The sequence below is a fragment of the Lentimicrobiaceae bacterium genome, from assembly GCA_023227965.1.
GTDB lineage: Bacteria > Bacteroidota > Bacteroidia > Bacteroidales > JALOCA01 > JALOCA01.
This window is the reverse complement of the sequence record JALOCA010000001.1, coordinates 1-201304: the sequence shown is the minus strand read 5'-3', so window position 1 is coordinate 201304 and position 201304 is coordinate 1. Positions and strand designations below refer to the sequence as shown.

Annotated in this window: 159 protein-coding genes, 3 tRNA genes and 1 riboswitch; of the genes, 90 read left to right on the top strand and 72 right to left on the bottom strand. The window is 37.5% G+C overall.

Going from position 1 to position 201304, the window contains the following annotated elements; translation table 11 throughout:
- The 9 genes from M0R21_00810 to M0R21_00770 all read left to right on the top strand — a co-directional run.
- Positions 1 to 337: hypothetical protein (locus M0R21_00810; GenBank protein ID MCK9616356.1), on the top strand; the 337-nt coding region annotated here is incomplete at its 5' end.
- Positions 338 to 350: 13 nt separating this feature from the next.
- Positions 351 to 2999 (top strand): hypothetical protein, encoded by a 2649-nt coding sequence (locus tag M0R21_00805; GenBank protein ID MCK9616355.1) that lies wholly within the window; start codon positions 351 to 353, stop codon positions 2997 to 2999.
- 45 nt (positions 3000 to 3044) lie between these two features.
- Complete coding sequence (locus M0R21_00800) at positions 3045 to 3845, top strand: DUF4384 domain-containing protein (GenBank protein MCK9616354.1); 801 nt, start codon at positions 3045 to 3047, stop codon at positions 3843 to 3845.
- A 45-nt stretch (positions 3846 to 3890) separates the two neighbouring features.
- Positions 3891 to 4655 (top strand): hypothetical protein, encoded by a 765-nt coding sequence (locus M0R21_00795; protein MCK9616353.1) that lies wholly within the window; start codon positions 3891 to 3893, stop codon positions 4653 to 4655.
- Positions 4656 to 4772: 117 nt separating this feature from the next.
- Complete coding sequence (locus tag M0R21_00790; GenBank protein MCK9616352.1) at positions 4773 to 6074, top strand: hypothetical protein; 1302 nt, start codon at positions 4773 to 4775, stop codon at positions 6072 to 6074.
- Positions 6075 to 6080: 6 nt separating this feature from the next.
- The gene (locus M0R21_00785; GenBank protein ID MCK9616351.1) at positions 6081 to 6905 is read left to right on the top strand and encodes a hypothetical protein; all 825 of its coding nucleotides are present in this window, start codon (positions 6081 to 6083) and stop codon (positions 6903 to 6905) included.
- Positions 6906 to 6916: 11 nt separating this feature from the next.
- Positions 6917 to 8680: a caspase family protein gene (locus tag M0R21_00780; GenBank protein MCK9616350.1), complete on the top strand. Its 1764-nt coding sequence runs from the start codon at positions 6917 to 6919 to the stop codon at positions 8678 to 8680.
- A 4-nt stretch (positions 8681 to 8684) separates the two neighbouring features.
- Positions 8685 to 9956 carry a hypothetical protein gene (locus M0R21_00775; protein MCK9616349.1) on the top strand — a complete coding sequence of 424 codons (1272 nt, stop codon included), beginning with the start codon at positions 8685 to 8687 and terminating at the stop codon, positions 9954 to 9956.
- Between the two features lie 6 nt (positions 9957 to 9962).
- Positions 9963 to 11279, top strand: a complete 1317-nt coding sequence (locus M0R21_00770) for an LPP20 family lipoprotein (protein ID MCK9616348.1) — start codon at positions 9963 to 9965, stop codon at positions 11277 to 11279.
- Between the two features lie 17 nt (positions 11280 to 11296).
- On the opposite strand, the gene M0R21_00765 is transcribed toward M0R21_00770, so the two are convergent.
- Positions 11297 to 12856: a 4Fe-4S dicluster domain-containing protein gene (locus M0R21_00765; protein ID MCK9616347.1), complete on the bottom strand. Its 1560-nt coding sequence runs from the start codon at positions 12854 to 12856 to the stop codon at positions 11297 to 11299.
- Between the two features lie 5 nt (positions 12857 to 12861).
- The gene (locus M0R21_00760; protein ID MCK9616346.1) at positions 12862 to 13782 is read right to left on the bottom strand and encodes a DUF362 domain-containing protein; all 921 of its coding nucleotides are present in this window, start codon (positions 13780 to 13782) and stop codon (positions 12862 to 12864) included.
- A gap of 74 nt (positions 13783 to 13856) precedes the next feature.
- On the opposite strand from M0R21_00760, the gene M0R21_00755 reads away from it, so the two are divergent.
- A complete protein-coding gene (locus M0R21_00755) occupies positions 13857 to 15086 on the top strand; it encodes an L-serine ammonia-lyase (GenBank protein MCK9616345.1) in 1230 nt (409 codons plus the stop codon).
- A gap of 17 nt (positions 15087 to 15103) precedes the next feature.
- Here M0R21_00755 and M0R21_00750 read toward each other — a convergent pair whose 3' ends face one another.
- Complete coding sequence (locus M0R21_00750; protein MCK9616344.1) at positions 15104 to 15976, bottom strand: RluA family pseudouridine synthase; 873 nt, start codon at positions 15974 to 15976, stop codon at positions 15104 to 15106.
- Positions 15977 to 16756: 780 nt separating this feature from the next.
- Between M0R21_00750 and M0R21_00745 the strand changes: the two genes are divergently transcribed.
- The 5 genes from M0R21_00745 (at position 16757) to rlmD (ending at position 23931) form a co-directional block, all read left to right on the top strand.
- Positions 16757 to 18715: a hypothetical protein gene (locus M0R21_00745; protein MCK9616343.1), complete on the top strand. Its 1959-nt coding sequence runs from the start codon at positions 16757 to 16759 to the stop codon at positions 18713 to 18715.
- A 186-nt stretch (positions 18716 to 18901) separates the two neighbouring features.
- Entirely contained in the window at positions 18902 to 20308 is a 1407-nt protein-coding gene (locus M0R21_00740; GenBank protein ID MCK9616342.1) for a hypothetical protein, read from the top strand.
- Positions 20309 to 20632: 324 nt separating this feature from the next.
- Positions 20633 to 21463 carry a class I SAM-dependent methyltransferase gene (locus tag M0R21_00735; GenBank protein ID MCK9616341.1) on the top strand — a complete coding sequence of 277 codons (831 nt, stop codon included), beginning with the start codon at positions 20633 to 20635 and terminating at the stop codon, positions 21461 to 21463.
- Between the two features lie 244 nt (positions 21464 to 21707).
- On the top strand, positions 21708 to 22424 hold the full coding sequence (locus tag M0R21_00730) for a pirin family protein (GenBank protein ID MCK9616340.1): 717 nt from the start codon (positions 21708 to 21710) through the stop codon (positions 22422 to 22424).
- Positions 22425 to 22533: 109 nt separating this feature from the next.
- The gene (rlmD, locus tag M0R21_00725) at positions 22534 to 23931 is read left to right on the top strand and encodes a 23S rRNA (uracil(1939)-C(5))-methyltransferase RlmD (GenBank protein MCK9616339.1); all 1398 of its coding nucleotides are present in this window, start codon (positions 22534 to 22536) and stop codon (positions 23929 to 23931) included.
- Here the strand turns inward: rlmD and M0R21_00720 are convergent.
- From M0R21_00720 to M0R21_00695, 6 genes are all read right to left on the bottom strand, one after another.
- On the bottom strand, positions 23926 to 24462 hold the full coding sequence (locus M0R21_00720; protein MCK9616338.1) for a shikimate kinase: 537 nt from the start codon (positions 24460 to 24462) through the stop codon (positions 23926 to 23928). The two genes, rlmD and M0R21_00720, sit on opposite strands and share 6 nt — an antisense overlap.
- A 156-nt stretch (positions 24463 to 24618) precedes the next feature.
- Positions 24619 to 25335 carry a 4-hydroxy-tetrahydrodipicolinate reductase gene (dapB, locus tag M0R21_00715; GenBank protein ID MCK9616337.1) on the bottom strand — a complete coding sequence of 239 codons (717 nt, stop codon included), beginning with the start codon at positions 25333 to 25335 and terminating at the stop codon, positions 24619 to 24621.
- A 173-nt stretch (positions 25336 to 25508) separates the two neighbouring features.
- The gene (locus M0R21_00710) at positions 25509 to 26051 is read right to left on the bottom strand and encodes a DUF5683 domain-containing protein (GenBank protein ID MCK9616336.1); all 543 of its coding nucleotides are present in this window, start codon (positions 26049 to 26051) and stop codon (positions 25509 to 25511) included.
- Between the two features lie 87 nt (positions 26052 to 26138).
- Entirely contained in the window at positions 26139 to 27026 is an 888-nt protein-coding gene (locus M0R21_00705; GenBank protein MCK9616335.1) for a ParB/RepB/Spo0J family partition protein, read from the bottom strand.
- Positions 27016 to 27831, bottom strand: a complete 816-nt coding sequence (locus tag M0R21_00700; protein MCK9616334.1) for an AAA family ATPase — start codon at positions 27829 to 27831, stop codon at positions 27016 to 27018. The genes M0R21_00705 and M0R21_00700 overlap by 11 nt, the downstream gene beginning before the upstream one ends.
- A 198-nt stretch (positions 27832 to 28029) precedes the next feature.
- Positions 28030 to 28365: a PUR family DNA/RNA-binding protein gene (locus M0R21_00695; GenBank protein ID MCK9616333.1), complete on the bottom strand. Its 336-nt coding sequence runs from the start codon at positions 28363 to 28365 to the stop codon at positions 28030 to 28032.
- Positions 28366 to 28619: 254 nt separating this feature from the next.
- On the opposite strand from M0R21_00695, the gene nusB reads away from it, so the two are divergent.
- The 7 genes from nusB to M0R21_00660 all read left to right on the top strand — a co-directional run bounded on the left by nusB (position 28620) and on the right by M0R21_00660 (position 33108).
- The gene (nusB, locus tag M0R21_00690; protein MCK9616332.1) at positions 28620 to 29549 is read left to right on the top strand and encodes a transcription antitermination factor NusB; all 930 of its coding nucleotides are present in this window, start codon (positions 28620 to 28622) and stop codon (positions 29547 to 29549) included.
- Entirely contained in the window at positions 29546 to 30007 is a 462-nt protein-coding gene (locus M0R21_00685) for a GNAT family N-acetyltransferase (GenBank protein MCK9616331.1), read from the top strand. Before nusB ends, M0R21_00685 begins: the two co-directional genes overlap by 4 nt.
- Positions 30008 to 30055: 48 nt before the next feature.
- Positions 30056 to 30520 (top strand): DUF1573 domain-containing protein, encoded by a 465-nt coding sequence (locus M0R21_00680; GenBank protein ID MCK9616330.1) that lies wholly within the window; start codon positions 30056 to 30058, stop codon positions 30518 to 30520.
- A 27-nt stretch (positions 30521 to 30547) separates the two neighbouring features.
- Complete coding sequence (gene yajC, locus M0R21_00675) at positions 30548 to 30880, top strand: preprotein translocase subunit YajC (GenBank protein MCK9616329.1); 333 nt, start codon at positions 30548 to 30550, stop codon at positions 30878 to 30880.
- A gap of 31 nt (positions 30881 to 30911) precedes the next feature.
- Complete coding sequence (locus tag M0R21_00670; protein MCK9616328.1) at positions 30912 to 31883, top strand: hypothetical protein; 972 nt, start codon at positions 30912 to 30914, stop codon at positions 31881 to 31883.
- Complete coding sequence (coaE, locus tag M0R21_00665; GenBank protein MCK9616327.1) at positions 31883 to 32491, top strand: dephospho-CoA kinase; 609 nt, start codon at positions 31883 to 31885, stop codon at positions 32489 to 32491. The genes M0R21_00670 and coaE overlap by 1 nt, the downstream gene beginning before the upstream one ends.
- Positions 32492 to 32601: 110 nt before the next feature.
- Entirely contained in the window at positions 32602 to 33108 is a 507-nt protein-coding gene (locus M0R21_00660; protein ID MCK9616326.1) for an FKBP-type peptidyl-prolyl cis-trans isomerase, read from the top strand.
- Here M0R21_00660 and M0R21_00655 read toward each other — a convergent pair.
- The 3 genes from M0R21_00655 to M0R21_00645 are packed head-to-tail and all read right to left on the bottom strand — an operon-like array spanning position 33105 to position 38348.
- Positions 33105 to 33824: an SAM-dependent methyltransferase gene (locus M0R21_00655; GenBank protein ID MCK9616325.1), complete on the bottom strand. Its 720-nt coding sequence runs from the start codon at positions 33822 to 33824 to the stop codon at positions 33105 to 33107. The genes M0R21_00660 and M0R21_00655 overlap by 4 nt on opposite strands.
- Positions 33825 to 33834: 10 nt before the next feature.
- A complete protein-coding gene (locus M0R21_00650) occupies positions 33835 to 35067 on the bottom strand; it encodes a PKD domain-containing protein (protein MCK9616324.1) in 1233 nt (410 codons plus the stop codon).
- Positions 35068 to 35099: 32 nt separating this feature from the next.
- A complete protein-coding gene (locus tag M0R21_00645; protein ID MCK9616323.1) occupies positions 35100 to 38348 on the bottom strand; it encodes a T9SS type A sorting domain-containing protein in 3249 nt (1082 codons plus the stop codon).
- 204 nt (positions 38349 to 38552) lie between these two features.
- Between M0R21_00645 and porQ the strand changes: the two genes are divergently transcribed.
- From porQ to M0R21_00625, 4 genes are read left to right on the top strand one after another with little or no spacing between them, the layout of a single operon-like run.
- Positions 38553 to 39614 carry a type IX secretion system protein PorQ gene (gene porQ, locus M0R21_00640; protein MCK9616322.1) on the top strand — a complete coding sequence of 354 codons (1062 nt, stop codon included), beginning with the start codon at positions 38553 to 38555 and terminating at the stop codon, positions 39612 to 39614.
- 59 nt (positions 39615 to 39673) lie between these two features.
- Complete coding sequence (locus M0R21_00635) at positions 39674 to 40564, top strand: 4-hydroxy-3-methylbut-2-enyl diphosphate reductase (GenBank protein ID MCK9616321.1); 891 nt, start codon at positions 39674 to 39676, stop codon at positions 40562 to 40564.
- A 22-nt stretch (positions 40565 to 40586) separates the two neighbouring features.
- Complete coding sequence (gene recF, locus M0R21_00630) at positions 40587 to 41693, top strand: DNA replication and repair protein RecF (GenBank protein MCK9616320.1); 1107 nt, start codon at positions 40587 to 40589, stop codon at positions 41691 to 41693.
- Between the two features lie 26 nt (positions 41694 to 41719).
- Positions 41720 to 42007, top strand: coding sequence for a DUF721 domain-containing protein (locus M0R21_00625; GenBank protein ID MCK9616319.1), 288 nt, complete (start codon positions 41720 to 41722; stop codon positions 42005 to 42007).
- Here M0R21_00625 and M0R21_00620 read toward each other — a convergent pair.
- Both M0R21_00620 and M0R21_00615 read right to left on the bottom strand, forming a co-directional pair.
- Positions 41994 to 43235 (bottom strand): ABC transporter permease, encoded by a 1242-nt coding sequence (locus tag M0R21_00620; GenBank protein ID MCK9616318.1) that lies wholly within the window; start codon positions 43233 to 43235, stop codon positions 41994 to 41996. The two genes, M0R21_00625 and M0R21_00620, sit on opposite strands and share 14 nt — an antisense overlap.
- A gap of 11 nt (positions 43236 to 43246) precedes the next feature.
- Positions 43247 to 44020, bottom strand: a complete 774-nt coding sequence (locus M0R21_00615) for a TIGR00266 family protein (GenBank protein MCK9616317.1) — start codon at positions 44018 to 44020, stop codon at positions 43247 to 43249.
- A gap of 156 nt (positions 44021 to 44176) precedes the next feature.
- Here M0R21_00615 and M0R21_00610 point away from each other — a divergent pair.
- The 3 genes from M0R21_00610 to M0R21_00600 all read left to right on the top strand — a co-directional run bounded on the left by M0R21_00610 (position 44177) and on the right by M0R21_00600 (position 48504).
- Positions 44177 to 44250 (top strand) — tRNA-His (locus tag M0R21_00610).
- Between the two features lie 464 nt (positions 44251 to 44714).
- A complete protein-coding gene (locus M0R21_00605) occupies positions 44715 to 45074 on the top strand; it encodes a hypothetical protein (GenBank protein MCK9616316.1) in 360 nt (119 codons plus the stop codon).
- Positions 45075 to 45081: 7 nt separating this feature from the next.
- On the top strand, positions 45082 to 48504 hold the full coding sequence (locus tag M0R21_00600) for a chitobiase/beta-hexosaminidase C-terminal domain-containing protein (protein MCK9616315.1): 3423 nt from the start codon (positions 45082 to 45084) through the stop codon (positions 48502 to 48504).
- A 31-nt stretch (positions 48505 to 48535) separates the two neighbouring features.
- On the opposite strand, the gene M0R21_00595 is transcribed toward M0R21_00600, so the two are convergent.
- Both M0R21_00595 and M0R21_00590 read right to left on the bottom strand, forming a co-directional pair.
- A complete protein-coding gene (locus tag M0R21_00595; GenBank protein ID MCK9616314.1) occupies positions 48536 to 49264 on the bottom strand; it encodes an SPOR domain-containing protein in 729 nt (242 codons plus the stop codon).
- Positions 49265 to 49419: 155 nt separating this feature from the next.
- Positions 49420 to 50733 carry a polysaccharide biosynthesis C-terminal domain-containing protein gene (locus M0R21_00590; GenBank protein ID MCK9616313.1) on the bottom strand — a complete coding sequence of 438 codons (1314 nt, stop codon included), beginning with the start codon at positions 50731 to 50733 and terminating at the stop codon, positions 49420 to 49422.
- A 121-nt stretch (positions 50734 to 50854) separates the two neighbouring features.
- Between M0R21_00590 and M0R21_00585 the strand changes: the two genes are divergently transcribed.
- Positions 50855 to 51559, top strand: coding sequence for a class I SAM-dependent methyltransferase (locus M0R21_00585; GenBank protein ID MCK9616312.1), 705 nt, complete (start codon positions 50855 to 50857; stop codon positions 51557 to 51559).
- A 24-nt stretch (positions 51560 to 51583) separates the two neighbouring features.
- Here M0R21_00585 and M0R21_00580 read toward each other — a convergent pair whose 3' ends face one another.
- The 5 genes from M0R21_00580 to M0R21_00560 all read right to left on the bottom strand — a co-directional run bounded on the left by M0R21_00580 (position 51584) and on the right by M0R21_00560 (position 55961).
- A complete protein-coding gene (locus tag M0R21_00580; protein ID MCK9616311.1) occupies positions 51584 to 53254 on the bottom strand; it encodes a hypothetical protein in 1671 nt (556 codons plus the stop codon).
- Between the two features lie 10 nt (positions 53255 to 53264).
- On the bottom strand, positions 53265 to 54428 hold the full coding sequence (locus M0R21_00575) for a glycosyltransferase (protein ID MCK9616310.1): 1164 nt from the start codon (positions 54426 to 54428) through the stop codon (positions 53265 to 53267).
- Positions 54429 to 54581: 153 nt separating this feature from the next.
- The gene (locus M0R21_00570; protein MCK9616309.1) at positions 54582 to 55103 is read right to left on the bottom strand and encodes an ATP-binding protein; all 522 of its coding nucleotides are present in this window, start codon (positions 55101 to 55103) and stop codon (positions 54582 to 54584) included.
- Positions 55096 to 55719, bottom strand: coding sequence for a nicotinamide riboside transporter PnuC (gene pnuC, locus M0R21_00565; GenBank protein ID MCK9616308.1), 624 nt, complete (start codon positions 55717 to 55719; stop codon positions 55096 to 55098). The genes M0R21_00570 and pnuC overlap by 8 nt, the downstream gene beginning before the upstream one ends.
- Positions 55719 to 55961 (bottom strand): thiamine-binding protein, encoded by a 243-nt coding sequence (locus M0R21_00560; protein ID MCK9616307.1) that lies wholly within the window; start codon positions 55959 to 55961, stop codon positions 55719 to 55721. The genes pnuC and M0R21_00560 overlap by 1 nt, the downstream gene beginning before the upstream one ends.
- Positions 55962 to 56033: 72 nt before the next feature.
- On the opposite strand from M0R21_00560, the gene M0R21_00555 reads away from it, so the two are divergent.
- Positions 56034 to 56588, top strand: a complete 555-nt coding sequence (locus M0R21_00555; GenBank protein MCK9616306.1) for a hypothetical protein — start codon at positions 56034 to 56036, stop codon at positions 56586 to 56588.
- A gap of 53 nt (positions 56589 to 56641) precedes the next feature.
- Here M0R21_00555 and rsmG read toward each other — a convergent pair whose 3' ends face one another.
- Positions 56642 to 57262 (bottom strand): 16S rRNA (guanine(527)-N(7))-methyltransferase RsmG, encoded by a 621-nt coding sequence (gene rsmG, locus M0R21_00550; protein MCK9616305.1) that lies wholly within the window; start codon positions 57260 to 57262, stop codon positions 56642 to 56644.
- A gap of 313 nt (positions 57263 to 57575) precedes the next feature.
- Between rsmG and M0R21_00545 the strand changes: the two genes are divergently transcribed.
- Positions 57576 to 58445 (top strand): glucosaminidase domain-containing protein, encoded by an 870-nt coding sequence (locus M0R21_00545; protein ID MCK9616304.1) that lies wholly within the window; start codon positions 57576 to 57578, stop codon positions 58443 to 58445.
- A gap of 3 nt (positions 58446 to 58448) precedes the next feature.
- Here M0R21_00545 and M0R21_00540 read toward each other — a convergent pair whose 3' ends face one another.
- From M0R21_00540 to M0R21_00525, 4 genes are all read right to left on the bottom strand, one after another.
- Positions 58449 to 60068, bottom strand: a complete 1620-nt coding sequence (locus M0R21_00540; protein MCK9616303.1) for a DUF5723 family protein — start codon at positions 60066 to 60068, stop codon at positions 58449 to 58451.
- Between the two features lie 16 nt (positions 60069 to 60084).
- A complete protein-coding gene (locus tag M0R21_00535) occupies positions 60085 to 61734 on the bottom strand; it encodes a hypothetical protein (protein ID MCK9616302.1) in 1650 nt (549 codons plus the stop codon).
- A 66-nt stretch (positions 61735 to 61800) separates the two neighbouring features.
- Positions 61801 to 64521 carry a DUF3352 domain-containing protein gene (locus M0R21_00530; protein MCK9616301.1) on the bottom strand — a complete coding sequence of 907 codons (2721 nt, stop codon included), beginning with the start codon at positions 64519 to 64521 and terminating at the stop codon, positions 61801 to 61803.
- Between the two features lie 208 nt (positions 64522 to 64729).
- Positions 64730 to 66466 carry a M23 family metallopeptidase gene (locus M0R21_00525; GenBank protein ID MCK9616300.1) on the bottom strand — a complete coding sequence of 579 codons (1737 nt, stop codon included), beginning with the start codon at positions 66464 to 66466 and terminating at the stop codon, positions 64730 to 64732.
- Between the two features lie 59 nt (positions 66467 to 66525).
- On the opposite strand from M0R21_00525, the gene M0R21_00520 reads away from it, so the two are divergent.
- On the top strand, positions 66526 to 68658 hold the full coding sequence (locus M0R21_00520) for a tetratricopeptide repeat protein (protein MCK9616299.1): 2133 nt from the start codon (positions 66526 to 66528) through the stop codon (positions 68656 to 68658).
- 13 nt (positions 68659 to 68671) lie between these two features.
- Here M0R21_00520 and M0R21_00515 read toward each other — a convergent pair.
- Together M0R21_00515 and M0R21_00510 are read right to left on the bottom strand one after the other, a co-directional pair.
- Positions 68672 to 68758, bottom strand: a tRNA-Ser gene (locus M0R21_00515).
- Positions 68759 to 68822: 64 nt separating this feature from the next.
- A tRNA-Ser gene (locus tag M0R21_00510) sits at positions 68823 to 68911 on the bottom strand.
- A 170-nt stretch (positions 68912 to 69081) separates the two neighbouring features.
- On the opposite strand from M0R21_00510, the gene M0R21_00505 reads away from it, so the two are divergent.
- From M0R21_00505 to M0R21_00495, 3 genes are read left to right on the top strand one after another with little or no spacing between them, the layout of a single operon-like run.
- Complete coding sequence (locus M0R21_00505; protein ID MCK9616298.1) at positions 69082 to 70593, top strand: GWxTD domain-containing protein; 1512 nt, start codon at positions 69082 to 69084, stop codon at positions 70591 to 70593.
- Between the two features lie 6 nt (positions 70594 to 70599).
- Positions 70600 to 71556 (top strand): lysophospholipid acyltransferase family protein, encoded by a 957-nt coding sequence (locus M0R21_00500; protein ID MCK9616297.1) that lies wholly within the window; start codon positions 70600 to 70602, stop codon positions 71554 to 71556.
- A gap of 51 nt (positions 71557 to 71607) precedes the next feature.
- Positions 71608 to 72630 (top strand): glycosyltransferase family 2 protein, encoded by a 1023-nt coding sequence (locus M0R21_00495; protein ID MCK9616296.1) that lies wholly within the window; start codon positions 71608 to 71610, stop codon positions 72628 to 72630.
- A gap of 29 nt (positions 72631 to 72659) precedes the next feature.
- On the opposite strand, the gene aroQ is transcribed toward M0R21_00495, so the two are convergent.
- Positions 72660 to 73076 (bottom strand): type II 3-dehydroquinate dehydratase, encoded by a 417-nt coding sequence (aroQ, locus tag M0R21_00490; GenBank protein ID MCK9616295.1) that lies wholly within the window; start codon positions 73074 to 73076, stop codon positions 72660 to 72662.
- Positions 73077 to 73135: 59 nt separating this feature from the next.
- Between aroQ and M0R21_00485 the strand changes: the two genes are divergently transcribed.
- The 3 genes from M0R21_00485 to M0R21_00475 all read left to right on the top strand — a co-directional run bounded on the left by M0R21_00485 (position 73136) and on the right by M0R21_00475 (position 77284).
- Positions 73136 to 73813: a DUF434 domain-containing protein gene (locus M0R21_00485; GenBank protein ID MCK9616294.1), complete on the top strand. Its 678-nt coding sequence runs from the start codon at positions 73136 to 73138 to the stop codon at positions 73811 to 73813.
- 10 nt (positions 73814 to 73823) lie between these two features.
- Positions 73824 to 73920: riboswitch (TPP riboswitch) on the top strand.
- Between the two features lie 57 nt (positions 73921 to 73977).
- Positions 73978 to 76347, top strand: coding sequence for a TonB-dependent receptor (locus tag M0R21_00480; protein MCK9616293.1), 2370 nt, complete (start codon positions 73978 to 73980; stop codon positions 76345 to 76347).
- A 127-nt stretch (positions 76348 to 76474) separates the two neighbouring features.
- Positions 76475 to 77284, top strand: coding sequence for a hypothetical protein (locus M0R21_00475; GenBank protein MCK9616292.1), 810 nt, complete (start codon positions 76475 to 76477; stop codon positions 77282 to 77284).
- A gap of 77 nt (positions 77285 to 77361) precedes the next feature.
- Here the strand turns inward: M0R21_00475 and M0R21_00470 are convergent, their stop codons facing one another.
- From M0R21_00470 to M0R21_00460, 3 genes are all read right to left on the bottom strand, one after another.
- Positions 77362 to 78927: a fibrobacter succinogenes major paralogous domain-containing protein gene (locus M0R21_00470; protein MCK9616291.1), complete on the bottom strand. Its 1566-nt coding sequence runs from the start codon at positions 78925 to 78927 to the stop codon at positions 77362 to 77364.
- 196 nt (positions 78928 to 79123) lie between these two features.
- Complete coding sequence (locus M0R21_00465; GenBank protein MCK9616290.1) at positions 79124 to 79363, bottom strand: hypothetical protein; 240 nt, start codon at positions 79361 to 79363, stop codon at positions 79124 to 79126.
- Positions 79364 to 79617: 254 nt separating this feature from the next.
- Positions 79618 to 81198, bottom strand: a complete 1581-nt coding sequence (locus tag M0R21_00460) for a fibrobacter succinogenes major paralogous domain-containing protein (GenBank protein ID MCK9616289.1) — start codon at positions 81196 to 81198, stop codon at positions 79618 to 79620.
- 338 nt (positions 81199 to 81536) lie between these two features.
- Here M0R21_00460 and M0R21_00455 point away from each other — a divergent pair, with 338 nt between their 5' ends.
- A complete protein-coding gene (locus M0R21_00455; GenBank protein MCK9616288.1) occupies positions 81537 to 81686 on the top strand; it encodes a hypothetical protein in 150 nt (49 codons plus the stop codon).
- Between the two features lie 70 nt (positions 81687 to 81756).
- Here the strand turns inward: M0R21_00455 and M0R21_00450 are convergent, their stop codons facing one another.
- Positions 81757 to 82389 carry a SagB/ThcOx family dehydrogenase gene (locus tag M0R21_00450; GenBank protein MCK9616287.1) on the bottom strand — a complete coding sequence of 211 codons (633 nt, stop codon included), beginning with the start codon at positions 82387 to 82389 and terminating at the stop codon, positions 81757 to 81759.
- Between the two features lie 243 nt (positions 82390 to 82632).
- Here M0R21_00450 and smpB point away from each other — a divergent pair, with 243 nt between their 5' ends.
- Entirely contained in the window at positions 82633 to 83076 is a 444-nt protein-coding gene (smpB, locus tag M0R21_00445) for an SsrA-binding protein SmpB (GenBank protein ID MCK9616286.1), read from the top strand.
- On the opposite strand, the gene M0R21_00440 is transcribed toward smpB, so the two are convergent.
- Positions 83073 to 83786: a 2-phosphosulfolactate phosphatase gene (locus tag M0R21_00440; protein MCK9616285.1), complete on the bottom strand. Its 714-nt coding sequence runs from the start codon at positions 83784 to 83786 to the stop codon at positions 83073 to 83075. The two genes, smpB and M0R21_00440, sit on opposite strands and share 4 nt — an antisense overlap.
- 57 nt (positions 83787 to 83843) lie before the next feature.
- Entirely contained in the window at positions 83844 to 84929 is a 1086-nt protein-coding gene (gene gcvT / locus M0R21_00435) for a glycine cleavage system aminomethyltransferase GcvT (protein ID MCK9616284.1), read from the bottom strand.
- Positions 84930 to 85291: 362 nt separating this feature from the next.
- Here gcvT and rho point away from each other — a divergent pair, with 362 nt between their 5' ends.
- Entirely contained in the window at positions 85292 to 87226 is a 1935-nt protein-coding gene (gene rho, locus M0R21_00430; GenBank protein ID MCK9616283.1) for a transcription termination factor Rho, read from the top strand.
- An 82-nt stretch (positions 87227 to 87308) separates the two neighbouring features.
- On the opposite strand, the gene M0R21_00425 is transcribed toward rho, so the two are convergent.
- The 3 genes from M0R21_00425 to glmM all read right to left on the bottom strand — a co-directional run bounded on the left by M0R21_00425 (position 87309) and on the right by glmM (position 89891).
- Positions 87309 to 87764 (bottom strand): OsmC family protein, encoded by a 456-nt coding sequence (locus M0R21_00425; GenBank protein ID MCK9616282.1) that lies wholly within the window; start codon positions 87762 to 87764, stop codon positions 87309 to 87311.
- A 410-nt stretch (positions 87765 to 88174) separates the two neighbouring features.
- Positions 88175 to 88453 carry a hypothetical protein gene (locus M0R21_00420; GenBank protein ID MCK9616281.1) on the bottom strand — a complete coding sequence of 93 codons (279 nt, stop codon included), beginning with the start codon at positions 88451 to 88453 and terminating at the stop codon, positions 88175 to 88177.
- A 46-nt stretch (positions 88454 to 88499) separates the two neighbouring features.
- The gene (glmM, locus tag M0R21_00415) at positions 88500 to 89891 is read right to left on the bottom strand and encodes a phosphoglucosamine mutase (GenBank protein MCK9616280.1); all 1392 of its coding nucleotides are present in this window, start codon (positions 89889 to 89891) and stop codon (positions 88500 to 88502) included.
- A gap of 144 nt (positions 89892 to 90035) precedes the next feature.
- On the opposite strand from glmM, the gene M0R21_00410 reads away from it, so the two are divergent.
- The 10 genes from M0R21_00410 (at position 90036) to M0R21_00365 (ending at position 99824) form a co-directional block, all read left to right on the top strand.
- Positions 90036 to 91454, top strand: a complete 1419-nt coding sequence (locus M0R21_00410) for a tetratricopeptide repeat protein (protein ID MCK9616279.1) — start codon at positions 90036 to 90038, stop codon at positions 91452 to 91454.
- A gap of 31 nt (positions 91455 to 91485) precedes the next feature.
- Complete coding sequence (gene aroE, locus M0R21_00405) at positions 91486 to 92241, top strand: shikimate dehydrogenase (protein ID MCK9616278.1); 756 nt, start codon at positions 91486 to 91488, stop codon at positions 92239 to 92241.
- Between the two features lie 46 nt (positions 92242 to 92287).
- Positions 92288 to 92494, top strand: a complete 207-nt coding sequence (locus M0R21_00400; GenBank protein ID MCK9616277.1) for a hypothetical protein — start codon at positions 92288 to 92290, stop codon at positions 92492 to 92494.
- Positions 92495 to 92623: 129 nt separating this feature from the next.
- Positions 92624 to 93529: a substrate-binding domain-containing protein gene (locus M0R21_00395; protein ID MCK9616276.1), complete on the top strand. Its 906-nt coding sequence runs from the start codon at positions 92624 to 92626 to the stop codon at positions 93527 to 93529.
- A gap of 195 nt (positions 93530 to 93724) precedes the next feature.
- Positions 93725 to 95287, top strand: coding sequence for a tetratricopeptide repeat protein (locus tag M0R21_00390; GenBank protein ID MCK9616275.1), 1563 nt, complete (start codon positions 93725 to 93727; stop codon positions 95285 to 95287).
- A 161-nt stretch (positions 95288 to 95448) separates the two neighbouring features.
- Positions 95449 to 96270: a MotA/TolQ/ExbB proton channel family protein gene (locus tag M0R21_00385; protein MCK9616274.1), complete on the top strand. Its 822-nt coding sequence runs from the start codon at positions 95449 to 95451 to the stop codon at positions 96268 to 96270.
- 64 nt (positions 96271 to 96334) lie between these two features.
- Positions 96335 to 96967, top strand: coding sequence for a biopolymer transporter ExbD (locus tag M0R21_00380; protein MCK9616273.1), 633 nt, complete (start codon positions 96335 to 96337; stop codon positions 96965 to 96967).
- A 33-nt stretch (positions 96968 to 97000) separates the two neighbouring features.
- Positions 97001 to 97642 carry a biopolymer transporter ExbD gene (locus M0R21_00375; protein MCK9616272.1) on the top strand — a complete coding sequence of 214 codons (642 nt, stop codon included), beginning with the start codon at positions 97001 to 97003 and terminating at the stop codon, positions 97640 to 97642.
- Between the two features lie 25 nt (positions 97643 to 97667).
- A complete protein-coding gene (locus M0R21_00370; GenBank protein ID MCK9616271.1) occupies positions 97668 to 98447 on the top strand; it encodes an energy transducer TonB in 780 nt (259 codons plus the stop codon).
- Between the two features lie 72 nt (positions 98448 to 98519).
- Positions 98520 to 99824, top strand: coding sequence for a sodium:proton antiporter (locus M0R21_00365; GenBank protein ID MCK9616270.1), 1305 nt, complete (start codon positions 98520 to 98522; stop codon positions 99822 to 99824).
- Here M0R21_00365 and M0R21_00360 read toward each other — a convergent pair.
- Positions 99817 to 100557, bottom strand: coding sequence for a hypothetical protein (locus M0R21_00360; GenBank protein MCK9616269.1), 741 nt, complete (start codon positions 100555 to 100557; stop codon positions 99817 to 99819). The two genes, M0R21_00365 and M0R21_00360, sit on opposite strands and share 8 nt — an antisense overlap.
- 260 nt (positions 100558 to 100817) lie before the next feature.
- Between M0R21_00360 and M0R21_00355 the strand changes: the two genes are divergently transcribed.
- Positions 100818 to 101414, top strand: a complete 597-nt coding sequence (locus M0R21_00355) for a TetR/AcrR family transcriptional regulator (GenBank protein MCK9616268.1) — start codon at positions 100818 to 100820, stop codon at positions 101412 to 101414.
- On the opposite strand, the gene M0R21_00350 is transcribed toward M0R21_00355, so the two are convergent.
- The gene (locus M0R21_00350) at positions 101409 to 101849 is read right to left on the bottom strand and encodes an aspartyl protease family protein (protein MCK9616267.1); all 441 of its coding nucleotides are present in this window, start codon (positions 101847 to 101849) and stop codon (positions 101409 to 101411) included. The two genes, M0R21_00355 and M0R21_00350, sit on opposite strands and share 6 nt — an antisense overlap.
- A gap of 91 nt (positions 101850 to 101940) precedes the next feature.
- Positions 101941 to 102663 (bottom strand): TIGR00730 family Rossman fold protein, encoded by a 723-nt coding sequence (locus tag M0R21_00345; GenBank protein MCK9616266.1) that lies wholly within the window; start codon positions 102661 to 102663, stop codon positions 101941 to 101943.
- Between the two features lie 691 nt (positions 102664 to 103354).
- Here M0R21_00345 and M0R21_00340 point away from each other — a divergent pair.
- Positions 103355 to 104209 carry a GNAT family N-acetyltransferase gene (locus M0R21_00340; GenBank protein ID MCK9616265.1) on the top strand — a complete coding sequence of 285 codons (855 nt, stop codon included), beginning with the start codon at positions 103355 to 103357 and terminating at the stop codon, positions 104207 to 104209.
- A 20-nt stretch (positions 104210 to 104229) separates the two neighbouring features.
- Here M0R21_00340 and uvrA read toward each other — a convergent pair whose 3' ends face one another.
- The 3 genes from uvrA to lpdA all read right to left on the bottom strand — a co-directional run bounded on the left by uvrA (position 104230) and on the right by lpdA (position 109090).
- A complete protein-coding gene (gene uvrA / locus M0R21_00335) occupies positions 104230 to 107043 on the bottom strand; it encodes an excinuclease ABC subunit UvrA (GenBank protein ID MCK9616264.1) in 2814 nt (937 codons plus the stop codon).
- Between the two features lie 63 nt (positions 107044 to 107106).
- Entirely contained in the window at positions 107107 to 107655 is a 549-nt protein-coding gene (gene rfbC / locus M0R21_00330) for a dTDP-4-dehydrorhamnose 3,5-epimerase (GenBank protein MCK9616263.1), read from the bottom strand.
- Between the two features lie 43 nt (positions 107656 to 107698).
- Entirely contained in the window at positions 107699 to 109090 is a 1392-nt protein-coding gene (lpdA, locus tag M0R21_00325) for a dihydrolipoyl dehydrogenase (GenBank protein ID MCK9616262.1), read from the bottom strand.
- Positions 109091 to 109276: 186 nt separating this feature from the next.
- On the opposite strand from lpdA, the gene M0R21_00320 reads away from it, so the two are divergent.
- The 3 genes from M0R21_00320 to thrH are packed head-to-tail and all read left to right on the top strand — an operon-like array spanning position 109277 to position 112739.
- Positions 109277 to 110743, top strand: coding sequence for an aminotransferase class I/II-fold pyridoxal phosphate-dependent enzyme (locus M0R21_00320; protein MCK9616261.1), 1467 nt, complete (start codon positions 109277 to 109279; stop codon positions 110741 to 110743).
- Positions 110743 to 112125: a threonine synthase gene (gene thrC, locus M0R21_00315; GenBank protein ID MCK9616260.1), complete on the top strand. Its 1383-nt coding sequence runs from the start codon at positions 110743 to 110745 to the stop codon at positions 112123 to 112125. The genes M0R21_00320 and thrC overlap by 1 nt, the downstream gene beginning before the upstream one ends.
- Positions 112122 to 112739: a bifunctional phosphoserine phosphatase/homoserine phosphotransferase ThrH gene (thrH, locus tag M0R21_00310; GenBank protein MCK9616259.1), complete on the top strand. Its 618-nt coding sequence runs from the start codon at positions 112122 to 112124 to the stop codon at positions 112737 to 112739. Before thrC ends, thrH begins: the two co-directional genes overlap by 4 nt.
- On the opposite strand, the gene M0R21_00305 is transcribed toward thrH, so the two are convergent.
- Positions 112734 to 113210, bottom strand: a complete 477-nt coding sequence (locus M0R21_00305) for an Lrp/AsnC ligand binding domain-containing protein (GenBank protein ID MCK9616258.1) — start codon at positions 113208 to 113210, stop codon at positions 112734 to 112736. The two genes, thrH and M0R21_00305, sit on opposite strands and share 6 nt — an antisense overlap.
- 160 nt (positions 113211 to 113370) lie before the next feature.
- Between M0R21_00305 and M0R21_00300 the strand changes: the two genes are divergently transcribed.
- Positions 113371 to 114570, top strand: a complete 1200-nt coding sequence (locus M0R21_00300; protein MCK9616257.1) for an aminotransferase class I/II-fold pyridoxal phosphate-dependent enzyme — start codon at positions 113371 to 113373, stop codon at positions 114568 to 114570.
- Between the two features lie 104 nt (positions 114571 to 114674).
- Here the strand turns inward: M0R21_00300 and M0R21_00295 are convergent, their stop codons facing one another.
- From M0R21_00295 to M0R21_00285, 3 genes are all read right to left on the bottom strand, one after another.
- Complete coding sequence (locus M0R21_00295; protein ID MCK9616256.1) at positions 114675 to 115841, bottom strand: hypothetical protein; 1167 nt, start codon at positions 115839 to 115841, stop codon at positions 114675 to 114677.
- Between the two features lie 195 nt (positions 115842 to 116036).
- Complete coding sequence (gene gcvP, locus M0R21_00290) at positions 116037 to 118910, bottom strand: aminomethyl-transferring glycine dehydrogenase (protein ID MCK9616255.1); 2874 nt, start codon at positions 118908 to 118910, stop codon at positions 116037 to 116039.
- 498 nt (positions 118911 to 119408) lie between these two features.
- Positions 119409 to 120782 (bottom strand): redoxin domain-containing protein, encoded by a 1374-nt coding sequence (locus M0R21_00285; GenBank protein ID MCK9616254.1) that lies wholly within the window; start codon positions 120780 to 120782, stop codon positions 119409 to 119411.
- A gap of 301 nt (positions 120783 to 121083) precedes the next feature.
- Between M0R21_00285 and M0R21_00280 the strand changes: the two genes are divergently transcribed.
- The 13 genes from M0R21_00280 to M0R21_00220 all read left to right on the top strand — a co-directional run bounded on the left by M0R21_00280 (position 121084) and on the right by M0R21_00220 (position 145309).
- Positions 121084 to 124797, top strand: coding sequence for a PKD domain-containing protein (locus M0R21_00280; protein ID MCK9616253.1), 3714 nt, complete (start codon positions 121084 to 121086; stop codon positions 124795 to 124797).
- A 26-nt stretch (positions 124798 to 124823) separates the two neighbouring features.
- Positions 124824 to 128114, top strand: coding sequence for a T9SS type A sorting domain-containing protein (locus M0R21_00275; protein ID MCK9616252.1), 3291 nt, complete (start codon positions 124824 to 124826; stop codon positions 128112 to 128114).
- 103 nt (positions 128115 to 128217) lie between these two features.
- Positions 128218 to 130170 carry a gliding motility-associated C-terminal domain-containing protein gene (locus M0R21_00270; protein MCK9616251.1) on the top strand — a complete coding sequence of 651 codons (1953 nt, stop codon included), beginning with the start codon at positions 128218 to 128220 and terminating at the stop codon, positions 130168 to 130170.
- A gap of 1 nt (position 130171) precedes the next feature.
- Positions 130172 to 130852, top strand: coding sequence for a methyltransferase domain-containing protein (locus M0R21_00265; GenBank protein ID MCK9616250.1), 681 nt, complete (start codon positions 130172 to 130174; stop codon positions 130850 to 130852).
- Between the two features lie 50 nt (positions 130853 to 130902).
- Positions 130903 to 133041 (top strand): RNA-binding transcriptional accessory protein, encoded by a 2139-nt coding sequence (locus tag M0R21_00260; protein ID MCK9616249.1) that lies wholly within the window; start codon positions 130903 to 130905, stop codon positions 133039 to 133041.
- A gap of 154 nt (positions 133042 to 133195) precedes the next feature.
- Complete coding sequence (locus M0R21_00255) at positions 133196 to 133651, top strand: MarR family winged helix-turn-helix transcriptional regulator (GenBank protein MCK9616248.1); 456 nt, start codon at positions 133196 to 133198, stop codon at positions 133649 to 133651.
- Between the two features lie 47 nt (positions 133652 to 133698).
- On the top strand, positions 133699 to 134760 hold the full coding sequence (locus tag M0R21_00250) for an efflux RND transporter periplasmic adaptor subunit (protein MCK9616247.1): 1062 nt from the start codon (positions 133699 to 133701) through the stop codon (positions 134758 to 134760).
- Positions 134757 to 137849, top strand: a complete 3093-nt coding sequence (locus M0R21_00245; GenBank protein MCK9616246.1) for an efflux RND transporter permease subunit — start codon at positions 134757 to 134759, stop codon at positions 137847 to 137849. Before M0R21_00250 ends, M0R21_00245 begins: the two co-directional genes overlap by 4 nt.
- Positions 137846 to 139147 (top strand): TolC family protein, encoded by a 1302-nt coding sequence (locus M0R21_00240; protein MCK9616245.1) that lies wholly within the window; start codon positions 137846 to 137848, stop codon positions 139145 to 139147. The genes M0R21_00245 and M0R21_00240 overlap by 4 nt, the downstream gene beginning before the upstream one ends.
- A 91-nt stretch (positions 139148 to 139238) precedes the next feature.
- Positions 139239 to 141278: a dipeptidyl peptidase 3 gene (locus tag M0R21_00235; protein ID MCK9616244.1), complete on the top strand. Its 2040-nt coding sequence runs from the start codon at positions 139239 to 139241 to the stop codon at positions 141276 to 141278.
- 86 nt (positions 141279 to 141364) lie between these two features.
- Complete coding sequence (locus M0R21_00230) at positions 141365 to 142567, top strand: OprO/OprP family phosphate-selective porin (protein MCK9616243.1); 1203 nt, start codon at positions 141365 to 141367, stop codon at positions 142565 to 142567.
- Between the two features lie 20 nt (positions 142568 to 142587).
- Complete coding sequence (locus tag M0R21_00225; protein MCK9616242.1) at positions 142588 to 143763, top strand: MFS transporter; 1176 nt, start codon at positions 142588 to 142590, stop codon at positions 143761 to 143763.
- Between the two features lie 85 nt (positions 143764 to 143848).
- The gene (locus tag M0R21_00220) at positions 143849 to 145309 is read left to right on the top strand and encodes a M28 family peptidase (GenBank protein MCK9616241.1); all 1461 of its coding nucleotides are present in this window, start codon (positions 143849 to 143851) and stop codon (positions 145307 to 145309) included.
- 307 nt (positions 145310 to 145616) lie between these two features.
- Here M0R21_00220 and M0R21_00215 read toward each other — a convergent pair whose 3' ends face one another.
- Positions 145617 to 146339, bottom strand: a complete 723-nt coding sequence (locus M0R21_00215; protein MCK9616240.1) for a hypothetical protein — start codon at positions 146337 to 146339, stop codon at positions 145617 to 145619.
- A 204-nt stretch (positions 146340 to 146543) separates the two neighbouring features.
- Here M0R21_00215 and M0R21_00210 point away from each other — a divergent pair, with 204 nt between their 5' ends.
- Positions 146544 to 146684: a hypothetical protein gene (locus M0R21_00210; protein ID MCK9616239.1), complete on the top strand. Its 141-nt coding sequence runs from the start codon at positions 146544 to 146546 to the stop codon at positions 146682 to 146684.
- Positions 146685 to 146932: 248 nt separating this feature from the next.
- Here M0R21_00210 and M0R21_00205 read toward each other — a convergent pair whose 3' ends face one another.
- Both M0R21_00205 and M0R21_00200 read right to left on the bottom strand, forming a co-directional pair.
- The gene (locus M0R21_00205) at positions 146933 to 147853 is read right to left on the bottom strand and encodes a YfiM family protein (GenBank protein MCK9616238.1); all 921 of its coding nucleotides are present in this window, start codon (positions 147851 to 147853) and stop codon (positions 146933 to 146935) included.
- An 11-nt stretch (positions 147854 to 147864) separates the two neighbouring features.
- A complete protein-coding gene (locus M0R21_00200; protein MCK9616237.1) occupies positions 147865 to 152748 on the bottom strand; it encodes a hypothetical protein in 4884 nt (1627 codons plus the stop codon).
- Between the two features lie 202 nt (positions 152749 to 152950).
- Between M0R21_00200 and M0R21_00195 the strand changes: the two genes are divergently transcribed.
- On the top strand, positions 152951 to 153370 hold the full coding sequence (locus M0R21_00195; protein MCK9616236.1) for an Rrf2 family transcriptional regulator: 420 nt from the start codon (positions 152951 to 152953) through the stop codon (positions 153368 to 153370).
- Here M0R21_00195 and M0R21_00190 read toward each other — a convergent pair.
- Complete coding sequence (locus M0R21_00190; protein MCK9616235.1) at positions 153367 to 155154, bottom strand: M1 family metallopeptidase; 1788 nt, start codon at positions 155152 to 155154, stop codon at positions 153367 to 153369. The genes M0R21_00195 and M0R21_00190 overlap by 4 nt on opposite strands.
- A 52-nt stretch (positions 155155 to 155206) precedes the next feature.
- On the opposite strand from M0R21_00190, the gene M0R21_00185 reads away from it, so the two are divergent.
- A complete protein-coding gene (locus M0R21_00185) occupies positions 155207 to 156427 on the top strand; it encodes a hypothetical protein (protein ID MCK9616234.1) in 1221 nt (406 codons plus the stop codon).
- Between the two features lie 6 nt (positions 156428 to 156433).
- Here the strand turns inward: M0R21_00185 and M0R21_00180 are convergent, their stop codons facing one another.
- The 3 genes from M0R21_00180 to M0R21_00170 all read right to left on the bottom strand — a co-directional run bounded on the left by M0R21_00180 (position 156434) and on the right by M0R21_00170 (position 158933).
- On the bottom strand, positions 156434 to 156847 hold the full coding sequence (locus M0R21_00180; GenBank protein MCK9616233.1) for a response regulator: 414 nt from the start codon (positions 156845 to 156847) through the stop codon (positions 156434 to 156436).
- A gap of 10 nt (positions 156848 to 156857) precedes the next feature.
- Positions 156858 to 157139 (bottom strand): hypothetical protein, encoded by a 282-nt coding sequence (locus tag M0R21_00175; GenBank protein MCK9616232.1) that lies wholly within the window; start codon positions 157137 to 157139, stop codon positions 156858 to 156860.
- Between the two features lie 132 nt (positions 157140 to 157271).
- On the bottom strand, positions 157272 to 158933 hold the full coding sequence (locus M0R21_00170) for a response regulator (protein ID MCK9616231.1): 1662 nt from the start codon (positions 158931 to 158933) through the stop codon (positions 157272 to 157274).
- A 354-nt stretch (positions 158934 to 159287) separates the two neighbouring features.
- Here M0R21_00170 and M0R21_00165 point away from each other — a divergent pair, with 354 nt between their 5' ends.
- The 3 genes from M0R21_00165 to M0R21_00155 are packed head-to-tail and all read left to right on the top strand — an operon-like array spanning position 159288 to position 166707.
- Positions 159288 to 161393, top strand: a complete 2106-nt coding sequence (locus M0R21_00165) for a S9 family peptidase (GenBank protein ID MCK9616230.1) — start codon at positions 159288 to 159290, stop codon at positions 161391 to 161393.
- A gap of 4 nt (positions 161394 to 161397) precedes the next feature.
- The gene (prmA, locus tag M0R21_00160; GenBank protein MCK9616229.1) at positions 161398 to 162216 is read left to right on the top strand and encodes a 50S ribosomal protein L11 methyltransferase; all 819 of its coding nucleotides are present in this window, start codon (positions 161398 to 161400) and stop codon (positions 162214 to 162216) included.
- Between the two features lie 3 nt (positions 162217 to 162219).
- Positions 162220 to 166707, top strand: a complete 4488-nt coding sequence (locus M0R21_00155) for a hypothetical protein (GenBank protein ID MCK9616228.1) — start codon at positions 162220 to 162222, stop codon at positions 166705 to 166707.
- Positions 166708 to 167144: 437 nt separating this feature from the next.
- On the opposite strand, the gene M0R21_00150 is transcribed toward M0R21_00155, so the two are convergent.
- The 6 genes from M0R21_00150 to ruvX all read right to left on the bottom strand — a co-directional run bounded on the left by M0R21_00150 (position 167145) and on the right by ruvX (position 174931).
- Entirely contained in the window at positions 167145 to 169355 is a 2211-nt protein-coding gene (locus M0R21_00150) for a T9SS type A sorting domain-containing protein (protein ID MCK9616227.1), read from the bottom strand.
- 391 nt (positions 169356 to 169746) lie between these two features.
- On the bottom strand, positions 169747 to 171576 hold the full coding sequence (locus M0R21_00145) for a helix-turn-helix transcriptional regulator (GenBank protein ID MCK9616226.1): 1830 nt from the start codon (positions 171574 to 171576) through the stop codon (positions 169747 to 169749).
- Positions 171577 to 172009: 433 nt separating this feature from the next.
- Complete coding sequence (locus M0R21_00140; protein ID MCK9616225.1) at positions 172010 to 172174, bottom strand: hypothetical protein; 165 nt, start codon at positions 172172 to 172174, stop codon at positions 172010 to 172012.
- A 1206-nt stretch (positions 172175 to 173380) separates the two neighbouring features.
- On the bottom strand, positions 173381 to 173905 hold the full coding sequence (locus M0R21_00135; protein MCK9616224.1) for a hypothetical protein: 525 nt from the start codon (positions 173903 to 173905) through the stop codon (positions 173381 to 173383).
- 10 nt (positions 173906 to 173915) lie between these two features.
- Positions 173916 to 174488, bottom strand: a complete 573-nt coding sequence (gene def, locus M0R21_00130; protein ID MCK9616223.1) for a peptide deformylase — start codon at positions 174486 to 174488, stop codon at positions 173916 to 173918.
- Between the two features lie 17 nt (positions 174489 to 174505).
- Positions 174506 to 174931: a Holliday junction resolvase RuvX gene (gene ruvX / locus M0R21_00125; protein MCK9616222.1), complete on the bottom strand. Its 426-nt coding sequence runs from the start codon at positions 174929 to 174931 to the stop codon at positions 174506 to 174508.
- A gap of 97 nt (positions 174932 to 175028) precedes the next feature.
- Here ruvX and M0R21_00120 point away from each other — a divergent pair, with 97 nt between their 5' ends.
- The 7 genes from M0R21_00120 to M0R21_00090 all read left to right on the top strand — a co-directional run bounded on the left by M0R21_00120 (position 175029) and on the right by M0R21_00090 (position 180619).
- Complete coding sequence (locus tag M0R21_00120) at positions 175029 to 175844, top strand: 2,3,4,5-tetrahydropyridine-2,6-dicarboxylate N-succinyltransferase (GenBank protein ID MCK9616221.1); 816 nt, start codon at positions 175029 to 175031, stop codon at positions 175842 to 175844.
- Between the two features lie 11 nt (positions 175845 to 175855).
- Positions 175856 to 176866 (top strand): glycosyltransferase family 9 protein, encoded by a 1011-nt coding sequence (locus tag M0R21_00115; protein MCK9616220.1) that lies wholly within the window; start codon positions 175856 to 175858, stop codon positions 176864 to 176866.
- Entirely contained in the window at positions 176848 to 177426 is a 579-nt protein-coding gene (locus M0R21_00110) for an L-threonylcarbamoyladenylate synthase (protein MCK9616219.1), read from the top strand. The genes M0R21_00115 and M0R21_00110 overlap by 19 nt, the downstream gene beginning before the upstream one ends.
- Positions 177427 to 177441: 15 nt before the next feature.
- A complete protein-coding gene (locus M0R21_00105) occupies positions 177442 to 178833 on the top strand; it encodes a phosphotransferase (GenBank protein MCK9616218.1) in 1392 nt (463 codons plus the stop codon).
- Positions 178834 to 178878: 45 nt separating this feature from the next.
- Complete coding sequence (locus tag M0R21_00100) at positions 178879 to 179241, top strand: hypothetical protein (GenBank protein MCK9616217.1); 363 nt, start codon at positions 178879 to 178881, stop codon at positions 179239 to 179241.
- Positions 179242 to 179264: 23 nt separating this feature from the next.
- The gene (locus tag M0R21_00095; GenBank protein MCK9616216.1) at positions 179265 to 180002 is read left to right on the top strand and encodes a sugar phosphate nucleotidyltransferase; all 738 of its coding nucleotides are present in this window, start codon (positions 179265 to 179267) and stop codon (positions 180000 to 180002) included.
- A gap of 119 nt (positions 180003 to 180121) precedes the next feature.
- Positions 180122 to 180619: a ferritin family protein gene (locus M0R21_00090; protein ID MCK9616215.1), complete on the top strand. Its 498-nt coding sequence runs from the start codon at positions 180122 to 180124 to the stop codon at positions 180617 to 180619.
- Between the two features lie 83 nt (positions 180620 to 180702).
- Here the strand turns inward: M0R21_00090 and M0R21_00085 are convergent, their stop codons facing one another.
- Positions 180703 to 182712, bottom strand: a complete 2010-nt coding sequence (locus tag M0R21_00085) for a transglycosylase domain-containing protein (protein MCK9616214.1) — start codon at positions 182710 to 182712, stop codon at positions 180703 to 180705.
- Between the two features lie 91 nt (positions 182713 to 182803).
- On the opposite strand from M0R21_00085, the gene M0R21_00080 reads away from it, so the two are divergent.
- Positions 182804 to 183919, top strand: a complete 1116-nt coding sequence (locus M0R21_00080; protein MCK9616213.1) for a glycosyltransferase — start codon at positions 182804 to 182806, stop codon at positions 183917 to 183919.
- Positions 183919 to 185046, top strand: coding sequence for a glycosyltransferase family 1 protein (locus M0R21_00075; protein ID MCK9616212.1), 1128 nt, complete (start codon positions 183919 to 183921; stop codon positions 185044 to 185046). Before M0R21_00080 ends, M0R21_00075 begins: the two co-directional genes overlap by 1 nt.
- An 11-nt stretch (positions 185047 to 185057) precedes the next feature.
- Here the strand turns inward: M0R21_00075 and M0R21_00070 are convergent, their stop codons facing one another.
- The 7 genes from M0R21_00070 to M0R21_00040 form a co-directional block, all read right to left on the bottom strand.
- Entirely contained in the window at positions 185058 to 185729 is a 672-nt protein-coding gene (locus M0R21_00070) for an ATP-binding cassette domain-containing protein (GenBank protein MCK9616211.1), read from the bottom strand.
- 5 nt (positions 185730 to 185734) lie between these two features.
- A complete protein-coding gene (locus tag M0R21_00065; protein ID MCK9616210.1) occupies positions 185735 to 186517 on the bottom strand; it encodes a T9SS type A sorting domain-containing protein in 783 nt (260 codons plus the stop codon).
- A 7-nt stretch (positions 186518 to 186524) separates the two neighbouring features.
- Positions 186525 to 186728, bottom strand: coding sequence for a hypothetical protein (locus M0R21_00060; protein ID MCK9616209.1), 204 nt, complete (start codon positions 186726 to 186728; stop codon positions 186525 to 186527).
- A 112-nt stretch (positions 186729 to 186840) separates the two neighbouring features.
- A complete protein-coding gene (gene tpiA / locus M0R21_00055; protein MCK9616208.1) occupies positions 186841 to 187599 on the bottom strand; it encodes a triose-phosphate isomerase in 759 nt (252 codons plus the stop codon).
- Between the two features lie 54 nt (positions 187600 to 187653).
- Positions 187654 to 188736, bottom strand: coding sequence for an ABC transporter permease (locus M0R21_00050; GenBank protein ID MCK9616207.1), 1083 nt, complete (start codon positions 188734 to 188736; stop codon positions 187654 to 187656).
- A gap of 14 nt (positions 188737 to 188750) precedes the next feature.
- On the bottom strand, positions 188751 to 189860 hold the full coding sequence (locus tag M0R21_00045; protein ID MCK9616206.1) for a DoxX family protein: 1110 nt from the start codon (positions 189858 to 189860) through the stop codon (positions 188751 to 188753).
- A gap of 57 nt (positions 189861 to 189917) precedes the next feature.
- A complete protein-coding gene (locus tag M0R21_00040; protein ID MCK9616205.1) occupies positions 189918 to 190460 on the bottom strand; it encodes a DUF1599 domain-containing protein in 543 nt (180 codons plus the stop codon).
- Between the two features lie 122 nt (positions 190461 to 190582).
- On the opposite strand from M0R21_00040, the gene M0R21_00035 reads away from it, so the two are divergent.
- The 4 genes from M0R21_00035 to M0R21_00020 all read left to right on the top strand — a co-directional run bounded on the left by M0R21_00035 (position 190583) and on the right by M0R21_00020 (position 196906).
- A complete protein-coding gene (locus tag M0R21_00035) occupies positions 190583 to 192232 on the top strand; it encodes a hypothetical protein (GenBank protein MCK9616204.1) in 1650 nt (549 codons plus the stop codon).
- Positions 192233 to 192423: 191 nt separating this feature from the next.
- Positions 192424 to 193239 carry a dihydropteroate synthase gene (folP, locus tag M0R21_00030; protein MCK9616203.1) on the top strand — a complete coding sequence of 272 codons (816 nt, stop codon included), beginning with the start codon at positions 192424 to 192426 and terminating at the stop codon, positions 193237 to 193239.
- 29 nt (positions 193240 to 193268) lie between these two features.
- Complete coding sequence (gene cdaA / locus M0R21_00025; GenBank protein ID MCK9616202.1) at positions 193269 to 194066, top strand: diadenylate cyclase CdaA; 798 nt, start codon at positions 193269 to 193271, stop codon at positions 194064 to 194066.
- A gap of 395 nt (positions 194067 to 194461) precedes the next feature.
- Positions 194462 to 196906 carry a DUF349 domain-containing protein gene (locus M0R21_00020; protein ID MCK9616201.1) on the top strand — a complete coding sequence of 815 codons (2445 nt, stop codon included), beginning with the start codon at positions 194462 to 194464 and terminating at the stop codon, positions 196904 to 196906.
- A 247-nt stretch (positions 196907 to 197153) separates the two neighbouring features.
- On the opposite strand, the gene M0R21_00015 is transcribed toward M0R21_00020, so the two are convergent.
- The 3 genes from M0R21_00015 to M0R21_00005 all read right to left on the bottom strand — a co-directional run bounded on the left by M0R21_00015 (position 197154) and on the right by M0R21_00005 (position 201048).
- Positions 197154 to 198284, bottom strand: coding sequence for a beta-lactamase family protein (locus M0R21_00015; protein ID MCK9616200.1), 1131 nt, complete (start codon positions 198282 to 198284; stop codon positions 197154 to 197156).
- A gap of 6 nt (positions 198285 to 198290) precedes the next feature.
- Positions 198291 to 199412, bottom strand: a complete 1122-nt coding sequence (locus M0R21_00010; GenBank protein MCK9616199.1) for a beta-lactamase family protein — start codon at positions 199410 to 199412, stop codon at positions 198291 to 198293.
- 217 nt (positions 199413 to 199629) lie between these two features.
- Positions 199630 to 201048 (bottom strand): HEPN domain-containing protein, encoded by a 1419-nt coding sequence (locus M0R21_00005; GenBank protein MCK9616198.1) that lies wholly within the window; start codon positions 201046 to 201048, stop codon positions 199630 to 199632.
- Between the last annotated feature and the right edge of the window lie 256 nt (positions 201049 to 201304).

Genomic DNA, 201304 nt, shown 5'->3' with positions numbered 1-201304 from the left:
TGTATCGGAATTTAACAAACAACCCTCGACGCATGGGAATTACCGTTTTTTTTATCAAACAACCCAAGGACAGTGTTCAGACACAACAGGGTGGTATTCTTCAGGATGGAGCACCCTCGACGGGATTTGGCCTCCGCTGATGAACAGTTTATTGTGGCAATTGACTTCAAATCTGAAAGAAAACTACCAACAAATTAAAAAGGTGAAAGATGTTTATATGCAAAAAAATACAGAACTCAACCGTGAAAGTGGCGGAAACGCATTCCAGCTCAGACTACAGAACATAGCTTTCGTTCAAAATAAAATTTATACCCTAATCCGGGTTAACCTACCCTAATCCCCCCTTTGCCATGAAAATCCATTATATCCTCATTTTTTCCCTGCTATTTTTTGCAGAGAATTTGGCTTTTTCACAAACATGGGAAGAATATGCAAAACAAGAAGAAGCCAATTACAACAAGTTTGTAAAAGAACAAAACGACTGTTTGGATAAACTCCGAAAAGAATATGATACATATGTTAAGCAACAAGATAAACAATTTTCGGATTACCTGAAACAGGAATGGAAAAATTATGCAGTATTTGCAGGGGAAAAAGCACCTGCAAAACCCAAACCTGTAAAAGTACCCGAATATATCCCTCCCCAAAAACCCAGAGAAAATTGGAATAAAATACCCGTTAAGCCTTCCCCTGTTAAAATAGAAAACAAACCGGATTTGCCACAGCTATCGTTGTTACCCCTGCGAAAACCATCCACAGAAATTAAAGAGTCAAATGCTTCCAGTTTTGATTTTTACGGACTACCTGTTTACCTCGAATTTGATGCATTTTTGCAAAATATCCCGGCAAACGGAAACGGAAAACAATCCATCGCCACTTTTTGGGATAAAGCAAGTGCTACAGGATATTCTGCAACGATTGACGATATGCTTTCTATCAAAAGTAAGCTCAACCTGAACGACTATGGTTATATGATGCTGGTTAGAAAGTTTTCACAATACCTTTATCCGTCAAACAGTAATACTGCAGAATTACTCACGTGGTTCATATTGGTACGTTCGGGTTACGGAGCACGTATTGCCTACCAGGATAACTCTATTTTACTCCTTATACCCTCACCCGACCAGATTTATGAAGTAAGTTACCTCGCATTAGAGGGAGTGAAATACTATGTGCTTTCGCCCTATGACGGTAAAAACATGTTTACTTATGCAAAAGATTACAGCGTGTCGTGCAAACCGTTCGATTTTAACATTACCACCCCTTTAACTTTTAGTGGGAAAAAAATGGCAAAAAAAGTTAGTTTCACATATGATGAAAAATCGTACGAAGTGCAAATGGAATATGACCCCGATCTTGTAAATTTCTACAAGGACTACCCTTTGCTCGAACTGGATATTTATTTTAATGCTGCTGTATCGCAACAAGCAAAAGAATCGCTTGCACAATCCATCAAACCTCTGATTGCAGGAATGAATGAAGCCGATGCCGTGAATTTTCTTCTGAATTTTGTACAAACGGCATTTGCTTACAAAACCGACCCTCAGCAATTCGGAAAAGAAAAATTTTTCTTTGCAGAAGAAGTATTTTTTTATCCCTTTTGCGATTGCGAAGACCGTTCGGTACTATTCTCCTACTTGGTTCGTGAACTCATTGGTTTAAAAGTAGTAGGGCTCGAGTACCCTGAACATATGGCTACTGCCATACATTTTAACAGCGACCAATCCGGCGACTATCTGATGTATAAAAATGAAAAATATATTGTTGCCGATCCCACCTATATCAATGCACCCTTCGGGCTCACTATGCCTCAGTACAAAGATGTTTCTCCTCAAATTCTCGAAATCAATTTTGGAAAAGTTGACTTACAAGAGCAGGAAACATTCTGGAAAACAGCAGAAACCAAAAGTTGTTTCAGGGGAAGCAACCAACAAAATTTTAAAGAACTACCCCAGGGTGGAGCCATTTACACCGGATATTATACCGAAACAACGCAATTAGGCACATTCCCCTTCGGGAAAAAGGGCAGTGGTAACAGTTGTTTCATTGCCAAAACTAATGATAAAGGAGAAATAGTTTGGGCATATCCGTTTGTTTCTGAAGCTAACAGCGTAGGGCTGGCAGTAGAAAATGGGAAAAACAACCAGATTCTTCTTGCCGGAACATTTACCGGAAAACTGACTTTTGCCGGAAAAACTATTCAGGCAAATGACCAAAAAGGCGACGTGTTTATTGCAGAATTTAACGCAGATGGTGCTCCACAATGGATTCAGAAAACAGGGCTCGACAGCCTGCCAGCAGACATATCCCTTGTTTTTTCCGTAACCATAGCAGCTGATGGAAGCTCCAAAGTACTGAAATATAGCCCTGCAACCGGAGAATTGATAGCCGGTGGGCTATATCATTTGCCTGGCGGAGAATGTGTATTTACCGGAGTAACCACTGCTGCCTTAGCAACTTCAGGCGCATCCAAAACCATTACTTTTGCCAGTGAAGCCGAACTCAGCGTGCCCGAAATGCTGAAATCCGAAAGCGATAATTTTATTGCACGACAAACCGAAAAGTCAATTGCCGGTTTATTTGCCGCTGTGCGACTGGTGAAGTTCATGGGAGTAGAATTATCGGGAAAATTTGCCCAACAAGCACTTGACAGATATAACCCCGGGTTTAAAAGAAACTGCCCTGCCATTTATAAAAATCTGGGAAAAATTTCTTTCCTAAAAAATTCAAAAGGCATCATTACCATAATTACTGACAATGGACAGGATATTATGTTTGATAAAGTTAAAATCACCAATAAATCAGCTATTGCCATTGCAGAACTTGCCGGAGGTGACTATAAAATAGACATAATTTCTGGTATTAAAGTCGGGAAAATGGTTGTTTGGTATAATCTGAATTTTATCAAAATGATTCGAAAAAATGGCAACTTGCTCTTTGACTATGATACCGACCATACTCAAACAACTGTAAATGTTAAAAAAGATATTTTAAACTGATAATTTGCTATATTTACCATCGGATTTCCCGGAGACACCCTACCCATGAGAAAAAAATTACTGATAAGCGGATTCCTGTTCTGGATTATTTCAGTAACCTCTTTTGCACAAATCATTGAGGTGAATAATTTTCCATTTCAGTTGCTAACTACTGACATCAGCCCTAATGATGCAATAAGGAAGACTATCAAAGAAGCCCTATCAGCTTGTATTCAGCAAAAAATGGGCGTTTCTGTGATTGACCTTACTAATTTTCAACGGACAGAAACCAATTCAACCTACAAGGAATACTTCAACAATTTTATGATGCAATTTTCACTGGGTTATGTATCAGGATACGAAATTATAGACACAATCCAAAATCTGCAAAGCGGTGGCGTGATTGAAACAACCATCAAAATGAACATCCGGTTGCGACAGCCTCAATCTGAAGACCCTTTTGGATTGTATGCTAAAACCAATGCCTCTTTTTTCCATAACCAAGACCAGCTTTTTATGGAATATTCCGTAAAAAAGCCCGGCTACATCTATATTTTCGACATGACATGGAAAGACGAAGTAGGCTTGCTCGTAGAATCACAGGAAAAAATTGAGCAAAACCGCAAGTACATTTTTCCACCCGAAACCTGGCCATTTAAATTGGTGATGGAAAAAGAAGCTAAAAACGATTTTGAATTTGGCTGCATGATTATCCTCATTTCCCGGACACCATTAAATTTTGGAATAAAACCACTTGGATCACATCCTGGTGCTAACAGTTTTATCAGTATTAGGGAATTTTTTGAAATTATTAACGTGATGCATGGCGAATATAGCATTAAATATATTCCTTATTGTATTGAATAAGTGTTATATATAAAATAATGTATTGTAAACCTAAAAATAATTTATATGAAAAAATTTGTACTTATTCTTATTTTCTTGTTTCCATTGTTTGCAGTAGCACAATACGAAAAAATGCTTGATGCACTCGAAGACAGCGAAGAAGAAATAGTAAACGGGAAACTGGTACTCCGGTTTTTTGATGCCGAAAAAGGTACGGCTGTTGAGAATGCTACCATAGCGATAGAAGGTGCAGGAAATTATACAACCGATTTACAAGGCAGAGCGCTTATTGATACCATTCCTGATGGAAAATATGGATTTCGTTTTGAAAAAAAGGGTTATATTCCTGCAATTTACACCTTCGAAATCATTGCAGGAACTATTTTTTACAACCGGTTCTCCGTTTGCCCCGAAATCGAATTTGGAGTTCTTCGGGTAGTAGTTGAATGGGCAAAACGGCCCGATGATCTCGACCTGCATCTCATCAAACAAGGTGGTTACCATATTTCATTTCAGAATGCCCATACTTCTGACGACGGTTCAGCGCAGCTTGACCGCGACGATCGCAATGGTTTTGGTCCGGAAACCATTACCATTAAAAGTATTGATAATTCGGCAACCTATACCTGCTATGTGAAGGACTTTACCCATAGCAACCGTCCGGGAAGCGAACGACTTTCGAAATCGAAAGTCGTTTGCAGGATATATGGTAATAACCAGTTATTAAATACATTAACTATCTCTCCTGAACAAGAAGGTACAACCTGGAATATTTTCGAAATCCGGAACGGTAAAATTGTTGTTATCAATACATTAGGAAATCAATATTAGTAATACACTATAAATTATATTGTTATGAACCGAGAATGTTTATATAAAAACACAAACCTGCATGAAAATAATAACATGCGATCTCCATCCGGCATATTAATAACAAATTATTTTCGGATGAAACGAAATAATATACTCACATTTACAGCCCTGCTGGTACTTACGGCTTTTTTGTTCCTGGGGTCGCTTTCCTGCAAAAAGTTAGATATAAAACGTTTAGCCGCCATTCAAACAGAAAATGCTTACGATATTAATTCCAATTCAGCAAAGCTCAAATGCTCCGTTATTGATCTTGGTGACAAAAGTTTTTATCAATTGGGCTTTTTCTATTCAACAAGCCCGGATGTAGATGAGTCAGATGTGAAAATAGAAATTTATGATTACCCTGATACAGGTGTTTACTACACATATTTATCAGGATTACAAGAAAACACAAATTATTACCTTAAAGCATTCATGTATAACGGAACAGATTATGTTTTAGGCGAAGAAAAAAACTTTAGCACTACCCCTCTTACAGGTTTGCCTACCGTAACCACTTACTCTCCTGTTTACAATATTACTTCCACAACTGCTGAATGTAGAGGAGAAGTAACTAACGACGGAGGTTATACTGTATATGCACGTGGCGTCTGCTGGAGTATTTATTCTAACCCTACTATTTCCGATGCACATACAAACGATCAGAGTGGAATGGGAACATTTTATAGTTATATGACCGATTTACAACCAAATACAACATATTATGTAAAAGCATATGCTTCTAATACTTATGGAACTGCATATGGCAGTCAAATTTATTTCACTACATTAAGTGGTGGTGCCCAAACACACACCTTCCGGTGGGACGACGGCACCAACCATGATGGCATTGGATTAACCGAAGGAGGTTCCTTTCATGCTGCTATTCGTCTCGACCCATCACATCTTGCTGATTATAATGGTTGGAGAATAAATAAAATAACTTTTTACCCAAAAAGTAGCTCCACACAATACGCTATCGAAGGGTTTGTCGGAAGCGACCCCAATCCCGAAAGCCCGGTATTTTTTCAAAGTATTCTTTCGCCTGTAATAAATGCTTATAATGAAATCCTGTTAGCTACAAACGTTTACATTGATGCCTCCCAGGAATTACATGTCGGAATTAAATGCATGAACCAGCCGGTTGGCGAATATCCTGCAGGCGTTGATGACGGACCGGCAATAGCAGGCTACGGTGATTGCATTCACAACGGAAGTTGGAACAACCTTTCCACTTACAGCTTGAATTACAACTGGAACATAACAATGGAAGTTTCCAGTGCTAAAGGAGAAACAAAGATACTCACTGCTGATTCACAACCTGTTGCAAAAACACAAATAACCTATTCAAAAAGTAAGGGCAAAGCAGTTTCTTCATCAAAAACAATCAAAAAGTAAGAGTATATGAAAACGAAAATATATATAATAATCGCCTGTATCATCGGTTGCATGAGCCAAACAATGGTATTGCATTCGCAAACATCAGAAGTAAGAAACATTGATTTTAACCTTTTAAATGATAAAATTGTAATTACTTACGACATTGTAAATTTCAAGCCCGGTGAACTTTTTAATGTAACTGTAACCATAGAAACAGCAAGCGGACTCAAAACCATCCCCTCAACGGTTACCGGCGACATTGGCTTGGGAATAGCCGGAGGCACTGGCAAAAAAGTGGAATGGGATTACAAAGCCGATAATTTTCAAAGTACAGAAGAACTGTATGTTAACGTTCTTGCCATTTCCAATTTTATTAACAAAGCACAGGAAGAACCCATTACTAAATATAAAGAAATTAAAGGAAAGCGAAGAGTGTCTATCGGAGGTGCCATCGTGAGGTCAATATTTTTGCCTGGTGCGGGAATAACTGCTGCTAAGGGAGGAGGAGCCTATTGGCTTACCGGTATTCTTGCTTATGGATGCGCCGGGGGAGCTTATTATTTCAACATGCAAGCATCTGATAATTACGATAAATACAAAAAAGAATTAATTGACTGGAACAAACGCGATAAGTATTTTAAGGACTCCAAAACACAAAAAGACCTATCCAATAATCTGGGCATAGCCGCAGCAGTAATTTGGGGCGGCGACATGCTTTGGACAATTTTAGCCGCAGCCACATCACGCGATAATCGTCTTACACAACTCGATAACCGCAAGTGGAACGTTTCCTATACTTACGATCCCCGTTCACAAACTCCTATGATTGGTTTGAGATTAAAATTTTAAAAATCAACAATATGAAAAAGTTTTCTTTGCTCATTGTACTATGTTTGAGCGTAACACTTGCTTCTACTCAGACAAAAGTTATCAAGGGAAAAAGCCAGGGCAAAAAAATTGAATTCAACAAAACTTCTACCTTGGTAGGTTCAAAAGCCTTACCCGATTTGGTAATTACTGGTGAAAAATTCACCGACCAAAACGGTAATAATATGATTGATGCCGACGAAAACTGCACAATCAAATTCAAAGTTCAGAACATCGGGAAGGGGGATGCCCGCAATGTGGTGGTAAGAGCCATGCTGAAGGACAAAGAAGTAACCGGATTGAACTTTAAATCCACCTACGAACTGGGAACCATTGCTCCTGAGTCTTCCCGCGAAATTACTATTCCTATCAAGGCTGTCATGGAAATTGAAAACAAGGTTGCTGAATTCAGGATCGAAGTAATAGAAGAAAGAGGGCTGGATGCATTCCCGCTTGAAATGAAAATAGAAACTCAGCAGTTTCAATATCCTGAAATCGTTGTAACTGATGCCATTTTCAGCACAGAAGACGGGGGAACCATCAAACTGAATTACCCCATCACACTAAAACTCATTGTGCAAAATATTGGTCAGGGTTTAGGCAAAAATGTTACTGCAAAATTCATTTTTCCCAATCCCAACTGTTTGGTAATGGACACCAATTTTTTCAACATCGGAAATCTGAAAAGCGGAGAATCCAAAGAACTTAATTTTGAATTTACTGCTAGCCGTCGCTATACATTTAACGAAATCCCGGTTAATATTGATTTAAACGAAAGCTATAATAAATATTCAAAAGATACAGTTTTTTCGGTTAACCTGACCCAAAACCTGCAGGCAAGAAAAAATGTGGTCGTAGAAGGTGTTAAAACCGAAGGACAGCAAATACAAATAGCCTCCTTATCGGCAGAAGTTGATAAAAATATCCCGCCAAATCCAGAAAAACATCCCAACAGGTTTGCTATTATTATTGGTAACGAAGAATATACCAAATATCAGCGCGGACTTGGCAACGAGATTAATGTTGCTTATGCCCGAAACGATGCTACCATTTTTAAAGATTATGTATTTAATACCCTTGGCGTAGAAGAACAAAATATCAGCTTCCTTACCGATGCCACTTCGAGTGAAATTGAACAAAAAATCGATCTTATCAGCAAATTAGCTACAAAAACAGGACCCGAAGCAGAAATTATCTTCTACTATGCCGGACATGGACTCCCCGACGAAAACTCCAAAGACCCTTACCTGATCCCCGTAGATGTAAACGGAACCAATTTGAACTTTGCCATTAAATTAACCGATATGTACCAGAAATTGGTCGCCACCGGAGCATCGCGGGTTACAGTATTTTTGGATGCCTGTTTTTCAGGAGGAAGCCGCGAAGCAGGACTTATTGCTGCCCGCGGAGTAAAAGTGAAGCCCAAAGATGAAACCCTTTCTGGCAACCTGGTAGTATTTTCGGCAAGTTCAGGCGAACAATCGGCACTTCCCTATAAAGATAAACAACATGGAATTTTTACGTATTATCTGCTGAAAAAGCTCCAGGAAAGCAAAGGCAACATTTCCTATGCCGATTTATCGAAATATATTCAGAAAAATGTATCTCTCGAATCATTACGTATCAACCAAAAAGAACAAGACCCGCAGGTAAATGTAAGTGCCGACATCATCAATACATGGTCGTCATGGATGATGTATGCACCCCCCGCACCCGCACCCGTACTACCACCCACTGAAAATATTGAAACAAAATAAAAAAATGATGACAAAATATTTACTTACAGCCCTTACTTGTATTATAGCCCTTTCAAACAGCATTTACGCCCAAAAACTTGAATGCTTTCAGTTACAATTGCCCGAAAAACCATTGGTTGATGTTACCCGAATTGCCATACTCGATTTTGAAGGAGACTATGGAAAAGGAAAAGTTCTTTCAGACTATATGATTGCCAACCTGCTCGAAGAAAACAGGGGAATTTATTCCAAAGGAGGTTTTTTTACCGCAACAAAAGAAGGGAAAACCTATCTCCAAGGCGTTAAAACAAATATTTACCAGATTATTGAACGTACCCAGCTCGAAAAAGTGCTGAAAGAACAAAAGTTGAACATGTCGGGCTTGCTCGACGAGTCGCAGGCTGTTTCGGTTGGTAAACTCCTTGGCGTGGAAGTAATCATTATGGGAAATACATCCTATTCATCAAAAGATGAAAATAATACAGTAGAGTACAAAGACTCGAAAACGAAAGCAACAAAATATTCCTACTGTACCGAACGAACTGTTACTGCAGAAGCAAGAATGAAAATAGTTTCAGTTTCAACCGGTGTGGTCCTCGGTACTTATGATACTAAAGCAAAAACATCCGACGACAAATGTGACGAGGCAAGAAATGGACTGGAGAAAGCTGATATTTTAGCAGATAACTGCCTTAAAACTATTGCTAACTCGCTTGTAAACTATTTTTCACCATATTTTGTGTACAGAAAATATAACTTTGAGAAAATTAAAACCGACTCTTTTAAAGAAAAATCAAAACAGGCTATTGAATGTATTGACAACAATGAAATTGATAAAGCCTTTTCAATTTACAAAGCCATTTACGATGCCGATAATTACAATGCAAAAGCAGCCTATAACCTGGGATTGCTTTACGAAATTGTCGGGAATTACTCCCAGGCTGCCGACTATTTCAGCATAGCTACCGAAATTGAATCTGGCGAAAACGACTATAAAGATGCCCTGAAAAGAGCAAACCAGGGTATAGAACTGCTTGTTATGTTAAAAAAGCTGAACATTGAAATTACCCCGCACAATTTTGTTACAGATGCCACGGCTTCCAGCGACAAAATCAAAACTTCAGGAAGTAAGGACGACAGGATTGAAGTATATGAATCACCTGATGCAAAATCGCCTGTAGTTGCCCGCATTCCCGGAAACACTGAATTTACAGTTTTAGAAAAGCAGAGTGAATGGTTTCTGATAAAACTTCTCGGCGGAAAACAAGGGTATCTTCCTAAAAAAAATACTAAGTAAATCCGGATGAAGAAAATTTTACTTTCAGGACTGCTGGCAATTTTTTATTGCATGGTTGCCTGTTCACAGGACACCCCCGAATGGATAAACCAGCGTCCTTCTGAAAACGATAGTTACATAGGAATCAATTATGCCAGAAAATCTGAAAAGGATTTTATAAATATCGCAAAACAAAGGGCGCTCGAAGACATTGCCTCCACTATTTTTGTTAATCTAAGCGGCGAACAATCGTTGTACAGCAACGAAAGCAATAATTCGTTCAGCCAGGAATATGAAAGCCGGATAAAAACCAGTACTGCCGCCGAAATTGAAGGCTACGAAATAGTGGATACTTATCAGGATGCAACAGAATACTGGGTATTCATCCGCTTGAACAAGGCTGTCTTTCAAAAAAGGACTGAAGAAAAAATAGCGGCAAAACTAAACAATGCCACATCTTTCCTTTCAGGTGCAGATGCAAGCCTTAAAGCCGCAAACTTTGCCGATGTTATTGTAAATCTTCAGATGGCTGAAATTGCCCTCCATGATGCCGAAAAATACAATTTTATGCTTCAAACCAATGCCAGTTATTCCTCATTGAAAAAGCAGTTTTTTACTTTCTGCAACTCTTTTTCCGAAAAAATTGTAATCATGGTTTTAGATTCAGTTGCAGGTTATTCCAATTTCAATGGAGGAAATTATTCACTAAAAGCAAAAGCAGTTTATCGCATCAGCCCGTCGAATGCCCAACCGGTTAAGGGAGTTTCCTTCCGGATACACTCTGCCGACTGTACATTGCATGATTCCCTGCTTTTTTCGGGCGAAGATGGCACAATTCATTATACCATTACTCCTTCCAATATCTCTAAAACCAGGTTTGCCTTTTCTTTCATTCCTTTTGTAAAAAATCAGTCTGGTTATTTTTCTCTGCCGGTGAAAAGTCAGGTTTCGGTCAGATTTGAGCCTTTCAAAATCATACTTACGACAGATGAGAAAACATTTGGAACTAACAAGTCAACCGTACTACTTCCAGCATTAAAAAACAGGCTTTGCAACGGAAGGTTCACATGCGTTGCACAGGAAAAAGATGCTCAATGGATTATTTCAGTTTCGGCAAATACCCGTCAGGGAGGAAGTTTTGATAACATGTGCATAGCCTATTGCGACATCACACTTACAATCGCCGACAGGTTTAGCCGTAATGTGGTATTCTCGGAATCCTTGTCAAACATAAAAGGAGTAAAACTCAACTGGGAGGATGCTTCAGCCGAAGCCTACAAAAATGCAATGAAAACCATTGATGACAAACTAATTCCAAAAATAACCGGATTTGCAGGATTGTAAGTCCGGTTATTTTCTGTTTAAAAAGGAAAATCTTCCTTATAATCAACTTTCGTATCGTTAACCTTACTATCGGGTGGCTTAGCTTTTCTATGTACAGGAACTCCCTCAACATAAATCGCCTTGTTGTGGATTGTAGGGCAGGCATATTCGCAAGCACCGCATCCAAGACAAATTTCCCAGTTAACTTTCGGAATTTTCAGTCCGTTTTTATATGGAACCATGGTAACAGCCTTTGTCGGACAATGTTCGTTGCAGGCACCGCAGGCTGTGTTGTTGTTGTAAACCACACAATTTTTTTCAACAAATACGGCAACGCCCAACTGTGTAAGTTTTTTCTCAGCAAGCGTAAGTGGCAGAATTGCTCCGTTTGGACAAACCTGAGAACAACGATTACATTCAAAGTTGCAAAAACTTGCATTGTAATCCATCACAGGTTGCATAAAACCATTCAATCCATAGGAATCGTACGAAGGTTTTAAAACCTGGGTCGGACACTGGCTGATGCAAAGATGGCAAGCTGTACAATTAAAATTAAAATATTCCAACCCTAAAGAGCCCGGAGGACAAACAGGACATTTTTTTTCATTAAATAAAGAGCCTGCGCCACTTTTCCTGAGTACCTGTCCGGCGCCCGCCATAGCAGGAATTGTAAGCGCAACCGCTGATGCGGTTTTCAAAAATGTACGGCGACTGTCATCTGTGGCAGTTGGTTCTTTTTTAGCCATCGGCATTAGTGAATATTTTACACCGTTTTTGGGACAAGTCTTCAAACAATCCATGCACCCTATGCAGCGCTGAAATTCAATTACCTTCTTTTTACTGTTGATGCAACCGGCTTTGCATTTCATCATGCAAGCTCCGCAAGAGTTACAACTCTGCTGGTCAATCCTGATTTTAAAAACAGAAATTTGGGAAACCAAGCGAAGTATCCCTCCTACCGGACAAAGCGAATTACAAAACCACCTTCCGTAAATAAAAACCGTAACAAAAAGCATCAAAAGAAAAGCAGTCGAAAACAAAATGGCTCCCGGGGAAGCAATTTCACTTTCGTAAGGGCTAAAAAAATAGATATTCTTCTGTTGAAAAAAGTTTGCCAGGTGATTATTACAAAATATAACTACTGGGCGAACAAGATTTGCGATAATTCGCCCAAAATTGCTGTAAGGTTCAAGAATTGTAAGCAGGGAAATACTTCCGGCACCAAAAATCAAAATCGTAAGCCCAAAAATAGAATAATGCAAAGCGGCAGGAGCTTTGCGGTAACGAAACCGTTTGCGGCGGAAAAGCCGTCCAAGCCAGCCTATGCCATCCTGCAAAGTACCTAAGGGGCAAAGAAAAGAGCAATATACCCTTCCGAAAAGCAGGGTAAGCAATAATACAAAAATAAATCCCGTAGCTGCAAAGGCGGCGACATTGATGAAATTCAGCAACGAGGGCATAAACTGAAGAAACAAGACCCACTTAGAGAAGATTGCCCCAAAATGAGAATACAAATCGAGAAATGCACCGGTTATAAAAAAGAAGAAAGCCAAGGAAATAATTATCCTCAATATTCTTAAAAGATTGAATTTTTTCATTATCACTACAGGATAATCCTGTTTATTTTCATGTTTTTAAGGTCGGTCCTACCGAGTTTCATTTCTTTGGCAATCTGTATGTACGAAATATCTTCGGGTTCTTTTCCGAAAATTTTTACAGAAGCAGCATCGGCAGCAAGGATGTCCTTCGAAATTACCATTTGTTTCATCAGCGAAATATCTTTTTCCGATACTCCACGTGGACCGTTTTTCATCATCACCCGGTAAGCATCCACTATGTTAAGGTCGGGTTTGCGGAAAGTGGCAAAATCGGCTATGCACTGGTGGAGGTCGGTACGATGCCAGTACTGTCTGTCCCATACAATGCCCATGAGGTTTTTCATCGAAATGGTAACATCGGCAGCCATGTGGTTTTTTAAAATGGGAACATTGATAAACACATCCGAATCGAGTATTAATTCGTGGACTTTGGCTTTTTTGAGTTTCTTCCCGTTTTTTACATCTACCTGTTGGTAGTTTGCCTCTGAATTGCCCGGGGCAATCTTTCCGCCGGCATCTTTTACGGCTTTTTCAATGCCGCTGTTCTTATAACATTTAGCCCAATTGTCGCAGGTATTATCAAAAACAAAGACTTCTTTGGCTCCTGCATCGAGGCAGTGTTTAACGATGGAATAAATCAATTTAGGATTTGTATCTCCGCCTCGTTCGGGGCTTACATCCCACCCTATGTTAGGTTTTACCACTACTTTCTGACCTTTTTTCACAAAAGCCGTCATCCCCCCTAATGAACGGATGGCTTTTTCAAACATCACATCCGGTTCGCCACCCTTTACGGCTACAAGGTCGTACAAAGGAGGCAGCATATTTGATGCCGCAAGCATCTCACCATAGCTTCCCAGAGTGAAACCTGCCCCGGCAATAGCCCCAATTCCGAGGCTGCTTTTCAGAAAATCACGACGTTTCATAATGAATAAATTGCGAGTAAAAATAAAACTTCTTTCAATACCTTTGCAACTTATCTAAAAAATTTACACTAACAATGGAATCTATCAGCGAAATATACCGCATTGGCTACGGTCCTTCGAGCAGCCACACCATGGGACCCAAAAAAGCCGCCGAGACATTTTTATCACAACAACCTGATGCCGACCATTACAAGGTTACCCTTTTCGGAAGCCTTGCCGCTACCGGAAAAGGGCACCTTACCGATAAAGCCCTCATAAACACTTTTTCACCATTTCCTATCGAAATTGACTGGGAACCATCTGTTTTTCTTCCTTTTCATCCCAATGCCATGACTTTTGAGGCTTTCGATTCAGAAAACCGGCAGTTGGCAGAATGGACTGCCTACAGCATAGGAGGCGGAGCCATTGTTGATGAAAAATCTTCACTGCAACCCCGGAAAGAAATTATTTATGAACACCAAAAAATGAATGAAATCCTTGAATGGTGCTTTAAAAACGGAGCTTCATTTTGGGAGTACGCTGAAGCACATGAGAAAGAAGAATTCTGGGATTATCTTTACCAGGTGTGGAAAGTGATGAAATCGGCAGTAGTGCGGGGAATAGAACACGAAGGCGTTTTACCTGGAATTATTCACCTACCACGTAAAGCTTCAGCATATTATATTAAGGCAAAGAGTTACCGGGGCTCGATGAAACGCCGGGGGCTTGCTTTTTCTTACGCTCTTGCCGTGGCTGAGGAAAATGCTTCAGGAGGGAAAATAGTTACGGCTCCTACATGCGGCTCGAGCGGTGTACTGCCTGCAGTTTTGTATGTTTTGCAGGAAACTCATGATTTTTCGGAGCAGAAAATAATCCGTGCGCTGGCAACTGCCGGTTTAATTGGAAATCTTGTAAAGAAAAATGCTTCCATTTCGGGTGCTCAGGTAGGTTGCCAGGGCGAGATAGGAACAGCCTGTGCCATGGCATCAGGGGCTGCCGCACAACTTTTCGGCGGGACACCCTACCAGATAGAATATGCTGCCGAAATGGGGCTTGAACACCACCTCGGACTTACCTGCGACCCCGTTGCCGGGCTGGTTCAAATCCCTTGCATCGAACGGAATGCTTTTGCCGCCTCACGGGCACTGGATGCCTGCAGCTTTGCCATGCTTTCCGACGGGAAACACCGAATAAGCTTCGACCGTATCGTAAACGTGATGAACCAAACGGGGCACGACCTGCCAAGCATCTACAAAGAAACTTCTGAAGGTGGACTGGCACTTTCCAAGGCTTCTTTCTACAAAAAAAATGAAACGAATCCCTAAACCGGAGTTACAAAACCCTATTTGTATTTTTCGTCAGCCGGTTTAAGCGAAATAAACTTTTTGGGCATAGGAGATGTGATGATTACCTGCTTTTTGGTATAAGGATGGAAAAAACCGAACGAAAAAGCATGCAGGCGTATCCTGCGGACGAATTCTTTATCGGCTCCATATTTATAATCACCCACAATTGGACATTTAAGGTCGGAAAGATGTACCCGTATCTGGTTTTTTCTTCCGGTTTCTAATTTCACTTCTAACAGGGTGTGTAAAGGATATTTTTTAATCACCCTGTAATGGGTGATGGCTAATTTGGCATCTGCACTTTCCTTTACCGAGAATATTTTTTCCTTGTATTCTTTAAGCCAGCTACGGATGATACCTTCGTCTAAGGCAGGGTGTCCTTCTACGAGGGCATAGTACAACTTTTCGGTATCCTGCCAGTTATCTTTCAGGCGCTGCATGGCTTCCTCTGTTTTTGCAATTACAAGTATGCCCGAAACTTCCTTATCGAGGCGGTGGACAATGTGCGCGCGCTGTTTACCTCGGGAAGATTCTTTTATGTAAGCGGTAACTGCCTTCAATGCGGTGTCGGTTTTGGCACTCACTTCACCGGCTGAAAGTAAGCCAGCGGGTTTATCAACAGCTATGTACCATTCATCTTCAAACAAAACCGGAAACAGCGGCTTTTGAGTAGCCTTAAATTTTTGGGGCGGTTTTACTATCTCGAGTTCATCACCAGCATTAAGTACAGAATCTATCCTGTTTGCCGGAACGCCATTTACTTTAATGGCACCGTAGCCCAGCAGGCTGCGTATTTTGGTTTTCGACTGTATCCCTTTCTCCTTTTGGAGATACTCAAGCAAGATAGTGGAGTATTTTACTTTTTCCATTGTAAATTATTGCTTTGCAAAGATAGGGTTTAGGTTTCAGATTTTAGTAGCAAGGGAAGTATTTGAGCTAAAAAAATGGGTGATTGGTAAAAGTCTTCGTTTAAGGAGGTTTACTTTGCTTGAAAAACAAATCCTGTCCAGCATGTCTCACCTGATAAACAGATTTAGTATTAACCCAAATTCTGTCAAGTCTTTTTAAGACGATACAGTCTGAGCTTTACAGATGCTTATTTGATAAATGAGGATGCTTGTTTGAAAGTTATGGATGGCTTTTTGCTTTTAGCTTTTAGCTTTTAGCTGTTTGTTTAGTCCTGAATAGAAATTATTTTTTTCTGAATCCGGTATATGATATCTCTGTGGGAGATCAAAACCTGGAGAGGGATATTTTCATTTGTTATTAATTTTATAATTTATTGGTCAAATAGCCTGCCCCGATTTCTCGGGGGAATATCCATAAAATATTATTCTCGGTTGGTATAGGCATAGCCCTTATGGACATTTCATCATTTTAAATGCATTGCATGACATTTCAGTTAAAATTCATTGTTTATTAAAAAAAATCTATGCATAATTGAACAATTCCCTATAACAGAAAAAAGTTTGCAAAAAATAAAAAGCCCATTTGATGATTTGTAAAAAATTAGTATTTTTACTTTTTAAAAAATAAATAATGAATGACACTAATCATACATATACGTCCAAAACGAGAAGCAATAGTATGATTTTGTCATAGATATAAACGAGTTAGCAGTCACCCTAAAAAAAACAGACACCGCACAAATGAAAAAATCTGACTTAAATAAAGTAGTTTTTTACTCAAAAGAAGATATGGCAGGTGGACACCAACTCCAAAAAGGAGAACATATTTTAAGGTCTGACAAAAAATCAAATTACACAGATATTAACGATATTTTTGAACTATACAACATAAAAAAATACATTGACAACGAATTGTATTTGATAAGTTGGACTAACGATGACATTACCAATTTCAAACAAAAAGCAACAGAATTTGGAAAAGTCATAGGGCAATTTATGGCTACAATTAACGACAGTAACGTTGTAAATTTATATGAAAAAACTTTGCAAAATTACGTTCATTCGTTTTGGGAATTGGTCAATAATCAAAGTGTATTCAAGCGAATTTCTAAGCCTATTTTTAGTGACATTCTTTCAAATGAGCCACACATAATACACGAGATTTTAACTCACAAAAACATAGTTGACCATTACGATAAAGAAATTAGACTTTTCTTATTGACATATTCTCAATCTGCTGAAATATTACTTTCGGTTTATGAGGTCAAAGATGATTTTCAAAAAAATCAAAAATTTATTCCTAAAAGTTTATCCGTCGATGATAAGGAAACGATTCTTTCAAACTATTTAGATTCCAATGATGTGAACTATAATTACATTGGTCTCATTCAAAACGTAAGAAACAGGAATGATTTTAAGGTGTATGATAAAACACGCTTAAAAGCGAAACGTTTGCACAAAAGCGAAACTGAGAAATTCTTCGCTGAAAACAATGGAATGAAATATGGTGTTTCAGTTAGTTTTCCTGAAAAAACAAGCAAAGTTAAAGACGGTGTTATTGATGAGAATTTCATAATAAACTATACATACAGCTTAGATTTCATTAAGCAAAACTGTGACCCATATTCGCTATTTCAAAATTTTAAATTTTTATTCGAATACATTGACCTTCAACATAGAATTAATCTTGTAAGCAAGAAAAATAAAATGGGCGTATTTGAAAGAATTATGGGCGTCCATTCCCAAAATGAATACAGAGGAGGAACAGAATTTAATCTAATGGAGATGACCTCGCATCTTCAAATAGTAGCCTACAATAAAGTACTTAGCGACTTAGGTATCTTGTTGGAAAATGTTTTGCATCAAGTTTTCACTTCATCATTCCAAGAAAAGTTCGAGTTTGCAAACAATGCAAGTTTCTCAATACCTACAGCTATATCATACTTCGAAAAAGTAAGATTACTAGCTCCTGAGTTTGAGTCAGTATTAAAACAATTCAAACTTTTTGTTGAAGACGGAAGTATAGATTTTGAACTTTTACAAATTTCATCTAATCCAACCGCCATAAAAGACATTCCTAGCTTAATCAAAAGTAAGTATTTATACTTCAACGAAGAAAATAAAGAAATGGTGGGTTGTATAAATCTGTTCTTCTCTGACCAAACCTTACTTGCTTTTGTTGAACCCTTTAAAGAAAAGCATTATCATACTTTTTTCGATTTACTTGCAAACGAGGAAGTAAAATATAGCAGTTATGAGGCACATCAAAAACCTCAATTAAATTATTTAATTGACAAAGGGTTTATAAATATTGACAGCAACGATTTTATTCAAATCACAAATCCAGCAAGAGTAATAATACTTAAAGATTTATATCTCAATGAAGTTGCTTCTTTCTATCGTTATTCGTTTGAATTGCGACAAGAAGCCCAACAGATGGAGGTTGAGAAAATTATATTCTTTGATAGCACTTTGTTTTCCAAACCAGAACAAGACTATTTTAATTATTTCCTGAACAAAAGTGAATTTACAAATGGCTTAGATTTAAGGAATAGTTATTTACACGGAACTCAAGCAAAACCGGATGAAATACAAAAGCACGAGTATGCCTATTTTACATACTTAAAACTGCTAATCTTGACATTTTTGAAAATAGAAGATGATTTAATAATTTATAAAGCGGTTAAAAATAGAAAATGAAAGGGCGAACTGCTAACATCGTGTATAAAACATTGGGATTAAGGTGGTTAAATCAAGCGTTCTGCCCCGCATCGGCGTTTGTGTCGGTGGATAGAAACGAAGCCCGCAATCCCCAACGTTTCATACACGCAACCGTTAGCCACAACCAAAACGAAGATCAGCGAACATAAAATCAAATAAACAAACATGAGAACAATATTGAGAATATTAATAGCAACAACATTTTTGATAATAGCCTGTGATAAGGAAAAGGTGGGAATCCCCAAATTACCTAATTATGGAAATATACAGGGAAATAATCAATCTGGTTATTTCCTTGAGACCTTAGCTAATCCAATTTCTATTGAGATTTCTAATCCCAATATTCATAGAGTTGAATACCATGTAACAAAAGGAGGCGGAGCAGTTCTTCAAGAAAAACATATCAAGGGTGAATTATATTATTCGGCCTGTAATGATTCAAATACGTATATTTCAACTGTCTTCGAGGTAAATGGATTTAATCAAAAGGTTACTTTATGCAATAAATGGCTTTTAGGGTGTGAAATTGAAAATGAATTAATGGTCTTTTTAATTGATACAAACTATATAAAACCAGTTGATACTATAGTTTTTACTGCAAGTGCAATAAAAAGAGAGAATTGGAATAGAGCATGCGGATTTGATATTTTTAAATCACCATTTCCTGATCCAACCGACTTTAGTTTTGATGGAGGTAAACTTGATATAAACCCAAATGGAGATATTTGGCTACTTAATTCTTATCCTGTATATAAATCAACTGATAATGGTCAAACATTTGAAAAGATATACAATGAAGTACTAAAAGAAAATCAGTATTCTATAGATGATGCCGCAATTAGTCCAAATGGTCGAATATTTTTTGGTACTAGGAATAATGGAATTATTGTTTCAAAAGATAATGGTAAGAATTGGAATTATTCAAATATTGGATTATCATCAAAGTACTACATTAGACGATTTGAATTTTTCAATAATACAGAATGCTTGTGTAATTCAGCCGCAAATGGTATTTTCTATTCAAACAATATGGGAGATAGTTGGAAAAAGCTTAATGTCAGTTACAACCATTATGAGATAAACGAATATTTAAGTGTTGTAAAGATTGAAAACACCATATTAATGATTGATGAATGGAGTCATCTAATAAAATCCTCAAACAATGGAGAGACATGGGAATTAGTTGGTTATTATATTTCAGATTATAACAATTTATGTGAGCTTGTAACTTATGAAGGTGCTGTTTACGCAGAAACTGAAAAGGGAGGGACTTACTCAATTTTTAAATCGGTAGATAAAGGAAATTCTTGGATTAAAATTACTGATATTCAATGTTATAATGAAATCAATGTAAAAAACGTATTAAATCCAGAAAGACTTTTTTATTATGTTGACAAGCCCTGCAATTCACTTTATGATGCAAAAAAAATATACTACATTGACGTAAATGGACAAAAAGGTACTTTGATTGATAATTTACCAGATAAAGGTTTTAATGATTTCATTGTACTTCCTAGTGGGAGAATGATTTTATCTCCATCTGAAAAGGGAGGGTTATTCTATAAAGATTGAAAATTGGCAGTGGCTAACACAGTGTATACATCATGCGGGTTTCAGAGGTTTTCGAGGGTTCTAGCTCGTATTTAGGTTTTCCCTCGGTGGACAATAGTAAAGCATTGAAATCCCGCACGCTACATGGCGCCTGGCGTTACCTGCAAGGTTAAAAGAACAGATTCACTATGAAAATTAAGCAAGTAAAATTAAAAAAAGCTGGACTTATCCCGCTGAGCGGAGAAAAAATCAGCAGATATGAACCGAGCATGTTAGTTAAACACAAACACGGATGGAAATCTCATATGCGAGTTCCATCCGACCTTAATCCAAAATTATTTACGGATGAAACAGTATTTAAAAAACGATTTTGATTTCTCAAAACTAATTGATGTATTTGATGAATTACCAATTTGGTCTGCTCCATTTGGACTTAAATTGCTTGATTATATCAATTATAAAACAAACATTTCAGCAGTTGACTTAGGATTTGGGACAGGTTTCCCATTGACTGAAATTGCTTTGCGACTTGGTGATAGTTCTGTAGTTTATGGAATTGACCCATGGAAAGATGCAATTGAAAGAGTTAATAAAAAGGTTAATTATTACGGTTTAACAAATGTTAGGATTATTGAGGGTGTTGCTGAATTTATCCCATTGGATAACGATTCAATTGATTTAATTACAAGTAATAATGGGATTAATAATGTTAATGATATAGATAAGGTCTTATCAGAATGTTCAAGGATTATAAAACAAGGTGGACAATTTGTTCAGACCATGAATACAGATAAGACTATGTTCGAGTTTTATGGACAATTAGAACAAGTACTATCGGATTTGCACATGGATAAAGAGATTGATTTAATGCGTCAACATATTTTGTATAAACGACCACCGATTGATAAAATGATTTCAATGATTCAAAAACATGGATTTGGAATTAAGGATTTGGAACACGACCAATTTAATTATAGATTTGCTAACGGGACAGCACTGTTAAACCACTATTTCATTCGTTTAGCCTTTATGGATTCATGGATTAAATTATTGCCTTCGGATAAAGTTGAACAAATATTTGATACAATTGAATTAAGATTAAATGAGCAATCAAAGATATTAGATGGGATAAAACTTAGTATTCCCTATGTATTGATAAATGCGATAAAAGAATAATAATTACGTGGGCTAATAAATAGGCACGAAGTCCCGGCTGAGCGGCAAATGCTTTACCGCCCGGAACAAAGCGGAATTTACAATTCCGCAGAATAAAAAGTAAAAATGAAGTAAATGAAAACAGAAAATTACAAATTTTCTAAAGTTCCGAGCAGAATTGCAACCTAGCTCAAAGAACCAAGCTGCAACTGAAGCAAACAAAATCCCTGCTTAACTTGTTTCATTGCCATAAAGTTTTTTAATCATGGCAAAAACAATCATCCATTCAGCCAAAAGCCGCGGGCATGCAACCCATGGATGGCTCGATACTTTTCATACTTTTAGTTTTGCAAATTATTACAATCCCGAACGCATTCATTTCGGTGCATTACGAGTACTGAACGACGATACTATCGAAGGAGGGATGGGTTTTGATACCCATCCTCACGACAACATGGAAATTATTACCATCCCGCTTGAAGGAGATCTTGAACACAAAGATAGCCTGGGGAATACAGGAGTAATAAAACATGGTGACGTACAGGTAATGAGCGCAGGAACAGGCATCCTTCATAGTGAGTACAATAAGAACAAAGATAAAAGAGTACAACTGCTGCAGATTTGGATTTTCCCAAACCGCAAAAGCGTTACCCCCCGTTACGATCAAATTACCTTGCATCTTTCCGACAGGCAAAACAAATTGCAGCAAATCCTTTCTCCCAATCCTGGCGATGCCGGTGTATGGATTTACCAGGATGCTTGGTTTCATATTGGAAAATTCGGCAAAGAGTTTGGCAGCGATTATACCCTCAAATCAAAAGGAAATGGGGTTTACATCTTTGTAATAAGCGGTGAAATTACCATAGATAATCAGGTGCTCAACACACGCGACGGAATGGGTATCTGGGAAACAAACACATTCTTCATCAAAGCCTCCAGCAATGCTGAATTTTTGCTGATGGAGGTGCCTATGCAATGGTAATTACTCCTGTAAAATTATTCAATATATTGCTCTTTTTATGCTTCTCGGCATTCTGCAGACTAAATTGCTACCTTTGCCGACTACATAAAAAAATCCAGCAATTTATCCCATGCGAAAAAAAACATTTCCGATAATAGAAAAAGTACTTTTTACCGATGCCGGAGCCGAAGGGATGTCGGTTGCGCGAATTAACACGATGGTTTTATTCGTACCCAACGTGGTTCCCGGCGATGTAGCTGACGTGCAAATTACCCGTAAAAGGAAATCGTATATGGAAGGTAAAGCCATTGCTTTTCATTCTTATTCAACTGCACGCACAGAGCCTGGCTGCATACACTTCGGGCTTTGCGGAGGTTGTAAATGGCAAAACATGGACTATGCCCACCAGTTATTGTACAAACAAAAGCAAGTGGAGGACAATTTCCGCCGTATCGGGAAGTTTGATTTCCCCGTTGTCTTGCCCATTTTAGGCTCTGAAAAGAAATATTTTTACCGGAACAAACTGGAATATACGTTTTCAAACCACAAATGGTTTACCACCCCTCCTACTGGCGAAAAAGAAAGCAGCCTGGGTTTGGGTTTTCATATGCCCCAACTCTTCGACCGTGTGCTCGACATTACCGAATGCCACCTGCAACCGCATCCTTCCAATGCCATACGATTAGAGGTAAGGGCATATGCGGTACAAAACAATCTGGATTTTTTTGATGCGCGAAATCACACGGGTTTTTTAAGGAATATCATTATCCGGAATAATGTTGCAGGACAGTTCATGGTTATCTTGGTAGTTAATGAAGATTTACCCAATAAATACCAGCCTCTGCTTGCACACATAGCTTCCGTTTTCCCTGAAATAGTTTCGCTTATGTATGTTGTAAACGAAAAGAAAAACGATACTATTTCCGATTTGCCTGTCAGGTTGTACAGCGGAGAACCTTTTCTGATGGAAAAAATGGAAGACTTACAGTTTAAAATAGGTCCCATTTCCTTTTACCAAACCAATCCCGGCCAGGCAGAAACTTTGTACAAAGTTGCCCGGGAGTTTGCTGATTTACACGGTAACGAAACAGTTTACGACCTTTACACCGGAACTGGAACCATTGCAATTTTCGTTGCCAGTAAGGCAGCAAAGGTGATAGGAATAGAATATGTTCCTTCGGCAGTGGAGGATGCCAAAATAAATGCAGGAATTAACGGAATTTCTAACGCACATTTTTTTGCCGACGACCTGGCAGCACTTTTTACTGATAATTTCGTTGCAGAACAAGGGTATCCTGATGTCGTAATCACAGACCCGCCCCGTTCGGGCATGCATCCCAAAGTGATAGCACAATTATTGCAAATTGAACCAAAACGCATAATATATGTAAGTTGCAATCCTGCTACCCAGGCACGCGACATCGCATTACTTGCCGAAAAATACAGTGTGGAAAAGGTACAACCTGTGGATATGTTCCCGCATACCCAGCATGTGGAGAATGTTAGTCTTCTTGTCAGAAAATCATAACGACATGTAAGATGTATAATGGTTTTCGATAATAGCCGGAACCATATCTGCGTCAAAGCTCATTCCATCCAATTCATAATGTGCCTGTTTGTAATAATACTCGCGTTCGGCAAGTTGGTTTTTTACAAATAACGCCACTTCTTCGTCGGTTTTGCCCATAAGCAAAGGGCGTTTGGTTTTCGAGGCTGCTAAGCGGTTTATCAATACACCCTCCTGCATTTTAATGTAAAATGTAATGCCGGTACGGTTCATCCATTCCATGTTATTGTTAAAACAAGGAGTTCCGCCTCCGGTGGAAATAACATAATTTTCATTTTCAGAAAGCGAACGCAATACGTTACTTTCTATTTTCCGGAAAGCATCTTCACCATATTTAAGAAAGAAGTCGAAAACACTGAGCCTATATCGGCTTTCAATTTCCTGGTCAAGGTCAAAAAAATCAATATTTAATCTGTTAGAAATCCTATTTCCCTGGGTAGTTTTCCCACTTCCCATGTAGCCTACCAGGAATATTTTTTTTAGATTATTCACAATTATTTAAAAATAAATCATATAAAATAAGAAGAAATCCAGTAGCATTTTTCAGTATCAAAGTCTCTGCTCATTAAAAGTTTCTTCAGAAGTTTGTTTTTTAACTGCACAAATGTAAGAATAAAAAACGGCAGAAAGATTATCAGATTCATCATTTCAAAGGTTTAAGAAATCTTTCATTGTAAAAACACCTTTTTTATCTTTAACCCATTCTGCAGCCGACAAAGCTCCGGTTACAAAACCACTTCGGTTGTACGCCGAATGGGTAATGGTTATGTTATCCGATGACGATTCATAATGCACTGCATGGGTACCCGGAACAGTTCCTGTTCTTTCAGAGAGGATAGAGAGGGTATCAGCATCATTAGTAGCCTGGTTTACCCATTTTGTTTTTCCGGGATTACATTTCATAATATCGTGGGCAAGCGTAATGGCGGTACCACTGGGCGCATCCAGTTTGTGAATATGGTGTACTTCTTCTATGCCGATACCATATTCCGGATGTTCCCGCATTAAAGTTGCCAGTAATTTATTAATCTCAAAAAATATATTTACCCCAATGCTGAAATTTGAAGCATAGAACAATGTTCCGTTTTTTTCGTTACAGTATCCGGTTATGTATTCCAAATGGCTTAGCCATCCCGTTGTGCCACAAACAACCGGAACCTGATTATCAAAACATCTTTTCAGATTATCAACAACAGCATCCGGGGTTGAAAACTCAAGGGCAACATCGGCAGTGATAAAAGCACTTTGCTTTACGCTCCACTGTTCCGAATTATCAATGCGAGCGCAAATTTCATGACCTCGCTCTATGGCAGTTTTTTCAATCTCCCTACCCATTTTTCCGTAACCAATAAGTGCTATTTTCATCCGTAAATAATTTTAAATTAAGGTCGGATGGAGCTCGCATGTGAGATTTTCATCCGTGTTTGTGTTTAACGAACATGCTTGGTTCATTTGTTATTAATTATTAATATGGTTTAAAATATTTTCATTTGGTTTCGAATCCGTATCACTTATGAGACCAATACAAAATAAACATTTTAAAATCTGAAAGTTAAACGAACACCCGGTTGGGGCTGAAAAGATAAAGGTTTGCATTGTATTGCAGGTTCAATATGCATAGACAAATCATCACTGATGTCGTAGTCGAAAAAATGGGCATCCACTGTAGCATCAACTACATTCAATAGATACCAAACTCCGGAAAGAATATACGTAAGTTCCAATCTTCGTCTGTAATAATCTTTTGCTGTTAACAATTGGTCCTGATTATATTTACCAACATACGGGTTAGAAATGGGGCTGGTATCCCCGCTGGCTACATAGCGATATGCTTCCTTGAATTTACTGTATTCATCATTATTTGTTAAAAGATAATAACCTAAAACACCGAATCCTGCATATATTACAGGTATTTTCCAGTACTTATGGTTATATGCCTGCCCCAGTCCTGGTAATACCATAGAAAACACCGTGGCTTTATGAGGCGAATGTGTAGGCTTTATATTTACAGCTTTTTCTTTTACAATTGAATCAGAAGTTATTGGCTTTTGAGCAAAAGTAGAGCAGCTAAATACAAACAACAATAATAGTATTATTACAAAACAACTTTTTTTAATAGCCAAAATAAATTTGATAAATTAATTTTTATAAAAAGATACTTAAAATAGTTAGCTGTTCATTAAACTGATAATCCTGTCAAGCTCCTTTGCCGAAGAGAATGGGATTACAATCTTTCCTTTTCCTTTATCAGTTACAGTAAGGTTAACTTTAACCTGGAAACGGAATTTCAGCACTTCTTTCACTTTGCTTAATTCATCCGGTAAGACAATATTTTTATCCTTTTTAGCTTGTGATTCAATATCATTTAATTTACGAACCCATTCTTCCACTTTTCTTACCGGAAGGTCCTTTTCAAGAATATTTTTCAGAATGGTGAGTTGTTTTTCCACGTCATCCACATTGATGAGGGCTCTTGCATGCCCCATGCTGATTTTATTGTCACGTAAGGCAATTTGAATTTCCGGAGGCAATTTCAACAAACGCAGGAAGTTAGTTATTGTGCTACGATTTTTCCCTACCTGGTTGCCCAATTCTTCCTGTGTAATTTCACATTCTTCTATCAATCGTTTGTAACTAATGGCTATTTCCATAGGATTCAGGTTTTCGCGCTGTATATTTTCAACAAGTGCCATTTCGAGCATTTGTTTATCGTTTGCCACCCTTATATAAGCAGGGATATTTTGCAAACCGGCAATATGCGATGCCCGCAACCTTCGTTCACCCGAAATCAATTGATAAGTATCAAAACCCATCTTTCTTACAGTGATGGGCTGAATAATACCTTGCTCCCGAATAGATTGTGCCAATTCTTCAAGAGCTTCAACTTCAAAATCTGTTCGAGGTTGGAAAGGATTGGCTTCAATAGCGGAAACAGGAATATTTGCAATGGCACCTGCTACATAATTCCCGGAAATATCGGTGGATGTTATGTCGGTTTCAGGACTTTCCAGTATTGCACTTAACCCCCTGCCGAGGGCTTTTTTTTTAGGGTTCATTGGCAATATCTATTTGTTTGTCAGATGAATTAATTTTTGTAAGAGAATTTTTTTGCAAAATCTCGCGGGCAAGATTTAGATAGTTGACAGCACCTACGCTACTTGCATCGTGCATAATAATGGTTTCACCAAAACTGGGAGCTTCACCTAATCTTGTATTTCTGTTGATTAACGTTTCAAAAACCATTTGTTGAAAATGGGTTTTAACTTCTTCCACTACCTGGTTCGACAAACGCAACCGAGTATCATACATGGTTAGTAAAATTCCTTCAATATCTAACTCGGGATTTAAACGGGATTGTACAATTTTTATAGTGTTGAGCAACTTGCCAAGCCCTTCCAAAGCAAAATATTCACATTGAACGGGTACTATAACAGAGTCAGCTGCGACTAAAGCATTTACAGTAACCAAACCCAATGATGGCGAGCAATCTATTACAATAAAATCATAATCATTTTTTATGTGTTGAATAACATTTTTCATCATTTTCTCCCTATGTGGCATGTTAATCATCTCAATTTCAGCACCAACAAGGTCAATATGGGCAGGTAATAAATCCAGGTTAGGAGTGGAAGTGGAAATGATTACATTTTTGGGGTCAATATCATCGAGCAGGCATTCATAAATGCTTGTTTTGATAATTTTGGGGTCAAAACCTACACCAGACGTTGTATTTGCCTGAGGGTCTGCATCAATTAATAATGTGCGATATTCCAGTACGGCAAAACTCGCACTTAAATTGATTGCAGTAGTGGTTTTTCCAACCCCTCCTTTTTGATTGGCAATAGTTATGACTTTCCCCATAAAAAAACTACTCTATATAAATGAATTTATGCTATTTAAAAAATAAAATAATGATGTAACCCCCATCTGTCATTTTCTTTTCAAATGATTGCACAAAAATACACGTTTTAAAAAAACTTTGCGTAAAGGATGGTAAATGTTAATAAGTTTTGTGCAAGGTGATAAAAATGCCACGCAGCGAACTTAATCTTTTTTCGTTCATTTATATATAACATCTTCTAAATCAGAATTCTTTGTTTCAATATGCACAAATTCTTCATGAGGGGTAAGTAACAGATTTTGGGTAGCATTTTCCTTAACTGCTTTCAGTCCGCTTATAAACTTTTCAAGTTGATCCAAATAAAGCAGAATTTTGTTCTTATGATAGTAAAACTTACCGCTTTCGCTGTTATATAGCTTTTTGCTTTCTGTAATTATTAAATAGTAGTCATTATTTCTAGTCAATTTTATATCAAAAAAATACGTCCGTTTTCCAGCCTTTACTAATTTGGAAAAAATAACTTCTTGTTTGAAAATTTTTTCTGGTTCTTCCATGGTTTACAATGAATTACTAAATAAATAGTCGGGCATAAAAGCTACAAATAAACAAACTAAAAAAATTTATTTTTAGTATTTTTTGTTTAAAAAAAACAATTCAAAACTGAACCGCAATATACTTCTTTTTTAAATCCAAAAATATTCCTAATATTATTTTAAATTTGCAGTCGTTTTACTTTTTTGCGAAAACAATTTTTACCGCTCATTTACATATACTTATGCTAAACAGACGATATCTTCGAATTAAAATAATGCAAGCCTTGTATTCTTTTTTACAATCTGAAAATGAAGAGGCAGACAATGCCGAACGTCAGTTAAAAAAAAGCATTGAAAAACTCTACGAATTATTCATCTTCCAACTCAGTATTTGCACAGAATTGGTAGACTTTGCAGCCAACCGATTTGAAGACGCTAAATTAAAATTTTTCCCAACTGCCGACGAGCTTAGCCCTAATACTAAATTTATTGATAATCAATTTATAAAACTTTTATCGCAGAACATTGATTTTAGAAGAAAAATTGAATATTACTCCATAAACTGGTCAAATGATATTGAATTCATTCGTAAATTATTTCAACAAATTAAAGAAAGTAAAGTCTATCAGGAGTATATTGCATCAGACAACATTAATTTACAAGAAGATATACATTTTTTTAAAACTATTTATAAAAAACATATTTTTACTTCCGAAATTTTGCAAAGTATTTGCGAAGAACACAGCATTTATTGGGTTGACGATTTTGATACTGCTGCGGTTTTTGTAATAAAATTTATTGATTCAGTAGGTACTGCTTTTGATTCTTCAACTCTGTTACCAACATTATTTAAAAGTGACGGAACAGACGAAAAAAATGAAGATGAATTATTTGTAAAGAATTTATTTCGAAAAACCTTCGTTAACAGCAACCGGTTTGATTCTTTGATAGCCGAAGCACTCAAAAACTGGGAGCTCGAACGTATTGCCTTAATGGATATCATCCTCATTAAAATGGCATTATGTGAATTCATTGATTTTCCATCTATTCCGGTAAAAGTAACAATGAACGAATACATCGAAATTGCTAAAATGTACAGTACTCCGCGAAGCAGTATTTTTGTTAACGGAATATTAGATAAATTGGTGGTAGATTTGAAAAATCAGAAGAAAATTGTTAAAATAGGGAGAGGTTTGATGGAATGAAAATCTCAGAAAGTAATGTAATTTTCAGAGACTTCAACCAAAGTGATTTTGAACAAATTGAATCGCTTTGGTTTGAAATCGGGCTTGGAAGCAAACAAAGAGCAGATGACGCAAACGTTATCATGCATACTCTTGCCCGGGGAGGAAAATTTATTGTTATGGAAAGTTCCGCTTCAGAAATAATGGGCACATCATGGATAACCTCCGACGGAAGAAGAAGCTACCTTCATCATTTTGGCATTAAGAAAAAATACCAGCACAAGGGCTGGGGAAAATTATTGTTACAAAAAACTCTTCACTACATCAATGAAATGGGTTTACAGGTAAAAATAGAAGTACATGCAGAAAACATATATGCAATTCGACTGTATGAAAAAATGGGATTCAAACCATTAGGTAATTATAATATATACATAATCAGAAATTTAAATAATACTAACTCTATGGGTACAATGTAAATTCCTTGCAGAAATTTTGTAGTTTTGCAATCCAAACTTCCACATTAAATGAAAAAACAATTCATACTTTGTATTTTAGTAATCTTTGCCGGACTTTATAATTCCTGTAAGAATAAATCAGCAGAAACAGAAGAGCAAATTTCTACCGGAATAATCAATAATCCCAATTCTGCATCAGCAGACAATACTTCCAGTTCCGTTCCGGTTATAGCTTTCGAAAAGGAAGAACACGATTTCGGCAATGTAATTCAGGGAGAAAAAGTTTCCTTTTCTTTTAAATTCAAAAACACTGGGAATGCCGATCTTGTAATATCAAGTGTAAGCACTTCATGCGGTTGCACTGTTCCACAGTACCCCAAACAATCAATTAAGCCAAATGAAGAAAATTATATTACCGTTCTTTTCGACAGCCAGGGGAAAAAAGGATTTCAAAATAAAAGTATTACAATAGTTGCCAATACCCAACCCAGTACCAAGGTATTACACATTGAAGCACAAATAACTGAACCATAATCAAATAACTACTATAATTAATACACAATGAATATGTTACAAACAACCTTACTCATGGCACCACAGCAACAAGGATCTGGTGCAAGCCCTTATTCTTCTTTAATTTTTCTCGGTTTGATAATTGTAGTTTTTTACCTTTTCTTTATACGCCCCCAGGTAAAACGTTCAAAAGACCAGAAAAAATTTCGTGAAAATTTAAAAATTGGTGATAAAATTATTACCATTGGAGGTATTCATGGTAAAATTGTTGAAGTGCAGGAAAAAACCTTCTCGATTGAAGTTGAAAACCATGTACGGTTAAGAATTGAAAAATCAGCCGTTGCGATGGACACCTCAGCTCAACTCTCCGAAAACAAATAATTCAGCAGATTAAAAAGTACTTGTTAAAACGATGAGGGCCTCAGATACCGCAAACAAAATAAAACTTCGGTTTAAAGTTACGGTTTTCATCGTTTGTTTAATTATTTCCATTTGTACCTGGCTTGTTATTAAACTTTCAAAAGACTACAATGTAATTCTTGACTATCCGGTAACTTTTTCCCATTTTCCCAAGGAATTGGTAATGATAAACCAAATAGATTCAAACCTTCACCTTAATGTTTCTATCAAAGGTTTTGAATATATTTTCAAGAAATATTTTATAAAGAATAAAAATCTTAACATCCAACTTCCTGATTTGAGTCCCAGTAAAAAAAAAGAGGACTATCACGCTCTTTTGCTAACTTCCGAATTGCTTTCGCAGATACAAACGCAAACCAATTTAAGCAATAGGCTTATTTCCATTCAACCTGATACGCTTTTTTTCAGAATGGAAAAAAGACATTATAAAAAGGTACCCGTACACCTCAATCTGAACCTTGAGTTTAAAAAACAGTATCAGCTTTATGACAACATTGCATGTGAGCCTGATAGCATTATAATATCCGGCACTTTAGAAGAAATTTCTAAAATACAAAAAGTAGAAACACAAAAAAAAGGGCTCAGTAATGTGGAAAAAAGCGAGACCTTCTCTGTCAAAATAAAAAGGCCTAAAACACGGGTGCCTGTAAAATTATCGAAAAATACTGTTAATGTGTTTGTTCCTGTTGAAAGGTTTACGGAATCTTCCTTGTTATTACCAATTGATTTGAACATGTTTCCCGAATATCATTTGCGGACTTTCCCTGATAAAGCAAAAATAATTTTCAGGGTAGCCATGAAAGACTATAAAAAAATAGACCCGGCTATGTTTGCAATAACAGTTGACCCCGTGGGTATTACAACAGGAGCTAGTAAATTGGATATTGTTGTCCACAAGTATCCTTATTTTATTTCTAATATTGTTATTGACCCAAAATCTGTAGAGTACATTTTGTTAAAATAATGATAAAGATAGGACTTACCGGCAGTATAGGAAGTGGAAAGTCAACTGTAGCTCAGATTTTCAAAGTATTGAATATTCCTGTTTACCATGCTGACCAGGAATCCAAGAAATTTCTGGATGACGAAACGATAAAACAACAATTACGTAAATGCCTGGGAAATAATATTTTTAAAAATACAGGATTGATTGACAGGGTTTTATTGGCAGAAGTTGTTTTTAATTCTTTTGAAAAGCTTGCTTTCCTTAACAGTTTGCTCCATCCCATGGTAAAAAAAGATTTTCAGCTATGGGCAATACATCAACAGGCACCTTTAGCTGTTTTAGAGGCTGCTATACTTTTTGAAAGCGGATTTAATAACTTATTTGATAGAATTATTACAGTAAGTGCCCCTGTAAATATTCGAAAACAAAGGGTTATAGAAAGGGATTTTCTTTCGGAGAAAGATTTTTTTCTTAGGGAACAGCACCAATGGGGTGATGAAAAAAAATGTAGCCTTTCTGATTTTATAATAATAAACGACGATCAGCATTTGATTGTACCTCAGGTTTTATCTATTTATAACCAGATTATTCAGGATTATCCTCCCCATGAACCAGTGAAACCATGAATTTTTAAACAAATGTACCTGATGAACGTTTTATATAACAATACATTTCTTTTCAAAAAAACAAATCAAAAAAATCTGATCAAATCATTATAATAATAAACTCTAATTTAATGGAAATCTCAAAAAACAAAGTTGTAACGTTGAGTTATGTATTAAAATTAAATGATAGCCAAGGCGAAATTGTAGAAACAGTAACCAAAGACCAGCCTTTTGTACATATGTTTGGTACAGGAAATCTTCTCGAATCTTTTGAGCAGAAACTTAATGGGAAAAAAACTGGTGAACTTTTTGAATTTGCACTTACCTGCAACGAAGCATATGGGAATGTGAATGTAAATGCCGTAGTGAATCTCCCTATTAGCACTTTTATTGTTGACGGCAAAGTGGACTACAATTTACTGCAGATAGGGAATGAAATTCCAATGCAAAACCAAGATGGACAACCGTTATATGGCTTAGTTGTTTCCATTGATAACCAAACTGTTTGTATGGATTTTAATCACCCGTTAGCAGGAAAAAACTTACATTTCGATGGAGAGGTTATTAACGTAAGAGAAGCAACTCCGGAAGAATTATCGCATGGACATGCACACGGTGTAGGAGGACATGCGCATTAATTTAACAATTGCAAAAGAAAAACGGCTGCTCTTTTATTAATACCTGGTAAATCTTTTTTCCATTCATCTATTGTTTTTGTTGAAATATACTGTTTCGGAAGAGTTAAATCGCAGGCAATACACAGCAAAGTATTTTTTTGGCAGGTTTGCAATAAAGATGTAAGTAACTGCATATTACGATAAGGAGCTTCGATAAATATCTGCGTTTGATTTTCTTTTTTTGATTTTTGTTCTAATTCCTTAATCTTCAAAATCTTTTCTTGATTTTTGATGGGAAGGTACCCACAAAACGAAAAATTTTGTCCATTAAGTCCCGAAGCCATCAATGCAAGCAAGATAGATGACGGACCTACTAATGGTATTACTTCTATTTGCTTTTCATGGGCTAATTTTACTATTTTATTGCCAGGGTCGGCAACGCAGGGAACTCCTGCTTCCGACATCAACCCAATATCATTACCTTTTTCAACATCATTGAGATAACTGAAAATTGTATCATCCGGGGTATGTTCATTTAATTCCATGAAAACAACTTCATCAAAATTCTTCAAGTATCCTATTTTCCGAAGAAACCGCCGTGCTGTCTTCACTTCTTCAACAACAAAACCAGTAAGATGGGAAATGCGTGGCAACAATCCTGCCGGCAAAACATCTTCAGGGTTTGTATTGCCCAAGAAAGTTGGAATAAGAAATAATTTCCCGGATTTTTTTTTCAAGTTTATCAATTTAGTCCATTAAACATCTAACCGATTTCCCCAATACCTTTTCATCGTATGTATAAAAAACTGCATTAAAAGTATTAAGCATGTGAATTTGAAATGCATAGCCTGTTTCTTTGGAAGTAGAGCTCCAAAAATACACATAGGTACCTTTGTTGGCAAAACTTCCATCGGTCAAACGTTCACCACCCAACAAAGCATTAAAACCTGCCGAACCTCCGTCTTTTAGAAAAATTGCGGCATAAAGGTTACCTCCCAGGTATTCAACAAGTGCGCTCCATTCCGATTCCGTGGGAACATGCCAACCTACAGGGCAAATTCCCTGAGAGCCTTCTTCTTCTGTATAATTCATCATTTCATTCCACTGGTACAAACCTCCATACAAATTGCAGTTTACCTGGCTGTTTCCATAACAATATTTTTCAATTATTTCGTTATCAGCTTGGTTACTAGCACTGGTACTTGAAATAATCATTTCGCCAATGTCAATGTTTTCTGCCATCCAGCATTGCTGACCAATCACGACCGTAGTATACGATTTCCCATCACGTTCATCGAACAAAGTTGTGGGACATTGCTGAACAGAGCCTTGTGTCCGGAAGTGCCAGATAGCACTTTCTGAATTGTTACTATGATTATCGGAAGCAATTATTTTCCAATAATATGTTTTACCCGCTTCCAGAGTACCCGTATCATAGCTTGTTTCGCTTAAATCACTTGAAACAAGGGGAGGATCTGCAGAATCGCCGAAAAATATTTTATAAACAACCGGATCACCATCCGGATCGCTGCAATTCCAGGATAAAACAAGCTGGGTTAGTTGTCCTGTTGCATTGTTAGCAGGAATGGGATTAGAAGGTTTCGATGGCGGATTATTAACATAATCAGCCACAACAAAAGTTCTTGTGGTTACAGAAACATAACCCTGGCTATTTCTTACCTTCAAAATTACCGTTTTATTTCCTGGCAATACATAATGATAATGTACAATTGGTGTTGCTTTACAAACCGTATCCCAGACCCCATCACCGTTAAAGTCCCAGTAATATTCCTTGATAACTACTTCTGTACCTTCTCCTTTGTAACTTGGGGAAGCGTCAAAAGTAAAAATGGCATTAATATTTCCGTTTTCGGGGGTTACAGAAAATGCAGCAGTCGGTAAATCAATATTTTTTTTACAGGAAAAAAATAGAATTATCATGGATACAGATAACAGTAAAGCCCAATTTCTTTTGAACATAAAGCTATTTTTTAATAATTCATGATAATTAATTAATTTATCCTAATTATTTTTCTTAAAAATATAGTATTGTTAAGAATAAATTTTATATAAAACATACCGGAGGCTTTACCAAAATGAGTTTTATTAATTAAAAGATGATGTTCTCCGGCAGATTGTTCTTCGTTTGTAAGCAATTTAATAAAGTTTCCAGTTATATCAAAAAGCTCAATTTTTACATTTGATTGAGCAGGTAGTGTATAAAAAATCCATTGTTCATCATCAGAAGGGTTGGGAAAAACTTCTGTGCGATATTTGGCATCGTATTCATCAATACCGGTAGTTTTAACATACACAATAATACTGCTTGTGTCAGAATTGCAGCCCATCGGATCAATAGTAACAACATTTACTTCGCCGGTGCCTACTTCTCCCCAATGTACGTAAATATTATTAGTTCCCTGCCCTGCCGTGATGCTGCCATTGGTAACCCACCACAAATAAACAACATTAACGGTTTGGTTTACCGTATAGTTATAATATTCAAATTGTTTAACGGATTGTGGTCCAACAATAGAATAAGACTCCGGGCTTCCAAGTACTACTACTTTTTGAGAAGCCGAAGGGGTAGTGCTTCCATCATTAACAATTACCGTATAAATTGTTGTAGTATCTGGATATACCACTGGATTAGCAATTTGCGATGAAAAGCCAGCAGGAATCGACGACCAATAATAAGTATAACTTCCCGAACCGTATTGTGCATTAGCCTGAAGTTGAACCATCTTACCCCTACATACAGTATCCGGATCAGCAGTAACATTTATTTGAACCGGGCCCATTGTTACATTAACATCTATTTCATCACTGCTTATACAACCTGTTTCCTGATTTGTAACGTAAAGAATAAAGGTGATCGTATCTTCAAGAACAACTGTTTCTACATCCAGACTGTGTGGATTTGAAACCATGAAAGCAGGCTCCCATTGAATATAGTAAGTTCCTGCCGATGGGGTTACTGTTGCATGTAAGTTTGTACTATTCCCTATATATACTTCCTGGTCTTCTCCAGCATTAATAACAGGAGCATTATGTATAGTTATGTCGAGAGAATCTGTAACAAAACCACAACTCTGAAAGCCGTTAGCAGTTAGAATTAGCCGTACACTGCCATTAGCAATATCCTCGCTACCGGGTATATACACAGAATTTAAGGAAGATGTATTTGTAAAAGTACCATCCCCCCGCGTTGTCCAAAGCAAAGACTCATAGTGTAGGGCTGTTGCATTAAAATACGCAGAATCACCACTGCATATTTGCTGATCATTTCCTATATTTATTTCCGGTACTTGGTTGATAGTAATTGTCATTGCATCCACACCAGATGTTGTACAGGGCAATAATGACCATGCATATAACGATAGCGTAACTACTCCATCCAAGATGTCATCATTGCCGGGAGTATAAATTGCATTTAAACTATCAGAATGGTCAAACACGCCATCTCCGCTTGTTGCCCAGTTGCAAAAATTTGAAAACATTTTCGAACCATTCAACTGGTAAGTGTCTCCGGCACAAATTTCAGCATCTTCCCCGGCATTAGCTACTGCAATACTACTTATTTCGAGATAAAGACTATCAGATACATAACTTAAGCAGGGAGAAACAGAAAATGCCTTAACAATTAAAGTAACACCTCCATCGTTTATATCCTGACTTCCAATGGTGTAAGTAGCATCTAAACTATTTCCGTTAACAAATGTGCCATTGCCTGTTGTTTCCCATAAAATTGAACTAAAATTTGTGCCCTGCGCATTTAACGGGTAAGATGTTTCGTCTTCACAAACCAAATTATCTATACCTGCAAAAATCGAAGGTTGTTGTAGAATAGAAAGCGTAAGTGAATCTTCGGAATAGCCGTTGCACAGAGAAGTGCCATTAGCTTTTAAAGTCAAATACACATTACCATTCTGAATATCAATAGATCCAGGGTTATATTCTGTATTTAACGATGTTGCATCAAAAAAAGTTCCATCACCGGAAGTCATCCACAATACAGAGGAATAGTCAGTAGCAGAGCCATTGAGTTCGAACGACTGATCCATACATATAATGCCTGAATTTCCGGCATTTACAGTAGGAGCTAAGGCAAAACTTAATACCATGCTGTCTGTTTTTCCTTCAGGGCATGGGGTAATCGGTGTAACAGAAACAGTTAAGGTAACACTACGGTTTATCAAATCGTTTGTACCAGGGGTATATACGGGTGTAACTATGGAATCGTTGCTAAAACTACCATCACCCGAAGTTGTCCATTGCACATAAGAAAAGTGCGCTGCTGTAGATAGAATGGCATATGTAGCATTATCACAAATACTTGTATCAGGGCCAGCATTTACTTCAGGGAAGCTTTCTACCGTTAATAACATATTGTCAATCACATTGTTTGGACAGGAGCCTCCGCTTGAGGCTGTGAGAGACAGAACAGCCAGTCCATTTGCCTTATCAAGAGTACCCGGTGTATAATTAGGCGTAAAAATTGTATCATTATCAAAAAAGCCATCACCTGAAGTTGACCAGAGGATAGATGAAAAATTACTTGCTGAACCGCTTAAATTGTGAGTCCCGTTATTACAAATAGTTGCATCGGGACCTGCATTTACATACGCCGATTTAATAATCAGCAGTTGTAAATCATCTGAAACAATATTTGAACAGGGCGCAATAGGATAGGAAGTTAAAGTTAATATAGCAAATCCAGTCTGGATATCAGCAATTCCGGGGTAATATAAGGGATTTAAAATATAAGGATTACTAAAATAACCATCACCATCGGTCGACCATATTATAGTACTTTGATAAGTAGCTATCCCATTAAGGGAATATGAATTTCCCTGACAAACAGTATCATCATGGCCTGCCTGTGCAGTGGGAGGCTGGAAAACACTCACTTGTACGTCGTCGCTCACCATATTTATACTGTCTGTAACTGTTACGGTATAGGTAGTTGTAATACCCGGAATAACAGAAGGATTACGCAGGTTGGAAGTAAATCCGGGAGGAACCGAAACCCATGAATAGGTGTAATTACCAGTGCCTCCTGTAGCTACTGCATCTAATTGTGAAGCGGTTCCGGCACATACAGCAGTAGGGTTTGCCGTCGCATTAACAGAAAGCGGTTGTGCCAGACTTTCATTTTCAATAAAAAACATCAAGACACAAAAAACCTGTAAATAAACACTTATTTTGCATCTTCTGCGGAGAAAACGGGAAATACTGTATGCATGTAATATTTGGGGCATAAAAACTTACTTTTTTTAAAATTCAAATTTAATAGAAAAAATCAGAAAAACTCCACAGACTGCACCTTTTGTTGAAATCTATTTTCATTTGTTAATAAAATAATCAGGTTTCTTGCCTAATATTCCTATCCATTTATCATAAAATTGCATTTTTAACGTTACTGAATTAATAATTTATACTTTTACACACTAAAATAAATTTTCGTGAAAAAAAGAGTTACACTGGTTTTTGTTTGTTTAATAACATTTAATTGTCTAACTTTTAATAGCTTTGGGCAAATTGGAGGCGATTATACATATAAATTTCTTACTTTGCCTAATTCAGCACGTATTGCAGCAATGGGGGGCAATTTTTTAGCTATTTCTGATAATGATGTTGCATTAACATTGACTAATCCATCTCTTATTAGTAAAGAAATGAATAACCAATTAGCGTTAAGCATTGTTGATTATTATACTGATATTAACTACGGCTTTGCGATGTATTCACGAACTTTCGATAAATACGGAAGTTTTACCGGCGCCATGCAATATATTGACTATGGTAAGTTTACCTATGCCAATGAAAACGGAGAGCAGAATGGAAATTTTAATGCTGGAGAATATGCACTTCAATTAGGTTGGGGGAGAAAACTTGACTCATTGTTTACTATTGGAGCTAATGTAAAAGCAATATATTCCAACTTTGATGAGTACAATTCCTTTGGAATTGCAGTTGATGTTGCTGGAACTTATTATAACCCACGCACGTTTTTTACCATGTCGCTCATTGGAAGGAATATAGGCAGGCAAATAACTTATTATGACAACAATAACGAACCGTTGCCATTTGAATTACAATTTGGATTATCAAAACGTTTACAACACCTCCCATTTAGGTATTCAATTCTTATTACTCACCTCGAAAAATGGGATCTTACATACACAGACCCCAACGACAATACCAGCGTTGACCAGCTAACAGGAGAACCAAAGAAAGAAGGAGACTTTGATAAATTTGGAGATAAGTTGATGAGACACATTATCATAGGAGGTGAATTTATACCCACAAAAAACTTTAGTATCCGCTTAGGGTACAATTATCAGCGTCGGCAAGAAATGAAAGTTGAATCTAAAAGAGGTACAGTAGGCTTTTCCTGGGGTATCGGGTTCAGGGTTTCCAAATTTAATTTCAGTTATGCCCGTTCTGCATATCACCTTGAAGGTTCACCCAATTTTATTACCATTTCCACACACCTTTCCGATTTTTATAAAAAATCAAAATAAACTATTTCTGATCCTTTCGTGAATTTTAGTTATTTTTACTGCCTGTAATTTTTTTGGCATTGGAAGTAACGATTGATCCCCATTCAGGTTTTTGTTTCGGAGTAGTTAATGCCATTCAGGTAGCTGAAACCGAGCTTACAAAAAACAATCATCTGTATTGTCTTGGAGATATTGTTCATAACACAGAAGAAGTTAGTCGTTTAAAAAAAAAAGGACTTGAAATTATTGATCATCAATTATTCGAAAAGCTATATAATTGTAAAGTCCTTATCCGTGCACATGGGGAGCCCCCGGAAACCTATCGCATTGCCTTGCAAAATAATATAGAATTAATTGATGCTTCGTGCCCCGTAGTTCTTAAACTTCAGACAAGAATAAGAAAGGGTTACGAAGAAATGAAATTTGTTAATGGTCAGATAGTTATTTATGGCAAAGAAGGACATGCTGAAGTAAGGGGATTAGCCGGTCAGACACAAAATAAAGCAATAATTATTAATAATATTAACGACCTAGATAAGATTGATTATTCAAAACCAATTCGCCTTTTTTCCCAAACGACCCAAAGTACTAAAGGGTTTAATGAACTTATTGCCGGAATCAGCCATAGGGTTAACAATACTGATTATTCACAACACGGTACTTTTTTAGCATTCGACACCATATGCAGACAAGTTGCTAATCGGGCTCCGCATTTGAAAAAATTCTCAGCAAATCATGACGTTATAATTTTTGTAAGCGATAAAAAAAGCTCCAACGGATTATTTCTTTTCGAAATTTGCAATGCTGAAAATCCTAATACTTATCTTGTTTCTTCACAAAATGAAATAATACATTCCTGGTTTCAAAACGCTAATTCTATAGGTATTTGCGGAGCCACTTCTACTCCAATGTGGCTGATGGAACAAGTAGCTAATTATATCAATAATATTATAATTGATTCTATAAAATAAATTTTCAATATTATAATACATAATGTATTTAAACAAACTAACTCTTCATAATTTTAAAAATTATACATCAGAAGAAATTAATTTTTCTAATAAAATTAACTGTTTTATTGGAAATAATGGTGAAGGTAAAACCAATCTTTTGGATGCAATTCATTACTTATCCTTTTGCAAAAGCTTTTTTAATTCAATAGATTATTTGAATATTAGGCATGATGAAGATTTCTTTGCTCTACATGGATTTTTCACTATAAACGGAGGCACTCAGGACAATATCAGTTGCATCCAGAAAAAAAATCAAAAAAAAATATTTAAAATTAATCAAAAAGAATATGAAAGACTTGCCGACCATATAGGGCTTTATCCTTTAGTTATGATTTCTCCATATGATAGAGATTTAATCAATGAAGGTAGTGAAATACGCAGAAAATTAATTGACAGTGTCATTTCCCAATTTAATAGAACTTACCTGGAAGAACTAATACACTACAACAGAATCCTGTTTCAACGTAATGTTTTATTAAAAGAATTTGGTGAACGTAACATTTTCGATTATTCTGCCCTCGAAATCTGGGATACACAACTAATACATTTTGGTAATTTAATTCATGAAAAAAGAAATGTATTTCTTAGAGAATTTATACCACTATTTTCATATTACTATAAGTTAATGAGCAACAGTAAAGAAAGCATTGACATTGTGTATGAATCTCAACTAAACTATAATTCTTTTAATAAACTTCTTACCAACGCATTAGAAAAAGATAAAAATTTTCGGTTTTCAACAGTAGGGATTCATAAAGACGATTTGCTTTTCAACATTAATGGTTATCCTGTTAAAAAATTTGGCTCACAAGGGCAACAAAAAACTTTTGTCGTTGCAATAAAACTTGCACAATTTGAATATACAAAAAATAAAAAAGGATTTAAACCTTTGCTTTTATTTGATGATATTTTTGACAAACTTGATGATAGCAGGGTGGAAAAAATTGTTAAATTGGTAAGTGAAGACAATTTCGGGCAAGTATTTATCACAGATACGCAACTAAAACGTATTGAAAATATTTTTTCTCAACATGAAATCGAACATAAAATATTCTTTATTGAAAACGGTAAAGTTTCACAAAAATAGTTGACATAATTTTAAAGCAAGTCCGTATGTATTCTGACGAAAAACCCCTCAGGGAAGCTATTGAGGATTTCCTGAAAGCATTTAAACTTAATGATAAAATTAACCAATCGCGGATTATTGCTTCCTGGGAAAATGTTGTAGGAAAACTTATTGCAAAACACACAACAGATATTAAGATTAAAAATAAAACTTTATATATAAAACTTGACTCTCCTGCTATTCGTGAGGAACTTTCTTACGCAAAATCTAAATTAATTAAAAATCTGAATAAAAAAGCTGGGATCGAAATTATTTCAGATATTATTTTTCGATAATTTCTCTGCCAACCGTTTTCACATCAAACGCATCACGTAATGCGTTTCCAACAAGCATAAAAGCAAGCACCATCAACATAATAGCTATTCCGGGAATAATAGCTAAATAGGCATAATCCAAAATAATATATCCATAATTTTCTTTAATCATTGTGCCCCATGAAGGCATTGGGGGTTGAACCCCTATTCCCAAAAAGCTTAATCCTGCTTCAATGAGAATTGCAGAAGAAAAATTTGCAGCAGATATTACAATAATTACTCCCATTATATTGGGAAGAATGTGTTTAAAAATTGTTTTACTATTTTTAAATCCTAAAGCTTTACATGCCTCAACATAGTCCTTTTCTCTCAAGCTAAAAATTTGTCCGCGTGTAACTCTGGCTACTTCTACCCACATAGTCAATCCCACGGCAATAAAAACCTGCCAAAACCCTTTTCCCAAAGCAAAAGATATTACAATTACCAATAATAAAGTAGGAACAGACCAAACAACATTAATTAACCACATGATGGCATCATCAATCCATCCACGGAAAAAGCCCGCAAGTGAACCCATGAAAATACCAATTACGAGCGAAATTAATACAGAAATACACCCTACCGACAAACTCACCCTTGTTCCAATCATTAACTGACTAAGGACATCTCTTCCATAACGATCCGTTCCCAGTAAAAAATGTTTTCTTACTAAACTATTTTTATTTATTGTTTCTATAATTTTATTAACTGCTTTCTTATCTTTCGTTCCCGTATTTTCAAATACAATTTTTTTACTATTTGTTTTTAGGGTTTCATTTGCAGAAGTAGAAAAAATAACCTCATTTAATGGCAAATACGAAATGATGGCTTTAGCTTCATGTTTTCCAGAATAAATAGTATAATATATTTTATCATCACTAAATATATAACTATTTATTGGAATATAATTATATTCACTACTTTTACCATATATCATTTTTTCAAAAAAACTTACTTTTTTCTCAGTTTCTTTTTTCCTTACTTTAAGCATCAACACAGAAAAACCCGGTTTCTGTAAAGCAATTTCCAAAATCTGATTATTTGCGTATGGCGTTGCATCCGGAGTTATCAGGTATCCTGTAACTGCAATAAAAGTAGCAAAGGTTATTAAAGACAATGAAATAAGGGCAAGTCCGTCTCTGCAAAATTTACGCCAAGTTAATGCAGATAGAGAAGAACTACCTGCTTGGTATTTTTTCTTAAAAAACACAATTATAATATCTAATACGATTTATCACCTCCCAAAATACTACCTAAGAGCCCTCCGCCTATACCCGCAATACCCGATTTTTCATCCCTGTTCGACCAGCGGGCAGCATTAACGATTCTATCGGCTAACCTACTGAAAGGCAAGCTTTGAAGATAAACAAGCCCAGGACCTGTAAGTTGAGCAAGAAATAATCCTTCGCCACCAAACATAGCATTTTTAAAACCTCCAACAAACTGGATATCATAATCTACCGAAGGAGAAAAAGCAACAAGGCAACCGGTATCCACTCTTAGGGTTTCACCCTGACGTAATTCCCTTTTAATAATAGTACCTCCTGCATGTATAAATGCACGTCCTGTTCCGCTTAATCGTTGCAAAATAAATCCTTCCCCACCGAAAAGGCCTGCACCCATTTTTTTTGTAAAAGCTAGATCAATATCAATTCCATTTGCGGCACACAAAAATGCATCCTTCTGGCAAAGAAAAGTTCCGCCTAACATATCTAATTCTAATACAATAATTTTCCCGGGATAGGGCGCTCCAAAAGCCACGTGTCCTTTACCATAACCTGTATATATAAATGAAGAAATAAAAAAACCATCTCCGGATATCATACGCTTTAATCCCTTGAACAATCCCCCACCAGTACTGGTTTGCATTACAATTCCTTCTTCCATATACATCATTGCTCCAACTTCCGCTCTTACTCCTTCATTAGTATCAAGCTCTATTTCGACAATTTGCATATCGTTACCAAAAATTTTAAAATCAACTATATCAGTCATATAAATATATTTTATTTTTTCATTTTTGCAAATTTAAGGTAATTCTGCGTACAAACAATCAATCACAGATATTGAAAAAAGAAAAAATTATCGATTAATTTCCGTTTCAATTTATAAATAAAAGAAAAAATTACTATTTTTGCACTCCTTTTCATGGTGGATATAGCTCAGCTGGTTAGAGCGTCGGATTGTGGTTCCGAAGGTCGTGGGTTCGAACCCCATTATCCACCCTAAAACATTGCAATTTACATATTTACAATGTTTTTCTATTTTATAAAGTAAGTAGCTTGTCAACGTACATTTATACTCATTCTTTTTGTATTATTGTTTATCCCGGAATAGTTTTAATCAATATTATTTTAATATTTATATAAACAAATCAATATATTTATATTGTAAATTTTATTTTTTTTGATTTACTATTAATAATGCATACATAATATGTTGATTAACATATTATTTTTAATTATTTATTATTTTATATTAAAATTTATATAATAAAGTATGTAACTTTGTATTAAGTTGTTAAAATTTTAAAATGTCCCATTTTAAAACTAAAGTATTTTTTTTGGGATTATGCATTTAAAATTTCAAAATCCTAACTACCTGATAATATTATATTTAAAAATAGTTAATTAACTGGCACATTAATTGAAAATTAATACTACCTAAAATTTACATAATTAAGTAAAAGATGAAAAAACTATTATTATTTTTGGTTATAGGGTTTGTCGTTTTTTCGGCATGTAAAAAAGACAATGATCCTGCAATAGTTCCCAATCCTACTCAAATGGAAGATTTGAAAATCAATAAAAATTTTGATTGGAAAACTTCAAAAGATTACCAGTTTACATTTACCGGAAAAGTAAATAAAGTGGTAAGAATTGTTTCATCTGATGGAACAATTTATCATAAAGCATTCTTAAAAGCCAATATACCTTACACTATAAAACTTTCGCTTCCATCTTATCAATCAATGATTTATTTGATGTATAATGGGCAAAGTACTGAGTGTGTTTTAGATAAAACAAACATTGTTTATAATTTTAAATAAATTGTTTATGAAAAATTTATATAAGTTTTACTTTAAAAAAACAGGGCTATTTGTTTTTATGTTTTTTTTGAGCACTTTTGCCATGGCAACGCTTACGCCCCCCTCTTTTAGCCCGGCAGCCGGAACATATACAGGTTTAGTTAATGTAACAATATCGTCCAGCGTTGGCAGTACTACCATAAGATATACGACGGATGGCACTAAGCCTACAGCTTCCTATGGTACTATTTATACCTCTCCGGTATCAATTACACAAAGTACTACACTAAAAGCAGTTGTATATAAAACAAATAACCCTGGAAATATAAGCACAGTTACAACCGGTATATACTATATAAAATGTAATGCACCCATTTTCAGTCCCGTTGCAGGAACTTATACCAATCCGCAAACTATTACAATTACCAGTAACACATCTGGAACAACCATACGATATACAACTGACGGAAGCACACCAACTCAAACTAACGGAGCCATTTATACAGCACCAATTACAATAAGCACATCTGCTTCACTTAAAGCAATAGCATATAAAAGCAATATGTTGGACAGTGATGTTACGAGTGGTATGTATATTATTCAAACTGAGCAGGTAGCCACACCAACCTTCAATCCCGCACCCGGTACTTACAATACCTTTCAGAATATAGTTATTTCCTGTGGAACCAGTGGATCCACAATACGATACACAACAGATGGAAGCATTCCATCACAAACTAATGGTACTATTTATACATCTCCGGTTGCGATTTCATCCACAACTACACTGAAAGCGATTGCTTATCATAACAACATGAATAATAGCGAAATTGCTTCGGGAGTTTATACTATTCAGTTGCTTCAAGCAGTAGCACCTGTTTTTAATCCACAACCCGGTACTTACACCACCATTCAACAAGTTACGATTAGTTCAACGACAACGGATGCTACTATTAGGTATACTACAAATGGAACAGCTCCAAGTTCAACGAATGGGACACTGTATTCTTCTCCTGTGGAAATATCAGAAACCACAACCTTAAAAGCCATTGCCTATAAAACCGGTATGATTAATAGTGATATAACAGCTGGAACATATACTATTCAGTTGGAGCAGGTTGCACAACCTTCATTTTCTCCCGCTGAAGGAATTTACAGTTCAGCCCAGGATGTTATTATTGCTACAACAACTTCCGGAGCTACCATCCGTTATACTACCGATGGCAGTACACCCGGCACAACCAACGGGACAGTGTATTCTTCTCCTGTTAATATAAGCAATACCACTACACTAAAGGCTATTGCTTATAAAACCGGAATGCTTAACAGTGAAATTTCTTTGGGAACATACACTATTCAATCATCGGGCTTATGTACAGTAACAAAATCAAATGGAGGAGGGTTTTCTACAACAATATCCTCTGTAAGTCAGAATTTAAATGGAACTTATACAATAGTGTTAACCGTTGAACATGATGGCTGCCCAGGTCCTGTTTGCAAGGAATTATCTCATTACTCCATTGAGGCAATTCCCAATACCTACTCAAATGTTTCCGTCCAAATTATTTCCGGTAACATGAGCTATGGAAATATTAACATGGGTCCTAATCTGGGAAGCGACCCTTTTCAGGGTTTTAAAATTGATAACACTTCCGGTATAGGAGATGGGCAAGCCGGTATTTTTACCGTAACTTATACCCTAAGTTCTTTACAAGCACAGAGAACATCCGCAAAAGCAGGTACTAATAGTCAAATAGCAAGTTTTACGCTTCAGGAATTTCAATACGTTTTTAACTGTGGCGTTACTAATACTGTAGCTACACCTACTTTTTTACCAACACCCGGAACTTACACAAGCACACAAACAATTTCAATTTCGACAGAAACAACCGGAGCAACTATAAGATATACTACTGACGGGAGTAATCCCTCAACAACTTCCGGTACTATTTATGCGGGCACTTTTGAAATCAGTTCTTCCACAACTATTAAGGCTATAGCCTATAAATCAGGCATGACTAACAGTGGCATCGCCACAGGAAGCTACATTATCAACTTAAGCCAAGTTTCTGTTCCCGTTTTTTCCCCGGTTGAAGGCACGTATGGTTGCGAACAAACCATTACCTTAATTTCTGAAACTGCTGACGCAACAATTAAATATACCCTTGATGGAAGCACTCCTACACAAACAAACGGTATCACTTATTCTGCCCCGTTTACTATCAGTAACACAACTACGGTGAAAGCCATTGCATTTAAAGCAGGAATGGCAAATAGCACTATGGTTACAGCAACTTACGCAATCGAACAAAATCAGGTAGCTGCGCCTGTGTTTTCACCGGTAGCAGGAAACTATACTTCTGCACAGCTTGTTACCATTACATCTGCAACTGAAAATGTCATAGTAAAATATACCATTGATGGTACAACTCCCAGTCAATCCAACGGAATAGTTTATTCCGAACCTATTACTATTAGCACCTTCACAGTATTGAAAGCCATTGTCTATAAAGACTGTGCACTCGATAGCGATGTTTTTTCCGGAATATACAATATTCAATCCGGAACAGGAACAGACAATGATCAGGATGGTGTGGCAGATGACGATGATGAATTTCCTTCAGATCCGGCAAGGGCTTTTAACAATTACTATCCTGCATATAGCTATGGAACATTAGCTTACGAAGACTTATGGCCAGGGAAAGGTGATTATGATTTTAACGACCTCGTTCTCGACTATCGTTTTAATGTTATCACCAATGGAAATAATAACGTTGTAGAGCTATTCGGAACCTTTGTAATCAATGCTTTCGGGGCTTCATTTGAAAACGGTTTCGGCTTTCAACTTGGCGATGCATCATTCAACCAAGCCGATTTAATAGTTACAGGATGTGAATTGACTGAAACTTACATTATGCTAAATAACAATGGAACAGAAGCAAATCAATCTATCCCCACAATCATAGTATATGACAATGCATACAAACAAATGCAGCATCCGGGTACCGGTATTGGTGTTAATACTGACCCCACAGCTACTTACGTAACCCCTGATACTTTGAATATTACTATTACTTTTCCTACAAATGCCTATTCCTTCAACCAACTGAATATTTCCAACTTCAATCCCTTTTTAATTGTTAACAAAACCAGGGGCAGAGAAGTGCATTTGCCCGACTATCCCCCGACAAGCCTCGTTGACCCTTCTTATTATGGCACTTTCGATGACAATAGCATTGCTTTGCAAGGACGCTATTATAAAACCGAACTTAACCTGCCCTGGGCTATAAACATTTATGAAAGTTTTGCTTATCCTATTGAAAAAACTCCTGTTCTGCAAGCCTATAACCATTTTGCAGAATGGGCACAAAGCGGAGGTACGCTTTATCCCGACTGGTACAGGGATTTATCCGGCTATAGGAATATGGGAAATATCTATCAAAAACACTGATTATAAAATAACAAATTGAGGTGTAATAACTTTAATGCTTAAGCAGCCAAACCTGTTTGTACACTTTTTTTACTCTTTCTTTTTGCTGGAGGGCAGACTCCAAAGAAGTAAATTCATTTAAAACAACCCGGTAATTTGCATTGTTTTTAATCATTTTTGTGTTAGTGTATCCTGCTTTCTGCAATTTACTAACAGCTTCTTTGGCTTCGTTTTGTGAATTATAACTACCGTAAACCAGATAATATTTTACAATTGAATTCATTGTCTCTATAGACGTTGCAATAGGCAAGCTGTTACCATGATTTAAGCCACAAGTATCCGGAGGAGCTAAGGGATCTGGCTCGGTGCCCATCCATACACAAACATATCCCTTATAAATACCAACCCCCAAGGTCTTCCAGTTTGCACCCTGCCATTTGTTCCTGCTCAGAAAAAAATCTGTAACCAAATCATTTTGCTGCCAGAAGCTTACTATAGAGTTTACATTAAGTGAGTCATTTTCAAAATACACCATTTCATACCCTTTCCCTTTGTAGCCTGTTAACTCCTTTGGCTTTTCCGTCATACAAGCTATACTGCTCATATCCTTATTATAACAACATTTCTTCCAAACCCCAAAGGCAGACCAACTGTGCAAATTACAAAAATCTTCATCCGGAAGATGGAGCGCCAAATCATTGGCATGGGTACGGGCAACAAAGCACAGTTGCAAAGATAAAGGCAGTTTTGGCTGTGAATCACCTACACGCAGATCATTCAAAGCACAAAACAATTTATACTCATCTTTTGATAAACAATAATTTATAGGTATTTCAAACAATGGTTTAACCGGAGTTTTCTTCTTTTGTGCAAAGCATTGAACAGATATAAAAAAAATAAATAAGCATCCGACCGTAAAGAATATCCTTTTCATAATTAACGCACTGAAACTGAATTTTGTTTTTTATTAAAAAGTAGCCTGATTTCCCGCAAAAGAAGCTCCTTATCTTGTTTATCTGGTAAAAAGTTACGCAATTTAACCCTGGCAATTCTTACAAAAACAAAAAACTGGTATAGCATTGAAATGGTATAGGATACAGAAGCTGTTATACCAGCACCCAAAAGACCATATCTGGGAATCAGAATAATACCCAGTCCAAGTGTAAATACCAAACCAATACCTGAACTTACAGTATTATGATGTGGTTTTCCTTTCCCTGAAAAATAATGGCTAAACATCATAGAAACAGCCAAAGATATTATACCCACAGCCATAGAAGAAATAACTATCCCTAAACCGGAAAAGTCCTTTGCAAAGACGAAAGAAAACACATCCGATGGGATTAATAATAAAACTATAACAGCCAACAACGTAAGTAAAAACGTAAATTTGACAAACATCAACGTAATCTGCCGGGCATACTCCTCATCATCAGAATTTGATATCCGGGAATATTGCACCATAGCCGCACTTTTCCCGATAAGCCATACACTTTCCGAAATCTGTACACCCACAGAATATACACCTAAGGCGGCTCTTCCCATGCAACCTTCTATAATATAGTAGCTTAACCGATAATTAAATAATTGAAAAATACCGGCTAACTGAATGTATGTTCCCAAACGAAACATTTCCCTAAGCTTAGCTGGAAGTTCCATAAGATCAGTAAATACTAAGTATTTATGAACAGCTACCAAACTGATAATAAAAAATATTCCCAGCGATAAGTACAGTGCATACACAAAAGCATGTGGATTTAGTATTCCAAAATAAAAAATAAAAAGCAACAGGAAGGTTATCCGCAACACCATTTCTCCAAAAGTAAAAACATTATACAGTTTTATTTTTTCCTTCCCCAGCAGAATGGTTATGTTGATATTCATAAGCGACTGGAAAAGCGAAATAAAAAAAACATCAAAAGTAAATCCTGCAGGAACCATGTGTAAATAGCTCAGCAATACACTGCCCAATGCAGATGTAATAAGTGCCCATCCATAGGAGGCTATAAAAAGTAAAAAAACAGCATGCCGTGGCACCAAAAAAGCAAGCGAGCTACCTCCAACTATACTACTCATAATCATATTAATAGAAATAGCTAACACTATCAATCCTATTGTACCTACGTGCACAGCACCCAAATACCGGGCATTAATAACCACAATACAAAAACTAAATATTGCAATAGAAATACGAGCCAAGGTTGTTCCAAGTATATTTTTTAGCATACAATCGTACAAAATACGGGTCAAAGATAAACTTTTACAGTTTTATATTTTTCTTTACGTTTGTAAAAAATACCATTTACCCACGGTGATAGCAAGTTTATTATTTCGGTTCCTCAGTTCCACACAGTTTCTCATCAATGAAAAAATGACAAGGGAAAAAATCAGCAGGTATAGTTCGCTATTCAAAGGGAAACTTTTAGATATAGGTGCTGGTGAAAAACCGTATCAAAAACTATTTACACAAGCTGAAAGCTACACAGGCACCAATACATGCCGACATTACAATTTTATACATTCATCTATAAAAGAAGGCATTACTGATGTATGGATAGAAGATGGCACAGCCCTTCCCTTTCCTGATGCAAGTTTTGACGGAATCGTTAATTTTCAGGTATTGTCGGTAATTTCGCAACCAGATAAATTTTTTAAAGAAATGCACAGGGTATTGCAACCCGAAGGCATGCTAATGCTGACAACGGATTTTCTTTACCCCAAATGGAGCCCTGAAGATGTAATGCGGCATACCGACGTACATCTTCGTATGCTTGCTTCCAACAATGGTTTCGAAATTGTTGCAATGGAAAGCTACGGTGGATTTCAGACTATGTTTTACAGTCTGTTTATTAGATATATTCGCAGTTATCTTGCTATTTTAAAAAAGAAAAAATACAAGCTCCAACAAATTCTGTTTGGACTCTTTTACTTCTTCATGCTATTAGGACAGCCATTTTATGCTCTCTGGGGATTTATTATTTATGGGCTGGAAAAAAATACAAGGGATATGTTCGACTATACGATGGATGTAATGATTATTTGCCGGAAAAAAAATTATGAAATTAAATCCAAATAAGCTTTTATAATCTACAAATCAACCTCATATACCTATTTTCCTTTTTAGCTGAAACAAAAACTGGACACCGATAAAAGCATATTTTTTCCCGTCAATAAAAGTATATTGATTTGTAAACGAAAGCGTATGCAAGCCCCCTGGATACTTCGAATCTTTAAAAGGAGCAATAAATCCAATAGAGTTTTCTTCAAATTCTTCAGGAGTAAGTTTTTGAATAGCATTAAGGCAAATCCGGCTTCCATAGGTAACAGAACAATCCTGTGCCGGGCGGATTAAATTCTCATTCATCATAAATAACTGTCCTGCAGAGCGCGAAGAGCGTATATCCGTTTTTATGGGGTTATTGCCATGAGGTTGATATTGCCCAAAAATTTCTTTGGAAAAATAGGCATATAACTTAGTATTACTATGGGTATCAGATGTAAAAAGCAACCACCATAAGTTGTTAAACCTGAACAAAACAGGATCAACTGCGCGAACACTCTCAAGTAAAACCGTATGAAATTCAAAAAGCCCGTTTGCAACATTTAGACGAAAAATTTTGAGACAGCTGCTTTGGTAACATTCAGGTATACAATAGATATTACCTTCATTTTCAAAAATATACGGAAAAGAAAAGTGGTTGGCTCCGGATATAACCAACTTCCTATCGTTTACATTTACAGTTGCCTCATTTAACAGACTAAACTGTGTAATATTCGCTTTTTGCTTTTTATAATCATACAATTCACACAAAAAATAATCTTTTTCATTACTGGTATAACTAAAAATGTCGGCAAGATATCGCCCCCGCTTTATTTCCGGTAGCCAATGTATATCCATAGCATCCTCGGCAAAACGTTTTTCTACAAATTGATTTACAGACATTTTAACAACACCTACATTCCAAATTTCGTGACGGAAGAGTTCTTTATAATGAAATGTAATTTTGTTTTTAAGAATTAACAATAAAAATTTTGCCATTTTCCAATTACCTGGCACATAACGCATAGGAGCAGGAGATGTACTTTGCTGAAAATTGAAATAGGGAGCTGTCCCTTGCTGTATGTCGCGACAAACCTGTAAAAGCCACTCGGAGGTTCCCGAAAGTAACTGATTCATATTTGCGGTAAAAGAATGGTTTATAGTTCCCCAATATCCTTTCTTCAAAATAACCCCACTATCAAGCCGAGCAGTAAGCCGTTGCAAAATTGCGGCTGTAACCGGATTCCCTTCATAAATTTCCCAAAAACAGGAGGGAACACCTCTGTAAAACTGTTCATCGTCATGATGGTATGACCATACACCATATTGAGCTACCTGCAGAATTTCACCTTTAATGATGCCAAATCCAAATCTTACAATAAAATCAAGTCGGTAGCTTTTTATTGCATTAACATCAGGATCAGAAAAATATTCCGAAAAACCCTCTGCACGTGTTGTACAATGTAAAACCGGAACATTTGCAAAATCCGTCGTCATATCAACAGATTTTTTTGCATCTGGCTTTACCCTAAACCGCATAAACATTCTAAATAACAGTTTTTTATACGGATAAACCCACAGTTTTTTTCTCCATGAAATTTGTTCTGGCAGGTTAGCATCCATGACTAATAATGCTGCGGTTATTCCATTTTCATGCAATAACCGCAGAGCTTGTGCCTGCCATTGCTGGAAAATATAACTATTGCATAATATACCGTACCTAAGTTCCAAAAAATGCAGATTATGAAGTTAATACCATTTGATAGAGATTATTATATTGTTTTACAATAATTTCTGGAGAGAATTGACGTACAGAAGCGCGCAGTTTATCAGGAGAATAGTTTTTACAATTTTTTATCATAAAAAGAAGAGCATCTTCCAGTTGGCGAGGGCTATCTACATCAATAAGTATCCCATTTCCCTCATTAATATAGCTTTCGGGTCCACCACAGCGAGTAGCAATAACAGGTTTTCCCAACGAGAGAGCCTCAGCAGTTACTATTGAAAACGTTTCTGAATAGCTGTTTGTAACCAGAAAATCAATAACAGGCAAAAAACTGCATATATAATCATGATCCTGTCTTCCGTGAAAAAATACTTTGTCGGTTAATTTTAACTGTTCCACAAGTTGTTTAAAGGCTTCGGCATCGGGTCCATCACCTACCAAATGGTACTCAAAGGCAGAAAAAATGGGCTTGATATTGGAAAGTACATATAACACGCTACTGATATTCTTGGTTTTATCCACCAAATCAGAAACTGTTGCGATAAATATTGTATTTCTTCCACCCCTGTTTCCTTCTACAGTATCCGTTTTGGCTGTAACATCTACCATATTGGGTATCACCTGCATTATTTGATTGTGAATACCGGCTTGCACAAGCTCCTGCATCAATCTTTCTGAAACGCAGGTAAAAGCTTTGGCACGAGCAGCAACAAAAGATGTTATCTTTTTGTATAGCAGATTTTTATTTTTATATTCATTTCTTAAATACCTTGACCAGTGTTCGGTAATAACATAAGGAATCCCGTAAAACAACTTTAATCCATATGCCATTACAGCCGGACGGGTTAATACATGAACGTGAACCAAATCAGGTTTTTTATTTGTATTTTTCAGTATTTTCCATGCTCTTACAAAAGCCAAAAGCCATTGTGCAAGGTTATACCATCTTGCAATCCAATTTAAGGGTTCCTTCGCTCTGAAATATAGCTGAATAAGACGATAATTGAAATTTTGGGTATCTGTAACTGTTTTTTTTTCATCAAGTTCAGCTTGGGGGTGTAATGCAATTACTGTAACCTTATGATTTTTTGCAATTTGTAAAGCAAGGCTTTCAATAAAAATACCATTAGTAATATCCGATGTATTGGGGTACCATTTTGTCAGAAACAGCAAGTGCATAATAAAATAGTCTTCATTGCAAACCTACATCTATTTTTAAATATATCTGCAATAGTTGAAAAAAGTCTTTTTCAATATTATGTCAGTAGCTTATTGAAAAGTCAGATTACCAAAAGTTTAAAAAAATGATAAAATATTTTAATTTTTAGCGGTTTATACATTCAAAAAAGCATGGTCTATATAATAGGCAGCATTCTTTAGTCTTTCTTTTCCCTTTCCCGACACGACAGCAAAAGGGAATTGCATTTTTTTCAAATATGTAAGATACTTTTCAAACAGAAAATCACGTTTATGCGGATGCTCCCGCATAGGATCCTCTTCCCAAGGTAAATCAATATTACAAAGCAGATAGAGGTTGTACCGATGGTTAACAAGTTTGTTTTGTATCCAGGGGTGACAACGTCCGTATTTTACTTCGCTCCAGATTGTCGTAACCAAAAAATCGGTATCACAAAAAATAAAATTTCGTGCTGATGCTATTAAAGATGTTTCTAACTGTAATTGTCCTTGTGCTATTTTTAATATATCTTTTTCTTCATAGGCGCGGTTTATCAAACCAAGGTATTTTCTGGCATATTCAGGAACAAATACAGTATTGTAATATGCTGCTAATTCTTGAGTTAGCTGCGATTTCCCGGTTGATTCGGGTCCGGTGATGGCTATTCTGTTAACCAATATTTTTTTTAAGAATCATTAATTTTTTTCTCCATTCCAGATAACCCGAAATGGCAAGAATTAAAAAAACAATAAATTGAAAACTTGTAAATATCAATTCTTTATATGCAAACATCGGGATAACAAGTGCATCACCGATAATCCAGGCAATCCAGTTTTCAATCTTTTTCCGTGCCATCTGCCACATGGCAATAATAAATAATGCCGTTGTAAACGAATCAAGTACAGGAACTGTACTGGGGGTGTACCTTTCAAGAATAAACCATAATATTCCAAAAAACAGTAAAAAAGCCAGCATATTAAAAATAAGCTCTTTTTTATTGCATCGTGTAATAGAAATTTCTTTACTATTTTCATCCTTACGACTCCAGTTGTACCAACCATACACACTCATCACAAAATAAAAAGCATTGATGCCCATATCTCCATACAATCCGGCAGAAAAGCACAGATACACATAAATCAGCACATTAATAATACCAGTAGGATACACCCTGATACTTTCTTTTTTGGCATACCAAACACTTAATAGTCCAAAAAAAACAGCTATAATTTCAATATAACTTGTATCAATAAGATTTTGTTTCAGTTGTTCAAGCAGGGTTTTTATTTCCATCAGCGACGGTCGGAATTAACTATTTTCAAAATAAAAATGGAATGAGGAATTTCGCAAGTTTTTTTTATTTCCCTTGTAAGCAATGACATTACTTCATCATATTCACCAACCATTTGCGTACTCATCCCATTAGTGGTTACACTTACCCTTTCATCTTCGCCCAACCGATGGATAAAGTCAACAATTGAAGGAATAAAATCTTCTTTAAGAGGATAATAACTAATTTCGACAGAGATGATCATAAGAAAAATTTGTTTGACAAATTTACAATGAAAAAAATCTTATATTTGAAAATAATTTCAATATTCATTATTATGTATAAATTTTCATTTATAGTGCTGGTGTCTGTGCTTGTATTACTCATTTTACCTGGATGTTTAACCGTCGAGAAAAAAGTATATACATTTGAAATTACCGGAAAAAACTCAGGAAAACTTACTGTAAAATTTATCAATATTATGTCGGTAAAAGACGGAGACACCGATGTTTCCAACGAAGATTTCGATGAATTGATCAACACCTATATTGAAAGTGATGAAATTGAAAAAGATTACCCGAAAGCTACAAACATACAAAAACGACTGTTTGAAGAAAATGGACAATTATGCGCAGAAATGATCCTTGAGTTTCCCGATTTGGAAACAGCACGTTTGTATCAGTACAATCCCAAGTCACCTTACATGTTTTGCGTGAAATCGGCTTACGACTCCGAAAACTATATTGCATCCAATGGAACCTTTGGTGGAGAAATAATGCCGGTTGTTTTCTGGGATACAAAACTAGAAACGCTAAGTCTTACCACCGAAATAACCAAACCCGACGAAAGTACAGTCAGCTTAGTAGATAAATACAGGCAATGGAAAAAATAGTTGCAATATAATATTGATTATTACGGCATACAATAAGGAAAATTTAGCAAAAGTTACCGTTTGATATACACAATCTTTTTAGTAATAAAGTATTCTTCTGTAAAAAAATCAGACAAATTAAAGACCTTGTATTTCTTTTTTATAGAGCATAACTCATCTTCCAAATCCCCCCCCTTCAGATAAAGAATACCATTAGGCAAGTTGTTAAAGCCTCCGGAAATAATTTTACCTTGTACCCATTGAAAAAATATAGGCAATTGTGTAACTGCTCTACTTATAACAAAATCAAATTTTTCCTGCACTTGTTCAACTCTTTTTTGCTCAGCCTTTACATTTGTAAGCCCCAAATCCTTAATCACCGCATTTACAACCTGAATTTTCTTACCTATTGAATCTACCAAATAGAAATTGCAACCGGAAAACAATATGGCAAGCGGGATTCCGGGAAATCCTCCGCCTGTCCCCACATCCATAATTGAAGTTCTATCCTTAAAATCAATCACTTTAGCAATGGAAAGGGAATGTAATACATGGTGCTCATATAAATGTACAATATCATTTCGTGAAATCAGGTTAATCTTCTGGTTCCAATTTTCGTAAAACGCCTGCAATTGTACAAATCGTCCTATTTTCTCGTGCGATAATCCGGGAAAGTATTTTTCTATTATTTCCATATATTATAACAGCAAAATTAGATAAAATTCTATCATTATAAACATATTTATGTTTTTACAATTGATTTTCAGAGAAAAATGATTGTAAAAAATAATTACATCTTTTAGTTTATATTATAATTTTGTTCTGTACTTTTGTAAATACGGTTTTGCTTTTTATTGATATTTTTTTAATTTTTTATATCTGACAATGGCTAAAAGGTATTCACTTGTTAGTTTTTTCATTATTTTAATCTTTTTTCCCGGATTCACTTTCGCACAAATCAACGAAAAAAAGTTAACTTCCGCAGAGTATATTGAAAAATACCAATCAATGGCTTTGTGGGAAATGAACGAGTTTAAAATTCCAGCAAGTATTATTCTTGCTCAGGGGATTTTGGAAACCAACAGCGGTAACAGCGTCTTTTTTAAAAAATCGGGTAATCATTTTGGTATCAAATGCCATAAAGATTGGGAAGGAGATACAGTATTAATAGATGATGATGCACAGAACGAGTGTTTTAGAAAATATAAAAACGATATTGAGGCATTTCGTGACCATGGACTATTTTTAACAACCCGGAATAGGTATGCTTCGCTTTTTTCGTTAGATATTACTGATTATCGCGCATGGGCTGAAGGTCTGAAAAGGTTGGGTTATGCTACAAATCCCAAATATGCAGAAGCTTTAATAAGAATAATAGAGTCCAATAAATTATATGATATTGATAAAACATCTAAAGAGATTATTTTAGCGAAGGAATCTGCAATTGCTAATACGAGCGACTGTTCAAGGTTTTTAAAGGGCTACATTCATCCTACAAGGGATAGGTTTCAAGAAAAGAAAAAAATAAAAAATAGAACTGTATATGTTAATAATAAAATAGCGTTTATTTTTATTGAAGAAGGAGATAATTTTTTTAAATTAGCAAGTGAACTCAATACAAGCTTGTATCAGATTTGCTGGTATAACGATATGAAAAAAACCGATTGTCTTTCCGAAGGGCAAATCCTTTATATTGCTAAGAAAAAGAGAAAATCAGGCGCTGAAAAACACGAAGTTCAGGCATACGAAAATTTATACAGCATTTCGCAATTATATGGGGTTCGGCTAAAAAATCTTATTAAATATAATAAACTACCAAAAAATTATGAAGTTAAAAAAGGAGATATGGTTTGGCTTCACAAGAATAAAAATAGATAATTCTTATAACGCTTTCTTCTTTTTTTGTTGACGGCGATATTCCTTTCGTTGTTGTCTTAATGATTTGTTCTTTATCTTTTTTTCCTGTTTGGTTGCAATTTTTTCATTTTCTCTTTTTTCCTTTTCATCAGCTTTAAGCTGCATCTTTTCCTCTTTACTTATTTTTCTGAGTTCTGGCAATGCTTCACGAATTGCCAAAGTATCTGCCTGAATTTCTGATTTAACGGGACTTTTGCTTATTTTACGCTTGTCACCAAAAACAAAGTTGATTCCAAAATTTAGATTACCATATTTTGATTTATAAGGACTTAAAAATGTTATTACGTTGTCTGTCATTGTATATAACTGAACAGAACCTACATTCAGAGCAAAACCAAACCCTAAGTTTAAATAGTTATTAGTCATCAGGGAATATCCAGTCATCAGGGAAAGATATTTTCCAAATTCATGGTTATAATGAATTGTAAGTGCGGTTTTTAATTTTGACTGATAAATATCGGAACGAATAAGCAAACCCAGATGATCTCGTTGAGATACATCATACATTCCACTAAGATATATTTTAGAAATTAAGTTGGAACGATATTTACTATAAGTGGTTTTTAACCCTAAATTAGCAGACAAGGAATCAATTACCTCATTAATTTTATCATCAAATTTTGTAGAATCATTATCAAAAAATTCATTAATATCTATTCCTCTAAAAGTGTACGAACCAGTTGATTTGCTGGAAACTAAATTTTTAGTATTTGATTTCCAGTTGATATATCCCAAGTCAATTATACTTGCACCAAATTTTAATTTATCATTGTATTTATATTGAACACCCAAATCGAATGCCAAACCTGAATTTTTAAATTTCATTAGACTTTTTGAAAAATTCTTTCCTTCAATTGAAAAATCAACTGAATCTTCTGGCAACATTGATGTCCCTGGCAAAGACGAATAAAGGCTAAAATCCGTTTTTACGGTTAGGGCATAATCCGAAGGATCGGTATAAATGCTTATATCCGATTTTTTTGTATAAATATTAGCTATCCCAGCAAGGTACTTTACCTTTATTCCGGCAGTCCATTTCTTATCAATCTCACGCGAATATCCTATTCCAATTTCATGGTAATAGTTTGCGTTTAGTCCTATACTTTTAAAACTTACATTTTTACCAATAAAACTGCTATTGCCTTTTACCAAAAAGTCAAGCATATCTTTTGTATAAAATACTGTACTATTAAAGCGTTCAGAAAGGTTAAAATGCAAATATCCTTTTTTTATTTTAAACCCAAATGCAATAATGTCATTTTCAAGCCCAACAGACAAATAATTATTTTTCTTTATGGAATTTAACAATTTATCCGTGGAAAAATGAACCGAATCATCAGGTGTTTTGTATAAAACATTTTTCACTGTAAAACCACTGTTCTCGGTTTGAAACTGTAAACCTGTTAATCCTGGAAATCCGATATAATAAGAATAGCATGGGGTATAAGCAGGATTTGTAGAATGTTGCAAGGGTAATGCTCGAATAAATTGCGCATTATAGCCTTGTTGTGCAAATGCTTTGTTTATAATAATAAGAAGAAGAATTAGAAACAATATCCCCGAAATAAATTGCATTTTTTTCATAGCAAGTTCCCCAATTTTAATTTGATTTGAGTTTTACCTGGGTCCCTATTTTTACATCTATGGTATAATCAGAGTATATCTTTACCAATCCCTGCTGGTAAGTAGATAATTTAGGACGAATAATCAACTTTTTACAATTTTCAAGTTTATCCAAACGGTTGCGGGTTAAAGGCTCTGGTATAAAAGTATATTCTTGTGGCGGAGGATTTTCTATTACTCTGTAATCAGGAGGTCCACCAACGGGCGCCGCTTTTAAAACTATAGGGTCATCGTCCGGATAAATTAATGAATCAAGTACTCTATATCTTGAATCAGCAAAATATACCTGTATTTCCGCATCAATTGGGAAATGATTGGTAGAATTAATTTTAAATTCTATTTGTTCAATATTATCTAATTTATTAATTTCAAAATTAATTGTATCCTGAAGCCAGAATCCGTTTAATAAACCATATAAAGGCATTTCAACCTGAAGGTCAACGGTAAAGCGACTTGTATCGTAAATGAAGTTAATTGCATTAGGATTGTTGGCAGGGTTTGATTTCCCTATAATATCAAATAAAATATATTGTGGTGAAATATTAATTGCATTTATTATTTTTGAATTAGCTGAACTGAACACATATGTTGTATCTGCACTTTGTCCAATATGCTGTTCATCAGGTGCCGGAATAAATAATGGATTAGGAAAAGACAGATGGTCGTTTATATTTACATTATAAGGAGCATTGATGCTTGAATGAGCCTTAAGCTCCTGAATGTGAATTGCAAGGGGCATTCCCATTGAATTATTTGCCATTACACGTAGTTTAACATCTTCAAGCCTGAAATCACCATGTATGTTATTTCTAAACAAATTAAAAGTTATACTATCGTTAAACGGAAATTCATATTGACCAAAATACCCAAAAACTTTGCTAAACTTTACACCGGTAATATCTGCATCAAAAATAAAAGTATAGGGCGAATTGTTAGGGTTATTGTCTCCGATTACCCTAAGTTCAATAATAACTGCTAATTCGTTAGTATGCCCCGGACTGCTGTCGAGTGTAATTTTATACCCCGAAAAATCAAGCTGTTTATCACCTGTTACTGGCAAAGAGCCCGTAAAAGTATAGGCAATATTTTCCTGAAAAATATTACCATTTTTGGAAGCGCCTGGTATTTTCACCTTAAGAATGGCATTATGATTAATAAAAGACATGTAATTTAATGATATTAATGCTGATTTAATAAACAAACTATCAATGCGCTGTCCTTCATTAGGTGGGTTAAATTGATAATATTTTGTGATAATATACAAAGAAGTATCACCTGTAGGTGCATCAATATTTAAAGTATCTGTTACCACATGGATGTTTTGATCGCCAATCGTGAGGAATTCCTCTGCGGTTTGCGACAGAAGTTGAGTTTTGTAAACTAAACTTAATTGATGAGTTTGCTCATCTTCAATAAAATAATTATCATCTTTATTTAATATTTTTTCTAATGACAATTTTGAATTCACTATAGGAACAGCCCAGCTTGCATTCCAATCCGGATCCGTCATTTTATCAAAATCATAATCTTTTAAACAAGATGCCAGAACGAATGCTGTTAAACACATTATTAAATATTTAAGCATAGCATCTGTTTTCCCCACCCAACGACATCCTAGAGCTTTCATATTTATAAAATTTAAGTAAATGCCTATACAAATGTACTCATTTTATGCCATTTTATCTGAAACCACTTACTTTATTAAATAGTTCAGCAATTTATTTTTATTTCCGGTATAAATACTATAAATATTTTCATCTTCTATTTGCAAAGTAAAAGGGGTATCGCCTATAATATTCACATTAGAATTAATTATTCCATTATTTGACAGTAAATATAAATTATTATTATCCTTATTAGTAATCCCAAATATTATATGTAAAGGAGTTCGTTTAAAAGTTAATATATTGGAGAAAAATTCATCCGGGAAAACTTGTTCGAATAATACCTTCCCATTTTGATTAAAAACAGTAAATTTTCCTTGTCTAAAATAAATAAATTCATTGATTTTATCACCATTGAAGTCTTCATAAGCAAAATCAAAATCTGAAGATATTTCCGTTAATTTATTTTTTTCTACAGTTCCATCTTTTAACAAATAAATAATACTCCCAATAGAATCATTACATAAAAACAAAGATTTACTATTGGTTAGGTTAGGAAATACTTTTGTATCTTTTGATGTTCCGATAATTTGGCTATAAAAATTGAGCTGTTTTCCATTTGCATCTGTTATATATATATTTCCCACGTTATCAACAAAAACTATATATACTCTTCCTTTTATATTATAATAATTAATAGCACGAATAATAGATTTCACTTTAGGTGTTTCCCAATTTTTATTTATTGTTCCATTTATTAAATAATCGTATATTAATTTATTATTTCCGCCAATTAGAACTGAAATTTCTTTCTTATTTTGTATTAACTGAAGCGGACATGTTGTCCTTGCTTTGAGTTTTAAAGGCATATTTTCTTTAAATTTTCCATCCATTCCTATTAAATACAAATAATTTTCTGTATTAAATACTATATAATTTTCATTTTTAATTTTTATTTCATTTATATTACTTAAAGGTTTTTCTTTTAATTTTATTTTCCAATCAATTACTCCTTGTTCGTCAATCAAATATAATACGTTTGAAAAATCAACGATGGCTATTTTTTTCTCTTTACCACTATTAATTATAACAGGGGCTGAAATTATTCCGGATTCTAAAGGAAGTTCCCATTCTGCAGCAAATTCAGACTGCTCATCTCCTTTGTATTTTATACAAACATTTGTGTAGAAAAGTTTTCCTGAAGATTTGTACTGTACCGATATTCCGCTAATATTAGAAAATACTTGTGCGTTTTCATTATATTTTATTTTATATATTTTATTAAGTTGGTTATCAATAAAAGTTTCTGAATTAGCAATATTGCAATAAAAAAACAGATTTGAGTTATCATCAATATTTTCAGAAAATTGTTTATAAGAATTTGTATTTTTTAATAATTTATTTGAATTATAATAATTAATATAATTTTTAATAGCATCAAGGCTATTACCCACAATTATCACATTATTAATAGTTGTAAAATAATTACCAAAAATTTCCGAGAATAAATTACCAAAAAAAAGAGTTAATAATCCTGGCACATTCAGCTTACCTATTTGGTAACCCAGATAGTCGCGAGTTTCAGCCTCGGCTCCGGTTAGTTTCATTACAACATTAGAAAGTTCGGGAAAAGTGGCTGAATTGTTGGAACTATCGTTCGTATGAATAAAAGCGTAAGTATTTTCCTTTTGATTTTTATTTTCCGGGAACGAAGTAATGACCAAAGCCACCTCCTTCCCGATTATATCCGAAAAACTTTTTTCAAAATTGATGTTATATTTTTTATCAAGTTCTTTCATACGAACATCAAAAGTGTTTATATTGTATTTTCTTTTTAAATATTTATTATAATCTTTTATAAATCTTGTATAATTATAAAACGAATATATAGTAAAAACAGATGTGTTTTCAGGAAAATAATCAATGAGTTTATGGTTATATGGAGGTTGATTAGCAAATAGCTGTAAAAAATATTCATTTTCAGGATGTATTGTGGAATATCCTGTAAACAGAATCTTATCCTTTTTAATCAACACATCCAATTCTGTCCACTCTATAAAGCTAGCAATATCTGACTGCCCGGACAATTTACCTTTAAGAGCAAATTGTTTCAAATAAGCTGAAAAATTTTTATAATTAATATAAATATTAGCATTAACCTTTTTACCTGCAGAAGAAGACAACAATTTTAATGATTGGTTTTTAGACAAATCATCTTTTGTATTAAGTTGATCAATTGCTTTTTCAACAAGTGAAGGAGCAAAACTTACAATAAATACACCTTTATAAATTGCATAAGAAAATACTTTTTCATAGTTTTTAATTATAACTGAATAAATCCTTACGCCATTGTATCTTCTTTGAATAAATGCCGACTTATCAGAAGACAACTCACCGATTAGTTTTTGAATAAAAACTTTCTGTCCCTCAATATTTAAACTTATAGAAAATAAATAATCATATTTTACTAATGAAACCTGATGTAATGAAATATATAATTCGTTTTTATTTATTATTCTACCAACTTTTATATTGTTTTTGATAACAGAATCAATAAATTCTATTTCATCATTTAGCTGAGTAAAATTTTTAATTCCTAATAATTCTTTCCAAATATTGTTTTCTGACAATTTTTGCCAAGTTTCATGTGGGGATTGTGTTACAATTATCAATGCAGCATTTGAAGGTATGGCTCTTAAAGCAGGTTCACGTTTTTCAGTAAACAAATTATAAAATAAAAAAAGAATTAACACCAAACTTATTACTATAGAAGTAATTATAATCAGTTTTTTATTCCCAAAACTTTTCATCGCTGATTGTATTTTCTCAAAGGTACATAGTTATAACCGAAACGTTTTATTCTTCCAAAAATACTTTCAACAAACATCTGTTAATAAATATTGAATATATTTTCTTAATTAATATTAAAAAAGCAGATTTAATATTTATTATAAATAATATTTAACATATTACCAATAGCCCATTAAAAAATGTCTCATCAATTAAAATATAAAAAAATTATTTTTTATTATAATACAATTGGGTTGAGAATATCCTAATATTATTACAATTATCCGTAACGACCAGTTTAAATTTATTACTCTCCATCACTATTTTTTCATCAATAAAATAAATAAGTTTATCGTTTTTTGCATCATAATCCATTAAAATCCAATGTCCATTTATTGTACCCCTGTAAGTTTTTATTCCGGATGAAGAATCTTTGATTTCAAATTCAAGTGTCTTTTGGGTTTTGAGATACTTTCTCTTGGACAAATTTAGTACTTTGATTATAGGTGGAATGGTATCAACTACTACGGAATAATTTCCAAATTGGACAATTTTTGTTTTAATATAGCCATTTTCCCATTCTCCTCCACATGTAATTTTATCACCATTTTCTTGTATTTTAACAATATGTGTTTTATTTATGTATTTAGATGGCAATCCTATTACTTTTATTCTAACGAGAATATTTTTATGTAAGGGAGTAAAAACATTATGAATACAATGTAAAGCCGAAAAACAGCCTTTGGGAATGTGTTCTGAAGCATATGAAAAATGCAGTGTGTCATACAAGCAACCTTTAGGAAAAAAGATACTAATATTTTCATTTTCAAATATATTATCTTTTTCGGGAATAAAAAACCCGACATCCTCATTGCAATAGGGTAAATTAATAAGATCATGATAGGGAAGTTTTCCCCTAACTGTAAATGCTAATTGAGCCGTGTTTCCATTAAAATCTGCAACTTCTATCCGGATTGAATGCAATAAATTATCACAAAAACTAAAAATACCAGAATTATATACATAATCATATAAAGAAAGTTTGTTTTCTGGTTGTATATAAGTTCTATACACACGAATACCCGTTTTCATCCAATAATTATAATCAATCAAAGAATTGGCATAACGTGTTTCATCAAATGCAAAGCTATCAGCAGTACAATAAAAACAAAGGACAGAGTCAATAAATAATTGCATTGAATAGATGCCACTTTTATCATTTTTATTATATATATAATCATAAGTTTCTATTCCAAAGCCAATACTCCCAGCTAATTGTATAGTATCACCTTCTATTAGCTCCGGTTTATAGAGACTATCTTTGGAAATAATAAAATCCATAGGAGAGTTACTATTATTTACGAAAGATGAATCGTTAAAAGGATATATCCTTAATAAATTAATAGCAGGTGCTATTGTGTCCTTTATAGGAAAATTGAAATACAAAGGGTTGATAGGTCTTTCGGTGTATGTATCCCTGATTTCAAAATGCAAGTGTGGTCCAAACGAAGATCCCGAATTTCCGGCATATCCTATAGTGTCCCCTTTTTTAACCAAAAATCTATCTTTTCCGGGAAAAACATCAAGCTCAAACGATTCTCTTTTGTATTGTTCTTCTTTAACATAAGCATTTATTGTGTTGTTAAATCGCTGTAAATGTCCATAAACAGAAGTAAATCCGTTAGGATGGTCTATGTATAATGCTTTTCCAAAGCCCACCGGTGATACTTTTACTCTCACAATAAAGCCATCAGCAGCGGCAAGAACAGGTAGCCCCTCCTGCTCAAAAACTTTTATGTCTATTCCGGAATGTAAATGATTTGCACGTAGTTCACCAAAGTTCCCACTTAATAATAGCACAGTGTCAATGGGTGGAGAAAAATAATTTCTATAATTTGCAAACTGTGCTAAGGTTTGCATTGTTACACATACTAATAAACTAAAGAAAAATATTACTTTTTTCATGTCGCCAAAGTACTAAAAAACCAAATATTTTTTAATTTTACATCAGAAGAAAGATTCAGATGAGAAAAACCATCATAGTATTGATTTTTGAATTATTAACACTTATAGTTTTCCCGGAAAACAATGATAAAAATATCGACAGTTTACTGAATGCCTTACAAAACAAAACAAAATCAGAAAACAATTCAAAAATATATAATGACCTATCAGAGTTTTATTATAACCTTTTTCTCTCAAATGAATCATATTATTATGCAAAAAAGGCTTTATCCCATGCAGCAAAAGAAAATAATAGCTCTGAACTTGCCCGCTCCTATTTTAATATTGGGCAAAGCGCTTATGTGCTTGGTAGCTTTAATGAATCTCTTTTAAGTTTTAAGAAAGCTATTATTTACTATCAATCAAGAAAAAATAATAAGAAAATATTTTTATGTTATAAAAATATTGCATCAGTATATAAAAGTACCGGCCGCATTGATAAAGTATTTGATTATTACTATAGAAGTTTAAAACTTGCGGAAATTACAAACGATTACGAAAATATTATTGGAATATATTCTGTACTTATCAGTATGTACAATGAATTAAATGATTTTGATAATATGTTAAAATTTATTATAAAATCAAAACATTTTTTAAAGGGGAAAAAAATAGAAGAAAGAAACTATCCTAATATCCGTTTATATGAAGGTCTATATTACAATAATTGTATTCATAACGAAAAGAAAGCATTACTTTTAATAGAATCTTCACTTAATGAATATATTAGTAAAAATGATTTAGCAGGAATTGCTTCAACTTATTCTCTGTTAGGTGATATGTTTACCAATAAAAATATCCTGGATAAAGCTATGTCTTATTATAAAAGGGCATTAAATATACGAATCCAAAGTGATGATAAGAATTCAATGAGTATTTTATGGACAAATATTGCCCATGTGTATATGCTAAAAAAAGATTATAATAATGCACTTAAATGCAATTTTAAATCTTTTAAAGTACGTTTAAGAACAGGGAATAAACAATTAATTGCAAGTTCATATGCCAATATTGGTTCAACATATATTAAAATGAGGCATTATGATAGAGCCTTGATTTATTTAAACAAAGGCTTGCTACTTGCCAGAGAACTTGGAGTAAACCTTTATATCAAAAATAGTTATAAAAAATTATTTGAATTATTTTATGAACAAAAAAATTATCAAAAGGCATTAGAATATCACCAATTGCTATCGGATATTATGCTGAAAATTGCCAAAGAAGAAAATAATAGAAAAATTGCCGAGATTCAATCTAAATATGAAAATGAAAAAAAACAACAGCAGCTTAAAAATCTCTCCAAACAAAATTCCATACAAAAATTAATTCTTCGAAAAAGACAAAATCTTGTTTATGGTCTTTCTTTTTCTTTTATACTCATCATTCTGCTTGCTATACTTTACAGCAGACATAATAAACTAAAATCAGCACAAAAAACATTGGAACTTGAACAAAAACTACTTCGTTCGCAGATGAACCCCCATTTCATTTTCAATTCACTTTCGTCCATCCAAAGCTATATACTTAAAAACGATTTGTTCGAAGCTGGAAAATACTTGTCGGGTTTTGCAAAACTTATACGGCTGGTTTTAACTAATTCAAGAGAAGAATTCATTCCTCTCGAAAATGAAATACAAACATTAAAGCTATATTTATTATTGCAAACACTTCGTTTTGAAAATAAATTTGATTATTCTTTTGAGATAGACCCGGCTATCGACCCTGAAAAAAAATATATTCCACCAATGCTGATACAACCACTTGTAGAAAACGCCATTGATCATGGGATTCTAAACAAACAAGATAAAGGAAATATCTTCATCCGGATTTTTATGGGAAATGAAATTATGCAAATAGAAGTTGAAGATAACGGAATAGGTAGAAAAAAAGCCAATCTTATACAAGAACAAAATAAATCTTTACACAAATCATTATCAACAAAAATTACAAATGAAAGAATTCAGCTTTTAAACAAAAAATATAAACTAGGAATACGACTTACTATATATGATCTGCATGATAAAGAAGGAATAGCTTCAGGAACACTCGTGAGAATAATTATTCCCTCAAAAAGGCTAAAATTCATCATCAAAAACAGAGATTTTGTCCTTTTTAGTTTGCTCTCAAAAAGCTACAGGAGCAATAAAATGTAAAAATTTAATGATGCGGAGAGAGGGGGATTCGAACCCCCGGATCCCGTAAGAGATCAACGGTTTTCGAGACCGCCCCGTTCAACCGCTCTGGCATCTCTCCTTTAGAATTGAATAAAAGAACAACCATTTGGGTTAATTCCTTGCATTACATCATAGTAAGCAGTTGGCGGAGAGAGAGGGATTCGAACCCCCGGAGGTTATGAGCCTCAACGGTTTTCAAGACCGCCGCAATCGACCACTCTGCCATCTCTCCGCCGGCAAAATTACTTTTTTTTTCAAACCGGACAATTAATTTTTTAATCAATGTTTTTATCGTTGATATAGTGCTGTTTACCTTTGTTTTTATCAGGTTTGTCGATTTCTTTTCTATTTTTCCAGTTTGTTTACTATTTTTGTATAATCGAATTTAATAGCACCTTTATTATGAAAAAGTTTTTCTTTATTCTGTTAACAATGTTGTTAAGCGTTGGGCTTTCTTTTACAAAAGCCTCCATGGTTAAAGCTTATTTAGCATACGCAACTTTTAACTCTGCTGAGTATGGCCCTTATTTTGAAACTTATCTTTCTGTTTGGGGGAAAAGTATTATTTATATAAAAAACCAACAGGGAAAATACCAGGGAAAACTTGCCATTACGATGCTGTTTAAGCAGGATAATATTATAAAAAATTATAAAAAATATGAATTTCTAACTCCTGAATTAGACAATCTCGCAAGCTTGGATATCAATTTTATTGATCAGCAACGATTTGTTTTGCCTAACGGAAATTATAACTTTGAGCTTATTTTGGCAGATGCAAATGGAGACAGTATACCACTTTATGTTACTCAGCCAATAGTTATTGATTTCCCTTTAGATACAGTTTCGACTTCAGGTATCCAACTTATCGAAAGCTATTCTAAAGCTACAGAACCTACTATAAAAACCAAAAGTGGTTATGACTTGATACCCCATGTCAGCAATTTTTACTCGGCTAAAACAAATACAATAACCTTTTATTCCGAAATTTATAATACAGATAAAATTTTAGGAGCTGACCAAAAATATTTAATTAATTGGTTTATTGAATCGTTTGAAAACGGGAAAGTCCTCAACGATTACAGCTACATTAAAAAAGAGACGACCAAAGGAGTAAACGTAATTTTGGGTGAATTCGATATATCAAAACTTCCTTCGGGAAACTATAACCTGGGAATTGAAGTACACAACAGAGAAAATGCCATAATTGCTTCAAACAGGTTGTTTTTCCAACGAAGCAACCCTAATATCCAAATTGACATGAAAGATGTTACCAACCTTAACATTACCAACACTTTTGTATTAAACATAACTAACCGCGATTCCCTTACCGAATATATACGTTCATTAGGACCGATTTCTTCCGAAATAGAAAAAAGTTTTGTCAATAATCAGTTAGCTTCAGCGGATTTAACCACATTACAACAGTATTTCTATAATTTCTGGAAAAGCCGCAACTCCACTGACCCTACTTCGGAATGGAAAAAGTATAAAGCTGAAATTGATAAGGTTAACAATAGCTTCTCTACTCCCATAAAAAAAGGGTATGATACAGATTGTGGAAGAGTGTACCTCCAGTATGGACCTCCTAATACCATTGTTGACAAAAGTTTTGAAGCAAGCCCCGGCTTACTTGACGACGCAAATGGAGCAGTCAACAAAGGAACAGTCCCTTATCAAATATGGCATTATTATAAAGTTAAAAACCAATCAAATGTTAAATTTGTTTTTTACAATCCCCATTTTCTGGGCAACGAGCTAACATTGCTACATTCAAATGCCATTGGAGAAATAAGCAATTACAACTGGCAACACGAATTATTCCGCCAAATCCGCACCGGCGACAGTGAAGATGTAATGAGCCCAAGTAACCGCTATTTTGGCAGATCGGGCGAAGAGTGGAATAATCCCTATTAAAAATTTTTGGACTTGCTTCTTTTAACCATCGGATGTAATTTTGTTCACCCGATGAAAGGATTTTCTATGTATGTCATCTATATTTTTGTTAAAAGTATTGTCTGGTGGCTTTCTCTGCTTCCATTTCGTCTTTTGTATTGTATTTCAGACATTCTGTCGTTTTTATTGTATTATGTTTTTAGATACAGAAAAAATGTTGTAATTGCAAATTTAACAAAATCTTTTCCTGAGAAAAGTCCTGCAAAAATCAGGGAAATTGCCCACAAATTTTACAGTAATCTCTCCGACATTATAGTAGAAACAATAAAACAACGCCGTATCGGTGAAAAAAGCCTCGAAAAAAGAATACGAATTACCAATTATGAAATTCTTGACAAATATTATAAAAATTCTCAAAATATTATTGCAGTGATGGGGCACTGCTCTAACTGGGAGTTGAGCATTATGTACTTAGGGTTAAAAGTGCCACGAAAAGCATTTGTAATTGTAAAGCCTCTCTCAAACAAATATTTCGACTCTTATTTTGGCAGCATTCGGTTACGCCTGGTAAAAGCCGGAATAATTAAATTTAAAGATAGCTACCGTACACTTCTCAAACATCGGGATAAACCTTTTATTTGTGTTTTTGTAGCCGACCAAACGCCCACAAGAGGAGAAATTAACTATTGGACCACTTTTTTGCATCAGGATACACCGGTTTTTCTGGGTGCCGAAAAAATAGCACGTAGCTTAAACTGTGCTGTAATTTTTATTGAAGTAAACCGACCCAAAAGAGGGTTTTATGAGCTGACTATTCATGAAATAGAACAAAATCCAAGAGAAACAAAACCTTATGAGATAACAGAAAAACATGTTCAACTCCTCGAAAAAATCATTCAAAATCACCCTGAAAACTGGTTATGGTCGCATAAAAGATGGAAACACAAAAAGGATGACAACACAATTTTGTTAAGCCAGCAATAAATTTTAGATTTGCACACTGATAATAAAACCCCGTATTAATCCCTCCATAGATTGAAAAAAGTTGCTGTTGTAATATTAAACTGGAACGGAAGGAAATTTCTTAAAAAATTTTTACCTACTGTTATAAAATACAGCAGCCAACATGCCGAAATTGTTATAGCCGACAATGCGTCCACCGACAGTTCTATCGAATTTATGCAGGATACTCACCCTGAAATCCGCGTGATTCAAAATCTTACAAACGGGGGATTTGCAAAAGGTTACAACGATGCATTGAAACAGGTTGATGCTGATTATTATGTGCTTCTTAACTCCGATATTGAAGTTACCGAAAACTGGATACCTCCGGTAATTGCATTGATGGAAACCGATCCTGCAATTGCAGCCTGCCAGCCTAAACTTCGCTCGTACGACCATCCGGAAATATTTGAATATGCTGGTGCTGCTGGCGGCTACATTGATATTTATGGTTATCCTTTTTGCCGTGGGAGGTTGTTTCAGACTTTGGAAAAAGATAATGGCCAATACGATGACATAACGGAAACTTTCTGGGCTACAGGCGCATGTATGTTTGTAAAAGCCGATTTATACCATAAATTTGGTGGTTTGGACGAAGATTTCTTTGCCCATATGGAAGAGATAGATTTTTGCTGGAGACTGAAAAATGCAGGTTATAAAATCATGTATTGTCCACATTCAACTGTTTATCACGTAGGTGGCGGTACGTTGCCAAAGATTTTATCGCATAAAACCTATTTGAACATGCGAAACAACATCACCATGTTGTATAAAAACCTTCCCTCCGATTTATTGCTAAAGGTATTCGTTACACGGCTTTTCCTGGATGGAATTGCAGCTTTTAAGTTTTTGAAAGATGGTGGTTTTAGTGACTTCTGGGCAGTTACTCGTGCACATATGAGCTTTTACCGCCACCTGAAAATGAACCTAAAAAAACGCCAGAAGATAAAGCACCAGCATGTTACCAATATTTACAACCGCAATATGGTAGTGGAATATTTTATCCGCAAGAAAAAACTTTTTACCGATCTGGATCAGGAAAATTTCTACAAATAATATTTCTTTTTCTCATTCAACTCGGTAATTTAGCGAAAGCTTTCCACCGCTAACCGGTAAGAATCCATCCCAAATCCACTGATGCTTCCTTTTACTGCCGTTGCTATCAACGATTGCCGGCGATAGTCCTCTCTTGCATTTATGTTACTGATGTGAACTTCAACTACTGGTGTCTTGATAGCCTTAATAGTGTCAGTTATGGCAACAGAGGTATGCGTATAGCCTCCTGCATTTAAAATTATCCCATCGTAACTGAAACCGGTCTCTTGTAGTTTATTAATGATCTCTCCCTCCACGTTACTCTGGAAATGATCTATCTGAAAATCCGGATAGAGCAAACGCAGTTCGGAAAGATATTCTTCAAAAGAACGATTACCGTAAACTTCGGGTTCCCTTTTGCCAAGCAGGTTTAAATTGGGTCCGTTAATGATGATAATTTTTTGCATCTGCCACAAGTTTGCATCCGAGCAAAGATAACCATATCTTTACAAATCCGAAATGAGTCATGAATTTTTCAGAAAATTTCACCGGGGCACTTCACGATTACTGTTTTTTGCTCGAACGCAAATATCCACAAAAAGCTGTTTTAAAGATTGTTGGAGATCGTTATGCCCTTAGTGGAACTGAACGGACGCTCCTTTTTCGAGGTATCACCGACAAACAAACGGCTTTAAACCGTAAAGTAAAGTTTGTGGAGATTACTGAACTACATCAGAATCCCTTGCACATAGATGGTTATAATGTTTTGATAATCATTTCGAGTTACCTTGCCGGTAATCTTGTTTTCATAGGAAGAGATGAGGTGCTTCGCGACACTGCTGAGATGCACGGCAAAATTTACCGCGATGAACTAATTGATAGGGCATTGCAACTTTTGTTTACCTTTATTGAAAATGAACATATTCAATGCCCCCTGCACTTTTACTTCGACCAGCCGGTGAGTTTTAGCGGTATTTTAAGTCAAAAGGTAAATAAACTTTTGGCATCAAAAGGGTTAGAGGGAAGCTCCCAAACCTGTGATTCGCCGGATTTTGTTCTGCAAAACATCCAGCAAGGCATTATTGCCACTTCCGATTCGAGCATCATTGATAGAACACTTTTACCTCTAACCGACCTTCCAAGGGCAGTACTTTTTTATCATTTTCGTCCCGATTTTTTCAATTTGAATAAATTTTTGTTTTAAATTTGCATCAATTTTCCAATAGGGGTGCCCTAAAAATATGGGCTGAGATCAAACTCTTTGAACCTGCTCCGGGTAATGCCGGCGAAGGGAATTAAAAGCAATCTTCTCTTAATTATTTTCCTCTATTGGTTTTACGTTAATGTTCAACTTAAAACCAATTTGAAATGAAAAAATTTTTTACCTGGATGCTCGCATGCTTCATCCTTCCATTTGCGGCAAATGCACAAGTAAGCCTCAGCGGCAACATCACCGACAACGAAAACAACAAACCGGTTTGCGGAGCTAACATTCGCATCGAAAACACTTTCCTTGCTACCTTCAGCGACAGCAAGGGCGAATTCAACATCCCGAAAGTAAAAAAAGGGACTTACATGCTTAAGGTAAGTTATCTCGGGTTTAAAACCTTTACATTAGAGGTCAATCTTCAACAATCTGCACATTTTGACATCGTTTTGCAGCACAATTCCATCCTTACCGACGAGGTGATCATCGCTTCCTCCCGTGTTAAGGAGAATGCGCCTACTACTTTTAATAATTTGGATCAAAAAGAAATCAGGAAAACAAACCTGGGAAGAGATTTACCCTTTATGATGGAAAGCATGCCATCGGTTGTCGTAACTTCCGATGCTGGAAACGGGATTGGCTACACCGGGATGCGTATCCGCGGAACCGACATGTCGCGTATCAATGTTACCATCAACGGTATCCCTTACAACGAAGCCGAAACCCAGGAGGTGTACTTTGTGGATGTTCCCGACCTGGCATCTTCTATTAATAATATACAGGTACAACGTGGTGTGGGGACATCTTCCAACGGAGCCGCTACCTTTGGCGGCAGCATCAACATCGAAACCAATAAAACAAATGCAGAACCTTATGCCGAAATCAACAGTGCCTACGGCTCTTTCAATTCGGCACGTAACAGCGTAAACTTTGGTACCGGCATGCTTGCAAAGCACTGGACTATGGACGGACGCGTTTCGGTAGTTTCTTCCGATGGTTTTATTGACCGCGCCACCTCAAACCTGGAATCGTACATGCTTTCCGGTGCCTATGTCGGGAAAAAGGATTTAGTAAAATTCAACATCATTTCCGGAAATGAACGTACTTACCTTGCATGGGATGGCATTCCTTCGTACATCCTCGATACCAACCGTACTTACAATGGTTTCACCTATAAAAATGAAACGGACAACTATCAGCAGGATCATTACCAGCTTTTTTACTCAAGAGAAATTACCAAAAGCCTTTTCCTGAACACTGCTCTGCACTACACCCGTGGAAAAGGTTATTACGAACAATATAAAGAAGAAAGAGATTTTGCCAGCTATGGCATGGATACGCTTTTTATTGGGATGGATACCATCACACAAACCGATCTGGTACAACGAAAATGGATGAGCAATAACTTTTATGGCGCAACATGGTCGCTGGATTATAAAAAGAAAAACCTTTCGGCAACCCTTGGCGGGGCTTATAACGAATATCTTGGCGATCATTACGGAAAGGTGATCTGGGCACAGTTTACTTCCAATGCTTTTATTGATTATGAATGGTATCGCAACGATGGCACCAAAAAGGATTTCAATTCCTATCTGAAGCTAAACTATTCATTGCTAAATAAAATCTCACTTTATGCTGACATGCAATACCGCCATGTGTATTACAAACTGAATGGCATTGACGATGATTACCGTGTACTTACACAAAATCATTCCTACGATTTTTTCAATCCTAAGGCTGGCATCAGTTACGATTTGTCGGATAACAACAACCTATACTTCTCTTTTGCTATTGCCAACCGCGAACCAAGTCGTTCCAATTTTAAAGATGCTGATCCCGGACTGACCCCAAAGTCAGAACATCTGTACGACTACGAACTGGGCTACCGTTTTAAGACAACAGTCGCTTCTTTTACTGCAAACCTGTATTACATGGACTACAAAGACCAATTGGTTCTTACCGGAAAAATCAACGACGTGGGTGCTGCCATCATGACTAATGTTCCAAAGAGCTACCGCCAGGGAATAGAACTGAGTGGCATTTATGCCCCCTGTAAATATTTTAGCTGGGATGCAAACCTCACTTTGAGTGAAAATAAAATCAAAAACTTTAGCGAGTTTGTGGATAATTGGGACGAAGGCGGACAGATTGAGAACAAACTTGGCACTACCGACCTTTCTTTTTCGCCTAATGTGGTTGCCAACAACCGTTTTACAGTAAGTCCGTTTAAAAATTTCTCTGTAAACATTCTCACTAAATATGTTGGAAAGCAATACGCTGACAACACTTCGAGCAACGACCGCAGCTTAGATGCCTACCTTGTTAACAACCTGATGTTGAATTATAGTTTTTCAACCAAACTAATTAAAAATATCGGTTTCAGCCTGCAAATAAACAACCTGCTGGATGAAGAATACGAAACCAATGCCTGGGTTTACCGTTATTATTACGAAGGAACTTATTCAAAAAAAGATGGCTATTTCCCACAGGCTGGAAGAAACCTGATGGCAGGAGTTAACCTGAAATTTTAAAAACTGATATAAAAAACTCTTCCCCCCAAAAAAACTCTTCCAAGTACTTCGTACTATGGAAGGTTAATTAATTTAAATCCTGTCAGGTTTTTGAAACCTGACAGGATTATTGAATAGTAATGAAATAATGACGGTCGTGGATTATGCAGACAGGCTTCGGGTAGTTCATAACAGTTCAACCAAGGATTATTTTATCCCCAATAATAGTTCGGATGAGTGGAGTTCGTTTGAAAATAATTTGCCAACAAACGTCTGGTTGGATATTGTTTCTTGCGACGTTGATAATTTTAAAGACCATTGCGGCAGCGATTGCATCTACTCCAACGGTTATCAGGATGTGGCATATACCACCACCTTAATTGGTTCTCAGTGCTGGATGACTAAAGATTTGGAAACTTATCAAAATGCCAGTAGCACTATGATCGCGCAATGGCCGGCCAGCACTGTCCCGACTTATAATAACCGTTATGCTTGTACCGAAAATACCTCAAGTTGCGATCAGGGCATATTTTATCAATGGTTCACGGCTTTGCCTAACGGCGGTCTTCAAGGCGATGGCAATGCCAGCACCACGCCAATCCGCGGTATTTGTCCGTCGGGTTGGCATATTCCTTTCGGATATGAGATAGACGCTTTAGCCGGTGCGGTGTCGGCACACGGATGTTATAATACAACTACCGCCATTTTTATTGCCAGTTGTTTAAATACTTATTATGATTTTAATGTCGGCACTCTTTACGGTTATCGTTACCCCATTAACGGCAGTTATTTGCGAAGAGATAATGGCAAAGTTTTTCGAACAGCTAGCTATATTAACGAACCTAAGTTTGTTGCTAGAAATTTACCGGTTACGGTCGATGGCTATTATTCTTATGGAAATTATGATGGTGCACAAAGCATAGACGCGGGCGTTAGTGTTCGATGCATAAAGGATTAGCGGCTTTAAATCCAAACCATTTGCAAAAGAAAAAGGACATTCATAGCGAACGTCCTTTTTTACAGCCAATCTTAAGGCTAATCTTTTATTAGTCTGATTGACTCTCCGTAATATTTCCATCCGGCGCCATAGTCCCATAATCTACAGGAACTGCCTATTAAAAATACGTCCCAGGCAGAAGAATCGCCCGGCACTTCGTCGGCAGTCCAAAAATATGCATATTCATGGATGAGATAAAAGGTTCCTTTTTCTTCCGGAGTCGGATCATAGGTAGTTTGCGCCCTGGCTCCTGCCGGTAATGCCGTAAATCCGGTTGAATTGGTGGCAAGGAAATTCTCCGGGAACCAATGCGTCAGTCCGGCTTCTTTCAGTTTGCCGCCATTCGTGCTGCCTATACCGCCAAGAAAATTGTATAACTCACGCCACTCGTACCAGCTCGGCACATGCCAACCTGGAGGGCAAATACCTCTGGGATCGGCAATAACGAACCAATTATATAAAGGTCCGTAGACCTCATAATTAGCTTGGTTGTTGTCGTAGAAACACAGCGCTCCCGAGGTTTGCTCGCCCCAAGCTACCGGATCGGTGATGTTGGGGATAGGATCCCCGTTATTATAATGGAGCACCCGCCAGTTGGCGGTCAGCCAATACTGATTGCCGATTTTACAGGCATGAAACTTATTTCCATACCTGTCCACTAAAGCCAGACTGACTGAAGTAGTATCCCGGGTGTAGGTCGCGCCAAGTGCATTTTCCGCTTTAACGCGGAAATGGTATTGTAGAGCTCTTTCCGGAACCGGAATCTCAAATGCTGCTTGCGCCGCCTGGGTAGAACCAACGGATTGAGGATTGGTAACATGATCGTAAACGTTGGTTTCGCCCCACTCAATCACTACCGAAGTAGCGATAAGATTAGGATTAACCGTTGTTTTGATAATAAACTTATCAAAATTATTACTATCAATAACAACTTCGATTACGTCGGGAATATTACCCCGCGTGAGAAAGCTGCAATTCCTGCCTTGGACAATTTGTCCATTCGTTTTTACAAACAGACAGAAATGATACGTTTTGTGCCAATCCAAGCCGTCAATGACGGCTTTTACAGCGGTTGAGCTTTTCAACCGTCCTATGGTTTGTTCAGGGGTTTTATTCCCGTAGGAACTTGTTTCACCCCATTCGAACCAAAAAGTTGTTTCTACTCCACTTACAATTGGGTCGATAGTGCCATTCAGCGTAGCCTGATGCAGTTCGACGCCGGAAGCAGTACCGGTGTTAACCCATTGCGGCTTTGTTACAAACGGAATAGCTTCCGAATAACGGATTTCTCCGTTATCACTAGCATATATTTTTACATAATATTTCTGCCCAGGCAGAAGGTTATGTATAGTAGCAGTAATTTTGCCGTCTGTTGACGGTTTTACTGTCGCATGATCGGAATTTCTTGTCGGCGAACCGACTGTATCCCAACAGATCCCCGCCTCGGTGGCGGTGGTTGGAACAACTCCGTTTATAATTACGGAGTCCGGGTAAGTCGCTGCTATTTTCCCGGATATTTCGCCGGGAGCAACCGGAGAGGAACCGTCTTTATCGCAGGCGGCAAACAGTACAGCCAAAATTGCTAAGTAATATAATTTTTTCATGAAGCTTTTTTATTTTAATATTTACGTTCATTAAACCCTCAAGGTTTTGAAAACCTTGAGGGTTTAGTTAATTTTTTTTAGCAACAAACAAAAATAAATAAAAAAGAAGAATATCTTTTACATTTTTCAAAAAATATTTTGCAAAATAATAAAAATAAACGCTTTTGTCCGAAAAAACCAATGCTGGTTTTGTTTTTCATGCAAAAGCCCTATTGCCGGAAAGCATTGCAGCTATACCGGATAAGGATGCAAGGATACAGGAAAACGTTGCGGCTATGCCGGATAAGGTTGCAAGGATGCCGGTAAGCGTTGCGACTATGCCGGACGAGATTGCAAGGATGCCGGTAAGCGTTGCAGCTATGCCGGACGAGGTTGCAGTGATGCCGGTAAGCGTTGCAGCTATGCCGGATGAGGTTGCAGTGATGCCGGTAAGCATTGCGGCTATGCCGGATGAAGCTGTTTGTTTATCAAACCCTCAAGGTTTTAAAAACCTTCCAACCCCGATTAAATCGGGGGAAAGAGTTGAAAATATAAAAAACTCTTCTCCAAAAAAAACTCTTCCTGGTACTTCGTACTCTGGAAGGTTAATTAATTTAAATCCTGTCAGGTTTTTGAAACCTGATAGGATTATTGGTCATATAAAAAAAAGGACATCCTTGAATTTAGATGTCCTTTTTTTATTTTTTAAATTTAGTCTTTTAAACATCTTATTGAAAGTCCGGCTAGTTTTGAGCCAGCTTGATAATCGTAAAAACGACTCGTGTTATACTTCAGAAATTTGTTCCAGGCACAAAATGGGGCTGGTCCTTCAGTTGCAGACCAGAAATAACCGCCTTCATTTATCCCGTAAAAACATCCCTGGAATTCGCCAGTTTCGGCATTTCCTCTGAATCCACCAGGCAAAGCTGTGAAACCCGAACTGTTAGTTGCATCCGTGTTGGGAAGTAACCAATGGGCAAGTCCGGATTCTTTTAGTTTGCCACCGACGGTCTTTTCGTCTCCGCCAAGGTAGGCTTTCAACGCCGTCCACTCTTCATCAGTCGGCACATGCCAACCGTCTGGAGCAACGCCACGTAAATCAACGATTGTGTACCAGTTATACAGTCCACCATAGACAGTGCCGTAAGTGCCATATTTATTTTGGTACCAGCACATAGCTCCGCTGGTTTGATAACTCCAGACGGTGCTGTCGGTAATGTTCGGAATCAGATCTCCATTCCGATAATGGGTTACCTTGAGGTTTTCAAGCAGCCATGTTTGGTTACCAATCGTTACGGAATGATACATATTGCCGTCTACATCGGCAACCTCATAGGTCATAAAAGTTTTATCGGCACTGAATACCGTCCCTATTTCATTAGTGGCTTTAATACGGCAGTGATATGTTGTATTTTTTTCTAAACCAGCAAGGCTGGCTGTTACATTGACATTGCTATTGCCAGTGATGGTGCCCGGGACAGTAGCTATTTCATGACCGTAATTTGTTGTCTTACCATATTCTATTTTTACTGTAGTGGAGAATAAATTTGGATTCGCTATGCCGTTAATAATGGCATTAGTAATCCCTATGTTAGCAGGTTCAGATATTAATATTTTTGGCTTTCCACCAAGAGCTGCCGCTCTCATATCAACTCCGTAAGAAATCCCCATGGCATCAATCATTTTTATCCGATAATGAAAACTTTGTCCTGGTATCACCGTCAATTCGGCTTTTACCAAAACATCCCCACCATTTTCGATGATCGTACCTGGAACAGCGGCTATTTCATGACCGTATTTTGTGGTGTCACCGTATTCGAATGATATGGTGGCTGGTGTATATATAGTATTCACCACCCCATTAAACGTGATAGAATACAAAGTTACTTCGGCTTGCTTAGTGAGGGCTCGTGCAGTTGTCATGATTTTTGTGTCTCCGTATATAACACTGTCCCGCCCTTTCACAAAAGTGCGGACATAATATTTTTTCCCAGAGGATAAACCGCTGATTATGCTGGTAAATTTTCCGGTATTATCAGCTATATCGCGTGTCATGTTTTTCAGGTTCGGTTCAGGAATAGTATCCCAGCAAACACCGATTACTTTTATTTGAAATCCCGGTTCCCCTGAGATTACCCCACCACAAACGGCAGTGGTGGTGCCTACCTCCGTAATGTCGGCAGTAGTAACAGAAAACTCTCCGTTTACCGGAGGAGTTTTTACATCATCATCCTTTTTGCAGGACGACAATATGACTATAAAGAAAATTGCTAAGTAGAATAATTTTTTCATGAAACTTTTTTTAATATTTACGTTCATTAATTTTGGGAAAGTTTTTAGTTTAATCTTCCAATCCCAAAAAATCGGGGCTAAAAAAGCCCGATAAATGTACAAAAAATTATGTTCTAAATGTATAGTAATAAAAAAAATCTCAATAAAACGTAGTTAATGTATATTTGGTAGGTTTATGAGGATATTTGGTAAATTTATTAAAAAAACTCTTCTCCCTAAATATCGGGACTTCGTACTCTGAAAGGTTTTTGGTTTAACTTTTCTAAGGCAGGTAATAGCTATAACCTATGCCGGTCATGACTTTCCCGATGCAGGTAAGTGCATAACCTATGCTGGTCATGACTTTCCCGTGGCAGGTAAGTGCATTAGCCTATACCGGTCGGCAATTTCCAAGACGGGTAAGTGCATTAACCTATACTGGTCATGACTTTCCCGTGGCAGGTAAGCGCATTAACCTACACTGGTCGGCACTTTCCCGTGGCAGGTGATAGCTATAACCTATGCTAATTTTTTAAAACTCTTCCATGTACTTCGTACTATGGAAGGTTTTTGAAGATATTATTTTTTATACGACACCGGATGATTAAGCATCAGGTGCTGGGATTCCTTTAATTTCATTATTTTTTTCAGTTGATCCTGGTCCATGTAAGCACGAGGTCTGGTTGAAAGCCCTGCTGAAGCACAAAAGAGTGAAATATTTTGTGATACCATTCCTGCATCTTCGGCAGCCCAGGTCATTTTCAAAGACTCTTCTCCATGCGGAAATCTTGAAATGTCTGATACCAGCAAACATATTACCGGAGCCTTCGTAACAAATTCCTGCTGTACAGCAACCAATTTACGGTAATCCCCTGCGGCAATTAAATTAAGCATCGAATTTTTTACATCGTAAAGATAAATACCCGTCTTCATGCACACATACACGTCAATGTCCTGGGCATTCATGGCTGAAGGGGCGGTACGTTTATCGCTTTCGGGGCGGTTGATACCGTTTGAAGCCCATAACAAATCGGATAAATCGCGCAGGCTGATCATTGCAGTGTCAAACTCTGTTGCAGATGCTCTTAACGACAATGCCGTCATTACCGGCAAACCCCTTTTCAAATCGGGAGGATTCAATACTATCGTATTTTGTGCGTACATAAAACCAGTTAAAAGGGTGAAAATAAAACAAAAGATAATCTTCTTCATATTGTTAATAAATTAATGTTCGTTTATGTTTTGCTTTTTTATCCCGCAAAATCATTAAGATTAAGCAGGAAATATTTCGTGTAAAATTAAACTTTTCCGTAAAATTTTTAATAGGATAAAAATAAAATCTTTCGGGTTTTCCGGTAAAACCTTCCACCCCCGATTTAATTGGAATTGGAAGAGTTCAACTATTTCTTAACTTTGCCAGCCCATTCCATTGTGGATTACAATTGGCAAACAATTATGGCACAATCTATCAACATAAAAAATAAAAAAGCTCAGTTTGAGTATTTCCTGCTCGATATTTTTACTGCCGGCATCCAGCTCACGGGTACCGAAATTAAAAGCCTTCGTGAGGGAAAAGCAAGCCTAACGGATGCCTATTGTATGTTCAAAGGTGATGAATTGTTTGTAATTAACCTACATATCTCCGAATACAAATTCGGAAGTCATTACAATCACGAACCCAAACGCGACCGGAAATTATTGCTAAACCGTCGCGAATTGAAAAAAATCCTGACCAAAACAAAGGAAAAAGGTTTTACTGTAATTCCTACCCTATTATATATTAACGAAAATGGTTTAGCCAAACTCGAAATTGCCATAGCAAAGGGGAAAAAACTCTACGACAAACGCGAATCATTAAAAATTAAGGATAACCGTAGGGAAATGGAACACAACTTTTAACTGATTTTCAGAATGCCATTTTCGAGAAAAGGTACTACCTCAGTTGTATCGAACCGCAAACACCAGGCAATATCTTCATCAAGCCCAAGTTTGCTCAATCGTTTGTAATGAGTGGCTTTGTTCAGTGAATCGGGGAAATTTTTTTTTAGATTGTTCCAAAATCCAAGGCTTATTTGTGCCGCATCCTCCATGGTTTCGTAAAAGCCGCTTTTTGTAAGGTTTTCAACCAGCGCACCTGCAAAGGCTGTATCTTCGAGGCTCATGTTTTCTTTCCATCCTGAGCAAAGCACGACAACGTTTTTTTTAGCCTGCAATAAATCCTGACATAATTTTGAAAAATTGGAAAAAGTACCAACAACCACTTTTTCACTTACAGAAGCGGTAATCAGCGCCTGGGTACCGTTGGTGGTAGTGTAAACAAGCGTCCTCCCCCGAACGAGCGGCGAAGAAAAGCCCAGCGGAGAGTTCCCGAAATCGGCAAAATCAGGTTGCAAACCATCACGTTCGGCAGCAACAAGGAAACCCTGTTTCTTGTACTCTTCAGCTTCCGAAAGTTTAGAAACCGGAATAATACTCTTCACACCATTTTGAAATGCTGCACAAATGGCAGAAGATGCACGCAAGACATCAACTACCACAACAGTAAATGGAGCTTCTGTTTGTTTGCGTTCAAACAATCCGGGCAAAAAACAAACTTCTATGGTTTGCATAAAAAATAAAAAAGCCCCCCGTCATTTTTTGTACGGGGGGTGTATGTCAAGCTATGATTATTTATAAAAAGGAAACTTAACAACAACAGCTTTCAGGGCTTTGTCGCGAATTTTGATAAAAATTTCACTGCCTTCGGCTGCAAAACCAATTTTTACATAACCCATTCCAATGGCTTTTTTTACCGAAGGACCCATGGTACCGGAAGTTACTTCCCCTATCGTGTTTCCGTCAGCATCGGCAATTTCATATTCATGACGGGGAATTCCTTTGTCAACCATTTCAAAACCTACCAATTTACGGGTAGTACCTTCTTTCTTCTGGCGTAAAAGCTCTGCTTTGTTTATAAAGTCTTTTTCGGGGGTAAACTTGGTTATCCAGCCCAGTCCGGCTTCAATAGGCGAAGTAGTGTCGTTAATATCATTACCATAAAGGCAAAAGCCCATTTCGAGGCGGAGGGTATCGCGTGCACCCAGACCAATCGGTTTGATTCCGTATTCTGCACCAGCTTCGAAAACAGCATTCCAAATGGTGTCAGCAGCCTTGTTTGCAAAATAAATTTCGCAGCCACCTGCACCGGTATAGCCGGTAGTAGAAAGAATTACATCTTTAACGCCCGCAAATTCCACTTTTTTAAAAGTGTAATATTCCATATCCTCTATCGGAGTGGAAGTACATTTTTGCATGGCTTTCAGTGCAAGAGGTCCCTGAACAGCCAATTGCGAAATTTCATCCGAGGCATTGTAAAGTACTGCGCCAATCTGGTTCTGACTTTGCAGCCAATTCCAATCCTTTTCAATATTTGAAGCATTAACGACTAACAAAAAGGTTTCAGAATTAATTTGGTAAACAAGAAGGTCGTCAACAATACCACCCTTGAAATTTGGGAAGCAGGAATATTGAACTTTTCCATCGTAAAGTTTTGAAGCATCATTTGAAGTAACCCTTTGAATAAAATCCAAGGCTTTGCTACCTTTCACCCAAATTTCGCCCATGTGCGAAACATCAAAAACTCCGACTCCCTTACGTACGGTTTCATGTTCAATATTAACTCCCTCATATTGAACCGGCATATAAAATCCGGCAAATGGTACCATCTTGGCTCCCAATTCTTCATGTTTCTTTGTAAATGCTGTATTTTTCATTTATAAAAAGATTTTAATTAAAGTTAAAAATCATCAGCATATTGACTCTTTTCTAAATATTTTTAATTAACGTAAATGCCCGTTTTTTTAATGGGATAAAATTTCATTCCCCAGCGCAAAAGTAAAAAAATACTCTTAAACCGCACGGTTAAAACCGATACAATGGAATAAATATTTGTATTTCGAAAATAGTTGTATATTTGCATCGAATTTTTTTTAAAATCCCACTCCGGTTTATCGTTTCATTTGTCATTAACAATCAACTCTGTTTATTGAAATCTGATAATTTTTACTCCTGCAGGGAGTATAAGCGCTCAAAAAACACCTTATAATTAACACATTAATAAAATAACAAATTCACTATGTACGATATTGTTGAACTGAATTCGAAATTAGTTCACGAATTGAAAGAAATAGCTCAAAAGCTGAACATTCCGAAAATAGAAGGTTTAAAAAAGCAAGAATTGGTTTATAAGATATTAGACCATCAGGCATTAAATCCTTCGCCCGAAATGCTCGAAAAAGAAAATAAAATTCAGCATAAAAAACCTGGGCAACGCAAAAGAATACCCTCAGTTCCGGCAAAAAAGGAAACAGTTTTTATGCAACGACACGAACAGGATACTGAAAAAACTGATAACACATCCCAGCCGTTAATAAGTACAGATATACCGGAAGAACAAGTTATTGCAAAGCCAGCACTCCCTAAAGAATCTGAAAAACCTGTGTTTAAAAGTAATTTTCAGCGAAAAAATAAAGCAGGTTTTTCCAAAAATTTCCCTAAAAAACAAACTTCTCCTGCTCCTGCTCCTGCACTACCGACACTACCACCATTACCGCCATTGCCACCACCTGCCGATACCGTACAAAATACTCCCCCGACACCTTTTAAAACAGATTTTAACGAAGAATTATTTCCATTCGGAGCCGACATTGAAAATGGTAAACCCGAATTTTTAGGCGAACCCATAATAGAAGACAATACTACTTTCCTCGGAATTGATGAAAATATAATCACTGAAACGCCTGAAGAAGGAAAACTAACAGGTGCCCCTCCCCAGGAAGCAGAAACCAGTAGCGAAACGCAAACGGAAGAAATTCGTCCTTACCGTGAAAAGAACTGGAAAGAAATTCAACGACAACGTATTGCCGAACGATACAAAGAAGATTATTCCGAGTTTGATGGCATAGTTTCCACTGTGGGCGTTCTGGAAATAATGACCGATGGCTATGGATTTCTGCGTTCAGCCGATTATAACTACTTGAACTCGCCCGACGATATTTATGTTTCACAAAGCCAGATTAAACTTTTCGGTTTAAAAACAGGGGATACCCTTAAAGGGAGCATCCGCCCCCCAAAAGAAGGTGAAAAATATTTCCCGCTTGTAAAAGTAGAAACTATCAATGGAAAATTTCCCGAAGAAGTTCGCGACCGCATCAGTTTCGATTTCCTTACTCCGCTTTTTCCGGAAAAGAAATTTAAAATCACAGGGCATCCCGGCTCTACCATGAGCACACGCATCATAGATATGTTCTGTCCTATCGGCAAAGGGCAACGCGGACTCATTGTAGCGCAGCCCAAAACCGGTAAAACTGTTTTGTTGAAAGAGATTGCCAACGCCATAGCTTACAATCACCCCGAAGCCTACCTCATCGTTTTATTGATCGACGAACGCCCTGAAGAAGTTACAGATATGCAACGCAGTGTAAATGCAGAGGTAGTTTCCTCCACTTTTGATGAACCCGCCGAACGCCATGTGAAGATTGCCAACCTTGTGCTGGAAAAAGCCAAACGCCTCACCGAATGCGGACACGACGTGGTAATACTGCTTGACTCCATCACCCGCCTTGCCCGTGCTTACAATACCGTTGCCCCGGCATCAGGTAAAGTTTTGTCGGGCGGAGTGGAAGCTACTGCTCTGCAAAAGCCCAAACGCTTTTTTGGTGCCGCACGCCAGATTGAACACGGAGGCTCGCTCACCATCATTTCGACGGCATTGATAGACACCGGTTCAAAAATGGATGAAGTGATATTTGAAGAATTCAAAGGTACCGGCAATATGGAATTGCAGTTAGACCGCAAACTTTCTAACAAACGCATCTATCCATCCATTGATATCGTTGCATCCAGCACCCGACGCGAAGACCTGCTGGTGGACAAAGAACAACTGCAACGTATCTGGATACTTCGTAACCACCTTGCGGATATGAATCCATTGGAAGCCATGGAATTTTTGAAAGAAAAAATGAAATATACCCAAACCAACGAGGAATTCCTCATCTCAATGAATAGTTAGGAATATCCTGCTAAACCTCAAAAAAAGAAGTTATTTTACTAAGAAAACAACCTCTTTTGCTTTGATGATTATATAAATTACACTATATTATTGTAATCTGCGAATTTACTTTCACATTATTCTTTATCATTGCCCACACCGGACAATAGGTTTCCTCGGCAAGATGAAGCAATTTTTCCACTTCTTCTTTTTTTGTATCCGGAGATTGTAAAACAAATTCCAGTGTAATTTCTTCAAAACAGGTAGGATGCTGATTCCTGCGCTTGCCTTTTGCCACAACCTGCAAACTCTTAATCTCTTTTTTCATTTTTCGCAGCAGTGGCAACACCGCACTACTTACGCAGGTAGCAAGGCTGATAAGAAATAATTCCAACGAAGTATAACCCAAGTTGTCCCCTAAGGGCGGTATATAATCCACATCTACAGGGGAGTTATTACCCGCCTGCCCTTTAAAGTGCAGCCTGTTGTTAACCAACTCTATTCTTGCTTCCACCAGTGGCAGTAACAAATTTTCAGAATTAAATTTTACTTCTTCCATTTTTTTAATTTTAATTTAAAATATTATTGACTGAATTATAATATGATAGAAACTGTCTAATCACAATTTCCCTTCATGTTTAATTTGCAAAAAATTTACACATTGACTTATTAGTTTAATCATTTCCATATTACAGATGCAAAATTACGACAGATGGCTTTTTTCGTAATGTATCCGGGGTAAATACGACTTCACAGCTTTTATATTTAACATCTTCCTTGAATTTTTTAGCTTTTTTGCCATATTAAATCATCGAATAAACTGCCCTCAACATGCAGATTCCCCCATCCAAGGGCTTTTTCTGCAAGTATAGCATACGTGCAGCCACCAGGGGATCAGCCGGATCAGTGTAGTGAATTCAAGCTATTTAAAGGGTCGGCGCAGCTACGTAAATGTAGGAAAATACGGAATTAAAACATCCCAGAATCCGCTTCTTCAACAATTACCTCTGTTTCATTCTCATCGAATAGTTTTAACTGATTTTCGCTGATATAATACTCGTCATCAGGCGACAAGCTGGCGTAATTCAACAAATATTGCATTAATGCTTTTTTATAAAACTTGTTAGGAGTGGTTTTATGCAACTTACAGTACTTGTCAATTACTTTTTTTTGTTTCTCAGAAAGTTTAAAAATAATCTTTTTGAATTTTACTTTTTTACTTTTTTTCTTTATACTTTTTGCAGGCATTAATTTTTGGATTAATAAATGATTCTAATTATGCAAAGTACACATTTTATTCCCTAATAATTTCCTTAATATCGTCAATTATTTTTCCCGCCAGAAATTCTGCTGTAGCCATTGTATTGCTTTCGGCATAAATCCGAATGACGGGTTCGGTATTCGATTTCCTGAGGTGTACCCATTCATCGGCAAAATCAATTTTCACTCCATCCGCAGTGTTAACTTTCTCGTTTTGGTATTTTCTTGCAATACTTTCCAGCAAATTGTCAACATCCATATCGGGTTCAAACAATATTTTGTTTTTAGAAATAAAATACTGTGGGTACATGCTTCGTAAAAAAGAGCATTTTTTTCCTGTTTTTGCAAGATAAGTTAAAAACAAAGCAATTCCCACCAGGGCATCGCGTCCATAATGCAATTCGGGATAGATTACACCTCCGTTACCTTCGCCGCCAATCACAGCTTGATGAATCTTCATCATTTCCACTACATTCACTTCGCCCACAGCAGAGGCAAAATAACTACAGCCGGCTTTTACCGTTACATCATGCAAAGCCCTGGTTGAGGATAAATTGGAAACAGTACTCCCGGGAGTGTTTTTCAGCACATAATCTGCTACGGCAACAAGTGTATATTCTTCCCCAAACATTTCGCCATCTTCCATCACAATTGCCAGCCTGTCAACATCAGGGTCAACAGAAAAACCGACATGGGCAGCATTTTTAACTACTGTTTTTGATAATTCAGTCAGATGTTCGGGCAGGGGTTCCGGGTTATGCGGAAATTTTCCGTCAGGTGTGCAGTACAACTCAATTACCTGATTAACACCCAATGCTTTTAATAATAAAGGAAGAGCTAATCCACCTGTAGAGTTTACGGCATCAATTGCTACTATAAAATTGGCGTTTTTAATGGATTTTGTATCTACCAATGGTAGATTCAATACTTTATCAATATGTTTCTGCAAAAATGTGTCATCAAAGCAATATTTGCCCAACGCATCAACCTCCGCAAACACAGCCGGGTTTTTATCAGCAATTTCTAAAATTTTTTCGCCATCAGTAGCCGAAATAAATTCCCCTTTTTCATTTAACAGCTTTAACGCATTCCAGTTTTTAGGATTATGGCTTGCCGTAATGATGATTCCGCCATCGGCTTTTGCTTCGGTAACAGCCATTTCTACTGTAGGAGTGGTGCTTAAACCGGTATCAATAACATCCACGCCCATACCCATTAGAGTCCCGGATACCAAATGGCTTACCATTTCACCCGAAATGCGGGCATCTCTCCCTATAACAAAACAAAGATGATTTTTTTCGCTTTGTTGTTGAACAAACGTTACAAAAGCAGAGGTAAATCGCATAATATCCACTGGACTAAGTCCTTCGCCAGCTTTTCCGCCTATCGTTCCTCTTATTCCGGAAATAGATTTAATCAATGTCATTCATGTAGTTTTAAAAGCGCAAAAATATAGGATTTATAATTAATTCATTTTAAAATTTTTCAACTGCTAATTTTCAGTCGGTTCATAAAAAAAATACACTTACATTCGTTTTCTTTTATTAATTTTGTGCCATATTTTATTGAAATGGAAGAAGATTTCGATCCCCTTGAATTCGAGGAAAATGAAGATAGTAACACGCAAGCTCTTCTCGAGAAATTTGAAGAAATGGCGCGAGGTGAGGTGCAGTATTTTTTTGATGCAGATGAATTTGAAGACATTATAGATTTTTACTTGTTCAAAAATAATTTTAGCCAATCAGAAATTGCCATTCAGTTTGCAAGCGAGCAACATCCTACAAATGTTATTTTTAAATTAAAGAAAGCCCAGTTACTGGCTTCGTCAGACAATACGGAAAAGGCGCTGCGCATTTTATCGGATATTGAACAGAATTATACTGCCGATGGCGATGTTTTTCTTACCAAGGGGGCAATATACAGTCAGCTAAAACGATACGAAAAAGCTATTGAAGAATACAAAAAAGCCCTGAACCTCACCGAAGAACTCGACGAAGTGTATGGAAATATCGCTTTTGAATATGAGAACCTGGGAAAATACGAAAAAGCACTGGAATATCTCCAGAAGGCATTGGAAATTAATCCCGAAAATAGTTCCTTTCTTTACGAAATTTCATTTTGTTATGAAATTTCCAACAGAAATGAAGAAAGCATAACTTTTTTCAACCAATTCATCAACAAATATCCCTATTCGCATCATGCATGGTTTAATCTGGGTTTGGCTTACGGAAACCTCGAACAACTTGATAAAGCCATTGAAGCCTACGATTATTCAATTGCCATTGACCCCACTTTTGCTTCTGCATATTTTAATAAAGCCAATGCGTTTGCCAATACAAATCAGTTTGATCAAGCCATTGAAGTGTACAGGGAAACTTTTTTGTATGAACCCCCTGAAGCATTGACCTACTATTACATAGGCGAGTGCTACGAAAAACAAAAAAAATTTGAATCGGCAAAAATTAACTTCAGTAAATCGTTAGAAATTGATGATAACTTTGCTGATGCACATATTGGACTGGGCATAGCAGAAGATGAACTGGGAAGTTTCGAAGAAGCCCTTAAACACATCACCAGAGCTACAAAAATGGACCCTGATAATTCAGAATATTGGTTCATCTTAGGCGACTTACAATTTAAACACCTGATGTATGCTGATGCCCTAATTTCTTATGAAAAAGTTACGGAACTTGACTACCTTGACCCGGAAATATGGCTCGAATATTCCGAGGTATATTGCGAAATAGGAAATATTGACGCGGCATTATCAACCATCAGAAACGGAATGAACCTCCAACCCGACAATATTCAATTCCAATACCGGAATGCCGCCTATCTGTATCTTGCAGGGAACACCGATGCATTTTATATGGAAGTAGAAAATTTATTAAAAACACATTCCGAAGATATTGAGAAACTTACTGATTTTGTTCCGGAATTGTTAAAAGAACCTCTTTTTTCCAGTTTACTTGCAAAATATTCCCTGTAATTGGGAAATATATAGCTGAATTTCAATTACAATGATTACATTCGGATTAATAGGATACCCGCTTACACATTCAAAATCAGCAGAATATTTTCTTCAGGAATTTCATACCCTTTATCCTGCGATTATTGCTGAATACAAACTTTTTCCGATGAAAAACATCGAAAATATCAGATCATGGATAAGCAAACAGAACAATTTACTTGGTTTTAATGTAACATCGCCTTTTAAAATACAAATTATTCCTTTTCTCGACCAAATGGATACATCAGCCATTGAAACAGGGTCTGTAAATACAGTTAAAATTTTTCGCACCAACAATAAAATTTATTTAAAAGGATACAATACTGATGTAACAGGTTTCAAACATTTATTAGCTATGAATCAGCATTTTTCGATAAAGAAAGCATTAATTATAGGAACTGGAGGTGCATCAAAATCTGTTAGCCATGTATTATCGTCTAAAAATATCGAACATTTGTTCGTTTCGCGAAATCCGAAAAACATAAACACAATTTATTACTCTCAGGTTGACAAAGATATTATTTCTACTCATAATTTAATTATCAATACTACTCCTTTGGGGCAATTTCCCAATGTAACTGAATACCCGCCTTTGCCTTTTGGCTTTTTTACGTGTAATACTATTATCATTGATTTGATTTACAACCCTGAAAAAACCCTCCTACTGCAAAAAGCAAAAAAACAGAGAGCAAAAATCAGCAATGGCTTGTTTATGTTGCATCAGCAGGCAAAAACTGCATGGAATATCTGGCTCGAAAATTGCTGATACCTTAATTTAGTAAAATATTTAACTTTTTTTAAAACCTATATATATGCAAAACCCGTTAGGAAAAATGATGCAAATTCTGGGAATTGTAGTCGTATTCCTCTATTTGGGAATAGGAACCTTCCTGTTTTTTTTTGCTGAAAAATACAATCTGCCCAAAAATATAAAAGTAATTTTTGGATTTTTTTTCATAGCTTATGGTTTGTTCAGAGCTGCCCGGATTTGGAGTAAATATCGTGAAAATAATTTTTAGCCACCGACTCAAGAGCTTATACAATAAAACTTGTGTGAATGGGTTATAATATATACTTTTGTCAACCTTGTTATAAACATATAAAGACATTGCTTTATGTTTAAAAGTCTGATTGTAATATTGTTAAGCATGGTTTTACTTTTGGGGTGCAACACCGGAAAAGTGAAGACTCCTGATGAAACAACCACTCGGGGTACAATCAAAATTGCCGTTGACGAATCGTATCAACTGCTTATAGATACACAAATCTATACCTTTCAGAAAATATACCCCTATTCATCAATAACGGCAAAATATACTACAGAAGTGGATGCTTACGATTTATTTATGAAAGATTCAATCCGGCTGATGATCGTGAACAGAGAATTAAGTAATGAGCAGAAAAAAATGCTTAACCAGGTAAAAATTATTCCCCGTACCACTCGGATTGCATATGATGCCCTTGCATTTATCCTAAATAAAGAAAACAAGGATACTTTATTACGATACGACCAGTTGCAATCAGTTTTTAATGGAAATATTAATTCTTGGAAACAAATAGACAAAAATTCGTCACTTAGTAATATAAAAGTTGTTTTCGACAACAATTCATCAGGTAATCCCCGCTTTATTCGTGAAAAATTTGGTATAAAAGAAAGCTTCCCTGATTATTGCTACGCAGTAAATTCGAACGAAGAAGTAATCAACTATGTAGAAAAAAACAAAAATGCTATTGGCATAATCAGTGTTAACTGGATTAGCGACCGTGATGATACCCTAAGTGCCACATTTCTAAAAAAAATCAGTATTGCGTCTATTGGACAACCCGGTGATACTGAAGGTTCAGGAGAGTTTCGCAAACCTTATCAGGGCTATATTGCGGAAGGCACATATCCTTTTATTCGTTCTATGTATGCAATTTCCCGTGAAACTTTTGTTGGACTGGGGTCTGGTTTCATACAATTCATTGCTGGGGACCAGGGACAACGCATTGTACTTAAATCAGGATTAGTGCCTGCTACCATGCCCATTCGATTGGTACAAATAAAAAAATAAAGTTTAATAAATTTCAAAAATAAATATTTAATTATCTGCCCATCTATGTATTCAACAGTTAAAAAATCGGTTTTATTTTTCATTATCACATGTTGTTCTTTAGTTTTAAAAGTTCATGCTCAGGATTTAAGCTATGTAATTAAGCTAACAGAAAGTGAACAATTTGAATCTGCTGAAAAAGGATACAAATTACTTTTGGAAAAAACACCTAACAATGGTGATATATACTATTATTATGGTGGAAATTACCTCAAAATGTATTTTACTGATGCCGAAGGAACTGTTCTTAGTGATGTATCGGAACCTGCTATGCTTCTTTTCAAAAAAGGTATAGACGTTGATCCAAATAACCCATTGAATTACATAGGCTTAGGTAAATTAGCACTTTACAGCGGTGATACTGCAAATGCAAAATCCTATTTTAGTAAAGCCAAATCCTTTCTTCCCAGCAAAGCCAATAAAAATGTAGTGATGGACCTCGATCGCCAGGTTCTTATTCTTTATAATATTGCTGAAGCTTACATCAAGGCACCCAAAAAGGACTTCCCCGAGGCATATAAACTGCTCGGGCAAGCACAAACATTGTTACAAGACCCCAAAAAGCCTGGAGTTGATAAGGTGAAAGTTCCAGAATTGTATATTATTATTGGAGACTACTATATGGAAAATAACGACGGATCCAATGCAATATCCAACTACAAAAAAGCACAAGAGCTTGATCCTTCTTCACCAAAAGCAAAACTACGTATCGGACAATTATGGTTACGGGCAAAAAATTACACTGATGCCTTAGAATATTACAAAGATGCAATAAAAACAGACTCCACCTTCGCACCTGCTTACCGCGAACTAGGAAATATATATACCCTTGCCCGTCAATACGATAATGCAATTAAAAATTATGATAAATTTCTTGAACTTTCAGCTGGTAATATTTCTGCAAAAATCAGGTATGCATCAGCGCTCATCAACGCAAAAAAATATAAAGAAGTAATTGCAACCATTCAAGAAATTCTTTCGGTAGATTCTTCCCGCATTGACTTGTACAGAGGACTGGCTTATTCCTATTTTGAGACCAAACAATACGACGATGGATTAAAATATATTGAAAAATTCATCCAAAAAACCAAACCAGAAAAAGTAAGAGCTGACGATTATGTTTATTACGGACGATTATTGTCGAAAACTAAAAACGACTCCCTTGCCGTCGAAAAATTGTACAAGGCTTATCAAATGGACACCACCAGAACAGAACTTCTTTCAGAAATTGCATTAAGTTACAGCAAGCTTAAAAAATATGATGAAGGAGCAAAATATTATGAACTGCTGAAAACACTTGGAAAAGCTACACCCGGCGACTACTATAACCTTGGCAAAGTATATTATAACCTTCAAAACTGGAACTTTGCTGATACTAATTTTGCATCATTGATTTCCTTGCAACCCGACTATGTTCAGGCTTACCTGTGGCATGCCCGTACAAAATCAAAAATTGATCAGGATGCCACACGTGGACTCGCCAAGCCGGTATATGAAATTTTTATTCAAAAAGCCATTGCAGATTCGGCTAAATATTCAAAAGATATTTTTGAAGCTTATTCCTACCTTAGTTATTATTATTTTGTTCAGTATAACGATAGCAAAAGTACGGTTGATGCGTTAAATTCAATTCAGTATTGCGAAAAAGCTTTAGCCATAGTACCAACCGACGAAAAAGCCAAAACAATACTTGAAGCAATGAAAAAAGTTGTTAAATAGCATTGATTTCGAATTAATTATAACAATATAAACCAATTAATTTTTTAAAGCATGTTATTTTTTTAAAATGAGGCTTTTGTAGTAAATAAATAATTATTACTTTTGCCAACCAATTATTAATAACAGCAAAATCAAGTAAATAAACTTAAAATCCTAAAAAAATGAGCAAAAACAGTCAATCACAATCCCTGAAAGACACATTGCGTTCCGCATTTGCAGTTGGTACTATTTTAATAGCATTAATTGTTTCTGTGCTGATTTTCATCTATGTAATGGGAAATCCTGTAAACTTTGAAGGAGGAAATCCAAAAGGGACGCCACTGCCAGGAAATTATTTAGCTACAATTTATAAAGGAGGTTTTATCGTTCCTTTATTAATGTCTTTACTTCTTGTCCTCATCACTTTCTCTATTGAAAGAGCAATTACCATTTCCAAAGCCAAAGGAAAAGGTAAAATCAATCTGTTTGTAAAAAACATTCAGAGCTTACTTTCTGCAAATAAAATTAATGAAGCCATCAGTGCCTGCGATAAACAACAAGGTTCATTAGCTAACATCATGAAATCTGGCTTAGTAAAATATACTGAACTGAGAGACGATGAAAAATTGGAAAAAGAACAAAAAACATTAGCAATGCAGAAAGAGTTGGAAGAAGCTACTGCTCTCGAACTTCCCATGCTGTCGCGCAACCTCGTTATTCTTTCAACAATTGCCTCCATATCAGTACTTATCGGTCTTATCGGTACAGTATTAGGTATGATTCGTGCATTTGCCGCTCTTGCACAGGCAGGATCCCCCGATGCTCTTCAATTGGCAACCGGTATTTCAGAAGCTCTTATCAACACAGCATTTGGTATTAGTGGCTCAACATTAGCTATTGTTCTTTACAATTTCTTTTCAACAAAGATTGATAGCCTGACTTTCAAAATGGATGAAGCCAATTTTAGCTTACTCCAGACCTTTTCCTCTCAAATTAAACGCTAAGTATTTAACTTTTCGAATACAACACTATTTCATGTACCGTATTTGAAAATAAAAAATAGTAACTATGCCAAAAATTAAGCTGCCAACAAAGTCTCCACACATTGACATGACGCCATTGGTGGACTTGTTTTCGTTGCTTTTAACTTTCTTTATGCTTACCGCATCTTTTCGTCCACAGGAAGCTGCTACAGTTGACAGCCCCTCCTCGATTTCCGAAAAACAAGCACCTGATAATAATATAATGACCTTACTCGTCGACAAAGAAGGTAAAGTGTTTTTCAATTTCGACAATGGAAAAGATACCACAACAAAATACCGTGCGGATCTTATACAGAAAATAGGTGAGTATTACCAAATTAAATTTACCAAAGAAGAAATTGGAACTTTTGCAAAGTATTCCTCATTCGGTATGCCCATAAAGTTCATTAAAACTTGGCTACATACCAAAGACTCAAAGAAACGAGAAGAATTCCAAACAGGAATTCCTTATGATTCTACCGATAACCAATTACTTATGTGGATTCGCTTTGCACGTATCGTAAATCTTAACTCTGAAGTGGCTATAAAAGCCGATGCAAAGACAGATTACATCAAAGTGAAAAAGGTTATGGATATGTTGCAGGAAAACAAAGTTAATAGATTCAATCTGGTAACTAATTTACAGAAAGAAGAAGCTAAACCAGAAGACATAAAATAAGTATTTTATAACCAATAACACGGAGAAAAAAATATGGCTGAAATAATTCAAGAAGAAAGTAGCCACAAAAAAAGTGGCAAACGCAGAGCAAAAAAACATTCGACCCATATTGATATGACGCCGATGGTGGACCTTATGTGTTTGCTTATTACCTTCTTTATGTTGACTACAGCTTTCAGCAAGGCAAAGGTAATGGAAATTACCATGCCTGAGAAATCTGAAACTAACGAACCCAAAACAGCTCCTAAAATCTCTGCCGAACGTACCCTTAATATTTTAATATCAGGTGATAAAAAAATCTATTGGTATAACGGTATGGCTGACCCCAAAAAGCCTCCCTTACCAGCCTTAAATGCAACCGATTACAGTAAAGATGGCATTCGTAAAATTTTGTTGGAACGTAACAAAGATTTATTTACTAAAATCTACGATCTCCGCCAGAAACGTGTTGAAGGAAAACTTCTTATGGCTGATTCTACCGCAAATGGGCAAATAAAAGAGCTTAAAAGAGCAGATAAAGCAGGACCTATTGTACTGATCAAAGCCGACGATAAAGCTAAATATGAAAACATCGTTGACATCATTGACGAAATGGCTATTGCAACCATTGCAAGCTATGCCATCGTTGATATCTCTCCAACAGAATTGGAAATGATTAAAAACGCTCCAAAATAATTAATAATCTAAAATTTTAAGTGTTATGAGTAAAAAAGAGCGTGTCGAAAGTTTGGATGAAATTGTTTTTGCTAATAAAAACAAAGAATACGGAGCATATATGCTTCGAAAAATTTATCCTAAACATATTAATATTTCGCAAGCAATTGCCATTACCATTCTCTTATTAGCAGTGGGAATTCCCTTGATTGCCGGTTATATGAACAGAAAATCAAGGATCATTGAAGATAAGACTGTAGCAGCAGAAATGATGGAAATGGTAAAAAACGAAGATGCTCCTCCCCCACCCCCTCCTCCTCCTCCTCCCGAAGCATTGGAACAGAAAGTTAAATTTACTGCTCCTATTGTCGTAGAAGAAGATGTGGAAGAAGGTGGTCTTATGATTCAGGATGAGTTGAACACACAAACCGTAAACGAAGCAATAACAGAGGATATCGTAGTAGAAGAAACTAACAAAGAAGAAATCATCGAACAGGCTCCTCCTGCAGAGATTTTCACCGTTGTAGAAGAATCTCCTGGTTTCCCCGGTGGTGACGAATCCCGCATTAAATTCCTGCAACAAAACATTACTTATCCCCAGGTAGCAAAAGAAGCTGGTATACAAGGTACTGTTTTTGTTACGTTTGTAGTGGAAGTGGATGGTTCGGTGAGCGACGTCCGGGTACTCCGCGGAATTGGTGGAGGCTGCGATGAAGAAGCTATTCGCGTTGTTAAAGCCATGCCAAAATGGACTCCGGGTAAGCAAAGAGGTCGCCCTGTACGCGTGCAGTTCAATATGCCTATTAAGTTTATCTTACAAGGTTAATCCTATATTAATTGATTTATACAAAACCCGGAAAATTATCCGGGTTTTTTTATTTTTACAATTATTTTTAATATGACACCAATACCTTTTTACGAAATACTTCCTTTTTTCCTTATACTTGGCATTATTGCCACCGGACCAATGCTTTATCACAAATGGTGGGATAAAAATTCTAATAAGCTCCTAATTTCCCTGCTCTTAGGAATGCCTGTAATGTATTTTCTTATTGCACAGGGAAATATAAACCAACTTGAACATGTTATTTTGTTCGATTACCTTCCTTTTATTATTTTATTATCTACCCTGTATGTAATTACAGGAGGAATTAATATTGGTGGAGATATTGAAGCTACGCCTGCAACAAATTCCATTTTTTTGGGAACAGGAGCTATTCTGGCATCGGTTATTGGTACAACAGGAGCATCTATGTTATTGGTACGACCGCTTATTCAAACTAATAGTGAAAGACAGTTCAAATCACATACTTTACTGTTTTTCATCGCTATTGTAGCCAATTGTGGAGGTTTACTAACTCCCATAGGGGATCCGCCTCTTTTTATAATGTACCTTAAAGGGGCACCATTTACATGGTTTTTTCAACTGTTCCCGGAATGGTTGTTTATAAACAGTTTATTGATAGTGATATACTATATGTTTGATTTTTATTTCTATAGAAAAGAATCTCCGGTAAATATTAAAAAAGACAAAAGTATTTTTGTTCCAATCAAAATCAAAGGATCAAAGAATTTTATCGTGCTTGCTGCTGTTATTCTTACCATAGCAATAGTGAATGCCAACACGTTTCCTGTTTTTAAACGGTATGAATATTTAAAGTTTTCAAGAGAAATTTTGCTATTGTTATTAATGTTTTTTTCTTTGAAATACACTCCAAAAAAATATTTTCAGGACAATGGTTTTTCGTGGGAACCTGTAAAAGAAATTGCATATATTTTCCTGGGAATTTTTATTACAATGACACCTTGTATTCTTTATCTCGAAAGTAATGCAACAAATTTGGGTATTAAAAGTCCAGCTCAGTTTTATTTCTTAACCGGGCTTCTCAGCAGTTTTCTTGATAATACTCCCACTGCTGTTACATTTCATTCCCTTGCGCTGGGAATGAACGAACAATCAGGTATATTCTTAGCCTATACTGATAAAATAGCCGGAATACCTTCCAGCCTTTTAAAAGCAATTTCACTTGCTGCAGTGCTTTTCGGAAGCATGACTTACATCGGAAACGGTCCCAATTTTATGATAAAATCCATTGCGGAAGCGAGCCAAATAAGAATGCCAGGCTTTTTTAGTTACATTTTCAGGTTCTCGCTTGTTATTTTATTACCGGTTTTTATCTTGGTTTGGTTGATTTTTATTTAACACCTATCGGGATGCTATCAAAATTAATAATAGCATTTTCACCAATTTTAGTCAGCAGATAATCTTTGTACTTTGCTTTAACTGCAACAATAAAATCATAGTCGCTTGATCTACGGATAAAATTTTCATCAAAAGCACAAAAGTCGGTAAACGTATCCAACTCTTTATTTTTTAAGTGAATAATTGAAAATATCTGCTGTCCGCTCAGCCTCCATCTGAGATACTCCTTCGCACTATCTTTATTCTTCTGTTCCTCCAGTTTCTCATATGCCTTGTACCCACGACTTAGTTTTTCATAAATGAAGGATACCGGGCTCATAATTGTAGCAGGCTTTACATTATCAGAATTAGCATACGTATGACTTGGGGTTTTGTTTGCTATAATCTCAACTGTTTCTAATTTAATGTATCTTGGACTAAGATAAAATATTACAGGGTTGAGTGTGTCGGTACTGATTTCAGTAAGTGTTATGGTGTTAGGAAAATAAGAGCTAGCATTGAACAACAACGTATCCCCCAGTTTTACTTTGAGATAAAAACGTCCGTTTGCATCAGAAATTACTGTTTGATATGTCCGGATATTCTGTACCTTAACTCCGGAAGCATTTAAAAAAGTATGTTTACTTACAGTCCGCCCTGCTATCTTCACTGTGTTGTTTTCCTGTGCATACCCGCAAAAGCATACTCCGGTAAGTACAACACAGTAAATAAATTTTAAAAAACAGCTATTCAAAAACATTTAATTACAACGAAAACTAAGGATATAATAGTATAAATCATTTTTAAGAAAAATTTCTATTTATTAATGTATTCTGATAAAGTTTTCATCCATTTTACATTGGGAAAAATAATCAAAATTTATTTTTATATGGGAAAAACTATTATTTACTGTGCATCCGGAGAAAAACATTTTTAAATATTTTAAACAAGTATTAACATTGCATACTTATTATTAATTATATTTGCAACGATAATTAAATTAACACCGTTAATATGAAAAATAAAGAAATTCAGGAGCAAAGAATGCGCTCATATTTTATTGAGGCTACCCGTGAAATTATAAAGGGAGAAGGGCTTAGAGGTGTCAGTGTTCGTTCTGTTGCCGACAGAGCCGGGTATTCCTATGCCACTTTGTATAATTATTTCAAAGATATCAATGCCCTTATTTTTGAATGCGTAAACGATTTTCAAAAAGAATGCGAAGATTTTGTTATTTCTGAAACACAAAATTCAATCCATGGAAGACAAAAAATTAAAGATATATATATAGCTTACATTAAATATTTTATCCAATATCCTGGTATATTTGAGCTGTTTTTTTTGGAAAAAAGAAATGCTTTGGGACAATCGTATGAAACACATAAACTGATATATACCTTCCCTAACCGTTTAAGCTCCGAGGAGTGGAATATTTCTGTTGCAAACGGTCAGATTAGTTCAAACAATGCAGAGTTGGCAATGATGGAAATTAAAAATCTGATTACAGGACTGTTATTATTTTATTTAAACCGAATGCAACCTTTAGATTACTCAGAGCTGTTAACAATGGCTACAATGCAAATTGAAGATGTTATTAACAATAAATTATAGCTTATTTTTTGTAAGTGTAATCGTTTGTTTGCCATAATCTATTTTTGCCTTTAATGCCAAAAGCAAATCTCCACCCATAACACCATCCACCGCAGGGATTTCCAAGCTGTTATACAACTCGTTGACAGGTGCAAGATTAATAGCAACAGTAATATAATCATCTATTTGTATTGTATCTATTACAAGACTTTCGATAGTGAATAATTCGCTTTCGAGGGGCATACTTCCGAGTCCCATGGAAAGTTTATCATGTTGGATAAGCTCGAGCCGATGAAAAGGAATAAATTTTTCAATACGGTTTTTATCAAAAACTGTCCGGGAGGCGCCTGTATCAATAAGCATGTTTGCATTCTTACCATTTACAGCCACCTGTATAAAAACATGACAGCCTTCACCCTGAATATCGTAGAGGTGCATTAGAATTTTTGTTTGCATAGGAACACAAAGTTAGGAGCTATGAGTTGAGAGCTGGGAATTATGTGCCAATGTATGGCTTCTCATTACTCCAAACTCATAGCTCAAGGCTTTAGAAATTCGGTTTTAAGGCGTATTTCTGATAGAAATCTTCGATTACCTGCACGGCTTCTTCGGCGGTATCCACCAGCTTAAAAATTTTCAAATCGTCCGGATTGATATGATGTTCTTCCATCAAGGTATTGGAAAGCCATTGAAACAAGCCTTCCCAGTAACTTTTTACTACCATTACAATAGGAAAACGAACCATTTTATGTGTTTGAATAAGCGTGATGGCTTCGAAAAGTTCGTCGAGGGTGCCAAAACCACCCGGCATTACGATGTATCCCTGCGAATATTTCATAAACATTACTTTGCGAACAAAGAAGTAGTCAAAAGTGAGAAGTTTATCGGCATCAATGAATGGGTTAGAAGTTTGCTCGAAAGGAAGGGCAATGTTGAGTCCTACCGAACGTCCGCCCGAAAAATGCGCACCTTTGTTGGCAGCTTCCATGATACCGGGGCCACCACCGGAAATAATACCAAATCCTTTTTTGGTAAGCAGGTAAGCTACCTCTTCGGCAAGCTTGTAATACTTGCTGTTGGGTTTTACGCGGGCACTGCCGAAAACGGTAACACAAGGACCGATACGACCTAACTTTTCGAACCCATCCACAAACTCTGCCATTATTTTAAATATCTGCCATGAGTCGTAGGTCTTTATTTCGTTCCAGTTTTTCTGTTCAAAAGCTTCGCGAATAAGCTGGTCTTCCGATATATCTTCTTTTTCAATCATAAATACAGGTTAAAATTATTTTGCTTCAAAGATAAACAGAAATTAGGAACTGAGGGGCAGGAATTAGGATTTAGGTGTTCTTTATTTCGGCACGATGTGCCGTACCTTCCGTAACTGTTTACCAGCCCTTCCGCTATTAACTTTAAGCTTTTCCTAACTGTATGCCCACACCTCCCTGACCAACTCCCTGCCTGCCCTAACTGAATACCAATACCTGAGTTCGACATAAAATATTTTGCATTTGCCAAATTTTAATCCGTTAAAATTTTAATATCAATAAAAAGAATTTTTTATCTCTATGTATCCTCCGTTAAAAGATCAATAATTAACAGGATTAATGTCCCACGGACAATTTTCTTTTAATAACCAGCATTCTATTGGCATTAATCGCCTATGGCGAAATATTAATATAATATTTTTTATACGAATAATGGGCTGAATCCTTACATCGAATTCTCACTTTTTTTTATCTATTGGTCTATCATAATCCCTCAAATTCCACACACTCAGCAGAGAAAAATAAAATGTATTGCAAGAAAAAAATAAGTTTCTTTGCTTAATTTTTCTATAAAAAAAACTCTGCAAAACAGAGGACCGGGATTTAGGGATTTCTTTTACTTCCCTGGCTGAGCGGAAAATTAACAAAGTGGGATATAAACATTTACCAACCATACTTTAACTAAGAATTCTTATGGAAGAAATAAAATCACTCGACAAAATAAGCTTCGATACTTTATTTGAAGCATTTAATGAGGCTTTTGGCAGCTACGAAGTCCAGGTAAATAAAGAGGAACTCAGCATAATACTAAAGCGCAGAGGATTTGTTTCCGAACTATCATTCGGGGCATTTGACAGCAATAAACTGGTAGCATTTACTCTGAATGGAATAGGTAGCTTTAACGGATTAAAAACAGCTTATGATACGGGAACGGGAACGATAAAGGCATACCGGGGCAAGGGATTAGCCTCTAAAGTTTTTACAGTTTCTATTCCTTTTCTGAAAGAAGCAAACATCACTCAATATTTGCTTGAGGTGCTGCAACACAACCCAAACGCTATTTCGGTTTATAAAAACCTTGATTTTACCGTAAGCAGAGAATTTAACTACTATGTTCAGGCCAACACCGAAGTAAAGTTACTGTCTAAAGATTTGCCGGCTGCATTTTACATGAAAGAAACCAGCCTGGACAATAAAGAACAATTCATGCGATTTTGGGATTTTAAACCTTCGTGGCAAAACAGCTTTGAAGCTGTACAGCGGAGCATAGCTGATTTTAAAATCATCGGAGTATATCAGGAGTCGAAATTAGTCGGATATGGTATTTTTGAGCCTGGCTCAGGAGATATAACGCAAATTGCTGTGGATAAATCCTGCAGAAGGCAGGGCATTGCCACTGTTTTGCTTAAAGAAATGATTCAATATAACCGGCACTCTTCTGTAAAAGCGGTCAATGCCGAAACCACCTGCGAATCTATAGATGCTTTTCTAGAATCAAACGGTATTCCATTAAAAGGAAAGCAGTTTGAAATGATAAAAAAGCTTTAAATGTATGGCACTCTTACTTTTCAAAGTTCATTTCTGAGAAACTCCGCCGTATAGCTTTGTTTGCAATCAATGATTTGCTCGGGAGTACCTTCGCAAACGATGGTACCACCACGCTTGCCGCCTTCGGGTCCAAGATCAATGATGTAATCGGCTACTTTTATCACTTCCATGTTGTGTTCAATCACCAGGACGGTGTTGCCACGGTTCACCAGGCGGTTTAATACTTCGAGTAGTACTTTTACATCTTCAAAATGCAGCCCGGTAGTCGGTTCGTCGAGGATGTAAAACGTTTTGCCAGTTTCGCGTTTCGATAGTTCGGTAGCAAGCTTTATGCGCTGTGCCTCACCACCGCTGAGGGTAGTACTCTGCTGACCTAAAGTGATATATCCCAGCCCCACTTCTTTTAGTGTGCGTATCTTTTGCAGGATAGACGGGATGTTTTCGAAAAACTCCACGGACTGTTCGATGGTCATATCGAGCACATCGCTGATGGATTTTCCTTTGTAACGCACTTCGAGGGTTTCGCGGTTATAACGCCTGCCGTTGCATTCTTCGCACACCACATGCACATCGGGCAGAAAGTTCATCTCGATGATACGTAAACCGGCACCACCACAGGTTTCGCAACGTCCGCCTTTCACATTAAACGAAAATCTGCCGGGTTTGTACCCTCTGATTTTAGCTTCGGGCAACTGGTGGAAAAGCTTGCGGATGTCGTCGAAAACGCCGGTGTAAGTTGCCGGATTGCTACGGGGTGTACGCCCGATAGGCGACTGATCAATTTCGATAACCTTATCAATAAACTGCAACCCATCAATACTTTCGTAAGCCAATGGTTTTTTATCAGAACGGTAAAAATGCTGGCTAAGGATAGGATAAAGTGTTTCGTTTATCAAAGTAGATTTTCCGCTTCCCGAAACTCCGGTAATGCAGGTGAAAATTCCAAGCGGGAATTTCACATCAAGATTTTGCAGGTTGTTGCCGCTGGCTCCTTTCAAAAGCAGCGAATACCCATTGGGGATACGCCTTTTTTCAGGGACAGAAATTTCTTTTTTTCCGGAAAGGTATTGGCAGGTAAGTGTTTTACAACCTTTCATCTGGTCGGGTGTGCCGACGGCAACAATTTTTCCTCCATGAACACCGGCTCCGGGACCTACATCCACTACGTAATCGGCAGCGAGGATGGTTTCTTTGTCGTGTTCCACCACAATAACCGAATTCCCGATGTCGCGAAGGTCCTTTAAAGACTTTATCAAACGTACGTTATCCCGCTGATGGAGCCCGATGCTCGGTTCGTCGAGGATGTACAGTACGTTTACCAGTTGCGAACCTATCTGTGTAGCAAGGCGGATGCGTTGCGCTTCGCCACCGGAAAGGCTACGCGAAGGACGGTTCAGGGCGAGATAATCCAATCCTACATCGAGCAAAAAACGAGTACGGGTTTGTATTTCACGGATAATTTCATGTCCTATCCGCAGTTTTTTCTCATCAAGCTGTGAAGGAATATCTTCCATCCACTGTTTGAAAGCCAGCAAATCGAGGTTGGCAATTTCAGAAATATTTCTACCAGCAATTTTAAAATGAAGCGATTCCTTCTTCAGTCGGCTACCTTTACATTCCGGGCAGTCAATGTCGTTCATAAAGTTGCCAGTCCATTTCTGGATGGATGTAGAGTCGGAGGAGGAATTCTGATTCTGAATAAAATTTACTATCCCTTCAAAATTCAGGGTGTAGGTATTGGTGATGCCAAGATATTCGTTTTTAACGCGTATCAGTTCATCAGTTCCGTATAAAATTACCTGGATGGCTTCGTCGGAAAATTCTTCGATGGGCATATCGAGGGTAAACTCATATTTTTCGCCAAGGGCTTCCAGTTGTTTGAAAATCCAGTTGTTTTTATGCTCGCCCAGGGGAGCCAGACCGCCTTTCCGGATAGATTTTGATTTGTCGGGGGTAATTTTTTCGAGGTCAACTTCGGCAATTATACCAAGCCCGTTACAATGTGGACAAGCACCGTATGGCGAGTTGAATGAAAAGGTATTTGGCTCCGGTTCCTCGTAAGAGATGCCCGAAGTAGGGCACATCAGCAGGCGGCTGAAATGGCGGGCTTCGCCGATAGCAACATCCAGCACCGTTAAAACGCCTTTACCATGACGCAATGCCGTATTTACCGAGTCGTGTACACGCTTTTCCGAATCTCCATTCACGGCAATTTTATCAATCACCAGTTCAATGTCATGTACTTTGTAACGGTCCAACTGCATTCCGAAAGAAATTTCTTCCAGGTTGCCATCAACTCTTACTTTAAGAAAACCCTGTTTGCGAATCTGCTCGAAAAGCTCACGGTAATGTCCTTTTCTGCCCTTTACCAGTGGAGAAAGGAGAATTATATTTTTATCGGAATAGCTTTTCATGATCAGTTCAATGATTTGATGTTCGTTGTAACGAATCATTTTTTCACCGGTAACATAGGAATAAGCATCGGCAATACGGGCGTAAAGCAATCGCAGGAAATCGTAGATTTCGGTGATTGTGCCAACGGTAGAACGCGGATTTTTATTGGTTGACTTCTGTTCGATGGAAATAACGGGACTTAATCCTGTGATTTTGTCCACATCAGGACGTTCCAGGTTTCCGATAAACTGGCGGGCATAGGCCGAAAAAGTTTCCATATAACGACGCTGACCTTCGGCATAAATAGTGTCGAAAGCCAGAGATGATTTCCCGCTACCACTCAGTCCGGTAATAACTACCAGCTTGTTTCGTGGTATGACTAAATCAATATTTTTAAGATTATGAACCCTTGCTCCGTAAATTTCCAGTGCGTTCGCCATCGTGTTTTTAAAAACGGCTGCAAAATTACATCAATTCTCCCAGCGAAAAGCGAAAACGGAATCTCAATAGATAAATTTACTTTCAAAGTCTTTGAAAAGAGGCGAAACCTTATCCTTTTCGGAGAGAATAGGATTATTCACTCCCCATTGCACGTTCAAGTCGGGGTCGTTCCAGCGCAGGCTGCCTTCCGAAGCCTTGTTATACATATTGGTACATTTGTAAAAAAACACCGTGTCGTCGGTAAGAGTAACAAAGCCATGGGCAAAACCTTCCGGAACCCAGTACATAAATTTATTGTCTTCATTCAATTCGATGGAAACCCACTTGCCATACCAGGGAGAGCCTTTGCGTATGTCCACAGCCACATCAATTACTGCTCCCTTCATCACCCTGACCAGTTTACCCTGAGCATAAGGGGGGTTTTGAAAATGCAGCCCGCGAAGCACTCCTTTTTGCGATTTCGACTCGTTGTCCTGCACAAAATGCAGGTTTAAACCCTGGGCTGAGAACTTATCCTGATTATAAGATTCAAAAAAATAGCCACGGTCGTCTTTAAACACGGCAGGCTTAATGATTAATACGTCAGGGATTTCGGTTGGGATAATTTCCATTCAAATACAATTAGTTGTTTAAAAAATAATGATTTATTATATTTTACAAGTGAATAACCTCTCCATAAGCCGCAGCCACAGCCTCCATAATAGCTTCGCTCATGGTAGGATGTGGATGTACTGCATCGATAATTTCGCGCCCGGTGGTTTCTAACTTACGGGCAACCACTGCTTCGGCTATCATTTCTGTAACATTATCACCAATCATGTGGCATCCAAGCCATTCTCCATATTTGGCATCAAAAATCACTTTTACAAAACCATCTCTGTTTCCGCCAGCACTGGCTTTTCCGGAAGCGGAAAACGGGAATTTTCCAACCTTAATTTCGTAACCAGCTTCTATGGCGGCTTTTTCGGTATATCCTACGGAAGCAATTTCGGGAGAGGTGTAGGTACAACCCGGTATGTTTTTGTAATCAATGGGTTCAGAATTCAGCCCAACAATTTTTTCCACACAGGTAATGCCTTCGTGCGAAGCAACGTGAGCAAGTGCTGGCCCCGGAACGATGTCGCCAATGGCGTAGTAACCTTCTACATTGGTTTGGTAAAAAGCATCTACTACCACTTTTTCCTTTTCTACGGCAATTCCAACATCTTCCAAACCAATACCTTCTAGGTTGGTAGCAATTCCAACAGCGGAAAGAACGATTTCTGCTTCGATAATCTCTTCGCCTTTTTTGGTTTTTACAGTTACTTTGCAAAGCTCTCCGCTGGTGTCAACTGATTCAACAGAAGAAGAAGTCATCACCTTCATCCCGGATTTTTTAAACGAACGTTCCAGTTGTTTTGAAACCTCTTCGTCTTCTACTGGCACCACGTTGGGCAAAAATTCTATCAGGGTAACTTTGGTACCCAATGAGTTGTATAAATGAGCAAATTCCGAACCTATTGCCCCAGAGCCAACTACCACCATGGATGCCGGAAGTTCGGGCAAAGTCATTGCTTCGCGGTAACCAATGATGCGTTTTCCATCTTGTTCCAGGTTGGGCAATTCGCGTGAATGCGAGCCGGTTGCAAGAATTATATGATTGGCAGTGTATTCGGTTGTGTTGCCTTCGGTATCGGTAACAGCTACCAATTTCCCTGGTTTTATTTTACCAAAACCATTGATAATTTCAATTTTATTTTTTTTAAATAAAAACTGCACGCCTTTGCTCATGCCTTCGGCAACACCACGGCTACGACGAACGATAGCTTCAAAATCAGGGGTAATCTCGCCGGAAATACTTATGCCATAATCAGCAGAATGTTTCATATAATTGTAAACCTGTGCGCTTTTTAGCAATGCTTTGGTAGGGATGCAACCCCAGTTGAGGCAGATGCCACCCAATTCGGCTTTTTCCACTACGGCAACCTTCATTCCTAATTGCGAGGCACGGATGGCGGCTACGTATCCTCCTGGACCGCTGCCGATAACTATCAGATCATAAGTCATATTTCAAAAAATTTAAAGGTGCAAAGTTACATTTTTAAAAAGATTTTAAGCATGATTTACTAACAAATACAACGGAAAATGGTTTGCTTACGTTTTTTGTTAAAAAATTTCTGAGGAAAAATCTTTGGTTTTGTATTTTTTTATATATTTCGGCAAAATTTTTCAACCTAATTCAAACATAAATTTATGGAAAGCAACGGGCTCAATCATTACATCAACGCCGGGAAAAAGGCAATTAATTGGCATGCAGAATATTTACAAAAAATGCGGCAATGTCGTTTCGATACCATTGCAGTTCATGGAATTTATTCCATGCAGGAAGCTCTTGATTTTAACCAGGGAGCCATTATAGAACCTATTTACTTATCTACATCGCAAAGTTACCGCGACTCTGACGAAATGGAAGCCGCCCTCAGTTACCAGATACCCACATGGTGCTATTCCCGTATCGCTAACCCCAGCATGTATTACCTTGAAGGGGTGCTTGCATTGCTTGAAGGTTACGGAACAGGGCTCGAAACTTCCTGCATAGCCACGTCTTCGGGGATGGCTGCCATCCAAAGCGCTGTGGATCCTTTTTTGGTTGACGATCCGGCATACCCGGGCAAAAAAATGAATTTTATTGCCACATGCCAGGTGTATGGAGGTACATTTCAACAGTTTGCCATTCGCAAAGAACAGGAAAGAGGAATCGAATGGAGAAAAATTATCAATAGTAATGATTTGAAAGAATGGGAATCGAAAATTGACGAAAACACCCGTTTTTTGTATGGCGAAATGCCGAGCAACCCGGGACAATCCTTTTTTGATCTCGAAAAAGTGGCAGAAATAGCCCACAAACATCAATTGCCCTTGATAATTGATTCAACCATAGCTACTCCTGCCCTCATGCGTCCGATTGCTTTCGGAGCAGATATTGTTGTGCAATCTGTTACTAAATCGCTTGCCACGAGTGGATTTGGAATCATCGGAGCTGTCATCTCCCGAAAAAATATCGTTACAAAAATCAATAATTCTGCTATGAAAGCCGATTTCTGCGGCTATTTGAAACTGTTACCCAACCGTGATAATGGTCCCAATATTTCTCCGTTCAATGCCGTGATGGCTTTAAATGATATCAGAACCTTGCGTTCACGCATGGATTTGAAAAGCCGTTCCACCCTCGAAGTTGCCCATTTCCTTTCTTCCCATAAACATGTGGAAAGAGTAGATTATTTGGGGCTGGAATCCCATCCGCTACACAAACTGGCTTCGCATTATATGTATCTTGCAGATTCGGAATATGATAGCCAATATGGAGAAAAAGTGAACCGTTACGGACACCTGATGTCGTTCCGGATAAAAGGCAGTGCTGCCGATACCCGTAAAGTATTTGACGGCTTACAACGGATTTGGCGTGCAACAGACCTGGGCAGGATAAAATCAGTGGCTACCATCCCTGCCATTTCCACCCATCAGCAACAGGGAGAAGAAGGTCGCAAAATAGCCGACATCCCACCTAACCTTATCCGCCTGTGCGTAGGAGCCGAACATCCCCACGATATCATTGCCGACCTGGAACAGGCATTGGCTACACTGGATGGAAAAATAACCAAAACAACTGCTCCTGAGTACTCGGCTGGAGGAGCTTCCTCTGCAAAACTGAGAAGATAATGAAAAACAGTCCTCTTTTATTTTATTCAACCAACCTGCAAACGCAACCGGTTTCTTTCAGCCAAGCGCTGATGAAAGGACTGGCGCCTGATGGCGGATTGTTTATGCCCAAAACTATCCCCATACTTTCTATTAAAGAAATAAAGCAGTTTTCCAGTATGGAATACCATGAAATTGCGTTTGTTGTAACCCAGAAATTTCTCAACGGGGAAATAAGTGATGATGTCCTTAAAGGGATAGTAAAAGATGCTTACGATTATCCTGTTCCGCTTGAAAGGGTGTACGAAAATAAATTCATTCTGCGCCTCGATCAGGGTCCTACGGCATCCTTTAAAGATTTCGCTGCAAGAATGATGGGTAGGCTAATGCAGCATTACCTAAAAATCAGCAATAAAAATTTACTAATCCTAACGGCAACTTCGGGCGATACCGGGAGTGCCATTGCAAATTCCTTTTACGGGCTTGATGCTATTCAGGTTGCAGTCCTTTTTCCCGAAAAGGAAGTTACTACCCGCCAGCGCAAGCAGATGACCACTCTTGGTAAAAATGTTACAACAATTTCTGTTGATGGAAAATTTGATGATTGTCAGCATCTGGTAAAACAAGCGTTTTCTGATCCCGAGCTTGATTTTCTCAATTTATCGTCGGCAAATTCAATAAATATTGGCAGATTAATACCACAAATAGTATATTATTTTTATGCATATTCACGTCTTGCAAAAGACATTGGAAATGAAAAAACAATAGTTTCAGTTCCCTCCGGAAATTTTGGTGATATGATGGGTGGTTTACTTGCCATGAAAATGGGACTTCCGGTAAAGAAATTTGTTATTGCAGTAAACAGCAATGATGAATTTCCTAAATACTTGCAAACAGGTATCTACAATAAGATTGTCCCTTCGCTCAATTGTATTTCGAGTGCTATGAACGTGGGTCATCCAAGCAACCTGGCAAGAGTAGTTGCACTTTTTGGCGGAATCATGGATGAAAAAGGAAATATTCACCGCCAGGCAGATATCAATTTAATGCGGAAACAAATATTTTCAGTAAGTATTGATGATGTTCAAACAAAACAAATTATATTTGATACATGGAATAAATATTCTGTACTATTAGAACCACATGGCTCTGTTGCATGGGCAGGTTTGCAGCATTACCTCGAAAAATTTCCCGAAGAAAATCTACCTTCACAGCTTTGCATTTCACTCGAAACGGCACATCCCGCTAAATTTCCGGAGCATATTTTTGAAATTACCGGAATTAACCCGGCTTTACCTCCAAGCCTTGAAGGAATTGAGTCAAAAACTGAATTTTTCGACAGTTTGTCAAATGATTATACAAGTTTTAAAACCTATCTTTTAAATAAATACAATAGCCGATGATGAATATTGTTTGTTGCGACCTTGAAGGCGTTTTTACCCCCGAAATCTGGATTAATGTTGCCGAACGGACAGGAATTCCCGAACTGCGAATTACTACCCGCGATGAACCTGATTACGATAAGTTGATGAAATACAGGATAAACATCCTCAAAAAAAAAGGTCTGAAACTGAAAGATATCACCGATGTAATTTCAACTCTTAACCCCTTGCCGGGGGCAAAAGAATTCCTGCTTTGGATGCGTCGGCTTACACAGGTAATCATTGTATCTGACACCTTCATTCAGTTTGGGATGCCATTGATGGAAAAACTGGATTTTCCTACTCTTTTATGTCATTCATTGGTTATCAATGATGATGGCGCTATTACCGGCTATAACTTACGTACCACCGACCCCAAACGCAAAACGGTATCCGCATTAAAAAGCCTGAATTACCGTGTGATAGCAATGGGCGATTCGTATAACGACACGAGCATGCTCCTCGAAGCCGATGCGGGCATTTTGTTTCGCCCTCCCGAAAATGTAATTCGTGATTTTCCCCAGTTCAGGGTAACGACAGAATACAATCAGTTGAAAGACATTATTTCAGAGGAGCTGAATAATAATAATTTATAAATTATCAACAGAAATCTGCCTGGTAAATCCCTCTTCGAGCGAAATAAATGTTTCGGTAAAAGTGATTTCTGGCAATGATTGTATTTTTTCGACTATGATATTCTTCAAATGCTCATTATTGCGGGTATAAATTTTTACCAGGAGAGAGTATTTCCCTGAAATATGGTGACATTCCACTATTTCAGGGATTTGTTTTATTTTTTCAAAAACCTCTTCATGGGTACGAGTACTGGTAAGATTTACCTGTATTCCGATAAAAGCACAGGTAAGATACCCAATGTTTTTGGTCTTCAATGTAAACTGGATTCCGGAAAAGATACCCGCACCTGTCATTTTCTGAATACGTTGGTGTATGGCAGCTCCGCTAACACGGCAATTACGGGCAATTTCGAGATAAGAAATACGTGCGTTTTGGGTAAGATACCCCAGAATTTTTTTATCCAAACTATCAAGATGAAAGTGGGTGTCCATTTTTTTAATACTTAAATTACAAATATCATTATTAATGCCAATTAAAATTACAAATTTAAAATAATATTCAATAATAGATTATAAATTATTATAATATATAATCAATTTATATAATACTCATACTTTTGCAGCAATCAATTCACACATAAAAAATAGCACAATGCAATTCGATCCCGCAACACAAGTTCAAAACCTACTCCAATTCGGAGAATTTGGCGACGTAAATCCATCTATCACCGATTCTGCAACCTACACTTTTTTTCAGGCTAAAACCATGACCGAAACTTTCCAAGGGGAAGCGGAAGGGTGTTTTTTATATTCACGCCATTGGAATCCAAGCAATAAATATCTTGCCGATGCCATGGCAGCAATGGAAGGCACCGAAGCAGCATGGGTTACTGCCTCAGGAATGGCAGCCATTACTTCGGCTATTCTACAACTTTGCAACGCCGGAGACCATATCGTTTCAAGCATGACAACCTATGGCGGTACTTTTGCCTTTCTGAACAATTATCTTAAAAAGTTCAATATCAGTGTAAGTTTTGTTAACACTACAAAATTGGATGATGTAAAAAAAGCTATCCATCCTAATACTAAATTGATTTATACAGAAAGTGTGTCCAACCCACTTTTACAAGTAGCTGATATTCCAGCTTTAGCAGAAATTGCAAATCAACACAATATTAAACTTGTAGTTGACAATACCTTTACTCCGATGATAGTTTCTCCCGCAAGGCTCGGAGCACATATTGTGGTTTACAGTTTAACAAAATTTGTAAACGGGAAAAACGACTGTGTAGCGGGTGCTATCTGTGGTTCTAACGAATATATTAATTCATTGATAGATGTAAATTCTGGTACAGCCATGATTCTCGGTCCTGTACTTGATCCGATGCGTTCTTCCTCCATTTTAAAAAACCTGCATACTCTACATATCCGGATGAAACAACACAGCTATAATGCTATGTATCTGTGTAACAAATTTAAGGAAATGGGAATAAAAATAATTTATCCTGGTATGCCCGAAAACAAAGGGCATGAAACCCTAAAACGGATCATGAACCCGGAATTTGGTTTTGGTGGCATGATAGCCATTGACATGGGAACTGCCGAACACTCCAATGCTTTAATGGAACTGATGGAAAAAGAAGGAGTTGGTTACCTTGCCGTAAGCCTTGGTTATTTTAAAACATTATTCAGTAATCCGGGAAAAAGCACCTCGAGCGAAGTTCCCGAAGAAATTCAGAAAGAAATGGGAATGAGCGAAGGCTTGATTCGATTTTCGATAGGGCTTGATAACGATATCGAACGCACTTTTGGAAAAATCATGTACTGTATTGACAAGTTAGGGCTTAGATAATTTTATTGCAAAATAGTTACTTATAAAAATTGCCTCATCAGTATCACGCGGTGAGGCAATTTTTTCGAAAAGCAACTTGCAATTACGAAAAATTTACAGAATTACTATTTATTAGTAATTATTTCTGTTTTAATTAGTTGCCACTTTTTATCCTTCCATTTCCAGTACGAAACGGCATCGGCAATGTCGTTGGAGTTCGTTATGCCTTTAATTTGCTGAATACCTTTAAGCTCGTGTATACCGTCGTTATCCACATCGCGGGCAGTCATGTTTACATAGCCACTAATCCAAATGCTGACAGGCTTTTCCAATGCTCCATTTTTATATACTTTCATTTCGTCATACAGTTGCTTATATCGTAAAAGATTGACGGTGAAACTTTTTCTTTCGGGCATAAGCAACATTGATGCCTTATATTCTTTTTCAAACCGGCCACTTACACTTAGCTGGTAACGGGGTTCGGGAGAAAAAATACATTCGGGTTGCGAACCAGTAATAGAATACACAAAATAGTTGGTTATTCCGCCGCTACTTCCTGTTGGAACGGTAACAAACACCTCCGGGACATTATCTCCTGTAAAATCAATAAGTTGCAATAAAGGGCTATAACCACCATCGTATTTTGAAGGGAAAAAAGTTACAGCGGTTTTTCCGCTGCCTTCATCCTGAGTAATCAAATAAAAATTGCGAAAAAACATGCCGGTACTATCGAAACGGATTCCGGCTAACTGAATTTTTTTCCCCTGGACTTTTTTCGTGCTTCTCAATTGTGTTTCGGCAAGCAACAGCACTCCTTTCGGAAGTTTGGGAATATCTTCGTCGTGAATGCTGGCAAGGGTGATGTACATTTCCATGTAACTGCCGTAGTCCTGCAGCGAAAACATTAGCCCGCTTTTTATCCAATACATTGCAAATTCAGTGGAGGCACCTGCTATCTTTTTCGAGACGCCTTTGGTTCCTAAAAATATATTTATCTGCCTAATCAGTTCATTGCGTATGGTCTTAGTAGCAAAATGCAGTACAAGTTGAGACACTTTACTGTCGGTGAGGCAATATTCCGTTTTTACAGGCTCTTTCCATCCAAACCAGTATTCGTTATAGGAAATATGCATTTGGGTTTTTTCATCATCCCTGACCCCATATTCCAAATCTCCACCTGTTTTTTCATTCAATAATTGCCGGAAGTGCATACCTATTACCTGTAACGGGTATTCGGGATAATGGCTCAGCGCATCGTTTTGGGCAAATGTATTTTCATTGAAGATACACAATATCAATAATATAAAGAATAGTATAAAAAAACGGAAACCACAGTTGCCCGATTTTTTGGTGTTTGTGTTAAAACGCTGATAGCTATACATACCTTAAACCGATAAGTTGTGCAATATACAAAAATATCCTACTACACAAACGCCATTACACAGCATAAACAATGCTAAAAAAGGTATCCGCCAGCGTATTTATTGTCAATCTGCTACTGGCGGGCAAGTACAAACCAAGTTACGGTCGCCCCAAGCATCGTCAATTCGGGTTACAGGGCACCAGAATTTATCTTCCTTAAGTGAAGCTACAGGATAAGCTGCCTTTGTACGTGAATATGGTAAAATCCATTCGTCGGCAGTTACCATACTGGCAGTATGGGGCGCTTTTTTAATCACATTCACCAGTTTGTCGGCTTTACCCTCGGCGATTTCATCTATTTCCTTCCGGATTGCTATCATGGCTTCCACAAAGCGGTTGAGTTCGCTCAGAGGTTCGCTTTCGGTAGGTTCAACCATGAGCGTTCCATGTACCGGAAAAGCTACCGTTGGTGCATGGAATCCATAATCCATAAGCCGTTTGGCAATGTCTATCACAGCAATTCCCGCGGTACGGTTAAATTCGTTACAATCAAGAATCATTTCGTGGGCTACGAAACCATTTTTTCCAGTATATAATATGGGATAATATTTTTCGAGACAGCTTTTCAGATAATTAGCATTAAAGATTGCATATTTGGTTGCCAGTGTCAATCCTTTTCCTCCTGACATTTTTATGTAACCATACGAAATGGAAAGCACCAATGCACTTCCAAACGGAGCGGATGCAACAGCACCAGCAACATTTTCACTATTGGTTTGTAACATTATGTGAGAAGGCAGGAAGGGTACAAGATGGGAAGCTACGCAAATAGGACCTACTCCCGGTCCACCACCTCCATGAGGTATGGCAAAGGTTTTATGCAGGTTGAGATGGCAAACATCTGCTCCTATTGTTCCAGGGTTGGTTAATCCCACCTGGGCATTCATATTGGCTCCGTCCATATACACCTGTCCGCCATTCTGGTGAATGGTATCTACAACTTCGAGTATTCCTTCCTCAAAAACACCATGGGTTGACGGGTAAGTAACCATGAGGGCGGCAAGGTTGTTTTTATATTGTATAGCTTTATTTCTTAAATCATTGATGTCAATATTTCCCTTATCATCACAAAGTACTACCACTACTTCCATTCCTGCCATGTGTGAGCTTGCCGGATTAGTGCCGTGGGCAGAAGCGGGTATCAGACAAATGTTGCGATGACCTTCGCCACGGCTTTGATGGTATTTTTTAATCACAAGCAGCCCTGCATATTCGCCGGCAGCACCCGAGTTGGGCTGAAATGAAATAGCCGAAAAACCGGTAATTTTACATAAATCATTACCTAATTCCTTTATAAGTATGTGATAACCTTCGGCCTGGTCGCAAGGTACAAAAGGATGGATACCGCCGAATTCAGGAAATGTAATAGGAAACATTTCTGCGGCTGCATTCAGTTTCATGGTACACGAACCCAAAGGAATCATGGTACGATTAAGCGATAAGTCTTTTATTTCCAGTTTTTTGATATAACGCATCATGTCGGTTTCCGAATGATAGGTGTTGAAAACCGGATGGGTAAGGAAATTACTTTTTCTTAATAACGTATCCGGGATAGTCTGTATTTTTTCGCATTCAACAGGATTGCAAACAAATGTTGTGAATGTTTTACCTGCTGCTTTTGCAAAAATTGAAAGAATACAATTGATATCATGAAGGGTTGTAGTTTCGTCAATGCTGATTCCGATGTTACGATTATCAATATACCGGAAGTTCATCTTGTTTTCCAATGCCTGTTTGCGAATATTTTCTGCTAAAACAGTTTCAGGTAATTGAATACAAAGTGTATCGAAGAAGTATTGATTGCATTGCATGTAGCCGTATTTCTGTACTTCCTGTGAAAGAACCCCCGTAAGAATATTTATGTGGCGGGCAATTTTGCGGATGCCTTCTTTTCCATGATAAACGGCATACATTCCCGACATGATGGCAAGCAAAGCCTGAGCCGTACAGATGTTGGAAGTAGCTTTTTCGCGTTTGATGTGTTGCTCGCGTTTTTGAAAAGCCATACGAAGGGCAGGTGTACCATTGGCATCTACCGAAACGCCGATAATACGTCCTGGCATATTACGTTTAAAATCTTCTTTCGTAGCAAAATATCCTGCGTGCGGTCCACCAAAACCCATTGGCAAGCCCATACGTTGGGTACTTCCCACTACAACGTCGGCGCCCCATTCACCGGGAGGAGTGAGCAATGCCAGACTAAGCAAATCGGCGGCTACGGCTATCATGATTTGCTTTTCGTGCAATTCCTGCGCAAATTTTGTATAATCCTTAACGTTTCCAATGCCATCAGGGAATTGAACTATGGCTCCGAAGAAGCTGTTATCGAAAGTAAAACCAGAATAATTGCCCGTTACGAGGTCAATTCCAAGAGGTAACGACCGGGTTTTAAGAACGTCTATTGTTTGGGGAAAAATATTTTCATCCACAAAGAATTTATGAATATTGTTTTTAACAGCTTCACGCGAACGGGAGTTAAAAAACATTATCATGGCTTCTGCGGCAGCAGTTCCTTCGTCGAGCAAAGAGGCATTTGCAAGGGGCATACTGGTGAGGTCGCTTACCATAGTCTGAAAATTGAGAAGGGCTTCGAGTCTTCCCTGCGAAATCTCAGCCTGGTAAGGAGTGTAGGAAGTGTACCAACCCGGATTTTCAAGGATATTGCGAATGATAACAGCCGGCGTGATGGTATTGTAATACCCCATCCCGATAAAACTTTTGTACAGTTTATTTTTAGCCCCTATTTCCCTGATGTGTTGCAGATATTCATATTCATTCATGCCGACGGGCAAATCAAGTTCTTCCTTTAATTGTATGGAAGCCGGTACGGTAGCATCTATCAGTTGTTCGAGTGAAGAAACGCCAATGGTTTTCAACATGGCTTCTGCCTCAGCAGGTTGGGGACCATTGTGACGGGTAATAAAGTTATTTGTAAGCATATAGGATAAGTTTTTGTATTCTTATTTTTCCGGCAAATGTATAAAGATTTGGGGAAAACGGACATCACACGCTCATCTAAATTTATAAAGTTATATTCGGTTATAACTTGCTGAATTTATTTTTAGCAAGTTTACAATGTGTTTATTATGGTTAATGAAGATGCTTTCATAAATTAACGACGGATTTTTTATAGTTCAAAATAAATTTTTCAAAGTCAATGACGATGATTTTTTATAGTTGACAACAAAAGACCGTTGCATTCAAATGTCAAAAATACCGGGATATAATGCAAAGCCTTATTGGTAAAAAAGTAGAAAAACGAACGGTAAAGAGCTTTATCGGCTGGCTAAATATCTGGAAATAAATATTTAATAAAACCACAAAATGGTTAATAAAAAAACCATCGTTTAGATGAATTTGCGATACTGTTTTTAATTTTATTAAATCTGACTTTTTTCATATGTTGTGATTCACAACATCCTTACTTAACATTTAAACTACAACACTTTACAATCGCGCAATGCTTTGATAAGCTCTTCGTAAGTAATAGGTTTTGCCAGTATGGTTTTATTGTTGTCGAGCAGGAACATCGTGGGAGTTGCAAACACGTCGTAATTGCTTACTATTTTTCCGTCCCATCCTTTGCCATCAAAAAGATGAATCCATTTTCCCTTAAAGTTTTGTATTGCTTTTTTGTAAGCAGATTCATCAGTATCAATAGAAACGGTAATTATCTGAAATTTTGCAGAGGGAATAGTATCGGCAAGTTGCCACAGACGTGGAAGCATCTGGCTGCAATGCGGACACCACGATGCCCAAAAAACAATTAATGTAAAAGAGGCACTTGTTTCCGCCATGCTGAAGGGTTTTCCCTGCAAATCCTTCCCTGCAATTTCCGAAGCCGTTTTCCCGATAGCTAATCGTTGCAGATTGCCTATTTTTTTCAGGATTTCCTGCTTCCGTTCGTTGTTGATACAACTTTCCGCCAGAGTGTTATGCGTAGCAAGGTAATTCAGCACCTTTTCGTAACCAAACTTCTGAAACCCGTTAATCAGGTATTCGAGCACAAAAGCATACACGGTTTCGTTTGTTGCCACTTTCTGCATAATGGTGTCAATACCTTTAATAAACAAGGCTTCCTGTTCGTCCTTATCTAACTGCGGATTGCGGTAAAACGACAGATAGGTAATGATACGCGAACTGATAATATTGCTTTTGATAAGGGTGGTATCGGAAAAGTCGGCTCCGTCGAAAAAATGCGTCCGCATAAAATTGTTACGCTCTATGGCGGTTAACTCGGGGCTGATGGGTGGAAATTTTTCCATCCTGACGATCTTTGCTACAAAGGAACCAGGATTAGCGGCAATGATACTGTCGCATATTGCCCCGAATCCGGCTTGTAGGTTTATAAATTCTTTTTTTGTTTCTGTAAAAAAATCATCCTTTAGGGGATATTCATTTATCAGCGGATGCAACAATTCGAGTGCCTGCATGGTTGCTTTCTTTTCAGACAGATAAAAATAGTACGCAATATTTTCATGCGAGGCAGTAAAGCATGTATTTTCCAAAGGTTGCAATAGATTGGTCTGAAAACTGATATTTTCATAGTTAAAGATAATATCCAATGCGGTTTTTTTTCCTATGTTTATTTTCAATATTCCGGGAAGTGTGGCATTTTTCAGTAAAAATGTAAAATTTCCGGAGTTACTGGTAACTGTTGAATCAAGAAGGTTGGTTTTCTCACCGTAATATGTATAAAGATAAACAGGTATCTTTTGAACGCCGGTAATGGTACCATTTATTGTATAATTTTGACTTACAGCTATAACAGGGGGAAATAGTACAATAAATGCTATTAATAAATTTTTCATGATTAAATACATATTCCTTAATGAACAGATGATGGTAAACGGTCTTGCGAAAATAGTTTTTTTTATGTACTTTTACATACGGAATTGCAACAGGTGATTTTACGGAAAAAACCTGCGGGGAAACATCTTAAATTTTATAGTATGTATGTAAATCAATATTATTTTTTATTAATATTGGCGTCGGTTTTCAACAGGCTGTTTGTTGCAAACATTTTATTAACAAAATGCAGTCGTAAATTTAATTTTTTATTATATGGTGCTTAGTTACATCAAATTAGGTAAGGGGAAAAATTTATTGCCTTTGCTTTTGACATTTTTATGTCTTTCGTTTTCTCTCCAGAGTTTTACACAAACCGGAGCGGGAGATTTTTCACTGACACCTATTTCAACCATTGATAAGAAGATGGTGAATTTTAACGATGAAATGTCGGTATTTGTAGGCTCAGATAATGTAAACCATTATTTTATGGTGAATATGAGTCTATTTCCCAATTTGTTTGAAAAATCTTATTTTCTCAATGCTGTGTATGGCGATCCCATACTGATTTGTAATCAATCAGATTTAAACAGTACGATATTGGGCTTTTCGGCAAATAAATCGTATAGCATAGGCTTTTTAAAAAGCCGACTGCAAAGTTTAAAAGACAAAGCTCAAAAATCAGGAAATGAAATGAATACGGAAGAAAAAACCGCTTATGTAAAAAAATCGGAAAAACTGTTTCAGTTATCCAATGCGATTTTATTTCCTGAAAATGTTACACAAAACCTTTTATGTGATTCGGCTCTTCCATTCTGTACAGGAACCAATTACCAGTTTCCGGCAGGAGTTGGTGCCGGAAGCGCGCAATCGGGTCCTTGCTATAACTGCTTATCAACAACTCCAAATCCTGCATGGTATTACATGAAAATAGCAAATCCCGGTGATTTACATATTTACATGTATAGCACCCCATCTAAAGATATTGATTTTTGTTGCTGGGGTCCGTTTTTAAATCAGCAATCCTGTACCCAACTTACCTGCAACAAAGTAATTGATTGTAGTTACTCTCCTAATCCCACAGAAACCTGCGATATTTATAGCGCTTCTACGGGGCAGTATTATATCCTGTTAATTACAAATTATTCCCAACAGCCTTGTAATATTAATTTTTCTCAAACCAGTGGTAGTGGTTCTACCGACTGTACAATACTTCCTCCTCCGGCAGGTAATAACGGCCCCCTTTGCGTAGGAGAAACCCTGATACTTAATGCTAACCCAGTAGTGGGAGCTACTTATCACTGGACAGGTCCGGCAGGATTTATATCAAACCTGCAAAATCCGGTATTATTTAATGTTAGTCTGGCAAATGCAGGCGTATATTCACTAACAATAACGGTGAACGGACAAACCAGCCAGCCTACCACTACGAATGTTATTGTTTATCCCCGACCCACAGGCGGTTTAATGGGAGGAGATACTATTTGTGAAGGCAACTCTACAAATCTTACTGTTGTGCTTACAGGTTCCCCGCCATGGACAATAAAAATTTCTAACGGTTTGAATGTACAGACTTATTCATTAATAGGTACCAGCACTTATATTGTTCCCGTAACTCCATTAGTTAACACTACCTACACACTAACTTATGTTGAAGACAATCATTGTACTGCGACACAATTTGGCGGTACGGCAAATGTAGCAATAGATCCGCCTTTGACCGTTTCCAACGTAGTAGCTGACTGCCAACCCGACAACCTTCACTACATTGTTAGTTTCGAGATTGCAGGAGGGATGCCTTCTACTTATACCATAACTCCTAACAACGGAAGTATTTCTGCAGGACCACCCTACATTTTTACCAGCAACCTGATTCCCGAAAGTACACCTTATGCGTTCACAGTAACAGATGAAGTAGATTGTACTCCACAGGTAATCAGTGGAAGCCAATCGTGTATTTGTCCTGTTCAGGCTCAGGTAAGCGGAACAACATCTCTTTGTCTTGGCGAAAGCACCGATATTACAATTACACTTACCGGTGAATCACCCTGGGATGTAACTTACACTACCAACGGAGGCAATCCTCAGAACTTAGTGATAAATTCATCTCCTTACACATTTAGCGTAACACCTACAATCAGTTCGGCTTACGCACTTACCCATGTTCAGGATGCTAATTGTATCGGAACCGTAAGTGGAAATGCTACTGTAACGGTTAATCCAATACCTGTTGCATACTTTAATGCAACAACCGAATGCAATGGCATTCAGACAGAATTTACGGATGCCTCAACTGTGAGTTCGGGCATTGTTAGCTCCTGGGAATGGGACTTTGATGATGGAAACACCTCAAACGCCCAAAATCCGGATCATCTTTACACTAACTTTGGTACTTACGATGTTACATTACTTGTAACTACAAACAATGGTTGCACTCATTCAATTACAAAACCTGTAATTGTAAATCCATACCCAATTGTTGATGCCGGAGAAGAACAAACTATATCTTATGGTGCAAGTACTACATTAACAGGAACAGTTACTGGAGGTTCGGGCGATTATCAGTATCAATGGGAACCGGCAGATTCACTTCTCGATGCAACAGTAGCCAATCCACAGACTAAAAACCTGAGGGGAACTACTTTTTTTACTCTTACAGTTACCGATCAGGACGGTGGATGCGTAAATTCTGATGCAACAGCAGTTAACATTACAGGCTATCCGATTAACGGTAGCATTTTTGCTAATCCACCAAAAATTTGCTACGGAGAACAAAAATATATTGATGCAATGATTTCGGGTGGAGCAGGAAATCTCACTTTTTCATGGACATCAACACCACCGGGATTTACATCAAATCTTGAAGACATTACTGTTCAGCCCGAAGTTACAACCACTTACAAGCTCAGGGTTACTGATGACTTTGGCAATTTTAAAGATTTTAACATTACCATTACCGTAAACCCATTACCTGTTGCCGATGCAGGTGATGACGTTTCCATACCAAACGGAACTTTTACCATTATTCACGGAAGTGCAACCTCAGGAACGACGCCTTATAACTACAGTTGGTCGCCCGCCGATTCGCTTTCGGATCCAACTATTGCAAATCCACGCACCAAGCAGCTTACCGTTTCTACATATTTTCAACTTACAATTTGGGACAATGAAGGATGCAGTGATGTGGATTCTGTACTCGTAGAAGTTACAGGAGGTCCACTAAGTATTGCTCCATTTGCTCAATCACCTGCTATTTGCATAGGCGAAAGTACTCAATTACATGCCAATCCTTCCGGAGGAGCTGGATCTATAAACTATTCATACACATGGGAGTCTAATCCAACAGATCCTTCATTAGCATCCCAGTTAAATATTGCTGAACCAATTGTTACTCCCCCTTTAGGTAATACAAGATATACTTACACTGTTACAGTAAATGATGGCTTCAATAACAAAACAGGAAATGTAAATGTAGATGTAAATCCTTTACCGGAAATTAACTTAACACAGGGATTCATCCATGTAAGTAATAACGGAGATACCATTTTCACCTGTATTTACGATACAATTACTCTTGATGCAGGAAGTGGCAATAAACGTTATCTTTGGTCGAATGGAGCCGCAACGCAAACTATTACTACAAAAACTACCGGTATTGCATACGATAATCAAGACTTTAGTGTGGAAGTTACCGATTTTTCACAACCTACAAACTGTACAAATACCGATAAAGTAGTAGTTATCTTCGCTTTCAATGAATGCGGCTATGGGATTGGAGAAAATGACAACATTTCGCTAAACTTATACCCAAATCCTTCTGAAGATATAACTACCCTTACGATGAAAGGCGTGAAAAAAGAAATCAGTTTACAATTACTTAACTCATCCGGGCAGGTTGTTTACAGCAAACAGTTTTCGGGCTTAAATGGAGGGACATTTATTACTCCATTAAATGTCAGATCATTGCCTTTAGGAGTGTATTTTCTGAAACTTACCAATACTGACATTAACCGACTGATCAAACTAATCAAAAAATAAATAAATCGTGCCGTTAAATTAAGGTTATGAATGTATTGGATTTTTTTTTACGTAGAAGAAAATTGTTTATACGGTTTTCTGTAATTGTATTTTTTACTGCATTTATCCTCCAATCTTTAACGGCACAAATTCCTACTGTTCAGGATTGCCTTGGTGCAATCCCAGTTTGCCAGGGTACTTACGACCAGCCAAATAGTTTTATTGGCACAGGTAATTTCCCTAATGAAATACACAGCGGACAAGTTTGCCCCAACAGTTGCATGGATGGTGAAAAAAATGATGTTTGGTATATTATTACCGTAAAAACGAGTGGTCTTCTGCGTTTTTCCATTGATCCCTACAATGACAATGACGATTACGACTGGGCAGTTTTCAACCTTACCGAACATGAGTGCAGCGAAATATATAACAATGCAATTGCCATGCAATCGAGTTGCAATGCTGCCGGAGGACCAGGATACCATGGTATTACAGGGATTAGCTCTGCAAGTGGCGGGGTAAATCATTGCAATAATGGAGGAAATACCAATAAATGGAATGCCGATTTGCCGGTAAATGCTGGAGAAATCTACGTTTTATGCGTCAGCAACTGGAGCCAGACGCAAAGCGGGTATTTCCTTGATTTCACTTCTTCTACTGCAAGCATCTATGACGATGTACCTCCTGCTATTGATTCTGTTGCTGGCTACGTGGGATGCCAGCCCTCATCGCATATTTACATGTGGTTTTCTGAAAATGTGATGTGTACAACTGTACAAGGTTCCGATTTTCTTTTAAAAGGTCCCAATGATGAAGTGTATAACGTTACAATGGCTTCCGGATTAAACTGCCTTCTTGGCGACCAGGAAAAAAAATTCAATCTTACCTTCAACCCTCCTATTTTTAATCCCGGCACTTACACCCTGCAGATTGTAAGTACGATAACCGATCTTTGCGGAAACAACGCGGGTTCTATCTTTTCCTTCCCATTTGAGGTTACCAACGGAGCTCCCTCAACTGTAGAAATTAACGGGCTTAGCAGTTCGTATTGCCAGACTGCTCAGGTAGATACAATAACTGGAACTCACAACCCTGCTACCGGAAACGGAACTTTTTCCGGAACCGGCATCACAAATATCGGCAATGACAAAGCCATTTTTGATCCTTCACTTGCACCCGTTAGTACTCCCATTCCCATCACGTATTCTTACACAGCCCCTTCCGGATGCTCAAAAGACACAACGATAAATACAATCGTTGGACCTGCCCCGGCACAGTACAATATTACAGGCGGAGGTTCGTATTGCGAAGGTGCTAATGGTGTTGAGGTGGGTCTTAGCAATTCGGAATCCGGAAAAACCTATGAACTGCTGCTGAACGATGCTTCTTTGACACCCCCACTTACCCGTAATGGTAATGGAAACGCTATCAGTTTCGGTTTGCAAACTCTTGTAGGAAATTACACAGTAAAAGCATCTGAATCGGGATGTTATATAATGATGACCGGAAGTGTTTCCGTAAGTACAAAACCTCTGCCGGAGGTTTTTACCGTAACAGGCGGAGGACAGGTTTGTGCCAATGCAGGCGGTGTGCCAATAGGTTTATCCGGTTCGCAGGAAAATGGCATCTATGAACTATTGCTCAATGACAACCCTACGACTCCTCCCTCTATTGCCAACGGAACTGGCTCGGCTATCTCTTTCGGAATCCAGACTTCCGTTGGTCAGTACTCTGTAAAAGGTACGTATGAAGGATGTTTCACCATGATGAGCGGGACTGTTTCGATAAATTATTTCCAGAACCCTATTTCGAATGCCGGCAATGACCAGACTATACCCATGGGAACTTATACCCAATTGCATGGTTCGGCAAGCCAGGGCTTGGTCCCTTACACATATCACTGGGAACCTGCTGCCATGCTCGTTGACCCTGATGTACAGGAACCGGTTACCGTAAATTTGTATGCTTCGCAATCATACCAGTTGAAAGCAACCGACGCCAATGGCTGTTATTCTGCTGATAATATGCAGGTAACTGTATCAGGGGGTGTATTGACCGTTAATGTAACTGCCAACAGAACAAATATTTGCTTAGGTGATACGACACGTTTAAATGCACTGCCCAGCGGAGGTTCCGGAACTTATACCTGGGAATGGTCTTCTGTCCCCGAGGGTTTTACTTCCACAATTCAAAACCCTATTATAACACCCGGAGAAACAACTCAATATACCTGTTTAATCAACGATGGGTTTAATACAATGGATGATTTAATAACGGTGAACGTACACTCTATCCCGGTTGCAGATGCTGGCATTGACCAAACTATTGATTATGGAACCAGCACAATACTTGAAGGATCGGCTCAATCCGGTACACCCCCTTATCAATTTCATTGGGAACCGGAAGCATTAATCTCTGATAATCCTTATATTGCCAATCCGACAACAGTAGCCATGACTTCTAACCAGCAGTTCTGGCTTACGATTACTGACCGATGGGGTTGTACAAGCAGCGATTTTATGAATGTAAGCGTTCCCGGAGGGGCTGTATCAGTGGCTCCCTATGCCAGTCCAGATAGTATATGTAAAGGTGAAACAACTACGTTGAACCCAGGCGTTAGCGGTGGAACCGGAAATTATCAATATGCATGGCAATCTATCCCCGAAGGCTTTACCAGTAGTCTTCCCAACCCCGAAGTTAACCCGGAAATATCAACAAAATATATTATTGAGGTTTATGACGGTATAAATTATGTTCCAGGTGCTGTAGATGTTTATGTTAAATCACTACCCGAAATAGAATTGATACCCACCGGTTCACATATTTATGGACAGGATTCCAATTCTATCATCACGTGTATTTACGACACCATTTACCTCAATGCCGGAAACCCGGGTGCCGAATACCTTTGGTCTAACGGTTCTGACCAGAAAATTATTGAAGTGAAAACTACCGGCATTGCATTCGATATGCAAACCTATTGGGTCAGAGTACACGATTTTGCTACCGGTTGCAGCAACTCCGATTCCATTACTATTTTATTTGCCTTCTCTGAATGCGACTATGGTATTGGAGAAAATGGCGGACTAAATGCCGTATATATTTACCCAAATCCCACCAACGGGAAATTTATTTTGCTGTATTCGGGGGCTCTTAAAGATGCAGATTACATTGTTTCTGATACATATGGAAGAATAGCAATAAAAGGCAAACTGAAATGTAATGGCAGAAACAGTTGCATGAAAGAAATAGATTTGAGCTTCCGTCCGTCTGGTTTGTATTTTATTACAGTAAATGGGGATGGTTGGGCGAAAAATGTTAAAGTTATTAAACAATAATTTAACTTCAGTTTTACTTTAATAAAAAAAAATCCTTTATTTGCAAACCTCTTTGTACAGATAAGGCACAGTAAATTAAAATTGAGTAAACAAATAATATCGAATGAAAAAATTAGGATGTTTTATTACAATAGCATTATTTTTTAGTAGTTTAGCCATAGCGCAATTGCCAACACCCAATGATTGTACGGAAAAATATGAAAAAAGAGCCGACAACTGGTATTTTTTTGAAAATTCAGGGTTGAAATTTAGTACTCCCGGAGCTGCTTTTGAAGATATTACAAGCCAAAATGTACTTCGAAACGGTAAGGGATGTACGGCTTTATCTGATGAAGACGGTAACCTGCTTTACATTTCGGATGGGATGAAGGTTTGGAACAGGGACTTCCAGCAGATTGCAAATAGTATGAAAGGTAACCTTGGTGCAACCCAATCCTCTCTCCTTGTACCACATCCAAACAATCCCAACCTTTGCTTCCTGTTTACCATTGACCTATTGATTCCGAAATATCCAAGCGGATATATTACAAACGGACTGAATTTCTCAGTTTTTAATAACACTTTAAATGGAGGCACAGGTGGACTTTGGTGGCCGCAAAACGAACAACTCCTGCCCTATGTTGCAGAAAAAATAACAGCAGTAAGAAATCATGATTCAACAGGATATTGGGTAATAGCACACCCCTGGGACAGCAATGAATGGGACGCTTTCCTTATTGATACTGCTCTGCATAAAACTCCTGTTAGAAGCAATATAGGATGGCTGCAAACCGGAAATGCATTGACAAAAGATCCTATCGGGTATTTAAAAGCTTCACCCGACGGTAAAAAGCTTGCTTGTTCCATCATGGGGCAAAATATCGTAGAAGTATATGATTTCGACAATAAAACAGGGGAAGTGAAAAATCTTATTACCATTCCTGCTACCGAGTTTAATAACTTTAGCGATACCTATGCTAATGGCTTGGAATTTTCTCCAAACGGGAAATACTTATATGTTACTACTGTTAAATACAATAATGCTTCTGATAATAATTACTTGTACCAATTTGATTTGCAAAGTTCGAATATACCGGATTCCAAGGTATTGATCAATGATGGCGTGCCCAATAATTCAGATAAAGATGTGCTTTCGCTGCAATTGGCAACTGATGGAAAAATTTATGTCGGACGTTATGATTCTGATACTCTGGGATTAATAAACAATCCTAACTGGGCTGGATTGGATTGTAGCTACAATCAAAGAGCTATTGTAATGAGTACCAAAAGGAATATACACGGCTTCCCTAATTTTGTACAAAGTTTTTTCGACATTCCTTTCTTTAAATACGATACCAAATGCTTTAAAGAAACCACTTACTTCGAAATTACGAACAAAAATTCCTATATACAAAGCGTTCTATGGAATTTCGGCGATGGAGGTACTTCAACTGACATGCTTCCCAACCATGTGTACAACGCTCCAGGTGAGTATGATGTTACACTTACTGAAACTGCCCCTTCAGGAAATCAGTATTCTTTTACACGTAAAATTACAATTAACCCGTTACCGGTTATAAACCTGCCCGACAGTATTTACATGTATCCAGGCTCATTCATGAATCTTGATGCCGGCTACGGAAATAAAATTTACCAATGGTACGATTCTACTAACAATGTAATTGGAAACCAGCAGACGATTACTGTTAACGCATTGGGTTATTACAGCGTGATGACAGAAAGTTACAATTGCTGCGTGCAATACGATACCGTGGAAGTCATTCTTTTTGATTTCAAGCTACCCAACGCCTTCACACCTAACAACGACGGACTTAACGATAAATTCAGAGCACTTGGACCCGATAACGGAATCCGGAATTTTAACCTTTCGGTATATGACAGACTGGGTACTCTCGTTTTTGAATCAAACAATGTGGGCAAGGGATGGGATGGAACTTATAAAAATCAACCCAGTCCGGCAGGTGTTTACACATGGACAATGAGCTTCAACGTTGCCGGAAGCGTAGAAGGTGTAAATAAAGTTACCAAAAGAGGCTGCGTAACCTTATTACGATGATATGAGCTTTTCGCCAACTTTATGGCAAAAATTTGTAAGTTATTTTTCTGAGATTTCTGTTGAAAAAACAGGTTCTGAACTTAATCCATATCTTGAGGTTGTTTTGGTTGGCGGAAAATTGATGCTGAATTCTCTCAATGGCAACTATTCCTTCGGAGGGTTGCATACCGCTTTTCAAAAAACATTCAAAAAACTTCACATCAGGCAACGAAACATTCAAAAAGTGCTTATTCTCGGTTTCGGGGCAAGAAGTGTAGCTTCTATTCTTACAAATGAATATGGACTGGATTGCAAAATTACCGGCATCGAACGCGACGAAAAGGTGATAGCCCTGGCAAAAAAATACTTTTCTGTAGCTGAAAATTCCAACTTACACATAATAATAGCCGAGGTTGCCGAATATATTGATACTTTACACGAAAACTACGACCTGATTATTGTTGACGTTTATGAAGATATTATCGTACCTGCCTGTTGCGAAACGATACAGTTTTTACAAAACCTGAATGAAAACTTAGCACCAAACGGAATGCTTGTCTTCAATAAATTTGTTTTCGACGGCGACAGTCTTGCTTCAGCTTTTCAACTGGAAAAGAAATTTATAAATATCTTCACAAATACTTTTACAATAAAACTGAGGGGGATATACAGCAACTGGATGCTTGTAGCAACAAAAGACTGAAAAGCCCGGTTAGTTTTCGTACATTTGCCTTCCCGAATAAAAAAGAATAAATGCAGAAATCACATTTTGTAACCATAGCTACAGAGTTAAATATTAAAATTCTGCAGGTAGAAAATACCATATCGCTGTTCGACGAGGGAGCTACCGTTCCGTTTATTGCACGTTACCGCAAAGAAGCTACCGATAGCCTCGATGAAGTTCAAATTTCGCAGATACGCGACCGTGTACACCAGCTCCGCGAATTGGATAAACGTCGCGAAAGCATCATCGAATCCACACGCGAGCAGGGATTGCTAACCGATGAACTCGAAAAACAGATAAATGAAGCTCTTACTATGTCGGAACTGGAAGATATTTACCTGCCCTACCGTCCCAAACGTAAAACCAGAGCTACCATTGCCAAAACAAAAGGTCTGGAACCGCTGGCTAAGATGATAATGGCGCAGTATCCACTTGATTTGAATGCAAAAGCTTTGCTTTTTGTAGATAAAGAAAAAGGGGTGGAAAGTACTGAAGAAGCACTTGCTGGTGCAAGAGATATCATTGCCGAATGGATAAATGAAAATACTATCGCAAGAAAACGTTTAAGGACATTGTTCGGAAAAGAAGCAAAAATCAGTTCGGCATTACTTAAATCAAAATTGCAATTGCCCGAAGCACGCAAATATGAAAACTATTTCGATTGGAACGAGCCCCTGTACAAAACGCCTTCTCATCGTATCCTTGCCATGCTTCGTGGTGAAAATGAAGGTTTTTTAAAAGTGGGAATAGAGCCCTCACAGGAGGATTCCATTGCTATTCTGAAGCATTTGTTTGTTAAAGCCGACAATGACTCGGCAGAACAGGTAAAAATGGCAATTAAAGACAGCTATAAACGCCTGCTGCAACCTTCGATGGAAACAGAGATGCGACAATGGGCAAAAGAAAAAGCCGATACTGAAGCAATACGCGTATTTGCCGAAAACCTCCGGCAACTATTACTTTCGCCTCCGCTGGGGCAGAAAAATGTGCTTGCCATTGACCCCGGCTTCCGCACCGGATGCAAAGTGGTTTGCCTCGACAGGCAAGGAAACCTCCTCCATAACGAAACTATTTACCCACATCCTCCGCAAAGTGAAGTGAGACAAGCCATGCATAAGATTCAAACTCTGGTGAAAGCCTATAAGATAGAAGCTATCGCCATAGGTAACGGAACTGCAGGACGCGAAACGGAAAATTTTATCAAACATATTCCTTTTGATACGGATGTTATTGCCGTAATAGTAAACGAAAGCGGCGCATCGGTATATTCGGCATCGGCGGTGGCACGCGAGGAGTTTCCCGAATATGATGTTACCGTCCGTGGCTCAGTTTCAATAGGCAGAAGACTGATGGATCCACTTGCCGAACTGGTTAAAATTGATCCAAAATCCATAGGCGTGGGACAATACCAGCACGATATTAATCCCAAACTGCTCCAGCAGGGGCTGGAAGACATTGTGGTAAGTTGCGTAAACAACGTGGGTGTGGAAGTAAATACCGCCAGTAAACAGCTCCTTTCATACGTGTCGGGAGTGGGCGATTTACTCGCAAAAAATATCGTGGAACATCGCAAAAAAAACGGACCTTTTGCTTCACGCGAAGAACTGAAAAAAGTATCCCGTTTCGGGGAAAAAGCCTTTGAACAGGCAGCAGGTTTTTTACGCATACGCGATGCCAAAAATCCCCTCGACCGGAGTGCCGTGCATCCTGAAAGTTACGATGTAGTATATCGTATGGCTGAAAAAGAAGGCGCTACAGTGGAAGACCTGATAGAAAAAGAAGAGTTGCGCAAAAAAATCAACCTGAAGGAATTTATAAACCCTAAAGCAGGACTGCCTACCCTGAACGACATCATGCAGGAACTGGCAAAACCGGGTAGAGACCCGCGGAAAAAATTCGATACTTTTGAATTTGCCCAGGGAATACATACTATTGATGATGTAAAAGAAGGAATGACCCTGCCAGGTATAATAACAAACATCACAAACTTCGGAGTTTTTGTTGACCTGGGAGTACATCAGGACGGGCTGGTACATATCAGCCAGCTTACCAACCACTTTGTAAAAGACCCCAACGAGGTGGTAAAACTATATCAGAAAGTGATGGTCAAGGTGCTTCAGGTGGACCGCGACCGTAAACGCATCCAGTTAACCATGCGGGATGTGTAAGGGATAAATTGCAAATTTTGAGTTAACCAAAATCCCGTAAGGGATGATATATAGATTTACCGGGCAATAGTAAAAAAATTATTAAAAAATAGTTAGCACTGTCAACCAATTTAAAAAAAGAACTATTTTTGCAGTTCGTTTTAAAATGGTAATCATGCCGGATATTCAAGCCGAATTTTTTGAACATTTCCCTTACGGAAAACGTCTTTCGCTGGTAGCTCGACGTTATTATTGCACACTCATCCATAATCTTGACCATTTGCCAGTCCATAAACATTTTGCAATTCTTTTGGCTATAGAATATCTCAGTAAAAATTGCACACAACAGGCACTTTGCGATTTACTCTCTGTTGACAAAGCATCCATGGTCAGAATAATGGACTATTTTAAAGAAATTAAAATGATAGCCAAAACAACCAACCCCGACGACAGGCGTGCATCCTTCATCACGCTTACACCGGAGGCAAGGACAATACTTCCGGAAGTTCATCGTGTAGTTGATGAATTGAACCGTAAAGCTACTTCCGGGCTGACACCAGAGCAAATAACTGCTTTTTTTCAGACACTTGAGTTAATTAAACATAACTTAGGATCGAATTCCGGAATTTAAAAACCAGCTATATAAACAATAAGATACCATATACCCCTGAAAAATATATGAATAAAAAATCTGCATCTTTAATTTTCATCCTCCCACTTGCCATCTTGGCATCTTCCTGTCAATCCAGGTCATCAAATCTCAAAAAAGACGACAAGAAAGGCAAAACACAGGCATTTTTAACCGCTTATGTGGTAAAGTCTACCCAGTTGGATAAAACCATCACCGTTTCTGGAACGCTGAAACCTTTTGAAGAAACGGTGCTTATGCCCGAAATTTCAGGTAGGGTTGTAAAAATTAATTTACCGGAAGGTAAATTCGTAAAAGAAGGAAGTTTACTGGTAAAACTCTTCGATGGTGACCTTCAGGCTAACCTTAACAAGCTAAAAGCACAACTTGCCATATTTGAACAAACCAACAAACGGCAAAGCGAACTGATGAAAGTGAGCGGGCTCAGCCAACAGGATTACGACCAAACAGTTCTCCAGATACAATCCACCAAAGCCGATATCGAAGTTTTGCAGACACAAATCCGCAAAACGGAAATCCGTGCACCTTTCGACGGAGTTATCGGGCTACGGAGCATCAGTGTCGGGGCAATAGTAAACGCCTCAACTTCTCTTGCAACCATTCGAACTGTAGAAAAACTAAAACTCGACTTTAGTGTTCCCGAACAATACAGCAGTGAGTTAAAACCGGGAATAAAAATTCAGTTTACCGTAAGAGGCGCAGACAAACACTATGATGCCACAGTGATGGCTACTGAACGCGAAATTGAGCAGGATACCCGAAATTTAAAAATACGCGCTTTGGTTAACAGCAAATCTGATGAGCTTACACCCGGAGCTTTTGCCACCGTAGAACTCATTCTTGGAAAAAATAATCAGGCACTGATGATACCAACACAGGCAATCATCCCTTCCGAACGCGATAAAAGTGTCATTGTATCTAAAAATGGGAAGGCAACTTTCGTAAAAGTGAAAACCGGTGTCCGCAGAGAATCGTCTATTGAAATTACCGATGGCATCCAAAGCGGTGATACGATAGTTACTACCGGTATTCTTTTCATTAAGGACGGAATGAACCTAAAATTTTCCAGCGTTAAAAACGGCTCCTTATGATATTATCAGACTATGCACTGAAACGTCCGATTGGGGCTACGGTGATGAGCCTCGCAATCGTGTTGATGGGTCTGGTTGGATTTTCTTTCTTAGGAATACGGCTTTTCCCTGCTATTGACCCGCCCATTATCACCGTTCAGACTAATTACACCGGTGCCAATGCCGAAATCATCGAATCGCAGATTACCGAAAATCTCGAAAAATCTATCAATGGAATTGAAGGCGTAAAAACCATTACTTCCACTTCCGCCATCGGAACCAGTATTATTTCGGTAGAATTCAACCTGGGTTCCGACATGGAAAAGGCAGCCAATGATGTACGCGATAAAGTATCGCAAGCCATGCGAAGACTTCCACAAGACATTGATGCACAACCCACAGTTACCAAATCGGACGCCAACGGCGACCCTATCATCATGCTTACCGTACAAAGCACTTCGATGAATGCTCTCGATCTGAGTGATTATGCTGAAAATATCCTTCAGCAAAAATTTCAGACCATACCCGGTGTAAGCTCGGTAGGAATTTACGGGCAACAAAAACCGGCAATGCGCTTGTGGCTGAATCCGGAAAAAATGGCTGCATACGGACTTACGCCCGAAGATGTAAACACAGCCCTCACCAAAGAAAATGTAGAGCTTCCTGCCGGAAAAATCCGTGGCGATGCTACCGAACTTACCATTAAAACTTATGGAAGGCTGGTAACGGAAGATGATTTTAACAATCTTATAATAAAACAAAAAGACAATCAGATAATACGTTTCAGCGATGTGGGTGAAGCTGTGTTGGGACCTCAAAATGAAGAGTCGAATGGCAGTTGCAACGGTGCCCAGGCACTTACCCTGGTGCTTATCCCTATGCCAGGGGCTAATGATATCCAGATTGCCGACGAATTTTATAAACGGCTTAACCAGGTTCAGGAAAACCTTCCTTCCGGAATACAATTAAGCGTAATGCGTGATAAATCCATCTTCGTACGTCAATCGGTGGAAGATGTTATTCTTACTTTGATTATCGCTATTGCATTGGTAGTAACCATCATCTTTTTGTTCTTCAGAAGCTGGATCATCGCTTTACGACCATTGATTGATATTCCAATTTCATTGATCGGGACACTGTTTGTGATGTATATTTTCGGCTTTTCCATCAATGTTTTAACCTTGCTTGGGATAGTGCTGGCGACAGGACTGGTAGTTGACGATGGAATTGTGGTTACCGAAAATATTTACAAACGTATAGAAAAGGGTATGAATAAATGGCAGGCGGCATTTGAAGGTTCACGCGAAATATTTTTTGCCGTTATTTCCACTTCGTTTACCCTTGCCATCGTATTTATTCCGGTGATTTTTCTGCAGGGATTTACCGGAAGATTGTTCCGCGAATTTGGAATTGTAGTAGCCAGTGCAGTACTCATTTCTGCGTTTGTATCGCTTACTCTTACCCCGGTGTTAAATGTAAAACTGGGGGGTTCTGCCAGCCATCATTCACGTTTTTACAAGGCTACCGAACCATTTTTTGTCGGGCTCGAAAATGGATACCGGCGGATGCTTCGTTTCTTTATCGGACATAAATGGACTTCTTTTGCTATCATTGGGTTATGTGTTATTTTAATCATTAGTCTTTCCAGAATATTAAAATCAGAACTTGCTCCTTTGGAAGACCACAGCTTTGTAAGAACATCAATTACAGCACCAGAAGGAACTGAATTCAGTACAACCCAAAAAATCATTGATGAAATAGTAAAACTGCAGATGGATTCCATATCCGAAGCCCAATATGTGATGGCAAGGTATGGTGGAGGCATGTCGTCGGGGGTAAATACCGGATTTGTAATGACTGTATTGTCACAACCTGAAGAACGTAAAATATCACAACAAAAAATCTACGAGAAATTATCAAAAGCATACAAAAAAATGCCGGAAGCCCGCATCATTGCAAGCCAGGAAGCTACCATTAGCACTTCCGGGTCAAGAGGATTGCCGGTTCAGTTTGTAATTCAGAACCTTGATTTCAACAAAATTAAACAGGTGTTGCCTAAATTTCTTGAAGAAGCTCAAAAAAGCCATGTCTTTAGCAATGTGGATGTGGATTTGAAATTCAATAAACCCGAATTGAACATTACCGTTGACCGTCTGAAAGCCACCAGCCTGGGAGTAAACGAAAAAGACGTATCTGATGCCTTGAACTGGGCTTTAAGCGGAAATCGTACCGGATATTTTTTGCGAAACAACAAACAGTACTACGTCATAGGCCAGGTTGACCGCGAAGACCGTAACAAGCCAGCCGACATCAGTTCACTCTACGTTCGTAACAACACAGGAGCTATGATTCAATTGGATAATCTGGTGAACATTGAAGAAAACAGCAACCCTCCAACCCTTTATCATTACAACCGTTACAAATCGGCAACCATCTCAGCAAACCTTGCCGACAAAAAAACGCTCGGTGAGGGAATAGAAGAAATGCAAAAAATTGCATCCAAGCTGCTCGACAATTCCTTTAATACGGCACTTTCTGGCTCTTCGCGTGATTTTGCCGAAAGCAATTCCAACATTTCCTTTGCCCTTATTCTTGCACTGTTGCTCATCTATCTTATTTTGGCAGCGCAGTTTGAAAGCTTCCGCGATCCGTTTATCATCATGCTTACAGTGCCTTTTGCTGTTTCGGGTGCCATGCTTTCGCTTTGGATATTCGGGCAAACACTCAATATTTTCTCCGAAATCGGAATGTTATTACTCATTGGGATGGTAACCAAAAACGGTATTCTGATTGTGGAATTTGCCAACCAGAAACGCAAAGCCGGGCTGAATAAAACAGAAGCCGCCTTTGAAGCCGCTTCTGCCCGTTTGCGCCCTATCTTAATGACTACCCTTGCCACTACTTTTGGTGCATTACCCATTGCCCTTAACCTTGGAACTGGTGCCGAAAGCCGTGTGTCTCTCGGAATAGTGATAGTGTTTGGATTGCTGTTTTCGCTATTGCTAACCCTGTTTGTTATCCCGAACATGTATGCCCTGATGTCTGGCAAAAAACATGATGAGACAAAATTTGAGCCTTCCACACCATATAATGAGGAGATAAAAAAATGAAAAAACTGACAATATTCTTCTTTACATTTATATTTTTCAGCCAGCTACTTTCTGCCCAAAAAATAATATCTGTGGACGAAGCAATTGACATGGCTTTAAAAAATAATTACGACATCCGCATTGCAAGAAGTGAAGCAGAAATCAATAAACTGAATAATACCGCAGGAAATGCCGGTATGCTACCCGAAATAGGGCTTACAGGCTCTGATAAATATGCTTTAAATGATAATTATCAGAAATTCGAGGATGGAAGCGATGCTAAAAACCATTCTTTTTCGTCGAATGCTATCAATGCAGGTGCTACACTTTCGTGGACATTGTTTGACGGAGGAAAAATGTTTGTAACCAAAAACAAACTGGAAGAAATAGAAGCACAGGGAGAAATTTTGTTTCGCGACAATGTTTTGCAGACAGTTTACGACGTTGTGGCTTCGTATTACGAAGTTATTCGGCAAAAACAACAGCTTGTCTCCATCAACGAAGCCATTCGATTCAATGAAGAGAGGGTGAACATCTCGGCTACATCATTCAATGCCGGGCTTATTCCGAAAACAGAATTGCTCCAGGCAAAAATTGACCTGAATGTTTACCATGAAAATGCGATTCTTCAGCAAATAGCCATCGGAACAGCCAAACGCAGCCTGTACCAGTTATTGGGATTAAAAGCCGATGCCAACCTCGAAGTATCCGACAGCATCCCTCTGAATTATCAGCCGGATGTGAAGGAACTGAATGCTAAAATATTTTCTGCAAATACCGGCGTTCTCTGGTACCAGAAGCAGGTGGATATATCCCGGCTTAGCCTGAAGGAATACAACCGGCTTCGTCTTCCTTCGCTGAACATGGATGCGGGATATTATTTTTCGCAAAACGATTATTCGGCTGGCTCGGTAATAAAAAATCATAACCTGGGACCTCAGCTTATGGGAAGTATCTCTTTCCCGGTTTTCGAGTCGGGAAACAGGATGCGACAAATTTCCGTTGCCAAAACACAGTTACAATCGGCGCAGGATGCTCTGGAAAACCAAAAATTGCAGGTGAATACACAACTGCTGAATGCGCTGAGCGATTTTGAGCATCAGCAATCAATGCTTCAGATTGAAAAAGACAACGAAAAGCTTGCACGCGAAAATCTCGACATCTGCCTGGCACGTCTCCGGCAAGGGCAAACCACTTCGCTTGAAGTGCATCAGGCACAAGAGTATTTTGTACAGTCGCAAACCCGCCGTATTAATTTTGAATATTCACTGAAAATTGCCGAAACTAAATTGAAACAACTGGTAGCCGAGCTGAAATAAAGACTTATGTTATCACATTAATGCCAGGATAATATCCGGAAAAGACAAAAAAAATATGACTTATAATCCATTACTATTTAACTTTATTTTTATGAAACGAATAATCACTACAGCAATGACGATTTTATTTCTTGCAGGTGCATGTGCACAACCCCAAAAAGAAACCCCGAAAGACGATTTCAAATTTCTGGCAGAACAATTTGCTGATTTAAAAATCATGCGCTACCAGGTTCCGGGCTTCGAAAAGCTTAGTCTGAACCAGAAAGAAATGATTTATTACCTGAGCCAGGCTGCCCTTTGTGGCCGGGATATTTTCTACGATCAGAATTATAAATACAATTTAGCTATCCGTCGTACGCTGGAACAGATTGTTATGCACTATACCGGTACCCGCGAAACAGAAGATTTCAAAAAATTTATGGTTTATACCAAAAGAGTATGGTTCTCCAATGGCATCCATCATCATTATTCTTCTGATAAGTTTGTTCCTGATTTCCCTCAGAAATACTTTGTTACTTTGGTAAAAAATTCCAAAGGAGCTAAATTTCCCCTGCGTAAAGGACAAACTTTGGACGAGTTCACTAAAGAGATTACCCCGATAATTTTTGATCCGAATATTGCTCCTAAAAAAGTAACTTTAGATGCAGATAAAGACCTTGTACTGAATTCGGCAGTTAACTTTTACGATGGAGTTAACGAAAAAGAAGCAGAAGCTTTTTATGCCAAAATGAAAAAAGCCGACGATACTACCCCCATTTCTTACGGATTAAATTCCAAACTGGTGAAAAAGGATGGTAAAATAATGGAAGAAACCTACAAAGTAGGAGGTTTATATACCCAGGCTATCGAAAAAATAGTTTACTGGCTCGAAAAAGCCGTTACCGTTGCCGAAAACGATCAGCAGAAAGCCGTTTTGCAAAAGCTGATAGAATATTACCGTACCGGAAATTTGAAAACCTGGGACGAATATAATATTCTTTGGGTAAAAGACCTGCAAAGCAACGTGGACGTTGTAAATGGTTTCGTTGAAAATTACGAAGACCCCCTTAGTATGAAAGCTACCTGGGAATCGGTGGTTGATTTTAAAGATGTAGAAGCAACCAAACGTACCGAAACTATCAGTTCCAATGCACAATGGTTCGAAGATCATTCACCTGTTGATCCCCGCTTCAGGAAAAAAGAGGTAAAAGGTGTTACTGCAAAAGTAATCACTGTTGCCCAGCTTGGAGGCGATTGTTCTCCTTCTACTCCTATCGGAATTAACCTTCCGAATGCCGACTGGATCCGTAAGGATTTTGGCTCAAAATCAGTTACCATGGATAACATTACCTATGCTTACGACCAGGCTGCGCTTGGAAATGGCTTCCTCGAAGAATTCGCTTATTCCAAAGATGAAATTGCCCTTGCACGCAAATATGGTTCGCTGGCAAGTAATCTGCATACCGATTTGCACGAATGCCTCGGACATGGTTCCGGGCAGCTACTTCCCGGTACCAGCAGCGAAGCACTAAAAAACTATCAAAGTACGCTCGAAGAAGCACGTGCCGATCTGTTTGCTTTGTATTATCTGATGGATAATAAATTGGTTGAACTCGGGTTAATTCCATCTTTGGATGTAGCCAAAGCCGAATACAATTCGTATATCCGCAATGGACTGATGACTCAGCTTACCCGCATTCAGCCGGGAAAAAATATTGAAGAATCTCATATGCGTAACCGCCAGTTGATTGCAGGTTGGGCGTATGAAAAAGGCAAAGCAGAAAATGTTATCGAAAGAAAAACCAAAGATGGGGAAACCTATTTTGTAATCAATGATTATGCTAAATTAAAAACCTTGTTTGGGAAGTTATTAGCCGAAATTCAGCGGATAAAATCAGAAGGTGATTACGAAGCGGGCAAAACCCTGGCGGAAAACTATGGCGTAAAGGTGGATCAGAAACTGCATGCAGAAGTACTGGAACGTTTCAAAAAACTGAACATTGCTCCTTACGGCGGATTTATCAACCCGGTTTTCACTCCGGTTACTAAAGATGGCAAGATTATGGATGTAAAAATATCTTACCCTGATAATTTTTCCATTCAAATGATAGAATATGGTAAACATTATTCCTATTTACCGACCTATAACTAATGGGAAGTGAAAAATTATGAAAATCCCCGGCGTTGCCCGGGGATTTTTTTTATTTTGCAGCCATAAAAACCTGGACCATTCTTTTTATGCGAAAACTGTACACTATTTTTTCCCTTTTGCTGATTTCTAACTTTTTATTTTCACAAACCCTGTTGGACGAACGGGCACTAATTTCGTTTGATAAGGGGCTGGGGTTTCACTCCCCCGACAGTTGTTTTGGTCTAAACCTTCGTTTCCGTATCCAAAACCGGGTAGCACTAAATACGGAATCTGAGAAAGATTTGAGTATAGAAACCGTTGATGCGCGTACTTCCCGCCTTCGTTTGCGTTTGGATGGTTACCTGCTCAATCAAAAGTTGACTTATGTATTGCAGTTAGGTTTTTCAAAATATGATATGGAAGGCACTTTGGATGGCTCTTCCAACATTGTTCGTGATGCCATCGTTTACTACAACTTTACTCCTGATTTTTATGTTGGTTTCGGACAATCGAAATTGCCAAGTAACCGCCAGGAAATCATCTCATCAGGGCAACAACAGTTTATTGACCGTTCCATCGTAAACGCATATTATTCCCTTGACCGGGACTATGGTTTGTTTGGCTACTATTCGAGGAAGCTGGGACAGGCAAAAGTTAACCTGAAAGGAGCAATTACTACCGGCGAAGGGCGCAACACTTACACTTCGGATGCAGGTCTTTGCTATACCGGAAGAGTAGAAGTTCTTCCTTTCGGAAATTTTACCAATAATGGCGACTTCTCGGAAGGCGATCTGGAACATGAAAAAACACCCAAGCTATCGGTTGCAGGCGGTTATAGCTTTAACAAATGGGCAAAACGTACAAAAGGACAAACAGGTACTACTTTACATAGTAAAAAAGACCTATCTTCTGTATTTGCTGATCTGTTATTTAAATATTGGGGTATTGCATTTTATTCGGAATATATGCAACGTATAGCCCCTTATTCAGATAGGGATGAGTTTGGGACAAATCCATTATTAATCGGCTATGGTTTTGCAAACCAGTTAAGCTACACTTTCCTTTCCATGTGGGAAATCAATACCCGCTATGCTTTTGTTCGCCAGGAAAAAAATGTAAAAATGTCTTTTCCAAATTCCGATGCATATACTTTGGGATGTGCTAAATATTTTAAAAGACACGCCACAAAGATTCAGGCTAATTTTTCCCTGATAAGCAAAGATGTTCCGAGTAATGAACCGTGGTGGGAAATGTCATATAACCAAACAAAGAATTTTGTCTTCCAATTACAATTAGAATTTGGAATATAGCTTGTTTTAAAAACTGATGAATGAATAAAATACTCACCCGCGCCATCTGGATAGTTTCACTGGTAAGCCTGTTTACCGACATTGCCAGCGAAATGCTTTACCCCATCATGCCGGTTTACCTGCGAAGCATCGGTTTTTCGGTGATGCTTATCGGGATACTGGAAGGGGTTGCCGAGGCTACCGCCGGGTTAAGCAAGGGATATTTTGGTAATTTATCAGATAAAATGGGCAGACGCCTGCCTTTTGTGCAATGGGGTTATGCTCTGAGTGCTATCGCCAAGCCCATGATGGCAATCCTGATACACCCGCTCTGGATATTTTTTGCCCGTACTACCGAAAGGCTGGGGAAAGGCATACGTACCAGCGCACGCGATGCCATCCTCAGCGACGAAACTACTGCAGAGCATAAGGGAATGGTGTTTGGCTTTCATCGTGCCCTCGATACCGTAGGTGCTGCCATAGGTCCGGTAGTGGCATTGGTTTATCTTTATTTTTATCCCGGACAATACCGCTGGCTGTTTCTCATTGCTTTTTTACCGGGTGTGTTTGCCATCGGACTTACTTTTTTTATCAAAGAGAAAAAGAAAACTGCCGGCAATGTTTCTGTCGGTAAGGTCGGCTTTTTCAGCTATTTTGGTTACTGGAAAACCGCATCCGTAAATTATAAACGCCTGGTGGCAGGTTTGCTTGCATTCACTCTTTTCAACAGTTCGGATGTTTTTCTTTTACTTGCCATAAAAAATCATGGACTAGGCGACACTCAAATGATAGGCGTTTATATCTTTTATAATCTTGTGTATGCACTGCTTTCGTTCCCTATAGGAATGCTTGCCGACAAAATAGGGCTGAAGCGGACGCTGATGATAGGGTTATCGATTTTTGCTTTGGTATATTTTTGCTTTGGATTTGCCGCTTCGTTGCCTGTATTTGGCATATTGTTCTTTTTTTATGCAGTATATGCCGCTTCCACCGAAGGAGTATCAAAGGCACTTATCAGCAACATTGCCGATAAAAAAGAGGTGGCTACCGCTATTGGGTTTTACAATAGCTTTGCAAGCATCTGTACCCTTATTGCAAGCAGTGTTGCCGGCTGGCTCTGGTTTAGTTTCGGACCACAAGTGATGTTTACCGTTTCCGGAATAGGGGTAGCCGTTACGGTAGTATATTTTGCCATAATAAAAATAAAAATTGCATGATTACAGTTTTATTTATTAACAAAAATATCCATGTGAGATGCAGAAGCATCTGCTTACTGACCACTCATCATTAAAAAATTGTTTTATGCCTTCAAAAAAAATTGTTTTCATTAACCTTCTTTTCAGCATTTCCTTGCAACTGTTTGCCCAGGTAAACCCAGTTGCGGATGCATTGCAGCATCATGTTGGCATACTTGCATCCGATTCCCTCGAAGGTAGAGGATTTGGCTCAAAAAGCCTTAATAAATCGGTAGATTATATCATTAATGCTTTCAAAGATGCTGGAATTAAACCTTTAAATAGCAATTATATCCAGGATTTCAGTTACCGACAGCAAAACATACGCATCGAAGGAAGGAACATCATAGGTGTTGTGGAAGGCAACGACTCCGTATTAAAAAACGAGTACATCGTACTGGGAGCCCATTACGACCATATGGGCTGGAAAATGAAAAATGGCGAAAAAATAGTTTACAACGGCGCAAACGACAATGCCTCGGGAGTGGCTTCTATTATCGAAATCGGGAAATGGCTGATTGCACACCATGATTTGCTAAAACGAAGCGTTATTCTTGTAACTTTTGACGGTGAAGAAAGCGGTTTGATTGGTTCAGATGAATTTGTGAAACGATACTCTAATTTAAGTGATATTAGGTGCATGTTCAGCCTCGACATGGTAGGTACCTACGACCAGATAGAAGGAGTTGATTTAATAGGTATTGCCTCGATAAACGATGCTGAGTATGTTGTAAAGGAAAATGCAAAAAAGGAAAATATTAAACTACGTAAAACCAACAATACAATCAGCATGGGAACCGACTCTTACAAATTCTATAAAGCTGGTATTCCTTCGGTACATGTTTTCACGGGTTCAAAGTCGCATTACCATCAACCGGAAGATGATGCAAACCTGCTCGATTACGACGGAATGTCAAAAATATGCAACCTGATGCAAAATTTAACAGTTGTTTTATCAAACAAAGAAGCGATTATACCTGCCAGTAAAATTGATGTGAAAAATGATAGCATATACAAGTTCAATATTAAGTTCGGTACGTGTTTGCTTGTGGGCAACAATCATCATGAATATGAAGAAGAGTTTTATAAGGCAAAATCCGAGTTTTCGGCAGGTGCCGGCTTGTTTGCACAATTACAGTTAAGCAACTATTTTGTCCTCCAACCCGGAGCATGTTACGAAACGAAGGGAAGCAGGCACGAAGAAGGAATTTTTCGCACCCAGTCGCTCACAATACCAATGAATTTACTTATCTCTCCAAAAATCAACACTGAAAGCGGAATGGCATACCTCTTAATGGGTGGATATTACAGCTATATCTTTTCGGGCGCCATAGACAATAAAACTATAAACTTCAATAAAACATACAACCACGAAGAATGGGGAATTAACTATGGACTCGGTCTTCAAATAAGTCATTTCCAGTTTAACATGTTTGAATCACTTGGTCTTACTAACCTTTACAAACATACTATTGACGGCAAAATGAAAAACAAGGGCTTGAACATTACTTTGGGTTATTGCTTTTAGTTATTAACCTGAATCCATAGAAATAAAAAATCATTTCTGCAGATATTAAAACCCTGACAGATTATTATCAGGCAGATGGGGAACATGTTTTATCCTGAACTCAGTTGAATAGGTTTTTTCAATTATTCTGCTTTTACGTATTGTAAGTCTGGTATAAGTTATTCCTGACTAAGTTTGAAGCCCTGTCGGGGTTGCTTATCAGGGTTTGAAACAAATGTAAGCCTCTCTTCTCCGTCGTTTTGTAAGTCCAAAAAATATATGAACGACGATCAGGATGGAGGCAAAACAAATAGCAGGTGGCTTATGTTTATTGATTTTGTTCCGGAATAGTATTTTTGGTTTCTTCGCCTGATTGTTTTTTGCCGCCATACAACAGGTATTGCTGCATCTTTGCATAGTTTTCCTGGAAAACAAGTTTTGATGCATCGCTTACGCTTGCATTGAAAGCCCATACTTTATTAAGCAAAATTGTACGGTTCTGTGTAATACTTCCACGGTCGCTTATGTATTTATCGCGTTTCTGATATTTGGAATATAATGTATCGGAAGTAGTTTTTAACGTTTCTATACCATCTGGCTTCAATCCTTTTTCTATGAGCTTGCTCTTGTATTTAGAGTCGTTTGCTGCATTGTATGCTTTTATAAGTAAATCGAACATTGATAGCGGTGATTTGCGGGCTTTTTCATAACGGTCGTGTCCGAATATCTCATTTACGACCTTATTTCCCGGAAATGCACGGTCAACATAAAAATAGAGTGTCTGCAATCTGTTACAGGCTTCTGCCATTAGTGTTTCAATTTCATTGGTCATTCCCTGCTGAACGTCAAGATAGTCATCATCTTTTATTGCCTGTCTTGCATCATTAATTGCATTTTGCCAATCTGTTTCGAAAGGAGATTGAAGGTCGGGTACTTTATCAGTAAACAATTTCTGATCTTCTATAAAAAAATCAATCATCGTTTGTGATTCGAGCAGCATTTCATCTGCCGGAATGTTAAAATCAGGTGTAATTTCATCTGGCTTTTCCATAGTTTTTTTGTGTTTAAAGGTTACTAAAATAATTCTAAAACAAAGGTATAAAAAATTTATTTTGAATAAACAAGAATTAATTTAAAAAAGTAAACAAGAAATATAGTTTCAGGCATTTTTTACAAAAGTCCTGGTTTATACAAATGGGCAAAAAGATTATTTTTGAATAAGCAAAAATCATATTTTTGAATTTATCCATCTTTTATGTTTAATATTTTTATGGCGGAAATTATCTCCGAAGTGGCGGAAGCTATTTCCGAAAAGCCGGAAACTACCTCCGAAATAACGGAAATCATTTCCGAAATGATGGAAATTATCTTAGTGAAGCCGGAGATTATTATATAAAAAGATTTCTTCGAAAAAGTAAAAATACATACCAAAAATTTATATAGCAATCTGAAAACTCAGGCTTTTTATTGATAAAAGTAATTTTATCCGGTATGAAAATATAAAACTATCTCAGCTTATTTTCTTACGGGTTTTTTACCCTATATTGTTTGCTTCTGAAAAAATTAATCGTCTTTTGCCATGCATACGCATGGTCAACCAAGAATAGTGGTCGTGGCAAAATCAGAAGGTACCAACAGGTATCATTAATAAAAAACAGGATGGAAAAACACCTTTCCTTTGCTGTTAAGTTCAATAGCCGGAGCCGGAAATTTCAGCACATTCAGCACATAAAATGCAACTTTAAGTGTTTTGGATTTTGTTTTAATCTTTGAAAAATCAATATCCGGTGAAAGATAGAATTGTCTTATCCGATTGAAATGCGGAACGGGTTTTCCATTGTATTCCGCAACATTGTTTTCGGCTCCGGTCATGCCGGTAGCGCCATACCCTGCGGCAATATTAAGCCATGCAGGAAATTGTTTGTCATGGGGAAGAAAAGAGGCGATGTTTGCTGACAGCCAAAGGGTCATTCCGTTATAATCTTTCTGGGTTTCTTCCAAAAAATTCTCCCCGAGTAAATCCGGACGATAATCTGCAAATGAAGTAGGATAGAAAGAATATTTTAAAGCAAACCGTTGCTCGTGCCAGGCTAATTGCTGCCCGACAAATAGTAATGAACCGGTTGTATTGGCAATCAAATCGCCGGGCGAAGCGCCCCACCCGACAGAAAAGCCATCAAGGATTTCAATAACGGTTTGATAAGTGAAGCCGGTAATTCCTCCGTACCAGAGTGCTTTATTTTCATTAACCCCAGCCCAACGCATGGTTTCGTACCCGAACTTACTCAGGTTATAACACGACAAACCATGCCCGACTTTATCCAGTTGCATCCATTCGCCATTATCATTTATCCAATGGAAATGAGTTTGCGGATAATCGGAATACCACATAGAATATAAGGCAGTCATACTCGTAACATACAAAACACCTTCTGTAATCAATACTCCGCGCAAACGGTTCTTGTTCAGGGAAACTGTATCGTTTAATTTCAGGCTTTTGTTACTTTGTGCAAATGAGGGCTGCATAAGCATAATACAAAAAACAAAGGCAATACAATGTTTCATCTCCCGAACGGTTATTGGGAAATCAATATAGAGAAATGCCTTTCCGTTTTATTGTCCCGAAGGTATAGCAGGTACAAACCGCCGGGTAAATCTGTTGCATCAAGGGTAAATATATCCCCTTTTTTGGGAGAAGTAAAGTACCCGTGTTGTAGAGTGATACCCCGCAAATCTGTAAGACGATACAAAACGCTGCCGACTGAAGCAGAGGTGGTACTAATAAATATCTGTCCCTGCGTAGGGTTAGGAAATACCAACCACTCATCAGAAACAACATGGGGAAAAATCCCTACTGAATTTTCTGTATTAATAAGTAATACTTCAGACCAATTGCTGTTACCACATTGGTTTGCAGTACTAACTTTAAGCATAGCTTGACCGGTAAAATAATTATCCCATGTAACTTCGCAAAGAGTATCCCGTACCATGAGTATCCCTGCCTGTTCGGGTGAAAGCTGCCAAACATAGTTTTCAGCATTTGCTACAGAATATGTTGTGTATATACTTGTGGGAGTATAATATATATCCACTTGTATGGGACCTGCCGGGATATAAGGTATTCCTGGAGCTTCAGAAACAGTAACAGTTACCGAAGAGGTAAGCGTGGTACTACCGTCGTTAATTTCGGCGGTGTAAATGGTTGTTTGCAGGGGAGTAACTACAGGGTTAAAAAGTGTTGAAGTAAATCCCTGCGGTACAGAAGTCCATATGCAGGAATAATTGCCTGTGCCTCCACCGGCAAGTGCGTTAAGTTGACTGCTGCTACCCAAACAAACTGTGTCGGGTTGTGCGTTGGTATTAACCGACAAAGGACCACCGGAAACATATACAATTACGGCATCCGAAGAAATACAGCCTGAAAAAATATCTGTAACATTAACCGTAAATTGAATCGAAGAAGTAAGATTGATAGTTACAGGCTGGGCTACAGTATTATCAACAAGCTGATCCGCAGGTTGCCAATTATAGGTAAAATTACCACTTCCACCTGAAACGATGCTTGTTAAAAGCGTACTTGATCCATACGAAATAGTTTGATCTTCTCCTGCCACTACTGCAATATTGGGGTAAATATAAAGCAGTAAAGCATCGGTAGTATCTGGGCAGTTTCCATAACCCGAAGCGGCAACACTAAGTGTAACCTGCCCTAAAGAAATATCTCCGGTTCCCGGAACGTAAATAGGATGCAACTGCTGCGGATTATCAAAATGCCCGTCACCGGAAGTAGTCCACATCAGAGATTCGTAAGCGGACGCAGTAGAAGAATTGTTAATAAACACTTCGCTTGCACAGATGGCGTCGTTAGTACCTGCAAACACTCCCGGAGCATAGTGGGCACTCAATGTCAGCGTATCGGAAGTCGTGGGACAAAGTGGTTTATTTCCTACAAGCACAAGGGATGCTCCCCCGTTTTGCATGTCCTGACTGCCGGGCGTATAAATAGTATTTAGAATCTGGGCATTACTGAAAGTTCCATCGCCTGTGGTAGTCCAAAGGAAATCGCTTGTTCCCATCACCATACCATTTAATTCAACAGGATCATTACTGCAGCGGGTAATATCGTTTCCGGCATTCACTACCAGTAAATAGTCTGAAAGAACCGGAAAGTTAATGTAATCAAGCCATGCACAATCCTGTCCGACATTTTGAGAAACATCTTTTTTATAAGTCCATAAAAATGTATGTAATCCGGCTTTAACAGGGTATGATTTTAGTGTCCAATCCATTTCACCAGCCCACCGTCCCTGTTCCTGCCCATCAATATAAAAAATCAGGAAATCGTAGTTGGGTTCAGAGGAAACTTTGCAGTAAAAACTGATAAGGGAAGCTGAAAGCACTTCCTTTTGCAGGTACATTGCCGATTGCTGGTTATGGGTAACCGTACCCGATTTTGCACAATAATCTCCCTCGAACGGAGATGCCTGATTAATTGTCCATGCAGTTTCCCCAAAAAACCGCCAGGGATATTTCTGAAAATTCCCGGTTTCGTAGTCTTCAATAATTCCTCCTACATTGAAGAAAACACTGTCAGCATTGCTGTAATTCTGATCGGCAAAAAGATTTAGATTGCAGAATGCAAGATGCGTAACAGGGCATGATGGCAAAACATGAATTCCGAAATAAAATAACACACTAGAATCAGGAAGAATAAACCCTGTAGATGCCGCAGGTTGTGTAACCTGGAAAAAAGGATCGTATGATAAAAGAATACCTTCCACGTAATTAGCCCTGCTGCCTCCACTATTTTTAATCAAAACACCAACAGTTGCAGTTTCTCCAGGCTGAAGTATTCCGTTATTCCCATCGTAAACTGTAAAGCCGGCAACTTCGAGAACAGGAGCATGCGCAATAAATGAAGAGTTGTTTTCAAATAAATCGCCGGTGCAGGTTAGCTTATTGTGAAGCCTGACCACATAGGAATCGGGTATTTCCTGCGAAACATTAAAGGCAATAGCATTCGGAATAGTGATAATCTGCCCCGAGGTCATGTTACCAATATTCTGCGTACTGTCTGTTAGATTTATAAAACTACCGGTATTGCTTACGCTAAGAGATAAATTATTTATCGCATCAGTTCCTATGTTCTGCAAAACGGCGTCAAGAGTTACGCTTTCACCAAAATCAATGATGCTGTCATTTCCAGCATGAACAATATAATTAATTTTAACCCCTTTGGTTGCAAAATTAAGCTCTTTAATATCGTATAGGAAGTTATTATCGTTTACATAAAACTTTACAGGATAGTTTTGGTAACCATTTACAGGCGTTCCACTGAAAATGCCATTTTCACTTATATTCATTTCAATGGGAAATGGCGAAGGTTCAAATTCAATTTTAGTATTTTCTGTGGGTTGTGAAAGTGAATCGGTGATGGCGGCAAAATGGAAATTCACCCCATCCCCATTTGATATTCCTGCGTTCCATTTCACCCAGCTTTGCCCCTGCACAGTTCCGTAATAAAACACAATTTTGCCGGAAGGAAACAGAGATACAGCATAATTCAGGTTTGTACTTCCCTGGGCATTGTACAGATATTCTTTCCATCTAAAAGTTACACTGTCAGCACAACCCGAATACCAAAATCCTTCAGCACCCGAATTTGAAGTCATGATAGGTTTGCACATGTATGGAGCAATATGCCGTGTATTTTTAAAGAAAGTTTTTTCGTAAATTATGAAAGTCCATGGGAAATCATTTTCTTCGAACATCAGGTAACCATCCACGTGCATATACACTTTGTTATAGTTTTTCCCATAAAAAGGAAATGAAAATGGAATTTCTTTGGCAGCATAACCATAAGAAGTATTGGTCGGTGTTAAATGAGCATCCGAAACCATTGGAAATGTAACAGTAGAATAATCTTCGGAATATGTATGGGCATTTTTCCACTTGTAAGGGGCTGTTCCGCCGCTAACATACATTTGAACACTATAAGGCTCATTGATGTTTGCAACAGGGAGGGATGTATTTGTAATTACCGGAAGATTAAAATTAAGAGTTGTGTTTATTGTTGCAGTAGTTACTCCATTCTCAACAAAAGCCGGGATAGAATTACAGGCTATTGCATTGCCTCCATTATTATAATCTATAATTTGCCAATCAATAATCTGACCGGTAGCTAAGTTATCAGGGTCGGCTTCCTGCACCATAAGGAAAAATTTAGCCGGTTGTCCGGAGGCAATTTCACTCAGGAGGGGTGTGGCATCAAGGCCAAACTCTAAGGTTTTGTCAGCTTCAGTAGTACCTCCCTGCATGTATTTATCTCCTCCCTGAAAGTCGAAAATGGGAAGGTTAAGTATTGCATCGGGTTCTGTTACTGAAATATCTGTAGATACTCCGGCTGATACTTTAATCTTTGTGCGTGAAGTATGCTTCAACGTAATTTTATAGGTGAGTTTTGGGGTACATACAGGTTTTGCGTAAATTATGGTAACAATATTATTCCAGATACCACCGTTACCTAGGTTTTCGGCAAAAGTTTTATACATCATATAGCAGAAACCGGTGTTTCCCCAGTTATTGATTCCTCCGTAGGTATTTGCAATTTTTACTCCGCCAATTTCGCAGTCTTTCAGGTTGACAATACCATCGCCATTGATATCAATATTGTTTGTGTATAAGCCGTCGTTATTATAGTCCCAACGTATGGAATCGTTATAGCCAACAATAGTCAATCCATGATTAGGGCTTCCACCCCATGATGTAATGACATATTTTCCGGATTCCGGGGTTCCTGCGGGCAATTGAAGCGTTGGATTCATATATTGAGTATAAAAATTTGCCACTCCGCCAACTGTTGAATTGCCAAGATGGTTATAAATCCAGCTTTTTAGCGTTTCAAGCCCTTCGTAAGTATTTACTTTTATCGAATAAACATCAGTAATGCGGTTTTGCATACCATTGTAATACTTTGCATAACCACTTATCCATCTCGAAGGACCCCCGTACGACATTCCACCGTAATCCGCTACATTAGGAGTTCCGCATCGTTTCAGAATTTCGAATGTTTCGAAGTAACTAACTCCGTTGTCGGTGCCATTATTGATGAAATTATAGGCAAAATGTGTGGGATATTGGTTAGCGGTGGTATTTGCAGCAACGTTTCTTGCATTATCTATTTCATAAGTAAAACCAAGTCCAATACTTGAAGCCTGCCCACATTCGAGACCTACCTGCTGAAACAAAGGACGAAAATAAGGCTGAGTAGAATTATCAACCATGGCAGGCAACAGGATTGAACGGGAAGCAAAATCCGTAACCGGGAGTTCCGGAATGCTTTTTAATCTTGCCAAATCAGCAGCGGATATTGGCGTAAGAGGAGGAAATGTTTCTGGTTGTGCAAAAAGTATAGAACTACTAAAAAAAATTGTGAGCAAGAAAAGGGATTTTTTTTTCATCCGTAATAATTTTTAAAAAATTAGATAACACACATTTTGACAATCTTCATCCGCAAAATCTCCTGACATAGGAATGCTATTTTTATAAAAAACACCAATTTACTGCAATAGGTTAGCAAATTAATAAATTGCAGAAGGTGATTATCTTTTTTTCCCAAAAATAAAATAATTTTTAATTTTGAATGTCAAAAAGAGGAAAATAATGCTATCAAAACGAACAAGATATACCATACTGGCATTAAGTAAATTAGCTATTGATTTTGGAAGGGGACCTATTTTAATTGGCGATATAGCCCGAAGTGAGCATATACCCCAGCGGTTTCTGGAACTGATTTTGCTCGATTTAAAAAAATTGGGATATGTGGGAAGTAAACTGGGGAAAAAAGGAGGCTATTTTTTGCTCAGAAATCCCTTTGACATTAGAATGTCGGAAATAATGCGTGATTTTGAAGGGCCCATTGCTTTATTACCATGTGTGTCAGAAAAATATTACCAACCCTGCGAGCACTGTAAGGACGAAACTGTCTGTGGAATCAAAAAAATGTTCCGGAAAATCAGAGATAATACCTACGAGATGTTTAACAACACTACTCTGGGTGAAATAAGCGGAAAACAAGTTTAATCTTTTACTTTATAAGCCAATAATTTATCAAGAGTGTTGGTAGCAACAAAATGGTATCTTTCACGGGCTTTGGTATAAATGCAAACCGCATGTTCTCTTGTCGCATTGTTTTGCAGCAAAGCTTTGTACAGCGGAAGTAAAAACTTTCTTCTTCCCACATTCATGAGAAAGTCCTCAGTAACCTTTAGTACTTTCAGGTAATTATTTTTCAGACATAACTCGAGCCAGCACACAAGAATTTCCGCATTGCCCGAATCAGAAAAACAAAAAGTATGGTCAAGCTCATCTAATTGTTTTTTCGACAGTCTTTCGGGCATACATTGTAACAAATGTAGCCATTCATGGCTCGACCAACCTGCTGTAACAAGAGAGGATGCGCTTTGCCCGTTTAGCCAATGCCGAAGTTCCGATTCCACTTTCCCAAAACGGGCAGATACAGGAGGTATAAACCCGGCTGGTAAACCCGGCTGGTATATCCATTTTTTAAGCTGCAGGCGACTTTTCAACGTGGAGTTATCTTTGATAATTTGTGTATTAAAATAGGTAATAAATTCTTCCGTAGTAATGGATTGAAAGCCAAATTCCGCAAAATAGTTGTTGAGAAATTTGTCGAAAGCATCTCTGCCAATAACTTTTTCGATGGTGCAAAGCATAAAATATCCTTTTTCATACGCAATCAGGGTACAACCTTCGTCGGCATTCCTGCCTTGCAAATCCAGTTTCAAACAGGTGTCAATGCTGTTATCTCCCAACTCCAGAAGCGTTTTTTGTAGTTCATGGTAGCCAATGTTTGCCAGCATTTCTGCATATGCTTTTCCTTCAATATGTTCTATGATTCTTCGTTCAAAATACACGGTAAACCCTTCGTTGAGCCAGAAGTCGTTCCATGTGGCATTGGTAACCAAATTTCCCGACCATGAATGTGCCAGCTCATGGGCAATAACGTTTACCAGCGACCTGTCGCCCGCAAGTAAAGTAGGAGTGGCAAAAGTCAGACGTGGATTTTCCATTCCCCCAAACGGAAAACTCGGAGGTAACACTAAAACGTCAAACTGTTCCCAACGATAATTACCATATAGTGCTTCTGCTGCCTGTACCATCTCTTCCATCCCGGCAAATTCATAGGTTGCTTTTTCGAGAAGATTTGGTTCGCAATACACCCCGGTGCGTTCGCTAAAGGTTTTGTAGGCAATATCTCCGCAGGCAAGTGCAAGTAGGTAGGAAGGAATAGGATGTTCCATTGTAAAATTATAAATGCCTTCCTGGTTTATTTGTCTGGGGTTACGGGCACTCATCAGCGCGAGCATCCCGGCAGGTACTTTCACTCTTGCCTCGTAAGTAAAACGTACTCCGGGAGTATCCTGGCAAGGAACCCATGTACGAGCTAAAGTAGCCTGTGATTGTGTGAAAAGGAAAGGCATATTTTTCCCTTCAGTCTGTGCTGGTTCGAGCCACTGTAACGCTTCTGCCGAAGGAACCGTTGCATATTCTATCGTGATTGCACGGGTATCCGGTTGTAGCTGTATGGTTAACGGAGTCCCCAAATGTTCTTTGGCTTCTCCAAAAGAAAAAAACGCCGGCTCCATCCCGTTCAGTAATATTTTTTTTATTTGAATTCCCATAGTATCAAAAGTGATACATCTACTATTGCCAAATTGCTCTATGGTATGGATAACTTTCCCTTCAATTATTTTTTTGGAAAAATTTATTTCCAGTTCGAGGTATGCGTGGCGGATTACCGCCTGATCGGGTCGGGAAAAAGAATGTACATCCTGAAAATACATACGTTTCAATTTTGATAATTTTGCAACGAAAATAAGAAAAAAACGGTTAGCTATGGATTCAACTTCCTTACCCGGAATTTTTGTAACCATCCCTCTGATGGATGAATTGGAAAATACAGAAGCATTATTCAACTGTCTGAATCAGCAGGAAGTAACCTATGCAACTACTGTTATTATTGTTGTTAACCAGCCCGAACGGTGGTGGAATGATGCAAACAAGTTGCAAATTTGCGAAAACAACCAGCAAACCATTGAAAAAATTAACAAAATCATTGTCAACAAAGAATGCAAATTTCCGGTGCGGCTCATTGATGCCTCTTCGCCAGGAAAAGCTTGGACTGAAAAAGCTTACGGGGTAGGGCAGGCGAGAAAAGTGGTAATGGATGCAGCTTCCGCTTTAGCCGGTGAAAAAGACATCATCGTGAGTATGGACGGCGATACGCTTTTTGGAAACAGCTACTTGCAAAGTATCGGTGATAGTTTCCGGCGTAACCCTTCGGCAGTAGCCATGGCTGTTCCCTATTATCACCATCTTACAGAAAATGAATTGATAAACAGGGCAATCTTAAGGTATGAAATTTATATGCGCTGTTACCTGCTGAACCTGATAAGAATAAACAATCCTTATGCTTTTACGGCGCTGGGTTCTGCCATGGCTTGCACTGTCAGGGCTTACAGAGTCATCATGGGGATTACTCCGCATAAGAGTGGAGAAGATTTTTATTTTCTACAAAAACTTTGCAAATATGGTACAATACTGACTGCAAATGAAGATGTTGTATATCCGGCAGCACGGTTTTCCGACAGGGTTTTTTTCGGAACAGGTCCCGCCTTAATTAAAGGCAGCCGGGGAGATTGGAGTAGTTATCCTGTTTACGATTACCGGCTTTTTAATCTGGTAAAGCAAACCTACGACGCTTTTCCCCTACTGTATACTGGTGATATTGAAACACCTATGACACCATTTCTGCAACAGGTTTTTGGTGAAGAAGACATCTGGAAGGCACTACGTAAAAATTTCAAATCACAGGAGATGTTTGTAAAAGCCTGCCGCCACAAGGTGGATGCTTTGCGGATTTTGCAGTTTCTGAAAGCTCGCCAGATGGAAAGTAGGGAATGTGATGAGAAACACTTGATTGCTTTTATGTCCGAGTGTTTTTCGCCCCATAACCTGAATTTCAGTAAAAATTTTTCTTTTGCTATTTCTCCTGTAAGCGAATTGGACATGATCAGGAATTTTTTGTTTGTTCAGGAAAAAAGTCTAAGAAAATAAAAAAAATCAGGAATTTATATATCTATCAACTAATTGTAATAGATATTCTTTTTTAATAGGTTTTGATATGTAGTCATCGCATCCTGAGTCTAATACTTTTTCTCTATCTCCAGGTAAAGCATAAGCTGTTTGGGCGATAATAGCAACATATTTTCGTTTTTCTTTAAAATATTTTGATAGATCATACCCTGGAATATCCGGTAATTTAATATCGAGCAAAATAAGTTTGATTCCCGGATTTTTATCAAATAATTCAATTGCCTGGGTCCCTGTGCTGGCAATAATCAGTTTTAAATGAGAATTTCTAAGAGCCAACTGCAAAAACAAACTGTTTACAGGATCGTCTTCTACAATAAGTACCAGGGATGCATCGTTTGAGCCAGTCCCTGAAGAATGGGTAGCAATGTCGGCTTGTTCCATTATAGCAGTTTTATAAGGTAGGGTAAAATATAACCAATTTTTCTCCAGTTTGTGTTATAATTTTTCGTTTATTGTAATGGCTGCATTTACCCTTTCTTTGTTGTATAAATGGTTGATGTTTTTTGCCAAAATCCGGTGATTTCGGCAATGGGGATGAAAGATACCCTAAAGTTTTTTCCACAAAATCAGTATTCCATATGTCAGCATACAGAATGGAAAATTTAACTTTGTAAAGCTTTGTTGAAAAAGAAATTATATGATTTTGTATTTCATTTTTTATAATAGATACCATCAAAATATTTTTTCATTCAGATGGAATAAAATTAATAAAAAAATGCTTAATACCTGAAAAAATTATTTTTTAAATAAAAATTAATCAATAATGATTTAAAAAATATTCTAAAATTAATAAAATACATATTAATTAATTAATTGCCTTTTTTCCCCATTTTATCAGAGTTTGTTCTACTTCATTAAATCGTATGGGTTTACTCAAGTAATCCACCATTCCCGCTTCGATGCATTTTTCTTTATCGCCTTGCATTACGTTTGCAGTCATGGCTATTATATTTGGATTATTTCCGTTTGAATTATCAAGTATGGCTTTAGTGGCGTCAATACCGTTCATTTCAGGCATTTGAATATCCATGAATACAATATCATAATGTTGTCGCCTCAGCGATTCAACGGCTTCTTTACCATTAGAAACGGCGTCAACCCTGTAACCCATTTTCCCAAGTAAGGAAATAACTAGTTTTTGATTAATGAGATTATCTTCGGCGATGAGAATTTTTATAGGTAACATAGCAGCAAGACATTTATTAAATTCAAATGAATGTGGGTTGTTTTTTTTGTTTTTTGAATTGGATATAGTTTTTAATACATAATCAAATAAAGTGGACATACGTATCGGTTTCGATAGTTTGGCATCGAAAATTCCGTTAGGTATACTGTCGAGGTTACCCATCGAGGTAAGCAATATGAGCGGTAAAGATTGTGTCTGAATCTGACTTTTCATCAATTTTGCAAGTTCAACGCCATCCATTTCCGGCATTTGCATATCGAGAATAGCAAGATCGAAGGTTTCGTCTTCTGATAAGATACAAAGTGCTTCTTTGGCAGAGGCTGCAAGGGTGGGAATTATTCCCCATGATTCAAGTTGAATGTTGATTATCAATAGGTTGGTTTGATTGTCATCAACAACCAGCACCTTTGCATTTTGCAATTCCGGATGTTTTCCTTTCACGTACAGCCGAGGCTTGTTTTGTTCTGTAGTTTTTAATTGCAAGGTACAAAAAAAGGTGGATCCTACGTTTTCAATGCTTTCAACCCAAATATCTCCTCCCATGAGATTAATAAGGCGTTTTGAAATAGCAAGTCCTAAACCTGTACCTTCGTATCTTCTTGTGGTGGAAACATCTGCTTGTGTAAACGCATCGAAAAGAATGCCTATTTTGTCCTGTGGTATCCCGATACCGGTATCTTTGACCGAAATAAGAATTTCCTGTGTATCACCCTTTTCACTACGTTTTTCTACCTTAATGAATACTTCACCTTTTTCGGTAAATTTTATAGCATTACTTATAAGGTTAACCAGCACCTGCTGTAAACGGGTTCTGTCGCCTATAAAAGCATGTGCAACTTCTGGTTGAATAAGATACAACAAGTCAAGACTTTTTTCGATGGCGTTGTGAGTAAAAATATCAAGAGAGTCTTCAATACAACTGCGCAGATCGAAAGGTGCTTCTTCAAAAGTAATTTTTCCGGATTCAATTTTTGAAAAGTCGAGAATTTCATTAATAATTGTTATCAGGCTTTCACCGCTTAGGCGTATAGTTTCCACAAAATCACGTTGTTCGGAAGTCAAGTTGGTATCAAGCAGAAGGCTTGTCATTCCGATTACCCCGTTCATGGGTGTTCGTATCTCATGGCTCATCATGGCAAGAAAATCTGACTTGATATGGTTGGCTTTTTCAGCTTCCCGCTTTGATTGCAGTACTGCATCTACTGTTTTAGCGCATTCTTTTAATTTTTCCTTCAACAGAGCATTTTCCTGCTCTAACTCAATTATTTTTTCTTTTGTCATCTTCCTGTAGTAATCTGTTTTTACTCATAATAAACTATTTATAAAACTTTGTAAATTATAAATGCTCTTTAGTGCTTTTGCTTTTTATACCCGAAGCCTTTTTGGTAAGAATGTATAATATTAGGCTACTCTTTCTTAGCAATAGACATGCCATTATATATTTTATTTAAAATGTGAATGTTACATTTTATAAATTAAAAGCATTCTCTTTGTTTGGGAAAATAAAGTCCCCTATTCGGACAGGAGCTTTTCTTTTCTGTCTTTACCTTTGAGACATAAAAATAATTGTTATTTTTAGCCACTTTTTTAGCATTTCTTAATCTTTTGTAAATTAATAATATCCGAAATAATAACATGAGAATGAAACGAATTATAGCATTGTTTACCATTAGTCTGCTTATTCCTGTATATGGTTTTAGCCAGGCAAATTCAGGAAATAATAATCCTGTTTCCCAAAAAATTATCACCAAAAAGCAATTACGGCTTAAAAGTAATTTGATGACTCCGGAAGTGCTCTGGTCGTTGGGTAGAGTGAATGAAGCTACCGTATCTCCCGATAAATCAACTGTACTGTATGGAGTTACTTGGTATGATGTCCCTCTGGACAAAGGCAACTGCGACCTATACACCGTTTCGGTTGATGGAAAAATACAAAATCAACTTACCTTTACTCTTTCAAGCGAATACAATCCGCAATGGACACCCGATGGGAAAAAAATAGGATTTATGAGCGCCGAAAGTGGTGAAATGCAGATGTATGAAATGTTTGCTAACGGAAGTATAGTTAAACAAGTTACTTTTATTAACGGAGGAATTTCAGGTTTTAAATATTCTCCGGATGGAAAAAATATTGTTTACACCAAAGAGGTAAAAGCAAGCCTCTCCACACAGGATTTGTATCCCGATCTGCATAAAGCCACCGGGAAAGTTATTAATAATTTGATGTACAGACATTGGGATGAATGGGTAGAAACCTATACCCATATTTTTTATGCTAAAAGAGATGGCAATATGATAACCGATGGTATTGATATTATGAAATTTGAACCATGGGAATCACCTTTAAAACCTTTCGGAGGCATGGAGCAGATTTGCTGGAGTCCCGATGGAAAAAGTATTGCCTATTCCTGCAGGAAAAAACAGGGAAAGGAATACGCTCTTTCCACAAATTCAGATATTTATATCTATAATTTAGCTACGGAAACTACAATAAATCTTACTGAAGGCATGAATGGTTACGACCTGAACCCTGTTTTTTCGCCTGATGGGAAAAAAATAGCATGGGAAAGTATGGAACGTGATGGATATGAGTCGGATAAACAACGATTAATGGTGTATGATTTTGCTTCCAAAACTATGACGGATTACTCCAAAAATTTTGACCAAAATGCGAATAATCTTGCATGGAGCGATGATAACAAACAAATCTATTTTATCAGCGATTGGCAGGCTACCGACGAAATTTATCGTCTCGAACTGAAATCGGGTAAAATTAAAAAACTCACCGACGGAGTCCATAACTATCTGAATGTTTCTGTTGCAGGAAGTACCCTTATCGGAATGCAACAAAGCATGAGTATGCCTACAGAAATCTTCGCGGTTAATTCTGCTGATGGCAAAGAAACCCAGCTCACTTTTACCAATAAAGAGCTTCTTTCACAACTTAGTATGGGAAGAGTGGAAAAACGCTGGATAAAAACTACTGATAATAAAGATATGCTGACCTGGGTAATTTACCCTCCCCAGTTTAATCCCCAGAAAAAATATCCGACTTTATTGTATTGCGAAGGCGGACCACAAAGTACTGTAAGCCAGTTTTGGTCGTATCGCTGGAACTTCCAGATAATGGCTGCAAACGGGTATATCATTGTTGCGCCCAACCGTCGCGGGCTACCCGGCTTTGGCAAAGAATGGCTTGAGCAAATCAGTGGAGACTATGGCGGACAAAATATGCAAGATTACCTTTCGGCAATTGATACCATGATAAAAGAACCTTTTGTAAATGGCGATAAATTGGGAGCCGTAGGTGCAAGTTATGGTGGTTTTTCGGTTTATTGGCTTGCGGGTAACCACAACAAACGGTTTAAAGCATTCATTGCACACGATGGTATGTTTAACCTCGAAAGCCAGTATCTTGAAACAGAGGAAATGTGGTTTGTAAACTGGGACCTTGGTGGTCCGTTTTGGGATAAAACCAATGCAACGGCACAACGCAGTTATGCCAGCTCTCCCCATCGTTTTGTGCAAAATTGGGATACTCCTATCCTAATAATTCACGGAGAAAAAGATTACCGTATATCTTCAACGCAGGGAATGAGTGCATTTAATGCAGCTATTCTCAAAGGTGTGCCTGCGCAGATGCTTTATTTTCCCAATGAAAATCATTGGGTTCTTCACCCACAGAATGGGGTGTTGTGGCAACGAACCTTTTTCGGATGGCTCGATAAATGGCTGAAATAGGTCAATGGAATATACAGAAGTACAGTTTATCTGCTCCGAACCGGAAATAGCCATGGCTTATCTGGCGGAAATAGGCTTCGATAGTTTTGCCGAAAGCGATTCCGGTTTTATGGCGTATATTCCCTCACGCCTGTTTGATGAAAATACCATACGGAAAACATTATTTACCAATAATGTACAATGTCGTTTTTCGTGGAAGCAACTTGAAGACATTAACTGGAACCAGGTTTGGGAAAGTAATTACGAACCGGTAACTATTGCAGGTCAATGCTATGTCAGGGCGCCTTTTCATCCTTCAAAGCCGGAAGCCGGATTGGAAATTATTATTGAACCCAAAATGTCGTTTGGTACGGCTCACCATGAAACCACTTCCCTGATGATAGAGATAATACTTTCTATGCAGCTGAAAGATAAAGATATATTAGATATGGGCTGTGGAACAGGCATACTTGCCATTCTTGCCGAAAAAAGGCAAGCCCATTCGGTGGATGCTATTGACAACGATGAATGGGCTTATAACAATACCTTGGAGAATATAAACAACAACCATCGGAGCAAAATAAAAGCAACATTAGGCGATGCAAATCTGCTTACAAAAAATGTTTATGATGTCGTTTTTGCAAATATTAACCGCAATATTTTACTAAACGACATGGCAAAATATGCTGGCAGTCTTAAAAACGGAGGCATTTTACTGATGAGTGGTTTTTATCAGAACGACATAGCCGCAATTGAAGCAGAAGCCACAAAAAATAATTTGAAAATTGATTTTTATCATACAAAAAACGATTGGGCTGCCGTTCATTGTACATTAAACCGATAATCTATGCCAAAAATAATCGCCCGTTTTTTGTTATTAGTTGCATTTTTAGCCGGAATTGGTATTGCAAACGCCCAGCTTCCCGCTACTTTTACCCCCGATTCGGTGAAATTTATCCATGAACTGAATGCCTTTTTCGACCAGGTGAATCCGAATTTTAAACCTGAAGCCAAAAAATCGCTTAGAAAATTTACCGAAGCCTGGAATGGCGGAAAGATAACAGAAAACCAGCGTACCCGCGTGTACAACACCTCCAACCTCATGTTGAAAAATAGGATGAAAGCGTACCCGCAGTTTACAGAATATATATCATCCTATACGGCTCTGGTTATGAGCGGTCAGCCCGATAGCAGTATGGACGCATGGAACCGCGGGCTTGAAAGTACCATAAACAGCAAAAGCTACACGGCTTTTATGAATTACCTTGAGAGTACCCGCTTGCTGTCGAAAAATAAAAAAATATACAATGCAGGAAATATGCAATGGATTTGTCGTACCAATGCTTACTTTTATTCTTTCGACAGCCTGACCCGTGTTTACTTTCCTTCTCTCGATCTTGTCTGTATTACAAATAATGATAGCTCAGTTATTTATAAAACAAGCGGTGTTTTTTATCCAGGCAAGGATTTATGGGTAGGCAAGGGCGGTATGATTAATTGGAGCAGAGCCGGTTTGAAAGACGTGTATGCTGAACTGGATGTTTACAAACTAAACCTCAAACTTGCAAGTTTCACTGCGGATACAGTTCTTTTTAATTATCCGAAATTTTTTTCTAAGCCCCTTATAGGGAGCCTGACCGAAAAAATGTTATCCGGAAATACCGAAGAAAAAGCTACATTTCCCCGCTTTGTTTCGTACAAAAAAACGATAAGTATTTCCGGAATTTTTAAAGGTATTGATTATACCGGCGGCTTTACCATGGAAGGTGCGCGGATTGTTGGAAGCGGCACCTACGAAGAACCTGCAGTAATCACTTTTACCAGGAATGGCAAGCCTTTTGCCAGAGCCGGGTCAGAAAGGTTTATTATCCGAAGCGACAAAATTTTAGCCGATCATGCCTCCATTTCGTTATATTTTGAAAACGATTCCATCCATCATCCGGGTTTGGTGATGCGCTACAACGATATGCAAAAGCATCTTTCCTTTACCCGAAACGAAGACGGGCTTGCCATCAGTCCTTTTTTCGATTCGTTTCATAAAATGGATATGTATTTCGAATCCATGAATTGGAAAATGGATGAAAATAAAATTGACTTTGAAATGATTAAAGGCATAAAAAAAACCGGTGAAGCCGCCTTTGAATCTTCAAACTATTTTTCTGAGCCCCGTTTCGACAAATTACAGGGCATTGACGAAGTAAATCCACTTTATTCTTTGTATAAATTTTCGGAAGCAACTGGAACTACCGAGTTTTATGGATACGAACTTAGCGACTACCTGAAAAAACCTCATGTACAGGTGCAGGGTATGCTTATTCAGCTAACGGGGAAAGGGTTCCTTATTTATAACAGTGAATCGGATAGGGTGAGCTTAAAGCCCCGTATGTTTAATTACCTGAAAGCGAAAACTAAAAAAACGGATTATGATGTAATACGGTTTTATTCGGTTGTAAATAACCAGCCCAATGCTACGCTTTCAATGGATAATTTCGATCTGATTATTCGTGGTGTGCCCGAAGTACAACTCAGTGATTCGCAACGGGTATTTATTTATCCTGTGAACGAGCAGATTACCCTTAAAAAAAACAGGGATTTTATTTTTACCGGACGTGTACATGCCGGGTATTTTGATTTTTTTGCCCATGAATGCTCTTTCGAATACGATAAATTCAAACTTAATTTGCCCACGATTGACTCTCTTAGTTTTACCGTACATGATACCGTAAAAAATAAAGAAGGTGAATATCCCCTTGTCAAAGTAAAAACGGTAATTGCTGACCTGAGCGGAGACTTGCTCATTGATAATCCCAATAACAAATCCAGCGTAAAATCTTATCCTATTTACCCTGTATTTAACAGTAAAACCGAATCTTACGCATATTATAACCGAAAAAATATTCAAAATGGCGTATATAATAAGGACAAATTTTATTACCATGTAAACCCGTTTACTATTGATAGCCTTGCCAATTTTACTACCGATGGACTTGAATTTAACGGGTTCCTTGTGTCGGCGGATATTTTCCCCGACATCGTAGAACCTTTAAAAGTACAGAAAGATTTTTCGTTGGGATTTTTTAAAGAAACACCTCCAGAAGGGCTTCCGGTTTATGATGGCAAAGGTATATTTTACTCAAAAATAACTCTGAGCAATGAAGGGTTGAAGGGAAACGGAACTTTGAAATTTTTAGGTTCGGTAAGTGAAGCAACTCCATATATCTTTTTCCCCGATTCGACTAATGCACAGATTAAAAAATTTAACCTCGACCCGCATCCTTCAGAAGTGGAATATCCCCTGGCGAGAGCTACCAATGCTTTCTTCCATTGGCAACCCTATTCCGATAGAATGACCATTACTTCAATAAAAGCTAAGCCTATAGTTGTTTATAACGACAGTACTCTTCTGAACGGAAGCATTCATTTGTCATCAACCGGATTAAGCGGAAAAGGAACACTCAGTTTTAACGATGCGGAAATGGAATCGAAACGATTTGTTTTTAAGCACCATACATTCGATTCTGATACTACTGATTTCCGGTTGAAAACAATTGACCTGAACGAATTGGCTTTTACAACCCATATTTACAAAGCTCATATTGATTTTGAAAAACGCAGGGGAGAATTTAGAAATACCGGAACAGGCTCAAAAGTGGAATTCCCGGTAAATCAGTATATTTGTTTTATGGACCAACTCGATTGGCTGATGGATAAAAGCGAAGTGGAACTTATCAACAACTTTAGCGAAAGGATACAGGGAATTGACAATATGTCGCCCGCTCAACTGGCAGATGCTAACCTGAAGGGCTCTGAATTCATTTCCACACATCCTAATCAGGATTCTTTGTCATTTTATTGTTTCAGAGCTCGTTACAACTTAAAGGATAATATTATTTTTGCAGAAGATGTGAAACTGATCAGGGTTGCCGATGTTGCTATTTTCCCCGCCCGCGGACAGGTAACCATTCTCAAAAAAGCAAAAATGAAGGAACTAAAAGATGCCCTTGTTCTTGCAAACCGCACTACAAAATACCATACCATTTACAATGCCGATGTATCCGTTTATTCCCGTATGCGTTATAAAGCCAAGGGCTATTCCGATTATGTTGACGAAAACCAGCAGGCACAGCCCGTTTTATTTACCGAAATATTTTACGATAGCATTACAAAACAAACCGTAGGTATTGCAAATGTCAGCGATTCTGCACATTTTACGCTCAGCAACGATTTCGACTTTGCCGGGAAAATACATCTTAATGCGGCAAGCGAAACATTTACTTTCGATGGAGGCTTCCGTATCAAACACGATTGCTCGTCATCAGGACAGCAATGGGTAAAATTCATTGCGAAAATTAACCCTAAAAATATCCAGATTCCTTTACAATACCCACTAACCAATTTAAAAGGGGAAAGATTGAATACTTCGGTGATGTTTTCGGAGACCGAAGGCACGATTTATCCCCGGTTTTTTGCATTCGCCGGGGCTTATCCTGACTCCGTTCTTTTTACTACATCAGGTACGCTTACTTTTGATAAATCATTCAATGAATATCGCCTTGCGGCACCCGAACGGCTCGAAAATCCTGCTGCCGGTGGAAATTATATGAGTTTTAATCGCGAAAGATGTATTTTGTATGGCGAAGGGCCCCAACAGCTTTTATCCGATCTGGCACAGGTAAAAATCAGGAATTTCGGAAGAATCCGCAATTTTACCATAGCCGATTCAACGGCTGTGGAAAGTATGATGTCGCTCGACTTCTTCTTTGCCGATAATGCCTTAAAAAAAATGCAAAATGACCTCGAATCGGCAAATCTTAACGGTTTGAATCTTACAGCTAGCCTTACTGCAAAAGGAATTGCTACGTTCATAGGAAAAGAGGAAGCGCAAAAGGTTCTTAACGACATCTCCCTTTTTGGCAGTATTAAAAAAATGCCGCAGGGACTTAATCATACTTTGTTACTTACTGATCTTCATTTTACCTGGAATCCGGCAATACGTTCCTTTGTATCCGCAGGTTCCATAGGCATCATGAATATAGGCAAAGTATCAGTAAACAAATACGTAAACGGGTATATCGAACTCGGAAGACGTCGTACAGGGGATGTTTTTACAATTTATCTTGAAATCAGCCCTTCGATTTGGTATTTCTTTAGTTATTCTAACTCAGTGATGCAGGCGCTGTCGTCGAACAACGATTTTAATGAAATCATTTCCGGCATTAAAGAAGTAAAACGGACGCTGAAATCAAAAAATGCTGAAGAGCCTTATCTTTATATCATCTCTACACCCGAAAAGAGAATACAATTTCTCAGAAAAATGCAGGCAATTGAAAAATAACTTATTTTTTAAGTAACTGCAATATAATAGGGTACTTGGAAGTTTCTGGAAATTAAAAATTTTTTCAAAAATTTCTTTTTAGGAAGTATAACAAATTACTTAGCCGTTCCTTAAAAAATTGATTTTCAAGTAGGAAAATAGAATAAACGCTGCGGAAAAAGCAAGCGGAAAATAAAACGCAAAAACTCCTCTTCGAGTTTTTCCTGACTTCCGTACATTTTAAAAAAGCTCAAGAAACTCATCTGTAAATACTATAAGATCAATGTCATTACGATAAATAAGAACATGATTTTGGGTGTTAATTTTACGTTTTACCTTTGTTTTTATGTTTGTAAGAAAGATAATCCCAAATCCGTCATTAGAAAGTACATCAAATTATCAGAGTTTAAATGACGAATCTGGGATAATTACAACTTTATTTTCTTTTTTGAAGTGGTTTACCTAACTATCACTTTAGTAGTCTCTACGGTGCTCCCGGTTTCTAATTTCAACAGGTAAACACCTGGCGTTAGTTTTTCTGTAGCATTCCAGTTTATCTGATGATTTCCTTTTTCCATCGTTTTTTCCAGCAAAACATCTGTTAATTGTCCGTTGATGTTATAAACCGAAAGCTTTACGTTTAAGTTTTGTGTAAGATTAAAAGATATAATGCTGTTATCGTTCACAGGGTTAGGATAAATTTGTAATGTCGTTTCTCCGTTATGGATTTTATTTTCATTGATCCCTACACCATCTGGTTTTACTAAAAATGCAGGGTGCCAGATCTGAGCAGAGGCATTGCCAGAAGAATCTATTGCTTCAATCTTTATATCGAAAAAAACAGAGTCTGTAACGTTTGCGATGGCTTGGCTAAGATTGCTTACAAAATAATTACCATAAACTAATGAATCGAATAAAGAATGTTGTTCAATTAAAGGTAGCTCTATCCATTCTATGGAATTATACGATTTATAATAAGAATGAACTGAATTTATTCCCTCTTTAATCCGTAATTTTGAATCATTATTTAAATTTTTATTTGTTGCTTTTTTAGCATCACCTCCTCCAGATGGTAAAGGAAAGTCAGAAATCGTAAATTCCATTGTGGCATATTTTCCAGATGTCAGTAATTCACTAATTTTATGATCTTCTGTCAATATTTTAAAAGAGGTAAATTTCGGAGAATTTGCATCCGGCATATCTAGATTAAAATCCATTCGAAGTGATATATTACCAGCCATTTTGTCAAGAACATAATTTGTGTTTTCAATGTTTAAGGTATAAATTCCTCCTTCTGAAGGGAAATATGGCTCAAATTTAAAGGCAGTATCATTGATAATTATTTGGTCGTTATGTAATAAAGAATAAGTACTCCTGTAGATGTCCGTTTTTCGTTGTTCTCCATACTGTCCTTTAAACTCAATATCAGGAAGTATCATATAATTTCCAGAGAGGTTATTCAATCCGCTTACAGAGATAAAAGGGGCATTAAAGCCTAATTTCCTTAAATCATTATTCTGAGATACATAATCAGCCGGAAATGGAGGATAAAAATTACTCAATGCAACCGAATTTCCCTCGTAAACATAATTATGCTGAGGCGTTACCATCATCCAATGATCATAATCATCAATATCTTCCCAAAACGTAAAACCGCCTCCCATCGAGCAACGGTCTTCTTCATTGATGTTATTATTTAAATACATTTTTATTGTATCTGAACCATTATAAACAAATCCGGTCTGGGTATCATCACGAAGTCCAATGGAAGCAGGACTTCCATCTTCTTCTTTAAAAAGCCATCCAGTCATAGTATTAATATACATATCACTGGCAGCGGGGGAAGGTCTGAGAACATAATTAGCAATATTATAAGAATCAGGATCGTTTATTAAAATAGTATCTGCTGAAATTCCCTGTAGTTTTGGGAAAGACATAAGATAAACTTTTTCGTCGTTTATTATTACTTGGCCACATTTTAAGTTATATTGCGAATCTGTTTCAGATGCAAGTATATAATTTAACGGATAATCATTATAAGACATGGCTAACCATTCTTGATTTAAATTTTGAGGAAACTCAAGGATAAAAATAAAATCATTATTATCAAGTGATATCAATGGTTGATTGTTTTCATCTCGTCCTTCAAAAAAAATTGTATCAGTAGCATAGTTGTTGAAGTATAAAATTGTATCAATGTTTCTGTCAATTATAAAATTATGTAAAATAATGTTTGCAAATACAGGACTGGAAGATTGTAAAACAATATCATAAATACCTTCCGGTAATACGGTTTCCGAAAAAAATAATGTGTCAAAATTCCATCTGTCAAAATAGTATGTACCTTCACTACTTGTTAATGCGTTACTTTTAGGAAAGAAATCACAGCTTAATTTAACTATATATGATTCTTTACTGCTTTTTACACTATTTAGTTTATAAGAATTATCATTACATTTTTTATAGCCATCAACAGATATATTTGAAACACTATGGTTGTTAAAAAAGTTAGCCTGGGCGACTTTACCATTTGATTTTTTTAGAAATAAAGTAGTATTTCCGGTTAAATCATTAGTTTCTGTATATGTTTGGGCTTTTAATGCTGGCCCATATAAGCATAATAAAAAAAATATTATAATATTAATACCAAGATAAAAAAAATATTTCATATGTATATGTTATTTAAATAATTAATAAAACTTGTTATGATTAAAAATTATATAATGGCATGGGCCTCTTATGCAGATAAAGTTTTGTAACGAATATCGGTAATATTTCATAATCTATTAATATTTTTAATAAAATTCATCATTATTAAAATGATTCATTTCAGAATTTAAATCGAAAACCAAAAATATTTGGAATTATTTAAATATGGAATTATTTGAACTTAGCACATACATAGCAAAACACATATATAAGCACCTTAGCAAATAAAATTTTTTGATTTTATAAATACCATATAACTAAGTATTTATTATTGATTGAGTGCCATAGCAATGGGCAGACATACAACAATAAATAGCTTATTAGTGTAATTTCAGTAGGAAGATCTACGAATCAGCCTATAGTTAACAAATGATCTGTTAAGCTAATATTTTGGTTAGTTATACCTAATTTTTTTCTGATTCTTGCACGATCAACCTCAACAGAAGATTCTGATTTAAAAAGTATGGTAGCAATGTCTTTTGTTGACATATTAAGTCGTAATAAGAGGCATATTTTTATTTCTGCAGGAGTAAGGACCGGGCAAACATTTTTTAATGCATTAAAATAAATTTCATTTTCATTTTTAAAACGGATTTCAAACTCTTCCCATATTTTTTTATCTTGCTGATTTTTAAGCTGATTAATTAATTTATAAATATTCTTTTGATTATCTTCCGGCAATGAAGCAAGTTTTTCGTTTAGCTCTTTTAAAAATGAATTAATTTGTTCAGAATCTTTGGTTTGTTCCATAAGAATAACGGAAAGTTCTTTTTTCTTTACTCCTATTTGAGCATTCAAATTCTGTTTTTCCATAATTATTTGCTTATGACGAAGTTTTGCCCATTTGACAAAATAGATAATAAACAATATCAAAACAATAAGTAATATGCAAAGAATAAGTACAAATCTCCGGGATATTTTAAGCTGTGATTGCTGAATTTGTTGTTCTACCAGTATTTTCTTGCGATATTTTTCATATATTTCCTGAATTTCCAGGCTCTTTGCAATAGATTCATTTTTATCCTTTGCGTCTTTTTCCCGTAATTCCAGATATTTGTTATTGTAATCATAGGCCTTTTGTAGATTTCCATATCTATAGGCAATGGTAGACAGTTCCTTATATCCTTCAAGTGTCAAATCTTTTAAACCATACTTTTTTGCAAAATCCACACCTTGTAAGTAATAAAGACCGGCTAAATTTAAATCAGATTTTTGTTGGGCTATATTTCCAAGATCATAAGATGCAGATACAAACCTAAAATTATCTTTGGCTTGGAATGCAATTTCTTTGGCTTTATTCAGATAATATATTGCTGAATCAAACTTTTTTTGGTTTGAAAACATTTCTCCTTTTATTTCATAAATTGCGGCTAAAACCATTAAACTAGGTACTTTCTTTAGTAAAGCAATAGAACGGTTAAGATATATATTAGCAGAATCGTAAGAGCTATTATACACCATAAACATTCCCATGTTCTGATAATCTGCACATAGACTTCTATAACTCTTGGTTTTTTCTTCATATTTGATGACTTTTCTGAGATATTTTATTGCGTTATCATAATCTGCAAGTTGATAAAACTGCAGACTTAACAATGAATTACATTTTGACATCCAATGTTCATCTTTTAATGTTTCATATATCTTATAGGCCCGGAAAATAGCTTGGCAAGCTTCATAATAATTATCTGCCTTATAGTTTAAAAAACCTTCTGATAGATTTAAAAAAGCATATAACTTGGGTACACAAAGTCCGTCATAAGCAAGGTAGCCTTTTTCAAGGCAGTTATAAGCATTATTTATTTCTCCTTTTTCTGCATTATTAATTGTTAATTCGGCATATGCTAGAGTCATACCATATTTACTATTTTCAGACCTGGACTGTAGTAACATACGATTAAGAATAATTTCTGCTGAATCAAGGTTTTTATGAAAATAGTTAACAGACAATCTGAAACATGAATCATAGTATTTTTTGTTATATGGTTCTTTTTTACCGGATACATATGACTCATTATTTTTATCAAGTATTATTATCTTATTTTCAACAGTATAGCTATAGTTACTTTTTACTGAATTTTTGTTATTATCCCCTGATATATTTAATTCTATTAAAAAATAAACTGTTAATGAGATTACTATTATTATAATCAAGAATATAAATGTATATTTTTTAATCATATAATAAAGTTATAAGTTTTTATTAACCAGTGTATAGTAATAAATTATGGCAGTTATTCTAATCTTCTAGGGTAGAAAAATCCAAGTACAAAGTTAAAATTTAATATGTATTAAGACCAGTTGTGTATTGCATGAAATTTTGTGAATAATTTTTCATGTTATTATGAATACAGGTAAATCAGGCCAACAATACCTACCCTGAAGGTTTTTAACTTGCCTGGCGGATGAATTTATCCTGTTAGGGCAAATGTTTTGTATTAAAGATGCAAAGCAGGCATAGTGAAAAAACTTTGTCCTACAGGCATAGACTTTATAAGATATAAAATGAGACAGGATAGTTATAAAAATAAGATGGTTATATTGTAAAAAGTAAAGAGCCAAGCCCACTGCCTCATTACCATTAATTGACCCATTAAAAAACTATCCTTCTCAACTACTTGGTTTCCGTATTGTTGGTAATAATTTCTGAAAGTTTACTATCTGAGAAACGATGCTTGAGATTGTCGTACACTTCCTTGGCTCTCAGAACACCTTGTTTAGAGGCCATCTTTACTACATTGGGAAAAAGCAGTGCCGCCTGAAGAACTTTCTGTGCCATCATATTGGCAATATCTTCCAATTATTACACCATAAGGATACGATACTTCAAATTATCAAAGTTTAAATACGGATCCGGGTTTAAGTTATTGTCCCAGTTTTTCAGCTTCCGCTATCTATGTTTCAGGGCATTTCTACCAATTCTGTTAAGTTGCTAAAAACGTATTTTCTACCACTGAAAAAAAAGGTCTCACGGTGGAGGTTCCTTTTCAATCAAATAATCCCAAATCCGTCATTAGAAAGTACATCAAATTATCAGAGTTTAAATGACAAATCTGGGATAATTACAACTTTATTTTCTTTTTTGAAGTGGTTTACTTAACTATCACTTTAGTAGTCTCTACGGTGTTCCCGGTTTCTAATTTTAACAGATAGACACCTGGCATTAGTTTTTCTGTAGCATTCCAGTTTATTCGATGATTTCCTTTTTCCATCATTTTATCCAGCAAAACATTTGTTAATTGTCCGTTGATGTTATAAACCGAAAGCTTTACGTTTAAGTTTTGTGTAAGAATGAATGACCCTGGGGCAAGCCCCGAGGAATTCTTTTGATTAAAAATGTCTCTTTTTTTCTTTACAACACATAGATTTTTTTAAACGAATGATGAGTTTCAACTGAAATGTCATGCAACAGATTTAAAATGATGAAAATATCCCTCTCAGGGTTTCAATCCCCAACAAGGCTATCCCATATCGGATTCAGAAAAAAATAATTTCTATTCAGAAAATGGCAAAATCCATTTAAAATGGGCACAAATCCATTTAAGATAAAGCTAAATCCATTCAAAATGTTCTAAAATCTATTTCAAATCTGCCACTATGTCTTTGTGAACATCCAAAACCTATTCAGATGTTCTAAAATTGATTCAAAATCATCTTAAATCTATTCAAAATGTTCTAAATACTATTGACAAATTCCAAAATCAATTTGAACAGTTCTAAAATCAATTGACAAATTTTAAAACCTATTTGAACAGTTTTAAAATCAATTTGAAATGTTTTAATATCTATTCACTTATTCCAAAACCTATTTGAAATCTGCCACTATGTCTTTATAAACATCCAAAACCTATTCAAAATGTTTCAAAATGAATTCAAGATGAGCCAAAATCCATTCAAGATAAGGCTAAATATATCCAAGATGATGTAAAATGGATTTAAAGAAACATCAAAGGCACAATAAATAAAAAAAACGCCCAAACTGCCTCTACTTTTTCTTTGTTTCAAAGCCCTTCACTATCTCTTCGGGCGATTTTCCCAACAGTTCAATAGCAGCCTTTGCATCGTCGGCAAATTCACTTTCAGGATATTTTTGCAGAAATTCAAAATACTTATCTTTAGCCCTTCCTAACTGACCCAATGAGTTTTCACAGATAAAAGCCTGCAAAAACAAACATTCGGACAAATTTTTAAAAGAAGGATATTTTTGCATCAGGGTATCGAGCAGGTTGACCGCATCTTCGGCACGGTGGATGTTCATATAAACCTTTGCGGCACGAAGAAGGTATTCGGGTGCAAGGCTGTCGTGCGCATTGGCGCGCGAAAAAGCGATATATTTCTCCGAAAGTTCATTTCCTTTCGAAACAATCAGTTGTCCGCTACTGTCGTTTCGTAACACTTTTTCCAGGTCGGCTATTTCGTTGTTCATTTTATCTTTCTGTGAGCTACAGGCTGCTATTATAAAAGCCATTGCGGCAATAATCAAAACCCACTGGAAATTTTTTTTATACATAGTAATTTTTTTATCTGTATTTTTTCTTTTGTAAAGGAAATATCATCCGGTACGAAACTTTTATCAGCCCCTTTGAGATGTCGCTGAGCTTGCGTTGCAATATCATTTTTTTAATAGAAGGCAGTTTATCAACAAACAAAATGCCTTCCAGATGGTCATATTCATGCTGTATGATCCGTGCAACATTACCATCAAATTCTTCTTCATGGGATTGAAATTTTTCATCCTGGTACCGGAGTCGCAAATTAGGCTTGCGTAGTATATTTTCATGGATATCGGGTATGCTCAGGCAACCTTCGTTCATTGATAATTCTTCTCCCCATTCCTCTATAATAGAGGGATTGATAAGCACTTTGCGAAAGTCTTTCAGATGGGGATATTTTTCGCTGTACGGCGAAGCATCAAGCACAATCAAACGAATAGAAAGGTTAACCTGGGGTGCAGCCAGTCCTACTCCGTCAGAAAGATGCATAGTGTCGAACATATTAGCAATAAGCTGTTCAAGTTCCGGGTAGTCGGGAGTAATGTCCAGCGCTTTCTTTCGTAATATCGGGTGTCCGAAGGCTACAATGGGTAATATCATATTTTATACTTTATTTTTTATTTATTAAATTTTTCATGTATTTCCATGTACGACTGCAACAATATGGTAGCGCTTATCCTGTCAACCAAAGCCTTATTCTGCCGGTCTTTTTTTTTCAGCCCGGCATCAATCATGGTTTGAAATGCCATTTTCGATGTAAATCGTTCGTCCATTTCAGCAATTGCTATTTCAGGAAAATTTTTATGCAACTGTTTAACAAATGGAATGATGTATTTAACCGATTCGGAAGGCTTATTGTTCATTTGTTTAGGCATTCCCACTACAAAAAGTTCTACCTTTTCCATCATACAGTAATTTTTCAAAAAATCCATCAATCCGGCAGTTGCAATGGTATCAAGAGCATTAGCAACCAATTGCATTTCGTCAGTTACGGCTATGCCGCAACGTTTTTGTCCGTAGTCAATAGCAAGTATTCGTGCCAAAATTATGGTTTTAGTGGCGCAAAAGTATAAAATAACCATCGAAAATAGGTCAGGTGGCAATTTCTTTTTAATTTTGGACAGGATAAGTAACACAAGCATGGAAAACCTCACTCCACTGATAGAAGCCGCCTGGAACGACAGTAAATTATTGAAAAATAAAGAAATACTTTCGGCTATATCTTCTGTCATCGAGCAACTTGACAAAGGATTGTTACGGGTGGCAGAGCCTGTAAACGGAGGCTGGAAGGTAAACGAATGGATAAAAAAAGCGATAATCCTGTACTTTCCCACCCGGAAAATGGAAACCTCAAATTCCGGTTTGCTCGAGTTTCACGATAAAATACCATTGAAAACTGGTTATGCAGATTTAGGTGTTCGTGTGGTTCCGCATGCCATAGCCCGTTACGGAGCTTACATTGCCCCTGGCGTGGTGATGATGCCTTCGTACGTAAACATCGGCGCTTACGTTGACAAAGGGACAATGATAGATACCTGGGCAACGGTGGGCTCCTGTGCGCAAATCGGTAAAAACGTACACCTGAGCGGCGGAGTAGGTATTGGTGGTGTACTGGAACCAATTCAGGCTACTCCCGTCATTATTGAAGACGACTGTTTTATTGGCTCGCGTTGCATCATAGTAGAAGGTGTGCACATAGAAAAAGAAGCTGTTCTTGGAGCCAATGTGGTGATAACCTCCTCCACAAAAATTATTGACGTTACCGGTAACACCCCTGTGGAATACAAAAATATTGTACCCTCACGTTCGGTTGTCATTCCCGGTTCGTTCACCAAAAAGTATCCTGCCGGCGAGTTTCAGGTACCTGCCGCTCTCATCATCGGACAGCGAAAACCTTCCACCGATCTGAAAACATCTCTCAATAATGCCCTTCGCGAGTTCAGTGTAGCCGTGTAAAACCTGTAATATTGCAAAAAATACTCATCATACAAACTGCCTCTATAGGCGACGTTATCCTTGCAACACCTGTGCTGGAAGCCCTTCATTCACGTTTTCCGGAAGCCGGGATTGACTTTTTACTGAAAAAAGGAATTGAAAACGTTTTTAGGGGACATCCTTTTTTACACGAAGTAATTATCTGGGATAAATCTAAAAAAAAATACCGTAATCTGTATTCAGTGTTCCGGAAGATACGGAAAAACAAATATACCCTCATCGTTAATATTCAGCGTTTTGCAGCATCGGGTTTTCTTACCGCATTTTCCAGAAGCCGGGTATCAGTAGGTTTTGATAAAAATCCTTTTTCAGAATTTTTTTCCATAAAAGTAAAACACAACATTTTGGAAGGGGGAAATACCCTGCACGAAACCGAAAGGAATCTGCTTTTGGTTGAAAGTTTCACTGGTAAAACACAATTCTCTATACGTTTATACCCTACTCCGCAAGATGTTGAAAACGTAAAAACATATCGGCAGACACCTTATATCTGTATTGCTCCAGCGTCGCTCTGGTTCACCAAGCAATTTCCCGCCGGGAAATGGATACAGTTTGTCCGCAGCCTGAATAATACCTACATGATATATCTACTCGGGTCAAAAAGCGATTACACTTTGTGCGAATCAATCATTACTGACAATCCGGATAGCAAAATCGTAAACCTTGCCGGCAAACTGAGTTTTTTGCAATCGGCGGCATTAATGCAAAATGCAGTTATGAATTATGTTAACGATTCAGCGCCCCTGCACCTGGCTTCTGCCGTTAACGCCAATGTCGCAGCTATTTTTTGTTCTACTATACCTGGATTTGGCTTCGGTCCACTTTCGCAGAATTCCGTAGTTATTGAGACACAACAAAAATTACCTTGTCGCCCTTGTGGATTACACGGTAAAAAACAATGTCCCGAAGGTCATTTCAACTGTGCTGAAACTATCGAAATTGAACAACTATTACAACAATTGCCATGCACACCAAAGAAATAAACCTCGAAGTAAGCAATTCACTTCAGGTGCTTGAAACCGGTGGAACATTGCTTTATCCTTGCGATACCATATGGGGAATTGGCTGTGATGCTACCAACCCCATAGCCGTTGAAAGAATTTTCCGCCTTAAAAGAAGAAGCGAAAGCAAAAGCCTTATTATCCTTCTCGACCATTTTGATAAACTTGCAAACTACATCACCCACGTGCCCTCTATTACTTACGATCTTACCAACCAGGTGGACGAGCCCTTAACCATTGTCTATGACGGAGCAAAAAACTTAGCCTCCAACGTTATTGCAGCAGACGGAACCATCGCAATCCGCATCATAAAACACGAATTTTGCCAGTCGCTTATCCGTCGTTTCGGGAAACCCATTGTTTCCACCTCTGCCAACCTTAGCACCGAACCACCTCCTGCCCTGTTCAGCCAGGTTTCCGATTCTATAAAAAAAGGAGTGAATTACATAGTTAACCTCCAGCAGAGCAACATTAACAGGACAAAACCATCTAAAATTATCCGTTTGTATTCCAATGGAAACTACAACATAATACGGGAATAAAACATCATTTTTAAGGTGAAAGAAATACAGTTACAACAACTATTCCATACATGGAGCGGACAATATGCCGAAACCATCACCCTGCTCCCAGCCTCAGGCTCCAACAGGAAATATTATCGTATTACGGCAGGAACCGTTTTGGCTATCGGAGCATACAATCCTGACAATAAGGAAAATATTGCATTTACAGCATTTACAAATCATTTCCGGAAATTAAATCTGCCTGTCCCGGAACTGTATGCCGATAACCGGGAAGAAAATATTTATCTCATCCAGGACCTGGGCGATACAACATTATTTTCTCTGCTTCCCACATTGAAGAAAAACCCGCAGACGTTACAAGACATCTATAAAAAAGTCATCGAAGCCCTTATCGGTTTTCAAATAAAAGGAGCCTGTGGTTTTGATTTCTCACTGTGTTATCCCCGTCATGCCTTCGACAGACAAAGTATGATGTGGGATCTCAATTATTTCAAATACTATTACCTGAAACCCTCCGGCATCCCTTTTGACGAACAATTACTTGAAGAAGACTTTTGCAAACTGTGCAATTATCTGCTTACAATCCCGGGAGAATTTTTCCTGTACCGCGATTTTCAATCACGAAATATTATGGTGCAAAATGATAAATTATTTTTTATTGATTATCAGGGAGGACGTAAAGGAGCACTGCCTTACGACCTTGCTTCACTACTGTACGATGCCAAAGCCGATTTGTCCGACGGACTGCGAAAAGAACTTTTAGCATTTTATATTGAGCACCTTACCAAGCATCTGGCTATATCCGAAAACAAGTTTGAACAGAGATTTTATGCTTTTGTCCTCATCCGCATCATGCAGGCTATGGGAAGTTACGGATTTCGTGGCTTTTTTGAACGCAAAACCCTTTTCCTGCAAAGCGTGCCCTATGCCAAACGTAACCTGCAGCAATTGCTTAGCGATGACAAATTTCCTTTGTTCCTGCCCTATTTGCGTCAGATAATTGAAAAAATCAGCAGCGACGTACATATTGAAAAAGCAGGTTCCAAAAGCCTGAAAGTGCACATCAACAGTTTTTCCTACAAAAAAGGCATTCCAGCCGATGCTACCGGTAATGGAGGTGGTTTCGTTTTCGATTGCAGGGCATTGCCCAACCCCGGAAGATACGACGAATATAAAGCCCTGACGGGAAACGACCAGCCAGTGATAAACTTTCTTGAAAAGCTGCCAGAAGTAACTGACTTTCTCCAGAATGTATTTACCATTGTAGATCAAAGCATTGATGCCTACATGCACAGAAGGTTTGAAAATCTGATGGTAAATTTTGGCTGCACTGGCGGGCAGCATCGCTCCGTTTATTGTGCCAAGCAACTCGAAATACACCTTTTGCAAAAATACGCTATTACCGTAATTTTACACCATGAGTAAAACCCTGCACAAAAAAATGCCCGTTAAAAAGATGAATTAAATACCATGTTTGATATTGAACCTTACCGGATAAACCAAAAAATTATGTGGGATACTGCCCTGCAGATTCAGAAAGATTTTGGAAAATATGATCTTGAAATACATTTTGCAGGCGAAACATATTTTGCATACTCCGAGCTTTACCAACAGCTTTGCATGCAACTTGCCAATTTGGTCGCCTGCGATTTCGGAAGGGTGATGTCACTGCTTTACCAGATTGATGTGGATGAAAACGCATTTTCAGAAGCAGAAAAAAACTTTCCGGATTTCCAAAAACACGAAATAATGGCTGAACTTATCATCCGTCGTGAAATGCAAAAAGTTGTAACCCGTATGTATTTCAGCCAGCAAAATTCAAACAAGCAATAACCTGATTAATAATTAGCAACCTCATGAAAGCCATGCTCCTTGCTGCCGGTCTGGGTACACGCCTGCAACCGCTTACCCTTACCAAACCCAAAGCCCTGATAGAAATCGGAGGCATTAGCCTGCTCGAACGTGCCATTCTCAACCTGGCAAATTATGGGGTGGATGCAATTATTATAAACATACACCATTTTGGCAAACAGGTTATTGAGTTTATCGAAAACAAAAAATTTCCGGGAGTGCAGATTGCCATTTCCGATGAGCGAAACCAGTTGCTTGATACTGGCGGAGGTTTACTCAATGCCTCATGGTTTTTCACTGGCAACGAACCTTTCATACTTCACAATGTTGATATAATAACATCTATAAACTTAGATAAACTCATAGATTTTCACGTAAAACATAGCCCGATTGCCACCCTTGCCGTTCAGCAACGCATTTCTTCAAGGTATTTTCATTCAAATGCCAACGGCGAGTTGTGTGGATGGGAAAACGTACGTAATCATCATATAAAAACAATTACTTCCAAGAGTCCGGTTATTAAAAAATTAGCTTTCAGCGGTATCCACGTACTTTCTCCTGCGATTTTTCCATTGATTAGCGAAACCGGAACTTTTTCAATTATTGATACATACTTACGTCTTGCCGAAGATTATTCTATCCGCCTTTACGACCATACAGGCGACGATTTTTTTGATGTGGGTAAGTTTGAGCAGCTCAAAGAAATTGAATCAAAAATAAACGAAAAAAGTAAAGGTTTGTAAAATAGCACACCGCTTTTTTATATTTATCTTCTCTTGCATTAGTTCAGAATTCTTTTGCATTTTTAATGAAAACAAAAGAGGCTTGCCATTTGTTAATTAAAAATATAACATACGGCAATATGAACACAAATAAAACATTAGACATTCTTAAAACGGCAATTTTATTAGAACGCAGGGGAAAAGCATTTTATGAACAGGTGGCTGCAGGTACCAAAGATGAAAACACAAAGAAATTCTTCGGATTGATGGCGGAAGAAGAGCAAAGTCATGTAGAATTTCTGTCGCGGCAATACAATTCTATTTCCAAAGGTGGAAAATTTGAAAAGCCCGTTCCTAACGGTAGTGAGCAGGAGCCCGAACAAGTACTTACTGATGCTATCAAAAAAAACATTAGTGCGGCAGGATTTGAAGCGGCAGCTATTTCCGCAGCTATTGACATGGAAACCCGTGCCATAGAAATCTATTCAAAAAGAGCAGCCGAAACAACCGACCCTCACGAAAAAGAAATGTATCTCTTTTTAGCTGAATGGGAAAAAGGACATCATAAAATTCTGCACGAATTGGATGAAGAACTGAAGGAAAAAATATGGTTCGACAATCAGTTCTGGCCGTTTTGATTGTTAATTTTTCAGACATTACAATGCCGGCAGTGAATAGGCATCATCTAAAAATTAAAAATTTCGGCTGGCTACAAAAAAAATTAAAATTCGTCGCCTGAATAATTAATTTCGAACCGAAGAGAGTCATTAACCGGGGCAAGACTATCAGCCGGCAGAAGTATTAATTTTGCAGGCCCGGTAAGCTCAACATCGGGAACAAGTTCGTCATGCTCCTGCTGTGTAATCATCTCTCTTCGCAGCATTTTACCGGAAAGCAACTTATAATAACCCTGCAGGTATTCCTTAAGGTGCCCGAACTCATCAAAAGTATATTTAAACGATTTGGGTCTCGGAATAATGGCAGCCAGGTAAATGGCTTCCGAAAGCGTAAGTTGTCCGACGTCTTTATTGAAATAATACTGTGCGGCTTCCTGTGCGCCATAAATCAGGGGACCCCATTCAATAATATTGAGATATACCTCAAACATTCTGTCCTTCAGACATAATCCGTTATTTTCTATCAGCCAAACAATTAAAGCTTCCTCAACTTTTCGGACAATGGTTTTATTACGGGTTAGAAATACATTTTTCACCAATTGCATGGAAATAGTGCTACCTCCGCGGGCAAAACGTTTTTGTTTGATATTGGTAGCGATAGATTTGCGGATAGCATCGGGAATAAAGCCCCTGTGGTAATAAAATTCACCATCTTCCGACAGCATAACGGCATCTTTCAGGTAAGAAGGCATCTGATCCAGTGTACGAAATTCGGGGTTTTCAGCACCTACGGCAAAAGTTTTTACAGGTACTCCCCTTTCATATGCCGTATAGGGAAAAGAAGAGTTGATATATGTAAAATTAGTGTTACCAAAACTTTCAATATGAAAATCATGTCGGTTGAGTGCCGAATTGAAAATAACGGAATCCGGCTGGGTTAAATCAACAAAAAAATCAAGGTTATACGACAAACCTCCCGAGGTGCGTATGCCTTCCAGGTTAGTAAAAAGCCCCCTGGGCAAGGAAGAAAACAAATCCTGAGCGGGAAACTCCTTTTTGTGAATTTTAAGGGTAATTTGCCGGGTAGGTTGTAATTGTAACTTAATATAAGGATTAAAATTCAGTTGGTTAAAAATAACATGGGTTGCGCTGTCCAGTTCAAAATAATTTTTCCCCACATTCACTATCCCGCTAAGCGACATATGCTGAAAAAATACCTTTTCGGTGGAAATGCGATCGTTCAAAATCTCAAGTCCTTTTACTGAGGAAGTATTTTCAAAAGTAAAAATATGATTACTATACTTTTTTTCAGTAAGCATGAATTCAAGGGTGTCAAAAGCCACTTCGGCTTTCCATTTATGCTGCAGATAAGGTATTACCACCTTGCCGGCACCCAAACTGTACCATTTAAAATGAGCAATTCTTTCGCCTGCATCCAACTTTCCCTCAACAATCCACCGGCTTTGGTAGCCTTCCTCCCTTACCCAAACCGGAACTTTAAACATCCTGTTGTTGATCGAAAAATTTTCAACCTGCAAACTCACTTCGTAATTACCCACAACTGACGACACATTGAAATTTTTTATTTTCATTGTCGAAGGAATCTTATCAAAAGCAGCTTCAAAAAGCCGGTAAAACCGCAGGTCATAATTTCTGGCGGGAATAAATTTTTTCGTTGTATCTGCTTTTTTAGGCTTACCCAATAGAAAGGAATAATTGGTAATGGAATCGTGCCTTATCAGGGTAAGATAAGTATCTTCCATTTCAAATTTATGGAAAGCTATCCTGCCAAGCAGTAGCTTCCACACACTTAATCGAAATTGGAGGTGTTTAATTTTTAATAAAGTATCGCCATGAAGTGGACGTAAACTGATATTTTGCAATTCGAACTGTGAAAGTAGTTTCCATTCCATCTTACCCACCATAAGTTCGGCATTATACCGTTTGTTAAAGGAATTTATCTTTCGTTCCGCAACAAAACGTATCAGCGGATTCCGAAAAATAAACAGGAAAATGAATAAGCAGGCAACAACCAACAGACCAATTTTTAATGTTTTAAAAATAAGTTTCCGGTTCCGGGCGACAAATACAACCAGGCTGTTAAGTTTCTTCATCTGCTAAATATTAATTCCGACCTTGCAACGTTTTATCTTTGCAAAGATACATTGAAAAAGTTTTTACCTTCGCTGATAAAACATTCCTTACTTGAAAAAAGTCATCGTATCGGTTACCAATGATTTAGTTACTGACCGTCGGGTGGATAAAACCTGCCAGACCCTCCTGAAATCAGGATTTGATGTTACGTTGGCAGGCAGACGCAAAACCGACAGTCTTACCCTCGAAAAGCGTAACTATCGCACCCACAGATTTCGGTTACTTTTTGAAAAAGGTCCGTTCTTTTATGCTGAATATAACATCCGGCTCTTTTTCTATCTGCTATCACAAAAAGTACAATTATTGGTATCCAATGATTTGGATACTTTACTTCCTAATTTTCTTGTCAGCAAACTGAAGCGTATTCCTCTTGTGTACGACAGCCATGAATATTATACACAAACCCCGGAGCTGGTTCACCGCAAAAGGGTGCAGCAGGTGTGGAAAAGAATAGAAAAATGGATTTTTCCCCGTTTAACAGATATTATCACGGTAAATGAATCTATTGCCGGACTGTACCGTAACGAATATAAAAAAAAAATAAAGGTTATACGAAACATTCCGCCGCAATTGAAACCTGTCGTTTTGAAAAGCAAACAGGAATTGGGTATTCCTGAAAATAAAAAAATTATTTTGCTGCAAGGTGCCGGCATCAACATGCAAAGGGGAGCCGAGGAAGCTGTAGAAGCCATGCAATATGTTGAAAATGCTATTCTTCTTATTATTGGAGGTGGCGATGTTATTGAAAAATTAAAAGAGCAGGTGCAGAAGCTGAAATTACAGGATAAAGTGCTTTTTATCCCCAAGCAGCCTCTTGACAGTTTGATACACTATACTTTGCATGCCGACATTGGGCTTACTTTGGATAAGGATACTAATATCAACTATCGTTTCAGCCTGCCCAATAAATTGTTCGATTATATCCATGCCGGGGTTCCAGTGCTTGCATCGCGACTTCCCGAAATAGAAAAAATCATTAGCAACTATCATATCGGAACATTCATCGAAAATCATGAGCCTACGCATATTGCCGAAAAAATTAACTTTATGCTCACAAATACAGAAGAATACCAGAGATGGAAAAATAATCTGCCCAAAGCTGCCCATAATTTAAACTGGGAAGAGGAAGAAAAAATTGCAATGGAAATATACGCAAAATATAAGTAGTGGAAGATACTTACTTACATATTGTTTCATTTACCATACCTTACCCCGCTAATTACGGAGGAGTGATTGATGTATTTTACAAACTAAAAGCCCTCAAAGCTGCTGGGGTTAAAACCATTTTGCATTGTTTCTCCTATGATCGTACACATTCCGAAGAATTGAATGACTGGTGCTACAAGTTGTATTATTATCCACGAAACACCTCAGTTTTTACGGCTTTCCATTATCGCCCCTATATCGTAAACAGTAGATTATCAGATGCATTGTTAAATAATTTACTTAAAGACGATCACCCGATACTTTTCGAGGGAATGCACTCCTGCTTTTTTATAAGCCATCCTTTACTGCAAAAAAGAAAAAAAATTTACAGGGAAAGTAACATAGAACATATTTACTATTACTATTTGTTCAAGGCAGAAAAAAATGCGATCAAGAAACTATTTTTAATTACAGAAAGCATTAAATTAAGATTATACCAGAAAACACTCCGCCATGCCTGCTTGATGCTCGCCGTATCCGAAAACGATACGATGTACCTTCGAAAGAAATTTCCCGGTTCACAAGTCGAGCATCTTCCCAGTTTTCACCCCAATGAACAGTTTAACAACATACCTGGAAAAGGAAAATATGTCCTGTACCATGGAAACCTTACCGTTTCCGAAAATTATAGGGCGGTTACTTTTCTTATTAAAAATGTTTTTGCCAATACTTCCATCCCTTTTATTGTAGCTGGTCTAAATCCCCCGGAATTTTTACAAAAATTAGCAGCCAGACATTCTAATGTTCAAATGGTTGCCAATCCTACAGATGAAACCATGTTTACATTGATAAAGGATGCTCATATAAATATCCTGATAACTTTCCAGGCTACAGGCTTAAAACTTAAGCTATTGAACACTCTCTACAATGGGCGGTTCGTGCTGGTAAACGCCGCTATGATTTCCGGAACCGGGCTGAGTTCGCTGTGTTACCTTGCAGAAACCGGTGCACAAATGCTTGAAAAGCTGGAAATACTGTTTGCCAAAGAATTTGATAATTCAGAAATAGCCAAAAGGGAAAAGTTGCTTGGAGCAAAATATTCCAACGAAAAGAATGCCGGAAGGCTCATCGGATGGGTTTACCGGTAAAAATTCCGGGATTACTGCGGTATTACCTTGCTGTACTCACATCTGAGTGTACGGGCAGGAAATTTCTCGAACAATGTATAATTATGTGTAGCCATCATCACAGCCCTGCCGTTTTTACTAATGGCAACAAGCAAATCCATAATACCTTCCGAGGTTTCAGGATCAAGATTTCCGGTAGGCTCATCGGCAAGAATAACTTCCGGTTCGTTGATCAACGCCCTTGCAATGGCAACGCGTTGCTGTTCGCCTCCCGACAACTGGTGAGGCATTTTAAATCCTTTATTTTCGAGTCCAACCTTTTCAAGCACTTCATTCATACGATGTTTCATCATCGTTTGGTCATCCCAGCCAGTAGCTTTCATCACAAACTCAAGGTTTTTATTTACTGTCCGGTCGGTGAGCAGTTGAAAATCCTGAAAAACTATCCCTAGCTTTCGGCGCAAAAAAGGTATTTCCTTGGGTGTTATCAGCTTCAGATTATACTCAGCAACCACAGCATGCCCATCCACAACCGGTAAGTCAGCGTAAAGCGTACGTAGCAGGCTGCTTTTCCCTGTACCTGTTTTTCCAATAAGATAAACGAATTCGCCTTTATTTACAATAAAGGTTACCCCGGTTAATATCATAACATTTTTTTGATAAACCGACAGGTTTTCGAGTTGAATGATGGGTATATTTTCCATTTTAACTATTCAATTATTAATTTACCCGAGGCAGAGGTTCCTGAAATTGTATACAAATACATTCCGGGAGAAAATCCGGAAGTGTCAATTATCAAATTGTCGAAATTGTTATCAATATGGTAAGTTTTAACAACTCTGCCCTGACCGTCAGTCAGTATAAGCTCGCCTTCAGGCTTAGCATCAGGAAAATGGTAACTGATTTTTGTATAGTTACGCGCAGGATTAGGGCAAGCATTCAATAATACTTCATTTTTACCAGAATTTAAAGGAATATCTACCGGAAATATTTCCCCCGGAAGCGAATAAACTTTAGTTTGCTGATTTACCGGTGTAACAGAATAATCATAAATATAAGCGAGGAGCTTAGCGTGTAAATCCTCGCATTCAACAGCATAAGCCATTACAGCCCCGGGAATTGTTAATAGTGTGTTACCTTCTTCATTCCCGACCTTAGTTTCATACACAACGTTTGTAGTAGTGATGTAATATGAATAAGTAAACTCAACAAGATTATCTAAATTAAACAAAGTTTCCGAAATATTTTGCACCGTATTGAACGTATATCCGGAAGGAATATCCAGAGCAATAGATTTCCACAAGGAATGATCGGTATTATACAGTTTTAATGTGTTATTTTGGGTATTAAACACCGAGTATTTATAACCTGATATAGCTAAGTTTACAACGTTTGCATAACCTAAATAGGTATGTTCGAGTACTATTTGAGCCCTAAGTGCCAAGGAAAGGAACAAAATGGATGAAAGTAAGACAATCTTTTTTACAAGCATATGATTTTTAATATTCAAGTTGATAAATTCTGCCATAAGGCAGATCATGAATAATTTCCGAAATTTGGTCGTACCAACCTACCATGTTGCATCCGGTAAGCGCTTTCAGAGTATTTTCGGGACAAAAATAGGCTACAAGGGTAAAGTTAGTATCCCTTAGCTGAACATATTCAGGAATGCGGGAACTGCCGCAGTTTTTCAATATATACATAAATCCCTCTCAATAAGACGGCAAACGTAGAATAATTTTTGCTTTTGTGCAAGAACTTGTAACGCTAAAAAAAACATTATTTTTTTTGTGAGAAACAACACCCGATAAATAGTTAAAAACTGTTTACAATTTTCACAAAATCATCAGCTTTCAGAGATGCACCGCCAATCAGTCCTCCGTCTACATCGGTTTGCGAAAAAAGAGAAGCCGCATTTGATGGGTTGCAACTGCCTCCATACAGTATGACTGTGTCTTCCGCTATTTTTTCTCCAAATTTTTCAGCTACCAGTTTGCGGACGTAGGCATGTATCTCCTGCGCCTGCTCGGGGCTTGCATTAACACCGGTACCAATCGCCCACACGGGTTCATAAGCCAGAATTATTTTAGAAAACTCTTCAGAAGAAAGGTGAAATACAGTATTTTCGAGTTGCGATTTTATTATTTCAAAATGCATGGCTGCTTCACGCTGGGAAAGTATTTCTCCAAAACAAAAAATTGGATAAATATCATTTTTTAAAGCCGACAACACCTTTGCATATAAAAAAGCATCGTCTTCATGGAAATAAGTTCTGCGTTCAGAATGTCCTATGATAACATAATCCACATCAAGTGAACGCAGCATAGTTGCCGAAATTTCTCCAGTATAAGCCCCATAATCTTTATCATGTATGTTTTGTGCCCCCACAAAAAATTTCCCATCCATTGCAATATCCACTGCCAGTTCGAGGTAAGGAAATGGAATACACAGGATTACTTCAGCTTTTTGTTCCGGCAAGTTATTCAAGGCTTCATCAATTTCAAAAATTAAATCTTCGGCTTCAGTGAAGGTTTTATGCATTTTCCAATTGCCTGCAACAATTTTTTTTCTCATTTTTTTTCAGGTATATGTATTAAAAATATAGTTTTATAACTGGCTGTATGTAAATTATGTTATTCTCACCCTGGGGTCAAGCCAACCATAAATGATGTCAACAAAAATATTAATAATAATAAGGAGAATAGAAATAAAAAGCACGGCACCCATCAGTACCGGGAAATCATATTTTTCAAGTGCATCTACTATTACCACACCCACACCCTTCCAGTCGAAAATATATTCCACAAAAACGGCTCCAGCCATCAAAGAGGCAAACCATCCCGAAATGGCTGTAATTACAGGATTCATAGCGTTTTTCAGGGCATGCCCGAGGAGAATTTTCATATAACTTAACCCTTTGGCTTTGGCAGTACGTATATAGTCCTGCGACAAAACTTCAAGCAATGAACTACGGGTTAATTCTACAACTATGGCAAGCGGACGTATTCCCAAAGTTATAGCCGGTAAAATAAGATTTTTCAGGTCGAGGTATTCGCCATTGCCCAAATCATCAACGGTGTACATACTTCCAAACATATTCAGTCCTGTAAAATCGGTAAGTAAAAAAGCAAAAATCCAGGCAAATAAGATTGCCGCAAAAAACGAAGGCAACGACATGCCCAACACCGAAAAAACTAGTGCCAGGCGGTCGAAAATTGTATTTTTATATATTGCACACAGCATTCCAATACCTATTCCCATAACGATGGCAAAAACGATAGCAACCACAGCAAGCAGAAAGGTTGCCGGAAATGCCTGTGCCAAAATTTCTGAAACATTGCGTTTGCTTTGATATGATCTACGCAGGTAAGGTTTTTTTAAAATTAATGTGTGCGTTTTCCCTATGGGCAAAATTTTTATATATGAATGGTATTTTGCAGTATCTAAGTACCAATAGCTGTTTGTATCGGAAGTATTATGTACCGATAATGGAGAAATATCATTTAAAAAATTGAAATATTGTGCAGTAAGTGGTTTATCCAATCCTAAATCATGATGAATGGCTTCGACAGAAGCCATATCGGCACGTTGCCCGAGCATCATCCGAGCAGGATCGCCGGGAAGTACATTAAAAAGAATAAAAAGAAGGGTTATTACACCAAACACTACAAGTAAACCGTACATTAGCCGTTTGGTAATAAATCTGCCCATTATAATACCTTCTATTAATGTTTTTTAATATAAGCAGCCTTGATTTTATAGTAATCGGGAAGGGTAAAATATGACCATTTGGCTATAACAACCCCATTTTTTAGCAATACCAAACCGGGATTGGAGCGAACCAACATTTTCAGCATTACATCATCTGCAGTATAGAATTCGTAGTTTGCGTTCACTTTATGGGCAAATTCAACAGGATTTCCGTTGCTGTACAAGGCAATAAACGAATATCCGTCACCTTCTGCTTTCTGAAAAATCTGGTTAATTTTTTTAAATGCTTTACCGCGCGTAAGGTTAAGATCATATGCTATCAATAAAAATTGATAATCAGAATTTTGTAAAAAACTATTTGTAACATCATTTCCCAAAGTATCGCTAATCTGCAACATTGTACCTGCTTCGGGCAATTCGGAAACAACCCTTTGCTTTACAAATTCCCATGAGTTCATCCATACACTATCATTATATGGCAACTCGGAAGATAAAAACTCTTTCATCTCGTCGGTTTTCAAGTTTTTGTAGGTAAGATATACCGTTGGAGGAGCAGAATTATCCACAGTTACTTTACTGCCTACTTTCCAGGGAAGAAAATCAATCAAAGGTAAGGTTAAGTAATTATATAAACTAAAAAAAACAAAAGCAAAAACTACAACTGCACTTATAATACTTTCATACAGCCTACTAAAGGGACGTACTGCTTTTTTTCGGTGTAGAAAAAGGATAATAACCGGAATAAAAAGCAAAATGTTTTTCAAAAAAGTTTGCCAGTTGGTCAGTTTTATCGCATCCCCAAAACAACCGCAATCAGGTACAGGGTTATACAATGCATCGTAAAACGTGGTAAGGGTAAAAAAAGACATTATAAGCAGTAAAAACCACGAAACCATTGTCCTTCGCATATTGAGCAACAATAAAACGCCTAAAGTAAACTCAAAAGTGCAAAGTAAAATTGACAAAAGCAGAAATAGAGAAGAATGTCCCGGGAGGTGAAAAACAATAAAATAATCTTCGACACGATAGGCTGTACCCAGTGGATCAACCCCTTTGACAAAACCGGAAAAAACAAACACAATGCCCACCAGCAGTCTGCTAACCAATATTATCGTTTTTTTCATTTCAGTGATTCTCCTTTGTTGTAGTTTAATATTTCTAAAAATATAAAATAAATTAAATTAATCCTGCGCCTTAAATTTAATCAGGGCAAAAACAGAATAGTTGATAATATCGTAATAGTTGGCATCTATTCCTTCCGAAACAAAAGTTTTTCCCATATTATCTTCTATTTGCTTTATTCTTAGCAACTTCACCAAAATAATATCGGTAAGCGAACTGATACGCATATTCCGCCAAGCTTCGCCATAATCGTGGTTTTTATTCTCCATCAACGATTTCGCCTTCGCAAAATAAGCATTAAAAAGAGTAGAGGCTTCATTTTCAGTCAAATCGGGAGCTTCGGCAACCCCGGTTTCCAATTGTATCAACGCCATGATAGAATAGTTGGCAATACCGATAAATTCGGAAAAAATACCCTCATTAACCCTATTTTCGCCTTTTTCTTCTATGCTGCGGATACGTTGTGCTTTAATATAAATCTGGTCGGTAAGAGATGGTGTACGAAGGATTCTCCACGAACATCCGTAATCATTCATTTTGGAAATGAATACTTTACGGCACATTTTTACTATATCGTCGAACTGAGAGTTTGTGTCCATCAGGCTGATTTTTTTATAAAGCAAAAGTAGATAAATAGCTTGGGAAAGCAAAAATTAACTATTCGTTGCAATGCTTGATTTCAATTGTTTTTTTTTATAATTTTATATCATTAAAAATCATCATTATGAAAACATTTACTTATCTTCGTAAAAATGTGATATGGAAGCTATTATCACTTTTTTTAATTCTATTAGCTTCATGTGAGGATACAGGCACTACTTCTGTAGTTGTGTACCACAATCCTTTTAATACCACGCTGAATATAATGTTTACCGATGCACAGACAGGAAATCCTATCGGTTACGGAACGGATAAAGCTGTTCATATACAGATATTGGGTTCCGATGCTTCCCTTGTAGCCGACATATCGGGAGTAAAACATACCAGTTATGAATCGGCTAACGGTTTTCTTAGCCTGGGTGTTTCCAAAAGCAAAGCCCCCTCGCAAAGCGATCCCATTGAATTTACACTTGTTTGTACAACAAGTGACTACCTGAGCACAAGTTACCCTGTAATCATTACAGAAACTTCACATGGAAATATTACGATAAACATGGTAGCCATGGCAAACCCTCCCGAAGGAGTGGTTACGCAGGTAAACCATGACATTTCGGTCAATAATGGCTTGGTAAGCCAAACTACAGTGGTTACTTCCCCAACAATTCCCTCTATCAACACCCGCGCAGCGCTTACTATACCTGAAAATGCTATACTGAAAGACGCCAGCGGCACAGCACTTCAGGGAACACTCACTACTTCCCTGGTATATTTTAGTAATCTTGATGCTACCTCTCTTGCATCATTTCCCGGAGGAGGACTAATGGCAAACGTGAATACAGGAGTGGAAAATACAGATGGAATGTTTTTTTCAGCCGGTTTTGTTGCCATTGACATTCAGGATGCTTCCGGCAGGGTAGCTAAAACCATTGAAGGAACACCCCTCCAACTCGACATGGAAATATCCGACCAAACATTTAACCCCATTACCAACGCACCCGTCCAACCCGGCGATACTATACAACTATGGAGTTATGAACCCACTACCGGGCAATGGACATTAGAAGGTTCGGCAGCCATTGGAGGCACACGCAGCAACCTTAATATTACTGCCAGCCTACATCACCTTAGCTGGTACAACTGGGATTGGTTTATAAGTTATGGATGTCAGTGGGGTTATGGTAGCGCACAAATAAGATTTTTAAGCAGTATACTGCAAAACGGACAGGTTTCTTATATTAACCTGGAAGCCTACCAGCAGGGAAGTGGCGCTTTAATCGGAAGCCGATTAGGAGAATACGGCTATTATATGCAAATTGACACTTATGACGGAACCAGCGGGGTATCTATATATGGTGGTCCCAGCAATGTCCCTATAGTGATGAAAGCTAAAGATCCATCCGGTTTTGAAATGGGATCGGTGGACATATCCGACCTTTGCCAGGGAATTTATGATATAAACCTCGTTCCCCAGGGTATCCCGCCTTCTGATAGTGTTACCGTTAAAGTTTATGGCTTCTGTCCTTCCAACCCCCTCGATACCATTTTTCCGTCTTTAGCTTTTTGGTATAAAGACATGGCTACAAATTTAAACTGGTTGCCGGGATTCCTAACCAATGGAAAAGCCGTAATTCATAATATAATTCTTAATCACACATATAAATTAGGTGCTTCCCTTGACGGACAGTGGCATGAATACAACATGGTTGTTAACCAAACAAATTATCTGTTCGGTGTACAATTTACACAGGATATCTGTAACCAGATTGAGCAATAAAACCTGCGCTTTTTAACAATTAATAGCTGTCTTTTTTTTATTTCGGTTACTTTTGTCAGGGATTCCGGAATAATAAAAAGACAGTTTTTTTATCTTTACTATTAAAATAGTAGCCCGATGAATTGGGATAAATCCGGACAATATTATCTGTAAATAAATATTTTTAAATTATTTAAGCCAAATAATTATAAATGAAACTACATTTTGAAAAGGGAAAACCTTTAGTAATGGGTATAGTTAACCTCACTCCCGATTCTTTTTACGACGGAGGAAAATACAGCACTCTCGATTCTATTTTGCAAAGGGTGGAAAAACTTATTGCAGAAGGGGCTTCTATAATTGACATAGGGGCTGTTTCCACCCGTCCGGGAGCGTCTTTGCCTGATACAGCAGAAGAACTCCAAAGGCTTATACCTGTATTACAACTGATTAAATCTCATTTTCCCGATACTTTGCTTTCGGTTGATACTTTTCGTTCGGAGGTAGCAATACAGGCGATAAAAGAAGGTGCTTCTATCATAAATGATATTTCCGGAGGGACATTCGATGATAAAATGTTTGAAACGGTTACAAAATCGGATGTTTACTATGTTTTGATGCATATTCAGGGGACTCCGCAGCACATGCAGTCGAATCCCTGTTATACTGATGTTACAGCCGAAATACTTGAGTTCTTCAAAAAGAGAATTCAAAAACTGAATGCATTGGGGTACGATAAAATTATCCTTGACCCGGGATTTGGTTTCGGGAAAACCATCGAACATAACTATACCCTGCTGCAGCAATTACCTGAATTTGTCAAAACAGGGTATCCTGTTCTTGCGGGACTTTCAAGAAAATCTATGATTTACCGTTTGCTGAACATTTTGCCGGCAGAAGCTTTAAATGGCACTACCGTACTCAATACCATTGCTTTGCTCAACGGGGCTTCTCTACTCAGGGTACACGATGTTAAAGAAGCAATAGAAGCGATAAAATTGACTGAAATGCTTTGTACGGTTAAATAACTATTTTTGCATGTGCTAAAAAATTTTGTATGCTTTCAATTTTGTTGAATTCGTTTTTGCAAGTCCGGCTACTCGATATAATTGATATTATTTTGGTAGCCATATTACTTTTCGAGTTGTACCAACTGTTAAAGGGAACTGCTGCCATCAATATCTTTTTTGGTATCATCGCCGTTTTTGCAGCATGGCGGGTGGTAAAAATTCTCGAAATGGAATTGCTTGCAGAAATTTTAGGAGCATTTATCAGTGTGGGTTTCATTGCATTGATTGTTGTTTTTCAACCTGAAATCCGAAAATTTCTCCTGATGCTGGGAACACCAGGTTTTATCAAAAAACACAAAAAACGTTTTCTTTTCTGGAAGCTGAAATATACACCTGGTCCCCAGGTGAATGTGGATGCCGTGGTACAGGCTTGCCATAAAATGGCATTATCAAAAACAGGAGCCCTGATTGTTATTGCCCGCAAAAACAATCTTCAAGAATATATTGATACCGGCGAAAGTATCAATGCCAGCATTTCCGACCAGCTAATCGAAACCATCTTCTTCAAAAACACCCCGCTTCACGATGGAGCCATCATCATTTCTGATAACCATATCGCGGCAGCACGTTGTATACTTCCGGTTTCAAGCAATCAGGAAATACCTTCAAATTATGGACTTAGACATCGTTCTGCACTGGGAATATCCGAACGTTCCGATGCTATCGCAATTGTGGTTTCAGAACAAACAGGCAAAATAGCATATTGCACCAATGCCAGCATCACTGCTAAAATTGAACCCTCACAATTGAAAAATATGCTGGAAGAAGACTGGGAAATGGCTTAAAATTTATCATTTTTGTGTACTTATAAAATCCGGGTTAACAAATGGTTTTCAAAACAAGAAAGCCTAAATCAACATAATTCTTTTTCTAAAATACTATTAAACTTAAATTTAAGCATTTATCCATTTTCTTTTAGATAACAAAAACACATGCAAAAACGGAGTAAATACATTCAACAAAAACCCAGACATACATTTAAAAAAAAGGAGAATTTGTTTACTCTTGAAATATTACTACTTTTGCAGCCGTTAATAAAAACCTAACCCTTGTACTATCAGGGAAGTACTTAATGTAATTGCATTGCCCTAATAATCCGGAGCCGAAAGGCTTAGGAATACCAAATAAAACTGCCTACGCAGGATTATAAATATGTTAAACTAATACTAACCATTCAGTTATGGAAACAAAAGACGAACTGACCCGCACTCCCCAGGAACCTGAAACAACCCAGGAAATCCAATCCGAAGCAAAAGAAGAATTAGCAGAAACTTCTCAGCTTGAAACCATTCAACCCGAATCTGCGCCCGAACAGGAAATAGCACCTGAAATTGCTATAAGCGAAGAAACCTCTGCAGAGTTTGTTGCTGAAACTGCCCAGGAAATCCAATCCGAAACTAAAGAAGAATTAGCAGAAACTTCTCAGCTTGAAACCATTCAACCCGAATCTGCACCCGAACAGGAAATAGCACCTGAAATTGCTATAAGCGAAGAAACCTCTGCAGAGTTTATTGCTGAAACTGCCCAGGAAATCCAACCCGAAACTAAAGACGAGTTGGCAGAAACCGTTCAACAAGAAAATATTCCCCCCGAACCTACTCCCGGACAGGAAATAGCACCTGAAATTGCCATAAGCGAAGAAATGCACACAAAGCATGCTGCCGAAAATGAATCCGAAATAAATGAAAAAATTACTGAAGAAGCAGAAGCTATTTCGCCGGAGCCAAATACTGGCAGCGAAGTGGTTCCAGATGTAGAAGTCGAAGCAGAGCTTGCAGACAAAGAACTTGAAATCCATCTTCCCGACCTTACTTTCGACCCCAGTGCTTCTTCTCTTTCGCCTATTGCTGAAATAGCTGTAGAAGAAGAATTAGATGAAACCGAAATTATCAGCATTGCAGAAGAAAATTTTGAAGAGTATAATCGTGAACAGCTACTGAATTCTTTACAAAAACTTGTTCAGGAAGGAGATGTTAATGTGATAAAAAGTCAGGTAGCCCTTATCAAGGTTGCATTTCTAAAAATATCCAAAGAAGAAAAACAACAGCGTTTAGAAAGATTTTTAGCCGAAGGAGGTAAAAAAGAAGAATTCGTTGCCGATGACATGACCGACGAACAATTCAACGCTGCTTTCAATATATACAAAGAAAAAAAATCAAAATATAACGAAGAGTTTGAAAAACAGAAACTCCTGAACCTTGAAGCCAAAAATCAGATTCTGGAAGAACTGAAAACACTCGTTAACTCGGAAGAAACCCTGAAAAAAACCTACGATGAATTCCGACTGCTTCAGGATCGTTGGAAACAAATCGGGATGGTTCCAAAAAACGAAATCAACGGACTATGGCAGAATTACCATTTCCTGGTTGAGAAATTTTTTGATAAAGTAAAGATCAATAAAGAACTGAAAGACCTTGATCTGAAAAAGAACCTTGAAAATAAAATTGCTCTTTGCGAAAAAGTAGAAGAATTGCTCCTTGAGGTGTCAATTGCCAGGTCGTTCAAACAGTTGCAAAAATTTCATGAAGAGTGGAAAGAAATCGGACCCGTTCCTCAGGACAAGAAAGACGAAATCTGGGAAAGATTCAAAACCGTTTCCGACAAAATTAACGAACGGCGCCGCGATTTTTATATCAATATGCAAGATGAGCTGCAAAACAACCTTGTTGCAAAAACCCTTCTTTGCGAAAAGGCAGAAGCCCTGATTTCAGAAGAAATAAAATCTATCAAATCCTGGCAGGAAAAAACTAACCAGGTTAATGAATTGCTAAAAATATGGAAAACAATAGGTCCCGCATCCATCAAACAAAACAACGAAATCTGGTTGCGGTTCCGTACAAGTCTTGAAAACTTCTTCTCGGCAAAAAAAGAATTTTACAGTAAGCTGAAAGACCAACAAATAGAAAATTACAATCGGAAACTCGACCTGTGCATGCAGGCAGAAGCCATTAAATCGAATACAGAATGGAATAAAACTACACGCGAATTCATTAACATGCAAAAAGAATGGAAAAAAATAGGTCCGGTTTCGCGAAAGAATTCTGAAAAAATATGGAAACGTTTCCGTGCTGCATGTGATGAGTTTTTCAACAATAAAACTACATTTTTTTCCAATGTTACCCAAATGGAACAGCAGAACCTGCAATTAAAAGAAGCACTTATTAAACAGGTACAGGAATTTGTTCCCAGCGACAACCGGAATGTTGACTTTGAGAGCCTCAAAAATTTTCAACGTCAATGGACAGAAATTGGCTATGTTCCTTTAGCAGAAAAAGATCGTCTACAAAATGAATTTCGTACTGTAATCAACAAACATTTTGATAAACTTAAGGTAAGCGGAGGTGAAGCATTCAGTTTTAATTATAAAAATCGCTTTGAATCAGTAAAAAATTCTCCCGATGCAGGCAAAATCATCAGCAAAGAACGCAATTTCTTAGCTACTAAAATAAGTAAGTTGCAGGAAGAAATCATGCTTTGGGAAAACAATATCGGTTTTCTTGCCAATTCTAAAAATGCGAACATTCTCCGCGAAGAATTTGACAAAAAAATAAATAAAGCCAAGGAAGAAGTGAAAACGCTGGAAGAAAAACTCAAATTTTTGCGCTCGGCAAACAACAACCAATAGACACTGCCTTCATCTCAAAATAAAAACCTCACCATGAATATGGTGAGGTTTTTAGTATTTAGGCTTTTGCCTGGATTTCTTTTCCTATTTTCAGCGTTAGGATACCCTGAAAATTTTTTAATAATTTCTGAAGTAATAGACATTTTTCAGGGTGTTTATTTCAACACTTTTAGTGAACAGTAGTTTAACCCAAGTTGCAGCTCTAATAGTTAAAAAGGGGCAATCATATTTTAATAACCATTTGCCATTAATAGTCCTCGCCATAAAGAATATTCAAATACTGGAGCAATAGAAAGGCTGACGGCAAATGGTCCTGAGTATTGAAATACAATACAATGGTACAATTCTTTTCGTTGCTGTGATACATCGAGGAAGAAAAGCCCGATAAATCGCCACCATGCCCAAAGAAACTCCTTCCACAACGCATAAGACCTAATCCATAGCTAATTTTCCCCAACCACAAATCCGGGCTGTTGTAAAAATTTTCCGTCAGGCGTTTTTGCTGAAGCGTTTTGGACAGAAACCCTCCTCCCACTAAAGTTTCCACATATTTTTGCAATTCCCGTGGGGTAGAATACGCTGATCCCGCAGCCCATCCCCATGAGATGTCGTAATACTCAGTAACATCCACATTCGGAATTGTGTCCCTGATTTCATATCCTCTGCCATGGTTGCCGGGTAAACTTACTCCCTGGGTAAGAAATTGTGTATTATCCAAATGTAAAGGTTGAATTAACCTTTTGTTTATTTCCGTTTCCAGGGAATTACCAGTTAATTTTTCAATCAATAAACCAATAATAAAAGTGTTTGTATTAGAATAATGAAAACTCGTTCCCGGCTCAAAATAAAATTCATGCGAAAAACCCAAATCAATTAATTCCTTTGGTTGCCAAACCCTTTCAGGATTTGTAACCATGGATTGCCTAAAAACCGGAATATCCTCAGAATAGTTGAATATGCCACTTTTCATATCCATCAACATGGCAATAGTAATTTTATCAGATTGCGGATAATCAGGAAACCATGTTGACAATTTATCGGTAAGCGAAATTTTCCCTTCATCCACCAATTGGAGGAGAACAGTAATGCTCATCGTTTTGGTATTGCTTCCCATCCTGAAAACATAACTGCCATCCATTGGCAGCTTGTTAACAATATCGCTATATCCTGCTGTATAAAGCCAGTCAATACCTCGTTTATGATCAACCACCAGTGCCACAATGCCCGGGACATAGGTATTCTGGACTATGGAATCGGTAACAGATTTCATTTGTTCGATGAGTAGCTGGTTAGGGTCAGAGGTCTCTTTTTTGCAGGAAATCATGCAAAATAGTGAGATCAATGCAACCGAAAAAAATAATTTACTTGCTTTTTTCATGATAGATTAGAAGATATATTTGCTATAAAGAATTTCCATAAATCGTAAAAACAGACTATCGGGGAAGTGATCTGCCGGCTGACAAAGATTGTAATAGATAATTACGGTACACTGTTTATCCGAACTATGGTACATGGAGGAAGTATACCCCCAAATGACACCGTTATGACCATAAAAGGATCCCAACTTTGACAGGCATAATCCATAGGACTGAACCGGACCAATCTGGTTGAAATCATTATTTAGCCTCCTGTTCTGTAGTGAATCTGGGAGCAATCCACCTTCTACCATGCTTTCAACAAATTGCTGTAACTCGCGTGGGCTGGTATAAACTGCACCTGCAGCCCATGAATTAGAGACATCGTAGGATTCGGTAACATCACCGGTAATGCCAAGATCACCAAAATCATATCCCCTGCCGTGATTGCCGGGTAATGCCGTTCCACTAGCCATAAACCCGGTATTTTTCAGATGAAGCGGTACGACAATTCGGTTGTTGATCTCCGTTGCCAGCTTGTTGCCGGTAACCTTTTCAATAATCATCCCCAGTAGGATGGTGTTAGTATTGGTGTATTTGTATTGAGTACCCGGCGTGAAAAGCAGTGGGTGGGAAAACGATAAATCCGCAAGTTCTGCGGGAGACCAAATACGCAATGGTGTTGCCTTGAATCCTTCCACCCAACGGTCATCATCAAAATAATCAAACAAGCCACTGGTCATGTTGGCAAGCATGGTCAGGGTAATGCCATTGGCGGTCGGGTACTGTGGAAGGTATTTCGTTACCTTATCGTTCAGAGAGATTTTCCCTTCGCCAACCAACTGCAGAAGCACAGTCCCTGTAAAAGTCTTCGTATTGCTTGCAATCCTGAAGGTGTGGTTGACATCCATGGGTGTCATGGTCTCCTTGTTGCTTACTCCTGCTGCATACAACCAATCAATCCCTCTTTTTTTATCTACAACCAATGCCACAATGCCCGGAATATCTGTGTTTTTTACCAACGAGTCGGTAACAGCTTTCATCTTGCCGATGAGTAGCTGGTTGGGGTCAGAGGTCTCTTTTTTGCATGAGATCAAAGAGAATACCGTCAAAAGGAGGAGGGAGACAAATGTTAGTTGATGCTTCTTCATGTTGGATTTTTTTATTTTTATATTATTAATCACGCGGTTTGTTTATATTAGGTGTAACTTTGTCATTTTTTGCATGAAAGCTAACGGTAAATTGTATGAGTAGTGGCAGATTGCGTGGCAGTTTCCTGTCAAATCGCTACGCAGTTTGAGCGGACTACAAACCTTGATATTTAGTACTTTCCCTGCCATTACTTATACAAAATGTTGTGTGCTGTATTTACATCATTATTTTATCAATTGAGTTTGTGTCTTTTATTCCATTTTCAAGCATTGTCACTAAAATATGCTTTAATAAATCTGTAGAAATTTTTATTATCTCAATTTCTTTAGAATCAGTACTTTCAATTTTTTTTGTCTTTTCAATTCTTTTTAAATCTCCATGCACTACAGCACTTCGATATTTATAAATTTTTTTACAAAAATCAAAAACCTGACTAGTACTATAATCCTTAAAACTTGACAATTTGCAAATCTGAGTAGCTCTAGTAGCAAGTCGATATGTTATTTCAGAAGTTGAATCGTTTGTTAACAGACTTTCCAAAGCAATTGTCACATCAAGGATTGAATCTTCATCATTTTTTCTTAGTGATGCAGAGTTTAACCTTTTAATTGCGAGAGTATGCTGTTTTGAATCTAATTGTTCAAAAACGGTTTTGAATTTTACTAATTCGTCTTTTGAAACTTTGCTTATCAAATTTAACCAGCCATAATTTTCAAATTTATCTGGATATCTTTTTTCAGAAGCAACAAAGATCTGAGGCAAATCTGCTTTGCAGCGATATTGCCAATTTATAGGCTCAGAAATTACTTGACAATATCCTGTCTCGATGTCCGAAACCAATCGCAGTGAAGCAAACAATCTTTCAATTATTGCAATCGGCTTACCGAAATATTTTAAATCAGGCATATTCCAATCCAATTGATGTTGACTGATATTGTCAACAAACCATCCTTTCAATACAAAAGCATGTGTTGCTGCTCCAATAACTGTCTCATGAGCTGATGAAGTATAGCTTTTTCTTGTATTCCGTGCTAATTGAATCTGTTTGTCGATTCTTTCAATTGAAATACTATCATTTATCTGAATTGACTCAAAATCAAAGTCAACAAACAATATCGGTACTATAATATTGATTTCAATTTTCTCATTATTGAAAGAATTATAGAATAATTGAAATATGTGTTCAAAACTACTTGTTTCAAATTCTAAAGAATATTTATGAATGTACGAATCAATAAAATCTGACACGAAGAAATAAGTGTATATCTGACTATGAAATTCCTTTATTTCATCTTTCGTTTCTTCTTTAAAGTTGCCATATTCTATTAAACTGTAATATTTGCAAAGAGATTCTTCTGCTAAAACAAATTCATGAAACTTTTGCCAAGATTCAATTTCTAAATACTTTTTATCTTTTGTCAGAAACTTTGAATAATCAATTTTTTTATAGCTATTTAAATAAAAACTAGGCATCCCATTATCCATTTCAGACATTGTTGGATAATCATCATGATGTTCAAAAGTGAAATGCCAATCTCTCTTCTTATCTTCCTCTTTTTGTTTTTTTATTAAATCTAACCCATCAATTAGACATTTTTCCAGAATAGATTTTATTTTCTCTTTATCAATGTTCATTGGCTTGAATCTCTGTCTTTATATGGCACACAACTAGTTTATATGTCTGACAAAATGCTCCCTATACACCCCAAATTGGCTGTATAAATTCCACAACCGTCAGTTTATTTTCCAAAAATAAATAATAATTCCACACAAATGGGTATATGGAAAATTTATTATTATAAACAATTTTCTGTTGCATATAGCTTAGTCAGTCCTAACCGGTTCAGTCAGCCTTCGGAAACCCTTTCCTTGCTTCATGCAATGTTTTCGT

Bases quoted from the DNA above. Each gene is read 5' to 3' on its own strand.
- M0R21_00210 (MCK9616239.1), top strand. From the start codon at position 146,544: ATGTTTAATATTTTTATGGCGGAAATTATCTCCGAAGTGGCGGAAGCT.
- M0R21_00135 (MCK9616224.1), bottom strand. From the start codon at position 173,905: ATGTATAAAAAAAATTTCCAGTGGGTTTTGATTATTGCCGCAATGGCT.
- M0R21_00540 (MCK9616303.1), bottom strand. From the start codon at position 60,068: ATGAAAAAAATGCAATTTATTTCGGGGATATTGTTTCTAATTCTTCTT.
- M0R21_00805 (MCK9616355.1), top strand. From the start codon at position 351: ATGAAAATCCATTATATCCTCATTTTTTCCCTGCTATTTTTTGCAGAG.
- M0R21_00215 (MCK9616240.1), bottom strand. From the start codon at position 146,339: ATGGAAAAGCCAGATGAAATTACACCTGATTTTAACATTCCGGCAGAT.
- M0R21_00485 (MCK9616294.1), top strand. From the start codon at position 73,136: ATGAATTTTTCAGAAAATTTCACCGGGGCACTTCACGATTACTGTTTT.
- M0R21_00615 (MCK9616317.1), bottom strand. From the start codon at position 44,020: ATGACTGATATAGTTGATTTTAAAATTTTTGGTAACGATATGCAAATT.
- M0R21_00085 (MCK9616214.1), bottom strand. From the start codon at position 182,712: ATGAAGAAACTTAACAGCCTGGTTGTATTTGTCGCCCGGAACCGGAAA.
- M0R21_00765 (MCK9616347.1), bottom strand. From the start codon at position 12,856: ATGAAAAAATTCAATCTTTTAAGAATATTGAGGATAATTATTTCCTTG.
- M0R21_00460 (MCK9616289.1), bottom strand. From the start codon at position 81,198: ATGAAAAAATTATTCTACTTAGCAATTTTCTTTATAGTCATATTGTCG.
- M0R21_00100 (MCK9616217.1), top strand. From the start codon at position 178,879: ATGTTTGATATTGAACCTTACCGGATAAACCAAAAAATTATGTGGGAT.
- rlmD (MCK9616339.1), top strand. From the start codon at position 22,534: ATGCGAAAAAAAACATTTCCGATAATAGAAAAAGTACTTTTTACCGAT.
- M0R21_00535 (MCK9616302.1), bottom strand. From the start codon at position 61,734: ATGAAAGCTCTAGGATGTCGTTGGGTGGGGAAAACAGATGCTATGCTT.
- M0R21_00240 (MCK9616245.1), top strand. From the start codon at position 137,846: ATGAAAAAACTGACAATATTCTTCTTTACATTTATATTTTTCAGCCAG.
- M0R21_00180 (MCK9616233.1), bottom strand. From the start codon at position 156,847: ATGGAACAAGCCGACATTGCTACCCATTCTTCAGGGACTGGCTCAAAC.
- M0R21_00350 (MCK9616267.1), bottom strand. From the start codon at position 101,849: ATGCAAACAAAAATTCTAATGCACCTCTACGATATTCAGGGTGAAGGC.
- M0R21_00470 (MCK9616291.1), bottom strand. From the start codon at position 78,927: ATGAAAAAATTATATTACTTAGCAATTTTGGCTGTACTGTTTGCCGCC.
- aroE (MCK9616278.1), top strand. From the start codon at position 91,486: ATGATTACATTCGGATTAATAGGATACCCGCTTACACATTCAAAATCA.
- aroQ (MCK9616295.1), bottom strand. From the start codon at position 73,076: ATGCAAAAAATTATCATCATTAACGGACCCAATTTAAACCTGCTTGGC.
- M0R21_00270 (MCK9616251.1), top strand. From the start codon at position 128,218: ATGAAAAAATTAGGATGTTTTATTACAATAGCATTATTTTTTAGTAGT.
- def (MCK9616223.1), bottom strand. From the start codon at position 174,488: ATGATATTACCCATTGTAGCCTTCGGACACCCGATATTACGAAAGAAA.
- thrH (MCK9616259.1), top strand. From the start codon at position 112,122: ATGATGAATATTGTTTGTTGCGACCTTGAAGGCGTTTTTACCCCCGAA.
- M0R21_00775 (MCK9616349.1), top strand. From the start codon at position 8,685: ATGATGACAAAATATTTACTTACAGCCCTTACTTGTATTATAGCCCTT.
- M0R21_00400 (MCK9616277.1), top strand. From the start codon at position 92,288: ATGCAAAACCCGTTAGGAAAAATGATGCAAATTCTGGGAATTGTAGTC.
- rho (MCK9616283.1), top strand. From the start codon at position 85,292: ATGTACGATATTGTTGAACTGAATTCGAAATTAGTTCACGAATTGAAA.
- M0R21_00735 (MCK9616341.1), top strand. From the start codon at position 20,633: ATGAAACAGTATTTAAAAAACGATTTTGATTTCTCAAAACTAATTGAT.
- M0R21_00015 (MCK9616200.1), bottom strand. From the start codon at position 198,284: ATGAAAAAAGCAAGTAAATTATTTTTTTCGGTTGCATTGATCTCACTA.
- M0R21_00245 (MCK9616246.1), top strand. From the start codon at position 134,757: ATGATATTATCAGACTATGCACTGAAACGTCCGATTGGGGCTACGGTG.
- M0R21_00670 (MCK9616328.1), top strand. From the start codon at position 30,912: ATGAGGGCCTCAGATACCGCAAACAAAATAAAACTTCGGTTTAAAGTT.
- recF (MCK9616320.1), top strand. From the start codon at position 40,587: ATGTATTTAAACAAACTAACTCTTCATAATTTTAAAAATTATACATCA.
- M0R21_00090 (MCK9616215.1), top strand. From the start codon at position 180,122: ATGAACACAAATAAAACATTAGACATTCTTAAAACGGCAATTTTATTA.
- M0R21_00760 (MCK9616346.1), bottom strand. From the start codon at position 13,782: ATGAAACGTCGTGATTTTCTGAAAAGCAGCCTCGGAATTGGGGCTATT.
- M0R21_00110 (MCK9616219.1), top strand. From the start codon at position 176,848: ATGCACACCAAAGAAATAAACCTCGAAGTAAGCAATTCACTTCAGGTG.
- M0R21_00425 (MCK9616282.1), bottom strand. From the start codon at position 87,764: ATGGAAGAAGTAAAATTTAATTCTGAAAATTTGTTACTGCCACTGGTG.
- M0R21_00625 (MCK9616319.1), top strand. From the start codon at position 41,720: ATGTATTCTGACGAAAAACCCCTCAGGGAAGCTATTGAGGATTTCCTG.
- M0R21_00230 (MCK9616243.1), top strand. From the start codon at position 141,365: ATGCGAAAACTGTACACTATTTTTTCCCTTTTGCTGATTTCTAACTTT.
- pnuC (MCK9616308.1), bottom strand. From the start codon at position 55,719: ATGGAAATAAAAACCCTGCTTGAACAACTGAAACAAAATCTTATTGAT.
- M0R21_00365 (MCK9616270.1), top strand. From the start codon at position 98,520: ATGACACCAATACCTTTTTACGAAATACTTCCTTTTTTCCTTATACTT.
- M0R21_00260 (MCK9616249.1), top strand. From the start codon at position 130,903: ATGCAGAAATCACATTTTGTAACCATAGCTACAGAGTTAAATATTAAA.
- M0R21_00575 (MCK9616310.1), bottom strand. From the start codon at position 54,428: ATGCACTTGCTGTTTCTGACAAAATGGTACCCCAATACATCGGATATT.
- M0R21_00265 (MCK9616250.1), top strand. From the start codon at position 130,172: ATGAGCTTTTCGCCAACTTTATGGCAAAAATTTGTAAGTTATTTTTCT.
- M0R21_00650 (MCK9616324.1), bottom strand. From the start codon at position 35,067: ATGTTCAAAAGAAATTGGGCTTTACTGTTATCTGTATCCATGATAATT.
- M0R21_00185 (MCK9616234.1), top strand. From the start codon at position 155,207: ATGGATTCAACTTCCTTACCCGGAATTTTTGTAACCATCCCTCTGATG.
- M0R21_00585 (MCK9616312.1), top strand. From the start codon at position 50,855: ATGACAAGGGAAAAAATCAGCAGGTATAGTTCGCTATTCAAAGGGAAA.
- rsmG (MCK9616305.1), bottom strand. From the start codon at position 57,262: ATGGAAATAATAGAAAAATACTTTCCCGGATTATCGCACGAGAAAATA.
- M0R21_00195 (MCK9616236.1), top strand. From the start codon at position 152,951: ATGCTATCAAAACGAACAAGATATACCATACTGGCATTAAGTAAATTA.
- M0R21_00225 (MCK9616242.1), top strand. From the start codon at position 142,588: ATGAATAAAATACTCACCCGCGCCATCTGGATAGTTTCACTGGTAAGC.
- M0R21_00505 (MCK9616298.1), top strand. From the start codon at position 69,082: ATGAAAAAGTTTTTCTTTATTCTGTTAACAATGTTGTTAAGCGTTGGG.
- gcvT (MCK9616284.1), bottom strand. From the start codon at position 84,929: ATGAAAAATACAGCATTTACAAAGAAACATGAAGAATTGGGAGCCAAG.
- M0R21_00695 (MCK9616333.1), bottom strand. From the start codon at position 28,365: ATGGAAGAACCAGAAAAAATTTTCAAACAAGAAGTTATTTTTTCCAAA.
- M0R21_00700 (MCK9616334.1), bottom strand. From the start codon at position 27,831: ATGGGGAAAGTCATAACTATTGCCAATCAAAAAGGAGGGGTTGGAAAA.
- M0R21_00010 (MCK9616199.1), bottom strand. From the start codon at position 199,412: ATGAAGAAGCATCAACTAACATTTGTCTCCCTCCTCCTTTTGACGGTA.
- M0R21_00745 (MCK9616343.1), top strand. From the start codon at position 16,757: ATGAAAAAATCTGACTTAAATAAAGTAGTTTTTTACTCAAAAGAAGAT.
- M0R21_00060 (MCK9616209.1), bottom strand. From the start codon at position 186,728: ATGTATATATTGAAAAACTGCGGCAGTTCCCGCATTCCTGAATATGTT.
- glmM (MCK9616280.1), bottom strand. From the start codon at position 89,891: ATGACATTGATTAAATCTATTTCCGGAATAAGAGGAACGATAGGCGGA.
- thrC (MCK9616260.1), top strand. From the start codon at position 110,743: ATGAAAAACAGTCCTCTTTTATTTTATTCAACCAACCTGCAAACGCAA.
- M0R21_00780 (MCK9616350.1), top strand. From the start codon at position 6,917: ATGAAAAAGTTTTCTTTGCTCATTGTACTATGTTTGAGCGTAACACTT.
- M0R21_00305 (MCK9616258.1), bottom strand. From the start codon at position 113,210: ATGGACACCCACTTTCATCTTGATAGTTTGGATAAAAAAATTCTGGGG.
- M0R21_00600 (MCK9616315.1), top strand. From the start codon at position 45,082: ATGAAAAATTTATATAAGTTTTACTTTAAAAAAACAGGGCTATTTGTT.
- M0R21_00685 (MCK9616331.1), top strand. From the start codon at position 29,546: ATGAAAATCTCAGAAAGTAATGTAATTTTCAGAGACTTCAACCAAAGT.
- M0R21_00385 (MCK9616274.1), top strand. From the start codon at position 95,449: ATGAGCAAAAACAGTCAATCACAATCCCTGAAAGACACATTGCGTTCC.
- M0R21_00450 (MCK9616287.1), bottom strand. From the start codon at position 82,389: ATGAAGAAGATTATCTTTTGTTTTATTTTCACCCTTTTAACTGGTTTT.
- M0R21_00370 (MCK9616271.1), top strand. From the start codon at position 97,668: ATGAGTAAAAAAGAGCGTGTCGAAAGTTTGGATGAAATTGTTTTTGCT.
- cdaA (MCK9616202.1), top strand. From the start codon at position 193,269: ATGCTTTCAATTTTGTTGAATTCGTTTTTGCAAGTCCGGCTACTCGAT.
- M0R21_00005 (MCK9616198.1), bottom strand. From the start codon at position 201,048: ATGAACATTGATAAAGAGAAAATAAAATCTATTCTGGAAAAATGTCTA.
- M0R21_00355 (MCK9616268.1), top strand. From the start codon at position 100,818: ATGAAAAATAAAGAAATTCAGGAGCAAAGAATGCGCTCATATTTTATT.
- M0R21_00755 (MCK9616345.1), top strand. From the start codon at position 13,857: ATGGAATCTATCAGCGAAATATACCGCATTGGCTACGGTCCTTCGAGC.
- nusB (MCK9616332.1), top strand. From the start codon at position 28,620: ATGCAAGCCTTGTATTCTTTTTTACAATCTGAAAATGAAGAGGCAGAC.
- M0R21_00300 (MCK9616257.1), top strand. From the start codon at position 113,371: ATGCAATTCGATCCCGCAACACAAGTTCAAAACCTACTCCAATTCGGA.
- M0R21_00140 (MCK9616225.1), bottom strand. From the start codon at position 172,174: ATGGCACAGAAAGTTCTTCAGGCGGCACTGCTTTTTCCCAATGTAGTA.
- M0R21_00605 (MCK9616316.1), top strand. From the start codon at position 44,715: ATGAAAAAACTATTATTATTTTTGGTTATAGGGTTTGTCGTTTTTTCG.
- M0R21_00375 (MCK9616272.1), top strand. From the start codon at position 97,001: ATGGCTGAAATAATTCAAGAAGAAAGTAGCCACAAAAAAAGTGGCAAA.
- M0R21_00750 (MCK9616344.1), bottom strand. From the start codon at position 15,976: ATGGAAAAAGTAAAATACTCCACTATCTTGCTTGAGTATCTCCAAAAG.
- M0R21_00345 (MCK9616266.1), bottom strand. From the start codon at position 102,663: ATGATTGAAAAAGAAGATATATCGGAAGACCAGCTTATTCGCGAAGCT.
- M0R21_00730 (MCK9616340.1), top strand. From the start codon at position 21,708: ATGGCAAAAACAATCATCCATTCAGCCAAAAGCCGCGGGCATGCAACC.
- M0R21_00320 (MCK9616261.1), top strand. From the start codon at position 109,277: ATGGAAAGCAACGGGCTCAATCATTACATCAACGCCGGGAAAAAGGCA.
- M0R21_00410 (MCK9616279.1), top strand. From the start codon at position 90,036: ATGGAAGAAGATTTCGATCCCCTTGAATTCGAGGAAAATGAAGATAGT.
- M0R21_00455 (MCK9616288.1), top strand. From the start codon at position 81,537: ATGACTTTCCCGTGGCAGGTAAGTGCATTAGCCTATACCGGTCGGCAA.
- M0R21_00740 (MCK9616342.1), top strand. From the start codon at position 18,902: ATGAGAACAATATTGAGAATATTAATAGCAACAACATTTTTGATAATA.
- coaE (MCK9616327.1), top strand. From the start codon at position 31,883: ATGATAAAGATAGGACTTACCGGCAGTATAGGAAGTGGAAAGTCAACT.
- gcvP (MCK9616255.1), bottom strand. From the start codon at position 118,910: ATGCTTACAAATAACTTTATTACCCGTCACAATGGTCCCCAACCTGCT.
- M0R21_00530 (MCK9616301.1), bottom strand. From the start codon at position 64,521: ATGAAAAGTTTTGGGAATAAAAAACTGATTATAATTACTTCTATAGTA.
- M0R21_00525 (MCK9616300.1), bottom strand. From the start codon at position 66,466: ATGAAAAAAGTAATATTTTTCTTTAGTTTATTAGTATGTGTAACAATG.
- M0R21_00545 (MCK9616304.1), top strand. From the start codon at position 57,576: ATGGCTTTGTGGGAAATGAACGAGTTTAAAATTCCAGCAAGTATTATT.
- M0R21_00205 (MCK9616238.1), bottom strand. From the start codon at position 147,853: ATGAAACATTGTATTGCCTTTGTTTTTTGTATTATGCTTATGCAGCCC.
- M0R21_00275 (MCK9616252.1), top strand. From the start codon at position 124,824: ATGAATGTATTGGATTTTTTTTTACGTAGAAGAAAATTGTTTATACGG.
- M0R21_00175 (MCK9616232.1), bottom strand. From the start codon at position 157,139: ATGGTATCTATTATAAAAAATGAAATACAAAATCATATAATTTCTTTT.
- M0R21_00380 (MCK9616273.1), top strand. From the start codon at position 96,335: ATGCCAAAAATTAAGCTGCCAACAAAGTCTCCACACATTGACATGACG.
- M0R21_00480 (MCK9616293.1), top strand. From the start codon at position 73,978: ATGAAAAAATTTTTTACCTGGATGCTCGCATGCTTCATCCTTCCATTT.
- M0R21_00705 (MCK9616335.1), bottom strand. From the start codon at position 27,026: ATGAACCCTAAAAAAAAAGCCCTCGGCAGGGGGTTAAGTGCAATACTG.
- uvrA (MCK9616264.1), bottom strand. From the start codon at position 107,043: ATGGCGAACGCACTGGAAATTTACGGAGCAAGGGTTCATAATCTTAAA.
- M0R21_00235 (MCK9616244.1), top strand. From the start codon at position 139,239: ATGAAACGAATAATCACTACAGCAATGACGATTTTATTTCTTGCAGGT.
- M0R21_00560 (MCK9616307.1), bottom strand. From the start codon at position 55,961: ATGATCATCTCTGTCGAAATTAGTTATTATCCTCTTAAAGAAGATTTT.
- M0R21_00555 (MCK9616306.1), top strand. From the start codon at position 56,034: ATGTATAAATTTTCATTTATAGTGCTGGTGTCTGTGCTTGTATTACTC.
- M0R21_00770 (MCK9616348.1), top strand. From the start codon at position 9,963: ATGAAGAAAATTTTACTTTCAGGACTGCTGGCAATTTTTTATTGCATG.
- M0R21_00050 (MCK9616207.1), bottom strand. From the start codon at position 188,736: ATGGGCAGATTTATTACCAAACGGCTAATGTACGGTTTACTTGTAGTG.
- M0R21_00200 (MCK9616237.1), bottom strand. From the start codon at position 152,748: ATGAAAAAAAAATCCCTTTTCTTGCTCACAATTTTTTTTAGTAGTTCT.
- M0R21_00250 (MCK9616247.1), top strand. From the start codon at position 133,699: ATGAATAAAAAATCTGCATCTTTAATTTTCATCCTCCCACTTGCCATC.
- M0R21_00420 (MCK9616281.1), bottom strand. From the start codon at position 88,453: ATGCCTGCAAAAAGTATAAAGAAAAAAAGTAAAAAAGTAAAATTCAAA.
- M0R21_00440 (MCK9616285.1), bottom strand. From the start codon at position 83,786: ATGCAAACCATAGAAGTTTGTTTTTTGCCCGGATTGTTTGAACGCAAA.
- smpB (MCK9616286.1), top strand. From the start codon at position 82,633: ATGGCACAATCTATCAACATAAAAAATAAAAAAGCTCAGTTTGAGTAT.
- M0R21_00790 (MCK9616352.1), top strand. From the start codon at position 4,773: ATGAAACGAAATAATATACTCACATTTACAGCCCTGCTGGTACTTACG.
- prmA (MCK9616229.1), top strand. From the start codon at position 161,398: ATGGAATATACAGAAGTACAGTTTATCTGCTCCGAACCGGAAATAGCC.
- M0R21_00475 (MCK9616292.1), top strand. From the start codon at position 76,475: ATGACGGTCGTGGATTATGCAGACAGGCTTCGGGTAGTTCATAACAGT.
- tpiA (MCK9616208.1), bottom strand. From the start codon at position 187,599: ATGAGAAAAAAAATTGTTGCAGGCAATTGGAAAATGCATAAAACCTTC.
- M0R21_00785 (MCK9616351.1), top strand. From the start codon at position 6,081: ATGAAAACGAAAATATATATAATAATCGCCTGTATCATCGGTTGCATG.
- folP (MCK9616203.1), top strand. From the start codon at position 192,424: ATGAAACTACATTTTGAAAAGGGAAAACCTTTAGTAATGGGTATAGTT.
- M0R21_00680 (MCK9616330.1), top strand. From the start codon at position 30,056: ATGAAAAAACAATTCATACTTTGTATTTTAGTAATCTTTGCCGGACTT.
- M0R21_00395 (MCK9616276.1), top strand. From the start codon at position 92,624: ATGGTTTTACTTTTGGGGTGCAACACCGGAAAAGTGAAGACTCCTGAT.
- M0R21_00190 (MCK9616235.1), bottom strand. From the start codon at position 155,154: ATGTATTTTCAGGATGTACATTCTTTTTCCCGACCCGATCAGGCGGTA.
- M0R21_00035 (MCK9616204.1), top strand. From the start codon at position 190,583: ATGAAAACATTTACTTATCTTCGTAAAAATGTGATATGGAAGCTATTA.
- M0R21_00070 (MCK9616211.1), bottom strand. From the start codon at position 185,729: ATGGAAAATATACCCATCATTCAACTCGAAAACCTGTCGGTTTATCAA.
- M0R21_00255 (MCK9616248.1), top strand. From the start codon at position 133,196: ATGCCGGATATTCAAGCCGAATTTTTTGAACATTTCCCTTACGGAAAA.
- M0R21_00065 (MCK9616210.1), bottom strand. From the start codon at position 186,517: ATGCTTGTAAAAAAGATTGTCTTACTTTCATCCATTTTGTTCCTTTCC.
- M0R21_00150 (MCK9616227.1), bottom strand. From the start codon at position 169,355: ATGAAATATTTTTTTTATCTTGGTATTAATATTATAATATTTTTTTTA.
- M0R21_00800 (MCK9616354.1), top strand. From the start codon at position 3,045: ATGAGAAAAAAATTACTGATAAGCGGATTCCTGTTCTGGATTATTTCA.
- yajC (MCK9616329.1), top strand. From the start codon at position 30,548: ATGAATATGTTACAAACAACCTTACTCATGGCACCACAGCAACAAGGA.
- M0R21_00660 (MCK9616326.1), top strand. From the start codon at position 32,602: ATGGAAATCTCAAAAAACAAAGTTGTAACGTTGAGTTATGTATTAAAA.
- M0R21_00520 (MCK9616299.1), top strand. From the start codon at position 66,526: ATGAGAAAAACCATCATAGTATTGATTTTTGAATTATTAACACTTATA.
- lpdA (MCK9616262.1), bottom strand. From the start codon at position 109,090: ATGACTTATGATCTGATAGTTATCGGCAGCGGTCCAGGAGGATACGTA.
- M0R21_00170 (MCK9616231.1), bottom strand. From the start codon at position 158,933: ATGACAAAAGAAAAAATAATTGAGTTAGAGCAGGAAAATGCTCTGTTG.
- M0R21_00145 (MCK9616226.1), bottom strand. From the start codon at position 171,576: ATGATTAAAAAATATACATTTATATTCTTGATTATAATAATAGTAATC.
- rfbC (MCK9616263.1), bottom strand. From the start codon at position 107,655: ATGGAAATTATCCCAACCGAAATCCCTGACGTATTAATCATTAAGCCT.
- dapB (MCK9616337.1), bottom strand. From the start codon at position 25,335: ATGAAAATAGCACTTATTGGTTACGGAAAAATGGGTAGGGAGATTGAA.
- M0R21_00340 (MCK9616265.1), top strand. From the start codon at position 103,355: ATGGAAGAAATAAAATCACTCGACAAAATAAGCTTCGATACTTTATTT.
- M0R21_00795 (MCK9616353.1), top strand. From the start codon at position 3,891: ATGAAAAAATTTGTACTTATTCTTATTTTCTTGTTTCCATTGTTTGCA.
- M0R21_00220 (MCK9616241.1), top strand. From the start codon at position 143,849: ATGCCTTCAAAAAAAATTGTTTTCATTAACCTTCTTTTCAGCATTTCC.
- M0R21_00120 (MCK9616221.1), top strand. From the start codon at position 175,029: ATGGAAAACCTCACTCCACTGATAGAAGCCGCCTGGAACGACAGTAAA.
- M0R21_00165 (MCK9616230.1), top strand. From the start codon at position 159,288: ATGAGAATGAAACGAATTATAGCATTGTTTACCATTAGTCTGCTTATT.
- M0R21_00095 (MCK9616216.1), top strand. From the start codon at position 179,265: ATGAAAGCCATGCTCCTTGCTGCCGGTCTGGGTACACGCCTGCAACCG.
- M0R21_00155 (MCK9616228.1), top strand. From the start codon at position 162,220: ATGCCAAAAATAATCGCCCGTTTTTTGTTATTAGTTGCATTTTTAGCC.
- M0R21_00045 (MCK9616206.1), bottom strand. From the start codon at position 189,860: ATGAAAAAAACGATAATATTGGTTAGCAGACTGCTGGTGGGCATTGTG.
- M0R21_00465 (MCK9616290.1), bottom strand. From the start codon at position 79,363: ATGCTTACCGGCATCACTGCAACCTCATCCGGCATAGCTGCAACGCTT.
- M0R21_00645 (MCK9616323.1), bottom strand. From the start codon at position 38,348: ATGCCCCAAATATTACATGCATACAGTATTTCCCGTTTTCTCCGCAGA.
- M0R21_00020 (MCK9616201.1), top strand. From the start codon at position 194,462: ATGGAAACAAAAGACGAACTGACCCGCACTCCCCAGGAACCTGAAACA.
- M0R21_00285 (MCK9616254.1), bottom strand. From the start codon at position 120,782: ATGAAAAATTTATTAATAGCATTTATTGTACTATTTCCCCCTGTTATA.